The organism is Streptomyces cynarae, assembly GCF_025642135.1.
GTDB lineage: Bacteria > Actinomycetota > Actinomycetes > Streptomycetales > Streptomycetaceae > Streptomyces > Streptomyces cynarae.
The window spans coordinates 4,990,001-5,218,022 of the sequence record NZ_CP106793.1 but is presented as its reverse complement, the minus strand read 5'-3'; the positions used below and the strand labels follow the sequence as shown (position 1 = coordinate 5,218,022).

206 protein-coding genes, 4 tRNA genes, 2 rRNA genes, 9 pseudogenes and 1 riboswitch (2 of these 222 cut by a window edge) are annotated in these 228,022 nt (G+C 70.3%); of the genes and pseudogenes, 70 read left to right on the top strand and 151 right to left on the bottom strand.

The genetic code is table 11. The features are described from left to right. From rplF to rpsJ, 17 genes are all read right to left on the bottom strand, one after another. Positions 1-204, bottom strand: the beginning of a protein-coding gene (rplF, locus tag N8I84_RS23980; RefSeq protein WP_263231447.1) for a 50S ribosomal protein L6. 336 nt of this gene lie to the left of the window's left edge; only the first 204 of its 540 coding nucleotides appear in the window; the start codon lies at positions 202-204; its stop codon lies beyond the left edge, outside the window. A gap of 24 nt (positions 205-228) precedes the next feature. After that, positions 229-627: a 30S ribosomal protein S8 gene (gene rpsH / locus N8I84_RS23975; RefSeq protein WP_103837545.1), complete on the bottom strand. Its 399-nt coding sequence runs from the start codon at positions 625-627 to the stop codon at positions 229-231. Between the two features lie 213 nt (positions 628-840). Then, positions 841-1,026 carry a type Z 30S ribosomal protein S14 gene (locus tag N8I84_RS23970; RefSeq protein WP_003956452.1) on the bottom strand — a complete coding sequence of 62 codons (186 nt, stop codon included), beginning with the start codon at positions 1,024-1,026 and terminating at the stop codon, positions 841-843. Between the two features lie 5 nt (positions 1,027-1,031). Continuing rightward, a complete protein-coding gene (rplE, locus tag N8I84_RS23965) occupies positions 1,032-1,589 on the bottom strand; it encodes a 50S ribosomal protein L5 (RefSeq protein WP_019753095.1) in 558 nt (185 codons plus the stop codon). Continuing rightward, positions 1,589-1,912: a 50S ribosomal protein L24 gene (gene rplX, locus N8I84_RS23960; RefSeq protein ID WP_263231445.1), complete on the bottom strand. Its 324-nt coding sequence runs from the start codon at positions 1,910-1,912 to the stop codon at positions 1,589-1,591. Before rplX ends, rplE begins: the two co-directional genes overlap by 1 nt. 2 nt (positions 1,913-1,914) lie before the next feature. Beyond that, complete coding sequence (gene rplN, locus N8I84_RS23955; protein ID WP_003998823.1) at positions 1,915-2,283, bottom strand: 50S ribosomal protein L14; 369 nt, start codon at positions 2,281-2,283, stop codon at positions 1,915-1,917. Positions 2,284-2,611: 328 nt separating this feature from the next. Then, a complete protein-coding gene (rpsQ, locus tag N8I84_RS23950; RefSeq protein WP_263231444.1) occupies positions 2,612-2,896 on the bottom strand; it encodes a 30S ribosomal protein S17 in 285 nt (94 codons plus the stop codon). Next, the gene (gene rpmC / locus N8I84_RS23945) at positions 2,896-3,120 is read right to left on the bottom strand and encodes a 50S ribosomal protein L29 (protein ID WP_018564811.1); all 225 of its coding nucleotides are present in this window, start codon (positions 3,118-3,120) and stop codon (positions 2,896-2,898) included. The genes rpsQ and rpmC overlap by 1 nt, the downstream gene beginning before the upstream one ends. Continuing rightward, positions 3,120-3,539, bottom strand: coding sequence for a 50S ribosomal protein L16 (gene rplP, locus N8I84_RS23940; RefSeq protein ID WP_007494765.1), 420 nt, complete (start codon positions 3,537-3,539; stop codon positions 3,120-3,122). The genes rpmC and rplP overlap by 1 nt, the downstream gene beginning before the upstream one ends. 5 nt (positions 3,540-3,544) lie before the next feature. Next, positions 3,545-4,363 (bottom strand): 30S ribosomal protein S3, encoded by an 819-nt coding sequence (gene rpsC / locus N8I84_RS23935; protein ID WP_055706471.1) that lies wholly within the window; start codon positions 4,361-4,363, stop codon positions 3,545-3,547. Next, positions 4,363-4,710 carry a 50S ribosomal protein L22 gene (rplV, locus tag N8I84_RS23930; RefSeq protein WP_019329637.1) on the bottom strand — a complete coding sequence of 116 codons (348 nt, stop codon included), beginning with the start codon at positions 4,708-4,710 and terminating at the stop codon, positions 4,363-4,365. Before rplV ends, rpsC begins: the two co-directional genes overlap by 1 nt. 43 nt (positions 4,711-4,753) lie before the next feature. Then, a complete protein-coding gene (gene rpsS / locus N8I84_RS23925) occupies positions 4,754-5,035 on the bottom strand; it encodes a 30S ribosomal protein S19 (protein WP_263231442.1) in 282 nt (93 codons plus the stop codon). A 12-nt stretch (positions 5,036-5,047) separates the two neighbouring features. After that, entirely contained in the window at positions 5,048-5,884 is an 837-nt protein-coding gene (gene rplB, locus N8I84_RS23920; protein ID WP_263231441.1) for a 50S ribosomal protein L2, read from the bottom strand. A gap of 38 nt (positions 5,885-5,922) precedes the next feature. Next, on the bottom strand, positions 5,923-6,342 hold the full coding sequence (gene rplW, locus N8I84_RS23915) for a 50S ribosomal protein L23 (RefSeq protein ID WP_103837551.1): 420 nt from the start codon (positions 6,340-6,342) through the stop codon (positions 5,923-5,925). Further along, positions 6,342-6,998 (bottom strand): 50S ribosomal protein L4, encoded by a 657-nt coding sequence (gene rplD, locus N8I84_RS23910; protein WP_263231439.1) that lies wholly within the window; start codon positions 6,996-6,998, stop codon positions 6,342-6,344. Before rplD ends, rplW begins: the two co-directional genes overlap by 1 nt. A gap of 8 nt (positions 6,999-7,006) precedes the next feature. After that, positions 7,007-7,651 (bottom strand): 50S ribosomal protein L3, encoded by a 645-nt coding sequence (rplC, locus tag N8I84_RS23905; protein ID WP_263231438.1) that lies wholly within the window; start codon positions 7,649-7,651, stop codon positions 7,007-7,009. A gap of 18 nt (positions 7,652-7,669) precedes the next feature. Beyond that, a complete protein-coding gene (gene rpsJ / locus N8I84_RS23900) occupies positions 7,670-7,978 on the bottom strand; it encodes a 30S ribosomal protein S10 (RefSeq protein WP_003948644.1) in 309 nt (102 codons plus the stop codon). 615 nt (positions 7,979-8,593) lie between these two features. On the opposite strand from rpsJ, the gene N8I84_RS23895 reads away from it, so the two are divergent. Then, the gene (locus N8I84_RS23895) at positions 8,594-9,772 is read left to right on the top strand and encodes a right-handed parallel beta-helix repeat-containing protein (protein ID WP_449334044.1); all 1,179 of its coding nucleotides are present in this window, start codon (positions 8,594-8,596) and stop codon (positions 9,770-9,772) included. A gap of 67 nt (positions 9,773-9,839) precedes the next feature. Here N8I84_RS23895 and N8I84_RS23890 read toward each other — a convergent pair whose 3' ends face one another. After that, a complete protein-coding gene (locus N8I84_RS23890; protein WP_263231436.1) occupies positions 9,840-10,049 on the bottom strand; it encodes a DUF397 domain-containing protein in 210 nt (69 codons plus the stop codon). Continuing rightward, entirely contained in the window at positions 10,046-10,921 is an 876-nt protein-coding gene (locus N8I84_RS23885; protein WP_263231435.1) for a helix-turn-helix domain-containing protein, read from the bottom strand. The genes N8I84_RS23890 and N8I84_RS23885 overlap by 4 nt, the downstream gene beginning before the upstream one ends. A 114-nt stretch (positions 10,922-11,035) precedes the next feature. Here N8I84_RS23885 and N8I84_RS23880 point away from each other — a divergent pair, with 114 nt between their 5' ends. From N8I84_RS23880 to N8I84_RS23870, 3 genes and pseudogenes are all read left to right on the top strand, one after another. Then, on the top strand, positions 11,036-11,530 hold the full coding sequence (locus N8I84_RS23880; RefSeq protein WP_263231433.1) for an ATP-binding protein: 495 nt from the start codon (positions 11,036-11,038) through the stop codon (positions 11,528-11,530). Between the two features lie 193 nt (positions 11,531-11,723). Further along, entirely contained in the window at positions 11,724-12,671 is a 948-nt protein-coding gene (locus N8I84_RS23875) for a helix-turn-helix domain-containing protein (RefSeq protein WP_263231432.1), read from the top strand. A 15-nt stretch (positions 12,672-12,686) separates the two neighbouring features. Further along, positions 12,687-13,558, top strand: a pseudogene (locus N8I84_RS23870) (hypothetical protein). A gap of 38 nt (positions 13,559-13,596) precedes the next feature. Here the strand turns inward: N8I84_RS23870 and N8I84_RS23865 are convergent. From N8I84_RS23865 to rpsL, 7 genes are all read right to left on the bottom strand, one after another. Further along, entirely contained in the window at positions 13,597-15,003 is a 1,407-nt protein-coding gene (locus N8I84_RS23865) for an alpha/beta hydrolase family protein (protein ID WP_263231431.1), read from the bottom strand. A 75-nt stretch (positions 15,004-15,078) separates the two neighbouring features. Further along, on the bottom strand, positions 15,079-15,432 hold the full coding sequence (locus N8I84_RS23860; RefSeq protein WP_263231429.1) for a hypothetical protein: 354 nt from the start codon (positions 15,430-15,432) through the stop codon (positions 15,079-15,081). A 78-nt stretch (positions 15,433-15,510) separates the two neighbouring features. Beyond that, the gene (locus N8I84_RS23855; protein ID WP_263231428.1) at positions 15,511-18,564 is read right to left on the bottom strand and encodes a glycosyl hydrolase 115 family protein; all 3,054 of its coding nucleotides are present in this window, start codon (positions 18,562-18,564) and stop codon (positions 15,511-15,513) included. Positions 18,565-18,757: 193 nt separating this feature from the next. After that, on the bottom strand, positions 18,758-19,951 hold the full coding sequence (tuf, locus tag N8I84_RS23850) for an elongation factor Tu (protein WP_103841183.1): 1,194 nt from the start codon (positions 19,949-19,951) through the stop codon (positions 18,758-18,760). A 157-nt stretch (positions 19,952-20,108) separates the two neighbouring features. Beyond that, positions 20,109-22,235, bottom strand: a complete 2,127-nt coding sequence (fusA, locus tag N8I84_RS23845) for an elongation factor G (protein WP_263231426.1) — start codon at positions 22,233-22,235, stop codon at positions 20,109-20,111. Positions 22,236-22,274: 39 nt separating this feature from the next. Beyond that, positions 22,275-22,745 (bottom strand): 30S ribosomal protein S7, encoded by a 471-nt coding sequence (gene rpsG, locus N8I84_RS23840; RefSeq protein ID WP_009330725.1) that lies wholly within the window; start codon positions 22,743-22,745, stop codon positions 22,275-22,277. A 2-nt stretch (positions 22,746-22,747) separates the two neighbouring features. After that, positions 22,748-23,119: a 30S ribosomal protein S12 gene (gene rpsL / locus N8I84_RS23835; protein ID WP_003948652.1), complete on the bottom strand. Its 372-nt coding sequence runs from the start codon at positions 23,117-23,119 to the stop codon at positions 22,748-22,750. Between the two features lie 467 nt (positions 23,120-23,586). Here rpsL and N8I84_RS23830 point away from each other — a divergent pair, with 467 nt between their 5' ends. The 6 genes from N8I84_RS23830 (at position 23,587) to N8I84_RS23805 (ending at position 31,434) form a co-directional block, all read left to right on the top strand. After that, positions 23,587-24,345 carry a Crp/Fnr family transcriptional regulator gene (locus N8I84_RS23830; protein ID WP_263231425.1) on the top strand — a complete coding sequence of 253 codons (759 nt, stop codon included), beginning with the start codon at positions 23,587-23,589 and terminating at the stop codon, positions 24,343-24,345. A gap of 338 nt (positions 24,346-24,683) precedes the next feature. Continuing rightward, positions 24,684-25,544 carry a hypothetical protein gene (locus N8I84_RS23825; RefSeq protein WP_263231424.1) on the top strand — a complete coding sequence of 287 codons (861 nt, stop codon included), beginning with the start codon at positions 24,684-24,686 and terminating at the stop codon, positions 25,542-25,544. After that, entirely contained in the window at positions 25,541-27,832 is a 2,292-nt protein-coding gene (locus tag N8I84_RS23820) for a hypothetical protein (protein WP_263231423.1), read from the top strand. Before N8I84_RS23825 ends, N8I84_RS23820 begins: the two co-directional genes overlap by 4 nt. Further along, on the top strand, positions 27,775-29,355 hold the full coding sequence (locus N8I84_RS23815) for a hypothetical protein (RefSeq protein WP_263231422.1): 1,581 nt from the start codon (positions 27,775-27,777) through the stop codon (positions 29,353-29,355). The genes N8I84_RS23820 and N8I84_RS23815 overlap by 58 nt, the downstream gene beginning before the upstream one ends. After that, the gene (locus N8I84_RS23810) at positions 29,352-29,900 is read left to right on the top strand and encodes a Pycsar system effector family protein (RefSeq protein ID WP_263231421.1); all 549 of its coding nucleotides are present in this window, start codon (positions 29,352-29,354) and stop codon (positions 29,898-29,900) included. The genes N8I84_RS23815 and N8I84_RS23810 overlap by 4 nt, the downstream gene beginning before the upstream one ends. Positions 29,901-29,937: 37 nt before the next feature. Further along, positions 29,938-31,434, top strand: coding sequence for a M48 family metalloprotease (locus N8I84_RS23805; protein WP_263231420.1), 1,497 nt, complete (start codon positions 29,938-29,940; stop codon positions 31,432-31,434). A 72-nt stretch (positions 31,435-31,506) separates the two neighbouring features. On the opposite strand, the gene N8I84_RS23800 is transcribed toward N8I84_RS23805, so the two are convergent. The 10 genes from N8I84_RS23800 to N8I84_RS23755 form a co-directional block, all read right to left on the bottom strand. Further along, positions 31,507-35,406: a DNA-directed RNA polymerase subunit beta' gene (locus N8I84_RS23800; RefSeq protein WP_263231419.1), complete on the bottom strand. Its 3,900-nt coding sequence runs from the start codon at positions 35,404-35,406 to the stop codon at positions 31,507-31,509. 97 nt (positions 35,407-35,503) lie between these two features. Continuing rightward, the gene (gene rpoB / locus N8I84_RS23795) at positions 35,504-38,989 is read right to left on the bottom strand and encodes a DNA-directed RNA polymerase subunit beta (RefSeq protein WP_263231418.1); all 3,486 of its coding nucleotides are present in this window, start codon (positions 38,987-38,989) and stop codon (positions 35,504-35,506) included. 937 nt (positions 38,990-39,926) lie between these two features. After that, the gene (gene rplL / locus N8I84_RS23790) at positions 39,927-40,310 is read right to left on the bottom strand and encodes a 50S ribosomal protein L7/L12 (RefSeq protein ID WP_263231417.1); all 384 of its coding nucleotides are present in this window, start codon (positions 40,308-40,310) and stop codon (positions 39,927-39,929) included. A gap of 111 nt (positions 40,311-40,421) precedes the next feature. Further along, entirely contained in the window at positions 40,422-40,952 is a 531-nt protein-coding gene (gene rplJ, locus N8I84_RS23785) for a 50S ribosomal protein L10 (protein WP_263231416.1), read from the bottom strand. 353 nt (positions 40,953-41,305) lie between these two features. Next, positions 41,306-42,175 carry a hypothetical protein gene (locus N8I84_RS23780; protein WP_263231415.1) on the bottom strand — a complete coding sequence of 290 codons (870 nt, stop codon included), beginning with the start codon at positions 42,173-42,175 and terminating at the stop codon, positions 41,306-41,308. A gap of 161 nt (positions 42,176-42,336) precedes the next feature. Continuing rightward, on the bottom strand, positions 42,337-43,062 hold the full coding sequence (rplA, locus tag N8I84_RS23775; protein WP_263231414.1) for a 50S ribosomal protein L1: 726 nt from the start codon (positions 43,060-43,062) through the stop codon (positions 42,337-42,339). A 93-nt stretch (positions 43,063-43,155) separates the two neighbouring features. Then, positions 43,156-43,590: a 50S ribosomal protein L11 gene (rplK, locus tag N8I84_RS23770; RefSeq protein WP_023547415.1), complete on the bottom strand. Its 435-nt coding sequence runs from the start codon at positions 43,588-43,590 to the stop codon at positions 43,156-43,158. 196 nt (positions 43,591-43,786) lie between these two features. Continuing rightward, positions 43,787-44,626: a transcription termination/antitermination protein NusG gene (gene nusG / locus N8I84_RS23765; RefSeq protein WP_200418806.1), complete on the bottom strand. Its 840-nt coding sequence runs from the start codon at positions 44,624-44,626 to the stop codon at positions 43,787-43,789. An 80-nt stretch (positions 44,627-44,706) separates the two neighbouring features. Beyond that, positions 44,707-44,994 carry a preprotein translocase subunit SecE gene (gene secE, locus N8I84_RS23760; RefSeq protein ID WP_055493151.1) on the bottom strand — a complete coding sequence of 96 codons (288 nt, stop codon included), beginning with the start codon at positions 44,992-44,994 and terminating at the stop codon, positions 44,707-44,709. Positions 44,995-45,104: 110 nt separating this feature from the next. Next, a tRNA-Trp gene (locus tag N8I84_RS23755) sits at positions 45,105-45,177 on the bottom strand. 259 nt (positions 45,178-45,436) lie between these two features. On the opposite strand from N8I84_RS23755, the gene N8I84_RS23750 reads away from it, so the two are divergent. Then, on the top strand, positions 45,437-46,663 hold the full coding sequence (locus N8I84_RS23750; RefSeq protein ID WP_263231412.1) for a pyridoxal phosphate-dependent aminotransferase: 1,227 nt from the start codon (positions 45,437-45,439) through the stop codon (positions 46,661-46,663). A gap of 132 nt (positions 46,664-46,795) precedes the next feature. Further along, positions 46,796-47,860: an adenosine deaminase gene (locus N8I84_RS23745; protein WP_263231410.1), complete on the top strand. Its 1,065-nt coding sequence runs from the start codon at positions 46,796-46,798 to the stop codon at positions 47,858-47,860. A 54-nt stretch (positions 47,861-47,914) separates the two neighbouring features. On the opposite strand, the gene N8I84_RS23740 is transcribed toward N8I84_RS23745, so the two are convergent. The 6 genes from N8I84_RS23740 to N8I84_RS23715 form a co-directional block, all read right to left on the bottom strand. Next, entirely contained in the window at positions 47,915-48,970 is a 1,056-nt protein-coding gene (locus tag N8I84_RS23740) for a UDP-N-acetylmuramate dehydrogenase (protein WP_263231408.1), read from the bottom strand. A gap of 95 nt (positions 48,971-49,065) precedes the next feature. Further along, positions 49,066-49,494 (bottom strand): MaoC family dehydratase, encoded by a 429-nt coding sequence (locus N8I84_RS23735; protein ID WP_263231406.1) that lies wholly within the window; start codon positions 49,492-49,494, stop codon positions 49,066-49,068. A gap of 5 nt (positions 49,495-49,499) precedes the next feature. Continuing rightward, positions 49,500-49,955, bottom strand: coding sequence for a MaoC family dehydratase N-terminal domain-containing protein (locus tag N8I84_RS23730; RefSeq protein ID WP_263231404.1), 456 nt, complete (start codon positions 49,953-49,955; stop codon positions 49,500-49,502). A 183-nt stretch (positions 49,956-50,138) separates the two neighbouring features. Then, positions 50,139-50,303: a 50S ribosomal protein L33 gene (gene rpmG / locus N8I84_RS23725; RefSeq protein ID WP_067397031.1), complete on the bottom strand. Its 165-nt coding sequence runs from the start codon at positions 50,301-50,303 to the stop codon at positions 50,139-50,141. Positions 50,304-50,392: 89 nt separating this feature from the next. After that, positions 50,393-50,465 (bottom strand) — tRNA-Met (locus N8I84_RS23720). A gap of 46 nt (positions 50,466-50,511) precedes the next feature. Next, a tRNA-Thr gene (locus N8I84_RS23715) sits at positions 50,512-50,584 on the bottom strand. Between the two features lie 201 nt (positions 50,585-50,785). On the opposite strand from N8I84_RS23715, the pseudogene N8I84_RS23710 reads away from it, so the two are divergent. The 3 genes and pseudogenes from N8I84_RS23710 (at position 50,786) to N8I84_RS23700 (ending at position 53,224) form a co-directional block, all read left to right on the top strand. Beyond that, a pseudogene (locus N8I84_RS23710) lies at positions 50,786-52,059 on the top strand (amidohydrolase family protein). 122 nt (positions 52,060-52,181) lie between these two features. After that, positions 52,182-52,838 (top strand): SDR family oxidoreductase, encoded by a 657-nt coding sequence (locus N8I84_RS23705; protein ID WP_263231403.1) that lies wholly within the window; start codon positions 52,182-52,184, stop codon positions 52,836-52,838. Positions 52,839-52,849: 11 nt separating this feature from the next. Next, complete coding sequence (locus N8I84_RS23700; protein WP_263231401.1) at positions 52,850-53,224, top strand: nuclear transport factor 2 family protein; 375 nt, start codon at positions 52,850-52,852, stop codon at positions 53,222-53,224. A gap of 50 nt (positions 53,225-53,274) precedes the next feature. Here the strand turns inward: N8I84_RS23700 and N8I84_RS23695 are convergent, their stop codons facing one another. Continuing rightward, positions 53,275-53,487 carry a hypothetical protein gene (locus N8I84_RS23695; RefSeq protein WP_263231399.1) on the bottom strand — a complete coding sequence of 71 codons (213 nt, stop codon included), beginning with the start codon at positions 53,485-53,487 and terminating at the stop codon, positions 53,275-53,277. A 74-nt stretch (positions 53,488-53,561) separates the two neighbouring features. On the opposite strand from N8I84_RS23695, the gene N8I84_RS23690 reads away from it, so the two are divergent. Further along, positions 53,562-53,816: a nuclear transport factor 2 family protein gene (locus N8I84_RS23690; RefSeq protein WP_263231397.1), complete on the top strand. Its 255-nt coding sequence runs from the start codon at positions 53,562-53,564 to the stop codon at positions 53,814-53,816. Here the strand turns inward: N8I84_RS23690 and N8I84_RS23685 are convergent. The 6 genes from N8I84_RS23685 to N8I84_RS23660 form a co-directional block, all read right to left on the bottom strand. Beyond that, positions 53,713-54,384, bottom strand: a complete 672-nt coding sequence (locus N8I84_RS23685) for an ester cyclase (protein ID WP_263231395.1) — start codon at positions 54,382-54,384, stop codon at positions 53,713-53,715. The two genes, N8I84_RS23690 and N8I84_RS23685, sit on opposite strands and share 104 nt — an antisense overlap. A 200-nt stretch (positions 54,385-54,584) precedes the next feature. Beyond that, on the bottom strand, positions 54,585-55,802 hold the full coding sequence (locus N8I84_RS23680; RefSeq protein ID WP_263231393.1) for an alpha/beta fold hydrolase: 1,218 nt from the start codon (positions 55,800-55,802) through the stop codon (positions 54,585-54,587). A gap of 1,074 nt (positions 55,803-56,876) precedes the next feature. Beyond that, positions 56,877-57,572 carry a type 1 glutamine amidotransferase domain-containing protein gene (locus N8I84_RS23675; protein WP_263231392.1) on the bottom strand — a complete coding sequence of 232 codons (696 nt, stop codon included), beginning with the start codon at positions 57,570-57,572 and terminating at the stop codon, positions 56,877-56,879. 77 nt (positions 57,573-57,649) lie between these two features. Then, complete coding sequence (locus N8I84_RS23670; RefSeq protein WP_263231391.1) at positions 57,650-58,189, bottom strand: YbhB/YbcL family Raf kinase inhibitor-like protein; 540 nt, start codon at positions 58,187-58,189, stop codon at positions 57,650-57,652. Positions 58,190-58,651: 462 nt separating this feature from the next. Continuing rightward, entirely contained in the window at positions 58,652-59,092 is a 441-nt protein-coding gene (locus N8I84_RS23665) for a DUF6188 family protein (protein ID WP_263231390.1), read from the bottom strand. A 124-nt stretch (positions 59,093-59,216) separates the two neighbouring features. Further along, positions 59,217-59,298: transfer RNA gene (locus tag N8I84_RS23660), tRNA-Tyr, on the bottom strand. A 225-nt stretch (positions 59,299-59,523) separates the two neighbouring features. Between N8I84_RS23660 and N8I84_RS23655 the strand changes: the two genes are divergently transcribed. Beyond that, entirely contained in the window at positions 59,524-60,012 is a 489-nt protein-coding gene (locus N8I84_RS23655) for a YajQ family cyclic di-GMP-binding protein (protein WP_200418795.1), read from the top strand. An 84-nt stretch (positions 60,013-60,096) separates the two neighbouring features. On the opposite strand, the gene N8I84_RS23650 is transcribed toward N8I84_RS23655, so the two are convergent. After that, a complete protein-coding gene (locus N8I84_RS23650) occupies positions 60,097-60,363 on the bottom strand; it encodes a GlsB/YeaQ/YmgE family stress response membrane protein (RefSeq protein WP_200418794.1) in 267 nt (88 codons plus the stop codon). A 183-nt stretch (positions 60,364-60,546) separates the two neighbouring features. Between N8I84_RS23650 and N8I84_RS23645 the strand changes: the two genes are divergently transcribed. Next, entirely contained in the window at positions 60,547-61,809 is a 1,263-nt protein-coding gene (locus N8I84_RS23645; RefSeq protein WP_263231389.1) for an APC family permease, read from the top strand. Between the two features lie 93 nt (positions 61,810-61,902). Here N8I84_RS23645 and N8I84_RS23640 read toward each other — a convergent pair whose 3' ends face one another. The 12 genes from N8I84_RS23640 to N8I84_RS23585 all read right to left on the bottom strand — a co-directional run bounded on the left by N8I84_RS23640 (position 61,903) and on the right by N8I84_RS23585 (position 73,485). Further along, positions 61,903-62,295 (bottom strand): YccF domain-containing protein, encoded by a 393-nt coding sequence (locus tag N8I84_RS23640; protein WP_263231387.1) that lies wholly within the window; start codon positions 62,293-62,295, stop codon positions 61,903-61,905. Then, positions 62,292-63,155: a zinc metalloprotease HtpX gene (gene htpX / locus N8I84_RS23635; protein ID WP_263231386.1), complete on the bottom strand. Its 864-nt coding sequence runs from the start codon at positions 63,153-63,155 to the stop codon at positions 62,292-62,294. The genes N8I84_RS23640 and htpX overlap by 4 nt, the downstream gene beginning before the upstream one ends. A 222-nt stretch (positions 63,156-63,377) precedes the next feature. After that, on the bottom strand, positions 63,378-64,877 hold the full coding sequence (locus N8I84_RS23630) for an NADH-quinone oxidoreductase subunit N (protein WP_263231385.1): 1,500 nt from the start codon (positions 64,875-64,877) through the stop codon (positions 63,378-63,380). Next, a complete protein-coding gene (locus tag N8I84_RS23625) occupies positions 64,874-66,448 on the bottom strand; it encodes an NADH-quinone oxidoreductase subunit M (RefSeq protein ID WP_263231384.1) in 1,575 nt (524 codons plus the stop codon). Before N8I84_RS23625 ends, N8I84_RS23630 begins: the two co-directional genes overlap by 4 nt. A 6-nt stretch (positions 66,449-66,454) precedes the next feature. Beyond that, the gene (locus N8I84_RS23620; protein ID WP_263231383.1) at positions 66,455-68,446 is read right to left on the bottom strand and encodes an NADH-quinone oxidoreductase subunit 5 family protein; all 1,992 of its coding nucleotides are present in this window, start codon (positions 68,444-68,446) and stop codon (positions 66,455-66,457) included. After that, positions 68,443-68,808 (bottom strand): NADH-quinone oxidoreductase subunit NuoK, encoded by a 366-nt coding sequence (gene nuoK, locus N8I84_RS23615; protein WP_103841236.1) that lies wholly within the window; start codon positions 68,806-68,808, stop codon positions 68,443-68,445. The genes N8I84_RS23620 and nuoK (N8I84_RS23615) overlap by 4 nt, the downstream gene beginning before the upstream one ends. Continuing rightward, the gene (locus tag N8I84_RS23610) at positions 68,808-69,440 is read right to left on the bottom strand and encodes an NADH-quinone oxidoreductase subunit J family protein (protein ID WP_263231381.1); all 633 of its coding nucleotides are present in this window, start codon (positions 69,438-69,440) and stop codon (positions 68,808-68,810) included. The genes nuoK (N8I84_RS23615) and N8I84_RS23610 overlap by 1 nt, the downstream gene beginning before the upstream one ends. Next, positions 69,437-69,967: a 4Fe-4S binding protein gene (locus tag N8I84_RS23605; RefSeq protein WP_263234869.1), complete on the bottom strand. Its 531-nt coding sequence runs from the start codon at positions 69,965-69,967 to the stop codon at positions 69,437-69,439. Before N8I84_RS23605 ends, N8I84_RS23610 begins: the two co-directional genes overlap by 4 nt. A gap of 110 nt (positions 69,968-70,077) precedes the next feature. Next, a complete protein-coding gene (locus N8I84_RS23600; protein ID WP_263231380.1) occupies positions 70,078-71,046 on the bottom strand; it encodes a complex I subunit 1/NuoH family protein in 969 nt (322 codons plus the stop codon). Beyond that, on the bottom strand, positions 71,043-72,455 hold the full coding sequence (locus N8I84_RS23595) for an NADH-quinone oxidoreductase subunit C (protein WP_390898938.1): 1,413 nt from the start codon (positions 72,453-72,455) through the stop codon (positions 71,043-71,045). Before N8I84_RS23595 ends, N8I84_RS23600 begins: the two co-directional genes overlap by 4 nt. Further along, positions 72,452-73,093, bottom strand: coding sequence for an NADH-quinone oxidoreductase subunit B (locus N8I84_RS23590; RefSeq protein ID WP_263231379.1), 642 nt, complete (start codon positions 73,091-73,093; stop codon positions 72,452-72,454). The genes N8I84_RS23595 and N8I84_RS23590 overlap by 4 nt, the downstream gene beginning before the upstream one ends. Continuing rightward, positions 73,084-73,485 carry an NADH-quinone oxidoreductase subunit A gene (locus N8I84_RS23585; protein WP_103841246.1) on the bottom strand — a complete coding sequence of 134 codons (402 nt, stop codon included), beginning with the start codon at positions 73,483-73,485 and terminating at the stop codon, positions 73,084-73,086. The genes N8I84_RS23590 and N8I84_RS23585 overlap by 10 nt, the downstream gene beginning before the upstream one ends. Positions 73,486-73,827: 342 nt before the next feature. On the opposite strand from N8I84_RS23585, the gene N8I84_RS23580 reads away from it, so the two are divergent. The 5 genes from N8I84_RS23580 to N8I84_RS23560 all read left to right on the top strand — a co-directional run bounded on the left by N8I84_RS23580 (position 73,828) and on the right by N8I84_RS23560 (position 81,259). Continuing rightward, entirely contained in the window at positions 73,828-75,024 is a 1,197-nt protein-coding gene (locus N8I84_RS23580) for a sensor histidine kinase (RefSeq protein ID WP_263231378.1), read from the top strand. Between the two features lie 140 nt (positions 75,025-75,164). Beyond that, complete coding sequence (locus N8I84_RS23575; protein ID WP_263231377.1) at positions 75,165-76,514, top strand: sensor histidine kinase; 1,350 nt, start codon at positions 75,165-75,167, stop codon at positions 76,512-76,514. Positions 76,515-77,281: 767 nt separating this feature from the next. Then, positions 77,282-77,941: a response regulator transcription factor gene (locus tag N8I84_RS23570; RefSeq protein WP_313884346.1), complete on the top strand. Its 660-nt coding sequence runs from the start codon at positions 77,282-77,284 to the stop codon at positions 77,939-77,941. A 281-nt stretch (positions 77,942-78,222) separates the two neighbouring features. Next, a complete protein-coding gene (locus N8I84_RS23565; RefSeq protein ID WP_263231375.1) occupies positions 78,223-80,151 on the top strand; it encodes a 2-oxoacid:acceptor oxidoreductase subunit alpha in 1,929 nt (642 codons plus the stop codon). Further along, entirely contained in the window at positions 80,144-81,259 is a 1,116-nt protein-coding gene (locus tag N8I84_RS23560; RefSeq protein ID WP_263231373.1) for a 2-oxoacid:ferredoxin oxidoreductase subunit beta, read from the top strand. The genes N8I84_RS23565 and N8I84_RS23560 overlap by 8 nt, the downstream gene beginning before the upstream one ends. A 13-nt stretch (positions 81,260-81,272) precedes the next feature. On the opposite strand, the gene N8I84_RS23555 is transcribed toward N8I84_RS23560, so the two are convergent. Beyond that, entirely contained in the window at positions 81,273-81,695 is a 423-nt protein-coding gene (locus N8I84_RS23555) for a winged helix-turn-helix transcriptional regulator (RefSeq protein WP_263231372.1), read from the bottom strand. 92 nt (positions 81,696-81,787) lie between these two features. Between N8I84_RS23555 and N8I84_RS23550 the strand changes: the two genes are divergently transcribed. Together N8I84_RS23550 and rarD are read left to right on the top strand one after the other, a co-directional pair. Beyond that, the gene (locus N8I84_RS23550) at positions 81,788-82,642 is read left to right on the top strand and encodes an SDR family oxidoreductase (protein ID WP_263231371.1); all 855 of its coding nucleotides are present in this window, start codon (positions 81,788-81,790) and stop codon (positions 82,640-82,642) included. A 135-nt stretch (positions 82,643-82,777) separates the two neighbouring features. Continuing rightward, a complete protein-coding gene (gene rarD, locus N8I84_RS23545) occupies positions 82,778-83,764 on the top strand; it encodes an EamA family transporter RarD (protein ID WP_263231370.1) in 987 nt (328 codons plus the stop codon). A 12-nt stretch (positions 83,765-83,776) separates the two neighbouring features. Here rarD and N8I84_RS23540 read toward each other — a convergent pair whose 3' ends face one another. Continuing rightward, complete coding sequence (locus N8I84_RS23540) at positions 83,777-84,313, bottom strand: tetratricopeptide repeat protein (protein ID WP_263231369.1); 537 nt, start codon at positions 84,311-84,313, stop codon at positions 83,777-83,779. A gap of 1,348 nt (positions 84,314-85,661) precedes the next feature. On the opposite strand from N8I84_RS23540, the gene N8I84_RS23535 reads away from it, so the two are divergent. After that, the gene (locus N8I84_RS23535; protein ID WP_263231368.1) at positions 85,662-86,201 is read left to right on the top strand and encodes a DUF6668 family protein; all 540 of its coding nucleotides are present in this window, start codon (positions 85,662-85,664) and stop codon (positions 86,199-86,201) included. Between the two features lie 2 nt (positions 86,202-86,203). Beyond that, positions 86,204-86,746 carry an NUDIX hydrolase gene (locus tag N8I84_RS23530; protein ID WP_263231367.1) on the top strand — a complete coding sequence of 181 codons (543 nt, stop codon included), beginning with the start codon at positions 86,204-86,206 and terminating at the stop codon, positions 86,744-86,746. Positions 86,747-86,809: 63 nt separating this feature from the next. On the opposite strand, the gene N8I84_RS23525 is transcribed toward N8I84_RS23530, so the two are convergent. The 4 genes from N8I84_RS23525 to N8I84_RS23510 all read right to left on the bottom strand — a co-directional run bounded on the left by N8I84_RS23525 (position 86,810) and on the right by N8I84_RS23510 (position 91,292). Further along, positions 86,810-87,685 carry an ABC transporter permease gene (locus N8I84_RS23525; RefSeq protein ID WP_263231365.1) on the bottom strand — a complete coding sequence of 292 codons (876 nt, stop codon included), beginning with the start codon at positions 87,683-87,685 and terminating at the stop codon, positions 86,810-86,812. Continuing rightward, positions 87,672-88,670 (bottom strand): ABC transporter ATP-binding protein, encoded by a 999-nt coding sequence (locus tag N8I84_RS23520; protein WP_263231364.1) that lies wholly within the window; start codon positions 88,668-88,670, stop codon positions 87,672-87,674. The genes N8I84_RS23525 and N8I84_RS23520 overlap by 14 nt, the downstream gene beginning before the upstream one ends. Before the next feature lie 39 nt (positions 88,671-88,709). Beyond that, positions 88,710-89,969: a LolA family protein gene (locus N8I84_RS23515; protein ID WP_263231363.1), complete on the bottom strand. Its 1,260-nt coding sequence runs from the start codon at positions 89,967-89,969 to the stop codon at positions 88,710-88,712. Positions 89,970-90,281: 312 nt separating this feature from the next. Then, positions 90,282-91,292, bottom strand: coding sequence for a polyprenyl synthetase family protein (locus tag N8I84_RS23510; RefSeq protein ID WP_263231362.1), 1,011 nt, complete (start codon positions 91,290-91,292; stop codon positions 90,282-90,284). 857 nt (positions 91,293-92,149) lie between these two features. Then, a riboswitch (cyclic di-AMP (ydaO/yuaA leader) is annotated at positions 92,150-92,348 on the top strand. Positions 92,349-92,352: 4 nt separating this feature from the next. On the opposite strand from N8I84_RS23510, the gene N8I84_RS23505 reads away from it, so the two are divergent. Beyond that, positions 92,353-92,868, top strand: coding sequence for a transglycosylase SLT domain-containing protein (locus N8I84_RS23505; protein WP_390898937.1), 516 nt, complete (start codon positions 92,353-92,355; stop codon positions 92,866-92,868). 48 nt (positions 92,869-92,916) lie between these two features. Here the strand turns inward: N8I84_RS23505 and N8I84_RS23500 are convergent, their stop codons facing one another. The 3 genes from N8I84_RS23500 to N8I84_RS23490 all read right to left on the bottom strand — a co-directional run bounded on the left by N8I84_RS23500 (position 92,917) and on the right by N8I84_RS23490 (position 96,431). Further along, the gene (locus N8I84_RS23500; RefSeq protein WP_263231361.1) at positions 92,917-93,729 is read right to left on the bottom strand and encodes an HAD family hydrolase; all 813 of its coding nucleotides are present in this window, start codon (positions 93,727-93,729) and stop codon (positions 92,917-92,919) included. Positions 93,730-93,909: 180 nt separating this feature from the next. Beyond that, positions 93,910-95,112, bottom strand: coding sequence for an FAD-dependent oxidoreductase (locus N8I84_RS23495; RefSeq protein WP_263231360.1), 1,203 nt, complete (start codon positions 95,110-95,112; stop codon positions 93,910-93,912). A 74-nt stretch (positions 95,113-95,186) separates the two neighbouring features. Next, positions 95,187-96,431, bottom strand: coding sequence for a carboxylate--amine ligase (locus tag N8I84_RS23490; protein WP_263234867.1), 1,245 nt, complete (start codon positions 96,429-96,431; stop codon positions 95,187-95,189). Positions 96,432-96,682: 251 nt separating this feature from the next. Here N8I84_RS23490 and fahA point away from each other — a divergent pair, with 251 nt between their 5' ends. The 8 genes and pseudogenes from fahA to N8I84_RS23450 form a co-directional block, all read left to right on the top strand. Beyond that, entirely contained in the window at positions 96,683-97,903 is a 1,221-nt protein-coding gene (fahA, locus tag N8I84_RS23485) for a fumarylacetoacetase (protein WP_263231359.1), read from the top strand. 147 nt (positions 97,904-98,050) lie between these two features. Next, positions 98,051-98,842 carry a GntR family transcriptional regulator gene (locus N8I84_RS23480; RefSeq protein WP_263231358.1) on the top strand — a complete coding sequence of 264 codons (792 nt, stop codon included), beginning with the start codon at positions 98,051-98,053 and terminating at the stop codon, positions 98,840-98,842. Positions 98,843-98,892: 50 nt separating this feature from the next. Then, a complete protein-coding gene (locus N8I84_RS23475) occupies positions 98,893-99,120 on the top strand; it encodes a 4Fe-4S dicluster domain-containing protein (protein WP_200418762.1) in 228 nt (75 codons plus the stop codon). A gap of 15 nt (positions 99,121-99,135) precedes the next feature. Continuing rightward, on the top strand, positions 99,136-100,479 hold the full coding sequence (locus N8I84_RS23470; RefSeq protein ID WP_263231357.1) for an ABC transporter substrate-binding protein: 1,344 nt from the start codon (positions 99,136-99,138) through the stop codon (positions 100,477-100,479). Next, the gene (locus tag N8I84_RS23465) at positions 100,476-101,351 is read left to right on the top strand and encodes an ABC transporter permease (protein ID WP_263231356.1); all 876 of its coding nucleotides are present in this window, start codon (positions 100,476-100,478) and stop codon (positions 101,349-101,351) included. Before N8I84_RS23470 ends, N8I84_RS23465 begins: the two co-directional genes overlap by 4 nt. Further along, positions 101,335-102,102: an ABC transporter ATP-binding protein gene (locus N8I84_RS23460; protein WP_263231355.1), complete on the top strand. Its 768-nt coding sequence runs from the start codon at positions 101,335-101,337 to the stop codon at positions 102,100-102,102. Before N8I84_RS23465 ends, N8I84_RS23460 begins: the two co-directional genes overlap by 17 nt. Positions 102,103-102,134: 32 nt before the next feature. Then, complete coding sequence (locus tag N8I84_RS23455) at positions 102,135-104,795, top strand: fumarate reductase/succinate dehydrogenase flavoprotein subunit (protein ID WP_263234866.1); 2,661 nt, start codon at positions 102,135-102,137, stop codon at positions 104,793-104,795. Next, a pseudogene (locus N8I84_RS23450) lies at positions 104,705-104,893 on the top strand (HEAT repeat domain-containing protein); the annotation flags it as partial. The gene N8I84_RS23455 and the pseudogene N8I84_RS23450, both read left to right, overlap by 91 nt. 27 nt (positions 104,894-104,920) lie before the next feature. On the opposite strand, the gene recQ reads toward N8I84_RS23450, so the two are convergent. From recQ to N8I84_RS23375, 15 genes and pseudogenes are all read right to left on the bottom strand, one after another. Further along, complete coding sequence (gene recQ / locus N8I84_RS23445) at positions 104,921-106,912, bottom strand: DNA helicase RecQ (protein ID WP_263231354.1); 1,992 nt, start codon at positions 106,910-106,912, stop codon at positions 104,921-104,923. Between the two features lie 261 nt (positions 106,913-107,173). Beyond that, entirely contained in the window at positions 107,174-108,823 is a 1,650-nt protein-coding gene (gene nuoN / locus N8I84_RS23440; RefSeq protein WP_200418756.1) for an NADH-quinone oxidoreductase subunit NuoN, read from the bottom strand. Beyond that, complete coding sequence (locus tag N8I84_RS23435; RefSeq protein ID WP_263231353.1) at positions 108,820-110,391, bottom strand: NADH-quinone oxidoreductase subunit M; 1,572 nt, start codon at positions 110,389-110,391, stop codon at positions 108,820-108,822. Before N8I84_RS23435 ends, nuoN begins: the two co-directional genes overlap by 4 nt. Before the next feature lie 5 nt (positions 110,392-110,396). After that, on the bottom strand, positions 110,397-112,343 hold the full coding sequence (nuoL, locus tag N8I84_RS23430) for an NADH-quinone oxidoreductase subunit L (protein WP_263231352.1): 1,947 nt from the start codon (positions 112,341-112,343) through the stop codon (positions 110,397-110,399). Positions 112,344-112,358: 15 nt separating this feature from the next. Then, entirely contained in the window at positions 112,359-112,658 is a 300-nt protein-coding gene (gene nuoK / locus N8I84_RS23425; RefSeq protein ID WP_023547474.1) for an NADH-quinone oxidoreductase subunit NuoK, read from the bottom strand. After that, positions 112,655-113,494 (bottom strand): NADH-quinone oxidoreductase subunit J, encoded by an 840-nt coding sequence (locus tag N8I84_RS23420; protein ID WP_263231351.1) that lies wholly within the window; start codon positions 113,492-113,494, stop codon positions 112,655-112,657. Before N8I84_RS23420 ends, nuoK (N8I84_RS23425) begins: the two co-directional genes overlap by 4 nt. Next, positions 113,491-114,132: an NADH-quinone oxidoreductase subunit NuoI gene (gene nuoI, locus N8I84_RS23415; RefSeq protein ID WP_263231350.1), complete on the bottom strand. Its 642-nt coding sequence runs from the start codon at positions 114,130-114,132 to the stop codon at positions 113,491-113,493. Before nuoI ends, N8I84_RS23420 begins: the two co-directional genes overlap by 4 nt. Beyond that, positions 114,125-115,489, bottom strand: a complete 1,365-nt coding sequence (gene nuoH / locus N8I84_RS23410) for an NADH-quinone oxidoreductase subunit NuoH (protein ID WP_263231349.1) — start codon at positions 115,487-115,489, stop codon at positions 114,125-114,127. Before nuoH ends, nuoI begins: the two co-directional genes overlap by 8 nt. Beyond that, positions 115,486-117,989: pseudogene (locus tag N8I84_RS23405) on the bottom strand (NADH-quinone oxidoreductase subunit G). The gene nuoH and the pseudogene N8I84_RS23405 overlap by 4 nt, the downstream one beginning before the upstream one ends. Further along, the gene (nuoF, locus tag N8I84_RS23400) at positions 117,986-119,374 is read right to left on the bottom strand and encodes an NADH-quinone oxidoreductase subunit NuoF (RefSeq protein ID WP_374707142.1); all 1,389 of its coding nucleotides are present in this window, start codon (positions 119,372-119,374) and stop codon (positions 117,986-117,988) included. The pseudogene N8I84_RS23405 and the gene nuoF overlap by 4 nt, the downstream one beginning before the upstream one ends. Then, the gene (gene nuoE, locus N8I84_RS23395) at positions 119,371-120,246 is read right to left on the bottom strand and encodes an NADH-quinone oxidoreductase subunit NuoE (RefSeq protein ID WP_263231348.1); all 876 of its coding nucleotides are present in this window, start codon (positions 120,244-120,246) and stop codon (positions 119,371-119,373) included. Before nuoE ends, nuoF begins: the two co-directional genes overlap by 4 nt. Next, complete coding sequence (locus N8I84_RS23390) at positions 120,243-121,574, bottom strand: NADH-quinone oxidoreductase subunit D (RefSeq protein ID WP_263231347.1); 1,332 nt, start codon at positions 121,572-121,574, stop codon at positions 120,243-120,245. The genes nuoE and N8I84_RS23390 overlap by 4 nt, the downstream gene beginning before the upstream one ends. After that, the gene (locus N8I84_RS23385; RefSeq protein WP_263231346.1) at positions 121,571-122,362 is read right to left on the bottom strand and encodes an NADH-quinone oxidoreductase subunit C; all 792 of its coding nucleotides are present in this window, start codon (positions 122,360-122,362) and stop codon (positions 121,571-121,573) included. Before N8I84_RS23385 ends, N8I84_RS23390 begins: the two co-directional genes overlap by 4 nt. Continuing rightward, positions 122,359-122,913 (bottom strand): NuoB/complex I 20 kDa subunit family protein, encoded by a 555-nt coding sequence (locus N8I84_RS23380; RefSeq protein ID WP_007383964.1) that lies wholly within the window; start codon positions 122,911-122,913, stop codon positions 122,359-122,361. The genes N8I84_RS23385 and N8I84_RS23380 overlap by 4 nt, the downstream gene beginning before the upstream one ends. A 13-nt stretch (positions 122,914-122,926) precedes the next feature. Beyond that, complete coding sequence (locus N8I84_RS23375; protein WP_003992243.1) at positions 122,927-123,286, bottom strand: NADH-quinone oxidoreductase subunit A; 360 nt, start codon at positions 123,284-123,286, stop codon at positions 122,927-122,929. An 803-nt stretch (positions 123,287-124,089) separates the two neighbouring features. Between N8I84_RS23375 and N8I84_RS23370 the strand changes: the two genes are divergently transcribed. After that, positions 124,090-124,893 carry a C40 family peptidase gene (locus N8I84_RS23370; protein WP_263231345.1) on the top strand — a complete coding sequence of 268 codons (804 nt, stop codon included), beginning with the start codon at positions 124,090-124,092 and terminating at the stop codon, positions 124,891-124,893. An 86-nt stretch (positions 124,894-124,979) separates the two neighbouring features. Here N8I84_RS23370 and N8I84_RS23365 read toward each other — a convergent pair whose 3' ends face one another. Together N8I84_RS23365 and N8I84_RS23360 are read right to left on the bottom strand one after the other, a co-directional pair. Continuing rightward, positions 124,980-126,791 carry a hydroxysqualene dehydroxylase gene (locus N8I84_RS23365; RefSeq protein ID WP_263231344.1) on the bottom strand — a complete coding sequence of 604 codons (1,812 nt, stop codon included), beginning with the start codon at positions 126,789-126,791 and terminating at the stop codon, positions 124,980-124,982. 265 nt (positions 126,792-127,056) lie between these two features. After that, positions 127,057-127,602, bottom strand: a complete 546-nt coding sequence (locus N8I84_RS23360) for a hypothetical protein (protein ID WP_263231343.1) — start codon at positions 127,600-127,602, stop codon at positions 127,057-127,059. Between the two features lie 212 nt (positions 127,603-127,814). Here N8I84_RS23360 and N8I84_RS23355 point away from each other — a divergent pair, with 212 nt between their 5' ends. After that, positions 127,815-130,205 carry a hypothetical protein gene (locus tag N8I84_RS23355; protein ID WP_263231342.1) on the top strand — a complete coding sequence of 797 codons (2,391 nt, stop codon included), beginning with the start codon at positions 127,815-127,817 and terminating at the stop codon, positions 130,203-130,205. Positions 130,206-130,285: 80 nt separating this feature from the next. Here the strand turns inward: N8I84_RS23355 and N8I84_RS23350 are convergent, their stop codons facing one another. Further along, entirely contained in the window at positions 130,286-131,575 is a 1,290-nt protein-coding gene (locus tag N8I84_RS23350) for a geranylgeranyl reductase family protein (RefSeq protein ID WP_263231341.1), read from the bottom strand. Between the two features lie 158 nt (positions 131,576-131,733). Between N8I84_RS23350 and N8I84_RS23345 the strand changes: the two genes are divergently transcribed. Continuing rightward, entirely contained in the window at positions 131,734-132,240 is a 507-nt protein-coding gene (locus N8I84_RS23345; RefSeq protein ID WP_263231340.1) for a GNAT family N-acetyltransferase, read from the top strand. Positions 132,241-132,360: 120 nt separating this feature from the next. Next, positions 132,361-132,675 (top strand): PASTA domain-containing protein, encoded by a 315-nt coding sequence (locus N8I84_RS23340; RefSeq protein ID WP_263231339.1) that lies wholly within the window; start codon positions 132,361-132,363, stop codon positions 132,673-132,675. Here N8I84_RS23340 and N8I84_RS23335 read toward each other — a convergent pair. From N8I84_RS23335 to N8I84_RS23315, 5 genes are all read right to left on the bottom strand, one after another. Next, entirely contained in the window at positions 132,662-133,357 is a 696-nt protein-coding gene (locus N8I84_RS23335) for a demethylmenaquinone methyltransferase (RefSeq protein WP_263231338.1), read from the bottom strand. The two genes, N8I84_RS23340 and N8I84_RS23335, sit on opposite strands and share 14 nt — an antisense overlap. 79 nt (positions 133,358-133,436) lie before the next feature. After that, a complete protein-coding gene (locus tag N8I84_RS23330) occupies positions 133,437-133,886 on the bottom strand; it encodes an imidazolonepropionase-like domain-containing protein (protein ID WP_263231337.1) in 450 nt (149 codons plus the stop codon). 7 nt (positions 133,887-133,893) lie between these two features. Next, on the bottom strand, positions 133,894-135,108 hold the full coding sequence (gene mqnC, locus N8I84_RS23325; RefSeq protein ID WP_263231336.1) for a cyclic dehypoxanthinyl futalosine synthase: 1,215 nt from the start codon (positions 135,106-135,108) through the stop codon (positions 133,894-133,896). Between the two features lie 89 nt (positions 135,109-135,197). Further along, positions 135,198-135,923, bottom strand: coding sequence for a prepilin peptidase (locus N8I84_RS23320; protein ID WP_263231334.1), 726 nt, complete (start codon positions 135,921-135,923; stop codon positions 135,198-135,200). A 33-nt stretch (positions 135,924-135,956) separates the two neighbouring features. Then, complete coding sequence (locus tag N8I84_RS23315; protein WP_263231333.1) at positions 135,957-136,805, bottom strand: menaquinone biosynthetic enzyme MqnA/MqnD family protein; 849 nt, start codon at positions 136,803-136,805, stop codon at positions 135,957-135,959. A gap of 287 nt (positions 136,806-137,092) precedes the next feature. Between N8I84_RS23315 and N8I84_RS23310 the strand changes: the two genes are divergently transcribed. Next, the gene (locus N8I84_RS23310; RefSeq protein WP_043442843.1) at positions 137,093-137,296 is read left to right on the top strand and encodes a cold-shock protein; all 204 of its coding nucleotides are present in this window, start codon (positions 137,093-137,095) and stop codon (positions 137,294-137,296) included. 141 nt (positions 137,297-137,437) lie between these two features. Here the strand turns inward: N8I84_RS23310 and N8I84_RS23305 are convergent, their stop codons facing one another. After that, entirely contained in the window at positions 137,438-138,013 is a 576-nt protein-coding gene (locus N8I84_RS23305) for a helix-turn-helix domain-containing protein (RefSeq protein WP_263231332.1), read from the bottom strand. A 69-nt stretch (positions 138,014-138,082) separates the two neighbouring features. Between N8I84_RS23305 and N8I84_RS23300 the strand changes: the two are divergent. Further along, positions 138,083-138,798 (top strand): annotated as a pseudogene (locus N8I84_RS23300) (AzlC family ABC transporter permease). Beyond that, on the top strand, positions 138,795-139,109 hold the full coding sequence (locus tag N8I84_RS23295; protein WP_200418727.1) for an AzlD domain-containing protein: 315 nt from the start codon (positions 138,795-138,797) through the stop codon (positions 139,107-139,109). The pseudogene N8I84_RS23300 and the gene N8I84_RS23295 overlap by 4 nt, the downstream one beginning before the upstream one ends. Positions 139,110-139,122: 13 nt before the next feature. Here the strand turns inward: N8I84_RS23295 and N8I84_RS23290 are convergent, their stop codons facing one another. The 4 genes from N8I84_RS23290 to N8I84_RS23275 form a co-directional block, all read right to left on the bottom strand. After that, positions 139,123-140,328: a cytochrome P450 gene (locus N8I84_RS23290; RefSeq protein WP_263231331.1), complete on the bottom strand. Its 1,206-nt coding sequence runs from the start codon at positions 140,326-140,328 to the stop codon at positions 139,123-139,125. Between the two features lie 72 nt (positions 140,329-140,400). Next, positions 140,401-141,408 (bottom strand): DUF1259 domain-containing protein, encoded by a 1,008-nt coding sequence (locus N8I84_RS23285; RefSeq protein WP_263231330.1) that lies wholly within the window; start codon positions 141,406-141,408, stop codon positions 140,401-140,403. A gap of 145 nt (positions 141,409-141,553) precedes the next feature. Then, entirely contained in the window at positions 141,554-143,491 is a 1,938-nt protein-coding gene (locus N8I84_RS23280; RefSeq protein ID WP_263231329.1) for an AMP-dependent synthetase/ligase, read from the bottom strand. 207 nt (positions 143,492-143,698) lie between these two features. Continuing rightward, positions 143,699-144,988: an acetyl-CoA C-acetyltransferase gene (locus tag N8I84_RS23275; protein WP_263231328.1), complete on the bottom strand. Its 1,290-nt coding sequence runs from the start codon at positions 144,986-144,988 to the stop codon at positions 143,699-143,701. 86 nt (positions 144,989-145,074) lie between these two features. Here N8I84_RS23275 and N8I84_RS23270 point away from each other — a divergent pair, with 86 nt between their 5' ends. Together N8I84_RS23270 and N8I84_RS23265 are read left to right on the top strand one after the other, a co-directional pair. Then, on the top strand, positions 145,075-146,421 hold the full coding sequence (locus N8I84_RS23270; protein ID WP_263231327.1) for a 3-oxoacyl-ACP reductase: 1,347 nt from the start codon (positions 145,075-145,077) through the stop codon (positions 146,419-146,421). 137 nt (positions 146,422-146,558) lie between these two features. After that, on the top strand, positions 146,559-147,434 hold the full coding sequence (locus tag N8I84_RS23265; protein ID WP_263231325.1) for a MaoC family dehydratase: 876 nt from the start codon (positions 146,559-146,561) through the stop codon (positions 147,432-147,434). Here the strand turns inward: N8I84_RS23265 and N8I84_RS23260 are convergent. From N8I84_RS23260 to N8I84_RS23215, 10 genes and pseudogenes are all read right to left on the bottom strand, one after another. After that, a complete protein-coding gene (locus N8I84_RS23260; protein WP_263231324.1) occupies positions 147,379-148,080 on the bottom strand; it encodes a TetR/AcrR family transcriptional regulator in 702 nt (233 codons plus the stop codon). The two genes, N8I84_RS23265 and N8I84_RS23260, sit on opposite strands and share 56 nt — an antisense overlap. Positions 148,081-148,384: 304 nt before the next feature. After that, positions 148,385-148,684 (bottom strand): DUF4229 domain-containing protein, encoded by a 300-nt coding sequence (locus tag N8I84_RS23255; RefSeq protein ID WP_263231323.1) that lies wholly within the window; start codon positions 148,682-148,684, stop codon positions 148,385-148,387. 106 nt (positions 148,685-148,790) lie between these two features. Further along, positions 148,791-149,314: pseudogene (locus N8I84_RS23250) on the bottom strand (N-acetyltransferase family protein). A gap of 8 nt (positions 149,315-149,322) precedes the next feature. Continuing rightward, entirely contained in the window at positions 149,323-150,486 is a 1,164-nt protein-coding gene (gene mqnE, locus N8I84_RS23245; RefSeq protein ID WP_263231322.1) for an aminofutalosine synthase MqnE, read from the bottom strand. Between the two features lie 41 nt (positions 150,487-150,527). Then, the gene (locus N8I84_RS23240) at positions 150,528-150,983 is read right to left on the bottom strand and encodes an Lrp/AsnC family transcriptional regulator (RefSeq protein ID WP_200418719.1); all 456 of its coding nucleotides are present in this window, start codon (positions 150,981-150,983) and stop codon (positions 150,528-150,530) included. Positions 150,984-151,091: 108 nt separating this feature from the next. After that, complete coding sequence (locus N8I84_RS23235; protein WP_263231321.1) at positions 151,092-151,781, bottom strand: UbiX family flavin prenyltransferase; 690 nt, start codon at positions 151,779-151,781, stop codon at positions 151,092-151,094. 159 nt (positions 151,782-151,940) lie between these two features. Next, the gene (locus N8I84_RS23230; RefSeq protein ID WP_263231320.1) at positions 151,941-152,822 is read right to left on the bottom strand and encodes a mannosyltransferase YkcB-related protein; all 882 of its coding nucleotides are present in this window, start codon (positions 152,820-152,822) and stop codon (positions 151,941-151,943) included. A gap of 142 nt (positions 152,823-152,964) precedes the next feature. Beyond that, positions 152,965-154,203, bottom strand: coding sequence for an ArnT family glycosyltransferase (locus tag N8I84_RS23225; RefSeq protein ID WP_263231319.1), 1,239 nt, complete (start codon positions 154,201-154,203; stop codon positions 152,965-152,967). A 200-nt stretch (positions 154,204-154,403) separates the two neighbouring features. Next, entirely contained in the window at positions 154,404-155,306 is a 903-nt protein-coding gene (gene mqnP / locus N8I84_RS23220) for a menaquinone biosynthesis prenyltransferase MqnP (RefSeq protein WP_263231318.1), read from the bottom strand. Then, positions 155,303-156,760 (bottom strand): menaquinone biosynthesis decarboxylase, encoded by a 1,458-nt coding sequence (locus tag N8I84_RS23215; RefSeq protein ID WP_263231317.1) that lies wholly within the window; start codon positions 156,758-156,760, stop codon positions 155,303-155,305. The genes mqnP and N8I84_RS23215 overlap by 4 nt, the downstream gene beginning before the upstream one ends. Before the next feature lie 189 nt (positions 156,761-156,949). Between N8I84_RS23215 and N8I84_RS23210 the strand changes: the two genes are divergently transcribed. After that, on the top strand, positions 156,950-157,366 hold the full coding sequence (locus N8I84_RS23210; RefSeq protein ID WP_263231316.1) for a PLD nuclease N-terminal domain-containing protein: 417 nt from the start codon (positions 156,950-156,952) through the stop codon (positions 157,364-157,366). A 26-nt stretch (positions 157,367-157,392) separates the two neighbouring features. Here the strand turns inward: N8I84_RS23210 and N8I84_RS23205 are convergent, their stop codons facing one another. Then, entirely contained in the window at positions 157,393-158,370 is a 978-nt protein-coding gene (locus tag N8I84_RS23205) for an isopenicillin N synthase family dioxygenase (RefSeq protein WP_263231314.1), read from the bottom strand. Between the two features lie 156 nt (positions 158,371-158,526). On the opposite strand from N8I84_RS23205, the gene N8I84_RS42770 reads away from it, so the two are divergent. Next, positions 158,527-159,867 (top strand): hypothetical protein, encoded by a 1,341-nt coding sequence (locus N8I84_RS42770; protein ID WP_313884277.1) that lies wholly within the window; start codon positions 158,527-158,529, stop codon positions 159,865-159,867. Here N8I84_RS42770 and N8I84_RS42765 read toward each other — a convergent pair. Beyond that, a complete protein-coding gene (locus N8I84_RS42765) occupies positions 159,815-160,159 on the bottom strand; it encodes a hypothetical protein (protein WP_313884276.1) in 345 nt (114 codons plus the stop codon). The genes N8I84_RS42770 and N8I84_RS42765 overlap by 53 nt on opposite strands. On the opposite strand from N8I84_RS42765, the gene N8I84_RS42760 reads away from it, so the two are divergent. Together N8I84_RS42760 and N8I84_RS23195 are read left to right on the top strand one after the other, a co-directional pair. Continuing rightward, entirely contained in the window at positions 160,151-160,642 is a 492-nt protein-coding gene (locus N8I84_RS42760; RefSeq protein ID WP_313884275.1) for a hypothetical protein, read from the top strand. The genes N8I84_RS42765 and N8I84_RS42760 overlap by 9 nt on opposite strands. 103 nt (positions 160,643-160,745) lie before the next feature. Beyond that, a complete protein-coding gene (locus N8I84_RS23195; protein ID WP_263234865.1) occupies positions 160,746-162,287 on the top strand; it encodes an ABC transporter substrate-binding protein in 1,542 nt (513 codons plus the stop codon). On the opposite strand, the gene N8I84_RS23190 is transcribed toward N8I84_RS23195, so the two are convergent. The 8 genes from N8I84_RS23190 to hemL form a co-directional block, all read right to left on the bottom strand. Further along, positions 162,284-162,703, bottom strand: a complete 420-nt coding sequence (locus tag N8I84_RS23190; RefSeq protein WP_263231313.1) for an SRPBCC domain-containing protein — start codon at positions 162,701-162,703, stop codon at positions 162,284-162,286. The genes N8I84_RS23195 and N8I84_RS23190 overlap by 4 nt on opposite strands. A gap of 211 nt (positions 162,704-162,914) precedes the next feature. Further along, positions 162,915-163,997: a c-type cytochrome biogenesis protein CcsB gene (gene ccsB / locus N8I84_RS23185; protein ID WP_263231312.1), complete on the bottom strand. Its 1,083-nt coding sequence runs from the start codon at positions 163,995-163,997 to the stop codon at positions 162,915-162,917. Next, a complete protein-coding gene (gene resB / locus N8I84_RS23180) occupies positions 163,994-165,850 on the bottom strand; it encodes a cytochrome c biogenesis protein ResB (RefSeq protein WP_263231311.1) in 1,857 nt (618 codons plus the stop codon). Before resB ends, ccsB begins: the two co-directional genes overlap by 4 nt. A gap of 3 nt (positions 165,851-165,853) precedes the next feature. Beyond that, complete coding sequence (locus N8I84_RS23175; RefSeq protein WP_263231310.1) at positions 165,854-166,624, bottom strand: cytochrome c biogenesis CcdA family protein; 771 nt, start codon at positions 166,622-166,624, stop codon at positions 165,854-165,856. A gap of 1 nt (position 166,625) precedes the next feature. After that, complete coding sequence (locus tag N8I84_RS23170) at positions 166,626-167,261, bottom strand: TlpA family protein disulfide reductase (protein ID WP_263231309.1); 636 nt, start codon at positions 167,259-167,261, stop codon at positions 166,626-166,628. A gap of 66 nt (positions 167,262-167,327) precedes the next feature. After that, a complete protein-coding gene (locus N8I84_RS23165) occupies positions 167,328-168,659 on the bottom strand; it encodes a polysaccharide deacetylase family protein (RefSeq protein ID WP_263231307.1) in 1,332 nt (443 codons plus the stop codon). 265 nt (positions 168,660-168,924) lie between these two features. Further along, positions 168,925-169,614, bottom strand: coding sequence for a histidine phosphatase family protein (locus tag N8I84_RS23160; RefSeq protein ID WP_200418706.1), 690 nt, complete (start codon positions 169,612-169,614; stop codon positions 168,925-168,927). Beyond that, on the bottom strand, positions 169,611-170,930 hold the full coding sequence (gene hemL / locus N8I84_RS23155; protein ID WP_263231306.1) for a glutamate-1-semialdehyde 2,1-aminomutase: 1,320 nt from the start codon (positions 170,928-170,930) through the stop codon (positions 169,611-169,613). Before hemL ends, N8I84_RS23160 begins: the two co-directional genes overlap by 4 nt. Positions 170,931-171,069: 139 nt before the next feature. Between hemL and N8I84_RS23150 the strand changes: the two genes are divergently transcribed. Then, positions 171,070-171,750, top strand: coding sequence for a hypothetical protein (locus tag N8I84_RS23150; RefSeq protein WP_200418704.1), 681 nt, complete (start codon positions 171,070-171,072; stop codon positions 171,748-171,750). Between the two features lie 66 nt (positions 171,751-171,816). Here the strand turns inward: N8I84_RS23150 and N8I84_RS43405 are convergent. Next, a pseudogene (locus N8I84_RS43405) lies at positions 171,817-172,026 on the bottom strand (site-specific integrase); the annotation flags it as partial. 25 nt (positions 172,027-172,051) lie between these two features. Here N8I84_RS43405 and N8I84_RS23140 point away from each other — a divergent pair. Continuing rightward, positions 172,052-172,402, top strand: a pseudogene (locus tag N8I84_RS23140) (MBL fold metallo-hydrolase); the annotation flags it as partial. 5 nt (positions 172,403-172,407) lie between these two features. After that, positions 172,408-172,830: a nuclear transport factor 2 family protein gene (locus tag N8I84_RS23135; RefSeq protein ID WP_263231305.1), complete on the top strand. Its 423-nt coding sequence runs from the start codon at positions 172,408-172,410 to the stop codon at positions 172,828-172,830. 190 nt (positions 172,831-173,020) lie between these two features. Here N8I84_RS23135 and N8I84_RS23130 read toward each other — a convergent pair whose 3' ends face one another. Then, entirely contained in the window at positions 173,021-173,383 is a 363-nt protein-coding gene (locus N8I84_RS23130) for a DUF952 domain-containing protein (protein WP_263231304.1), read from the bottom strand. A 127-nt stretch (positions 173,384-173,510) separates the two neighbouring features. Continuing rightward, positions 173,511-174,002 (bottom strand): DUF4369 domain-containing protein, encoded by a 492-nt coding sequence (locus N8I84_RS23125; protein ID WP_263231303.1) that lies wholly within the window; start codon positions 174,000-174,002, stop codon positions 173,511-173,513. A 419-nt stretch (positions 174,003-174,421) separates the two neighbouring features. Between N8I84_RS23125 and N8I84_RS23120 the strand changes: the two genes are divergently transcribed. Continuing rightward, positions 174,422-176,377, top strand: coding sequence for an APC family permease (locus N8I84_RS23120; protein WP_263231302.1), 1,956 nt, complete (start codon positions 174,422-174,424; stop codon positions 176,375-176,377). A gap of 11 nt (positions 176,378-176,388) precedes the next feature. On the opposite strand, the gene N8I84_RS23115 is transcribed toward N8I84_RS23120, so the two are convergent. The 4 genes from N8I84_RS23115 to N8I84_RS23100 form a co-directional block, all read right to left on the bottom strand. Continuing rightward, positions 176,389-177,906: a HAMP domain-containing sensor histidine kinase gene (locus N8I84_RS23115; protein ID WP_263234864.1), complete on the bottom strand. Its 1,518-nt coding sequence runs from the start codon at positions 177,904-177,906 to the stop codon at positions 176,389-176,391. Between the two features lie 48 nt (positions 177,907-177,954). Next, positions 177,955-178,665, bottom strand: coding sequence for a response regulator transcription factor (locus N8I84_RS23110; RefSeq protein WP_263231301.1), 711 nt, complete (start codon positions 178,663-178,665; stop codon positions 177,955-177,957). Positions 178,666-179,169: 504 nt separating this feature from the next. Further along, entirely contained in the window at positions 179,170-179,979 is an 810-nt protein-coding gene (locus N8I84_RS23105) for an FMN reductase (protein WP_263231300.1), read from the bottom strand. Beyond that, positions 179,976-181,097: an LLM class flavin-dependent oxidoreductase gene (locus N8I84_RS23100; protein WP_263231299.1), complete on the bottom strand. Its 1,122-nt coding sequence runs from the start codon at positions 181,095-181,097 to the stop codon at positions 179,976-179,978. Before N8I84_RS23100 ends, N8I84_RS23105 begins: the two co-directional genes overlap by 4 nt. Positions 181,098-181,203: 106 nt before the next feature. Here N8I84_RS23100 and N8I84_RS23095 point away from each other — a divergent pair, with 106 nt between their 5' ends. After that, on the top strand, positions 181,204-182,007 hold the full coding sequence (locus N8I84_RS23095; RefSeq protein WP_263231297.1) for a helix-turn-helix domain-containing protein: 804 nt from the start codon (positions 181,204-181,206) through the stop codon (positions 182,005-182,007). Here the strand turns inward: N8I84_RS23095 and N8I84_RS23090 are convergent. Continuing rightward, positions 182,004-182,459 (bottom strand): hypothetical protein, encoded by a 456-nt coding sequence (locus tag N8I84_RS23090; protein WP_263231296.1) that lies wholly within the window; start codon positions 182,457-182,459, stop codon positions 182,004-182,006. The genes N8I84_RS23095 and N8I84_RS23090 overlap by 4 nt on opposite strands. 365 nt (positions 182,460-182,824) lie before the next feature. Between N8I84_RS23090 and N8I84_RS23085 the strand changes: the two genes are divergently transcribed. From N8I84_RS23085 to N8I84_RS23075, 3 genes are all read left to right on the top strand, one after another. Further along, positions 182,825-183,160, top strand: a complete 336-nt coding sequence (locus tag N8I84_RS23085; RefSeq protein ID WP_263231295.1) for a YnfA family protein — start codon at positions 182,825-182,827, stop codon at positions 183,158-183,160. 110 nt (positions 183,161-183,270) lie between these two features. Further along, on the top strand, positions 183,271-184,047 hold the full coding sequence (locus N8I84_RS23080; RefSeq protein WP_263231293.1) for an SDR family NAD(P)-dependent oxidoreductase: 777 nt from the start codon (positions 183,271-183,273) through the stop codon (positions 184,045-184,047). Continuing rightward, entirely contained in the window at positions 184,047-184,217 is a 171-nt protein-coding gene (locus N8I84_RS23075) for a hypothetical protein (protein ID WP_263231292.1), read from the top strand. Before N8I84_RS23080 ends, N8I84_RS23075 begins: the two co-directional genes overlap by 1 nt. 21 nt (positions 184,218-184,238) lie before the next feature. Here the strand turns inward: N8I84_RS23075 and N8I84_RS23070 are convergent, their stop codons facing one another. Further along, a complete protein-coding gene (locus N8I84_RS23070; RefSeq protein ID WP_263231291.1) occupies positions 184,239-185,432 on the bottom strand; it encodes an RtcB family protein in 1,194 nt (397 codons plus the stop codon). Positions 185,433-185,625: 193 nt separating this feature from the next. Between N8I84_RS23070 and N8I84_RS23065 the strand changes: the two genes are divergently transcribed. From N8I84_RS23065 to N8I84_RS23055, 3 genes are all read left to right on the top strand, one after another. Further along, positions 185,626-186,504 (top strand): DUF3558 domain-containing protein, encoded by an 879-nt coding sequence (locus tag N8I84_RS23065; RefSeq protein ID WP_263231290.1) that lies wholly within the window; start codon positions 185,626-185,628, stop codon positions 186,502-186,504. Positions 186,505-186,622: 118 nt separating this feature from the next. After that, positions 186,623-187,588, top strand: a complete 966-nt coding sequence (locus tag N8I84_RS23060) for a DUF3558 family protein (RefSeq protein WP_263231289.1) — start codon at positions 186,623-186,625, stop codon at positions 187,586-187,588. Between the two features lie 178 nt (positions 187,589-187,766). Beyond that, positions 187,767-189,074, top strand: a complete 1,308-nt coding sequence (locus N8I84_RS23055; RefSeq protein ID WP_263234863.1) for a DUF2637 domain-containing protein — start codon at positions 187,767-187,769, stop codon at positions 189,072-189,074. Positions 189,075-189,138: 64 nt separating this feature from the next. Here the strand turns inward: N8I84_RS23055 and lysS are convergent, their stop codons facing one another. Beyond that, the gene (gene lysS, locus N8I84_RS23050) at positions 189,139-190,884 is read right to left on the bottom strand and encodes a lysine--tRNA ligase (RefSeq protein WP_263231288.1); all 1,746 of its coding nucleotides are present in this window, start codon (positions 190,882-190,884) and stop codon (positions 189,139-189,141) included. 220 nt (positions 190,885-191,104) lie between these two features. Between lysS and argS the strand changes: the two genes are divergently transcribed. Continuing rightward, on the top strand, positions 191,105-192,868 hold the full coding sequence (gene argS / locus N8I84_RS23045) for an arginine--tRNA ligase (RefSeq protein WP_263231287.1): 1,764 nt from the start codon (positions 191,105-191,107) through the stop codon (positions 192,866-192,868). A gap of 90 nt (positions 192,869-192,958) precedes the next feature. Here argS and N8I84_RS23040 read toward each other — a convergent pair whose 3' ends face one another. Continuing rightward, positions 192,959-193,414, bottom strand: a complete 456-nt coding sequence (locus tag N8I84_RS23040; RefSeq protein ID WP_263231286.1) for a peptidoglycan-binding domain-containing protein — start codon at positions 193,412-193,414, stop codon at positions 192,959-192,961. A 333-nt stretch (positions 193,415-193,747) separates the two neighbouring features. On the opposite strand from N8I84_RS23040, the gene N8I84_RS23035 reads away from it, so the two are divergent. Beyond that, positions 193,748-194,575 carry a peptidoglycan-binding protein gene (locus N8I84_RS23035; RefSeq protein WP_263231285.1) on the top strand — a complete coding sequence of 276 codons (828 nt, stop codon included), beginning with the start codon at positions 193,748-193,750 and terminating at the stop codon, positions 194,573-194,575. Continuing rightward, positions 194,572-195,564 (top strand): helix-turn-helix domain-containing protein, encoded by a 993-nt coding sequence (locus tag N8I84_RS23030; RefSeq protein WP_263231284.1) that lies wholly within the window; start codon positions 194,572-194,574, stop codon positions 195,562-195,564. Before N8I84_RS23035 ends, N8I84_RS23030 begins: the two co-directional genes overlap by 4 nt. Before the next feature lie 56 nt (positions 195,565-195,620). Here N8I84_RS23030 and N8I84_RS23025 read toward each other — a convergent pair whose 3' ends face one another. Beyond that, positions 195,621-196,037: an ATP-binding protein gene (locus N8I84_RS23025; RefSeq protein WP_390898936.1), complete on the bottom strand. Its 417-nt coding sequence runs from the start codon at positions 196,035-196,037 to the stop codon at positions 195,621-195,623. 113 nt (positions 196,038-196,150) lie between these two features. Here N8I84_RS23025 and N8I84_RS23020 point away from each other — a divergent pair, with 113 nt between their 5' ends. Both N8I84_RS23020 and N8I84_RS23015 read left to right on the top strand, forming a co-directional pair. Continuing rightward, positions 196,151-196,978, top strand: a complete 828-nt coding sequence (locus tag N8I84_RS23020; RefSeq protein ID WP_263231283.1) for a helix-turn-helix domain-containing protein — start codon at positions 196,151-196,153, stop codon at positions 196,976-196,978. After that, entirely contained in the window at positions 196,975-197,190 is a 216-nt protein-coding gene (locus tag N8I84_RS23015; protein ID WP_263231282.1) for a DUF397 domain-containing protein, read from the top strand. Before N8I84_RS23020 ends, N8I84_RS23015 begins: the two co-directional genes overlap by 4 nt. Here the strand turns inward: N8I84_RS23015 and N8I84_RS23010 are convergent. Next, positions 197,183-198,387 (bottom strand): annotated as a pseudogene (locus tag N8I84_RS23010) (aminotransferase-like domain-containing protein). The gene N8I84_RS23015 and the pseudogene N8I84_RS23010 overlap by 8 nt on opposite strands. 162 nt (positions 198,388-198,549) lie before the next feature. Here N8I84_RS23010 and N8I84_RS23005 point away from each other — a divergent pair. Beyond that, a complete protein-coding gene (locus tag N8I84_RS23005) occupies positions 198,550-199,482 on the top strand; it encodes a phosphotransferase family protein (protein WP_263231281.1) in 933 nt (310 codons plus the stop codon). 21 nt (positions 199,483-199,503) lie between these two features. On the opposite strand, the gene N8I84_RS23000 is transcribed toward N8I84_RS23005, so the two are convergent. After that, positions 199,504-200,409: an SAM-dependent methyltransferase gene (locus tag N8I84_RS23000; RefSeq protein WP_263231280.1), complete on the bottom strand. Its 906-nt coding sequence runs from the start codon at positions 200,407-200,409 to the stop codon at positions 199,504-199,506. A gap of 357 nt (positions 200,410-200,766) precedes the next feature. On the opposite strand from N8I84_RS23000, the gene N8I84_RS22995 reads away from it, so the two are divergent. Beyond that, a complete protein-coding gene (locus N8I84_RS22995; protein WP_263231279.1) occupies positions 200,767-201,372 on the top strand; it encodes a DUF4232 domain-containing protein in 606 nt (201 codons plus the stop codon). Between the two features lie 36 nt (positions 201,373-201,408). Here N8I84_RS22995 and N8I84_RS22990 read toward each other — a convergent pair whose 3' ends face one another. The 7 genes from N8I84_RS22990 to N8I84_RS22960 all read right to left on the bottom strand — a co-directional run bounded on the left by N8I84_RS22990 (position 201,409) and on the right by N8I84_RS22960 (position 211,343). Then, on the bottom strand, positions 201,409-204,180 hold the full coding sequence (locus N8I84_RS22990) for a type 1 periplasmic-binding domain-containing protein (RefSeq protein ID WP_263231278.1): 2,772 nt from the start codon (positions 204,178-204,180) through the stop codon (positions 201,409-201,411). Positions 204,181-204,293: 113 nt separating this feature from the next. Continuing rightward, on the bottom strand, positions 204,294-205,286 hold the full coding sequence (gene hemB / locus N8I84_RS22985) for a porphobilinogen synthase (protein WP_263231277.1): 993 nt from the start codon (positions 205,284-205,286) through the stop codon (positions 204,294-204,296). 310 nt (positions 205,287-205,596) lie between these two features. Then, entirely contained in the window at positions 205,597-207,303 is a 1,707-nt protein-coding gene (locus N8I84_RS22980; RefSeq protein WP_263231276.1) for a bifunctional uroporphyrinogen-III C-methyltransferase/uroporphyrinogen-III synthase, read from the bottom strand. Next, positions 207,300-208,298, bottom strand: coding sequence for a hydroxymethylbilane synthase (gene hemC, locus N8I84_RS22975; protein ID WP_263231275.1), 999 nt, complete (start codon positions 208,296-208,298; stop codon positions 207,300-207,302). Before hemC ends, N8I84_RS22980 begins: the two co-directional genes overlap by 4 nt. Beyond that, positions 208,295-210,046 carry a glutamyl-tRNA reductase gene (locus N8I84_RS22970; RefSeq protein ID WP_263231274.1) on the bottom strand — a complete coding sequence of 584 codons (1,752 nt, stop codon included), beginning with the start codon at positions 210,044-210,046 and terminating at the stop codon, positions 208,295-208,297. The genes hemC and N8I84_RS22970 overlap by 4 nt, the downstream gene beginning before the upstream one ends. Further along, on the bottom strand, positions 210,043-210,816 hold the full coding sequence (locus N8I84_RS22965; protein ID WP_263231273.1) for a redox-sensing transcriptional repressor Rex: 774 nt from the start codon (positions 210,814-210,816) through the stop codon (positions 210,043-210,045). The genes N8I84_RS22970 and N8I84_RS22965 overlap by 4 nt, the downstream gene beginning before the upstream one ends. Before the next feature lie 236 nt (positions 210,817-211,052). Continuing rightward, positions 211,053-211,343 (bottom strand): glutaredoxin family protein, encoded by a 291-nt coding sequence (locus tag N8I84_RS22960; RefSeq protein WP_263231272.1) that lies wholly within the window; start codon positions 211,341-211,343, stop codon positions 211,053-211,055. Between the two features lie 183 nt (positions 211,344-211,526). On the opposite strand from N8I84_RS22960, the gene N8I84_RS22955 reads away from it, so the two are divergent. The 3 genes from N8I84_RS22955 to N8I84_RS22945 all read left to right on the top strand — a co-directional run bounded on the left by N8I84_RS22955 (position 211,527) and on the right by N8I84_RS22945 (position 216,394). Next, positions 211,527-212,438, top strand: a complete 912-nt coding sequence (locus tag N8I84_RS22955) for an HAD family hydrolase (protein WP_263231271.1) — start codon at positions 211,527-211,529, stop codon at positions 212,436-212,438. 1,700 nt (positions 212,439-214,138) lie between these two features. After that, on the top strand, positions 214,139-214,912 hold the full coding sequence (locus tag N8I84_RS22950; RefSeq protein ID WP_263231270.1) for an ECF subfamily RNA polymerase sigma factor, BldN family: 774 nt from the start codon (positions 214,139-214,141) through the stop codon (positions 214,910-214,912). Between the two features lie 264 nt (positions 214,913-215,176). Further along, a complete protein-coding gene (locus N8I84_RS22945) occupies positions 215,177-216,394 on the top strand; it encodes a DUF5667 domain-containing protein (RefSeq protein ID WP_263231269.1) in 1,218 nt (405 codons plus the stop codon). A gap of 76 nt (positions 216,395-216,470) precedes the next feature. On the opposite strand, the gene N8I84_RS22940 is transcribed toward N8I84_RS22945, so the two are convergent. The 11 genes from N8I84_RS22940 to N8I84_RS22890 all read right to left on the bottom strand — a co-directional run. Next, positions 216,471-217,520: a lysophospholipid acyltransferase family protein gene (locus N8I84_RS22940; protein ID WP_263231268.1), complete on the bottom strand. Its 1,050-nt coding sequence runs from the start codon at positions 217,518-217,520 to the stop codon at positions 216,471-216,473. 14 nt (positions 217,521-217,534) lie between these two features. Next, entirely contained in the window at positions 217,535-218,596 is a 1,062-nt protein-coding gene (locus N8I84_RS22935; RefSeq protein ID WP_263231267.1) for an NAD-dependent epimerase/dehydratase family protein, read from the bottom strand. 324 nt (positions 218,597-218,920) lie between these two features. Further along, on the bottom strand, positions 218,921-219,019 hold the full coding sequence (locus N8I84_RS22930) for a 30S ribosomal protein bS22 (RefSeq protein WP_003948845.1): 99 nt from the start codon (positions 219,017-219,019) through the stop codon (positions 218,921-218,923). 143 nt (positions 219,020-219,162) lie between these two features. Then, complete coding sequence (locus N8I84_RS22925; protein ID WP_158712621.1) at positions 219,163-219,375, bottom strand: helix-turn-helix domain-containing protein; 213 nt, start codon at positions 219,373-219,375, stop codon at positions 219,163-219,165. A 129-nt stretch (positions 219,376-219,504) separates the two neighbouring features. Then, complete coding sequence (locus N8I84_RS22920) at positions 219,505-220,320, bottom strand: phosphatase (RefSeq protein ID WP_263231266.1); 816 nt, start codon at positions 220,318-220,320, stop codon at positions 219,505-219,507. A gap of 948 nt (positions 220,321-221,268) precedes the next feature. Next, positions 221,269-222,441: an acetoin utilization protein AcuC gene (locus N8I84_RS22915; protein ID WP_263231265.1), complete on the bottom strand. Its 1,173-nt coding sequence runs from the start codon at positions 222,439-222,441 to the stop codon at positions 221,269-221,271. Further along, positions 222,392-223,633, bottom strand: a complete 1,242-nt coding sequence (locus N8I84_RS22910; protein ID WP_263231264.1) for an MFS transporter — start codon at positions 223,631-223,633, stop codon at positions 222,392-222,394. Before N8I84_RS22910 ends, N8I84_RS22915 begins: the two co-directional genes overlap by 50 nt. Positions 223,634-223,711: 78 nt before the next feature. Beyond that, positions 223,712-224,437 (bottom strand): VC0807 family protein, encoded by a 726-nt coding sequence (locus N8I84_RS22905; protein WP_263231263.1) that lies wholly within the window; start codon positions 224,435-224,437, stop codon positions 223,712-223,714. 93 nt (positions 224,438-224,530) lie between these two features. Next, positions 224,531-225,175, bottom strand: a complete 645-nt coding sequence (locus tag N8I84_RS22900) for an HAD family hydrolase (protein WP_263231262.1) — start codon at positions 225,173-225,175, stop codon at positions 224,531-224,533. A gap of 61 nt (positions 225,176-225,236) precedes the next feature. Beyond that, positions 225,237-225,353: ribosomal RNA gene (gene rrf, locus N8I84_RS22895) — 5S ribosomal RNA — on the bottom strand. Between the two features lie 88 nt (positions 225,354-225,441). Next, a 23S ribosomal RNA gene (locus N8I84_RS22890) occupies positions 225,442-228,022 on the bottom strand; it runs 542 nt beyond the window's last position.

The window sequence follows — 228,022 nt, the reverse complement described above, 5'->3', positions numbered from 1 at the left end:
CAGGCCGTGCAGGGCCTTGTTCTGACGCTCGTCGTTGGGGCGGGTCACCTGCAGGGTGCCGTCCTCGCCCTTGGCGATGTCGATCGGCGCGGCAACGGTGTGGGTCAGTTCGCCCTTGGGGCCCTTGACCGCGACCGTACGGCCGTCGATGGTGACGTCCACGCCGGCGGGAACCGCGATGGGGAGCTTGCCGATGCGCGACATAGCTGTTTCCTCCGTTCCCTTCTGCTACCAGACGTAGGCGAGGACTTCCCCACCCACGCCCTTCTTGCCGGCCTGCTTGTCGGTGAGGAGCCCGTGAGACGTGGAGATGATCGCCACGCCGAGGCCGCCGAGCACCTTCGGCAGGTTGGTGGACTTCGCGTACACCCGGAGACCGGGCTTGGAGATCCGCTTGATGCCCGCGATGGAGCGCTCACGGTTGGGGCCGAACTTCAGCTCGAGGACGAGGTTCTTGCCGACCTCGGCGTCCTCGACGCGCCAGCCCGTGATGAAGCCCTCCTGCTGGAGGATCTCCGCGATGTGCGACTTGATCTTGGAGTGCGGCATCGTCACGGTGTCGTGGTACGCCGCGTTCGCGTTCCGCAGACGCGTGAGCATGTCTGCGATCGGATCAGTCATGGTCATGAATTGGCCTTCGGCCTCTCTCGCCGGGGTTTCCTGGTGCGCCATCCCTCTCCCCGATCCGAGACGGGACGGGTGCGGCGCGGTGGACCTACGGCGTAGTAAGTCGTAAGGGCGGCGACAGACGCCCAACCCCACAAGCCTAAGGCATGCGGGCTGGGCGTCCTGCCACCCCAGTTGCTTACCGAGAGCCCTGGGGAATCCCCAAGTGGGGGATTACCAGGAGCTCTTGGTCACGCCCGGCAGCTCGCCACGGTGAGCCATCTCACGAAGGCACACGCGGCACAGGCCGAACTTGCGGTACACGGAGTGCGGACGGCCGCAGCGCTGGCAGCGGGTGTACGCGCGCACACCGAACTTGGGCTTGCGAGCAGCCTTAGCGATCAGAGCCTTCTTCGCCATCTCGCTCACGCCTCCTTGAACGGGAAGCCGAGGTGACGAAGGAGCGCGCGGCCCTCAGCGTCGTTGGTCGCCGTGGTGACCACGGTGATGTCCATACCCCGGACGCGGTCGATCTTGTCCTGGTCGATCTCGTGGAACATGACCTGCTCCGTGAGACCGAAGGTGTAGTTGCCACGGCCGTCGAACTGCTTGGGGGACAGGCCGCGGAAGTCGCGGATGCGCGGCAGCGCGAGCGACAGGGTGCGGTCCAGGAACTCCCACATGCGGTCGCCACGGAGCGTGACGTGGGCACCGATCGGCTGGCCCTCACGCAGCTTGAACTGCGCGATGGACTTGCGGGCCTTGGTGACGGCCGGCTTCTGACCGGTGATCGTGGTGAGGTCGCGGATGGCGCCCTCGATCAGCTTGGAGTCGCGGGCGGCGTCGCCCACACCCATGTTGACCACGATCTTGACGAGGCCGGGGACCTGCATGACGTTCTCGTACTTGAACTCGTCACGCAGCTTGCCCGCGATCTCCTCGCGGTACTTCTGCTTCAGACGCGGAGTGGTGGTGGTAGCCATCAGATGTCCTCACCCGTCCGCTTGGCAACGCGGATCTTGTTGCCGTTCTCGTCGAAGCGGTAGCCGACGCGGGTCACGACCTTGTTGCCGTCCTTCTCCACGACCAGCTGAACGTTGGACACGTGGATGGGGGCCTCGGTCGTGATGATGCCGCCGGCCTGCGAGCCGCGAGCGGTCGGACCAGCCTTGGTGTGCTTCTTGACCCGGTTGACACCCTCGACCAGGACGCGCTCCTCGCGCGGGTAAGCGGCAATGACCTTGCCCTGCTTGCCCTTGTCCTTGCCGGTGATGACCTGGACCAGGTCGCCCTTCTTGATCTTCATGCTTACAGCACCTCCGGAGCCAGCGAGATGATCTTCATGAACTTCTTCTCGCGCAGCTCACGCCCGACCGGGCCGAAGATGCGGGTGCCGCGAGGGTCACCGTCGTTCTTCAGAATGACGGCGGCGTTCTCGTCGAAGCGGATGTACGAGCCGTCCGGACGGCGGCGCTCCTTGACGGTGCGAACGATGACCGCCTTGACGACGTCACCCTTCTTCACGTTGCCACCGGGGATCGCGTCCTTGACGGTGGCGACGATGACGTCACCGATGCCCGCGTAGCGGCGACCGGAGCCACCGAGCACACGGATGCAAAGGATCTCCTTCGCACCAGTGTTGTCGGCGACACGCAGTCGCGACTCCTGCTGGATCACGTCTATCTCCTGATCGTCTGCCGGTTCCCTCCGGGGTGAGCCGGAGAGCCTGGCGGAACTGTCCTGCGGGGATACCCCCGCAGGAATTACTGGCCGATTCCGGCCGGGGGCCGCGTGCACGCCCACGCTGTGCGCGCGAACCACTCGCGGACCGGCCAGCCCCGGCGCAAGCCCTTCGGGCCCCGCCGAGCGGCGGTTTGGCCCCGCGGATCGCTCCGCGGGAGTTTTTCGGTCTGGCGAAAACCCCGGCCGGGGCCCGCTCCACCGGCCCGGGGGCCTGCGGGGCGGAGTCCCCGGCGGGGGTCAGCGGGGGCGGAGCCCCCGCTTATTACTTCGCCTTCTCGAGGATCTCGACGACGCGCCAGCGCTTCGACGCGGACAGCGGCCGGGTCTCCATCAGGAGGACGCGGTCGCCGACACCCGCGGCGTTCTGCTCGTCGTGCGCCTTGAGCTTGTTCGTACGGCGGATGACCTTGCCGTACAGCGCGTGCTTGACGCGGTCCTCGACGGCGACGACGACGGTCTTGTCCATCTTGTCGCTGACGACGAGACCCTCACGGGTCTTGCGGAAGCCGCGCGCCTCAGTGTTCTCAGTCACGTTGTTCTCGCTCATCAGGCGTTCTCCACCGTTTCGATGCCCAGCTCACGCTCGCGCATCAGGGTGTAGATCCGCGCGATGTCCTTGCGGACCGCCTTCAGACGGCCGTGGTTCTCGAGCTGGCCCGTCGCCGCCTGGAAGCGGAGGTTGAACAGCTCTTCCTTGGCCTCGCGGAGCTTGCCCAGAAGCTCCTCGTTGCCCAGCTCGCGCAGCTCGGACGCCTTGGTACCGGCCGACATCACGCTTCACCTGCCTCGCGCTTGACGATCCGGCACTTCATCGGCAGCTTGTGGGCCGCACGAGTGAGGGCCTCACGCGCAATCTTCTCGTTGGGGTACGACAGCTCGAACATCACGCGTCCGGGCTTGACGTTGGCGATCCACCACTCCGGAGAACCCTTACCGGAACCCATGCGGGTCTCGGCGGGCTTCTTGGTGAGCGGACGGTCCGGGTAGATGTTGATCCAGACCTTGCCACCACGCTTGATGTGACGCGTCATGGCGATACGAGCGGCCTCGATCTGACGGTTCGTCACGTACGCCGGGGTGAGCGCCTGGATGCCGTACTCGCCGAACGCAACCGTCGTGCCACCCTTGGCAGCGCCGCTGCGTCCCGGGTGGTGCTGCTTGCGGTGCTTGACCCTACGGGGGATCAGCATGTCGGTCAGGCCTCCGTTCCGGTGCTCTCAGCCGGAGCGGCAGGGGCCTCGGCCTTGGGGGCCTCGGCGCCGGCAGCCTGCTGCGGCTTGCGACCGCGCCGCTCGCCACCACGGCCACCACGGGCCGGGCGGTCGGCACCGCCGCGCGCCGGGCGGTTGCCCGCACGGGCGGCAGCGTTCTCGGCGCGGACCTCGGCGATGTTCTTGACGTCGCCCTTGTAGATCCAGACCTTCACACCGATGCGGCCGAAGGTCGTCTTGGCCTCGAAGAAGCCGTAGTCCACGTTCGCACGGAGCGTGTGCAGGGGCACACGGCCCTCGCGGTAGAACTCCGAGCGGGACATCTCGGCGCCGCCGAGGCGGCCACCGCACTGGATCTTGATGCCCTTGGCGCCCGCCTTCATCGCCGACTGCATGCTCTTGCGCATGGCGCGGCGGAAGGAGACGCGGGAGGAGAGCTGCTCGGCAACGGCCTGGGCCACGAGCTGAGCGTCGGTCTCGGGGTTCTTGACCTCGAGGATGTTCAGCTGGACCTGCTTGCCCGTGAGCTTCTCGAGGTCACCGCGGATGCGGTCGGCCTCGGCGCCACGGCGGCCGATGACGATGCCCGGACGCGCGGTGTGGATGTCCACGCGGACGCGGTCACGGGTGCGCTCGATCTCAACCTTCGAGATACCGGCGCGCTCCATGCCGGACGTCATCATCCGACGGATGGCGACGTCTTCCTTGACGTAGTCCTTGTACAGCTTGTCGGCGTACCACCGGGACTTGAAGTCCGTGGTGACACCGAGCCGGAACCCATGCGGGTTAACCTTCTGGCCCATTACCGGGTTCCTTCCTTGCTGCTGACGACCACGGTGATGTGGCTGGTCCGCTTGCGGATCCGGTAGGCACGGCCCTGGGCACGCGGACGGAACCGCTTCAGGGTCGGGCCCTCGTCGACGTACGCCTCGGAGATGTAGAGGCTGTCGGCGTCGGTGTGGTCGTAGTTGTGCGCGGCGTTGGCGATGGCGCTGTCGAGCACCTTGCCGACCGGCACGGAGGCTGCCTGCGGAGCGAATCGCAGAACAGCCTGGGCCTCCGTGGCGTCCATGCCACGGATGAGGTCCACCACGCGGCGGGCCTTCATGGGCGTGACGCGGATGTACCGCGCCTGGGCCCTGGCTTCCATGGTTGTCCCTTCAGTTACTTACGTGTCTGAGTGCGATCCGCTACTAGCGGCGCTTCGACTTCCGGTCTTCCTTGACGTGACCCCGGAAGGTGCGCGTCGGCGAGAACTCGCCGAGCTTGTGGCCGACCATCGACTCGGTGACGAACACCGGGATGTGGGTCTTGCCGTTGTGCACCGCGATCGTGTGGCCCAGCATGCTGGGGATGATCATCGAGCGGCGGGACCAGGTCTTGATGACGTTCTTGGTACCGGCTTCGTTCTGCGAGTCCACCTTCTTGAGCAGGTGGTCGTCGACGAAGGGTCCCTTCTTCAAGCTACGAGGCATCTCAACCCGTCCTTAGCGCTTCTTGTTCGTCTTGCGGCGGCGGACGATGTACTTGTTCGACGCCTTCTTGGGCGAACGAGTACGGCCTTCCTTCTTGCCCCACGGGGACACGGGGTGACGACCACCGGAGGTCCGGCCCTCACCACCACCGTGCGGGTGGTCGACCGGGTTCATGACGACACCACGGACGGTCGGGCGAACGCCCAGCCACCGCTTACGGCCGGCCTTGCCCCAGTTGATGTTGCTCTGCTCGGCGTTGCCGACCTCACCGACGGTGGCGCGGCAGCGTGCGTCCACCATGCGGATCTCGCCGGACGGCATACGGAGGGTCGCCATGGCGCCCTCACGCGCGAGCAGCTGCACGGAGGCACCTGCGGAGCGGGCCATCTTGGCGCCGCCGCCCGGACGGAGTTCGATCGCGTGCAGCGTCGTACCGACCGGGATGTTGCGCAGGGCCAGGTTGTTGCCCGGCTTGATGTCGGCCCCGGGGCCGTTCTCGACACGGTCGCCCTGCTGCAGGCCGCGCGGCGCGAGGATGTAGCGCTTCTCGCCGTCGGCGTAGTGCAGCAGCGCGATGCGCGCGGTGCGGTTGGGGTCGTACTCGATGTGCGCGACCTTCGCCGGCACGCCGTCCTTGTCGTGACGACGGAAGTCGATCACGCGGTAGGCGCGCTTGTGGCCACCGCCCTGGTGGCGGACGGTCACACGACCGGAATTGTTACGGCCGCCCTTGCTGTGCAGGGGACGGACCAGCGACTTCTCCGGCGTGGACCGCGTGACCTCGACGAAGTCGGCGACGCTGGCGCCACGACGGCCCGGCGTAGTCGGCTTGTACTTGCGGATTCCCATTTCTCAGTCCTCGTCCGATATCGGACGATCCTGACCGCTTACGCGGTCGGACCGCCGAAGATGTCGATACGGTCGCCCTCGGCGAGGGTCACGATCGCGCGCTTGGTCGCCGCACGCTGGCCGAAGCCGGTGCGGGTCCGCTTGCGCTTGCCCTGGCGGTTGATCGTGTTGACCCCGGTGACCTTGACCGAGAAGACCGCCTGGACGGCCTGCTTGATCTGGGTCTTGTTGGCGCTCGGGTCCACGATGAACGTGTACTTGTTCTCGTCGAGGAGCGCGTAGCTCTTCTCGGAGACGACCGGCTTGATCAGGACGTCACGGGGGTCCGTGTACGACTTGCTCAGCGGGGTCTCGACGGTGTTCTTGCCCTCGGCGGCGTGACGACGCGCCTTGGCGACGCGCGCGGCCTTGGCGGCCTTGGCGGCCTTCGAGGCAATGGCGGGGTGACGGATAGCCATCAGACCTCGCTCCCTTCGGTGTCAGTGGCCTTCGGGCCGGACACGAAGGACTCGAAAGCGGCCTGGGTGAAGACCACGTCGTCGGAGACGATCACGTCGTACGTGTTCAGCTGGCCCGGCTCCAGGATGTGGACCTGGGGCAGGTTGCGAGCGGACAGCCACGCGGCCTCGTCGGCGCGCTCGACGACCAGGAGCAGGTTCTTGCGCTCCGAGATCTTGCCGAACAGCGTCTTGGCGGCCTTGGTGGAGGGGGTCTCGCCCTCGATCACGCCGGTGACGACGTGGATACGGTTGTGGCGGGCCCGGTCGGTGAGGGCGTGGCGCAGGGCCGCGGCCTTCATCTTCTTCGGGGTCCGCTGCGAGTAGTCACGCGGCACGGGACCGTGCACGACGCCACCGCCGGCGAACTGCGGCGCGCGGGTCGAGCCCTGACGGGCGCGGCCGGTGCCCTTCTGGCGGTACGGCTTCCTGCCACCACCACGGACTTCGGCGCGGGTCTTGGTCTTGTGCGTGCCCTGGCGGGCAGCCGCGTTCTGCGCGACGACGACCTGGTGGATCAGCGGGATGCTGACCTTCTCCACGCCGAAGATCTCCGCGGGGAGTTCGACGCTACCGGTCTTCTCGCCGGCAGGCGAAAGGATGTCAACAGTGCTCATCGGTTACCTCAGGCCCCCTTGGCCGCGGTGCGGACCAGGACGAGGCCGCCGTTCGGACCGGGAACCGCGCCCTTGATGAGCAGCAGACCCTTCTCCGCGTCAACGGCGTGGACGGTCAGGTTCTGGGTGGTGACGCGCTCGTTGCCCATGCGGCCCGCCATGCGGACGCCCTTGAACACACGACCCGGGGTGGCGCAGCCACCGATGGAACCGGGCGAGCGGTGCTTGCGCTGAACGCCGTGACCGGCGCCGAGGCCCTTGAAGTTGTGACGCTTCATGACACCGGCGAAGCCCTTGCCCTTGCTCTGGCCGGTGACGTCGACCTTCACACCGGCTTCGAACACCTCAGCGGTGATCTCCTGGCCGAGCGTGTACTCGGAGGCGTCCGCGGTGCGGATCTCGACGAGGTGACGACGGGGGGTGACGTCGGCCTTGGCGAAGTGGCCCTTGAGGGGCTTGTTCACCTTGCGCGGGTCGATCTCGCCGAAGGCGATCTGGACCGACTCGTAGCCGTCGACGTCGTTCGTACGGACCTGGGTGACGACGTTGGGGCCGGCCTTGACGACGGTGACCGGAACAACACGGTTGTTCTCGTCCCACACCTGCGTCATACCGAGCTTCTCGCCCAGGATGCCCTTGATCTGCTTAGCCATCTCTTCAGATCACCGGCCTCAGAGCTTGATCTCGATGTCGACACCGGCCGGGAGGTCGAGTCGCATCAGAGAGTCAACGGTCTTGGGGGTCGGGTCGAGGATGTCGATCAGGCGCTTGTGCGTGCGCATCTCGAAGTGCTCGCGCGAGTCCTTGTACTTGTGCGGCGACTTGATGACGCAGTACACGTTCTTCTCAGTGGGCAGCGGCACCGGGCCCGCGACCGACGCACCGGTACGGGTCACCGTCTCGACGATCTTCTTCGCCGAGGAGTCGATGACCTCGTGGTCGTAGGCCTTGAGCCGGATGCGGATCTTCTGTCCCGCCATGGCTACTCAGTGGTCCTGTCTCTCTTACGCTCTGGAACCCGGCATTCCCTACCCTGCCTTCCGACCCACGCGGTCGGGCGTGTCGCGCCCCCGCTGACACAGATGTCCCTTGTTCGAACATCCCTGCGGGATTGCGCACGGCCCTGCGAACCGCGCCGATCGGGACCGAAAGGCCCACCGGGTGCCTGGCCGGTGTCGCGCCCACGCTTCCCGGAAGATTCCCGTACGTCCGCCCCAGCGCTGCCGTGAGGCAGTTAGGACGACGAGTACTGTGGGACTCGCTTCCGGTCCTCCCGGCGGGAGGCGCGCAGCATCAACACTCGACCGAGCAACTCCGACAGTCTGCCATAGGGGGCGGGGGCCTGGCCAATCGGGCCGGAGAGATTACCCCGGGCGTGACGCGAATCAAACACGGGTCTCGGCAAGGCCGCGCGCGGCGCCGTACGGATCAGCGGTCCGGGTGGCGCGAATCGTTCATGTGCATGAATAAGAATCAAGTACACGCTCATTGACGCGTCCACAGCAAGCGCTTACGTTCTCTGGGAGAAAGCGCTTTCCCTTGCACGGAACCCCTGGCCACGGAACCCCCACACGTACGAACCCGGAGGCAGCACCATGCAAGTGAGACCCGTCATCGCGTGTGTCAGCCTGCTGGCCGGCGCATTGGCGCTGTCCGGCCCCACGGCCCAGGCCGCGCCCACGGCGAGCACCACGCTCTACGTGTCGCCGAACGGCAGCGACAGCGCGGCCGGCACGCAGTCGGCCCCCACGACCCTCACCTCGGCGATCAGCCGCATCGCCCCTGGCGGAACCATCTACGTACGCGGCGGGACCTACAAGTACTCGTCGACGATCACCATCCCGCAGGGCGCCAACGGCACCTCGAGTGCCCGCACCAACCTGTCCGCCTACCCGGGCGAGAAGCCGGTGCTGGACTTCTCGGGGCAGACCGAGAGCTCGTCCAACCGGGGCATCCAGCTGAACGCCGACTACTGGCACCTGTACGGCCTGACCGTCCAGCACGCCGGTGACAACGGGATCTACGTCGGCGGCAGCAACAACGTCATCGAGCGCACTGTCACGGCGTACAACCGCGACACGGGGCTGCAGCTCGGCCGGATCTCGTCCAGCACCCCGAGCAGCCAGTGGCCGTCCAACAACCTGATCGTGAGCTCGGAGTCGCACGACAACAAGGACTCCACCGGCGAGAACGCCGACGGTTTCGCCGCGAAGCTCACCACCGGCACCGGGAACGTCTTCCGCTACGACGTCTCCCACAACAACATCGACGACGGCTGGGACCTCTACACCAAGACCGACACGGGTCCCATCGGCCCGGTGACCATCGAGTACTCCCTCTCGTACAACAACGGCACCCTCACCGACGGCACCCAGAACAAGAACGGCGACCGCAACGGCTACAAGCTCGGCGGCGACGGCATCGCGGTCGACCACGTGATCCGGCACGACATCGCCTACCGCAACGGCCATCACGGGTTCACCTACAACAGCAACCCCGGCACGATGGCCGTCTCGAACAACGCCAGCATCGACAACACCCAGCGCAACTTCTCGTTCGACGTCGGCACCTCGGTGTTCCGGAACAACACCTCGTGCCGGTTCGCCGTCACCGGCTCGAATGACAAGATCTCCGGCGACGCCGACAGCTCCAACCAGTTCTGGACCGGCGCCAACGGCTCCCGGTGCTCCTCGTACTCGGGCGCCCTGGGCTGGTCCTTCGCCTCCAACGGCTCCCTCGCGGTCACGTTCGGGGGCAAGGTCGTGACGCCGTAGCAGTCGGTGCCACGTCCACGCGCCCCGCTCCCGGTGTCGACCAGAGTGGGGCGCGTGCAGTTGAAGGTCAGCTTCCCGAGGCGTACTGCACGAAGCCGGTCCAGGCGTCCGGCTTGAGGGTGAGCTGGGGGCCGCCGACGTTCTTGGAGTCGCGGACGTGGACGGTGTGCGGGGCTATGGCGATCTCGACGCAGGAGTCGCCCTCCGGGCCGCTGCTGTAGCTGCTCTTGAACCACGCCTTTTCGGAGGCGTCCCCGGTGGCGGTCTTGCGGATCATCTCTCTCCCAGCAGTTGCTCGATGAAAGCCAGCGACTCCCTCGGGGGGAGAGCTTGCGCCCGGATGGTGCCATACCGCAGATCAATGATCCGGACCTGTTTCGGATCGGAGATCGGTCGCCCGTTGAACGCACCGTCCGTACGTCCCACCGCCGTGCCGTCCCCGAACTTGAGCACTTCGATCCTTCCGTTCAGGCCAGGATGAGCATCGCTGCTCGTCGGCATCACCTGAAGCGTGACGTTGCGCAATCGCCCCACGTCCAGCAGGCGTTCGAGCTGCTGGCGCCACACCATTGTCCCTCCGACCGGGCGGCGGAGCGTCGCCTCTTCCTGGACGAAACTGAGCGCCGGGGCAGGCGACCGTTCGAAGACGGAGTGCCGCGCCACACGAGCAGCCACCAGGCGGTCCACTTCCTCCGGCGAGTAGGCAGGCTGCCACGACTCGAACAGCGCTCGTGCGTGATCCGGCGTCTGGAGCAGGCCGTTGATGCTGATGCTCTCGTACACCCCGATCTCGACGGCCTGCGCCTCCAGCTTCGCCAGCTCCCGCACCTTCCTCGGGTACCGGACCTTGGCCACGTCCTCCTTCATCGCGGAGAGCAGCCCGCCCGCTCCCAGCACCTCGTCCGCCCTGTCCAGGTACTCGGGGCGGGGGATCCGCTTCCCGCCCTCGATCTTGTAGACCAGGTCCTCGCCGTACCCGACGGCCTTCCCGAAGTCGGCTGCCCGCATCCCCACCGCCTCCCGCCGCAGCTTCAGCTGCCGCCCGACGGTGGCGACGACGGCCACTCCCCACTCGTCGTCCGGATCCACCTCCCATCCCGGCTCGTCGGCCTCCCCCTTGAGCCGACCCGCGTCACCGTCGACGAGCATCCCGCCCCTCCCTCTTCCGACAGCCCGGACACCACCGGACAACCTCCGGACAGTCACCGTACGCAACGGCGTCGTCACTGTTCACGGTAGGCAGGCGCGGCCACTCTGAGTGATGTGAATCAGGAAATCGCCGAATCCGCCGTCCAACTCGACTGCGCCGTCCGCAACTTCAGCGTGCTGCTCTCCTCCACCCCGCGCGGAGCCCGTCTCGCCCGTCTGCTCGCCACCGAGCAACTGCGTACCTGGGGACTCCCGTTGGAGGCGCCGGGCCATGTCGTCGCCGAGCTGGCGGCCAACGCGGTCACCCACGGCCGGGTACCGGGGCGCGACTTCCGGCTCATGCTCTACGTGGTCGCCGACACCCTTCGCATCGAAGTGACCGACACCCGCTGTGAACGGCTCCCCCAGCTCCGACAGCCGACCTCCGGCTCCGAGTCCGGCCGGGGCCTGGTCCTCGTGGACGCACTCGCGGACCGCTGGGGCGTACGGGAGGACCGCTTCCCGCGCAAGACCGTATGGGCGGAACTGCGCTGCTCAGAGCCGGAACCCGTCCCCACGGGCTCCGGTGGCGAAGGCGATCCCCACCCAAAGAACTCCGGGGAGAAATGACCCCGCCAAGCCCCACCCCTCCGCCCGGGGACCACGCTCACCCGGGCGGGTGAACATCCCCGGCTCGGCTGGATTTCGCGGCCCCCAGCTCCCCTACTCTCAGCGCAAACAACCGCACACATGCATCGGCCCCCGGCCGGGAGTAGCGATCCCGATCGAGGGCCTGGCCACCGAGGAAGTGAAGGCCTTCCCGATGGGTACCCACGACCCTAGCGTGCCCCCGCACGCCCAGTCAGCCGTTGCCGCGAACGAACCCCACTCACGGGCGAACCCACGCACGCTTGCTCGCCGGGGCGCCTACGGCGTCATCCACGACAACGCCCGCCACACCACCCGCTTCACGGTGATCGGCAACCACCTCGCCCAGCACCCGGAGCTGTCGCTGGTCGCCATCGCGCTGGCCGTGCACATCCAGTCCCTGCCGAGCAACGCCCCCGTGGACATCAAGACGCTCGCCGAGCGTTTCCCGGAGGGCCGCAACCGCATCGCCGCCGGGCTGCGCGAGCTGGAGGCCCACGGCTACCTGCGCCGCGTACGTGAACGCACCTCCACCGGCCGGATCGTCACCCGCACGATCAGCTGCAACCAGCCGAAGGCACCGCGCCACCGGAAGCCCGCCCAGGCACCCGTTCCGGTCGTCTCCACGGACGTGGTGGGCCCGCAGAACCGCAACACTCCCGGTGAATGTGTCGCACCTGCGGACTCGGCCACCGCGGAACACACCTCCCGCAAGAAGCACCCCCTCCCGCCCGTCCCCCAGCCGGCGTCCCCCTCCCCCGCTCTCCTCCAGACGGCCACCGACCTCCTCGCCGGCCTGCACCACCAGGACCCCCGCCTGCTGCTCAGCGCCTGCGACACGGTTCACCTCGCCCCCGGCGTCGCCGCCTGGCTGCAACGCGACGTGTCCCCGACCGCCGTACGCCACGCCCTGACCACCGACCTCCCACCCGAGGGCCCGCGCCGCCCGGCCGCCCTCCTGGCCCACCGCCTCACGGCCCAGCTGCCGTCCCCGCCCCCGTTCCGCGCGCCTGCCGCCCGCCATCCTCTCCAGAACTGCGACGGCTGCGACCGCGCCTTCCACGCACCCGAGCCAGGAGCACGCTGCCGCGACTGCCGCCCTGCAGCCTCCGCCCACGCATGAAACGCAAGGAACTCCATGGTCAGCCCGCCCCACGAGGCGATGCACCGCATCTTCCAGCACGACCCTGCGCTCTTCAGCCGGATCTCACGCTTCCTCGGAGTCGACGTACCGACCCCCGTGAAGGCGACCCCGTTGCCGGCCGACCTCACGGAGGCCAGCCCCGTCGAACGCCGCGTGGACACGCTCCTGCGCTTCGAGACCGCCGAGCAGGGTGCGTTCCTCCTGGCCATCGAGGCCCAAGGCAAGAAGGACCCGCACAAGCCCGCGAGCTGGGCTTACTACACCGCATACCTGTGTACGGAGTACCGGCTGCCCACAGCTCTCCTCGTCGTCTGCCAGGACCGTGCGACGGCCAAGTGGGCCCAGCAACCCATGAGCAGCGGGCCGCCCCAGCTGCCCACGCTCACCTTGCGCCCCCTGGTAGTCGGCCCGCACAACATGCCGGTGATCACCGACCCGGAGCAAGCCCGCGCGGACCTCGTTCTCGCCAGCCTGGCGGCCATCACACACGCCGCTGACCCGGCCGTCGATGCGATACTGAAGGCCCTGTCCACAGCACTGCGGGACGCGCCTGAAGACATCGCGGACCCCGCGTCGAATTCACCGCACAGGGCCTGGGCAACCGCCCGGCCAAGCACCTCTGGAGGAACCTGGTGGCCGTGGACCTCTCCTTCTACAAGTCCTACATCTCCGAAGAGATCCGCGACGAGGGCCGCGCCCAGGGCCGTGCCGAGGACATCCTTGTCGTCCTGGAACAGCGCGGCCTCGACATCTCCGAGGACGTCCGCAGGCGCATCACGGACTGCGCCGACCCGGACGTCCTCCGCCGCTGGCTCATCCACGCCGTCACCGCTGGGAAGGCCGAAGAGATCTTCGAGGAAGAGTGACCGAACTCGTTCCCCGCCCCGAGCAGGCCCCGGAGGCCCTAGCCTCCCGCCAACCTCTCCCCCAGCCAGTCGAACACCACCTCACAGTGCTGCTGCGGAGCCATCGGTGAGCAGTGCAGCTGGGCGCCCGTCGCCGCCGTGAGCTTGACGTAGTCCTTGGGTGCCCTCAGCTTGTCGTACATCTGCGGTGCCTGGCCCGGGTAGAACTGCTCGTCCTGGTAGTCGAGGACCAGGGTGGGAGCCTTGATGCGGCCCACGACGTCCGTGATCGTCAGCGACCGGACGAGGTCGGCCGGAGTGTGGAAGTCCGTGAACATCCTGCCCTTGCGGGCCGCCAGCATCGCCGGTGCCGAGAACGGTTCGAAGCGTTTCTTCAGCGTGGCCGCGTCGGCGGGGGACAGCTCCGGCACGATCTCCTTGTTCCAGACGGCGTTGGTCTCCGCCTTGTTCGGGGTGAGGACCGTCCGGAGCTCCGGGGGAAAGCCGAGCCACGGCTCCAGACAGCCGGGCATCGCCACGAGCGCCGCGATCCGCCGCTCGAAGGCCGCCGCGCGGGGAGCCAGGCAGCCCCCCATGCTCAGCCCCGTGAGGGCGATCCTGCGGGTGTCAACGTCGGAGCGGGCGACCAGCCAGTCGACGAGCGCCCTGACCACGTTCTCCCAGCGCGGGGTGAACACCACCTGGTCGATGAAGATCAGCCGGCCCTGGCCCGGTCCCTCGTACACGAGGGCGTTCCACCCCCGGTCCAGGGCGGCGGACACGCCGTACGTCCACATGTCGACGTTCTGTCCGTCGCTGCCGTTGGTCAGGATCACGGTGGGGCGAGCTCGTCCCGATGCGTCCGGGCGGAAGAGCCACACGGGCAGCGGGGTCCTCCCGTACGGGACCTTCGCCGTCACCGGCGCCGGGTCGCACAGCCCGCAGAAGGTGTCCCAGGCACCGCGCCCGGCCCTGTACAGCGCCTCCTCGCTGTCGGGGTCGTTGGAACCGAGGACGAAGAACAGCGCCTGGGCGTAGTACTGCGAGGCCCGCAGGGCACGGAAGCGCCGGGTCTCCCGGTCGGGTCCGCTGCCCTCCGGCGCCTTCATCAGTTCGTCGCCGAGGTTCCTGAAGGTCTGGACGTACGTCTGTGCGGAGAGTCCGGCCTTGTTGATCGCGTTCACGGCGGTGAGCACCTCGCCCACCTCGCTGCTGCGCTGACCGGCCGCGCCGAGCGCCAGGAGCCCGCTGAAATTGAACTCCGGGTCGGAGAAGAGCGTCATCGCACCGGGGGCCGGGGCGCCCGCCGTCGCGGAGGCCGACGCTCCGGCCACCGGCCTGTGTCCCGACGAGGTGTCCGCGGCCGTGCATCCGGCGGCCAGCAGGGCCCCGGCCGCACCGGCGAGCCCGGACAAGGCGCTGCGCCGGCTGAGTCCGGGCACGGGGGCAGCCGTTGCGTTCTCCATGCCGCCCGAACGTAGGACCGCGCCCGTCGCGCCTCTCCGCACGACACCTGCCGTTCCCCCGAACAGCCTCGGGGATCAGCTCGGCCAGGGCACCATCGACGCGAAGACGAGCACGGAGAGCACGACGGTGCCGGGTGCGAGGGCGGCGAGGATCCAGCGCGGGACGACGTTCCGTTCGTTCCACGGCAGGCACCAGCTGATCAGCAGGATGACGAACGCGGCGGTGAGGCCCCCGTGCAGGACCGTGTGGGCGGTGTTGAAGCCCCTGGTGAACCGCTCGGCCTCGGCTCCGTCGCAGTTGTCGCAGGCCATGGGCGCGAGTCCGCCGAAGACGAAGGCGAAGAAGCTCCCGGGAAGGGTGAGCACGGTCGCGATCAGCGGTCCGGCCCACGCACGCCGCGCGGGCCCGCCCTGTGTGGTGTCCAGCATGGGACCATCCCATCGCGGGGCGGGCGGCACGCACATGAGCGCTCGTACTCAGCGGAGCGGGGCACTTGTGCGCACGGCTCAGAGGCGCCGGCTCTCCAGCGGCCCGAGATACGTCTCGGGCAGCCCGCCCGTGTCGATCAGCAGACGTTGCAGCACCACCGTCGGGTCCACCGTCCAGAACTTCAGGCGGTGGACACCGGCGGCCGCGATCAGGTGCTGCGTGGCCGTCCTGTTGACGTTGTCCGAGGTGTTCCGTGCCCAGGTGGTGTTCAGTGCGCCGTCATCGGCGCCCACGTTGATGCCGACCGTCCGAGGTGCGTCCTCGTCGAAGGACACCGCGTAGCTCAGTCCGCCCGTCGGCAGCGCCGGATTGCGCGGTGAGACATACGCCCACACCGTGACCTGGCCCGGCGTCAGCAGCGTCACCTCGTACTCCAGGCGGGGCGAGGAGCCTCCCGGGCTGCGGCGCGGGGACGTGACCGGCCAGGGGGTCATTCCGGCACCCGTGCGGCCGATGCCGTCGATGCGGCGCCACTCCCCCACCGCGCGGTCGTGGTGCTCCGCGTCGATCGCCACGTATCCGCCCGCCTCCACGAAGCCCCGCAGGCCCCTCGGTGACGGCTTCTCCGCGACACAGTGGACCGTCACCGAGGCTCCCGCGCCGGACACCGTCAGCGAAGCCTCGCTCCGGCCCTCCGGCAGCCTCGACCAGTCCACCCGCACCTCCGTCCGCACCTGCTGCTCGACCCGGCCGCTCGGGCGGTCCACCCGCAGCCAGGGCGCCGATGTCCCGATGCGATACGGGAACGGCGTACGGCCGCGATTGAAGATTTCGACGTACTGCTGCGGCCGGGTCTGGTACGGGCTGAACACCGGCAGCACCGGGTCGCCCGGCCGCCCGCCCGGCCACCACGCCTCCGCGTCCTGCGAGCCGTCCACCGCCACGCCCAGTTCCGCCCCCGACGGCACCTCGATCCGCCTCACCGCCGGGAACAGCACGTCCGGCAGCGCCACGTCGTCCTTCTCCGGCTGCTGCCAGCCCGCGCTCGGGCCGTAGCGCTCCACGTCCCCGTAGTCGATGTGCGGCTGTGTCTGGAAGCCCTCCCATTTGCCGTTCGCCACTTGGGAGTTGAAGCGGTCGGCGAGCGCGAGGTCCTTCTCCAGGCCCGTCTGGGCCTGCGCCGCGAGCGCGTTGGTCGCCGCCCGGCCCTGCGCCGCGTACAGCAGATTGGTGAACTCCGCCTCGCGCATCGCGTACAGGTTCGCCGTCGCCTGCACCTCGTAGCCCACCAGCTCGAACCACGCGTCCTGCACCCCGGCGGGCAGCCTTCGCGCGATCCGGTCCGCCTCGCGCGCCAGCCCCTTCCACTCCTGCGTCACCCGCTCCAGCTCCCGGTGCGCGAAGTAGAACGGCGTCTGCTGGTCGTCGTACACCACCCGGCCGTCCACGACCGTGATCCGGCGGTTCAGCAGCTCCGGTTTGCGGCGAGCCTGGAGTTGTCCGTACGCCGCCAGCACGGAAGCGATCTCCCCTGACTGCGCCTCGCCGAAGTTCTGCCGCGCGTAGCTCCGCTCCCACTCCCCCAGCCGTTCCAGCGGCCGGCTGCCCGGGTTCCAGGCGTAGTTCAGGAAGAACTCGGTCGGGAGCTCGTTGCCCTTGAGGTCTCCCACGTTCGCCACCCACAGCCCGTGGTTGCCGTATGCGTGCGCCTGGTGGAGCTGGTCCCAGACGTTGCGCAGGTTCGCCGTGTCGACCCACTTGTAGTTGCGGCCCGCGCCCACGTAGTCGAAGTGGTAGTAGAGGCCGTAGTCCCCGCTCCTGGTTCGCTCCCCCGGATCGGGGTGCTTGCGGATGTTGCCCCAGTTGTCGTCCGTCAGGACCACCGTGACGTCGTCCGGTGCGCGCAGGCCGCGGTCCCAGTAGCGCTGCACCTCCTTGTACAGCGTCCACACCTGTGGGGTCTCGGCCGCCGGCTTGCCCGTCACGTCTTCGATGATCTTGCGCTGCTCGGTGATGATCTCCTGCATCAGTTCGATGCCGTCGCCGTCCGGCAGGCTCGTGTCGCCGTTGCCGCGCATGCCGAGCGTGACCACGCCCTCGAAGCCCTGGTCCACCATGCGCTGGATCCCGGCCCGCCAGTACGCCTTGACCGCGTCAGCGTTGCGCCGGTACGACCACTCACCCGTCCCGCCGTACGGGTCGTGGCCGGGAGTGACGATCGCGCCGGAGGAGTCCCGCACGGCCGGCGTCGCGTGGCGGTTCCACTCCTCGATGCCCCGCATCATCGGCGCCTCGTGGGATGTGCCCATGACAATCCCGTACTCCGCGGCCCGCCTGTGGTTCTCCGGATCGTCCTCCGCGAAGGCCCGGCCCCACACCGCCGGCCACAGGTAGTTCCCCTTCAGCCGCAGCAGGACCTCGAACACCTTCGCGTAGAAGTCCGCGTTGAAGCCGCCGGGGAAGCCCGGCGCCTTGCCGGGGCCGAAGTACGCGGGCGCCCATGTCCCCAGTGCGGGGTTCTCGTCGTTGATGAAGATCCCGCGGTACTTCACCGCCGGCGTCCCCTGCGTGTAGCGGCCCGGCAGCACGTACACCCTCTCCCGGCGCACCGGCGGTACGTCGTCCCACCAGTACCACGGCGAGACACCGATGCCGTACGAGACGTCGTACGTCCCGAAGATCGTGCCGCGCGGGTCGCTGCCCGCGATGACAAGGGCCCGCTCGACTCCCGGCATCGGCTGCTCGACCACCGTCTGCAACGACGTCTCCCACCTGCCGCGCACGCCGGTCACATCGAGCTTCCCGGACGCCACCAGCCCGTCGATCAACGGACTGCCTCCGATCGTCCCGATCAGCACGGCCTCCCGGGCGATCGTCGAGCCCGGCCGTACGCCCGTGACGCGCTCGATGTCGTCGCGCAGGTCGCCCGCCCCCCGTACCACCCCGGGGTGATCGGCGCCGCTCACCACCACCGGGGCACCGACCAGGGAGAAGGCGCCGCCCGTGAAGGAGATGTACGCCCCCGGGTCGGTCACCCGTAACTCCCCGCCCGTCGCCCACGCGAACCCGGACGACAGCACCGGCACCGCGGCGACCCCCGCGCCCAACACCGCCCTGCGGCTGACAGACATGGCTCACCCCTCACCTGACACACCCGAATTCGCTCAGCGGCATGACAAATGGTGGGGGGAGTGCACCCTGGGAACCAGGGGTCGTACGCGTCGAATACTTTCGTGACAACGCGAAGAGGCCCGCACGACCGAAGTCGTGCGGGCCTCTTCAGGTCAGCTGACCCAGGGGGTCAGACCCTCAAGCAAGCGGAACTTACTTGACGATCTTGGTGACCTGGCCGGCGCCCACGGTCCGACCACCCTCACGGATGGCGAACTTGAGGCCCTCCTCCATGGCGACGGGCTGGATGAGCTCCACCTTCATCTCGGTGTTGTCACCCGGCATGACCATCTCGGTGCCCTCGGGGAGGGTCACCACGCCGGTCACGTCCGTCGTACGGAAGTAGAACTGCGGGCGGTAGTTGTTGAAGAACGGCGTGTGGCGGCCACCCTCGTCCTTGGACAGGATGTAGGCCTGCGCCTCGAACTCGGTGTGCGGGGTGACCGAGCCCGGCTTGATGATGACCTGGCCGCGCTCGACGTCCTCGCGCTTGATGCCGCGGAGCAGCAGACCGACGTTCTCACCGGCCTGGCCCTCGTCGAGCAGCTTGCGGAACATCTCGATGCCGGTGACCGTGGTGGAGGTCTTCTCCGGCTTGATGCCGATGATGTCGACGGTCTCGTTGACCTTCAGGACACCGCGCTCGATACGGCCGGTGACGACCGTGCCACGACCGGTGATCGTGAAGACGTCCTCGATCGGCATCAGGAACGGCTTGTCGACGTCACGCTCGGGCTCCGGGATGGAGGTGTCGACGGCGTTCATGAGGTCCAGGACCGACTGGGTCCACTTCGGGTCGCCCTCGAGCGCCTTCAGAGCGGAGACCTGGACGACCGGAACGTCGTCGCCCGGGAACTCGTACTCGGTGAGGAGCTCACGGACCTCGAGCTCGACGAGCTCCAGGATCTCCTCGTCGTCCACCATGTCGGCCTTGTTCAGGGCGACAACGATGTACGGCACGCCGACCTGGCGGGCCAGGAGCACGTGCTCCTTGGTCTGCGGCATCGGGCCGTCGGTGGCGGCGACCACCAGGATGGCGCCGTCCATCTGCGCCGCACCGGTGATCATGTTCTTGATGTAGTCCGCGTGACCCGGGCAGTCGACGTGGGCGTAGTGACGCGACTCGGTCTGGTACTCGACGTGCGCGATGGAGATGGTGATACCGCGCTGGCGCTCCTCAGGAGCCTTGTCGATGTTGTCGAACGGGGTGGCCTCGTTCAGGTCCGGGTACGCGTCGTGCAGCACCTTGGTAATGGCGGCCGTGAGGGTCGTCTTACCGTGGTCGATGTGACCGATGGTGCCGATGTTGACGTGCGGCTTAGTCCGCTCGAACTTCGCCTTCGCCACTGGGGTCCTCCTGTGGAGTGGTTCTGTACGCCTTACTCATCGGCGCCAGGTGATCTTTGCTGGGGTGCCGGCCGCCGGGGTCGCTCCCACCCGGGTGAAACGGGGGTTTGAAACCCCGGCGGTCGGTGTCAAGCCTAAAGCGTGTGAACGGGGTGCGTTACTCGCCCTTGGCCTTCGCGATGATCTCCTCGGCGACGTTCCGCGGAACCTCGGCGTAGGAGTCGAACTGCATCGAGTAGCTCGCGCGACCCGACGTCTTGCTGCGGAGGTCGCCGACGTAGCCGAACATCTCCGACAGCGGAACCAGGCCCTTCACGACACGGGCGCCGGCACGCTCCTCCATGGCCTGGATCTGGCCACGGCGGGAGTTGATGTCACCGATGACCTCACCCATGTAGTCCTCGGGCGTGGTGACCTCGACGGCCATCATCGGCTCGAGCAGCACGGGGCTGGCCTTGCGCGCGGCCTCCTTGAAGGCCTGCGAACCGGCGATCTTGAACGCGAGCTCGGAGGAGTCCACCTCGTGGTAGGCACCGTCGAGCAGGGTGACGCGGACACCGGTCATCTCGTAGCCGGCGAGGATGCCGAACTGCATGGCCTCCTGCGCACCTGCGTCGACCGAAGGGATGTACTCCTTCGGCACGCGGCCACCGGTCACCTTGTTGACGAACTCGTACGAGGCGTCGCCGCTCTCGATCGGCTCGATCGCGATGATGACGCGGGCGAACTGGCCGGTACCACCCGTCTGCTTCTTGTGGGTGTACTCGACCTTCTCGACCGCCTTGCGGATGGTCTCGCGGTACGCGACCTGCGGCTTGCCGACGTTGGCCTCGACCTTGAACTCACGGCGCATACGGTCGACGAGCACCTCGAGGTGCAGCTCGCCCATACCGCCGATGATGGTCTGGCCGGTCTCCTCGTCCGAGTGGACCTGGAAGGACGGGTCCTCCTCGGCCAGGCGCTGGATCGCGACGCCCAGCTTCTCCTGGTCGCCCTTCGACTTGGGCTCGATGGCGACCTGGATCACCGGCGCCGGGAAGTCCATGGACTCCAGGATCACCGGGGCCTTGTCGTCGGACAGCGTCTCACCGGTGGTGGTCTGCTTCAGGCCCATGACGGCGACGATGTCACCGGCGCCCACCGACTCGATCTCCTCACGCTTGTTGGCGTGCATGCGGTAGATCTTGCCGATGCGCTCCTTCTTGCCCTTGACCGAGTTCAGCACCGAGGTGCCGGACTCCAGGCGGCCGGAGTACACCCGGACGAAGGTGAGCTTGCCGAGGTGCGGGTCGCTCATGATCTTGAACGCCAGTGCGGACAGCGGCTCGTCGTCGGACGGCTTGCGCTTGATGACCGTCTCCGGGTCCTTGACGTCGTGGCCCTCGATGGCCTCGATGTCGACCGGGGACGGCAGGTAGCGCACGACGGCGTCGAGCAGGGGCTGGACGCCCTTGTTCTTGAACGCGGTGCCGCAGAACACCGGGGTGACGGTGGTGCCGGTGCCCTTGCCGGACGCGATGGTGATACGGCGGATCGCCGCGTACAGCTGCTCCTCGGTGGGCTCCTCGCCCTCGAGGTACAGCTCCATCAGCTCCTCGTCGTTCTCGGCGACGGCCTCGAGCAGCTTGCCGCGCCACTCATCGGCGGCCTCGGTGTGCGTGGCCGGGATGTCGACGACGTCGTACATCTCGCCCTTGGTCGCCTCCGCGGACCAGACCAGGGCCTTCATGCGGACCAGGTCCACAACGCCCTTGAAGTCGGCCTCGGCACCGATCGGCAGCTGCATGACCAGCGGCTGCGCGCCCAGACGGTCGGAGATCATGTCGACGCAACGGTGGAACTCGGCACCGGTGCGGTCGAGCTTGTTGACGAAGCAGATGCGCGGAACGCCGTAGCGGTCCGCCTGACGCCACACCGTCTCGGACTGCGGCTCAACGCCGGCAACGCCGTCGAACACCGTCACGGCACCGTCGAGCACGCGCAGGGAGCGCTCCACCTCGACCGTGAAGTCGACGTGACCCGGGGTGTCGATGATGTTGATGGTGTGGTCGACGTCTTCCAGCGACCAGTGACAGGTGGTGGCAGCAGAGGTGATCGTGATGCCACGCTCCTGCTCCTGCTCCATCCAGTCCATGGTCGCAGCGCCGTCGTGGACCTCACCGATCTTGTACGAAACGCCGGTGTAGAACAGGATCCGCTCGGTGGTGGTCGTCTTGCCCGCGTCGATGTGGGCCATGATCCCGATGTTTCGGACCCTGGCCAGGTCAAGTGAAGTGGTAGCCATAAGGCTTCAGTCTTCTCTCGGTCTCGATGTGGGTAGCGACTACCAGCGGTAGTGCGCGAAGGCCTTGTTGGACTCGGCCATCTTGTGGGTGTCCTCGCGCTTCTTCACAGCCGCGCCGAGGCCGTTGGAGGCGTCGAGGAGCTCGTTGAGGAGACGCTCGGTCATGGTCTTCTCGCGACGGGCGCGGGAGTAACCGACCAGCCAGCGCAGCGCCAGGGTGTTGGCACGGCCGGGCTTGACCTCGACCGGGACCTGGTAGGTGGCGCCACCGACACGGCGGGACTTGACCTCGAGGGTCGGCTTGATGTTCTCGAGAGCGCGCTTGAGCGTGATGACCGGGTCGTTGCCGGTCTTGTCGCGCAGGCCCTCCATGGCGCCGTAGACGATGCGCTCGGCGGTGGAGCGCTTGCCGTTCAGCAGCACCTTGTTGATCAGGGAGGTCACCAGAGGAGAGCCGTAGACCGGGTCGATGATGACCGGACGCTTCGGGGCGGGGCCCTTACGAGGCATTCTTACTTCTCCTTCTTGGCGCCGTAACGGCTGCGGGCCTGCTTGCGGTTCTTGACACCCTGGGTGTCGAGGGAGCCACGGATGATCTTGTAGCGAACACCCGGCAGGTCCTTCACACGGCCGCCGCGCACGAGCACGATGGAGTGCTCCTGCAGGTTGTGTCCCTCACCCGGAATGTAAGCGGTGACCTCGATGCCGCTGGTCAGACGCACACGCGCGACCTTGCGGAGGGCCGAGTTCGGCTTCTTCGGGGTGGTCGTGAACACACGCGTGCAGACGCCCCGACGCTGAGGAGAACCCTCGAGTGCGGGCGTCTTGTTCTTCTCGACCTTGTCCTGCCGGCCCTTGCGGACCAGCTGCTGGATCGTAGGCACTACTTCTCCGGTTTCTGTGTGCCGATGGGTACAGCTAACCTGGAACGTCGCCGACCCACGCGGTCGGGTGTGTCGAATCCCGCAGATTCCCGCCGCGAGGCGAAAAGGGCGCAGATTACGGTGGCCGGTCGCGGCTCCCGGTGCGGTGTGAAGGCACGCACGAGAGCCAGGGCACACCCCAGGCACAAGGTCTGAGCGTACCTACCGCAAGGACTTCGGTCAAAACAAATGGAGTGCCTCACGACACGCCGGATTTCTCACCTCGCCGCCTGCGATTCCTCCTGGCTTGTCCGGCGGTGCGGGGACGCCCCTTCAAGGATGCCCCCGGCCAGGTCGCAGGCCATACGCAACGCTCCGGACACCGATGGCTGAATCGCGCTCTTTCACGCACCGCGGTCTTGCGCTTTCAGTACGTTGATCCGTCCGCCGCGGCGCATGGTGAACGGGCGGAGTGATCGGGGGTGGGCATGACAACGACCTGGACAGCGGCGTACTCGCCGGACGACGGCGGGCTGGACGACAGGGTGCCGTTCCTGGCGCGGCTGGAGACGGAGGACCGGTCGGCGCTGCTGTCGCTCGGACGCGAGCTGACGTTCACCCCGCGAATGGTTCTGATCCATCAGCACGAGCCGTCGTCCCACGTCCTCTTCCTGGTGAACGGCTGGACCAAGGTCACCGCCTCGGCGGCCAACGGCTACGAGGCACTCCTCGCGCTGCGTGGGCCCGGCGACGTGGTCGGCGAGTCGGCGGCGCTGACGGGGCGGCCGCGGTCGGCGACGGTGACCGCGCTGGAGGCGGTGCGGGCGGTGGCGGTGGAGCACGAGAAGTTCAGGGGTTTCCTGGGCGACCGGCCGGCCGTCTCGTTCGCGCTGCTCGGCCTGACCGCGGACCGCACGCGCGCGGCGGACCGGCGCCGGCTGGAGTTCGCGTCGATGAGCGTGCGGGAGCGGTTCGCCGTGCTGTTGCTGGACCTGGCCCGGATGCACGGCCGGCGCACCGCCGAGGGCATCGAACTGTCCGTCCCCTTGAGCAAGCAGGAGTTGGCGGGCTCGGTGGGGGCGTCGCGGGAGATGGTGCAGCGGTTGCTGCGGGAACTGCGCGACAAGGACGCGGTGGCCACGGGGCGTCGGACGCTGCTGATCCTCCGGCCGGACGTGCTGCGCAGGATCGCGGCGGCGGGACCTGCGACGGGGGCCCCGGCGCCACCGGGCCCGCGGGAGCAGTAAGGGGGCTTCGCCCCCGCCGCCCTCGCTCTCCCCCATCCCCGGGGACTCCGCCCCTTCGCCCCCACCAGGGGCTCCACTCCTGGAAAACCCCGAGGGGACCATGTCCCCTGCGCCCCGCGCGGGGCTGCACCCCAAGACCCCGGCGAGGACTCCCCCTCCCCGTGACACGTCGCGGGGCTCCGCCCTGCACCCCTCCGGGGCTCCGCCGCGCCCCCGCCGCCCCGGCAAGCCCTTCTGTGCATACGGTCACACTTCTACTGCGTCATCCGCCCTCACCGCGGTGCTGCGCGGGCCGCCACGCTGCTGCCCTGCACGGCGATCCCCCTCGAGAGGCGACCATGACCGACCCCGTCAGCCGCACCATCCTTCTGTTGGACATCGAGAGGTTCAGCGACCGGGACGACGTGGAACAGGCGTATCTGCGCCGGATGCTCCACGACATCACCGACCGCACCCTCGACGGCGCCGGCATCGACGAGACCCGGCGGCTGCGGGCCGACCGCGGTGACGCCGTCATGGAGCTGATCGACGCGAACGCGCCGGTCACCGCCCTGCTGCGGGCCCTCCTCAACGACGTGCCCGCGCACCTGCGCACGGTCAACCGTATGGCCTCCAGCTCCGCGCAGATCCGTCTGCGCGGGGTCCTGGCCACCGGATACGTCGCGGTCGACGAAGACGGCGGCTGGGTCGGCTCCGACCTCAACCACGCCTGCCGGCTGCTGGACGCCGGCCTGCTGCGCGACGCCCTGCGCGAGCGGCCGGACGACTTCGCGCTGTGCGTGTCCGACGGGCTGTACCTGGGCGTCGTACGCCACGACCACGCCGGCATCCCGGCCGACGCCTTCCACCCGGTGACGGTGGACAGCAAGAACGGGCCCCTCAAGGCATGGCTGCACGGCCCGCTGCCCGGCGGCGCGGCCACGCCGGACCAGGAGGACCACGGTGGCACGGGGGCGGGGGAGGCGCCGGGCGGTTCGGGGGACCGCCCGGCGCCGCGGGTGCCCCTGCAGGGCCGCCCGGCGCCGGCCGGATCAGGGGGAGCCCCGGCGCCGGGCCCCGTCATCAACATCCACGGCGGCACCTTCAGCGGCGGCCTGATCGGCGGCGCCCAGTACGGCGGCATCAGCGGCGGCCACTTCTCCGGCGACGTCTTCCTCGGCAAGGACGGCGGCGACCGCGAACGGGGTGAGCGCCCATGAGCAGCCCCGAGGCCGAGGCGCCCGCGCGTCCGGCCCCCGCGAACGGGCCTTCGGCAGATCACCCCCCGGCCGAGTCCGCGGCCGCGGACGACACCGGACAGGCCCCCGAGGGCGGTGAGGCGGAGGAACGCGACCAGCCGCAGACCGCCTGGTCGGCACGGCGCGACCTGGTCGACCACAGCCCGCGCACCATGAACGTCGGCGCCCGGGCCCGCTTCAGCGGCGGCGTCGTCGGCGACCAGCACGGGGGCATCAGCGGCGGCCACTTCTCCGGCGATGTCTTCCTCGGCAGCAAGACCGAGGTCTACCAGCTCGCCGTCCCCGGCCTCACCGCGCCCGCGGCCGCCTCCGGCGAGGTCCCGCACGCCACACTGGAGGAGCTGGCCGGGTGCTTCGTCGCCGAGGAGCCGATCATGGACCGCCTCCTCGACCGGCTGCGCCACGACCGCGTCCTGGTCCTGTCCGGGGCCCGCTTCTCCGGCCGCCGCACGGCCGCCCTCATGCTGCTGCACCGCCTCGGCGCGTTCCCCGTGCGCACCCTGGTGCGCGACACCAGCCCGAGCGCGCTGGCCGATCAGTTCGGCGACCGGCACCCGGCCCGCGGCCACGTGCTGTGCGACCTCACCACCCGCGGCGACCAGCCCCTGCGCGAGCCCCATCTGCTGGCCGCCCGCGACCGCCTCGCCGAGCGGGACGCCTACCTCGTGGTCACCGTCGGCCCCACCGCAGCGCTCGAGGACGTGACCGTCGAGCAGTGGCGCCCGCCGGCCCCGGCCGACGTGCTCGCCGCCCGTCTGCGCGCCCTCACCGACGAGGAGACCACCGCCGAACTCCTCGCGCTCCCTGCCGTGACCGACTTCCTGGACCGCGGCCACCAGCCGCGCGAGGTCGCCGCCTTCGCCCGCCTGCTCGGCCGGTACGCGGCGGGAGAGGTCACCGAGGAGGCGATCGACGGCTTCTCCCTCGTGTCGCTGGAGAACCAGGTGCAGGAGTGGTTCGAGGAGGACGAGTCCTCCCTGCACCTGCGGGACAAGGCGTTCCTCGTCGCCCTGGCCGCCTTCGACGACGGCCCGTACGCGCTGACCGCCGAACTCAGCGACCTGCTCTACCGCTTTCTCCAGGAGACCGAGAACCCGGCCCGCGTCCCCGAGGTCCCCGTCTTCGGCACGCATGCCGGCAAGCGCCTCCAACTGGCCCGCGCCGAGTTGTACTTGGACGACGAGCACACCGAGTGGGGGCCTGTCACCCAGCAGAAGGCAAGGTTCCGCGACGAGCGGGCCTCACTCGTGCTGCTGCGCGAGGTGTGGACCGGGCATCCGTCCTCCCGGCCCGCCCTGATCCGCTGGCTGCGCCGGCTCGCTGACGACGGCCGCCCCCTGGTCCGTACCCGCGCCGCGTCCACCGTCGCCGTCCTCGCCCGCACCGACCTGCCCTCCGCGATGGCCCTCGTCATCGAACCCTGGGGCACCTCGAAGCTGTTCCGGCACCGGCTCGTCGCCGTCAACGCGCTCACACTCGCCCACCTGGTCGGCACCCCCAACATCCCGCGCATCCTGGACGCCTGGTGCGCGGGCGAGGACCAGCGGCTGCGCTGGGTGGCGGTACGGGCGTACGGGCTGGTCGGGCCGGAACGCCCGGAACAGGCCCTGGCGGCGCTGCGCGGCGCCGTACGGCGGCTGTACGAGGACACGCCGCACGACACGGACGGCGCACTCGCGCAGGAGCTCGCCCAGGCCGTGGAGCTGCTGCTGCTGTCCTCGGCGAGCGATCGCGTCCTGACCGAACTGCGCCGCCACCTCGATGACGACCAGGCGGTGCGGGACCTCACGCTCGGGGGCTTCGTGGGGGCCTGCCGGCGCACCGAGGACGACGAGCGGTACGGCACCCCGCTGGTCCTCGGCTGGTACGCCCGCGCGGCCGGCGAGGGCGGGCCCGCCGCGCAGGGCCTGCCCTGCCTGTGGCGGCACGCCCCTGGCCGACCCGCACACCACCCGGCAGGCGCTCGTCGTCCTGCGCGACTGGGTGCTGATCGCCGACCGGTCCACGGCAGTCGAGTGGGCGCTGGCCGCGCTGCTGCCCACGCTCGTCACCACGGCCGCCGAGCACCAGCGGCTGAGCCACCTGCTGCGGACCATGTCCGGCGAGGACGGCAACCCGCCACCGCCGGTCGCGGCCCGGCTGCTGACCACGCTTCCCGCCCGCTGAGTTCCGTCCCGAGGGGAAACACGCCATGCCCACGTTCCGTCAGCCCGACTGGCAGCAGTCGGCGGACCGGCACACCCAGCTGATCGACCCGGTGCTCACCGTGCGCCAGCTGTCACGCTTCGACTTCAACCTCAGATCGTTCGTCCGCATCGACCACGCGCTCGTCTTCTCCACCCCCAAGGGCACCTACGAGCCTTACCTCCCGCCCCGGCGCCCGACCCGCGCGGAGGTGCTGGCGAACCGGTACACCGCCGTCTACGAGGTGGACATGGGGGTGCACCCCCACACCTCCGAGCTGGCGCTGCCCAGCGACAACGACGCGTTCGAGTTCACGGCCGAGGTCGACCTGTCGTGGCAGGTGCTGGATCCGGCGCGGTTCGTGGCGAGCGGACAGCGCGACGTGCCGGGGCTGCTGCTCAGCGAGCTCCAGCAGGCGGCGCGGCCGGTGACCCGGCGCTTCGGCATCGCGGACAGCGCGCGGGCCGAGCGGGAGCTGCTGCAGGCGATGAACGGTCTCGGGCCGCTGGGGGCGCCCGCGGGGCTGCAGGTCACCTGGACGATGCGGCTCAAGCGGGACAAGGCCAACATCCGCCATCAGCACCGGCTGCAGGCCATCGACCACTCCGCCGCCGAGCAGATGCACGCGGCCCAGCGCGGCATGGAGGCCGACGTGGAGGTGGACCGCCGCCAGCGACAGCAGGACGCCCTCCAGATCGAACGGGCCATGGCGTACGGGGAGCAGCAGCAGGCGCTCCTGCTCCAGCAGCAGCGGTGGCAGCACGACCAGGCGATGCTCGCGAGCGGACAGCAGCACCAGCTCGCGCTGCAACAGGGGCAGCAGGACCTGGAGTTGCAGCGGATCGAGGCGGAGAAGGTCAACTTCTATCAGTGGCACCTCCAGCAGGGCGGTGTGCACGCGTGGGCGCTGCACCTGGCCCAGCACCCGGAGGACTCGCACCTCGTGATGTCCACCATGCGCGACGACCAACTCCGCATGATCCAGGCGCAGATGGACCTGGTGAAGCAGCTGCTCGGCAGCGACGCGGCGGAGAGCTACGAACTGGAGGGCCCCAAACAACTGGCCCTGCGCACGGTCAACGACATCCTCAACCAACGCCTCCCGGGGGTCCCGCAGAGCCCGCCCCCACTCGCCGAGGGGGCGGGACCCGTGTACCCGGGGTCGGTGCAGCAGACGGCCGGGCAGGCGGGCGTGGTGCAGGGCGAGGCCGTGCAGAGCCAGGTCCCGCAGGGCGACGGTACGGCCGCCGGGGAGGCGCCGGGCGCGGGTGCCGAGCACACGCCGTCGCCTCCGGCCGTGCCGCCGCTCCCGGGCATGCCGCCGCTCCCGGGCATGCCGCCTTCGCCGCCCGGAACCGCCGGACCGTACGGAGTCGCGGTCCCCCTTCCCGCGCCGCCCGTCGGCCAGCCGCCGGTGCCCGGGCTGCCCGGATGGCAGCCGCCCGCCGGTCCGTATGTCCCGTCGCCCCCGGCCTGGCAGCCTCCGCCCGGCTACGGCAGCACCCCGACGGAGCCCGGGCGGCCCGAGGCCGTGGTCAGGGCCCCCGTCGACGACACCGACGGGGGCGGAGAGAAGAGCGCCACATGACCGCCCTCGACCCCTCGGCGGCCCCGGGCGTCGGTGAACCCGGCGCCGACCCCGCCGACCGGGCCCGGCTCTGTGAGCGGCTGCTCTCCGAGCTGCGGGCCGAGATCGCGCGGGCCGACAGCAAGGCCTCCGTTCTCGTCGCCGCGCTCGGTATGACCGCGGGGGTGTTCAGCGGGCTGCTCGCCGGGCGGAAGTGGACGCCGGCCGCGCTGTCCGGGCCCGGGGAGCTGATGTGGTGGGCCGGGGCCGTCTCCCTCGCGTTCTCCCTGTTCGCCCTGCTGCTCGCCGTACTCCCCCGCTACCGCTCCGGCGCCTGGGCGCCGGGACAACCCCTGTCGTACTTCGGCGACATCCAACAGGCGGTCCGGCACGGCCACCTGGAGCGCGCGCTCGCCGACACCGAGCGCCGGCCCACGGACGGCCTGACCCGGGCGCTCACCGATACCAGCCGGATCGCCGCCCGCAAACACCAGTGGATCCGGGCCGGCCTCGTCGCCTTCTGCGCCGGCACGGTCCTGCTCCCCGCCTCCCTGCTGATCGGCTGACCCGCCGTCGCACATCAAGGAAAGAACGAGAACCGCCATGACCGCACCCCAACCGTCCCCACCGGAGTACCCGGGGCCTCCCGCCGAGGCTGCAGGAACCGTCCCGCAGCAGCCGGCGCCGCCCCCGTACCCGCAGGCCCCGCCCCCGCAGTACCCCCGGTCCCAGCAGATCCCCCAGCAGCCCCCGCCCTACCCGCAGACCGCCGCCGCCCCGCCCGCGTACCCCCAAAGCCCACAGCAGCCGCCCGCGTACCCCCAAAGCCCACAGCAGGCTCCCGCGTACCCCCAGGGCCCACAGCAGGCTCCCGCCTACCCGCAGACCGCCGCCGGTCCATCGACGCCCACGGCCACGTCCCCGCCCCAGTACCCCCACACCGCGCCGCCGCCGGTCCCCCAGAGCCCACAGCAGCCGGCCGCGTACCCCCAAAGCCCACAGCAGGCTCCCGCCTACCCGCAGACCGCCGCCGGTCCATCGACGCCCACGGCCACGTCCCCGCCCCAGTACCCCCACACCGCGCCGCCGGTCCCCCCGCCCCCGGCCTCACCGCCGACGGCCGCGCTCTCCTCCGACGACCCGGCGCACCCCCACCACATCAGTACCGACCACGGCCGGGTGCACATCTCACGGGACCAGCGCCGTACCGACGTCACCGCGGTCGGGAACCTCCTCCTGCACCTGCCGAACTTCCTGTGCAGCCTCTTCGTCGTCGGCCTGGTCTCCCTCTTCTTCGGTGGATTCGGCATCGTGGTGGTGCTCGCCTGGCTGGCCAGCGGCGCACTCGTCTTCCATCGCCCCACCGAAAGCGCCCTCGCGCGCCATCTGCTCCGTCTGCGCTACCCCACTCCGCAAGAACGAGCCAAACTCGAACCGGTCTGGCGGGAGGTCACCGCCCGCGCCGGTATCGACGGCCGTACGTACGAACTGTGGGTGGAGGACAGCGACAGCCTGAACGCGGTCGCCGCGGCCGGCCACATCGTCGGCGTCACCCGTTTCGCCATGAACCAGCTCCCCAACGGCGAGCTGGCCGCTGTCATGGCGCACGAGCTGGGCCATCACGTCGGCGGCCACGCCTGGTCCTCGCTGCTCGGCTACTGGTACGCGCTGCCCGGTCGCGTCGCCTGGCGCTTCCTGAAGGCGTTCTCCGGTGTGGTGTTCAAGGTGTCACGCGCGTTCGGCTGCCTCGGCGTCGCCGTCGTGGCGGTGACCATCGGCTGCGTCGCCCTGGCCACGATCAGCACCCTCTACGGCCTGCCGCTGCTGATCCTGGGCGTGCCCTACGCCCTCGCCGCCGTCGGCCGCCGCGCCGAGCTGCGCGCCGACGAGCACGCGGCCGCCCTCGGCTTCGCCCCGATGCTCGCTGCCGTCCTCGACAAGCTGCACCAGCAGGAACAGCGGCAGACCGCCGAACAGACCGCTCAGAGCGGCGGCGCCCCCGTCCAGGAGAGCGCGCTCAGCAAGCTTCTCTCCTCGCACCCGGACTACCACACCCGTCTGCACCACCTGCAGCCGTACCTCCAGCCACAGCGCCACTGAGCCGGACACGCCGGACACGCCGAAGGGCGGCCACCCACTCGGGGTGACCGCCCTTCGGTTCATGCTGCTCGCTTACTGGTTGTACGGACCGTAGTCGTAGTCCTCCAGCGGAACGGCCTGGCCGGAGCCCGTGCCGAACGGCGAGTAGTCGATGTCGTCGTAGCCCACGGCCGAGTACATCGCGGCCTTGGCCTCCTCGGTCGGCTCGACCCGGATGTTGCGGTAGCGGGCGAGGCCCGTACCGGCCGGGATGAGCTTACCGATGATGACGTTCTCCTTGAGGCCGATCAGGGAGTCGGACTTGGCGTTGATCGCCGCGTCCGTGAGGACCCTGGTCGTCTCCTGGAAGGACGCCGCAGACAGCCAGGACTCGGTCGCCAGCGAGGCCTTGGTGATACCCATGAGCTGCGGACGACCGGAGGCGGGGTGACCGCCCTCCTGGACCACACGACGGTTCTCCTGCTCGAACTTCGAGCGCTCGACCAGCTCGCCGGGCAGCAGCTCGGCGTCGCCGGACTCGATGATCGTCACACGGCGGAGCATCTGCCGGATGATGATCTCGATGTGCTTGTCGTGGATCGACACACCCTGCGAGTTGTACACCTTCTGGACCTCGCCGACCAGGTGGACCTGGACGGCACGCTGGCCCAGGATGCGCAGCACGTCGTGCGGGTTGGTGGCACCCACGGTGAGCTTCTGGCCCACCTCGACGTGCTCGCCCTCGCTGACCAGGAGTCGGGCGCGCTTCGAGATCGGGTAGGCCGTCTCGTCGCTGCCGTCGTCCGGCGTGATGACGATCTTCTTGGTCTTCTCGGTCTCCTCGATCCGGACGCGGCCGGAGGCCTCGGAGATCGGGGCGACACCCTTCGGGGTACGGGCCTCGAAGAGCTCGACGACACGCGGCAGACCCTGGGTGATGTCGTCACCGGCCACACCACCGGTGTGGAAGGTACGCATCGTCAGCTGGGTACCGGGCTCACCGATGGACTGGGCGGCGATGATGCCGACCGCCTCACCGATGTCGACCAGCTTGCCGGTGGCCAGCGAGCGGCCGTAGCACATGGCGCAGGTGCCGACGGCGGACTCGCAGGTCAGGACCGAGCGGGTCTTGACCTCCTCGACGCCGCGGGCCACGAGCTCCTCGATCAGGACGTCACCGAGGTCGGTGCCGGCCGGGGCCAGGACCTGACCGTCGACGACGATGTCCTCGGCGAGGCAGCGCGCGTACACGGACGTCTCGACGTTCTCCGCCTTGCGCAGCACGCCGTCCGCACCGCGCTCCGCGATGTGGAGCTTGAGACCGCGCTCGGTGCCGCAGTCCTCCTCGCGGATGATGACGTCCTGCGACACGTCCACCAGACGACGGGTGAGGTAACCCGAGTCGGCGGTACGCAGAGCGGTGTCCGCGAGACCCTTACGGGCACCGTGCGTGGAGATGAAGTACTCCAGCACGGACAGACCCTCACGGAACGACGCCTTGATGGGCCGCGGGATGGTCTCGTTCTTCGCGTTCGACACCAGACCACGCATACCGGCAATCTGACGCATCTGCATCATGTTGCCTCGTGCACCCGAGTTCACCATCATGAAGATCGGGTTGGTCTTCGGGAAGTTCTCGTTCATGGCCTCGGCGACCTCGTTGGTCGCCTTGGTCCAGATCGCGATCAGTTCCTGGGTGCGCTCGTCCTTGGTGATCAGACCGCGCTCGTACTGCTTCTGGACCTTCTCGTCCTGCGCCTCGTAGCCCTTGACGATCTCCTTCTTCGCCTCGGGAACGACGACGTCGGAGATGGCGACGGTGACGCCGGAACGGGTGGCCCAGTAGAAGCCGGCTGTCTTCAGGTTGTCGAGCGTGGCCGCCACGACGACCTTCGGGTAGCGCTCGGCGAGGTCGTTGACGATCTCGGAGAGCTGCTTCTTGCCGACCTCGTAGTCGACGAAGGGGTAGTCCTCGGGCAGCAGCTCGTTGAAGAGCGCGCGGCCCAGCGTGGTCTTCAGCGTGAAGCTGTCACCCTGCTGCCACTCCGGCTCGCCCTCCTCGCGGACCGGCGGGGTCCAGCCGCGCGGCGGGATGGTGCCCACCGGGAAGCGGATGTCCACGCGCGCCTGCAGCGAGAGCTCGCCGGCGTCGAACGCCATGATCGCCTCGGCCACGGACGCGAACGAGCGGCCCTCGCCCTTCACGTCGCGCATCTCGCCGTCGGTGGTGAGGAAGAACAGACCGAGGACCATGTCCTGGGTCGGCATCGTCACCGGACGGCCGTCGGCCGGCTTGAGGATGTTGTTCGAGGACAGCATCAGGATGCGGGCCTCGGCCTGCGCCTCCGCGGACAGCGGCAGGTGCACGGCCATCTGGTCACCGTCGAAGTCCGCGTTGAACGCGGTGCAGACGAGCGGGTGGATCTGGATGGCCTTGCCCTCGACCAGCTGCGGCTCGAAGGCCTGGATGCCGAGGCGGTGCAGGGTGGGAGCACGGTTCAGCAGAACCGGGTGCTCGGCGATGACCTCTTCGAGGACGTCGTACACGACCGTACGGCCGCGCTCCACCATGCGCTTGGCGCTCTTGATGTTCTGCGCGTGGTTCAGGTCGACCAGGCGCTTCATCACGAACGGCTTGAACAGCTCCAGCGCCATCGCCTTCGGCAGACCGCACTGGTGCAGCTTCAGCTGCGGACCGACGACGATCACGGAACGCGCCGAGTAGTCGACACGCTTACCGAGCAGGTTCTGACGGAAGCGGCCCTGCTTGCCCTTCAGCATGTCGCTGAGGGACTTCAGCGGGCGGTTGCCCGGACCGGTCACCGGGCGGCCGCGACGACCGTTGTCGAAGAGGGCGTCAACAGCCTCCTGAAGCATGCGCTTCTCGTTGTTGACGATGATCTCCGGGGCACCGAGGTCCAGGAGCCTCTTCAGACGGTTGTTGCGGTTGATGACACGGCGGTACAGGTCGTTCAGGTCGGAGGTCGCGAAGCGGCCACCGTCCAGCTGCACCATCGGACGCAGGTCCGGCGGGATGACCGGCACGCAGTCGAGGACCATGCCCTTGGGGCTGTTGGACGTCTGCAGGAACGCGGAGACGACCTTCAGGCGCTTCAGAGCACGGGTCTTCTTCTGGCCCTTGCCGGTACGGATGATCTCCCGGAGCTTCTCGGCCTCCTCCTCGAGGTCGAAGGACTCCAGGCGCTTCTGCAGCGCCGCGGCACCCATCGAGCCGTCGAAGTACGTGCCGAAGCGGTCACGCAGCTCGCGGTAGAGCAGCTCGTCGCCCTCGAGGTCCTGGACCTTGAGGTTCTTGAACCGGGTCCACACCTCGTCGAGGCGGTCGATCTCGCGCTGCGCACGGTCGCGCAGCTGCTTCATCTCGCGCTCGGCACCCTCACGCACCTTGCGGCGCACGTCGGCCTTGGCGCCCTCGGCCTCCAGCTCGGCCAGGTCGGCCTCGAGCTTCTTGGCGCGGGCCTCCAGGTCGGCGTCGCGGCGCTGCTCGATCTGCTGGCGCTCGACGGAGACGTGGGCCTCCAGCGAGGGCAGGTCGCGCTGACGGCGCTCCTCGTCGACGTACGTGATCATGTACGCCGCGAAGTAGATGACCTTCTCCAGGTCCTTCGGAGCGAGGTCGAGCAGGTAACCCAGGCGCGACGGGACGCCCTTGAAGTACCAGATGTGCGTGACGGGGGCGGCCAGCTCGATGTGGCCCATCCGCTCACGGCGCACCTTGGCGCGGGTGACCTCGACGCCACAGCGCTCACAGATGATGCCCTTGAAGCGGACGCGCTTGTACTTGCCGCAGTAGCACTCCCAGTCCCGGGTGGGGCCGAAGATCTTCTCGCAGAAGAGGCCGTCCTTCTCGGGCTTGAGGGTGCGGTAGTTGATGGTCTCGGGCTTCTTGACCTCGCCGTGGCTCCACTGACGGATGTCGTCAGCGGTGGCCAGGCCGATCCGGAGCTCGTCGAAGAAGTTGACGTCGAGCACTATGCGTCAATCCCTCTCAGGGTCGTTAAGTCTTTGGTCTGAAACGGGGGCCTGGGGGTCGGCGGGCCTCCTGGTCAGGAGGCCCGCCGGACTCCCGTCAGACCTCTTCGACGCTGCTCGGCTCGCGCCGGGACAGGTCGATGCCGAGCTCCTCCGCAGCGCGGAAGACGTCCTCGTCGGTGTCGCGCATCTCGATGGACATACCGTCGCTGGACAGCACCTCCACATTCAGGCAGAGCGACTGCATCTCCTTGATGAGCACCTTGAAGGACTCGGGGATGCCGGGCTCGGGGATGTTCTCGCCCTTGACGATGGCCTCGTAGACCTTCACGCGGCCGGTGACGTCGTCGGACTTGATGGTGAGCAGCTCCTGGAGGGCGTACGCGGCGCCGTAGGCCTCGAGGGCCCACACCTCCATCTCGCCGAAGCGCTGGCCACCGAACTGGGCCTTACCACCCAGCGGCTGCTGGGTGATCATCGAGTACGGACCGGTCGAGCGGGCGTGCAGCTTGTCGTCGACCAGGTGGTGCAGCTTCAGGATGTACATGTACCCGACCGAGATCGGGTCCGGGAACGGCTCACCGGAGCGGCCGTCGAACAGCCTGGCCTTGCCGGACGGGAGGACCATGCGGTCGCCGTCGCGGTTCGGCAGCGTGTGCTGCAGCAGACCGGCCAGCTCGTCCTCGCGGGCACCGTCGAACACCGGGGTGGCGACGTTGGTGCGCGGTTCGACCTGGTCGGCGCCGATCGCCTGCAGGCGCTGCGCCCACTCGTCCGCCAGGCCGGAGACGTCCCAGCCCTGGCTGGCGAGCCAGCCGAGGTGGATCTCCAGGACCTGTCCCGGGTTCATTCGGGACGGCACACCCAGCGGGTTGAGGATGATGTCGACCGGAGTTCCGTCCTCGAGGAACGGCATGTCCTCGATGGGCAGGATCTTGGAGATGACACCCTTGTTGCCGTGACGGCCGGCGAGCTTGTCACCGTCGGTGATCTTGCGCTTCTGCGCGACGTAGACGCGAACCAGCTGGTTCACGCCCGGCGGCAGCTCGTCGCCCTCCTCGCGGTCGAAGACGCGCACGCCGATGACCTTGCCGGTCTCGCCGTGCGGCACCTTCAGCGAGGTGTCACGGACCTCACGGGCCTTCTCACCGAAGATCGCGCGCAGCAGGCGCTCCTCGGGGGTCAGCTCGGTCTCACCCTTCGGGGTCACCTTGCCGACGAGGATGTCGCCCGCGATGACCTCGGCGCCGATGCGGATGATGCCGCGCTCGTCGAGGTCGGCGAGGACCTCCTCGGAGACGTTCGGGATGTCCCGGGTGATCTCCTCGGGGCCGAGCTTGGTGTCACGGGCGTCGACCTCGTGCTCCTCGATGTGGATCGAGGAGAGGACGTCGTCCTGGACCAGACGCTGGCTGAGGATGATCGCGTCCTCGTAGTTGTGGCCTTCCCAGGGCATGAAGGCGACCAGCAGGTTCTTGCCGAGCGCCATCTCGCCGTTCTGGGTGGCCGGGCCGTCGGCGAGGACCTGGCCCTCGATGACGCGGTCGCCCTCGTTGACGATGACCTTCTGGTTGACCGAGGTGCCCTGGTTGGAGCGGGCGAACTTGGCCAGCCGGTACGTGATGTACGTGCCGTCGTCGTTGGCCGTGGTGATGTAGTCCGCGGAGACCTCCTGGACCACACCGGCCTTCTCGGCCTTGACGACGTCGCCGGCGTCGACGGCGGAGCGGTACTCCATGCCGGTGCCGACGAGCGGGGACTCCGACTTAATCAGCGGCACGGCCTGACGCATCATGTTCGCGCCCATGAGGGCACGGTTGGCGTCGTCGTGCTCGAGGAAGGGGATCATGGCGGTCGCGACCGACACCATCTGGCGCGGCGAGACGTCCATGTAGTCGACGTCCTCGGGGCTGACGTAGTCGACCTCGCCGCCACGGCGGCGGACCAGCACGCGGTTCTCCTCGAAGCGGAGGTCGCTGGTCAGCGGCGCGTTGGCCTGCGCGATGACGAAGCGGTCCTCCTCGTCGGCGGTCAGGTAGTCGACCTCGTCGGTGACCTGGCCGTCGATGACCTTGCGGTACGGGGTCTCGACGAAACCGAACGCGTTGACACGGCCGTAGGAGGCGAGCGAGCCGATCAGACCGATGTTCGGGCCTTCGGGCGTCTCGATCGGGCACATGCGGCCGTAGTGCGAGGGGTGCACGTCACGGACCTCGAAGCCGGCCCGCTCACGGGAGAGACCACCCGGACCAAGAGCCGACAGACGGCGCTTGTGGGTGAGACCCGACAGCGGGTTGTTCTGGTCCATGAACTGCGAGAGCTGGCTGGTGCCGAAGAACTCCTTGATGGAGGCGACGACCGGCCGGATGTTGATCAGGGTCTGCGGCGTGATCGCCTCGACGTCCTGAGTCGTCATGCGCTCGCGGACGACGCGCTCCATACGCGCCAGACCCGTGCGGACCTGGTTCTGGATGAGCTCGCCGACGCTGCGCAGACGACGGTTGCCGAAGTGGTCGATGTCGTCGGTCTCGACGACGATCGTGTCGCCACTGTCGCCGGTGGTCTCGGTCTCGCCGGCGTGCAGCTTCACCAGGTACTTGATCGTCGAGATGATGTCCTCGACGGTCAGGATGCCCGCGTCCAGCGGAGCGTCCGCACCCAGCTTCTTGTTGACCTTGTAGCGGCCGACCTTGGCGAGGTCGTAGCGCTTGGGGTTGAAGTAGAGGTTCTCGAGCAGCGTCTGCGCGGCCTCACGCGTCGGGGGCTCGCCCGGGCGCAGCTTGCGGTAGATGTCGAGCAGCGCGTCGTCCTGGCCCTGGGTGTGGTCCTTCTCCAGGGTGGCGCGCATGGACTCGTACTCGCCGAACTCCTCGAGGATCTGCTCGGTGGTCCAGCCGAGCGCCTTCAGGAGGACGGTGACGGACTGCTTGCGCTTGCGGTCGATGCGGACACCGACCATGTCGCGCTTGTCGATCTCCATCTCCAGCCAGGCACCCCGGGACGGGATGATCTTGGCGGAGAAGATGTCCTTGTCGGACGTCTTGTCGATGGTGGAGTCGAAGTAGACACCGGGGGAACGGACCAGCTGCGACACCACAACACGCTCGGTGCCGTTGATGACGAAAGTGCCCTTGTTCGTCATGAGCGGGAAGTCGCCCATGAAGACCGTCTGGGACTTGATCTCACCGGTCTCGTTGTTGGTGAACTCGGCCGTGACGAAGAGGGGCGCGGCGTAGGTGAAGTCGCGCTCCTTGCACTCGTCGATCGAGTTCTTCGGCGGCTCGAAGCGGTGGTCCCGGAACGTCAGCGACATCGACCCGGAGAAGTCCTCGATCGGGGAGATCTCCTCGAAGATCTCCTCGAGGCCGGACTTGGTGGGGACGTCCTGACCGTTCTCCAGAGCCTCCTCGACGCGAGCCTTCCATGCGTCGTTGCCGAGCAGCCAGTCGAAGCTCTCGGTTTGCAGCGCGAGAAGGTTCGGAACCTCGAGGGGCTCCTTGATCTTTGCAAAGGAGATGCGCAGCGGGGCGGTGCTGGCGCCGTTGTTCGTATTCGCGGTCGAGGCGTTGCGCGAGGCGGCCAAGAGGGGGTCCTTCCGAGGGCTCGGACTCACTACGCGCGTCCCGGTCCCCGCCGGGCACAGAGATGGAAAGCCTCAGGTCAGAGACTCTTATGCTCGGTGCTCAAGCGTGGGGCGTGCTCCTGGTGACGGGCAGGAGGCAGCTAACAGGCAGCGCAAAGGGTCAGTGTAGCCACAAGGCACACTGATGTCCAGTGCGGGTTTTCAGGCATCCCCTGGAGGCCCTCGTTGTCCCTCAACACCTGCGGCACGCCACGCCTTCGATGCACATCGATACTGCCCTCTTCGTCGTCGATCCATGCCTCGGATCCGGATCGTAGTGACGACGCGTCCTGAGAATTGCGCGCTGCGTGCGGTTCGTCAAGGCCCCCCTTGCCCAAACCGGGTGCTGCCATCGTCACGTTCGACCTGTCACCGGGGCCCTCGGGAGGCACGACCGAAGATCACCATACCCCCCACGGCGACGCACGCAAGGCAGCCGCCACCGGACCCCCCGGAACGCCGAAGAGCGACCACCCGGATGGATGATCGCACCTCGGCACCTTCGCGTTACAGCCTTGAGGGTGAGGCGTGCGAGGGATCGGTGGCGGGGGGTTACGGCATCCGGGTGAACGCTGTTCGGAGGGGCTCGGCGAGGGGCGCACTGCATCCGGGCGTGCATCCGGGCGACCCCGGTCCCCGGCCCCGGCACCGCCTGACAGAGGTCCCAGGCGTCCGGCTCCCTGCGCCGGGGCCGGGCGGCGCCTCCCGGAGCCGGGCGGTGGCGGCCGCCGCTTCCGGACCGCCGTCCCGGCGGGGCAGCGACAGCCGTCGCCGTCGGCGGGCCTCACCGGCCACGAGGGTGTTGGCACATGCGAAAGGGGGCCGTACGGAGCGTCGCTCCGTACGGCCCCCTCGGGCCCTGTGCGGACCCGGAGTCCTGGTGGACCCGCGGGAGGTCTTACTTGACCTCGACCGAGGCGCCGGCGCCCTCGAGGGACTCCTTGGCCTTGTCCGCGGCCTCCTTGTTGACCTTCTCGAGAACCGGCTTCGGCGCACCGTCGACCAGGTCCTTGGCCTCCTTCAGGCCCAGGGAGGTCAGCTCGCGCACGACCTTGATGACCTGGATCTTCTTGTCACCGGCACCGGTGAGGATGACGTCGAACTCGTCCTTCTCCTCCTCGGCCTCGGCCGGGGCGGCCGGGCCGGCCGGGCCGGCGACGGCGACGGCGGCGGCAGCGGTGACGTCGAACTTCTCCTCGAACGCCTTCACGAACTCGGAGAGCTCGATGAGGGTCATCTCCTCGAACTGCGCGAGCAGGTCTTCCTGGCTGAGCTTCGCCATGATGGGCGATCCTTCCACTAATTCGGCTGGTGCCGGATGTACATGTATGGCGGGCGTACGTTCGGCCCGCTACGACCGTCGCGTCAGGCGGCGGTCATTTCGCGAGCCGAATTACTCGGCACCGCCCTGCTCGGCCTGCTTGGCGCGAAGAGCGTCCACGGTGCGGACGAGCTTCGACGGGAGCGCCTGGAAGAGCTGAGCAGTCTGCGTCTGCTTGCCCTTGAAGGCACCCGCCAGCTTGGCGAGCAGAACCTCGCGGGACTCGAGGTCCGCAAGCTTCTTGATCTCGTCGGCGGACAGCGCCTTGCCTTCAAGGACACCGCCCTTGATGACGAGGTTCGGGTTGTCCTTGGCGAAGTCACGAAGACCCTTCGCCGACTCCACCGGGTCACCGGTGACGAAGGCGACCGCCGTCGGACCGTTGAACAGGTCGTCGAGCGTCGTGATCCCGGCCTCGTTGGCCGCAATCTTGGTCAGCGTGTTCTTCACCACGGCGTACTGGGCGTTCTCACCGAGCGAACGGCGCAGGTTCTTGAGCTGCGCCACGGTGAGACCCCGGTACTCGGTCAGCACGGCGGCGTTCGAGCTGCGGAACTGCTCCGCGAGCTCGGCTACCGCGGCAGCCTTGTCGGGCCTTGCCATAGAGCGTCGGCCTCCTTCCGGGTGATGACGACCGCTCGGAAGGGGCTGGGGAAAACGAAACGCCCCGGCGCAGGCGCACGGGGCGGACTCGACCGGCCGCACGCACGTCACGACGCACGTACTCCGGGAGCTCTTCCACTGTCACCTGCGCGGGTCGTCCGCAGTTCAGCGGATCCTTCGGCCACCGCGCCCTCGTTCGAGCGCACGGCAACGACCAGCGGTCTTTGGCTTCTGTAGGAGAGTACGGGACCGGATCGCCGTCAAGCAAATCGGCTCCTGCGGCTCGGCTCCCCCGGGGGCCTCCCCCGCGCCGCCGGCGAGATCCACGGTCGGCAGTCGCCCACGGTCGTCCGTCATGAGCCCTGCGTCTTCATCAGGTCCTTGAAGTCTGCCGTGTCCGCCGTCGGCGGCTTCGTCGTCGAGATCTTCGTGCCGTAGTCCCGGTAGTACGCCGTCGAGGACATCCGGCCGCTGGACAGCTCGCCCCGCTCGGTCTTCTTGACCAGCAGGTCGTGGTCGTCGACCCAGACGTCGACCGTCTCCTCGGTGACGCCGGCCTGCTCCAGTTGCTCTCTGAGGGCTCCCGTGAGGGACGCCGGGGTGACCGTGCCCGAGTAGTGCGTGGTGCGGCGCCCGCGCACCGACTCCTCGCCCACCCTGCGCACGTCCCCGGAGGCGAGCAGCAGCCTGACCGGCTGAAGCGGCGCGGTGTTGCGCAACTGGTCCGTGAGATACGCCCCCGAGCCGCCCGGCAGGGACGCCAGGTCGTCGTAGGCGTACCTGATCCAGTGCCGGCCGTGCAGGCGCCGGGCGAACGCGTCGCCCACCTTCGCGTAGTAGGCGTCGGGCAGCAGCCGGGCTTCCATCGACGTGCTGCCCAACGCGCGCATCGTTTCGGCGAGCTGTCCGCCCGTGTAGGTGATCCGGAGCGTGCCCACCGACTCGCCGGCCCAGCCGAGCAGGCCGCCCGTCTCCAGGGCGAGCATCCCGCCCATGGACGTCGTGGACTCGACCCGCGCGGAGCCGGCCTTCTCGGTGGCCTTCTCGACGGCTCGCAGGGCCGCCGACGACCGTGGGTCGACGTGGGCGGCCCGGCCGCCGGACGGCTCCGCGGAGCGCCGGGAGGAGTCACCGTCGCCGAAGTGGCTGCACGCCGTCAGGGCGGACAGGGTCAGGGCCACCGCGACCGGGAGGATCCCGCGCCTGAAGATGCCGTCCTTCATACGTTCCCCCCTGGTGCGCTCCGTGATCTTCACGCTAACTCCGGCCCAGGGGGTTCGGCATGCACCTCCGGCGAAACGGCATGTGCCCCATCTCTCAGACGCCGACGGGCCCCGCACCTGGAAGGTGCGGGGCCCGTAACCGGTTGGGGTGAGCTCGAGGCTCAGACCGCTGCCGGGTCCTCCTCGGCGAGGAGGTTGCGGGTGCGGTTCGGGTCGACCGGGATGCCGGGGCCCATCGTGGTGCTGACCGCGGCCTTCTTGATGTAGCGACCCTTGGCGGCCGACGGCTTCAGACGGAGGATCTCCTCCAGCGCCGCGCCGTAGTTCTCCACCAGCTTGGTGTCGTCGAAGGACGTCTTGCCGATGATGAAGTGCAGGTTCGAGTGCTTGTCGACACGGAACTCGATCTTGCCGCCCTTGATGTCGTTGACGGCCTTCACGACGTCCGGGGTCACGGTGCCGGTCTTGGGGTTCGGCATCAGACCACGGGGACCGAGCACGCGGCCGAGGCGGCCGACCTTGCCCATGAGGTCCGGGGTGGCGACGACGGCGTCGAAGTCCAGACGGCCCTTCGACACCTCGTCGATCAGCTCGTCGGCGCCGACGATGTCGGCGCCCGCGGCACGAGCGGCCTCGGCACGGTCACCGGTCGCGAAGACCAGGACCCGGGCGGTCTTACCGGTGCCGTGCGGGAGGTTCACGGTGCCACGGACCATCTGGTCGGCCTTGCGCGGGTCGACACCCAGACGGAAGGCGACCTCGACGGTGCCGTCGAACTTGGTCGTGGAGGTCTCCTTGGCGAGACGGACGGCCTCGAGCGGGGCGTACAGCTTCTCCCGGTCGATCTTGGCGTCCGCAGCGCGGAGAGCCTTGCTGCGCTTGCTCACAACTGCTCCTGTGGGTTCTGAAGGAGTCGTGGTACGGGCCGAGCAGGCCCTGCCACGTGCGGCCGTAGCCGCATGGTTCTACAAGGGAGGTGCTCAGCCCTCGACGGTGACGCCCATGGAGCGCGCGGTGCCGGCGATGATCTTCGCGGCCGCGTCCAGGTCGTTCGCGTTGAGGTCGGGCATCTTGGTCTGGGCGATCTCGCGGACCTGCGCCTCGGTGATCTTGGCGACCTTGGTCTTGTGCGGCTCGCCGGAGCCCTTCTCGATGCCCGCGGCCTTGAGGATCATCTTGGCGGCCGGCGGAGTCTTGGTCACGAAGGTGAAGGAACGGTCCTCGTAGACCGTGATCTCCACCGGGATGACCCAACCGCGCTGCGACTCGGTCGCGGCGTTGTAGGCCTTGCAGAACTCCATGATGTTGACGCCGTGCTGGCCCAGCGCCGGACCGACCGGCGGCGCCGGGTTGGCCGCACCGGCCTGGATCTGGAGCTTGATGAGCCCCGTGACCTTCTTCTTCTTGGGAGGCATAGCTCTCTCCGGGTCCTTAGTGAGAGTTTTCCGCCGCCATCCTTGTCCATGATCGCCCGGATCATCCGGATGGAGGCATACCGCACAACGATAACGGGTACCGGTGCACGGCCAAAAACCGACAGGTCAGACGGCCCCACAGCGTGAGCCGGTCTGACCTGGCCGGTGGCTGGTGCGCCAGAGGAACCAGACGGAACTAGTTCTTCTGGATCTGGTCGAAGGAGAGCTCGACCGGCGTCTCGCGGCCGAAGATCTCCACCAGGCCCTTGACCTTCTTCGAGTCGGGGTTGATCTCGTTGATGGTCGCCTGCAGCGTGGCGAACGGGCCGTCGGTGACGGTGACCGAGTCGCCGACCTCGAAGTCCAGCACCTGGACCTCGACCTTGCGCTGCGGGGCCGGCTTGCCCTCGGCCTCGGCGGCCTCGCGGGCGGCCTTGGCCTCGGCCTCCGGGGCGAGCATCTTGACGACCTCGTCGAGGGACAGCGGGTAGGGGTCGTAGGCGTTGCCGACGAAGCCCGTGACACCGGGCGTGTTGCGGACGACGCCCCAGGACTCGTTCGTCAGGTCCATGCGGACGAGCACGTAACCGGGCAGCTTGTTCTGCTTGACGGTCTTCCGCTCGCCGTTCTTGATCTGGACGATCTCTTCCTCGGGGACCTCGGCCTGGTAGATGTACTCCTCGACGTTCAGCGTGACGGCACGCTGCTCCAGGTTCGCCTTCACCCGCTTCTCGTAGCCGGCGTAGGTGTGGATCACGTACCACTCGCCGGGCAGCGAGCGCAGTTCCTCGCGCAGCTTCTCGACCGGGTCGAGCTCGGACTCCGGCTCGCCCTCGGCCTCGGCGTCCTCGGACGCGGCCTCGTCCTCGCCCTCCACGTGCAGGGCGGTCTCCTCGGCCGACTCGCCCGCGGCGGCTTCGGCAGCCTCGGCCTCGTCGACCTCGTCCGCGCCCTCGACGATGTCGAGCTCGTCATCCACGGACTCGACGGCCTCCCCGCGAGGCTCCATGGCGTCGTTCAGGTTCGGGTCAGACACGGTGGCTGCTTCTTCCTGGATACATAGGGGTGGAACATGCGAAAGGGACGCCGGGCACGACGGCGTCCTTCGCTCTCGGCTCAGCCGAAGACGTACTTGGCGGCGTGGTTGAGCCCATAGTCAATCAGGGTCACCAGGGCGATCATGATCGCGACGAAGAAGATCACCACGGTGGTGTACGACGTCAGCTGGTTACGGGTCGGCCAGACGACCTTGCGGAGTTCCGCGATGATCTGGCGGTAGAAGAGGGCAAGGCGCTTCAGCGGGCCCTTCTTGGCTCGCTTGCCACCCTTACGGGCCTTCTTCTTCGACTCCTGCACCTCGTCCTGGGCGTCAGGCATGTCGATGGAGCCCACGGCGTCCGTCACTCGTCCTCACCTGATTTCCCGGGTCGTGGCCGTGCCGCGCCCGGTGGAGCCGCACGGCTAGTGCAATACGTACGTACTGTCCGCACACTTCCTGGTGAAGGAGTGTGTAGCAGGGCCGGAGGGACTTGAACCCCCAACCGCCGGTTTTGGAGACCGGTGCTCTACCAATTGAGCTACGACCCTTTGTGTGTACCCCAACGTACCGCATCCGGCCGGATGCTCGGTGTGCACCGCCGGTCGCGACCGCTGAAGGCCAACGAGGTGAGAGTGTACGTGTTCCGCGGCCGGGCGTCGAACAGAAAGCGCCCGTAGGTGTCTTGCCTGTGAAAGATCGGCCGGTCCGGGGCGCGAATCCGGACAGTTGTTCAGCCGTGGATCCGTTCCTGTTCAGTCTGTGAAACCCCCGTGCCGGGCGCGTTTCCTGTCTGAAACCATGGGCCCCATGAGCGCTGCAACCCCTCCCACCGAGCGCCGGGTCTCCGCCCGGATCGGGGCGATCTCCGAGTCCGCCACCCTCGCCGTGGACGCCAAGGCGAAGGCCCTCAAGGCCGCCGGGCGCCCGGTGATCGGCTTCGGCGCCGGTGAGCCCGACTTCCCGACGCCGGACTACATCGTCGAAGCGGCCGTCGAGGCCTGCAAGAACCCGAAGTACCACCGCTACACGCCGGCCGGCGGCCTGCCCGAGCTGAAGGCCGCGATCGCCGCGAAGACGCTGCGCGACTCCGGCTACGAGGTGGACCCCTCGCAGATCCTTGTCACCAACGGCGGCAAGCAGGCCATCTACGAGGCCTTCGCCGCGATCCTCGACCCGGGCGACGAGGTGATCGTCCCGGCTCCGTACTGGACGACGTACCCCGAGTCGATCAGGCTGGCCGGCGGTGTCCCGGTGGAGGTCGTCGCGGACGAGACGACCGGCTACCGCGTCTCCGTCGAGCAGCTGGAGGCGGCCCGCACGGAGAAGACGAAGGTCGTCCTGTTCGTCTCCCCCTCCAACCCGACCGGCGCGGTCTACACCGAGGCCGAGACCGAGGCGATCGGCCGCTGGGCCGTCGAGCACGGCCTGTGGGTGCTGACGGACGAGATCTACGAGCACCTGGTCTACGGCGACGCGGCCCGCGTGTCGCTGCCCGCGCTCCTGCCGGAGCTGCGCGACAAGTGCATCGTGGTCAACGGCGTGGCGAAGACGTACGCCATGACGGGCTGGCGGGTCGGCTGGATCATCGGCCCGAAGGACGTCGTGAAGGCGGCGACGAACCTGCAGTCGCACGCCACGTCGAACGTGGCGAACGTCTCCCAGGTGGCCGCGCTGGCCGCCGTGTCGGGCGACCTGGACGCCGTCGCGAAGATGCGCGAGGCCTTCGACCGGCGCCGCAAGACCATCGTGCGGATGCTGAACGAGATCGACGGCGTGCTCTGCCCGGAGCCGGAGGGCGCCTTCTACGCCTACCCGTCGGTGAAGGCTCTGATCGGCAAGGAGATCCGCGGCAAGCGCCCGAAGGACACCGTGGAGCTGGCCGCCCTGATCCTGGAGGAGGCCGAGGTCGCGGTGGTCCCGGGCGAGGCGTTCGGCACTCCGGGCTACCTGCGGCTGTCGTACGCGCTCGGGGACGAGGACCTGGTCGAGGGCGTGAGCCGGATCCAGAAGCTGCTGGCGGAGGCGCGGGACTGAGGTCCCCGCGCCCTTTCACGCGCGTGTGCGGGCCGTTTCCCCTCGGGGAGGCGGCCCGTTCGCGTGTGCGAGCAAGACCACGTTCGGGGAAAGCGCTACCGGGGCGGCGGGGGCGTGCGGCAGGATCCTGGAATGGAGCACGTACGTGATGCTGCCGAGCGTGATCTCTCTCGGCTGCCGAAGGCCCATCTGCACCTGCACTTCACCGGATCGATGCGGCCCGCCACCCTGCTGGAACTGGCCGACAAGTACGGCGTGCGCCTGCCGGAGGCGCTCACCGAAGCTCTGACCAGTGGCGAACCGCCGAGACTGCGGGCGACGGACGAGCGGGGCTGGTTCCGCTTCCAGCGGCTGTACGACGCGGCGCGCTCGTGCCTGCGGGAGCCCGAGGACATCCAGCGGCTGGTGCGCGAGGCCGCGGAGGAGGACGTCAAGGACGGCTCCGGCTGGCTGGAGATCCAGGTCGATCCGACGTCGTACGCTCCGCGCCTGGGCGGTCTGATCCCTGCGCTGGAGATCATCCTGGACGCGGTGGAGACGGCGATGCGGGAGACGGGCCTCGGCATGCGGGTCCTGGTCGCCGCGAACCGCATGAAGCACCCTCTGGACGCACGCACGCTGGCCCGCCTGGCGGTCCGCTACCACGACCGGGGCGTGGTCGGCTTCGGCCTGTCGAACGACGAACGGCGGGGCATGGCCCGGGACTTCGACCGCGCCTTCGCCATCGCCCGCGACGGCGGCCTGCTGTCGGCCCCGCACGGGGGCGAGCTGACGGGCCCGGCCTCGGTGCGCGACTGCCTGGACGACCTGCACGCGAACCGTGTGGGCCATGGCGTCAGGGCCGCGGAGGATCCGCGCCTGCTCCGGCGCCTCGCCGACAGGGGCGTGACCTGCGAGGTGTGCCCTGCGTCGAACGTGGCCCTCGGGGTGTACGAGAAGCCGGAGGACGTCCCGCTGCGGACGCTGTACGAGGCGGGCGTCCCGATGGCCCTGGGCGCCGACGACCCCCTGCTCTTCGGCTCCCGACTCGCGGCCCAGTACGAACTGGCGCGCCGCCACCACGCCTTCACGGACGAGGAACTGGCGGAACTGGCCCGTCAGTCGGTGCGGGGTTCGGCGGCCCCGGAGGACGTGAAGGCGAAACTGCTGGCCGGCGTCGACGACTGGCTGAGCGGACCCGGCTCGTCCGCTGCCTGAGCAGCGCTACGGCCGCTACGGCCGCTACCGCCCGTCGGGCCCGACCGGTCAGGCTCAGAGGCGAACGCCGACCGTCACCGGCTCGTTCACCAGCGTGATCCCGAAGGCTTCGCGCACGCCGGCCACGACCTCGCGGGCCAGCGCGAGCAGGTCCTCGGTGGTGGCGCCGCCGCGGTTGGTGAGGGCCAGGGTGTGCTTGGTGGAGATACGGGCGGGCCCGGTGCCGTACCCCTTGGTGAAGCCCGCCTTGTCGATCAGCCACGCCGCCGACGTCTTGGTGTGCCCCTCCCCCGCCGGGTACGCGGGCGGTTCCGCGTCCTGGCCCAGCCGCTCCTTCACGCGGGTGCGGAACGCGGCGAAGTCCCCGTCCGTGAGGATCGGGTTGGTGAAGAAGGAGCCCGCCGACCAGGTGTCGTGGTCCTCCGGGTCCAGGACCATGCCCTTCCCCGAACGCAGCTTCAGCACGGTCTCGCGGGCGTCGGCCAGCGGAACACGGTCGCCGGGCTCCACGCCGAGGGCGCGGGCGGTCTCGGCGTACCGGAGGGGCGCGGACAGTCCGTCGGCGTCCTGGAGCTCGAAGCGGACGCGCAGGACGACATGCCGGTCGGGCTCGGCCTTGAAGCGGCTGTGGCGGTACGAGAACGCACACTCGGCGTTCGGGATCGTGACCGTCTCGCGGGTCCTGCGGTCGTAGACGATCACCTCGGTGATCGTGGAGGAGACCTCCTGGCCGTACGCCCCGACGTTCTGAATCGGGGTCGCGCCCGCGGAGCCCGGGATTCCGGCCAGGCACTCGATACCGGCGAGCCCGGCCTCGACCGTGCGGGCGACGGCGTCGGTCCACACCTCGCCCGCGGCCAGCTCCAGCTTCGTGCCGTCGAGCAAGAAGCCCTTCGTGGCGATGCGCAGGGCGGTGCCGTCGAAGCCCTTGTCGCCGATGACCAGGTTCGATCCGCCGCCGATCAGCAGCAGTGGCGTACCGGAGTCGTCGGCTTCGCGGACGGCTTCGATCACCTCGGCGTCGGTGGTGGCGGTGATCAGGCGGTGCGCGGGGCCGCCCAGCCGGAAGGTGGTCAGCGGGGCGAGCGGGGCGTCGTGGAGTTCCTGCACGCGCCCAAGACTACGAGACGGCACCGACAGCCCCGGCACGACGTAAGAGGCGCCCACAATGGCGAGCGCCCCTCACCGAACGCCCCGACCGCGGGTCAGGCCAGCCGTACGACCGCTCGCGACATGCCCAGCACCTTCTGGCCGCCGCTGGTCGCCGTGAGGTCGACGCGGACCGTGTTGTCGTCGAGCTTGGCCGCGACCTTGCCGCTGACCTCGACGAGGGCGCCCTGGTCGTCGTCGGGGACGACGACGGGCCTCGTGAAGCGGACGCCGTACTCGACGACCGCGCCGGGGTCGCCCGTCCAGTCGGTCACCACACGGATCGCCTCGGCCATGGTGAACATGCCGTGCGCGATGACGTCCGGCAGGCCGACCTCCTTGGCGAACCTCTCGTTCCAGTGGATCGGGTTGAAGTCCCCGGAGGCGCCCGCGTACCGCACGAGCGTGGCGCGGGTCACGGGGAAGGTCTGGGCCGGCAGTTCGGTGCCGACCTCGACGGTGTCGTACGCGATCTTCGCGGTCATCCGGTTCACTCCCCCTCTTCCGGCGCCCTGGCGACGAGCTTGGTCCAGGCTGTCACCACGTGCTCACCGACCTCGTCGTGGACCTCGCCGCGGATGTCCAGGACGTCGTTGCCGGCCAGACTCTTGATCGACTCGATGGTCGAGGTGACGCTGAGCAGGTCGCCGGCGCGGACCGGGCGGGTGTAGACGAACCTCTGGTCGCCGTGTACGACCCGGCTGTAGTCAAGGCCGAGCTGCGGGTCCTCGACGACCTGGCCCGCGGCCTTGTACGTGATCGCGAACACGAACGTCGGCGGGGCGATCACATCGGGGTGACCGAGCGCTTTGGCGGCCTCCGGGTCCGTGTAGGCCGGGTTGGCGTCCCCGATGGCCTCCGCGAACTCACGGATCTTCTCCCGGCCGACCTCATAGGGGTCGGTGGGCGGGTAGGACCGCCCCACGAAGGACTGGTCGAGCGCCATGGGCTCGGCACCTCCTGGTGTGTGCTGTGGTTGACCGCGCTGGACGAGCCGCCCGGTCCTCGGACGGTCCGGGCCGACGGACCGCCCACATCGTCGCATCTGACAACGAACATGCGCCGCGCGGGCCGAAACGACACGAGGCCGCCCCCTGCTGTAGGGGACGGCCTCGCTGATGAGTCCGGATCAGCGCGTCTCGCGGTGCGCGGTGTGCGCGTTGCAACGCGGGCAGTGCTTCTTCAGCTCAAGACGATCCGGGTTGTTGCGCCGGTTCTTCTTGGTGATGTAGTTCCGCTCCTTGCACTCCACGCAGGCCAGCGTGATCTTCGGGCGGACGTCGGTGGCAGCCACGTGAGTGCTCCTTGACGAACGGATAGACGAAATTAACGCAAGAAAGAGTAGCCGATCGAAGGACCGACCCCGCAATCGGCTACTGTGAGTAGCGGTGACCGGACTTGAACCGGTGACACAGCGATTATGAGCCGCTTGCTCTACCGACTGAGCTACACCGCTGCGATGCGATCGGGCCCCGCCTCGCGGCGGGAACCTCTCCCATCAGAGCCCCAATACGGAATCGAACCGTAGACCTTCTCCTTACCATGGAGACGCTCTGCCGACTGAGCTATTGGGGCGAGCGATGAAGACATTACACGGTCGCCTGCCGTTCGCCCAAATCCGTTTCGCGGCACCCCGTCCGGACTGTTCCCGGCGCCCCCACGCACCACACCCCCGGTACGACTATTGCGCTCCTCCCCGCCCCGGCCGGGTCGCAACCCTAGGCTCGACTCACCCTGCGTGATCTTGCCTTTGGTGCCGTGGACCACAGGAGCGCGATGCCCGACAGCCGACCGCAGCCGCCCCGCTTCCCGCCCCCGCCCTCGGTACCAGCCGACGCGGCCGCCCTGCTGCTGTGCGGGGCCCGGCTCACCGACGGCCGGACGGTGGACGTACGACTCGGATGCGGTCGCATCGAGGCCGTCGGCACGCCCGGCAGCCTGGCGACCGGTGCCGTCGGCGCCCGCGTCGACCTGCGCGGCTATCTCCTCCTGCCGCCCCCGCCGAGCCGCACGCCCACTGCGACACGGCCCTGTCCGCCGACGGCACGGGCGACGTCCAGGGTGCGGGCGGCGCCGGACCGCAGGCGCCCCATCCGGAGGAGGTCCAGCGTCGCGCCACCGAGGCCGCACTGCTGCAACTCGGGCACGGCGCGACGGCCCTGCGCTCCCACGTGCGGATCGGTGACGTACCGGGGCTGGACGCGCTGGCCGCCGTACTGCGGGCGCGGCGCTCGCTGTGCGGGCTCGTCGAGCTGACGGCTGTGGCGATGCCGGGGGCGCTGACCGGGCTCGCCGGCGCGGACGGGCTCGCGATGCTGCGGGACGCGGTGAAGATGGGCGCAACGGTGGTGGGCGGCTGCCCGGACGCGGACCCCGATCCCATCGGGTACGTGGAGGCGGTCCTCGAGATCGCCTCGGAGTTCGGCTGCCCGGTCGACCTGCACACGGACGCCCGCGATCCGGTGCGGCTGTCCCGGCTCGCGGCGATGGCGGGCGGCCTGCGGCCCGGGGTGACGCTCGGACCGTGCGGCGGCCTCGGGCGCCTCCCGGCGGGGACGGCCGCCCGCGTCGCAGACCGGCTCGCCGCCGCCCGGGTCACCGTGGTCTGCCTGCCGCAGGGCGGCTGCGGCGCCGCCGGCCGGCGCGGCACGGCTCCGGTGCGCCTGCTGCGGTCGGCCGGGGTGCGGGTCGCGGCGGGCAGCGGGGCACTGAGGGACCCGGCGAACCCGGTCGGGCGCGGAGACCCGCTGGAGGCGGCCTACCTGCTGGCGTCGCGGTACGGGCTGTCCGCCGAGGACGCGTACGACATGGTGAGCGCGTCGGCGCGGGCGGCCCTCGGGCTGCCGGAGGTGCGCGTGGAGGCGGGTTTCCCGGCGGAACTGCTCGCGGTGCGCGCCGACGGGCTGGCAGGCGCCCTGTCGCTGGCCTACAGCCGGGTGGTGATCCACCGGGGGCGCCTGGTGGCTCGTACGAGCGCGGTGCGGGAGTACTGCGACTCGGCCGCGGTGGCGCTGGAGTTGCCCCGGCAGGGCCGGGCGGACCCGTCGTGACGGCGGGGACAACTCGGCCCCGACGTGCGGTCGTTGCATGTGGTGGTAAGGCACGCTCCGCTGTGCGTGAAGTCGTGGGAGTCGTGGGGCAAAAGACCCCGTCGGGGCGTACGGTCGGAAACATGCGCATTGTCATCGCTGGAGGTCATGGTCAGATCGCGCTGCGGCTGGAGCGGCTGCTCGCCGCGCGCGGTGACGAGGTCGCGGGGGTCATCCGCCGGGCGGAACAGGCCGACGATCTGCGGGAGGCGGGCGCCGAGCCGATCGTGTGCGACCTGGAGTCGGCGTCCGTGGAGGAGGTCACGGCACACCTGCGGGGAGCCGACGCGGCCGTCTTCGCGGCGGGTGCCGGCCCGGGCAGCGGTGCGGACCGCAAGCACACGGTGGACCGCGACGCGGCGATCCTGTTCGCGGACGCGGCGGAACGGGCGGGTGTGCGCCGGTTCGTCGTCGTGTCGTCGATGGGCGCCGACCCCGAACACCCGGGCGACGAGGTCTTCGACGTGTACCTGCGCGCCAAGGGCGAGGCCGACGCCTACGTACGCGCCCACAAGTCCCTGGACTGGACGATCCTGCGCCCCGGCTCCCTGACGGGTGACGCCGGCAAGGGCCTGGTCCGCCTGGAGGCGCACACCGGACGCGGCGCGGTCCCGCGCGACGACGTGGCGGCGGTCCTGGCGGAACTCGTCGACACCCCGGCGACGGCCGGTCTGACGCTGGAGCTGATCAGCGGTTCGACCCCGGTGTCCGTGGCGGTGAAGTCGGTGGCCGGAAACTGAGCGGGGCGGGGATGCCGGAGGGGATCGCGCCGTCGCGGGCGGCATTGCTGACGCGGATGTACGAGGTGTTCGCCACCGACGAACGGGACGCGTTCGTCCCGCACTGTCTGTCCCGGGACGTCGACTGGCCGAACGTCCTGGACGGCGTACGACTCCACGGCCACGAGGAGGTACGCGCGTACTGGGCAGGCCAGTTCGCCTCCGGCCACCCGCTGGTACGTCTGGAGGGCCTGCGCCCGGACGACGACGGCGAGGCGGTGGTCGCCACCGTACGGCCCGGGAGACGCACGGAGACCGGCGACGAGTGGGCGGCGGACACCGTCGAGCACGTGTACAGCTTCGACGCGGAGGGCCTGGTGAGCCGGATGGACGTCCGGCAGGCCTGACGGGACGTCGGTCGGCAGAGGGGTGCAGAAGGCGGGCCTGGAGACCGGCCTCAGAAGAGCGGAAGCTGACCGGGGAACTCCGGCACGGCGTACCCGTCGAGGGTGGGCTGCGCGGCGTCGGCCTGCGCGAGCCGACGGGACCCGGGACACGAGACGAGCGCTCCGCTGCTCCGCGCCCCCGGCGGATCGTGGCGCGCGAACCGCCCCGCGACGACGGCGATGTCCCGACGGCACTCGGGGCAGGTCCTGCGGGGCGACGACATGGCGTCAGCGTACGAGGAACCGGCCCGGCGGGGAGAGGGAGCGGCCGGTCGGGCCGATGTGGGGATGAGGACTGATGCCGTCCGGGGCGTGCCGTGGACTCAACCGCGTGCCCGCGGAGCTGCCCGACGGCACACCGGTCGAGAGCTGGTCCCGCGCCACACGCGTGTTCCGCAAGAGGAACGGCACCTGGCCGATGATCCATCAGCACATGTCGGGCTCGAATGTCAGGCGAGGCCGATCTGCCGATTCCAGGTCAGTTGGTCATAGAACAGGAATTCCTCGTCCATGGTGCCTTGCCGGTTCCAGATTGCGACGGTGGCAAAGTTGATCGAGAACCTCTTGCCGGTCGGCTGGATGAAGCCGCCCTTCCCGTCCGGCATCGGGCGGGTGAAGGTGCCATGAGCCACCCCGGTGACCGCGGTCAGCTCGCCTTTGGCCACCCGCAGCGGGTGCGACTCGATCGATAGGTCGGGCGCCCACACGAACAAGGCCTTGGCGTCCTCGATGTGTCTGTCCAGGCCGTCGGTGTAGTGCCCGTCGGGCCAGTGCACGCGAACGTTCTTCGCGTGGCTTTCGCCCAAGCGGGCCCAGTCCTGATGGGAGAAGACGACGAAGTCCGCCTCGTCGAAAGTTTCCAGGTGCTGCCGCTCGGCGCGGGTCAAATTGCAGGGGAAGGGCGGGTTGGGTACGGGGGTCGCGGCCGGGTCCGGGAGCGGGTCGTGTGACACGGCGCAGTGGGGCCGCCCGGAGTTCGGCACCGGGGCCGTAGCCGGGTCCGGGAGCAGGCCCGGATACGCCTGGGCTGCTTCCGTCAGGCTGCCGCCGCTCGTGACGGCGGTAATGGCGAGCGCGCCGAATGCGGCGGCTCCGCCCTTGAACATGGCACGACGCTCCATTTGTGATTCCTCGATTCATGTGATCGGTCTGTTTCGGCCACGGTGCCCTGACTCGGACATCACGGAGCAATTAACCGGCTGGTAGCTTCATGGCTTTGCCACGGCAGCCTTCTTCGGCTGGCGGGGACAGTCCTGGTCTCGTCGAGGTTCTCCGGCCGCGGTCGCCGGACCAGCCACACGTCCGAACCGGAACCGACATCTCAGCGTGTGGGGCCGCTCGTGGTTCCGGCCGGGTGCGCCACGCCGCTCTCGTTGACGATGAAGTGTCCGCGCGCGGCGCCGTCGAAGGTCCCGTTTTTGATCCACTCGACCGTCGCTGCCTGGAACGTGGCATGGGGGCCGAACCAGGGGTGGCCAGGACGCCCGCCATAAGGCGTTCCCGCCTCCGGTGTGCACCGCGGGCCGGAGCAGCCCTCAAGGTGCAGGGCGTGGCTCGCGCACTGAACCTGTACCAGCACCTTGTTCGCCACCGGAAGATTGCTGTAGATGGCGGTGGAGTTGCTCGGTGGAGCGAGCGTGTCGTCCAGACCGTGGATGACCAGAGCGGGCGTGGTCAACTGCTGCGCGACGGTGGTGTTCCATCCGTAGCTGGAGAACGTCGGCGAGCGGACGAAGCCGGTCGGGTGGTCGGGGTCGTCCCCTCCCCAGGTGCTCCCCAGGCGGTCCTCCTCCACGTTCTGCGCCCGGAACTGCTCCGGACTGTCGGGGACGATGTGCCCGGTGCAGGCAGCGTCACGCCCGGGTGGCATCACCCAGGCCCCGCCGATCTGCGCCAGGGGGTTCAGGGCCACCGGGAAGGACGTGAAGCCCCCTGGTGGCATTACTTCCTCGGTCGGTGTGCCGAAGAACGAATCCAGGAACACGGCGCGGTCGACCTTCGCGATGACGGCGGCGCTGTCGGGAAGGACCGGGTTGGCCGCATACAGCGTCCGGGCGACGAGCTGCCCGCCGAAAGACCAGCCGACCAGGGTGACCTTGCCGTCCGACGGCTTCGCTCGTGCGATGGCGTCGTCGATGACCTGGCGGATGTCGCGAACCCACAGATCGGTGCGGCCGAAGCGATGGTTGCTGGAGTGCGCGCGCCGCTGCCCGTCGAGCGGGTTGTTCAACAGCAGTGTCCCCTGCTGGTCGAGCGGGAAGATCGGGATGTGGCTGCGGTCGCAGCCCTCGGGGTGGGCGCAGCTGCCGTCGGGAAGGAAGGGCCTGAGGCTGGCGTTGCCCGGATCGTCGAGGCCGGTGTTGAACCGTGTGGAGCGGCCGAAGCCGAGCAGGCTGGGGGCGAAGGTGTCGATTCCCGCCCGGGCGAGGACCCTCTGTGTGCTGAGCGTCCCGCCGCCGGGGGCGCGGTGTCGCAGGTCGAATACCGGCGGGCCGGGGAAGCTGCGGCCGTGGATCAGCACTGTTGCGCGACTGGGCACGCTTGAGCACTTGCCGTGGGCGTACACCGGCCGGACGCGGTGGACCTGGATCCTTGCCGGCTGCCCGTCGAATTGCGGGTCCGGCGTCAGCCCGGGCGGCACTGTGAACCTGAGCCAGTGGTCGCTGACAGCGATGCCGGTCGGCGCCGTGTCGCAGCGCTTGACCGAAGAGTCGAGGCCACCAGCGGCCGCCGCGCTCCCAGAGCCGAAAGCACCCGTGATCAAGCAGACGGACAAGAGGAACCGCCCCCCGTCGCGAGATACGGCCGTGCGGGTCGCACGGTTGATCCCCTTGAGCGGCCGTCCCCGGCACAATCGCCGCAAAGCGAGGACCGGACCCTTCGCTCGAACGCTCTGCCAGGACACCAATGCGGCTGCTCCTTCCACAAGGAGGTGTCCCCGCGGGCGCGCTCCACGAGCGGCCTCGACCGCCTGGCGCAGGTTGTCGACGTGGGACACCGGCGCCCAGCCGACCACGTTCTCCCGGCGCCGACGCCCTGACACGCCCTGACATGATCCGTTCGAGCGAGCCGCGATTGCGCCCTCGATGGGCCGCTAACGAGCGCCGGAGCAAGGTGGAATGCGGCCGACGAGAGCTGCTCGGGCATGGTGAGTCCCGGCGCCGGGTCGGTCGCCGCACCGAACGCGACGCGGGTGGATGGTGAGGCGTCGAGGGTGATCAAGGTCACGAAGCGGCGTACCACACGCGTGCCGGAGGGGCGAGGAACCACGGGGAAGGCCCGGGCAGGGTCAGCGGCTTGCAACAAGATCGGCCCCCGACCAGACGTACTGGTCAGGGGCCGATTCCCATCAGCGTGGCGGCGCCAGGATTCGTGGCGGCGCCAGGATTCGAACCTGGGTAGGCATAGCCGACAGTTTTACAGTGGGCCCTGTCCACCCTCTCTGACCTGCGGGTTCCCATGACTCAGCATTGTCGGGGGCTACCTGGGGGAATCGGAGCCTGGCGAACTTGCCGGGCGCACACCCGATGAACAGGTTGGAGCGAAGCGCCGAATCGAGCGCAGGCGGTTCTCGGCCGCACCACTCCGGCTACGCCAAGGACTTCGGGTGTCCTCACTTGAGGATTTGCAGCAGGCGATCCGCCAGAACCGCCGCCGAGTGAGGGTTCTGCCCGGTGATGAGGTTGCGGTCCTCGACCATGTAGGGCTCCCACATGGGACCGCGGCTGTATTCGACGCCCACCTTGTCCTTCAGCTCGTCCTCGAGCAGCCAGGTTGCCCTGGATGCAAGGCCCACGGCTTCCTCCTCTTCGTTGGTGAAGCCCGTCACCCGGTAGCCCTTGAAGGGCGATTCGCCGTGAATCCTGGTGGCCAGGAGCGAGGCGGGAGCGTGGCACACGATCGCCAACGGCTTACCGGAGGCGAGCTGGGCCGTCAGCAGCCGGCCGACGTCGGCGTCGTAGGCCAGGTCCGACATCGGGCCGTGGCCGCCGGGCAGGTACACCGCGTCGTAGTCCTCCAGGCGGACGTCCGACAGCTTGAGCGGCCGACGCATCGCTTCCGCGGAACGGATGATCTCCTCCAGCTCCAGAGCCCCCTCCTCGCCTCCGGCCATGGAGGGACGCAGGCTCATCATGTCGACGTTCGGGGTCACACCGCCCGGCGTCGCGACCACGACCTCATGGCCGGCGTCCGTGACCGCCTTGTACGGCATCGCGAACTCCTCGGCCCAGTAGCCGGTCGCATACCTGGTGCCGTCCTTGAGCACCCAGTAGGTAGCCCCACTGACGATGAAGAGTACTTTCGCCATCGATCTTCGCCTCCTCGTCCCACCTGACTCGCCGGGGACTCGGCTTCTTTATTTCTCGCTCGCAGCCTTGCTCCGCATCAGGCCGGCATCCCGAACACCGGCGTGAGCCTGGCTCGTGCCAGGCCGTGGGCCACGAGCCGGAATCCGAGCCATGCGGGGGTCGCCTCCGTGGTGATGTCGAGACGGGGCGTGTCCAGCGCATGAACGACGAACATGTAACGGTGAGCAGCCTCCCCAGGCGGGGGTGCCGCGCCGAGGAACCCCCGCCGACCGGCGTCGTTGGCGAGCATTCTGGCCCCGGCAGGCAGCCTCTTTCCGTCGGCGTCACCCGCACCGGCAAGCAGTTCGTTCACCGACGCGGGGATGTCGTAGACCGCCCAGTGCCAGAAGCCGCTGACCGTCAACGCGTCCGGGTCGAAGCAGGTGACCGCGAAGCTCAGCGTCTCGGCAGGGTGGCCGTTCCAGGCCAGGTGCGGGGAGCTGTCCTGGCCCGGGCCCCCGAAGATGGCACTGGTCTGTGCCACGTCCAGCACCATCCCGTCAGCGATGTCGGCACTGCTCAGCTCGAACGACGGCACCGATGGCAGCAGATCGTATGGGTCAAAAGGCTTGGCCACGCCCGTCTCCTACTCGAAGCCGCCCGCGCGCGTCTCCTACTCGAAGCGCAGCACCTGGGAAAACGCCTTCTTCCGCAGCAATGGGCGGCACCTGAACGACCGCAGACGCCCTCGGTACCTCACGGCCTGCTTAGGCGCCGAGAACCGTCCGGCAAGCAGTCGGTCGCACACGCGCACCGGCGCTCAGTGCTTCACCCCGGTCGCCGCCGACTGTTGCTTCGCCATCGGGACCTCCTTGCCTCCGAACGATGTCGTTGGGAGGTACGGATTCCTAGCCTAGGTACCCCTCCGGCCGGGCGCATGCGGGCGCGCATCCCCCACGGGCGCTTTGTCAGTTCCCTGGGGCACACTGACGGTATGCGTGCACCCGGAGCCCCGGCTTGGGCGGCGCGTGAGGAAGCGCCCTTCGCTTTCCGGCGATTGCCTTACAAACGCGCGTGGGTGACCCTCGCTCCGTGGTGATCAGCGCTCCCAGCTTTCCTCGCCACCAGGACCGACCATGACGGGGTCGATTCCGTGCCCGGTCAGGTGCCAGGACTCGAACTCCGGGTCAGGGCCCACCCAGAGCCCTGCACCGCCTTCGAAGTCGATGACCAACACACCGCGGTCGCGGACATCGACCGTAACCACTGACTGCCCGAACAGCCCTAGAACGGGGGCGAGGCTCACACCTGTGCCGGGGTCCAGCTCATGCCACTCACCAGCAGCGTCCCGGAAGAGAAACGGCGTCTCCAATACCAGCTCGGCATCCAGCCGGTACCCCTCGTCCGGATCCAGGGCACAGAGACTCAGCCGAACCTGCTGATCAAACGCTGTGCGCTCAACCCGAGCACCGATCAACGCTGTAGGAACCTTCAGCCTGACTCCCCCCGCTCCCTCAGCAAGCCGCGTGATCAAGGTCACGGCGCGTGCCACAAGCGTGCCAGAACGAGCGGGGAGCCACGGGGGATCACAGTGACGGGCTGTAGACCCAAACAAGATCGACCCCCGACCAAACTTGCTGGTCAGGGGCCGATTCCCACTAGCGTGGCGGCGCCAGGATTCGAACCTGGGTAGGCATAGCCGACAGATTTACAGTCTGCTCCCTTTGGCCGCTCGGGCACACCGCCGGGGATTTGCCGCCCTGGAGACCGCTTTTCGGCGGTGCTCCCTGGCAACGACGTAAACGATACCTGATACGGAGGGGTGCTTCGCCACCCGATAGATCGGCGACCACGAGGGGAGGGGGTGGCTAGGCTTATGCGGATGCGGCCCGGTCGACGCCGGGCCTGGCGGCCGCGCTCCCGCACGCCGATACGCAGCCCGTTCCATCCCGATACAAGGAGCCACAGGACATGGCCGACTCCAGTTTCGACATCGTCTCGAAGGTCGAGCGGCAGGAGGTCGACAACGCCCTCAACCAGGCCGCCAAGGAGATCTCCCAGCGCTACGACTTCAAGAACGTCGGCGCCTCGATCGCCTGGTCCGGCGACAAGATCCTGATGCAGGCCAACTCCGAGGACCGGGTGAAGGCGGTCCTCGACGTCTTCGAGACCAAGCTGGTCAAACGCGGCATCTCGCTGAAGTCGCTGGACGCCGGTGAGCCGCAGCTCTCCGGCAAGGAGTACAAGATCTTCGCGTCGATCCAGGAGGGCATCACCCAGGAGAACGCGAAGAAGGTGGCGAAGATCATCCGCGATGAGGGTCCCAAGGGCGTCAAGGCCCAGGTGCAGGGCGACGAACTGCGCGTCACCTCCAAGAGCCGGGACGACCTCCAGGCCGTGATCGCGCTGCTCAAGGGCAAGGACTTCGACTTCGCCCTGCAGTTCGTGAACTACCGGTAGGACCCCTTCCACGACACAGGGTGGGCACCCGGAGCGCGAGGTGCCCACCCTTCTGTGCTGCTGGCTGCGGCTTCGGGGGCGCGTTCAGCGGCGGGAGTCGCCGAACAGGACGCGGTAGATGATCAGCAACACGAGCGAGCCGCCGATCGCGGCCGCCCAGGTGGCGCCGTCGTAGAAGTGCTTGGTGATCGGGTGGTGCAGCCAGCGGGCGGAGATCCAGCCGCCGATGAAGGCGCCCGCGATGCCGATGAGGGTCGTACCGATGAAGCCGCCGGGGTCCTTGCCCGGCAGCAGGAACTTGGCGATGGCGCCTGCCAACAGCCCCAGGATGATCCAGCTGACAATGCCCATGCCGTGAACCTGCCTCTCCGCGCTGTGCCTGTGCTGTGTTCCTGCTCCGGCCAGGCTGTGTCATGCGTCGACGTCGTGTGATTCTGCTGGTCACGCGCTCGTTCTCTAGTTCGTGGCGCGTCGTTGTCGGGGAGGACGCCTCCGCGGCGGCCGCCGGTTGCACAGCTCAGTAGGGTTCGGTCCATGACACAGTCCGGGGCACAGACGTCCGGTGGCGTGGGGCTGCGACGGACCCTCGGGGTCGGGGACGCAGTCGTCATCGGGCTCGGATCGATGGTCGGGGCGGGGATCTTCGCGGCCCTGGCCCCCGCGGCGCGTGCCGCCGGGTCGGGGCTGCTGGTGGGGCTGGCGGTCGCCGCCGTTGTCGCCTACTGCAACGCGACCTCCTCGGCACGGCTGGCCGCCCTGTATCCCGCCTCGGGCGGCACGTACGTGTACGGGCGCGAGCGGCTCGGGGCGTTCTGGGGCTATCTGGCGGGCTGGTCGTTCGTCGTCGGCAAGACGGCTTCCTGCGCGGCGATGGCCCTGACCGTGGGCGCGTACGTCTGGCCGGGGCAGGCGCACGCGGTCGCGGTCGCTGCCGTGGTGGCACTGACCGCCGTGAACTACGGCGGCATGCAGAAGTCGGCGCTGCTGACGCGGCTGATCGTGGCGGTGGTGCTGGCCGTCCTCGCATCCGTTGTCGTCGTCTGTCTCGGGTCCGGTGCGGCCGACGCCTCACGGCTGGACGCGGGCGGCTTCGGCGGGGCCGGCGGGGTGCTGCAGGCGGCGGGGCTGCTGTTCTTCGCGTTCGCGGGGTACGCGCGGATCGCCACCCTCGGCGAGGAGGTGCGGGACCCGGCGCGCACCATCCCGCGCGCGATCCCGCTGGCGCTGGGCATCGCGCTGGTGGTGTACGCGGCGGTGGCCGTCGCCGTGCTGTCCGTGCTGGGTGCCGACGGGCTGGGGCGTACCGCGGCGCCGTTGGCCGACGCGGTACGGGCGGCGGGCGTGCCCGGTCTCGTGCCGGTGGTGCGAGTCGGCGCCGCGGTGGCCGCGCTGGGCTCGCTGCTGGCGCTCATCCTGGGCGTCTCCCGGACCACGCTGGCCATGGCCCGCGACCGGCACCTGCCGGGCGCCCTGGCCGCCGTGCACCCGCGGTTCCAGGTGCCGCACCGGGCCGAGCTGGCCGTCGGTGCCGTGGTGGCCGCGCTCGCCGCGACGGTGGACGTGCGGGGCGCGATCGGGTTCTCGTCCTTCGGGGTGCTGGCCTACTACGGGATCGCCAACGCCTCCGCCTGGACCCTGAGTTCGGCGCCGGCTTCGCGCGTCGTACCGGCGGTCGGGCTCCTCGGCTGCGTCACGCTGGCACTCGCGCTGCCCGGGGTGTCCATGGCCGTGGGGGCGGGTGTGCTGGGCCTGGGCGTGGTGGCGTACGCCGTACGACAGTGGGTGTCCGGGCGGTAGCCACCGGGCCGAGCTGCGGGCGGTGGCCGGACGGCAGCCACCGGCCCGCGCCGCAGACGGGCGATACGGAGTCCGTCCCCGCTGCCGCACCCGTCAGCGCGTCGCGAAAGGCTGGTCCGTCGGCACGATGTCGCGGCCCAGCGGCAGCAGCGAGACCGGGATCAGCTTGAAGTTCGCGATGCCGAACGGGATTCCGATGATGGTGACGCACAGGGCGATGCCCGTGACGATGTGGGCGAGGGCCAGCCACCAGCCGGCCAGGACGAGCCACAGGACGTTGCCGATGCAGGACGGCGCGCCCGCGTCCCGGCGCTCGACCGTCGTATAGCCGAAGGGCCACAGGGCGTAGACACCGATACGAAAGGCAGCGATGCCGAACGGAATGCCGATGATCGTGACGCACAGCAGGACGCCTGCGAACAAGTAGCCGAGGAACAGCCAGAAGCCGCTCAGCACGAGCCAGATGACGTTCAGGACTGTCTTCACCGGTGGCGACCTGCCATCTGCTCGAGCCGGGCGATGCGTTCCGCCATCGGCGGGTGGGTGGAGAACATCTTGGACAGCCCCTGGCCGGGACGGAAAGGGTTGGCGATCATCATGTGGCTCGCCGTCTCGATCCGCGGCTCGGACGGCAGCGGCAGCTGCCGAGTGCCCGTCTCCAGCTTGCGCAGGGCGCTCGCGAGGGCCAGGGGGTCGCCGGTGAGCTGGGCGCCGGACGCGTCCGCCTCGTACTCCCGGGAGCGACTGATGGCGAGCTGGATGAGGGATGCGGCGAGCGGGCCCAGGAGCATGATCAGCAGGAAGCCGAGCAGGCCCGGGCCGTCGTCTTCGTCCGAGCGGCCGACCGGGATCAGCCAGGCGAAGTTCACCAGGAACATGATCACCGAGGCGAGGGCGCCGGCGACCGACGAGATGAGGATGTCGCGGTTGTAGACGTGGCTGAGTTCGTGTCCGATGACGCCCCGCAGCTCGCGCTCGTCGAGGAGCCGGAGGATGCCCTCGGTGCAGCACACGGCCGCGTTGCGCGGGTTGCGGCCGGTCGCGAAGGCGTTCGGCGCTTCCGTCGGCGAGATGTAGAGGCGGGGCATGGGCTGGCGGGCCTGGTTGGAGAGCTCGCGGACCATGCGGTACAGGGCGGGGGCCTCGAACTCGCTCACCGGGCGGGCGCGCATCGCGCGTAGAGCCAGTTTGTCGCTGTTCCAGTACGCGTACGCGTTCGTGCCGATGGCGACGAGGAGCGCGACGATCAGGCCCGTACGCCCGAAGAAGCTGCCGATGGCGATGATGAGTGCGGACAGTCCCCCGAGGAGTACTGCGGTCCTGAGCCCGTTGTGCCGGCGGTGCACGGTACGCCCTCCAAGTGGTGCGGCAGGGGAACCCTTTGTCTGCGAACTGCTTGTCGACTCCACTTCTCAGTGGACCTTCCCGCACTGGTCAACGCCAGGCGGGCGGCGCGAGTTCCCTGGGTGCGGGCTCCGGGGCCCGTGGGCCGTCCGGGTGAGGCGGCGGCATCCGGCACGCGCGTGTGCCGGATGCCGGGTGCACGCGCGCGTGCGTGCGGGGGGTCATCAGAAGAGCGCGGTGGCCGAGAAGCGGAGCACCAGTTGGGGAGCTCCCGACAGGGCGACGCCCAGCACGGCCGTCAGGGTGAGGGCGGCCGTGAGCGGGGCCGGGACGCGGTGCTTCTCCGGCTCCCCCTCGGGGGTGCGGAAGAGCAGGGCCGTCCACTGGAGGTAGTAGAAGAGCGCGATCACCACGTTGACCGCCATGACCACGGCCAGCCAGCCGAGCCCGGCGTCGACGGCCGCGGAGAAGACGGTGACCTTCGCGAAGAGGCCGATGATGCCGGGCGGCAGGCCTGCCAGGCACAGCAGGAAGAACGCCAGGAGCAGCGCGGCGAGGGGGTTCGAGGCGTGGAGGCCGCGGTAGTCGGTGAGGCGGTTCAGTGCCCTGGTACGGCCCACGAGAGCGGCCACGGCGAAGGCGCCGAGGTTCACCGCGGCGTACATGAGGGCGTACGCGACGGTGGAGCCGATCGCCTTCTGGGCGTCCTTGGAGTAGGCGGCCGCCGCGATCGGTACGAGGAGGTAACCGGCCTGGCCGACGGAGGACCAGGCGAGCAGGCGTACCGCGCTGTACGCGCGCGTGGCCTGCTGCCGCAGGGCGCCGACGTTGCCGACGGTCATGGTGAGGGCGGCCAGTGCGGCCAGTGCCGGGCCCCAGGCGTCGGAGTAGGACGGGAGGGCGACGACGGTGACGAGGATCAGGCCGGAGAAACCGACCGCCTTGCCGACGACGGACAGGTAGGCGGCGACCGGGAGGGGCGCGCCCACATAGGTGTCGGGCACCCAGAAGTGGAACGGGACGGCGGCCGTCTTGAAGGCGAAGCCGACGAGGGTGAGGACGACGCCTGTCTGGGTGAGCGTGTGGAGTTGTCCGTTCACGTGCTGGATCCGGTCGGCGACCTGGGTGAGGTACAGGGTGCCGGTGGAGGCGTACACGAAGCTGATGCCCATGAGGCTGACCGCGGTCGCGGTGACGGACGACAGGAAGAACTTCAGGGCGGCTTCGGAGGATTTCTTGTCGCCGTGCCGGATGCCCACGAGGGCGAACGCGGGCAGGGAGGCGACCTCCAGGGCGACGACGAGGGTGGCCAGGTCGCGGGAGGCGGGCAGCAGGGCTGCACCGGCGGCGGAGGACAGCAGCAGGAACCAGAACTCCCCCTCGGGGATGTCCTTCCTGGCGTCCTTGAGCGCGGTGACCGACAGCAGGGCGGCGAGGAGGGCGCCGCCGAGGACGAGGAACTGGATGACGAGGGTGAAACGGTCCGCCGTGTAACTGCACACCTGCGGGCTGCCGGTCAGGCAGAAGGTGGCGCGGTCGCCGTCCAGGAGGGGCAGCAGCATGAGGATCGCGGCGGCCAGTCCGGCGATGGACGCCCAGCCGAGGAGGGCCTTGTGCCGCTCGTCGATGAAGAGGTCGGCGACGAGGACGAGGAGTCCGACGGCCGCCGCGATGGTGGGTGGTGCGATCGCCAGCCAGTCGACGGACTGGACGAGGGAGCTCATCGGGTGCCTCCTGCGAGGAGCTGCTGCACGGCCGGGTCGGTCAGGCCGAGGAGTGCCCTGGGCCACAGGCCGGCGAGGACGGTGAGGACGACGAGCGGCGTCCAGGCCGCGAACTCGTACGTGTGGACGTCGGCGAGCTCGGGAGTCTCCTGGGGTACGGCTCCCATGCACACGCGCCGCACCACGATGAGCATGTACGCGGCCGTGAGCAGCGTGCCGAACGCGGCGATCGCCATGAACGTGAGGAAGGCGGGGCGGCTGAGGTCGGCGGCGGGCTTGAACGCGCCGAACATCGCGAGCATCTCGCCCCAGAACCCGGCGAGGCCCGGCAGGCCCAGCGAGGCGACGGCGCCGAAGGCGATCAGGCCGCCGAGACGGGGGGCCCTGCCGTAGAGGGCGGCGCCGGTCTTCTGGGCCAGGGTGTCGAGGTCGGTGGTGCCGGTGCGGTCCTTCAGCGCGCCGACCAGGAAGAACAGCAGGCCGGTGATGAGGCCGTGGGCGATGTTGGCGAACAGCGCGCCGTTGACGCCGGTCGGGGTGGTCGTCGCGACGCCGAGCAGTACGAAGCCCATGTGGCCGACGGAGGAGTAGGCGATGAGCCGCTTGAGGTCGCCCTTCGCGCCTCGCTTGGCGAGGGCGAGGCAGGCGAGGGATCCGTAGATGATCCCTACGACGGCGAAGGCGGCGAGGTACGGCGCGAACGTGTGGAAGCCCTGGGGCGCCACCGGAAGGAGGATCCGCACGAACCCGTACGTGCCCATCTTCAGCAGGACTCCGGCCAGCAGGACCGAGCCGACCGTCGGCGCCGCGGTGTGGGCGTCGGGCAGCCAGCTGTGCAGCGGCCACATCGGTGCCTTGACCGCGAGCCCGATCCCCACCGCCAGAACGGCGATGACCTGCACGGATGTGGTGAGCGACCGGCCGTTGTCAGTGGCGAGTGCCAGCATGTCGAACGTGCCCGCCTTGAGTCCGATCAGGAGCAGGCCGAGCAGCATGACGACGGAGCCGAGCAGCGTGAAGAGGATGAACCGCCACGCGGCCCGGGTCCGGCCCTCGCCGCCCCAGCGGGCGATGAGGAAGTACATCGGGATGAGGACCATCTCGAACGCGAGGAAGAACAGCAGCAGGTCGAGGACGGCGAAGGTCGCGAGCGTGCCGGACTCGAGGACGAGCAGCAGGGCGACGAAGGCCTTGGGGGACGGGCCCGAAGGCATCTTGAAGTACGAGTAGAGCGCGCAGAGGAAGGTCAGCAGCGCGGTCAGCACCAGAAGGGGGAGGGAGATGCCGTCGATGCCGAGGTGGATCCGCACGTCGAGTGCGGGGATCCAGCTGATGTCGGTGCTGGCCTGCATCGTCGACGGGTGGTCGTGGTCGAAGCCGAGCGCGAGGGCGATCGCGGCGATGAGCACCGCGCCGGTGACGGTCACGCCGTGCCGCAGCACGGCCTGCCCTGGCGACTTCCCCTTCAGTCCGGGCGGGGCGGGAAGGAGGGCGGCGAGCGCGCCGATGAGCGGCGCGACGACGACGAATGCCAGAAGGAACTGCATCACGGACTCGCTGATATCGATCACGCCGGCTCACGCTCCCGTGGCGACGAGGAGGGCGGCCACCGCCAGGACGACGGTGCCGGCGAGCAGCGCGCTCACATAGGTCTGCACGTTGCCGGTCTGGGCGCGCCGCACGGCGGCCCCGAGCAGGCGGGGCACGGCGCCCGCGCCGCGTACGTAGGTCTCGACGACCTCCCGGTCCAGGAACTGCACGAGGCTCGCCCCGGCCCTGACGGGACGGACGAAGAGCCAGTCGTACACGGCGTCCAGGTGGAAGCCCTCGGCCGCGTGGCGGTGCAACGGGCCGAGCAGGAGGCGCCCCGGGTCGGCGGGGTCGGGCGCGTAGGCGATGTCGCCGTACGCGGGCACGTGGCTTGCGATGGCCTCGGCCTCGACCAGGCCGGCGTCCGCCTCGGGGTGGGCTGCGACGGCACCCAGCGGGACGCGGTCCGCGAGTGCGGTGGTGTGCCGCCAGGCGCCGTAGGTCACGAGTGCGCCGACCAGGGCGAGGCCCGTGCCGAGGACGGACGTGGTGAGTGTCGGCGTCAGGGAGCGTCCGTCGAACCAGTCGGGCAGGACACGGTAGGCGAGGCCGAACGCGATCGACGGGGCGGCGAGCACCCACAGCACGGCGTTCATGACCAGCGGCTGCTTGCCGTGGTCGGGGGCCTTGGCTCCGTGGCCGCGGAAGGCGAGCAGCCACAGCCGGGTGGCGTACGCGGCGGTGAGCAGAGCCGTGACCAGGCCGGTGACGAGCACGATCCAGCCCGCGGCGCCGGGGGCGTTTTCGGTGTGGCCGATGGCGACGCGCTCGGCGGCGCCCAGGACGGACTCCTTGGAGAAGAAGCCGGAGAACGGGGGGATCGCGGCGAGCGCGAGAAGCGCCACGGTCATCGTCCAGAAGGCGTCGGGGATGCGGTCGCGCAGGTCACTCATGCGGGACATGGCGGCCAGCGAGTTGGTTCCGGCGGCGTGGATGATCACGCCGGCGGCGAGGAACAGCAGCGCCTTGAAGGCGCCGTGGGACAGGAGGTGGAAGACGGCGGCACCGCGGTCGCCGACGGCGAGGGCGCCGGTCATGTAGCCGAGCTGGCCGATCGTCGAGTAGGCGAGGACGCGCTTGATGTCGTCCTGGGCGAGCGCGGCGAGCGCCGAGCCGGCCATGGTGACGGCGGCCATCACGGCGAGGACGACCATGGCGGCCGAGGAGGCCTGGAAGACCGGGAGGAGACGGGCGATGAAGTAGACACCGGCGGCGACCATCGTCGCGGCGTGGATCAGCGCGGAGACGGGCGTCGGGCCCGCCATCGCGTCGGGGAGCCAGGTGTGCAGCGGGAACTGCGCCGACTTGCCCGCCACGCCGGCCAGGAGCAGCAGGGCGACGACGGTCGGGTGGTGCAGTCCGCCGCTCGCGACGGCGCCGAGGACGTGGGTGATGCGGAAGGAGCCGGCATCGGTGGCGAGCGCGAACAGCCCGATCAGGAAGGGAACGTCGCCGAGCTTGGTGACCAGGAAGGCCTTGAGGGAGGCGGCGCGGGCCTCCGGGGTCTCCCAGTAATGGCCGACGAGGAAGTAGGAGCAGATGCCCATGACTTCCCAGCCGACCAGCAGCACGATCAGGTCGCCCGAGTAGACGACGAGGAACATCGCGGAGGTGAACAGGGAGACCAGAGCGGCGTAGGAGGGGTAGCGCGGGTCGTCGCGCAGGTAGCCCGTCGAGTAGAGCTGCACGCAGGTGGCGACGGTGCCGACCAGGACGGCGACGAGGGCGGCGAAGCCGTCGATGTGCAGGGCGAGTTCGATCGGGACCGAGCCGGTGGGGGTGAGCTCGGTGGCGGCGTCGAGGGCCCGGCCTCCGCCCTGGCGGGCGGCCACCAGCACGGCGAGGACGAGTGAGGCGAGGGTCGGCAGGACGGCGAGCGGGCGGACCGATCCGGGGACCGTGCGTCCGAGGAGCAGGCCTGCCGCCGCGCCGAGGAACGGAAGGAGGGGTACGAGGACGGCGAGGGTGGTCGTGGTCACGCGGTGGCCTCAGCCTTCTCAGCCGCAGGGGTCTCGCCGTCGTGGCCCTCGGCGGTGTCGCGGAGCCGGTCGATGTCCGAGGTGCCGCGGTTGCGGTACACGGCGAGGACGATCGCGAGGCCGATGCCGATCTCGGCGGCGGCGATGGCGATGGTGAACAGGGTCAGGGCCTGTCCGGAGTGCAGCGTCTCGCGGGCGGCACGGCTCAGCCAGACGTCGAAGGCGACGAGGTTGAGGTTGACGGCGTTGAGCATCAGCTCGACCGACATCAGGACGAGGATCGCGTTGCGGCGGGCGAGGACGCCGTACAGGCCCGTGCAGAACAGGAGGGCGGAGAGCACGGCGGGATAGGCGAGGTGCATCAGCGGACGCCTTCCTTCTCGCTCCGGGTGTCCGGGGTGGCCGGGGCGTTCGCGGGGGTGGCCGCCGCGTCCGCCTTCGCCTTGCGGGACAGGACGATCGCGCCGACCAGTGCGGCGAGGAGGAGGACGGAGAGGGCCTCGAAGGGGAGGACCCAGTTCTGGAAGAGGCTCGCGCCGGTGACCTTGGTGGAGCCGGAGGCGGCGCCGCCGAGGTCGACCCAGGTGGTGCGGAAGGCGTCGACGACCACCCATACCAGGGCGGCCGCGGCGGCGACGGCCACGGTGAGGGCGGCCCACCGGTTGCCGGAGTCGGCGTCCGGGGAACGGCCGATGGGGGCCTTGGTGAGCATCAGACCGAACAGAAGGAGGACGACGACGGAGCCGACGTAGATGAGGACCTGCACCCAGGCGATGAACTCGGCGGTGAGCAGGAGGTACTCGACGGCGAGCCCGCCAAGGGTGACCACGAGCCACAGGGCGGCGTGCACCAGCTGCCGGGTGGTGACGGTGACCAGGGCGGCGCCGAAGGTGACCAGACCGACGAGGAGGAAGGCGATCTCGACGCCGGTCGGGGAGAGGAAGCCGTGCGAGGCCGCGGCGGCGGTGGTCAGCGCGGCGGAGGGGGTGTTCACGACTCTCCTCCCTGCGGCTCGGCGGGCTCTTCGTGGTCTGCGGGCTCTGCGGGCTCGGCCTGCGCGGCGGCCAGCTTCTCGGCGGTCTTGCGGGCTGCCGCCATCTCCTTCGGCTCCTCGGCGCCCGGGTCCAGGGCGGGCGGGGCCGGCACGGTCCACATCCACTCGCGGAGCTTGTCGCGCTCGTGGGTGAGGTCGCGGATGTCGGTCTCGGCGTACTCGAACTCCGGGGACCAGAACAGTGCGTCGAAGGGGCAGACCTCGATGCAGATACCGCAGTACATGCAGAGGGAGAAGTCGATGGCGAAGCGGTCCAGGACGTTGCGGCTGCGTTCACGGCCGCCGGGGGCGGTGGGCGGGACCGTCTCCTTGTGGGAGTCGATGTAGATGCACCAGTCCGGGCACTCGCGGGCGCACAGCATGCAGACCGTGCAGTTCTCCTCGAACAGGCCGATGACACCGCGGCTGCGGGGCGGGAGCGCGGGCTGGGCGTCGGGGTACTGCTCGGTGACGGACTTCTTCGTCATCGTGCGGAGGGTGACCGCCAGGCCCTTGGCGAGACCGGAGCCGGGGATCGACAGGCGGGGCCGCCCGGAGGGCGTCGCTGAGGGGCGGTGGTCGGGCGACGGGCGGGACACTAGGAGATCACCACCTTGACGATGCCGGTGAGGGCGATCTGGGCGAGGGACAGGGGGATGAGAAGGGTCCAGGAGAGCTTCTGGAGCTGGTCCTCGCGCAGCCGGGGGTAGGTGACGCGCAGCCAGATGACCACGAAGGCGAGGATCGCGGTCTTCAGCAGCGTCCAGACCCAGCCGAGGCCGTCGGCGCCCCATGGGCCGTGCCAGCCGCCCAGGAAGAGGACGGTGGTCAGTCCGCACAGGACGATGATCCCGGCGTACTCGGCGAGCAGGAACAGGGCGAAACGGAGGCCGGTGTACTCGGTGTACGCACCGAAGATGATCTCCGAGTCGGCGACGGGCATGTCGAAGGGCGGGCGTTGCAGCTCGGCGAGGCCGGCGACGAAGAAGACGATCGCGCCGACGATCTGCCAGGGCAGCCACCACCAGTGGAAGGCGTCGAGGATGCCGGGGAGCGAGACGGTGCCCGCCGCCATGGCCACCGAGGCGGCGGCGAGCAGCATGGGGAGTTCGTAGGCGAGGAGCTGGGCGGCGGTGCGGAGGCCGCCGAGGAGGGAGAACTTGTTGGCGGAGGCCCACCCCGCCATGAGGGAGCCGAGGACGCCGACGCCCATGACGGCGAGGACGAAGAAGATGCCCGCGTCGACGACCTGGCCGACGGCGCCCTCGCTCGGGCCGATCGGGATGGCGAGGAGGACGAGGAGGTACGGCAGCAGGGCCACGGCGGGGGCCATCTGGAAGATACGGCGGTCCGCGCCCGCCGGGACGACGTCCTCCTTCTGCGCGAACTTCACGCCGTCGGCGACGAGCTGGGCCCAGCCGTGGAAGCCGCCCGCGTACATGGGGCCGAGGCGGCCTTGCATATGGGCCATGACCTTGTGTTCGGTCTGGCCGACGATCAGGGGGAAGGTGAGGAAGACGACGAACACGACGAGGAGTCGCAGGCCGACGTCGAGAGCGCCGTTCACTGCGTGCCTCCTGGGGGGTCTTCTGGGTTCGGGGACTTGTTCGGGGACTTCGGGGGCTGCTGCGCGCCGCCGGGCCGGGTGTCGTCGGGACGGGCTTCGCCACCGTGGGCTTCGCCGCCGCCCGCGCCGGGCTCCGCCGCGGGAGCGGTGTCGGCTTCCGCGGCTTGGGGCGCGGGGCTCGCGGGTTCGGCCGCGGGCTTCGCCGGTCCGGCCGCGGGCTTCGCCGGTCCGGCCGCGGGCTTCGCCGGTCCGGCCGCGGGCTTCTCCGGTTCGGTCGCGGGCTTCTCCGGATGCTCCGGGGCGGCGGGCTCCGGCTCGTCGAAGGCCGGGCGGGCGTGGTGCCAGGGGCGTCCGAGCTGCGGGGGCGGGGGCGGGCCTCCGGGGCGTGCCCTCGGCTGCCGGGGCCTCGGCGCGCTGGGAAGCCGAACCCTCGGAGGCACTCCGCGCACGGCGCGGCCCAGCGGAGGGAGCCGTCGGCTCGGCACCGCCCTCGGCCCGTTGCGAGGCCGAGCCCTGCGACGCGCTGCGGGCACGCCGTGGAGCGCCCGGAGCCGTCGGTGCCGTGTCCTCAGCGGCACGCTGCGAGGCCGAGCCCTGCGACGCGCTGCGGGCACGCCGTGGAGCGCCCGGAGCCGTCGGTGCCGTGTCCTCAGCGGCACGCTGCGAGGCCGAACCCTGCGACACGCTGCGGGCACGCCGCGGTGGCGCTGCCGTCTCCGTGGGCTCGCCTGCGGCGGGTGCCTGGCTCGCGGAGCCCTCCGCTGCCGTGCGGGTGCGGCGTACGGGGCGTTCGCCCGCCGCTCGGCCTGCGGCTCGGGCCGGGCGGGCGGGGGCCGGGGAAGCTGGCCCTTGAGGGGGCCCCACTCGTTCGGGTCGGGGACGCCCGGGGGCAGCATCTGGCGGCGCTTGGGGCCACCATGGTCGGACTCGCCCGGTTCCTTTGCACCGGGCCATGCCTTGGCGACCCGGGCCGCCAGCACGAAGTCCTTGCGCAGCGGGTGGCCTTCGAAGCCCTCGGGCAGGAGCAGGTGGTCCAGCGCCGGGTGGCCCTCGAAGGTGATGCCGAACATCTCGTGGGTCTCGCGTTCGTGCCAGGCGGCGCCCGCGTAGACGTCCACGGCGGAGGGCAGGACCGGGGCCTCGTGCGGAACGGTCGTACGGACGAGGAGGCGGCGGACCGGGGAAAGGGCCACCACGTGGGCAGAGACGCGCAGGCCCGTGCCCGGTTCGTCGACCGCGCTCAACCAGTCGAAGTACGTGCAGCCCAGCTCGTCGCGCGCGACCCGGAGCGCCTCGGTCCAGCCCGTCGGGGTCACGTCGACGGTCAGGACCTCGTACGACTCCTCGGCCGTGGCCTCAGGGCCGAAGAGATCCTCGGCGGACGCGGGCAGCCAGCCGACGGCGGTCATCGCCCCTCCCGCTGATCCGGTCCGGGGGCCGAGGACGGCGGCTGGACCAGGCCGCTCTGCAGGGCCGCGGTGGACGGCCGCGAGGAGCCGTACCGCTCCCCCAGCGACTCGCGCGCGATCTTCTCCTGGAGCTTGAGGATGCCCTGGAGCAGCGCCTCGGGACGCGGGGGGCAGCCGGGGACGTACACGTCCACCGGGATGATCTGGTCGACGCCCTTGGTGACGGAGTAGGAGTCCCAGTACGGGCCGCCGCAGTTCGAGCACGCGCCGAAGGAGATGACGTACTTCGGCTCGGGCATCTGCTCGTAAAGGCGTTTGACGGCCGGGGCCATCTTGTCCGTGACCGTGCCGGACACCACCATCAGGTCGGCCTGGCGCGGGCCCGGCGCGAACGGGATGACTCCGAGGCGGATGAAGTCGTGGCGGGCCATGGACGCGGCGATGAACTCGATCGCGCAGCAGGCGAGGCCGAAGTTGAAGACCCAGAGCGAGTAGCGGCGTCCCCAGTTCAGGATCACCTTCATCGGCTCGGGAGCGAGGCGGGCCAGTGCGCCCAGCCTCTTGGGCTCCGGAAGCAGCACAGGGCCGGTGGCCTCGGTGGATTCGGTGGCCTCGGTCGTCGAGGGGTTCACGTCCATGTCAGGACCCCCTTCTTGTACGCATAGAGCAGTCCCACGGCCAGGAAGCCGAGGAAGACGAACATCTCCACGAGGGTGGTCGCCCCGTACCGCGGATCGGCGAAGACCGTGGCCCACGGGAAGAGGAAGATCGAGTCCACCGCGAAGATCACGTACAGGAACGCGTAGACGTAGTAGCGGACCTGCGTGTGGGCCCAGCCCTCGCCGACGGGGTCGACGCCGCACTCGTACGTCAGCAGCTTCTCAGGCGTGGGCACGACGGGGCGCAGCAGCCGGCCCGCGCCGAAGGCGACGGCGACGAAGAGCACGCCGACGACGGCGAGCAGCCCGACGACGGAGTAGGACTGGAAGTAGTCCGCCGCCACGACAGCGACGGCGGTCGGATGCGGCACGTCAGCCCCTCGCTCCCTGACCTCGTGACCCTGGTGAATGCTGTGATTCGACGATCTGTACGCACGGGAGTCTAGGCCCTGCTAAAGAGAGGGTAAGCAGCCCGTCGCACCTCGAGATGCCCTGGTACGCGCCTCACTCGCCGTACGGCTCGCATCACGTACCCCTGGCACGGCTCGGATCACCTCTCGCGCCGGCCGGATCGACGGGGGTGGGGACACCCCGAGGCAGGCATGGCGGTCGGCCCCATGGTGCGGCGACGCGGGGCGGGGCAGGCTGACTGGCCGGCCGGCCGGCTGGCTGGCTGGCTGGCTGGGGCCATGAACGAATGAGGTCGGGGGGACATGAACGAACGCAGTAAGAGCCAGGGCCTGCTCGGCGGCGAGCAGCCGCCGCCCGTGCGCCTGGCCCTCGACGGGGACACCTGGCGGGAGATCGCGCATCTGCTGGCGAACCTGCCGATGTCGCTGATCGGGTTCACCTACGTGGTCACGGTGCTGTCCACAGGAGGGGCGCTGACGGTGACCGTGATCGGTGTCCCGCTGCTCGCGGCCGGCCTGCTGGGCGCGCGGCAGCTGGGCAAGCTGGAGCGGGCGCGGGCCAGGGCGCTGCTCGGGGTGCGGGTGGAGGAGCCGACTCCGCTGACGCTGCGCAAGAGCGGCGGGATGGTGCAGTGGCTGTCGATGACCCTGAAGGACCCGGTGGGCTGGCGGACTCTCCTCTACGACTTCGTCCGGCTGCCCTGGGGGATCCTGAGCTTCACGGTGACGTTCATGTCGCTGTTCGTACTGTGGCCGGTTCTGCCGTTGCTCGCGCGGGGGCTCAGCAATGTGGACCGGGCGATGGTGCGCGGTCTGCTGTCCCCCTCCGACGAGCTGGAGCGGCGTATCGCCGAACTGGAGTCCGACCGCGGGGTGGTGGTGGACACGGCGGCGGCCGATCTGCGGCGCATCGAGCGCGATCTGCACGACGGAGCGCAGGCGCGCCTGGTGAACCTGGCGATGGGGCTCGGCCTCGCCAAGGAGAAGCTGCTCGAGGACCCGGACTCGGCGGCGGCGATGGTCGACGAGGCGCATGGCGAGGTGAAGCTGGCGCTGCAGGAGCTGCGGGACCTCGCCCGCGGCATCCATCCGGCGGTCCTCACCGACCGCGGCCTCGACGCCGCGCTGTCGGCGGTCGCCACGCGCTGCACGGTGCCGGTGAAGGTCACCGTGGACCTCGGTGCGAGACCGGCCGCGGCGATCGAGGGCATCGCCTACTTCACGGTCTCCGAGCTTCTGCAGAACATCAGCAAGCACAGCCGGGCCAGGTCCGCCTCCGTGGAGGTCTGGCGGGCGGACGAACGGCTGCTCATCCAGGTGTCGGACGACGGCCGCGGGGGCGCGCACCTCGACGGCGGCACGGGCATGGCGGGGCTCGCGGAGCGGCTGGACGCGGTCGACGGGCTGTTCGTCGTCGACTCGCCGGTGGGCGGTCCGACGACGATCACGGCGGAGCTGCCGTGGCGGGACCGCGGGGACGAGGGACGGCGGCGGAGGTAGCGGAGAGACGTCCCGAGGCGTGTCCGGGGTGGGGAAAACCCCCGGTTGAAGACGCCGACGCGCTGCATGGCCGGGCGGGCGCGGGCACAGCAGAGTGGAGACACGAACCGGGGTGGACGACTAGCAGAACGGACGAGCCGATGGCCACGCAGTACGGGCAGGGGTACGGAGAGTGGGGCGGCCCTGGATCCCAGGGCGCCGGGGGGCGGCCGCACCGGCTTCCGGTGGCGCTGCGGGCGCCGATCGAGGCGCGCAGTTGGGGCGAGTTCTGTTACCTGCTGCTGAACCTGCCGATCGGGATCGCGATGTTCACGTACGGCGTCACGATGTTCTCGATCGGGGCCGGGCTGCTGGTGACGTTCCTGGGCATCCCCGTGCTCGCGGCGGCGCTCGCCGGGTGCCGCGGGTTCGGGGCGCTGGAGCGGGCCAGGGCGCGGGGGCTGCTGGGGCTGGAGGTGGCCGCTCCGGAGCCGCTGCGGACGAACGGGCGCGGGGCGATGGCGTGGATGGGGGCGATGCTCAAGAGCGGGACGTCGTGGCGTCACATGCTGTACACGGTGCTGCATTTCCCGTGGGCGGTGTTCTCGTTCTCGGTGGGGGTGAGTTTCTGGACGTGCGGGTGGGCGCTGCTGACGTATCCGCTGTGGTTCTGGGTGTTCCCGATGTACGTCGGTCAGGCCGGGATCCAGCTGTACGGCGACGAGACGCACCACGTGTACCTCGACAGCCCGTTCGAGATCACGGTGACCGCGCTGATCGGGCTGCTGATCACACTGGCCACGCCCTGGATCGTCCGGGGGCTGACGACCGTGGACCGGCTGCTGGTGCACGGGCTGCTGGGGCCGTCGCGGTTGGCGACCCGGGTGGTGGAGCTGGAGTCGGACCGCGGGGCGGTGGTGGACACGGCGGCGGCGGATCTGCGGCGCATCGAGCGGGACCTGCACGACGGGGCGCAGGCACGGCTGGTGGCGTTGGCCATGGATCTGGGGCTGGCGAAGGAGAAGCTCACGGAGGATCCGCAGGCGGCGGCGCGGATGGTGGAGGACGCGCACGGCGAGGTGAAGACGGCGCTGCAGGAGTTGCGGGACCTGGCCCGTGGGATCCATCCGGCGGTCCTCACCGACCGCGGCCTGGATGCCGCGCTGTCGGCGGTGGCCTCGCGGTGCGCCGTGCCGGTGGAGGTGGAGGTGGACCTGCCGTCGCGGCCGGCGGCGGCGATCGAGGGGATCGCCTACTTCACGGTGTCGGAGCTGCTGCAGAACGTCAGCAAGCATGCGCGGGCGACGCGGGCGACGGTGGACGTGTGGCGGGCGGAGGACCGGCTGCTGCTGCAGGTGTCCGACGACGGGGCCGGGGGTGCCGACGCCTCCGGCGGGTCGGGGCTGGCAGGGCTGGCGGGGCGGCTCGATGCGGTGGACGGCGTGCTGGTGGTGGATTCGCCGGTCGGGGGGCCTACGCGGATCACCGCGGAGTTGCCCTGGCGGGCGTAGGGCCCCCGGCGGTGCGGCACCGGACGGTGCCGCACCGCCGCCCTTACCCGTCCCCTCCCCGGGGGCTCCGCCCCGGACTCCCCCGCCGGGGACTGCGTCCCCTGGCCCCCGCTGCCCGACCTGGTTCCGCGTCCCAAGGCCCCGCCCGCGGCTGCGCACCCAACCCACACCCGGACCCCACTGCCCGACTCGGCGCCGCGCCTCCAACTCCCCGCCGGGGACTGCGTCCCCGGACCCCTGCCAGGGACTGCGTCCCCAGGGCCCCTGCCCGGAACGCGGCCCCAGACCCCGCTGCCTGACCCCGCACCGCATGCCCCAGGCCCTGCCCACGGCTGCGACCCCCAACCCGCCCCCGGCCCCACTGCCCCTACTCGGCGCCGCGCCCCGGACTCCGCCGGGGACTCCGTCCCCGCACCCCTGCCCGGAACGCGGCCCCGGACCCCGCTGCCTGACACGGAACCGCATGCCCCAGGCCCTGCCCACGGCTGCGACCCCCAACCCCGCCCCCGGCCCCACTGCCCCGACTCGGCACCGCGCCCCCAGGCCACCACCCATCGCCCTGTTGCCTCCCCCCAAGCACCGCTCGAGAGCCGAGCCCGCCGAGCCCCGGCGCCCGCCCCCACCCCCGCCCATCCGCCTGACTCACCTCCTGACACGCCCCTCTTTCCCCCGGCAGCCACCCCGCGCAAGCCCCGATCCTGGAATGCTGGAGCCTGTCGTGCGGGTCGGAGACAGGTTGTGGGGGACGGGGGATCGTGGAGGACAGGGTGCGGGTCGTCATCGCCGAGGATTCTGTGCTGCTCAGGGAGGGACTGACCCGGCTGCTGACCGACCGTGGGCACGACGTCGTCGCCGGTGTCGGGGACGCGGAGGCGCTGATCAAGACGATCACCGAGCTGGCGGACCAGGGCGGGTTGCCCGATGTCGTCGTCGCCGACGTGCGGATGCCGCCGACCCACACGGACGAAGGCGTCCGGGCCGCGGTCCAGCTGCGCAGGGCGTATCCCGGACTCGGTGTCCTCGTGCTCTCGCAGTACGTGGAGGAGCGGTACGCCACCGAACTGCTGGCCGGTTCCAGTCGCGGCGTCGGCTATCTGCTCAAGGACCGGGTCGCCGAGGTGCGCGAGTTCGTGGACGCCGTCGTGCGGGTCGCCGAGGGGGGCACCGCGCTGGACCCCGAGGTGGTCGCACAGCTGCTCGGGCGCAGCCGTAAGCAGGACGTGCTGGCGGCGCTCACGCCCCGGGAGCGGGAGGTCCTCGGGCTGATGGCCGAGGGGCGGACGAACTCCGCGATCGCCCGGCAGCTCGTCGTGAGCGACGGAGCCGTCGAGAAGCACGTCAGCAACATCTTCCTGAAGCTCGGTCTGTCCCCGAGTGACGGGGATCACCGGCGTGTTCTGGCCGTGCTCACCTATCTCAACTCCTGAACAGCTGAGACTGTGTCAGACGGCGTTCCCGGATCCGGACACCACCGGGCTCCGGTGCCGCGTCCAGTCCGGCCCAAGGACGAGCAGGGAGCCTTTTTCACGAGCAGCACCCGGGGGGCGAGCGAACAAATGATGACAAGTCGGGGCGCCGGACCGTCTCACGATGGTGTCCATCATGCGAACGGCCGAGGGAAGGCGACCCTTACCGACGTAGGGTTGATCCTGGGAGGGCCGGTGGGACGGCCGCTCCCGGACAGCCGCCTCGAGGGAGGTCCAGTTCAGTGACCAGCCAGGTCAGCAGTCCAGCGGGACAGGCGGACGGAACCGTCGTAGGAGAACAGCGCAAACCGGCGGGCACGAAGGACGTACGCCGACTGGACCGGGTGATCATCCGGTTCGCGGGGGACTCCGGTGACGGTATGCAGCTCACCGGCGACCGTTTCACCTCGGAGACGGCGTCCTTCGGCAACGACCTGTCCACACTGCCGAACTTCCCCGCCGAGATCCGCGCCCCTGCCGGGACGCTGCCGGGTGTGTCGTCGTTCCAGCTGCACTTCGCCGACCACGACATCCTCACCCCGGGCGACGCCCCGAACGTGCTGGTGGCGATGAACCCGGCAGCCCTGAAGGCCAACGTGGGCGACCTGCCGCGCGGCGCGGAGATCATCGTCAACACCGACGAGTTCACCAAGCGCGCGATGCAGAAGGTCGGCTACGCCGCCTCTCCCCTTGAGGACGGCTCGCTCGACGGCTACAACGTCCACCCGGTGCCGCTGACCACCCTCACCGTCGAGGCGCTGAAGGACTTCGACCTCACCCGCAAGGAGGCCGAGCGCAGCAAGAACATGTTCGCGCTCGGCCTGCTGAGCTGGATGTACCACCGGCCCACCGAGGGCACCGAGACGTTCCTGAGGACGAAGTTCGCGAAGAAGCCGGACATCGCCGCCGCGAACATCGCCGCCTTCCGGGCGGGGTGGAACTTCGGGGAGACGACGGAGGACTTCGCGGTCTCCTACGAGGTGGCCCCGGCCGTCAAGGCGTTCCCGGTGGGCACCTACCGCAACATCTCCGGGAACCTGGCGCTGGCGTACGGCCTGATCGCCGCCTCCCGCCAGGCCGACCTGCCGCTGTTCCTGGGCTCGTACCCGATCACTCCGGCCTCGGACATCCTGCACGAGTTGTCCAAGCACAAGAACTTCGGTGTGCGCACCTTCCAGGCCGAGGACGAGATCGCCGGCATCGGCGCCGCCCTCGGTGCCGCCTTCGGCGGGTCGCTGGCCGTGACCACCACCTCCGGGCCGGGCATCGCGCTCAAGAGCGAGACGATCGGCCTCGCGGTCTCGCTGGAGCTGCCGTTGCTGATCGTCGACATCCAGCGCGGCGGCCCGTCCACCGGTCTGCCCACCAAGACCGAGCAGGCGGACCTGCTGCAGGCGATGTACGGCCGCAACGGCGAGGCCCCGGTCCCGGTGATCGCCCCGCGCACCCCGGCCGACTGCTTCGACGCGGCCCTGGAGGCGGCCCGGATCGCGCTGACCTACCGCACCCCGGTCTTCCTGCTCTCCGACGGCTACCTGGCCAATGGCTCGGAGCCGTGGCGCATCCCCGAACTGGACGAGCTGCCGGACCTCAGCGTGCAGTTCGCCCAGGGCCCGAACCACACCCTGGACGACGGCACCGAGGTGTTCTGGCCCTACAAGCGCGACCCGCAGACCCTCGCCCGCCCGTGGGCGGTCCCGGGCACGCCCGGCCTGGAGCACCGCATCGGCGGCATCGAGAAGCAGGACGGCACGGGCAACATCTCCTACGACCCCGCCAACCACGACTTCATGGTCCGCACCCGCCAGGCGAAGGTCGACGGGATCGTGGTACCCGATGTAGAGGTGGACGACCCGCACGGCGCGAGCACCCTGGTGCTCGGCTGGGGCTCGACGTACGGGCCGATCACCGCGGCCGTACGCCGGCTGCGTGCGGCCGGGGAGTCGATCGCGCAGGCCCATCTGCGGCACGTCAACCCGTTCCCGCGGAATCTGGGCGATGTGCTGGGACGTTACGACAAGGTGGTGATCCCCGAGATGAACCTCGGCCAGCTCGCCACCCTGATCCGGGCGAAGTACCTGGTCGACGCCCACTCCTACAACCAGGTCAACGGCATGCCGTTCAAGGCGGAGCAGCTCGCCGCGGCGCTCAAGGAGGCCATCGATGGCTGAGACGACCACGGAAGGCACGGGCACGATCGAGGCGCTTTCGCTCGTCCCGAAGGCCGTGGCCAGGCAGTCCATGAAGGACTTCAAGTCCGATCAGGAAGTGCGCTGGTGCCCCGGCTGCGGTGACTACGCGATCCTCGCCGCCGTCCAGGGCTTCATGCCGGAGCTGGGCCTCGCGCGGGAGAACATCGTCTTCGTCTCCGGGATCGGCTGCTCGTCCCGCTTCCCGTACTACATGAACACGTACGGCATGCACTCCATCCACGGCCGGGCGCCCGCGATCGCGACCGGTCTCGCGGCCTCGCGGCGCGATCTGAGCGTGTGGGTGGTCACCGGTGACGGTGACGCGCTGTCCATCGGCGGCAACCACCTCATCCACGCGCTGCGCCGCAACGTGAACCTGAAGATCCTGCTGTTCAACAACCGGATCTACGGCCTGACCAAGGGCCAGTACTCCCCCACCTCCGAGGTCGGCAAGATCACCAAGTCGACCCCGATGGGCTCCCTCGACGCGCCGTTCAACCCGGTCTCGCTGGCCCTCGGCGCGGAGGCGTCCTTCGTGGCCCGCACGATCGACTCCGACCGCAAGCACCTCACCGAGGTGCTGCGCCAGGCCGCCGCCCACCCGGGCACGGCGCTGATCGAGATCTACCAGAACTGCAACATCTTCAACGACGGCGCCTTCGACGCGCTCAAGGACAAGCAGAGCGCCGAGGAGGCCCTGATCCGGCTGGAGCACGGGCAGCCGATCCGGTTCGGAGCCGGGGGCACCTCCCGCTCGAGCGAAGCCGAGAGTGGGGGAGGCGCGCGCGGTGTCGTACGGGACAGGCAGACCGGCGACCTGAAGGTCGTCACCGTCACCCCGGAGAACGAGGCGGACATCCTGGTCCACGACGCGCACGCCGCCTCCCCCACCACGGCCTTCGCGCTCTCCCGCCTCGCCGACCCGGACACCCTGCACCACACCCCGATCGGCGTGTTCCGGTCCGTGGAGCGGCCCGTCTACGACACGGCGATGGCCGACCAGCTCGATGCCGCAATCGAGCAGAACGGCAAGGGCGACCTGGCCGCCCTGCTCGCCGGCGGGGACACCTGGACCGTCGTCGGCTGAGCGGTGCCGCCGTTCACGAGGCCCGGGCGGACCGCGCCCGGGCCTCGTCGTATGCCTGGCGGGCCTTCTCCACGTCCGCCATGCGGTCATGGGTCCACAGCGCCAGCGCCCGCACCTGCTCGGCGGCCTCGCGGCCCAGGTCGGTGAGGGAGTAGTCGACGCGCGGCGGGATCACGGGCTTGGCGTCCCGGTGCACCAGGCCGTCCCGTTCCAGGGTCTGCAGGGTCTGGGTGAGCATCTTCTCGCTGACTCGGGCGGTCCGTCCGATCGCCCGGCGCAACTCGCTGAAGCGGTGGGGGCGGTCGAGGAGCTCGATCAGGACGAGCACGCCCCAGCGGCTGGTGAGGTGTTCCAGGACGAGGCGGTAGGGGCACATCGCCTCGGCGGCGTCACGTCTGCCGACGGCCCCATCACTTACTGCATCACTTACTGCCATGCCAGTACCTTACTTCAAAGTGGGTACTTTCGCTTAGTTAGCGCACCTCCTAAGGTGAGTGTCAGAAAGCACCCCACAAGGAGATCCAAGTCATGAGCATCGTCGTCACCGGAGCCACCGGACACCTCGGCCGTCACGTGGTGGAGCAGCTGCTGGAGAAGGTTCCGGCCGAGCAGATCACCGCGGTCGTCCGCACCCCGGAGAAGGCCGCCGACTTCGCGGAGCGCGGCGTGCGGATCGCCGTCGCCGACTACAACGCTCCGGAGACCTTCGACGGCGTGTTCTCGGCCGGCGACAAGGTGCTGCTGATCTCCGGCAACGAGTTCGACAAGGGCCGCGTCCAGCAGCACCAGGTGGTCCTCGACGCCGCCAGGACCGCCGGAGTCGCCCTCTTCGCCTACACCAGCGCACCCAGCAGCCTGAAGGCCGCCCTGGCCGACGACCACCGTGCCACCGAGCAGGCGATCCTGGCCTCGGGCGTGCCGTATGTGCTGCTGCGCAACGGCTGGTACCACGAGAACTACACCGGGAACCTCGCCCCCGTGCTCGAGCACGGCGCCGTCGTCCAGGCCGCCGGCGAGGGCCGCGTCTCCTCCGCCTCCCGCGCCGACTACGCGGCCGCCGCGGTCGCCGTGCTGACCGGCGAGGGCCACGAGAACAAGGCGTACGAGCTGGGCGGCGACGAGGCGTGGGGCTTCGCCGACTACGCCGCCGAGCTGAGCAAGCAGACCGGCAAGGAGATCACGTACAACGCCGTCTCCGCCGAGGCGTACGAGGGGATCCTCAAGGGCGCCGGGCTGCCCGGTCCGCTCGCCGCGGTCTTCGCCGGTGTGGACGCCTCCATCGAGAAGGGCGAGCTGGAGGTCACCACCGGCGACCTCTCCCGCCTGGCCGGCCGTCCGACCACCCCGCTCGCCGAGGCGATCACCGCCGCGCTCAAGGGCTGAATCCCCCTTCGGGCCCTTGAGCTTCCCGACCCTCGCCTGTCATGACCGTATGCCGATACGGGCATGACAGGCGGGGGTCCTGGCGCTACCTTCGTGGAGGCTGCACCGGGCAGCCGCGAGCGTGAGGGAGGGCCCGTGGCCGGGGAGTCGAAGGGTGAGCGACGGACAGGTCTGCTGAACGGCTTCGCCGCGTACGGGATGTGGGGGCTCGTCCCGCTGTTCTGGCCCCTGCTCAAGCCCGCCGGGGCGATGGAGATCCTCGCCCACCGGATGGCGTGGTCCCTCGTCCTGGTCGCCCTCGTACTGCTGGTGATGCGCCGCTGGGCCTGGGCGGGCGAACTGCTCCGGCAGCCGCGCCGGCTCGCGCTGATCACGGTCGCCGCGGCTGTCATCACCGTCAACTGGGGCGTCTACATCTGGGCCGTGAACAGCGGCCACGTGGTGGAGGCCTCGCTCGGCTACTTCATCAACCCGCTCGTCACCATCGCCATGGGCGTGCTGCTCCTCAAGGAACGACTGCGGCCGGTGCAGTGGGCGGCGGTCGGGGTCGGCTTCGCCGCCGTGCTCGTCCTCACGATCGGCTACGGCCGTCCGCCGTGGATCTCCCTGTGCCTGGCGTTCTCCTTCGCCACCTACGGGCTGGTGAAGAAGAAGGTCAGCCTCGGCGGCATCGAGTCGCTGGCCGCGGAGACCGCCGTGCAGTTCGTGCCGGCGCTGGTGTATCTGCTGTGGCTCTCGGGACACGGAGAGTCCACGTTCGCGTCCCATGGGGCGGGGCACGCGGCGCTGCTCGCGGCCACCGGGGTGGTCACCGCCCTGCCGCTCGTCTGCTTCGGCGCCGCGGCGATACGGGTCCCCCTGTCGACTCTGGGGCTGCTGCAGTACCTGGCGCCCGTCTTCCAGTTCCTCCTGGGCATCCTCTACTTCCACGAGGCGATGCCGCCCGAGCGCTGGGCGGGATTCGCGCTGGTCTGGCTGGCGCTGGCGCTGCTGACGGCGGACGCGTTGCGCACCGCGCGGCGGGCCGCGCGGACGCTCGGCGGGGCGATCCCAGGTGCGCGCGCCGCCACCGCGACGGTGAGCGGGGGCGCGGACGCGGACCCGGTGGACGCCACACCGTAGCCGCCGTAGTGCCTACTGGACGGCAGGCCGCTCGCCGGTCGCCTTGCGGGCGCGCTCGGCCAGGCGGCCCATGCGGCTGCGGGCCTTCTCGAGCTGGTCCAGGTCGTCGGCGGCGGGGCCGTCCTGGGCCGCGAGTTCGCTCCATACGGCGATGAGGTCACGGCCGAGGTCCAGCCCCTGGACCGGTTCGCGTACGGCGCGCCAGGCGGCGGCCGCGCTCTGCACGTTGCCGTAGGCCCCGCGCGGGTCGCCGAGGCGGTGCCGGATGCGGGCCAGGTCCAGCGACAGGTGGAAGGAGCGCAGGGGGTCTGTCGCCAGGTAGGCGATGTAGGCGGTGAGTTCGCGCAGGTGCAGGACGTCGGGGTGCTCGTCGCCGAGGGTCGCGGCCGACTCGGCGACGGCCTGCTCGGCCAGTTCGGACGCCTCCTCGAGACGTCCCTGCTTCACGGCCGCGCCGATCCGGGCCATGGGCTCGGCGACGGGGCCGTCCGCGCCGCCGGCCGGCGCATCCCCGAGCACTGCTGCCGCCACGGAGTCGAACTCCCGCACGGGCGGCTCCTTGACCTCGTCGTCCAGGCCGGCGGGGACGGGGGCGGTCTCGGGGACGGGTTTCCGGTCGGGGGCGGGGGCGGGGTCCGCTTCCGTGGTGGGAGGCGCGGCGACTTCGGGGGCCGAGCGGAGGAGAGGGCGGGCGCGGGCCGGGTGGTGGGCTCGGGGACTTCGCGAGCGGCAGGGGTGACGGACGGCGCGGACGGCATGACCGGCGGTGGGCCGAACGTTCCCGTCGGCGGCGAGACGGTGCCGGGGGCGGCGGTGCGGGCGACGACGGGGTGCCGCCGTGGTCCGGGGCACCCGGCAGGGCCTGGGCCGGGCCGGACGTCGCGGTGATGAAGGCGACCTGCTCGGGCACGGTGTGCACAGCGAACGGGGCGACGGTACGGCCGGGGGGCGTGGAGGCGGCTGCGGCGGGCTGCGTGCCCTGGGTGGGGGAAGGAGCGGACTGCGCGGCATCCGGGCGCGGTGCGAGCGCGGATGCGGGAGCGGGCTCGGCGGGCTCCCGCAGGGCACGCAGTACGCGCGTGTCGGGCTCGATCTCGGCCGGTGGCGCGCTCGGCGGGGGCGCCGGGGACTCCGACGGGGCGTACGGGTCGTGCACCGCCCCCGGAGGGCCGTCGGAGCCGTGGTGCCCGGGGTCGGCTGCCGGGTGTCCACCGCGCGCTGGTCGTGCGTGGCCCTGTCGCGCGGCCCGGCCTCCACGGGTGCCACCCGAGCCGTACCGCGGTGCTCCGCGGCCACGGGCGCCGCTCCCCTCCGTACCGGCTCCCCCGCGAACTCGCTGGAGCCGTCGACATGCACCCGGATCGGTACGACGTAGCCGATCCGTTCGTCGTGCACCGAGGCGAGAACCGGGTGGCCCATGGCGCGGGCCAGGCCGTGGAGGTGGTCCAGGACGGCCTGCTGGACCGGCTCCCCGGGTCCCGCGGCCACCGGCACCCCGCCCACCGTCGCCCCCGGGCCCGGTGCCCCGTCGCGGGCCTCCACCGGCACCCGGACCTCGATCGGCGTCACCCCGGACCCCGCACCCCCGTCGGATGCGGCCCCCGCGAAGGAGCGGCCCCGCTTCTGTCCGCGGCTGAGTCGAGACATCGTTCCCTCACTCGGGTCGGTCGGGGAAAGGCGCCGATGTCCTCCGCCTCCATTCGGCGTCGGCTCCCCTCGTCTGCGTCCCCGGCCCTGGGTTGCGGGGACGTACGGCACACCCCTTCGAGTCTCCCGCCTCCGTGCTCGTCCCCGCGTCACCGCCGCGTCACAGCCTCGTCCCAGGAACCGGGGCCCGGTTACCGAACCGGCGCACCGCAGGTGAAGATCGAGGGGCGAGGACGACCGAGGAGAGGCGATGCAGGCGATCGCGCGGCAGGGGCCCGGCGGGCCGGAGATATGGGTCCGCGGGCCGGTGGCCGACGGCGCACGGCCGCCGTCCTACGGCAGCGCGAACCCACGCCGGTTCGCCTGGGTGGCCACCCACGGCGGCGCCGGCAGCTCGACGCTCGCCACCGTCTTCGGCGGCTTCGACGCGGGCCGCGGCTGGCCCCGTCCCGAGCACGGCGAACCCTCTTCGGTGCTGCTGGTCGCCCGCACCCACGCGACCGGCCTGGGCTCGGTCCTCCAGTGCCTCGACGTCTTCCGGCGCGGCGCGGCCCCGCCAGGCCTCGCCCTGGACGCCGTCGTGCTGGTCGCGGACGCGCCGGGCCGGCTGCCGCGCCCGCTCGCCCAGCGCGTCAAGGCGATCGAGTCGATGATCGGCGTCCACCGCGTGCCCTGGGTACCGGCCTGGCGCACCGGCGACCTGGGCGGCCGGCCACCCCGCGAGTGCGAGCGACTGGCCCGCCTGGTCGGCCCGTTCACGCCCTCGGGCGGCGGATCGGGGGTGCGCTGAGCATGCGCTGGACCGTGCACGGCGAGCGGGCGCTGTACGAGACGCCCTGGGTGCGGCTGCGGGCGCTCGACGTCGAACGGCCCGACGGAACACGCTGTGAGTACCACGTGGTCCGGCTGCGGGACGTCGCCGTCGCCGCAGCCGTCGACCGCGAACAGCGCGTGCTCATGATGTGGCGGCACCGCTTCGTCACCGACACGTGGGCCTGGGAGCTGCCCATGGGCCTCGTCGAGGACGGCGAGGAGCCCGCCGCGGCGGCAGGGCGCGAACTCGAGGAGGAGACCGGATGGCGCCCGGGCTCGCTGCGGCCGCTGATGTGCGCCCAGCCCGCGGCCGGGATCACCGACTGCCGGCACTTGGTGTTCCGCACGGACGACGCCACGCGCGTGGGCGAGCCGACCGAGCGCAACGAGTCCGACCGCCTGGAGTGGATCCCGCTGCCGGAGGTACGGGCGATGATCGAACGCGGTGAGATCGTCAGCAGCGCCACGCTGGTGGGCGTGATGGCCCTGCTGCTCGACCTCGGGCCCGGCCCGGGCGGCTGACCCCGGGGGGAGTGGCGGGGACGGTGGACCGTGAGGGCGCGCCCGGCCCCTGCCCGCCCGCGCCTACGCCGTGATGTCCTTCGCCGTGAACCGCGCCCACGCCGCCGAGCCGAAGACGGCCGCGTACAGGGCCTGCAGGCCCAGGTTGCGTATCAGGTCGTGCCAGTAGACCGGGTCGCGCATCAGGTCCGCGAAGGACAGCCAGTAGTGCGAGAAGAAGTACGGCTGGAGCGCGTGCAACTGCGGTATCTGGTCCATGATCTGGACCGTGATGAGCAGCCCCACCGTCGTCGCCATCGCCGCGATGCCGCTGCCCGTGAGCGTGGAGATGAACAGTCCGAGGGCCGCGACGCCGATCAGGGACGCGGCGACGACCAGGGCGATCAGCAGGGCCCTGCCGAGGCCCTCGGCGAAGCTGATGCGCGTACCGGAGATCGTCGTCAGGTCGCCCAGCGGGAAGAGCAGGGCGCCCACCGCAAGCGCCGAGACGGCGACGACCAGGGTGGCGATCAGGCAGAAGGCGATCGTCGTGGCGTACTTGGTGAGCAGCAGGCGGGTACGGCCCGCAGGGGCGACCAGCAGGTACCGCAGGGTGCCGGAGTTCGCCTCGCCCGCGATCGCGTCGCCCGCGATGACGCCGATCGCCATCGGCAGGAAGAACGGGAGCGTCGCGGCGAGCGCGGTGAACACCAGGAACAGGCCGTTGTTGGTGATCTGCGCGATGAACGCCGGGCCGCCGCCCCCGCCCCGACCGCCGGACCCGTCGCCCGTCTCGATCTTCACGGCGATCCCGACCAGGACCGGCACGGCGGCGAGCACGGCCAGCAGGGCGAGCGTGCGCCAGCGCCGGAACGTGGTCACCAGCTCGCTCCGCAGCAGCCCGAAGGTCCACAGCGGGCTCGTCCGGCGCAGCACGCCGGCCGCCTCAGCCTGCGACATCGAACCCCTCCCCGGTCAGCGCCACGAACGCGTCCTCCAGGGAGGCACGTTCGACGCCGAAGCCGCGTACGCGGACTCCCGCCGTGACCAACGCGGCGTTCACATCGGAAAGTTCCCGGTCCGGAGGCTCGGCCGTCACCCGGTTCTCCTCCACCACCACATCGGCCACGCCCTGTTCCTTCAGGACACGTGCCGCGTCGGTGACGTCCGGGGTGGTCACGACGAGACGTCCGCGCGCCCCGGCCACCAGGTCTCCCACCGCGCCCTGCGCGATCAGCCGGCCCTGCGTCATCACCGCCGCGTGCGTGCAGACCTGCTCGATCTCGTCCAGCAGGTGGGAGGAGAGGAAGACGGTCGTGCCGTCGGAGGCCAGTTCTCTGACCAGGGCGCGGATCTCCCGCATGCCCTGCGGGTCGAGGCCGTTCGTCGGCTCGTCCAGGACGAGGAGCCTGCGGGGCCGGAGCAGGGCGGCCGCGAGGCCGAGGCGCTGCTTCATCCCCAGGGAGTACGCCTTCGCCTTCTTGCCCGCGGCCGCCGCGAGGCCGACCCGGTCGAGGGCGGCCGCGACACGGGCCCGCCGGGTGCGCGGGTCGGCGGTGGGGTCCGCGGCGTCGTACCGCAGGAGGTTGTCGCGGCCGGAGAGGAAGCCGTAAAGCGCCGGGCCCTCGATGAGGGCGCCGACGTGCGGGAGCACGGCGCGCGTGGCCCGGGGCATGGGCTGCCCCAGCACGCGTGCCGAGCCCGAGGTGGGCTCGATCAGGCCCATCAGCATGCGGATGGTGGTGGTCTTGCCGGAGCCGTTGGGCCCGAGGAAGCCGAAGACGCTGCCTGCCGGGACGGTCAGATCGAGCCCGTCCACGGCGAGCTGCCCGCCGCGGTAGCGCTTGGTGAGGGCGCGGGTGGCGATGACCGGGGCCTCGGGGTCGATCGCCGCCCGCGCCGGTGAGTCGTTCGACTCCGCTTCCGCGGCGGGCAGTTCCTCCATGGGCTCTGCTGCTCCCCTTCGTCCGTGCGCCGTACGGGGTCACTTCCCCGCGTCGGCCGCCTTCACCAGTGCGTCCTTGGTGACCGCGCCCGCGTATACCTTGCCGTCGTCCGTGATCAGGGCGTTGACCAGGCGGGTGGAGAAGACCGTGCCCGAGCCGAACTTGCCGGTGACGTGTTCGCCGAGCGAGTTCAGGAAGCCGGAGGCCGCGCCGTCACCGGACGGCGATCCGGACGGCACCCCGCCCTTGCTGCCGGTGTCGAACACGTAGATGGCGTTCCAGCCCTCGCCGAGGGTCTTCGACGCGCTGCCGCCCCAGGGCGTTCCGCCGGTGCCCTCACGCTGCGCCTCGTGCCCGGGCTTCTCGGGCTTCTCGGCCTTCCCGGCCTCCCCGGTCTTCCGGTCGTCGCCCTGGGTGACCTTCGTGCCCTTCGGCGGCGTGAAGTCGAACGTCGACGCGGCCGGCTTGGCGAACGAGACCTGGGTGAAGCCCACGTCCAGCACCGCCGCGCCGCCCTTCGCCGGGGTCAGCGTGAACTTCAGCGGCAGCCCGGTCTTCGCGTCCACCGCGATGCTGATCGCGCCGACCGTCGTACCCGACTGCTTCGGCCGGATGACCAGCTTGTAGGCGTCCCGGCCCGCGACCTGGGCCGTGCCGTCGACCGTCACGGAGGTGGTCTTGTCGGCCGCCTTCAGTGCCTGGTCGGCGAAGTCCCTGGGTGTGGCGGGCACGTCCTTCGGCGCCGCTTCGCCGCTCTTGTGCTCGCCCGCGCCGGTCGCGTGGTACGCCTGGTTGGACGCGCTGTCGTACGCCCACACCTGGTCGCCGTTGCGGATGACGCTGTACTCGGCGGCCTTCTCGATGAGTGACAGCTTCTGCTTGTCCTGGCCGTCGGCGGCGACCCGCACGGTGTGGGTGCCGGAGGCCAGCTCCAGCAGCTTGGAGCTCGGGTCGGCGGCCGAGTCGCCCTTGTCCTGCCCGCCCTTGGAGAGCGCCCCCGAGGCCAGGCTGTCCTCGAGGCCGCCCAGGTCGGGCAGGCCCAGGTCCGTGCTGATCGTCACCGTGCCGGACATCTGCTGGACGTCCGACTTGGCGATCTTCTCGATGAGCTGCTGCGCGCTGATCTTCGGCAGGTCGGGGTCCCCGGAACCGGCGAACGCCGGGACGAGCCCGATGGTCGCCGCCGCCACGCCCACGACCGTGACCGGGACGACGTACCGCGCGGCCCTGCGCCGCCCGTCGCGTACGTCCTCGACCTCCCCGGCGGGTGTGCTGTCGTCGGATTCGTACGGTGCCATGTGTGCCTTACCTCCGTCGTCGGCGGCGGCTGCTGTCTGTGCACTCTCCCCCGAGCTCTCGACTTCGCTCGAACAGGGAGGTGCCCCCACCCCCTACGCCGCCATTTTCACCCGGACTCCTGTGAGGTGGTCCTCTCCATATGACCAAATCACCGGGAGGGAAGCGTCAGACCGCGGGGCCAACTCCGCGTACGCCTGGGGTATGACATGACGGGCGCGGCACGGCGTCCCACCCGTAGGGGTCGTGCGGACGCGCCGGAAGACGTGTGACCTGGCACACGTCAGGCGGGGGTGCCCGGGGCGCCTGGCGGGTCACCCCGCCCGGTGCACCACCGCGTCGCACATTTCCGTCAGGGCCGCCTTCGCGCCGCAGTCCGGCAGCGGCGCCAGGGCCGAGCGGGCGTCCTGCGCATAGCGGACGGCGTCGCGCCGGGCCTGCTCGAGGGCCGGGTGGACCCGGAGGCGGGCGAGGGCGTCGGCATGGCGGGCGTCGTCCGTGAGGTCGGAGTCCAGCAGCTCGCACAGGGCGACGTCCTCCGGCAGCCCGTGCCGCTGGGCACGCTCGCGCAGGCGCAGGACCGGGAGGGTCGCGATGCCCTCGCGCAGGTCCGTCCCCGGCGTCTTGCCGGACTCGTGGGAGTCGGAGGCGATGTCCAGGACGTCGTCGGCCAGCTGGAACGCCACGCCGAGACGCTCGCCGTACTGCGTCAGCACGTCGACGACCGTCTCGTCGGCGCCCGACATCATCGCGCCGAAGCGGCACGCCACCGCCACCAGGGAGCCCGTCTTGCCGGAGAGGACGTCGAGGTAGTGCTCCACCGGGTCACGGCCGTCCCGCGGGCCCGCCGTCTCCAGGATCTGGCCGGTGACGAGCCGCTCGAACGCCTCCGCCTGGATACGGACCGCCTCCGGGCCGAGGTCGGCCAGGATGTGGGACGCGCGGGCGAACAGGAAGTCTCCGGTGAGTACCGCCACCGAGTTGCCCCAGCGGCTGTTCGCGCTGGCCACCCCGCGCCGCACATCGGCCTCGTCCATCACGTCGTCGTGGTACAGCGTGGCGAGGTGGGTGAGCTCCACGACCACGGCCGAGGGGACGACCCCCGGCGCGTACGGGTCACCGAACTGTGCCGCGAGCATCACGAGCAGCGGCCGGAACCGCTTCCCGCCCGCGCGCACGAGATGCTGCGCGGCCTCGGTGATGAAGGGCACCTCGCTCTTCGTGGCGTCGAGCAGCCCTTCCTCGACAGCGGCCAATCCGGCCTGGACATCGGCTTCCAGAGCCTGGTCCCGCACGCTCAGCCCGAACGGCCCGACGACGGTCACGTGAGGTCTCCTGTCTGCTGACGTCTGCTGACGATCACACGGTCGGTATCGAGGTCGGTCACTTGATCGATGACGTCGCCTGGACGACTCGGCTCACCGAGTTTGTCGATCTGTCGCCGCCATCACTCAAGTCAGCGTATCCGGTCGGGTTTCGATCACCACGAGTGCCCGCTCTTCCAGGCCGGGCCGTATCGGATCACGAGAGGCATGTTCTTGATCAGGTGATACGAGCGGGTTTGGAGCGACATAGCGGAAAGCCGCCCCTCCCGGTGGCCGGCGACGCGCACCGGCCCCCGGAAACACCCCTCGCATCCCGCCTCCGGAGCAGCCCGGCACCCCCAAGGCCTCCCGCGGGGCCACGCGGCCCCCGGCCGCCCCGCTCGGCACCATCACCCGGCCGGGCGCACCCCCGGCCTCAACGGGGACGCGCGGAACCTCCAGGCACGCGCGCGTACAGATCCATGGGGCGGGACGAGATGGCATGACGCGTGACGCCGGTCACGCCTTCCGATCCGGGGGTGCGATCCCCGTAGACCCGAGCAATGTCCGAATTGCCATATTTCGCCCTCATGAAAACCGTCACCTGAAGGCATCTGCCGAACCTTTTGTCCGAATTGCCGCCCCAGGGCCTCGAATTAGGCATGCCGATCGAGGAGGGCGCGAGTGAATTAGCTCACGCCACCGACAGGTGGTGCGGAGCATGCGGAATCCCAACTTCCCATTTGCTTATGCCAAGTTGAACTGTGTTCAACAATATGGATCACATCCCTTATTCCCGCATTTCATGGTCATTTACCTCTGAGTGTGACTTCGAGGCTTGTTCCCGACATGTGCTCTCGCATACCTTCCCAATCGATCCGAGCGGAACGCCGAATCCTGCCGCCGCCCGCGATCCATTGACCACCACGGCAGGAGCGGGGGACCCAGGTAAGTCGCCGGACCGGACACAGCGCCGGAACGGCTTGGGGTGAAGCCGATTCCTCGACACCGAGGACACGGCCGGGCACCTCCCAGCCCGAACCCGACAGCTCACCTCGCAGGCGCCGGAGAGGACTACGACATGCCCGCTTTCGCCCTGCCCGCACGCCGTCGGGACCGCCGCTCCAAGGCCGCGCGCCTCACCCGTGCCCTCGCTGTCGCGGGGACGGGTGCCGCCGTTCTGGCCCTTCCGGTCCTGGGAGCGACCAGCGCTTCCGCCGCGACCCCCACCTCCGCGACGACCACGACCGCCGCCGCCAAGACCGTGACGACGCGCGCCGGAAACCTCGACAGCTGGATCCGTCAGTCGCTGGTCGTCATGCGGCAGCACAGGATCCCCGGCTCCTACTACGGCATCTACCGCAACGTGATGCGTGAGTCGTCGGGCAACCCGTCCGCCATCAACCTCTGGGACTCCAACGCCCGGATGGGCATCCCGTCCAAGGGCCTCCTCCAGGTCATCGACCCGACCTTCCGCGCGTACCACGTGCCGGGCACGTCCTGGAACATCTACGACCCGGTGGCGAACATCACGGCCGCGTGCAACTACGCCGCCCACCGGTACGGCTCCATCGACAACGTCCACAGCGCCTACTGACGCTGTGCGCCGCGCGTACCGGGCTGAGGCGGAGGCCGAGGCCGAGGTCTAGCGGCCCCTGAAGAGTCGTTCGAGGACGACGGCGATGCCGTCGTCCTCGTTCGATTTCGTGATCTCGTCGGCGACCGCCTTGAGTTCGGGGTGCGCGTTCGCCATGGCGACGCCGTGCGCGGCCCAGTCGAACATCGGGATGTCGTTCGGCATGTCGCCGAACGCGATGGTCTGGGACGGCCCCAGGCCCAGAAACTCGGCGGCGAGCGCGAGCCCCGTCGCCTTGGTGATGCCGCACGGCTGGAGTTCGACCGTGCCGGGCCCGGACATGGTGACCGTCGCCAGTGAACCGACCGCGCTGCGCGCCGCCGTCGCCAACTCGTCGTCGGTCAGGCTGTGATGGCGCAGCAGCACCTTGCTGATGGGCGCGCACCACAGGTCGTCGCGCCGTTGCACCCGCACCGCGGGCAGCGTGGGGTGCGGCATCCGGTAGCCGGGTTCGATGAGAGTGAGCCCGTCCACGCCGTCCTGGTCGACGGCCGCGTACACCTGCCCCACCTCGGCCTCGATCTTGCCGAGCGCGGTCTCGGCCAACTCCCGGTCCAAGGTGACGGAGAACAGCAGCCGGTCCGCGCCGACGTCGTACACCTGCGCGCCCTGTCCGCACACCGCGAGCCCCCTGCCGCCGAGGTCGTCGAGCAGCGGCCGCACCCTGGGCGCCGGACGCCCCGTCACCACGAGGTGCTGCGCGCCGGCCGCGGCGGCCCGCGCCAGCGCGTCCCTCGACCGGTCGGAGAGCGTGTCGTCACCGCGCAGCAGCGTCCCGTCCAGGTCAGTGGCGATGAGTGAATATGCGAGGGGTGCGGCCATGATCAGAGAATACGGATGGAACACCCCCACGACTCACCGCGAACCAGCCGACGTACGGCCACCCCGCCGTGAACCGGCCGACCTCCGCTCCCCGCTGCCGAGAACCGCTCGGCATCCGTCTCGACAACCGTGGCCCTTCCGAGGGGAAGGGCCACGCGGTGGTCCGGTGGTCGGCCGGGGTCAGCCGTGGGCCGTCGCCAGATGCTTCGCCAGGCGCGCCGACGCGAACTCCGTGCCGCAGACGAACCTCATCACCGGTCCGTAGGAGGCCGCCGCCGGCAGGCCCGTGAAGTACAGGCCCGGGACCGAGGACACATGGCCCGCGCCGAGCTTCGGGGCGCCCCGGCTCACCGCCAGGCGTGTGCGCAGCTCATGGCCCAGGAAGTCCATCGCGGAGATGTCCACGCGGTAGCCGGTCGCGGCGATGACGTGGTCCGCGGTCATCTCCTCCGTGCGGCCCGTGTGGGTCCGGACCGTCAGGGTCGGGCTGCCGTCCGCCACGGACGCGCTGAGGATGCCGACGACCTCGCGCACCTGGACGTTCTCCTGGAAGCGGTCGCGCAGCCACCACGCGCCGAGCGGGCCGAGGACGCGGCGCACCAGGTAGTGGCGGGTCCGGGCGGGCAGGAAGCGGTACGGGTGGGGGTAGTAGCTCAGCGCCCACAGGGACCAGGCACGGCCGAAGGGCGACTCGGGGCGCAGCTTCGGCTGGTCCCACGGAGGCGCGCCGAAGGCGACCCTGCCCTGCCCGCGCGCCACCACGCGCACCCGTGCGCCCGCCTCGGCCGCCAGCGCCGCCGTCTCCAGCGCTGACTGGCCGGCGCCGACGACCAGCAGCTCCTTGCCGGCGAACCTGCCGAGGTCATGGTGCTGGGAGCTGTGCGAGACCGGACCGGTGGGCGTGGGGCCGTCGGCTGCCGCGGCGGCCAGCTCCGGCGGGAGGTGGGCGAGGCCCGACAGGCCGGTCGCCACCACGACCGCCCGAGCGGTGAACAACTCGCCCGAGTCCAGCTTGAGATCGAAGCCACCGTCCTTGCGGCGGTCCACGGAGACCACCCGGACCCGCTCCAGCTCCGGCACCAGCTTCTGCTGGAACCACTCCCCGTACGCGATGAACGTCTCGACCGGGATGATGTCCTCGTCCGTCACCAGCCGGGGGATGCCCGCCGCGTCGCAGTAGTCGGCCAGGGTGTGGCCGCGCTGGGGCGCGTCGATGTTCGAGGCGACCGGGGTGGACTTCAGGAGCATGCCCGCGGGCATGTTGTCGCGCCAGCTGACCATGGGCTCGCCGAAGACGCGGACCGGGATACCGCGCCCGCGCAGATGGGCGGCGGTGGACAGGCCGAACGGCCCGGCACCGATGACTGCTACCGGTTGAATCACGAAGTCCCTCCCCAGGACGCGACGTGCCTACTTCGTGGTGGAGCGCGTACGCCCGTGGCGTACCGGTCGTACGCCTACGACGTACGGGTCGTGCCGCCGCGGCGGTTGGTCCGCCACAGCTGATACAGGTGCTTCGCGCCCGGCCGCACGAAGCGCGCGAGCATCGTGACGAACGGCAGCGGGTCGTCCCCCGCGAACCAGGCCAGTTCCGTGCCGCTCGCACGGGCCGGTGCGTGCGGTGTCGTGTAGCCGCTGCGGCGGTAGGCCAGCAGGGCGGGCAGGTCGATGTTCTCCACGATGTACCGATGGCCGGCGCGCTGTTCCCCCTCCGGTACGGCGCGGCCGGTCAGGTCCAGGTGCATGGCGCGGACGACGTCCACACCCGACTCGTTCTCGAAGAGCCGGAACTGGGCGCCCATGCGGGGGTTGAAGTCGAGCAGTTTGTACCGTCCGTCGCGCCGGTCGAAGCGCAGGTCGAGGTCGACGATGCCGGTGAAGCCGATCTGTTTGATGAAACGTGCGGCGAGATCGGCGAGTTCCGGGTTCTCCACGACGTACGCGTTCGCCGTCATGCCCGCGTGGGGCGGCCAGGAGCGCACCTTGACGCCGGTGAACAGGGCGAGCGGGGTGGAGTCCTGGTCGAAGTAGGCGTGCACGATCCAGTCCTCGGCCTGCTCCCGGGGCAGGTACTCCTGGAGGATCACGCCCGGGTGCTCACCCCAGTCGCGGGCGAGCCTGAGCAGCCCCTCACGGGTGGCGATCTTCGTCGTGCCGCCCACCGCGGGCCGTTCGCGGCGCACGAACGCCTCGCGGTTCTTCGCCACGAGCGGGAAGCGGGCCTTGTCGGCGAAGCGCAGGATGTCGTCGTACGACTGCGGGAAGGCGGCCTGGGGACTCGGGATGCCGTGTTCCACGCACAGTTCGTGCAGGCCCTGTTTGCTGGCGAGGCGGCGCGGGAGCCCCGCCTCCACCTTCGGGAAGAGGAAGGCTCCGGTCAGGGCGTCCTGGTGCTCGGCGATCAGGACCGCTGCCTCCTCGTCGGTCGGGACGAGGATCGTCGGCCGGCCGATACGGCGCCCGATGCGCAGCAGGCCCTCCACGAGCCGCTCCGGTTTCTCGGTCCCGGTGGTCGGCCATACGAAGGCGCGCCGCAGATAGCGAGAGGCCGCAGCCGGTGTGTAGCGGTCCTCCGTGATCGCATACATCGGTATGCCGAGCCGGCCGAGGCTGCGGATCGCCCCGACCCCGCCGTGGTGCAGCGGGTAGTCGCCCAACTTGACGATGAGCCCCGGCACGTCGCGGTCCGCGTCGAACGGCACACCGGTGCTCCTGGCCACGGGTCCCCCCACGTGTCCCCCCTACGGACCGGACCCACCCCGTCCGTGTCCCCCAAAGGACGCTAAGCCGGAATTACCCCCTCCGACAAGACCAATACGGACATTGCAAACTCTTTAGACACTGCCCAAGACAGATGACTCACCCGTAACGTGTGCGGCGACCATACGGAACGCACTGGAACGCACCCCCATGCACGGCACATCCGAAGTGCACGAAAGCGAGGCAGCATCCCATGCCCCCCTTCGACGTCCCCGAGGGCGACCCCTTCGGCCCGCACAACCTCCCCTACGGCGTCTTCTCCCCCGCCGGCTCCGACGAGCGGCGCGTCGGCGTGCGCCTGGGCGACCACGTGCTCGACGCGGGCGCGGCGGCCACGGCGCTCGGCTCCCCGTACGCCTCCCTGCTGGCGCGTCCCTCCCTGAACCCGCTGCTGGCCGCGGGCCGCACCACCTGGTCGGATGTGCGGCGGGCGCTGACGGCGTGGGTGACGGTGCCCGCACACCGTCAGACCGTGGAGCCGCTGCTGCACCCGCTCTCCGAGGTGACGCTGCACCTGCCCTTCGAGGTCGCGGACTACGTCGACTTCTACGCCTCCGAGAACCACGCCCGCAACGTCGGGCAGATCTTCCGCCCGGACGCGGCGGACTCCCTGACCCCCAACTGGAAGCACCTGCCGATCGGTTACCACGGCCGGTCCGGCACGGTGGTCGTGTCGGGCACGGATGTCGTGCGGCCGTCGGGGCAGCGCAAGGCTCCCACAGACCCGGCGCCGGTCTTCGGGCCGTCCGTGCGTCTGGACATCGAGGCGGAGGTGGGCTTCGTGGTGGGCGTGCCGTCGCGGCTGGGGCGACCGGTGCCGCTCACGGCCTTCCGCGACCACGTGTTCGGGCTCTGCCTGCTCAACGACTGGTCTGCGCGGGACATCCAGGCCTGGGAGTACGTGCCGCTCGGGCCGTTCCTCGGCAAGTCGTTCGCCACGTCGGTCTCGGCGTGGATCACCCCGCTGGACGCGCTGGAGGAGGCCCGGGTGGCCCCGCCCGGGCGCACGCATCCGCTGCTGCCGTACCTGGACGACTCACAGGAGGAGCCGGGGGGCTACGACCTGCGCATCTCCGTCGCGATCAACGGCCATGCGGTCTCCGAGCCGCCGTTCTCCACCATGTACTGGACGGCAGCCCAGCAACTGGCGCACATGACGGTGAACGGCGCGTCCCTGCGCACGGGCGACCTCTACGGCTCCGGCACGGTGAGCGGTCCGACAGAGCGCGAACGCGGCTCGCTGCTGGAACTGACGTGGAACGGTCGGGACCCTCTCGAACTCCCGGACGGGAAACGGACGTTCCTGGAGGACGGGGACGTGGTGACACTGACCGCGTGGGCGCCGGGTCCGGATGGGACGCGGGTGGGTCTCGGGGAGGTGACGGGGCGGGTGGTGCCGACCACCCTGTCGTAGCCAGCGCCGGGCCCGCTCACCCGGCAGTGGCAGATCTTGCCCCACCGGCCAACGAAACAGCAGGTCAGCGGCATACGTGACGCCCCGGCACATGGCGCAACAATTCGGCAACACAGCTTTCCCTACCGCCTCGGTATGGTTCGAGCCATGCCACCCACCGACCGCATCCGCGACCACGCCGGTCAGGGCGCCGCGACCACCGTCGCCGCCCACCGCACGCGTCGTCGGCTGCGTGCGGACCAGGCCAGGCAGCTTGCCGATCTCCTCCGCCACCAGATCCTCACCGGCCGCTTCACGGACGGCACGCTCCCGCACGAAACCACCCTCGGCACCGACTACGGCGCCTCCCGCAACACCGTCCGCCAGGCCCTCGACCTCCTCCGCGCCGAGGGCCTGGTGGACCGGCTGCCGGGAGTCGGCACGATCGTCGCCGCCCGCAAGTACCCCCATGGACTGGACCGGCTGATGGGCCTGGCGGAAACCCTGCACGAACACGGCCGCGTCACCAACGAGGTCCGCACCCTGGGCCCCGCCCCCGCACCCGCCCCCGTGGCGGAGCGCCTCCACGTCCAACCCGGTGCCGACGTCCTCTACATCGAACGCCTGCGCAGACTGAACGGCCTCCCCCTCTCCCTGGACCTCACCTACATCCCGCTCGACATCGGCACCGCCCTCCTCGACGCCGACCTGGAGAACACCGACGTCTTCCGCCTCCTGGAAGCCATCACCGGCCAACGCCTCGGCCACGCCGAGATCACCCTGGAAGCGGTGAACGCGGACGCGCACTCCTCCGCCGTGCTCCAGGCCCCCCGCGGCGCCGCCGTACTGATGCTGGAACGCCTCACCCACCTCGCCGACGGCCGGCCCGTCGACCTGGAGTTCATCCGCTTCCGCGGCGACCGCATCACCATGAGCGGTCTGCTGCACCGGTCCCTGTAACCCCTGTTCCCCCCCTTCCGCCCTGTCCGGGCACCTTCCTGGAGACAGCCATGCCCTTGGCGCCCCAGCGGGCCGACGTGCCCGTGACCATCGACGAGTCGAAGTGCATCGACGGCTGCACCCTGTGCGTGGACATGTGCCCGCTGGACTCCCTCGCCATCGACGAGGGCACCGGCAAGGCGTACATGCACGTCGACGAGTGCTGGTACTGCGGACCGTGCGCGGCCCGCTGTCCCACCGGAGCGGTCACGGTCAACATGCCCTACCTGCTCCGCTGAGAGGCCCGAACCCCCATGAAACGCACGGCACTCCACCTCGCCACGGTCGCCCTCCTCCTCCCGCTCGCCGCCTGCGGCACGAGCGCGCAGGCGGGCACCGGCTCCACGATCACCGTCACCGTCGGCTACCAGTCCAAGACCATCAACACCGTCACCGCGGGCACCCTCCTGCGCTCCCTGGGCTACTTCGAGCAGCAACTGGGCGCCCTGCACGACGGCCACACCTACAAGGTCGTCTGGCAGGACTACGCGACCGGAGCCCCCATCACCGCCCAGATGACCGCAGGGAAGATCGACATCGGCTCGATGGGCGACTTCCCGCTCCTCATCAACGCCGCCCGCGGAAAGCAGCTCGGCCGCCCCACCCACCTGGTCTCCGTCACCGGCTACAACCTGCGCGGCGGCCTCAACACCATCGTCACCGCACCCGATTCGAAGCTCTCCACCCTGGAGGACCTGAAGGGCAGGAAGGTCTCCACGAGCGTCGGCTCCGCCGCGGACGGCACCCTCGTACGAGCCCTGCAACGCGTCGGCATCGACCCCGACAAGGGCATCGAGAAGCTCAACCAGCAGCCCGCGGTGGGCGCCTCGGCGCTCGACGCCGGCAGTGCGGACGCGCTGAGCCAGTTCGTTGCCTGGCCGGGCCTGCTCGCCTACCAGGGCAAGGCGAAGGCGCTGTACGACGGCGCGCAGCTCGACCTTCCGACGTTCCACGGCGTCACCGCGCGCGAGGACTTCGCGAAGCAGCGTCCGGCCGTCCTGGAAGCCTTCCTCAAGGCACAGGCGCAGGCGACCGACTACCTGAACGCCCATCCCGTGGCCGCGGCCGAGAAGGTCGCGAAGGCCACCGGCCTGCCCGCCGAGGTCGTCTACCTCTACAACGGCGCCCACGGCATCTCCACCTTCGACCCGGCCGTCAAGCCGCAGCTGGTGTCCGCGCTGAAGCAGGACGTGTCGATCCTGAAGTCCGAGAAGCTGACGGGTGACATCGACGTGGACTCCTTCGTCGACGACCAGTACGCGAAGAAGGCACTCGGCTCGGCGTACACCAAGGAGCTCGCCGCGACGCCTCCGCCGGCCACGAGCGAGGTGTGGCCCAAGGGCGCGGAGACCACGCGGCCCTTCAAGTCCCCCGATGAGCTGCTGAAGTACGTGGCGCAGCACCGCTCGGCCATCCGTGCCGCGTACGTGCCCGACACCACCACCGGCACCCTGTGGTTCGCCGACAGGGCGGTGTGGGTGGTGGACGGCAGCCGACTGCTCCCCTTCGTCGCGCCGGCCACAGCGCAGGCGTACGTGGCGGCGCACCCGGGGGCGCGCACGATCTCGTACGCCGACGCCCTGGGGCGGGCCTCATGAGCCGGTACCGCCGCTGTGCGCTGAGGGTGGCGTCCCTGGCCGCCGCCCTCGGTCTGTGGCAGCTGCTGACCAGCCTGCACGTCAACGTGTGGCTGCGCTTCTCACAGTTCCCCACGGTCACCGAGGTGGCCCGCGCCTTCGCCGGCCGGCTCTCCGGCGGCGACTACTGGACGGACCTGGCCGACAGCCTGACCCGCATCCTCACGGGCTTCCTGCTGGCGGCGGTCCTCGGGGTGGCCACGGGCGTGCTCGTGGCCCGCTCCCGCGTCGCCGAGGACCTGCTCGGCACGCTGCTGGAGGTGGTGCGCCCGATCCCGGCGATCGCACTGGTTCCCGTAGCGATCCTGCTCTTCCCCAGCAACGAACAGGGCATCGTCTTCATCACCTGCACGGCCGCCTTCTTTCCCGTGCTGGTCTCGACCCGGCACGCGGTCCGCGCGCTGACCCCCGTGTGGGAGGAGGCGGTGCGGACCATGGGCGGCGGCCGGTGGCGGATCCTCGGGTCGGTCGTCCTGCCGGGTGCGCTGCCCGGCATCTTCGGCGGCCTGTCCGTCGGCATCGGCGTGTCGTGGATCTGTGTGATCTCCGCCGAGATGATCTCCGGCCAGTACGGCGTCGGCTACCGCACCTGGCAGGACTACACGGTCGTCGACTACCCGGACGTCTTCGTCGGCATGGTGACGATCGGCGTGCTCGGCTGGGTGACGTCCACGGCGGTGGAACTGCTCGGGCGCCGTCTGACGCGCTGGCTCCCGAGGACCTCCCACGCCACCGCGGACCGCGTTCCCCGGGAGCGCTCGGCCGCCTCCGCGCCCATGCCGAGCAGCACCGAGACGACCGTTGCGGAGGTCCCCGATGACCAGCTCGTCTGACGTCTTGCCGCCGTCCCGTACCGGTGCCGGCCTCACCCTGCGGGCGGCCACGCTCGGCCGCCCCGGCGCACCGGCCCTCGAGGGCGTCGACCTGGACATCGCCCCCGGCGAGATCCTCACCGTCGTCGGCCCCTCGGGCTGCGGCAAGTCGACCCTGCTGCGGACGCTGGCCGGGCTGCTGCCGACGCTCGCCGGGACGGTGGAGCAGGACGGCCGCCCCCTGAACGGGCCCGCCGCGGACCGGGCGCTGGTGTTCCAGGAGGACGCCCTGCTGCCCTGGCGCTCCCTGCGCGCGAACGTCGAACTTCCCCTCGCCATCAAGGGCTTTCCGCGCACCGAACGCCGCAGCCAGGCCGACGCCTGGCTGGACCGGGTGGGACTTGCCGACCGCACACGGCACCTGCCGCACCGCGTGTCCGGCGGCCAGCGCCAGCGCGCACAACTGGCGCGCGCCCTCGCCGCCGGCCCGAGCACCGTCCTCATGGACGAGCCCTTCGGCGCCCTCGACGCACAGACCCGCGCCGGCATGCAGGACCTGCTGGTGGAGGTGCTGCACGGCACGGGCGCCACCGTCGTCTTCGTCACCCACGACGTGGACGAGGCCCTGTACCTCGGCGACCGGCTGGCGCTGCTCGGCACGGGCCGGCTCCTCGCCGTACGGGACGTGCCGCGCCCGCGCGACCGTGCGGCGCACGCCGATCCGGCGCGGCTCGCCCTGCGGCGTGACGTCCTCTCCTCACTCGGTTCCTGAGCACGCGAAAGGCAGCCCTGGTGGACACCCCGATGGAGATCCCCGCCCTCACCGACGCCGAGGAACTCTCCTGTGACGTCCTCGTCATCGGCGGCGGCACGGCCGGCACCATGGCGGCACTGACGGCCGCCGAACACGGCGCGGACGTGCTCCTGCTGGAGAAGGCGCACGTCCGGCACTCCGGCGCCCTCGCCATGGGCATGGACGGCGTCAACAACGCGGTCGTCCCCGGGCGCGCCGAGCCCGACGACTACGTCGCCGAGATCACCCGCGCCAACGACGGTATCGTCGACCAGTCCACGGTCCGGCAGACCGCGACCCGCGGCTTCGCCATGGTGAAGCGGCTCGAGTCGTACGGGGTGAAGTTCGAGAAGGACGAGCACGGCGAGTACGCGGTCCGCCAGGTGCACCGGTCGGGCTCCTACGTGCTGCCGATGCCGGAGGGCAAGGACGTCAAGAAGGTCCTGTACCGGCAGCTGCGGCGGCGCGAGATGCGGGAACGGATCCGGATCGAGAACCGCGTGATGCCGGTACGGGTGCTGACGTCCGGGGGCCGGGCCGTGGGCGCGGCGGGCTTCAACACCCGCACCGGCCGCTTCGTGACCGTCCGAGCGGGCGCGGTGATCCTCGCGACCGGCGCCTGCGGCCGTCTCGGCCTGCCTGCCTCCGGCTACCTCTACGGCACCTACGAGAACCCGACGAACGCCGGCGACGGCTACGCGATGGCCTACCACGCGGGCGCCGAGCTGACCGGCATCGAGTGCTTCCAGATCAACCCGCTGATCAAGGACTACAACGGACCGGCCTGCGCCTACGTGGCCAACCCCTTCGGCGGCTACCAGGTCAACCGGCACGGCGAACGCTTCGTCGACTCCGACTACTGGTCGGGGCAGATGATGGCGGAGTTCGCGGCGGAGGTGGCCTCGGACCGGGGCCCGGTGTACCTCAAACTGAGCCATCTTCCGGAGGAGTCGGTCTCGGCGTTGGAGTCGATCCTGCACTCGACGGAACGCCCGACGCGCGGCACCTTCCACGCGGGCCGCGGCCACGACTACCGCACCCACGACGTGGAGATGCACATCTCGGAGATCGGCCTGTGCGGCGGCCACTCGGCCTCGGGGGTCCGCGTCGACGACCACGCCCGGACGACGGTCCCCCGCCTGTACGCCGCCGGTGACCTGGCCTGTGTGCCCCACAACTACATGATCGGCGCGTTCGTGTTCGGCGAGCTGGCAGGTGAGGACGCCGCGCGGTACCAGGCCTACGAGGGCGAGTTGCCGCAGGACCAGCTCCACGAGGCGCACGAGCTGATCTACCGCCCGCTGCGCAACCCGGACGGCCCGCCGCAGACCCAGGTCGAGTACAAGCTGCGCCGCTTCGTGAACGACTACGTGGCCCCACCGAAGTCCGGCGCCCGGCTGTCCCTGGCGCTGGAGGCTTTCGAGCGGATGCACGCCGACATCGCCTCCATGGGCGCCCGCAGCCCGCACGAGCTGATGCGCTGCGCGGAGGTGACCTTCATCCGCGACTGCGCGGAGATGGCGGCCCGCGCCTCCCTGGCCCGCACGGAGTCCCGCTGGGGCCTCTACCACGACCGCATCGACCATCCGGAACGCGACGACGCGTCCTGGTTCCACCATCTCGATCTGCACAAGTCCCCCTCTGGTGCGATGGAGTTCACGGCACGTCCCGTGGCTCCCTATCTGGTTCCGGTGGAGGGCTTCTTCGCCCCCGTCGGCGGTGCCTCCCGACGACTCGGCGAGGTGCGACCCGAGCAGGTGGCGACGGCCGGGGCGCGGGAGGTGGCGCCCACCGCCGTACGGACGTCGCCGACGGCGGGCGACGAGGCCGTCCGCCCCGTGGCCGGCCCCGACACGCCGACCTCACCCCGCCTGCTCGACCTCCTCGCCCTGGCGGAGGAGCAGCCCGAACTCGTCGCCCTGGCGCCCTACTTGGCCGACCCCGACCCCTCCGTCCGGCGCACCGCCGTCACGGTCCTGACCGAGACGGTGCCGCCGGGCACCGGACCGACCCTCGCCGGCCTGCTCTCCGACACCGACGCCGACGTGCGCGCCGCCGCGGCGGCCTCACTGCGCGAACTCGTGGAGACGCTGCCACCCGAGCCTGCCCTGCGCGACCGCCTCGCCACTGCCGTGTCCGAGCCCGACCCCGTCGTCCGCGCAGCTGCGCTGGACGTCCTGCGGGCGCTGCGGCTCGGCGACGCCGACCTGTTCGCGGCGGCTCTCGCCGACTCCGACACGACAGTCCGCATCGAGGCCGTGCGCGCCCTCGTCTCGGTCGACGCGGTCGCGCCGCTGGTGCGCGCGGCGACCGCCGATCCGTCACGCGAGGTCCGCGTCGCGCTCGCCAAGGCCCTGGGCACGGTGGACGCGGCAGGGCCCGGTGGCGCAGGGCCGACCGGAGCGGACCGTGTCCTGTCCGCTCTCGCCGCCCTCACCGGTGACCCCGACGCGCTGGTCGTGCGGCCGCCTACGGCGCGCTGGCCGCTGTCGGCTGCCCGCCACCACTCGCCGACCGCGCCACGGCCGCCCTGTCCGACTCTGCCTGGCAGGTCCGCGCCGGCGCCGCCACCGCGCTCACCGCCGCCGCCCCCGAGGCGGCCGTCCCCGCCCTCGCCAAGGCCCTCGCCGACCCCAACGCGGACGTCCGGAAGGCGGCCGTCCTGGCGCTGACCCGGCACAGCGGCGCGGAAGACGCCCGCGCGGCCCTCGCCACGGCCACGACGGACTCGGACGCGGACGTCAGGGCGTACGCGGCCCGTGCGCTGTGAGCTCTGGACGGCTCGTACGCCGTCACCTCATATCCAGTCGTCGGGCTCCGGCTCGTCGTCCGGCTCGGGCCAGTCGTCCGGCTCCGTCCCGCCGGACGGCGCCGCGGCCCGCTGGGCGGTCGGCGGGCCACCCAGCGAGGCGAGCACGCCGACCACGCCCTCCCCGTAGGTGGCCAGCTTCTTCTCGCCGATTCCGCTGATACCGCCGAGCTGGGTCACCGACGTGGGCCAGGCGGTGGCGATCTCGCGCAGCGTGGCGTCGTGGAAGATGACGTACGCCGGGACGCCCTGCTCCCGCGCCTGTTCGGCGCGCCAGGCACGCAGCGCCTCGAACGCGGGGGCAAGCTCCGGGGGCAGCTCGGCGGCGGCCGCCTTCGGCTTGCGGTCGGACCGGGCGGAGGGCGACGACGACCGGGGAGCCGCCGCCGGCTTCTTCGGCTCCTTGCGCAACGGCACCTCGCGCTCCCGCCGCAGTACCGCCCCACTGGCCTCCGTCAGCACCAGCGTCCCGTACTCGCCCTCGACGGCGAGCAGCCCCTGCGCCAGCAACTGCCGGATGACGCCGCGCCATTCGCCTTCGGTCAGCTCCTCGCCGATGCCGAACACGGACAGCTGGTCGTGGTCGAACTGGATGACCTTGGCCGTGCGCCGTCCCAGCAGGATGTCGACGATCTGCACCGCGCCGAACTTCTGCCGCCGCTCCCGGTGCAGCCGCCACACCGTGGACAGCACCTTCTGCGCCGCGATCGTCCCGTCCCAGGTGTCCGGCGGCTCCAGGCAGGTGTCGCAGTTGCCGCAACCGCCCGGCCGGGGGTCCTGGCCGAAGTAGGCGAGCAGCTGGCCGCGGCGGCACTGGGCGGTCTCGCACAGTGCCAGCATCGCGTCCAGGTGCGCCTGGGCCCGGCGGCGGAACGCCTCGTCGCCCTCCCCGGACTGGATGAGCTTGCGCTGCTGTATGACGTCGTTGAGCCCGTACGCCATCCAGGCCGTGGACGGCAATCCGTCGCGGCCCGCACGGCCCGTCTCCTGGTAGTAGCCCTCGACCGACTTCGGCAGGTCCAGGTGGGCGACGAACCGCACGTCCGGCTTGTCGATACCCATCCCGAAGGCGATCGTCGCGACCACCACCAGGCCCTCCTCGCGCAGGAACCGCGACTGGTGCGCCGCACGGGTGGCCGCGTCCAGACCCGCGTGGTACGGCACCGCCTCGATGCCGTTGCGGGTCAGGAACTCGGCCGTCTTCTCCACCGAGTTCCGCGAGAGGCAGTAGACGATGCCCGCGTCGCCCGCGTGCTCCTCGCGCAGGAACGCCAGCAGCTGCTTCTTGGGGTCGGCCTTCGGCACGATCCGGTACTGGATGTTGGGCCGGTCGAAGCTGGCCACGAAGTGGCGGGCCCGCGGCATGTTCAGCCGCTGGGTGATCTCCTGGTGCGTCGCCCGCGTGGCCGTCGCCGTGAGCGCGATCCGCGGGACGTCCGGCCACCGCTCGCCGAGCAGCGACAGCGCCAGGTAGTCGGGGCGGAAGTCATGGCCCCACTGGGAGACGCAGTGCGCCTCGTCGATGGCGAAGACGGAGATCTTGCCGCGGGAGAGCAGGTCGAGGGTGGACTCCAGACGCAGCCGCTCCGGTGCCAGGTAGAGCAGGTCCAGCTCGCCGGCCAAGAACTGCGCCTCCATCACGCGCCGCTCGTCGAAGTCCTGTGTGGAGTTGACGAACCCGGCGCGCACACCGAGCGCCCGCAGGGCGTCCACCTGGTCCTGCATGAGAGCGATGAGCGGGGAGACCACGACTCCCGTACCGGGCCTGACCAGGGCCGGGATCTGGTAGCAGAGCGACTTGCCGCCGCCGGTCGGCATGAGCACGACGGCGTCGCCGCCTGCGACCACATGCTCGATGACCGCTTCCTGCTCGCCGCGGAAGGCGTCGTACCCGAAGACCCGGTGCAGCGCGGCCAGCGCCTCGCTCCCACCGTCCACCGCCGGCGCGCCCACCTCGGTCATCACAGCCGTCCCGTCCATCGCCCGTCCCCCGTCGGTCGCCCTTCGACCACTGCGTCCACGATAGGGGCCAGGGCCGACAGCCTCGGAGTTATCCACAGGCCTGTCCGGTTCCTTTGCGTGAGCGTGAGCGGATGAAAATGGACGTTCCGTTCCCCGTGGACCTGGACCTCACCCAGATCACGGCGCGGCGCTCAGCCAAGCAGTAGCCACCACCGCTCATACGCCGGCCCGGCACCCCCCGAGCGGGTGCCGGGCCGTCGCCCAATCGGCGCGGGCGCCTCAGCGCACGAACACACCCGCCTGGTTCGCCAGGTCCAGGAAGTACTGCGGTGCCACACCCAGCGCCACGGTGACCGCCACGCCGAGTCCGATCGCCGTCATCGTCAGCGGGGACGGGACCGCCACCGTCGGGCCCTCGGGGCGCGGTTCGCTGAAGAACATCAGGACGATCACGCGGATGTAGAAGAACGCCGCCACGGCGGACGAGATCACACCGATCACGACCAGCGGGATCGCCCCGCCCTCCGCCGCCGCCTTGAACACCGCGAACTTCCCGGCGAAGCCCGAGGTCAGCGGGATGCCCGCGAAGGCCAGCAGGAACACCGCGAAGACGGCCGCCACCAGCGGGGACCTGCGGCCGAGCCCGGCCCACTTGGACAGGTGCGTCGCCTCGCCGCCCGCGTCGCGGACGAGGGTGACGACCGCGAAGGCACCGATCGTCACGAACGAGTACGCGGCCAGGTAGAAGAGGACCGAGGACACGCCGCTCCGCGTGGTGGCGATCACACCCGCGAGGATGAATCCCGCATGCGCGATCGACGAGTACGCCAGCATCCGCTTGATGTCGGTCTGCGTGATCGCCACGATAGCGCCGCCCAGCATGGTGACGATCGCGATCGCCCACATCACCGGCCGCCAGTCCCAGCGCATGCCCGGCAGGACCACGTACAGCAGTCGCAGCAGCGCACCGAACGCCGCCACCTTGGTCGCAGCCGCCATGAAGCCGGTCACCGGTGTCGGCGCACCCTGGTACACGTCCGGCGTCCACATGTGGAACGGCACCGCTCCCACCTTGAACAGCAGGCCCATCACGACCATCGCGGCGCCGACGAGCAGCAGCGCGTCATTGCCCATGGTGTTGGCGAGCGCCGGGTCGACGTTCGTGACCGTGCCGTCGACGACCTGGGCGATCCGCGCGTACGACACCGAGCCCGCGTAGCCGTACAGCAGGGCGATGCCGAACAGTGTGAAGGCGGAGGCGAAGGCCCCGAGCAGGAAGTACTTGACCGCGGCCTCCTGCGACATGAGCCGCTTGCGCCGGGCGAGCGCGCACAGCAGGTACAACGGCAGCGAGAAGACCTCCAGGGCGACGAAGAGGGTCAGCAGGTCGTTCGCCGAGGGGAAGACCAGCATGCCGCCGACCGCGAACAGCAGCAGCGGGAACGCCTCCGTCGTCGTGAACCCCGCCTTGACGGCCGCCTTCTCGCTCTCGCTGCCCGGCACGGACGCTGCCTGCGCGGCGAACGAGTCCACGCGGTTGCCGTGCGCCGCCGGGTCGAGGCGCCGCTCGGCGAAGGTGAACACGCCGAGCAGGCCCGCCAGCAGGATCGTGCCCTGCAGGAACAGGGACGGTCCGTCGACCGCGAGCGCGCCCATCGCCGCGATGTGGGCCTTGGTGGTGCCGTATCCGTCGGCGGCGAGCGCCACCACCGCGGCGAACGCGGCGGCGAGCGCGACGACGGACACGAACACTTGTGCGTAATAACGGGACTTGCGCGGCACGAACGCCTCGATCAGCACTCCGACGAGCGCGGCACCGATGACGATCAGGGTCGGCGACAACTGCCCGTACTCGATCTTCGGCGCCTGGATCTTCGCGATCGGGTCGGCCGCGGTTGTCCACAGGCTGTGGACGGCTGTTGCGCTCACTTGGCCGCCTCCACTGCGGGCTTGGGATCGGTCTGGTGTACGTCGGACATGGTGTGCTGGACGGCCGGGTTGACCAGGTCGGTGACCGGCTTCGGGTAGACGCCCAGGAAGATCAGCAGCGCGATCAGCGGGACGACCACCACGAGTTCGCGGACCCGCAGGTCCGGCATCGCCGCGACCTCCGCCTTCACCGGACCCGTCATCGTCCGCTGGTACAGGACGAGGGTGTAGAGCGCGGCGAGGACGATGCCGAGGGTGGCGATGATGCCGATCACCGGATGGCGCGTGAACGTGCCGACCAGCACCAGGAACTCACTCACGAACGGCGCGAGCCCCGGGAGGGACAGCGTAGCCAGGCCGCCGATCAGGAACGTGCCGGCGAGCACCGGCGCGACCTTCTGCACGCCCCCGTACCCCGCGATCAGACGCGAGCCGCGGCGCGAGATCAGGAAGCCCGCCACCAGCATCCAGGCGGCCGTCGAGATGCCGTGGTTGACCATGTACAGCGTCGCCCCGGACTGGCCCTGGCTGGTCATCGCGAAGATGCCCATGATGATGAAGCCGAAGTGCGAGATCGACGCGTAGGCCACCAGCCGCTTGATGTCCCGCTGGCCGACCGCCAGCAGCGCCCCGTAGAGGATGCTGATCAGGGCCAGGACGAGGATGACCGGTGTCGCCCACTTGCTCGCCTCCGGGAACAGCTGGAGGCAGAAGCGCAGCATCGCGAACGTGCCCACCTTGTCGACGACCGCCGTGATCAGCACGGCGACGGGGGCGGTGGCCTCCCCCATGGCGTTGGGCAGCCAGGTGTGCAGCGGCCACAGCGGCGCCTTCACCGCGAAGGCGAAGAAGAAGCCGAGGAACAGCCAGCGCTCGGTACTGGTCGCCATGTGCAGCGAGCCGTTCGCCCGCGCCTGCACGATCTCCGGGAGGGAGAAATTGCCCGCCTGCACATACAGGCCGATCACCGCGGCCAGCATGATCAGGCCGCCGGCCAGGTTGTAGAGGAGGAACTTCACGGCGGCGTACGACCGCTGCGTGGACGCCGCCTTCTCGCCCTGCTCGTGGGCGCGGTCCCCGAAGCCGCCGATGAGGAAGTACATCGGGATGAGCATGGCTTCGAAGAAGATGTAGAAAAGGAAGACGTCGGTGGCCTCGAACGAGATGATCACCATCGCCTCGACGGCCAGGATCAGGGCGAAGAAGCCCTGCGTCGGCCGCCAGCGCCGGCTTCCGGTCTCCAGCGGGTCCGCGTCGTGCCAGCCCGCCAGGATCACGAACGGGATCAACAGCGCGGTCAGCGCGATGAGCGCCACCGCGATGCCGTCCACGCCCAGCTCGTACCGCACCCCGAAGTCCTTGATCCAGGCCTGGGACTCGGTGAACTGGTACCGGGCGCCGCCCGGTTCGAAGCGGAACGTGATCACCGCGGCGAGCGCGAGCGTGGCGAGCGAGACGACCAGCGCCAGCCACTTGGCGGCGGTGCGCTGCGCGGCCGGGACCGCGGCCGTGGCGATCGCCCCCACGGCCGGGAGCACCGCCGTCGCTGTCAGCAGGGGAAAGGACATCGCTATCAGACCGCCCTCATCAGCAGGGTCAGGGCGACGAGCACCGCCGCACCGCCGAACATCGAGACGGCGTACGACCGTGCGTAGCCGTTCTGCAGTCGGCGGAGCCGGCCGGACAGGCCGCCGACCGAGGCCGCCGTGCCGTTGACGACGCCGTCGACCAGGGTGTGGTCCACGTACACCAGGGAGCGCGTGAGGTGTTCCCCGCCCCGGACGAGGACGACGTGGTTGAAGTCGTCCTGGAGCAGGTCGCGCCGGGCGGCCCGGGTGAGCAGGGAGCCGCGCGGGGCGACGGCCGGAACGGGCTTGCGGCCGTACTGCGCCCAGGCGATGGCCACGCCGATGACCAGGCACACCATGGTCGCTCCGGTGACCGTCCAGGCGCTGACCGGCGAATGCCCCTCACTGTGCCCGGTGACCGGCTCGAGCCAGTGCAGGAAGCGGTCGCCGATGCTGAAGAACGCGCCGCCGAAGACGGATCCGACCGCCAGCACGATCATGGGGATCGTCATGACGCCCGGCGATTCGTGCGGATGCGGTTCGGCGTGCTCGCCGCGCTCCTCGGCCGCCGGTTCCACGCTGGGCTCGGCCGGGGAGGGGGTCGGCCGGTGGCGCCACCGCTCCTCGCCGAAGAACGTCATCAGCATCACCCGCGTCATGTAGAACGCCGTGATGGCCGCGCCCAGCAGGGCCGCGCCGCCGAGGATCCAGCCCTCGGTGCCGCCCTTGGCGAAGGCCGCCTCGATGATCTTGTCCTTGGAGAAGAAGCCGGACAGGCCCGGGAAACCGATGATCGCGAGGTAGCCCAGACCGAAGGTGACGAAGGTGACCGGCATGTACTTCCTGAGGCCGCCGTACCGGCGCATGTCGACCTCGTCGTTCATGCCGTGCATGACCGAGCCGGCGCCGAGGAACAGTCCGGCCTTGAAGAAACCGTGCGTGACCAGGTGCATGATCGCGAAGACGTAGCCGATGGGGCCGAGGCCCGCGGCGAGCACCATGTAGCCGATCTGCGACATGGTCGAACCGGCCAGCGCCTTCTTGATGTCGTCCTTCGCGCAACCGACGATCGCACCGAACAGGAGCGTGACGGCACCGACGACGGTGACGGCCAGCTGGGCGTCGGGCGCCGCGTTGAAGATCGCTCCGGAGCGGACGATCAGGTACACGCCCGCGGTCACCATGGTCGCGGCGTGGATCAGGGCCGAGACCGGGGTCGGGCCCTCCATCGCGTCACCGAGCCAGGACTGCAACGGCACCTGGGCCGACTTGCCGCAGGCGGCGAGCAGCAGCATCAGGCCGATCGCGGTGAGCTTGCCCTCGGACGTGTCCCCGACGTGGCCGAGGACCGGGCCGAAGGCGAAGGTCCCGAACGTGGTGAACATCAGCATGATGGCGATCGACAGGCCCATGTCGCCGACGCGGTTGACGATGAACGCCTTCTTCGCCGCGGTCGCCGCGCTGGGCTTGTGCTGCCAGAAGCCGATCAGCAGGTAGGAGGCGAGACCGACGCCCTCCCAGCCGACGTACAGCAGCAGGTAGTTGTCGGCGAGGACGAGCAGCAGCATCGCCGCGAGGAAGAGGTTCAGATAGCCGAAGAAGCGGCGCCTGCGCTCGTCGTGCTCCATGTACCCGACCGAGTACAGGTGGATGAGGGAGCCGACTCCGGTGATCAGCAGGACGAACGTCATCGACAGCTGGTCGAGGCGGAAGGTGACGTCGGCCTGGAAGCCGCCCACCGGGACCCAGCTGAACAGGTGCTGGGTGATGGTCCGGTGGTCGGCGGCCTTCCCCAGCATGTCGGTGAAGAGGACGGCACCGAACACGAAGGAGGCGGCGGCGAGCACCGTGCCGAGCCAGTGGCCTACCGCGTCCAGCCTTCTGCCGCCGCACAGCAGCACGGCCGCTCCGAGCAGGGGCGCCGCGATCAGCAGCGCAATCAGGTTCTCCACGATTCTCCCGACCCCTTACAGCTTCATCAGGCTGGCGTCGTCGACCGAGGCCGAATGGCGGGTACGGAACAGCGACACGATGATCGCGAGCCCGACGACGACCTCCGCGGCGGCGACGACCATCGTGAAGAAGGCGATGATCTGGCCGTCGAGATTGCCGTGCATCCGGGAGAAGGTGACGAACGCGAGGTTGCACGCGTTGAGCATCAGCTCGATACACATGAACACCACGATCGCGTTGCGCCGGATCAGTACGCCGGTGGCACCGATCGTGAACAACAGCGCCGCGAGATACAGGTAGTTGACCGGGTTCACTTCGACGCCTCCTCGGTCCTCTTGAGCGCCGGCCGCTTCTCCTCGGTGCGCTCCAGGCGCTCGGCGGCGTGCTGCTCCAGCGCCTTGAGATCGCTGATCGCCTCGTCGGACACGTCGCGGATCTGGCCGCGGGCTCGCAGCGTCTTGTTGACGGTCAGCTCCGACGGGGTGCCGTCCGGCAGGAGGCCCGCGATGTCCACCGCGTTGTGCCGGGCGTAGACGCCGGGTGCCGGCAGCGGCGGAACGTGCTTGCCCTCCCGTACCCGCTGCTCGGAGAGTTCGCGCTGGGTGCGTGCGCGCTCGGTGCGCTCGCGGTGGGTGAGCACCATGGCGCCGACGGCGGCCGTGATGAGCAGGGCGCCGGTGATTTCGAACGCGAACACGTACTTGGTGAAGATGAGGGCCGCCAGACCCTCCACATTGCCGCCCGCGTTCGCCCTGCCGGTGCCGGTGAAGTCCTTCAGGGACGCGTTGGCGATGCCCGCGAACAGCAGGATGCCGAAGCCGAGCCCGCACAGGAGGGCCAGCCAGCGCTGCCCCTTGATGGTCTCCTTCAGGGAGTCCGCCGCGGTGACGCCGACCAGCATCACCACGAACAGGAACAGCATCATGATCGCGCCGGTGTAGACGACGATCTGCACGATCCCCAGGAAATAGGCACCGTTGGCGAGGTAGAACACCGCCAGGACGATCATGGTGCCCGCGAGGCACAACGCGCTGTGCACGGCCTTCTTCATGAAGACGGTGCCGAGGGCGCCGAGCACCGCGACGGTGCCGAGGACCCAGAACTGGAAGGCCTCTCCGGTGGAGGTGGAGTAGGCCGCGAGATCAGTCATCCGCCGATCACCTTCTTCGACGCCGGCTCGCCCTCGCCGAAGGTGGAGGCGGCCTCCTGCGGGACCTCGCCCTTCGAGACGGCGACCTGGCGCACGGTGCCGGGCGCGGCCTCCGTCACCAGGCCCCGGTAGTAGTCCTGCTCGTCCATCCCCGGGTAGATGGCGTGGGGCGTGTCGACCATGCCCTCTTCGAGGCCGGCGAGCAGTTGCTCCTTGGTGTAGATGAGGTTGGCGCGGCTGGAGTCGGCCAGCTCGAACTCGTTGGTCATCGTCAGCGCGCGCGTGGGGCAGGCCTCGATGCACAGGCCGCACAGGATGCAGCGGGCGTAGTTGATCTGGTAGACCCGCCCGTACCGCTCACCCGGGGAGTAGCGCTCCTCGTCCGTGTTGTCCGTGCCCTCGACGTAGATCGCGTCGGCGGGACACGCCCAGGCGCACAGTTCGCAGCCGACGCACTTCTCCAGGCCGTCCGGATGGCGGTTGAGCTGGTGCCGGCCGTGGAACCGCGGAGCCGTGGTCTTCTTCTGCTCCGGGTACTGCTCGGTGAGCCGCTTCTTGAACATGGCCTTGAAGGTCACGCCGAAGCCGGCCACCGGGTTCTGGAAACCCGGCTTGGTGTCCTTGGGCTCGTCAGCCATCGGACGCCTCCTTTCCATCCGAAGATCCGTCACTCACAGTGTCCGGTCCACCACTGACAATCAGCTCCCGCTCCCGGCGCGAGCGGCGCCTGGGCACCGGTGGCAGCGTCTGTCCCGGCAGCGGCGGCACGGGGAATCCGCCGGCCATCGGGTCGAAGGCGGCGGGCTCCTCGGCGGGCCGCTCGGCCTCCTTGGCCTTCGCGCGGAACATGTCGATGACGAACGACACCAGGAGCAGTGCGAGGACTCCGCCCGCGACGTACAGCGCGATATCGGCGAAACCGTAGTTCTCGTTGCGAAGCGCCCGTACGGTCGCGACGAGCATCAGCCAGACCACGGAGACCGGGATGAGGACCTTCCAGCCGAGCTTCATCAGCTGGTCGTAGCGGACGCGGGGGAGCGTGCCGCGCAGCCAGATGAAGAAGAACAGCAGCAGCTGGACCTTGATCACGAACCAGAGCAGCGGCCACCAGCCGTGGTTCGCGCCCTCCCAGACCGTGCTGATCGGCCACGGGGCGCGCCAGCCGCCCAGGAAGAGGGTGGTGGACACGGCCGAGACCGTCACCATGTTGACGTACTCGGCGAGCATGAACATCGCGAACTTGATCGACGAGTACTCGGTGTTGAAGCCGCCGACCAGGTCGCCCTCGGACTCCGGCATGTCGAAGGGGGCGCGGTTGGTCTCACCGACCATCGTGACGATGTAGATGATGAACGACACCGGCAGCAGCAGGATGTACCAGCGGTCGTGCTGCGCCTCGACGATCCTCGACGTGGACATCGATCCCGAGTAGAGGAACACGGAGGCGAAGGCGGCACCCATGGCGATCTCGTAGGAGATCATCTGCGCGCAGGAGCGCAGGCCGCCGAGGAGCGGATAGGTGGAGCCGGAGCTCCAGCCCGCCAGCACGATGCCGTAGATGCCGACCGAGGCGACCGCGAGGATGTAGAGCATCGCGATCGGCAGGTCGGTGAGCTGCATCGTGGTGCGGTGCCCGAAGATCGAGATCTCGTTGCCGGCGGGCCCGAAGGGGATCACCGCGATCGCCATGAAGGCCGGGATGGCCGCGACGATCGGCGCGAGGATGTAGACCACCTTGTCCGCGCGCTTGACGATGAGGTCTTCCTTCAGCATCAGCTTCACGCCGTCGGCGAGCGACTGGAGCATGCCCCAGGGACCGTGCCGGTTGGGGCCGATGCGCAACTGCATCCAGGCGACGACCTTGCGCTCCCAGACGATGGAGAACAGCACGGTCACCATCAGGAAGGCGAAGCAGAACACCGCCTTGATGACGACCAGCCACCAGGGGTCGTGGCCGAACATCGAGAGGTCTTCAGCGGCGAGGTACGGGCTCATGCCTCCACCTCCTTGGGGGCTTCGGCGGCGGGCGTCGCCGGGCCGATGCGGACGAGGGTGCCGGGCTGCGCCCCGGTGTCGGAGGGGACGCCGCCACCCGTGGAGTTCATCGGGAGCCAGACGACGCGGTCGGGCATCTCGGTGATCTGCAGCGGGAGTTCGACGGTCCCGGACGGGCCGCGCACGGCCAGCAGGTCGCCGTCCTCGACGCCCGCCTCGGCGGCGGTGGCGGCGGACACACGCGCGCGTGCCGCGTGCCGGGTGCCGGCGAGCGCCTCGTCGCCGTCCTGGAGGCGGCCCTGGTCGAGCAGCAGCCGGTGGCCGGCGAGCACGGCCTCCCCGGCGGCCGGGCGGGGAAGCTGTCCGCCGATCTCCAGGGGTTGGCGGCCCGCGGACCGTCCCAGGCGCCGAGGCGGTCCAGCTCCACGCGGATCGTGCGCACATCGGGCAGCCCCAGGTGCACGTCCATCGCGTCGGCGAGCATCTGCAGCACGCGCGCGTCGGTCGGCATCAGCGGGCGGGTCATCTGGTCGGGCTTCAGCGCGGCCTCGAAGAAGCGGGCCCTGCCCTCCCAGTTGAGGAAGGTGCCGGCCTTCTCGGCGGCCGCCGCGACCGGCAGCACCACGTCCGCGCGCTCGGTGACCTCGCTGGGCCGCAGTTCCAGGGAGACCAGGAAGTCCACCTCGGACAGTGCTTCACGCGCGCGTGCCGGATCCGGCAGGTCGGCGACCTCGACGCCGGCCACGACCAGGGCGCGCAGTTCGCCGGTGGCCGCGGCCTCGACGATCTGGCCCGTGTCCCGGCCGTAGCGGTGCGGGAGGTCGGCAAGGCCCCAGGCGGCGGCGACCTCCTCCCGCGCGCGCGGATCGGTGGCCGGACGCCCGCCCGGCAGCAGCGAGGGCAGCGCGCCCACCTCGACCGCGCCCCGTTCTCCGGCCCGGCGCGGGATCCACGCCAGCCGGGCCCCGGTGGCGGCCGCGGTGCGGACGGCGGCGGTGAGGCCGCCCTCAACGGCGGCGAGGCGTTCACCGACGACGATCACGGCGCCCTCGGTGCGCAGCGCCTCCGCGGCCCGTACGCCGTCCTCCTCCAGGCCGACCCGCCCGGCCAGCGCGTCCAGCCACTCGGTCTCGGTCCCGGGCGCGGCGGGCAGCAGGGTGCCGCCGGCCTTCTCCAGGCCCCGGGTGGCATGCGTGGCGAGAGCGAACACCTGCTGGCCGTGCCCCCGCCAGGCCTTGCGCAGCCTCAGGAAGACGCCGGGCGCCTCCTCCTCGGACTCGAACCCGACGAGCAGGACGGCGGGCGCCTTCTCGAGGAAGGTGAACGTGACGCCCGTACCGTCGAGGTCGCGGCCGCGTCCGGCGATCCGGGCGGCCAGGAAGTCGGCCTCCTCGCCGCTGTGCACGCGCGCGCGGAAGTCGATGTCGTTCGTGTCGAGCGCCACGCGCGCGAACTTGCTGTACGCGTAGGCGTCCTCCACGGTGAGCCGGCCGCCGGTGAGCACCCCGGCCCGCCCCCGCGCGGCGAGCAGCCCCCGGGCCGCGATGTCGAGCGCCTCGGGCCAGGACGCGGGCTCCAGCTCACCGCTCTCCCGCCGCACCAGCGGCACATCGAGCCGGTCCTTCATCTGCGCGTACCGGAACGCGAAGCGCCCCTTGTCGCAGATCCACTCCTCGTTGACCTCGGGGTCGTAGGCGGCCAGGCGCCGCATGACCTTGCCGCGCCGGTGGTCGGTGCGGGTGGCGCAGCCGCCGGAGCAGTGCTCGCAGACCGAGGGGGACGAGACCAGGTCGAAGGGGCGGGAGCGGAAGCGGTACGCCGCCGAGGTCAGCGCACCGACCGGGCAGATCTGGATGGTGTTCCCGGAGAAGTACGACTCGAAGGGGTCGCCCTCTCCGGTGCCGACCTGCTGCAGGGCGCCCCGCTCCAGGAGCTCGATCATCGGGTCGCCCGCGATCTGGTTGGAGAACCGGGTGCAGCGGGCGCACAGCACGCACCGCTCACGGTCGAGCAGCACCTGCGTGGAGATCGGGACCGGCTTCTCGTACGTCCGCTTCTTCCCGTCGAACCGGGACTCGGCGTTGCCGTGCGACATCGCCTGGTTCTGCAGCGGGCACTCGCCGCCCTTGTCGCAGACGGGGCAGTCCAGCGGGTGGTTGATGAGCAGGAGCTCCATCACACCCTTCTGGGCCTTCTCGGCGACGGGCGAGGTGAGGTGCGTCTTCACGACCATCCCGTCCGTACACGTGATCGTGCAGGACGCCATGGGCTTGCGCTGGCCCTCGACCTCGACGATGCACTGGCGGCAGGCGCCGGCCGGGTCGAGCAGGGGGTGGTCGCAGAAGCGGGGGATCTCGATGCCGAGCTGTTCGGCGGCGCGGATCACCAGGGTGCCCTTGGGCACGCTGATCTCGACGCCGTCGATCGTCAGCGTGACGAGGTCCTCCGGCGGGACCGCCGCCTCTCCCCCACCTGAGGGAGCGCTGGTGGTCACAGTCATGCGTTCACCTCCGCGGGCTTGTCCGCCCAGGCCGTGGACTTGGCCGGGTCGAAGGGGCAGCCCCGGCCCGTGATGTGGTCCTCGTACTCCTCGCGGAAGTACTTGAGGGAGGAGAAGATCGGCGAGGCGGCGCCGTCGCCGAGGGCGCAGAAGGACTTGCCGTTGATGTTGTCGGCGATGTCGGCGAGCTTGTCGAGGTCGGACATGACGCCCTTGCCTGCCTCGATGTCCCGCAGCAGCTGCACGAGCCAGTACGTGCCTTCCCGGCAGGGCGTGCACTTGCCGCAGGACTCGTGGGCGTAGAACTCGGTCCAGCGGGTGACGGCCCGCACGACGCAGGTCGTCTCGTCGAAGCACTGCAGGGCCTTGGTGCCGAGCATGGACCCGGCGGCGCCCACGCCCTCGTAGTCCAGCGCGACGTCGAGGTGCTCCTCGGTGAACATCGGCGTGGACGAGCCGCCCGGCGTCCAGAACTTCAGCCGGTGGCCGGGCCGCATGCCGCCGCTCATGTCGAGGAGCTGCCGCAACGTGATGCCGAGCGGGGCCTCGTACTGGCCGGGGTTGGCCACATGGCCGCTGAGGGAGTACAGCGTGAAGCCGGGCGACTTGTCGCTGCCCATCGACCGGAACCATTCCTTGCCCCGGTTCAGGATCGCGGGAACCGATGCGATCGACTCGACGTTGTTCACAACAGTCGGGCACGCGTAGAGGCCCGCGACCGCAGGGAAGGGGGGACGGAGCCGCGGTTGACCACGGCGGCCTTCGAGCGAGTCGAGCAGTGCGGTCTCCTCACCGCAGATGTACGCGCCCGCGCCCGCGTGCACGGTGACGTCGAGATCGAGCCCGCTGCCCAGGATGTTCTCGCCGAGGTAGCCCGCCGCGTAGGCCTCGCGCACGGCCGAGTGCAACCGCCGAAGCACGGGGACGACTTCACCACGCAGATAGATGAAGGCATGCGACGACCTGATGGCGTAGCACGCGATGACGATGCCCTCGATGAGGCTGTGCGGGTTCGCGAAGAGGAGCGGGATGTCCTTGCAGGTTCCGGGCTCCGATTCGTCGGCGTTGACAACCAGATAGTGAGGCTTGCCGTCGCCCTGGGGGATGAACTGCCACTTCATTCCCGTGGGGAATCCCGCGCCGCCGCGCCCGCGCAGTCCGGAGTCCTTGACGTACGCGATCACGTCGTCCGGCGACATGGCGAGCGCCTTGCGGAGCCCCTCGTAGCCGTCGTGCCTGCGGTAGACGTCCAGCGTCCAGGAGCTCTCCTCGTCCCAGAAGGCCGACAGCACGGGCACGAGCAGTTTCTCGGGGCTGGTCTCTCCCCCACCCTCGAATCCGCTCGGGCGGGCGGTGCCCCCATTCTCGGGTGCCAAGGTCATCACTGCCCTCCCTCGTCGCCTACGGGCCCGGCCGGGTGTGCCGGGTCGGAGGCCGATGTGTCCTGCGGCGCGTCGTGCGAGCTGAGGTGTTCGGACGGCGACGGCTGGTGCACGGCCGTGTCCCCGGCCTCGTCGTGCGGCCCGCCGTCCCTCGGGTGCACCACGCGCGCGGCGGGGGACTCACCCTTGGCCAGCCGCAGCCCGATCAGGGAGGCCGGACCCGCGCTGCCGGTCGCCTCGACGGCCCCGTCCCGTTCGTCGGGGAAGCCCGCCAGCATCCGGGCGGTCTCCTTGAAGGTGCACAGGGGGGCGCCGCGGGTGGGAGCGACCTGCCGTCCCGCGCGCAGGTCGTCGACGAGGCGCCGGGCGGTCTCGGGGGTCTGGTTGTCGAAGAACTCCCAGTTGACCATCACGACCGGTGCGTAGTCGCAGGCCGCGTTGCACTCGATGTGCTCCAGGGTGACCTTGCCGTCGTCGGTGGTCTCGCCGTTGCCGACGCCCAGGTGCTCCTGGAGGGCCTCGAAGATGGCGTCGCCGCCCATGACGGCGCACAGGGTGTTGGTGCAGACGCCCACCTGGTAGTCACCGGAGGGCCGCCGCCGGTACATGGTGTAGAAGGTGGCGACCGCGGTGACCTCGGCCGTGGTCAGACCCAGAACCTCGGCGCAGAACCGCATCCCGGTGCGCGTGACATGGCCCTCCTCCGACTGCACCAGGTGCAGCAGCGGCAGAAGGGCGGACCGGGAGTCCGGGTAGCGGGCGATGATCTCGTGCGCGTCCCGCTCCAGCCGGGCCCGCACGTCGTCCGGGTAGTCGGGCGCGGGCAGTTCGGGCATGCCCAGGCTGACGCCCCGCTCGGAAGAAGAGGTGGTCACCGGTCGACGCCTCCCATCACGGGGTCGATGGACGCGACGGCGACGATGACGTCGGCGACCTGGCCGCCCTCGCACATCGCCGCCATGGCCTGCAGGTTGGTGAAGGACGGGTCGCGGAAGTGGACCCGGTAGGGGCGGGTGCCGCCGTCCGAGACGGCGTGCACGCCGAGTTCGCCCTTGGGCGACTCGACCGCCGCGTACGCCTGTCCCGGCGGGACGCGGAAGCCCTCGGTCACCAGCTTGAAGTGGTGGATCAGAGCCTCCATGGAGGTGCCCATGATCTTCTTGATGTGGTCCAGGGAGTTGCCGAGCCCGTCCGGTCCCAGGGCGAGCTGGGCGGGCCAGGCGATCTTCTTGTCGGCGACCATGACCGGGCCGGGCTGCAGCCGGTCCAGGCACTGCTCGATGATCCCGACCGACTGGCGCATCTCCTCCAGGCGGACGAGGAAGCGGCCGTAGGAGTCGCAGGTGTCGGCGGTCGGGACGTCGAAGTCGTACGTCTCGTAGCCGCAGTAGGGCTGTGCCTTGCGCAGGTCGTGCGGCAGGCCGGCGGAGCGCAGGATCGGCCCCGTGGCGCCGAGGGCCATGCAGCCCGCGAGGTCCAGGTAGCCGATGTCCTGCATACGGGCCTTGAAGATGGGGTTCCCGGTGGCGAGCTTGTCGTACTCCGGGAGGTTCTTCTTCATCTTCTTCACGAACTCGCGGATCTGGTCCACGGCGCCCGGCGGCAGGTCCTGGGCGAGTCCGCCGGGCCGGATGTAGGCGTGGTTCATCCGCAGGCCCGTGATCAGCTCGTAGATGTCGAGGATCATCTCCCGGTCACGGAAGCCGTAGATCATGATCGTGGTGGCGCCGAGCTCCATGCCGCCGGTGGCGATGCACACCAGGTGGGAGGAGAGCCGGTTCAGCTCCATCAGGAGCACCCGGATGACCGAGGCGCGGTCCGGGACCTGGTCCTCGATGCCGAGGAGCTTCTCCACGGCGAGGCAGTACGCCGTCTCGTTGAAGAACGGCGTCAGGTAGTCCATGCGCGTCACGAACGTGGTGCCCTGCGTCCACGTGCGGTACTCGAGGTTCTTCTCGATGCCGGTGTGCAGGTATCCGATGCCGCAGCGGGCCTCGGTGACCGTCTCGCCCTCGATCTCCAGGATGAGCCTCAGCACGCCGTGCGTGGACGGGTGCTGGGGGCCCATGTTGACGATCAGGCGCTCGTCGTCGGCACGGGACACGGACTCGACGACCTCGTCCCAGTCACCGCCGGTGACCGTGTAGACGGTGCCCTCGGTTGTCTCGCGCGCGGAGGCTGAGGACGGGGTGTGCGTGCTCATGAGTACGACCTCCGCTGGTCCGGAGCCGGGATCTGGGCGCCCTTGTACTCGACGGGGATGCCGCCGAGGGGATAGTCCTTGCGCTGCGGATGGCCCTGCCAGTCGTCCGGCATCATGATCCGCGTCAGCGCCGGGTGGCCGTCGAAGACCAGGCCGAAGAAGTCGTACGTCTCGCGCTCGTGCCAGTCGTTCGTGGGATACACGGACACGAGCGACGGGACGTGCGGGTCGGAGTCGGGGGCGCTGACCTCCAGGCGGATCAGCCGGTTGTGGGTGATCGAGCGCAGGTGGTAGACGGCGTGCAGCTCGCGCCCCTTGTCGCCGGGGTAGTGCACTCCGCTCACGCCCGTGCACAGTTCGAAGCGGAGCGCCGGGTCGTCGCGGAGGGTCTGGGCGACGGCGACCAGGTACTCGCGTTCGATGTGGAAGGTCAGCTCACCGCGGTCGACGACGGTCTTCTCGATGGCGTTCTCAGGGACGAGGCCCTGCTCCTCCAGGGCGCCCTCCAGCTCGTCGGCGACCTCGTCGAACCAGCCGCCGTAGGGGCGGGTGGCCGCGCCCGGGAGGCGGATGGAGCGGACCAGGCCGCCGTAGCCGGAGGTGTCGCCGCCGTTGTCGGCGCCGAACATGCCGCGCTGGACGCGGATCTCCTCGCCGCCCTCGCCGCGCCGGCCGGGGAGGTTGGCGGCGCCGAGGTCCTTCTCGGGGTTGACGCCGTTGCCGTTCACCCCGCTGCCGTTCACGCCGCCCGGGTGCGCGCCCGCGCCGTCGCGGTTCGCGTCGCTCATCGCAGCAGCCCCTTCATCTCGATCGTCGGCAGGGCCTTGAGCGCCGCTTCCTCCGCCTCGCGGGCCGCCTCCTCGGCGTTCACGCCGAGCTTGGAGGACTGGATCTTCTGGTGGAGCTTGAGGATCGCGTCCATCAGCATCTCGGGCCGTGGCGGGCAGCCGGGCAGGTAGATGTCGACGGGGACGATGTGGTCGACGCCCTGGACGATCGCGTAGTTGTTGAACATGCCGCCCGAGGAGGCGCACACGCCCATCGAGATCACCCACTTGGGGTTCGGCATCTGGTCGTAGACCTGCCTGAGGACCGGCGCCATCTTCTGGCTGACCCGGCCGGCGACGATCATCAGGTCCGCCTGGCGGGGCGAGCCGCGGAAGACCTCCATGCCGAAGCGCGCCAGGTCGTAGCGGCCGGCGCCGGTGGTCATCATCTCGATGGCGCAGCAGGCCAGGCCGAAGGTGGCGGGGAAGACCGACGCCTTGCGCACCCAGCCCGCGGCCTGCTCGACGGTGGTCAGAAGGAAACCGCTCGGCAGCTTTTCTTCGAGTCCCATGACGTAAGGCCCCTCAGTCCCATTCCAGGCCGCCGCGCCGCCATACGTACGCGTAGGCGACGAAGACGGTGAGCACGAAGAGCAGCATCTCCACGAGCCCGAAGATCCCCAGGGCGTCGAAGGTGACGGCCCAGGGGTAGAGGAAGACGATCTCGATGTCGAAGACGATGAAGAGCATCGCCGTCAGGTAGTACTTGATCGGGAAGCGCCCGCCGCCCGCCGGCGTGGGGGTCGGCTCGATACCGCACTCGTAGGCCTCGAGCTTGGCGCGGTTGTACCGCTTCGGACCGATCAGCGTGGCCATGACCACGGAGAAGATCGCAAAGCCTGCCCCGAGGGCTCCCAGTACGAGGATGGGCGCATACGCGTTCACCGCTCCTCGCTCCTCTCAGTCGGCACTGACTGCTGGCGGTTGCGCTGGGCTCACTTCCACCCCACATGTCCCGGAAGCCCCGCTTGCCCCAGCGAAGATCGCGGACATGTGAAGCAGGTCACAAGCCCAACTGCCGTGCATCTTATGCCCGCGGGTGTGTGATCTGCGACACGGGGGTCAGCACGTACTTTGTGATCTCCACCACCCGGCGAAGGATCATGAAGTCGGATGAGCGGTGATCTACGTACGCGAAGCAGTCGAGTGATCACCAAGAGGTGACATTTTCGCTCGTCTCCGCTGGTAGAGGCGGTCTTGCACTATCAAACGCCTAGCGCTCAAAGCAAATTGGCGCTGGACCAGAACCCTTGATAGAGGGCCCCGTTCACACTTCAGAGGGAGGGGCGGGGCGAATGTGGACGTGTGCACGCGTTCACGAGCAGAGGGCGGCTTCACGCCCAGAGGTGCATGCATTCACAAGCGGCTGGGCAGGCACACGGACCGAGTCGCCCGCTGCGCGCGCGAGACGCCTCCGCGACAGTGACCGTTCCGTGACCTGTGCCACATCTGTGTGAGGGTTCGATAAAGCGGGCTTGGCCATCTGCCCCAACCGGTGGTAGGCCCGGAGCAATTCGGGACGTAACGACGAAAGCCCATGATCACAGGCTTGATCACCACTGTCCGCTTTGCCCGTTACGGCGTCAATAAAGAATGACACGCCCGGGATTCAGGCCGCCGATTGAACAACTGTGGCGCACCACACGTTTCTTGAAGGTATGGAGGAGTCCCTGGTACCGCTTGTCCCCATGTCCCACACCGCTCACATACGCAGCCACCGGAAGCCCCGCAACCGCAGCGCGTCGACCATCGCGATGCGGGCCGGAGTTGCCGGTGGTGTCCTCAGCACACTGGCCGTGGCCGGAGCCTCGGCGGCATCGGCCGACGCGGCCGAGCCGGCGACCCAGACGCTCGAGCTGCCGACCCTGACGGCCGACGTGGCCACGCAGGTCGCACAGTCCGCGGCGGCCACCCAGCAGGCCGCGGCCAACTACCAGCTGCAGGTCGAGCGTGACGCGGCCGCCGCGAACGCCGCGAAGCAGGCCAAGGCGGACCTCGCGGAGGCCAAGAAGAAGGAGGCCGAGGCCAAGCGGAAGGCCGAGGCGGAGCGCAAGCAGGCGGAGGCCGCCTCGCGCAGCGCCGAGCGGACCGTCCTCGCCGCCGCGACCAGCACCTCGACGGGCTCCTCCACGGCCACCGGTTCGGCCGCGGCGGTCGTCGCCTTCGTCAAGGCGCAGATCGGCAAGGCGTACGTCTCCGGCGCCACCGGTCCGTCGGCGTACGACTGCTCCGGACTGGTGCAGACGGCCTTCAAGCAGGTCGGAATCAACCTTCCGCGGGTCTCCCAGGACCAGTCGACGGCCGGCACCCAGGTCTCGCTGAGCAACCTGCAGCCCGGGGACATCCTGTACTGGGGCGGCGCGGGCAGCGCCTACCACGTCGCGGTGTACGTGGGTGACGGCATGTTCGTCGGCGCGCAGAACCCCTCCAGCGGCGTCGGGGAGCACCCGCTGTCGTACGACCCGCCGTCCGGCGCGGTCCGCGTGCTCTGACCGAGCCGTCGTAAGCGGTACGGGGATTGCAGGGCCGTCGCCCGTTCGAGGCGGCGGCCCTCCCGGTCGTCCCCGGCCGACTCCGTTCACCCCACGTCGAACGTGTTCGGCAGGCCGAGCCGGTAACGCACCTCGTCCACCCGTTTGAGGGGCTCCAGCTCCGGCGGGCGGTACAGCTCCCAGACCCGGCACCGCTCGGCGTCCGCGCCGTCCGCGTCCAGCAGCGCGTTGACGGCCCTGCGCGCCGACTCGTTGGCGCCCTCCATCGTCGCCAGGTCCACATCCGTCCGGACGTAGTCGCCCGCGAGGAAGAAATTCGGTACGGCGGTCCTCGCCGAGGGGCGGTTGTAGAGCGTGCCCGTCGGGTGGATGAGGAGCGGCTCGCGGTTCTGCGGGTCGGGGCCGCCGAGACCGGTCACCGCCGGGTCCATGAACCAGCCCAGGCGGTCCTCGTCGCTCAGCGTGGTCTTCCCCGAGTCGTTGAGTCCGTCCTTCAGCTGGGCCCACAGCTCGGCGACGATCTCCTCCTTGGTGCACTCGCGGGCCGTCTTGCCGTAGAGGATGCCGGGCTTGTCCCACTCCGAGATGATCGCGGACAGGCAGTCCCGGGCCTGACCGTCGCCGTAGTCCCGCGAGAAGTCCCGTACGTCCCAGAACTGCGCCTGCCCGATCCCGGTTACCGACCAGGGCGAGTCCAGGCAGTTGATGTGCCCGTGGACGACGGGCGTGGGCGTACGCAGATAGAACTGCACCCCGGTCATCCAGTCCGTCTTGAGCGCGTCGCACCGGGCGAGCTGCGGATCGGCGGCGCGCAGGGCGGTGCCCCAGGTGCGGCGGGCGTGTTCGACGGGCATCGCGGAGACGTAGTGGTCGGCGGTGACGGTGCGCTCGTCACCGCCGTCGCGCGCGGCGACCCTCACGCCGGTGACGCGCCCGCCCGCGTACAGAACCTCGCGGACCTCGGTGCCGAGTACGAACTCGACGCCGAGGGAGCGCAGGTGCGCTGCCCAGGGGTCGATCCAGGCCTCGCTCGTCGGGGCGTTGAGGACGCGGTCGATGTCGGCGTCGCCGTCCAGGCCGCGGCCGAGCAGACCCCAGAGGATGAGGGCCTCGATGATGACGCGGCCGACCGTACGCGTGGACGCCACCTCCGCGCGCGTGGCGACGAGGTTGCGGGTCTGGCCGATGCCGAGCAGGGTCTGGTACTCCGCGCTCATCTCCTCGGCCCGGATGAACCGCCACCAGGACGTCTTCTCCCACTGGTCCTCGCGGCGGGCGTCGCAACTGGTGAGGTGGACCAGGAGGCGGTCGGCGAAGTAGGCGGCCTCGTGGGCGGGCAGGTGGGTGCCCAGGTCCAGTACGGACAGGATCTGGTCGCGGAGCCAGGACGGGGTGATGTCGCCGGGAGCAGGCGGGGTGGTGACCCGGCGCAGGGGGAAGTGCAGGTCGGGACGGCCGGAACTGCGGGCGAACAACTCCTCGGTCCCACTGCGCAGGTTGTCGTGGACGCCGTTCGCATTGCCGGGGAAGGGGATGCGGCGCATGGTGTCCGGGAGGTTCCGGTAGAAACCGGGGAAGAACCGGAAGCCGTGCTCGCCGGGCAGCGGTCTGCGGCCACCGCTCCCCGTACCGGGCACGTCCATGGAGCGGGCCTTGCCGCCGAGGACGTCGTAGTACTCGTAGACGGTGACGGCATAGCCGCGTTCGGCGAGTTCCTGCGCGGCGCTGAGCCCGGAGACACCGCCGCCGAGGACGGCGACGTGCTTGCGGGTGGCGGCACGGGCGCTGCCGCTCGGCCGTAAGGCGAGCGCGCTCGCCACTCCTCCGGCGCCCGCGAGGAACCGTCTGCGGGTGTGGCCGGTGTTCTCCTGCGGCTGCTGCGCGGGTTCTGTTGTCATGAGTCCCGGAGGGTAGAGAGTGACTCCAGAGGCCGGAAGCCCGATTTCCCGCCGCCACAGCATCCTCACAACAAAAGAGCTACGGCAGGTGGCGGCCCGGCGCGACGAAATCGCGGCCCTCGATCAGGCCCTGTGCCAGTGAAAGAGGGGCTGTCAGTGGGAGCGGTGTGCCGCTCGGCGGCGTGGTCACGGCGGGCCCGAGGCGCCGTACACACCGATCTCCTTGAAAATCTTCGCCGCCTTCTGACGACCTGAAGAACAAGCCCTATTCTTCGCCGTCGTCCTCGCCCTCGTCGAAGTCGTCATCGAGGTAGTCGTCTGCGAGGGCGTCGACCAGGTGCTCGTCGACCGGCTCACCCAGCTCGTCCTTGGCGATGAGCGTGCGGCACAGGACGTTCAGCGGATACAGGCCCCGCTCGGGGCCGTCCTCCGGGAAGCTGACACACGGAGTGTCGAGAACGCCTGGCGGTGCCTCCGTACCGAACAGAGGCGGCATCGCAGCCGTGTCGGCCGCGTCGACGTCGCGCTCGAACTTCCACACCATGCCCTTGGCGCGGCAGATCACTTCCCCGAGGTACCAGACGGCGCCCTGTACGAACGGGTCCAGCCGCTGGGCACGGAGCTCCTCGTCCGACTGGAACGTCTCGCGGAGAAGGTCTTCGAGTTCGTCCAGGGAGTCAGGGCTGAAGTCGAGCCGGTCGGCGCCGGTCTGCTGCGCCCACTGGTCGAAGGCCTGCCGGCGCCCATGCAGCCACGCGAGAAGCTCCGGGTGCCGCGTCGGGTCCGTGCCGTGATCCGCGGAAGTGGTCATGGGTGGCCACGGTAGCGAACACGCCGGCGTGCGGCGAACTGACAAGCCACGTCGTCGAGTTGACATGCCGAGCGTCAACAACTGTTGCTCTGTGGGCCGTCTGGGGTTCTAGGGTGTAAGAGCGGTGGGCAGGGACATGTCACGGGGGCCCTATCCCGTCCACCGGCCTTGTCCCATGAGCCCCCCACCAGGGACACGCATTGAAAACACCCATGAGAGTTCGGCTGCGCCGACGTCTGGCATCCGCGCTCGCGGTCGCCTCGGCGGCCGGGATGATGCTGGTCGGACTTCCGCCCACCCTCGCGCACGCCGCGCCGGGCGACACCGCGAAGATCATCGGCGGCAAGCGCTGCGACGAGTACCACCTCGGCAAGACGTACTCCCGTACGCCTGCGAACTCCGGCGCACCCATCGGCGGAGGCCGGTTCGAGGAAACCTGGGGCGGCCCGCCCGAACAGTACCTCTACGACAACACCTTCAAGGGCTGGGACGACCTCCCCAAGCCCGAGCCCGAGGATCTCAAGGCCGCCGGTAACACGGACGAGGACATCGCCAAGTGGGACGCCAAGTACGCCCAGGGCAAAGACGCGGACGACATGAAGCGGGCCATCTACGCCCGCTACGGCCGGTTCAAGGCGACGGCGAAGAACCCGAACATCGGCTGGAAGAGCTGGCTGCAGAACCGGCTCATCCTCAACCAGAGGAACAACCGCAAGGGTTCCGCCTTCGAGGCCAAGACCGTCCGTGACTTCAACATGATCGGCCCGGACTGGCTGTGCGAGGTCACGGTCGAGATCCGCGACAAGAACGGCAACCTCCTCGCCCGCCGCAAGTACGACTCCTACAACCAGAGGCAAGGCGAGTTCGGCGAGTTCAAGTCCACCTCGAAATACAGGTCCAAGCAGTTCCGCGACGACAACATCGTCCTGCGGCACAAGGACTCCACCTACGACTTCACCAAGAACAAGCTCGTCGTCTACGGCGGCGAGAAGGCCGCCAAGGGCACCGTCAACCAGTACGGCAGGCTCAACCAGGAACTCCAGGGCGAGCGCGGCACCACCGGCAACCCGGTCCGCATCTACCAGCGCAACGCCACCGGCCAGGGCGTCTTCCCCACCACGGAGTACTCCAAGACGTACAACGTGATGAACCCCAACCCCCGGCAGGGATCGGCCGGTCCGATCGACGACATCGCGTTCGGCTCCGGCAGGACACCGGCCGAAGCGAAGGCGATCCAGCGCGAGTTCAACGCGGTCAACTCGCGCTCCGCGCTCGGCCGCGGACCGGGTGGCGTCGACTTCACCACCCTGGAACTCCAGTACGTCGGAAACCCGGTCAAGGGCAAGGCGCTGGACTACTCGTTCAAGGCCGACTACGTGGACGACGAGGACACCGACCCGGGCTACGGCGGCCAGGCCAAGCTCCAGCTCGCCTCCGACGCCATGTTCACCTGGCTCGCGCTCACGCCGGACAAGTTCTGGGTCAACCTCAACCCGGACCAGCCCGACAAGATCATGGACTCCACCTTCGCGAAGACCGACGCCGGCCGCATCCTGCTGGACGCCGACTTCGCGATGAAGACCGACTTCGCGCACGCCATCAACCCGAACAAGAACCCGGACGCCAAGACGTTCTGGGACACCGTCCCCCGACGTGACGGCCTGCCCTGCTTCCCCTCCGTGCGGCTGTGGATCGAACCCGAGCCCGCGAAGGTTCGCGAGCAGGACGGCGGGATCTACATCCTCGACGCCCCCCTGAAGGTGTCCACCGAGTGGATGGACGTCAAGTACCACCCACCCGGCGCCCGCGTCTGCGACCTCACCGACCCGGAGAAGCGCACCAGCGAGGCCCTGCTGCGCCGCTATGTGATGCCGCAGGTGGACAAACAAGTCAACACCGCCCCCACGTACGCCGACCTGCGCCGCGTGTACAAGTCCCGCGTGGCCGCCGAGTTCATCCGCCAGCAGGATGCGAAGAGGGCCACCGACTTCCGGCCGATCATCAACAGCAACGACGTGAGCCGGTGGCCGCTGCGCGCCCCGAACCAGAACTGGACCAAGCAGGGCACGTACGACAAGTACATGAAATCCCTGCGCGAGGGCATCGACTGGTTCGAACTCCGCTACGGCGGCAAGGTCTACAACCAGGGCGTGGGCGGTGTCGACTTCTCCAAGCAGCCCGAACAGAAGATCAGCCGGGCCCGCTTCACCGTCGAGCACCCGGCCCTGGACAAGACCACCCAGCGGTCGCTCCGCGAGGAGACCGGCTACCGCAGCACCTATACCGGCTACTTCGGCGGCAACGGCGCCGCGAAGATCGACAACGGCGGCAGCGTCCCGCCCTCCCCGACGCCGACCCCGACACCCACGGGCAAGCCCACCCCCACGCCCACGCACACCCCGGGCAGCCCGACGCCGAGCAGCCCCGGCAGCCACACTCCGCCAGCCGGCACCCCGCCGCGCAACGACGAGGGAAACGGAGGCGGAGGCGGCCTCGCCGACACCGGCACTCAGATCGGAGTCGCTGCTGCCACGGCGGCAGTGCTCCTGACTGCCGGCTTCGTCCTGTTCCGTGTGAAGCGCCGCCGCCGCGCACAGAACTGACCGGCACGCCCGGCATCACGGAGTGACCGCGGCCCCCTTTCCACGTCCCGGCGGGAGGTGGAAAGGGGGCCGCTTCGCGATCACGAACGCGGAGCCACCTTGCTCAGCCCGTTGATGATCCGGTCCATCGCGTCGCCGCCCGTCGGGTCGGTGAGGTTGGCGAGCATCTTCAGGGTGAACTTCATGAGCACGGGGTGCGTGAGGCCGCGCTGGGTCGCGACCTTCATCACCTTCGGGTTGCCGATCAGCTTCACGAAGGCGCGGCCCAGCGTGTAGTAGCCGCCGTAGGTGTCCTTCAGGATCTTCGGGTAGTTGTGCAGGGCGAGTTCGCGCTGGCCGGGTGTCGTGCGGGCCACGGCCTGGACGATGACGTCCGCCGCGATCCGGCCGGACTCCATGGCATAGGCGATGCCCTCGCCGTTGAAGGGGTTCACCAGGCCGCCCGCGTCGCCGACGAGCAACAGGCCCTTGGTGTAGTGCGGCTGGCGGTTGAAGGCCATGGGGAGGGCGGCACCGCGGATGGGGCCGGTCATGTTCTCGGGGGTGTAGCCCCAGTCCTCGGGCATCGAGGCGCACCAGGCCTTGAGCACCTCGCGCCAGTCCAGCTCCTTGAAGGACTCGGAGGTGTTCAGCACGCCCAGGCCGACGTTGCTGGTCCCGTCGCCCATGCCGAAGATCCAGCCGTAGCCGGGCAGCAGCCGCTCCTGGCCGCCGCGCCGGTCCCACAGCTCCAGCCAGGACTCCAGGTAGTCGTCTTCGTGGCGCGGGGACGTGAAGTACGTACGGACCGCGACGCCCATGGGGCGGTCCTCGCGGCGGTGCAGGCCCATCCCCAGCGACAGCCGCGAGGAGTTGCCGTCCGCCGCGACCACCAGCGGCGCGTGGAAGGTGACCTCGCGCTTCTCGTCGCCCAGCTTGGCGTGCACGCCGGTGATACGGCCGGTGCGGTCGTCGACGATCGGGGCACCCACATTGCAGCGCTCGTACAGCCGCGCGCCCGCCTTCTGCGCCTGCCGGGCGAGCTGCTCGTCGAAGTCGTCGCGCTTGCGGACCAGTCCGTAGTCCGGGTAAGAGGCGAGATCCGGCCAGTCGAGCTGGAGCCGCACTCCGCCGCCGATGATGCGCAGACCCTTGTTGCGCAGCCAGCCGGCCTCCTCGGAGATGTCGATGCCCATCGCGACGAGCTGCTTGGTGGCGCGCGGCGTCAGGCCGTCACCGCACACCTTCTCGCGCGGGAACGCGGTCTTCTCCAGCAGCAGGACGTCCAGGCCCGCCTTCGCGAGGTAGTACGCGGTGGTGGAACCGGCTGGCCCGGCCCCGACGACGATCACATCGGCGGTGTGTTCGGTAAGGGGCTGGGGCTCGGTCACGGCGGGTTCTCCCCAAGACTCGACGACGGCAACACCAGCGCCTGTGGCAGGCAGCGAGAGAGCCACGGGGAAACCGCGGCCGAAACAGCGTTCTGACGGGCACTGGACATGGGCAGTCTATTCAGCGTCACCGACCTCCCGGCTGAAGGGCTGCCCCCATGAACCGAGCTCTCCCCGACGTACGGCTGCGCGTCCCCACCGACGAGGACGCCTTCGCCTGGCACCGGGTGTTCGCCGACCCCGAGGTCATGGAGTTCCACGGCGGCAAGGCCGCCGAGCTGTCCGTCTACGAGGAGCTCACCGCCCGCCAGCGCCGGCACGACGCCGAGTACGGCTTCTGCCTGTGGAGCGTGCTCGACGGGACCGGGGAGGTCATCGGCTTCACGGGCGCTCAACCATGGCCGCGCGAGTGGGGGCCGAAGGGGGAGATCGAGATCGGCTGGCGGCTCGGGCGGGCGCACTGGGGCAAGGGGTATGTGACGGCGGCCGCCCGGGTGACCCTGGAGCGCGTGCGTGCGGCGGGCGTGAGCGGCGTGGTGGCCATGGTCGACTCCCGCAACACGCGGTCCATCGCGGTCACGCAGCGGCTGGGGATGCGCCTCGCTGAGACCTTCACGACGCCTGCGTCGCAGCGGCAGAGCCACTGCTACCGCCTCGATCTGTGACTCAGTGTGATCGACTGCTACAGAAAGACACCCGGCGCTTCCGGGTGGCACCCCTGGCCGGTTACCCTTCCAGTACCGCTGGGGGTGACATCTGTGCCTATACCACCCAAAACACCCGAAGTGCGCGTGCCGCGGCTGATCGGTCTGATGGCGATGGACGCGCGCGAGGCCGCCAAGCAGCAGGGCGTCCTGCTCGCCGCGCCCGACCGGCCCGACTTCCACCACACCGTCGTCGACTACGTCGTACGGCAGTACCCGCAGCCGGGCGCCGAGGTGCCGCGCGGTGCCGTCGTCACCGTCTGGTTCGACCTGGGTGAGGGCGAGGGCGGCGGAGGAGCGGGCGTACGAGAACCGCGCGTGCCGCCACCGCCCCGGGGCGGAATGCAGCGCGAGCTGGACGAGCCGGGCGACCCGTACGCGGTCAGTCCTGCTTGAAGCCCCGGTGCAGGGCCACGATCCCGCCGGTCAGGTTCCGCCACGCCACCTTGGACCAGCCCGCCTTGCGCAGCCGCTCGGCGAGGGCCGGCTGGTCGGGCCAGGCGCGGATGGACTCGGCGAGGTAGACGTACGCGTCGGGGTTGGACGACACCGCGCGGGCAACCGGCGGCAGCGCGCGCATCAGGTACTCCGTGTAGACCGTGCGGAACGGCGCCCATGTGGGATGCGAGAACTCGCAGATCACGACTCGCCCGCCGGGCTTGGTCACCCGGTACAGCTCGCGCAGCGCCGCGTCCGTGTCCTGCACGTTGCGCAAGCCGAAGGAGATGGTGACGGCGTCGAAGGTGTCGTCCTTGAACGGCAGCCTCGTCGCGTCGCCGGCGGTGAAGGGCATCCACGGGTGCCGCTTCTTGCCGACCTGGAGCATCCCGAGCGAGAAGTCGCACGGGACGACGTACGCGCCGGTCCGCGAAAAGGGCAGCGACGAGGTCGCCGTGCCGGCCGCGAGGTCCAGGACCTTCTGCGCGGGCCGCGCGTCGACCGCCTTCGCGACCTCCTTGCGCCACAGCCGCGCCTGCCCGAGTGACAGCACGTCGTTCGTCAGGTCGTACCGTTCCGCCACGTCGTCGAACATCGAGGCGACTTCGTGCGGCTGCTTGTCCAGGGATGCGCGGGTCACGGGGCCATTGTGTCAGGAGGGCCCGAGCCGACCGCGCCCGGCCGGTGCCCACGGCAGGGCGCGTCTTGAACCGGCTGACTCAGCGCCTGCGGTGCACCAGACGCCCCGCGCAGACCGTGGCCAGGCAGGCGCCCGCCTCGTCGAAGACGGCGAGGTCGGCGCGGCCGGTCTCGACGAGCGCGCCTGCCGGGCGGGCGCCCGGCAGCACCACGACGTCGTTGCGCTCGGCGGCGGCCCGCAGTTCGGGCGTGCCCGCGTGCTGCTCCAGTACGGCCACCGCGCCCAGCTTCAGCACCGCGTGGACGCGTTCGCGCGGTGTGGGCGCTTCCGGCAGCGGGCCCTCGTGCACGAGCGCGGGGCCGAGGGTGCCGGGCCAGCGGCGTACGCGGGTGCCCGGGAACCGCTCCTGGAGTGCGGCGAGGGGCCCCACCGCGGCGATCCGGGTGCCCTCGACGGCGACGGCACCGTCCTTGACGGGTTCGGCGTCCCAAGCCACCCGGACCTCGTCCGCGGTGTGAATCGTCAGCACCGCGAGCCTAGTTGGACGCCAGGAGCTTCAACTCGGGGTGGGCCGTGCCGCCCTCGATGGCCGTGGAGGAGATGTGGGACATCACGCGGTCGTCGACCGGGTCGTCGGCCGGGTCGTCGTGGACCACGAGGTGCTCGTACGTCGTCGACCGCTGGGCCGGGACGCGCCCCGCCTTCCGGATCAGGTCGATGATCTCCATGCGGTTGGAGCGGTGCTTGGCGCCGGCCGAGGAGACGACGTTCTCCTCGAGCATGATGGAGCCGAGGTCGTCGGCGCCGTAGTGCAGGGTCAGTTGGCCGACGTCCTTGCCGGTCGTCAGCCAGGAGCCCTGGATGTGCCGGACGTTGTCGAGGAAGAGGCGGGCGACCGCGATCATCCGCAGGTACTCGAAGATGGTCGCCTGGGTGCGGCCCTTCAGGTGGTTGTTCTCGGGCTGGTAGGTGTACGGGATGAACGCCCGGAACCCGCCCGTGCGGTCCTGCACGTCGCGGATCATCCGCAGGTGCTCGATGCGCTCGGCGTTGGTCTCGCCCGTGCCCATCAGCATGGTCGAGGTGGACTCCACGCCCAGCCGGTGCGCGGTCTCCATGATCTCCAGCCAGCGCTCGCCGCTCTCCTTCAGCGGCGCGATCGCCTTGCGCGGCCGCTCGGGCAGCAGTTCGGCGCCGGCGCCGGCGAAGGAGTCGAGCCCTGCGGCGTGGATGCGGGAGATGGCCTCCTCCACGGACACGCCCGAGATACGGGCCATGTGCTCCACCTCGGACGCCCCCAGGCTGTGGATGACCAGCTGGGGGAACGCCTCCTTGATGGCGCGGAAGTGCGTCTCGTAGTACTCGACGCCGTAGTCGGGGTGGTGGCCGCCCTGGAACATGATCTGGGTGCCGCCGAGTTCGACGGTCTCGGCGCAGCGGCGCAGGATGTCGTCGAGGTCGCGCGTCCAGCCCTTCTCCGTGTCCTTGGGCGCCGCGTAGAAGGCGCAGAACTTGCACGCCGTCACACACACGTTCGTGTAGTTGATGTTGCGCTCGATGATGTACGTCGCGATGTGCTCGATCCCGGCGTACTTGCGGCGGCGCACGGCGTCGGCCGCGGCGCCCAGCGCGTGCAGCGGCGCCTCGTGGTAGAGGACGAGCGCTTCCTCGGGGGTGATCCGCCCACCGTCGGCGGCACGGTCGAGCACGGCTGTGACATCAATGGACGTGAGGTCGGCCTTCTCGGTCACCGGGCTCCCTTTCGGCGGGGGATGGACGGACACGTAAGGGTCGTGAACGGACCGAACCAGCCTACGCCAGCGCTTTTACGGGCCCGACGTCAGGCCGCGTACGCGCCGATGAGCAGCCCGACGAACGTGCCCGCGATGAGGAACGGCCCGAACGGGATCGTCGTACGCCGTCCGGCGCGCCGGACGAGGACGAGCCCGAGCCCGTACAGCCCCCCGAACAGGAACCCGGCGAAGGTCCCGAGCACCACGGTCCCCCAGCCGTACCAGCCGAGCACCGCCCCGAGCCCGGGCGCCAGCTTGACGTCCCCGAAGCCGAGGCCGTGCGGGTTGAGGAGGAACAGCAGGAAGTAGGCGCCGCCCAGCACGAGCGCGCCGAGCAGTGCGGTGCGCCACCGTCCCGCGTGCTCGGGCGCCAGCGCGGCCAGCCCCAGCAGGGCGGGGGCGGCGCCGGCCAGCGGCAGGGTCAGGACGTCCGGCAGGCGCTGCACCCGGAAGTCCACGAGGGTCAGCAGGACGCCGACCGGGGCGAGCAGCAGCCACACGGCCAGTTCCGGGCGCGTGCCGGTGGCGAGTGCGAGCACCGCGCACACCAGTGCGGTGACCGCGCCCACGAGCACGGTCCCGGGGCCGTACGCCCGCCCGTCCGCACACCGCCCCCGTCCGACCCATCCGCCGATCGGATGCCCGTCCGGGCACCGGTCCCGCCACGGCTGCCCGGGCTCGACGGACAGCCGGTACGCGGCACGGGGCACCAGCGCGCCGGCCGCGGCACCCCACACCGCGGCACCGACGGCCGCCCAGAGGTCCAGATCCACCCGGACAGCGTAGGGACGGAGCGGACAACTCCCCTACGGTTCGAGCAGCTTCACCTTCACGTCCGGCGGGAAACCGGTCGTCGGGCCGACCCGGCGGGCGAACTCGGCGACGGCCTCCAGCTGCGGGCCCCCGAAGCTGAAGTCGAGGGTCGTGAAGTACCGCTCCAGCACCTCCTCGTCGAAGGCCTCCCAGCGCGCCGCCTGCTCCGCGACCTTGCCGACCTCCTCCAGGGACAGATTGCGGGAGGAGAGGAAGGCCTCGTGCACCTTGCGGGTGATGAAGGGCTCCCGCTCCAGGTAGTCGCGCCGGGCCGCCCACACCGCGAAGACGAACGGCAGGCCCGTCCACTCCTTCCACAGCGTGCCGAGGTCGTGCACGTCGAGTCCGAAGAGCGGTCCGTCGATGAGGTTGGCGCGCAGGGCGGCGTCGCCGATCAGCACGGCCGCCTCGGCGTCCTGCATCATCAGGCTCAGGTCGGGCGGGCAGGTGTAGTAGTCCGGCGTCACCCCGTACCGCTCGGCGAGCAGCAGCTGGGCGAGGCGTACGGAGGTCCGCGAGGTGGAGCCGAGCGCGACCCGGGCGCCGTCCAGCCGGTCCAGCGGGACCTGGGAGACGATCACGCAGGACATCACAGGGCCGTCGCAGCCGACCGCGATGTCGGGGAAGGCGACCAGGTCGTCGGCGTTCTTGAGGAACTCGACAAGGGTGATCGGAGCGATGTCGAGGTCGCCCTTCACGAGCTGCTCGCTGAGCTTCTCGGGCGTGTCCTTGGTCAGCTCCAGGTTGAGGAGGGTGCCGGTTCTCGCGAGCCCCCAGTACAGGGGCAGGCAGTTGAGGAACTGGATGTGGCCGACGCGCGGCCGGGTGCGAGAATTGTCCACATCGCGAGACTAGCCCTCGCGCTGCGCAGCGCCGCCTTCGCCCCCCGCTGTCAAGGGTTCCGGCATCATTCAAACGTCCGGGTGACGTGATCTTGACCTCTATTGCTTTTGGTTGCCCGCGTGCTACGCTCACAGCAAGTTGCAGTTTGGTTTCCTTGCAGTACAGAGCCTGCGGAGCATGTGACCGCGGGCTCTCGTCGTTTTCAGACATATGCAGTTGTGCAGCGGTTCCGTTTTCACACTTGCAGTTCTGGAGCAGGGCAACCCTTTGGGCCCAAGGAGGGCTTATGGCTACCGGAACCGTGAAGTGGTTCAACGCCGAGAAGGGCTTTGGCTTCATCGCCCAGGAAGGCGGCGGCCCGGACGTCTTCGTCCACTACTCCGCGATCAACGCGAACGGCTTCCGTTCCCTCGAGGAGAACCAGCAGGTCTCCTTCGACGTGACGCAGGGGCCGAAGGGCCCGCAGGCGGAGAACGTCACCGCGATCTGAGATCGCTGAGTCCCTGATCCAGAACTGAGAGCAGTACCCAAGGAGCCCCGCGCCATTCGGCGGCGGGGCTCCTGCCTTTCCGTGAATTCTTCGCGAATTCTTCGGGATGCACCCGCCTTCCCCACGAGAGCCGAGGCGCGCTCACACGTGCTGCATGACGAGCACGAACGCGCTGCCGGGTGCCAGTGCCTCGTACGAATGGGCGACGTCGCCGCGGAACGCCATGTAGTCCCCGGGGCCCAGCTCCACCTCCTCACCGCGCGGCCCGGCGAGAACCCGCCCCTCACTCACGATCAAGTGCTCCACACTGCCCGGAATGTGGGGTTCCGACACGCGAGCGGCCCCCGGCTCCAGCCGGATGTGGTAGAGGTCCCGGCGCGCGCCTGGCGGGCTCGCGGACAGCAGGGTCGCCGCGTAGCCGGCCTGCTCCGAGTGCACGCTCGGCCCCTGACCCGCACGAATCACCTGAACGGCCGGGGCGGGCGGTTCGACCAGCACGCTGAAGGGCACGCCGAGGGCGACACCGAGCGCCCACAGGGTCTCCACGCTGGGATTGCCGCCCGCCGCCTCCAGCTGGGACAGCGTGGACTTGGCGATCCCGGCCCGCTTGGCCAGCTCCGAGAGGGAGAGCCCGGCACGGGTGCGCTCCCGGCGCAGGGCGGCGGCGATCCAGTCCAGCGGGAGCCGGGGCGGTGGGGCGGCGGTGTCGTCGGTCATCGGCGTTCGCTCCGTCGGTACGTTCGTTCATCTTGACGAACAGAGAGGCTGTTGTCCATTGTAGGAAACATGCGTTCGCTGTTCCGAACACCCGAAGTTCTCCCCTTACCGACGACCGTGGACCGTGCCCTGCTCCGGGACATCTCCCTCGTCTGCCTCGCCAGTGGAGTGGTCGGCGTGTCGTTCGGGGCGATCGCGGTCGCGGGCGGGCTGCCGGTGTGGGTGCCGGTGGTGATGTCGCTGGTGGTGTACGCGGGCTCCGCTCAGTTCAGCGCGGTGGGGATCCTGCTCGCCGGGGGCGGGCCGGTGGCCGCGGCGGCGACGGGTCTGCTGCTGAACACGCGCACGGCGGCGTTCAGCCTCGCGGTGGCGGACGTGCTGGGCGGCCGGGGGCGCACGGCCCGGTTCCTGGGCGCTCACCTGGTGACCGACGAGACGGCGGCCTTCGCCCTGGCCCAGCGGGACCCGGCCCGGCGCCGCGCGGCGTTCTGGATCTCCGGGATCGGGATGTACACGGTGTGGAACGTGAGCGTGCTCGGCGGGGCCCTCGCCGGGGGCGCGCTCGGCGACACCGACACCTTCGGCCTGGACGCCGCCTTCCCCGCCGTGCTGGTGGCGCTGGTCCTCCCCTCCGTACGGGACGACGCGGGCGTACGGCGGGCGGCGCTGGCGGCGGCGCGGTGGCCCTCGCGGTGACGCCGTTCGTGCCGGCGGGGCTGCCGGTGCTGCTGGCACTGGCAGGACTGCTCGCGCTGGGCCGACAGGGCTCAGGGAGGCAGGCATGAGGGCGACGTTCGCCGCGATCGTGGCGCTGGCCGTCGGGACGTACGCCTTCCGGCTGGCGGGCCCGCTGTTGCACGGCCGTGTGGAACTCCCCGACCGGGTCCAGCGCTTGCTGTCGGCGGGCGCTGTGGTGCTGCTGGTCGCCCTGCTGGCGACCGGCGCGCTCACCGAGTCGGGCGGCTTCGCCGGGTGGGCGCGCCCGGCCGGGGTCCTGGTGGCCGTGGGCCTGGCGTGGCGGCGGGCGCCGTTCGTGGTCGTCGTGCTGGGCGCGGCGGCCACGACGGCCCTGCTGCGGGCGGCCGGGGTGGCCTGACCGCCCGGCCGCCTCACCAGGTCACCGGCAGCTCCAGCGGAAAGCGGCGGATCGTCTCCGTGTCCCAGCGGATCTCCTCCGCCGGCACGGCCAGGCGCAGCGTCGGGAACCGCTCGACCAGGCGCCCGATGGCCACCTCCAGCTCCGCCATCGCCAGCGGTACGGCGATGCAGCGGTGGCCGCCCCAGCCGAACGTCATGTGGGGCATGGGCGGCCGCTCCGGGTCGATGACGTCCGGGTCCGGGTAGCGCTTCGGGTCGCGGTTCGCCGTCAGGTACGACACATGGACGAAGTCGCCCTTGCGGATCCGTACGCCGTCCATCTCGACGTCCTCCAGTGCCACCCGGGGGATGCCGACCCCCTTGCGGAACGGGATGTAGCGGAGCAGCTCGTTGATGACGTCGGTCAGGGACTCCGGCCGGCTCCTCAGGTGCTCCATCAGCTCGGGGCGGGTCAGCAGCAGGTAGGAGATGTCGCTGATCTGACAGGTGGCGGTGTCCTGCCCGCTGAGCACCAGCGTCAGCGCCATGACCGCCAGTTCCTCGTCGTCGAGGACGTCGTCGCCGTCCTTGGCCGCGGCCAGCGCGCTGATCAGGTCGTTCCCGGGGGTGCGCCGCCGCTGTTCGACCTGCTCCAGGAAGTAGGAGCGCAGCCCGGCCTTGGCGTTCGCGGCCGTCTCGCGGCTGTCCGGCCCGGTCTCGAGCAACTGGCGCGCGTACTCCTGCATCCGCGCCCAGTCCTCGCGGGGGATGCCGAGGACGTCGTAGATGGTCTGCTGCGGGAGCTGGTTGGACAGGTGCTGGACGAGGTCCGCGGGCGGCCCCTGCTCGGCCATCTCCTCCAGGAGGGTGTCGGCCAGCCGGACGATCTGCTGCCGCATCCGCTCCACGTGCCCCCGGGCGAAGCCCTGGGACGCCAGACGGCGCAGGCGGCTGCTGTGCGGCGGGTCCATCACGTTGATGGACTCCGGGGAGACGATGGGCTCCGGGGTCAGCCGCGGATAGTCGTGCCCCATGATCGCCGCCCGGCTGAACCGCTGGTCGGTGGTCACCTGCCGTACGCCCTCGAAGTCGGTGATGAGCCAGGCGGCACCGTCGCCGTAAGGCAGCCGGATACGGGTGATGGAATCGCGGGCCATCAGCTCCGCGAGCGCGGGATCGAACTCCAGACCCGCGCTGAAGTCGAACGGACACATCGTGGGTTCGGTGCTCTGGGTCATCGCGGGGTTCTCCCTCGTCCACGTGCTCTGCTTGGCCCCCGGCGGTACCGGGAGCGGGGGGATGACGTCTCTTCAACCGCCGGCCGGAGCCGAGTTGGTGGCGTCCACCGCGGGGCGCAGGCCACGGGCCAGCGTGACGGCGTCCCCGACGGCCCAGAAATGGGTGAAGAACAGGCGGGGTTCGTCCCTCAGCCCGTGGTTGTGCAGCTCGACCAGCTGGGTCTTGGCGCGCCTGAGGGCCGCGAGGACGTTCTGGACCTCCTCGGCCACCATCGCGACGTCGCCGCTGATCGCCACCCGGCCGCCGCCGAGCGGCTGCCAGTTGAACGCGGTGGTCGACCCGAGGCCCGGCGGCAGCGCCATGCCGCCCTCGGTGATGGTCTCGCGGCGGATGAAGAGGCTCTTGTAGACCCCGTCGTCATAGGTGCCCTTGACGCCCAGCGCCGCGTCGATGCCCGCGGTGTCCAGGGTGTGGCCGGACGGTGCGGGACGCTGCGGGGGCGGGGTGCCGGTACGGTCGAACGCCGCGCGCAGCCCGCGGGCCACGGTCACCGGGTCGTTGCCGTGCGCATGGACGTGCACCCACCAGATGTCGGGCATGTGGGAGAGCAGGTGCTTGTGGAGCGCGGTCACCGCGATCCGGTGCTGCTGGAGGACATCGAGGAACGGCTGCAGTTCCCGCTCGGTGACCACCAGGTCGCCCATCGTCATCGTGCTGCCGTCGGCGTAGCGGACGAAGGACACGTGGGAGCCCAGGGCGAGTTCCGGTTTGACGAGGACGCCCTGGGAGATCACCGACAGGTCCCGGCGCGGCAGGCCGGTGTGGTACATCAGGTCGCGCTTCATGTCGCCGCCGCGGCCCAGCGCCTTGGCCACGTCCGCCCAGTCCGACAGGGCGGTGCGCACCGGTCTGACCGGCCCGTCACGGTGTTCGTGGTCCGCCGCGGCGGACAGGGCACGGGCGGGCGCGGTGTGCGCGGCGGCCAGCACGGGCGCCAGTGCGGCGGCCGCGGCCAGCACGCGCCGCCGGGGTGCACCCGATCGGGCGTGGGTGTCCTGCTGTGGATCATCGGCCATCATGTGAGCCTCCTCGACGCCTCTGGACGCGATGGAAGCACGGGGGGCCCCGGACCGCCGCCAGCACGGCCGCCGCCTGCCGCCAGGTGGGTTAGCGGCGTTCTCGAACGGGTGAATCCGTCGTCGGCGGGGGCGTGACGCACGGGCCCTACTGCGCGTACAGCGCCTCCACCTCCCGGGCGAAGTCCCGCATGATCGCCTCACGGCGCAGCTTCATCGACGGCGTCAGGTGCCCGGCCTCCTCGCTGAAGTCCACGGGCAGGACCGCGAAGCGGCGGATCGACTCGGGGCGGGAGACGAGTTTGTTGGCCTCGTCCACCGCGCGCTGCAGGGCCGCCTCCAGCTCGTCGTCCCCCACCAGCAGCTCCGGCGGGACGGGGTGCTTGCCGTTCATCCGGCGCCAGTGGGTGATGCCGTCCACATCGAGCGTGATGAGGGCGGAGACATACGGGCGGCCGTCGCCGATGACGAGGCATTGGGAGATCAAGGGGTGGGAGCGCAGCCAGTTCTCCAGCGGGGCGGGCGCCACGTTCTTGCCGCCCGCGGTGATCAGGATCTCCTTCTTCCGGCCCGTGATCGTGAGGTACCCCTCGTCGTCCAGGCGGCCGATGTCGCCCGTCGGGAACCAGCCGTCGGGGGTCGGCGGGATCACCCCGCCCGCGTGCGGGTCCCAGTAGCCGCGGAAGACCTGCCCGCCGGAGAGCAGCACCTCGCCGTCCGCCGCGATCCGCACCCGGGTGCCGGGCAGCGGCCAGCCCACCGTGCCCAGCCGGGGCCTGAGCGGGGGCGTGACGGTGGCCGCGCCGGTCGACTCCGTCAGGCCGTAGCCCTCGAAGATCTCGATGCCGGCGCCCGCGTAGAAGGCGGCGAGGCGGATGCCCAGCGGGGAGCCGCCGCTGATCACGTGGCGGAGCCGGCCGCCCAGGGCGCCGCGGATGCGGCGGTAGACGAGCGGGTCGTAGAAGGCGCGGGCCGCCTTCAGGGCGCGGCTCGGGCCGGGGCCGGTGCCGTGCTGCCGGGCCTCCAGCGCCTCGCCGTAGCGGCGGGCCACCGAGGCCGCGCGGTCGAACAGCGCTCCCCGGCCGCCACGCTCGGCCGCCGCGCGGGCGTTGTTGAAGACCTTCTCCAGCATGTACGGGATGACCAGCAGGAACGTCGGCCGGAAGCTCGCCAGGTCGGCCAGGAGGTCCTCCGCCTTCATGCTGGGCGCGTGCCCGAGCCGTACCCGTGCGCGGATGCAGGCGACCGCGACCATACGGCCGAAGACGTGCGACATCGGCAGGAACAGCAGCGTCGACGGCTCCTCGCTCGTCCTGGCGTGGAAGACCGGGTGGAGGAGCCGGGTGGCGTTGTCCACCTCCGCCAGGAAGTTGCCGTGTGTCAGCGCACACCCCTTGGGGCGTCCGGTCGTGCCCGAGGTGTAGACGAGGGTGGCGAGGGTGTCCGGCCCGAGCACACCCCGGCGGACGGTCACCTCCTGGTCGGGGACCGCCGCGCCCAGCTCGGCCAGCCGCTCCACGTGCCCCTTCTCGATCACCCAGGCGTGGCGCAGGTCGGGCAGGCGGTGGCGTTCCGGGCCGATGGCCGCCGCCTGGCCGACCGTCTCCGTGATCAGGGCCACCGCGCCGGAGTCCTGGAGGATCCAGCGGGTCTGGAACACCGACGAGGTGGGGTAGACGGGGACCGTGACCAGGCCGGCCGCCCAGGCCGCGAAGTCCAGCAGCGTCCACTCGTAGGTCGTGCGCGCCATGACCGCGATCCGGTCGCCCGGCATCAGGCCCTCGGAGATCAGTCCCTTCGCCAGGGCCAGCACCTGGTCGGCGAACTGGGCCGCCGTCACATCCGTCCAGCCGCCGTCCGCGTCCCGGCGGCTGAGCACCCGGTGGCCGGGCGACTCGCTCGCGTTCTCGAACGGCAGGTCGGCCAGCGAACCGTGGGTCACCGGCGGCACCAGCGGCGGCACGTGGGCCTCCCGGACCTCCCCGTTCAGCCGCCGGGTCTCCGGCTCCACGAGCACCGGGCGGCCGTCGTGGTCGAGGTCGACCGGGGCGGCGGGCACGGGCGTGGACGAGTACGAGATGGGCATGGACAGCTCCTGGGGCCTGCAGCTACACACTGCTGTGCTGCATAGGTACGCGCGGTGCGCACCGGGGTGTTCACCTGCGGCAGCGGCTCGCTGTTACCGCCGGTTAGGACCGCGATCGTACGGCGCCCGCGTGGGGAGTCTGTGCGGGTTCGGGGATGGTCCGGGGACGGGGCTGTGCAGGCCTTGTCCCACGGGTTTGAGGAGTCGTCAGGGGCGTTCCAGGATCGCCGTGACGCCTTGGCCGCCGGCCGCGCAGATCGAGATCAGGCCGCGCGATGGGGTGTCCCGCTCGGCCAGGAGCCCCGCGAGCGTCGCCACGATCCGGGCGCCCGTGGCGGCGAAGGGGTGGCCGGTGGCCAGGGAGGACCCGGCCACGTTCAGCCGGGCGCGGTCCACCGGGGCGAGACCCCGTTTCTCCCAGGCGGCGAGGGTCGCCAGCACCTGGGACGCGAACGCCTCGTGGACCTCGACGAGGTCGAAGTCCTCGATGCCGAGTCCGGCCTTCTCCAGCATGCGCGGCACCGCGTACGCCGGCGCCATCAGCAGGCCGTCCTCGCCGTCCGCGACATCCCCGTGGACGAAGTCGACGGCCGCGGTCTCGTACGCCGTGAGATACGCCTGCGGTTCGAGGCCCCGCTGCCGCACCCACTCCTCACCGGCCAGCAGGACGACCGCGGCGCCGTCCGTGAGCGGGGTCGAGTTTCCCGCCGTCATGGTCGGGTCGGGACCGTCCGCGCCGAACACCGGCTTGAGCCGCGCGAGTTGCGCCGGGGTGGAGTCCGGACGGAGGTTCTGGTCGCGTTCGAGGCCCCGGAAGGGGACCACCAGGTCGGCCAGGAAGCCGCGTTCGTACGCCGCGGCCAGCCGCTGGTGGCTGGTCGCCGCGAGTTCGTCCTGCGCCTCGCGGGTGATGCCCCAGGCGCGGGCCGTGACGGCGGCGTGCTCGCCCATGGACCGTCCGGTGCGGGGTTCGGCGTTGCGCGGGATGTCCGGGACCAGATGAGTGGGGCGGATCTTCGCGAGGGCCTTCAGCCGGGCGCCGGGCGACTTCGCACGGCGGGACTGAAGGAGGATGCGGCGCAGGCGGTCGTTGACGCCGAGCGGCGCGTCGCTCGCCGTGTCGGCGCCTCCCGCGATCGCGGACTCGGTCTGCCCGAGGGCGATCTTGTTGGCGGCGGCGATCACCGCCTGGAGGCCGGTGCCGCAGGCCTGCTGGATGTCGTACGCGGGGGTGCGGGGGTGCAGTCGGGAGCCCAGCACGGTCTCGCGGGCGAGGTTGAAGTCGCGGCTGTGCTTGAGGACGGCACCGGCGACGAGTTCGCCGACCGCGCCGGGGTCGTCCAGGCCGTACCGCTCGGCCAGGCCGTCGACCGCCGCGGTCAGCATCTGCTGATTGGAGGCGGTGGCGTACGGGCCGTCGGAGCGGGCGAAGGGAATGCGGCTGCCGCCGACGACCGCGACACGCCGCACCTTGCCGATCGTGAGGGGACTGCTCATCTCGACCTGCTCCTCACCGGTGACGTAGCCTTACCCCCGGTAACCTTACTCCGGAGTAAGCAATCGGGCGAGCAGGGAGCTGGGCCATGACGACCGACCGTTATCTGCGCTTCACCGGGACCCCCGCCGGCCGTTTCCTCACCCGGCGGCTGGGGCTTCCGCAGCCGGTGGCGCTGCGCCGCTGGTCGGCCGAACGCCCCCTGCTGGACGGGCCTCTGCTGCACCTGACGGCCGGCAAGTCGGAACTGCCGGACCTGGGCACGGTGCTGGCCCGCACCGGACTACGGGCCGGGGACGCCCGCCCGGCGGCGGTCGTCCTGGACGCGACCGGCGTACGGGACGTGGAGGGGCTGGCCGAGGTGCACGCGGCGCTGCACCCCGTCGTGCGGTCGGTCGCGGAATCCGGGCGCGTGGTGGTGCTCGGCGCGCCGCTCGACCCCGCCGACCACCACCAGGCGGCGGTGCAGCAGGGCTTGGAGGGGTTCACCCGGTCGCTCGGCAAGGAGGTCGGGCGGGGACGGACGGTGACGCTCGTGCGGCTGACGGACGCGGGGGCGGCGGAGTCCACGCTGCGGTTCCTGCTGTCGCCCAGGTCGGCGTACGTGAGCGGGCAGGTCGTCGAGGTCGGGGACGGGGAGGTCGTCACTGTCGAGGACTGGACACGGCCACTCGCCGGACGGACCGCGCTGGTGACCGGGGCCGCGCGCGGGATCGGCGAGGCGATCGCTCGGACCCTGGCGCGGGACGGGGCGCGGGTGGTGTGCCTGGACGTGCCGCAGGCCGAGGCCGAGGTGCGGCGGGTGGCCGAGCGCGTGGGCGGGAGCGCGGTGACGGTCGACGTCACGGCGGACGACGCGGGGGCCCGGATCGCGGACGAGGTGCCGGACGGGCTGGACGTACTGGTTCACAACGCGGGGATCACCCGGGACCGGAAGCTGGCCAACATGGCTGCCGAGCGGTGGAGTTCGGTGCTCGACGTGAACCTCGCGAGTGTGCTGCGCACGACGGACGTGCTGCTGGAGCGGGGGGTGCTGCGGGGATGGGGATCCCCCCTGTTCGAGCGAAGTCGAGAACTCGGTGGAGGGCGCATCGTGGTCACCGCGTCGATGGCGGGGATCGCCGGGAACGTGGGGCAGACGAACTACGCGGCGAGCAAGGCGGGGGTGATCGGGTTCGTACGGGCCCTGGCGCCGCGGGTCGCGGCCGAGCGGGGGGTGACGGTGAACGCGGTGGCGCCCGGGTTCATCGAGACGCGGATGACGGCCGCGATGCCGGCTCTCCTCCGGGAGGCGGGGCGGCGGATGAACTCCCTGGGGCAGGGAGGGCTGCCGGTGGATGTGGCGGAGACGGTGGCGTGGCTGGCCCAGCCGGGGTCGGGGGCGGTGAACGGGCAGGTGGTGCGGGTGTGCGGGCAGAGCCTGCTCGGCGCCTAGCCGTCGCTGCACTGTGCTCGGTGCTGCCGTCGGCCGGGGGGAGTCGCGCACCCCGGCGCTGACGGGGTGCCTCCCCCAGTGCCTTGACGGCCTGGGAGGTGCCCCCAGCGCCCACCCGTGCCGCCCCGGCGGCACGAATGCCCGCAGCTGAGTCGACCAAGGAGTCTCTCGTGCCTTCCCTGCTTCCGGTTCTCGCCCGCGGTGCCCTTCTCTCCCCTTTCAAGCGGCCCCGCACCGACGCCCCCTTCCCCCGTACGCCCCTCACTCTCCCCGGCGTACGCATCGACCTCCCCCACCTCACCGCCTACGAGCGCGTCTGTGGATTCCCCACCGGCGTGGACACCCTCCCCCTCACCTACCCGCACGTCCTCGCGTTCCCCCTCGCCATGCGGACGATGGCCGGCCGGGCGTTCCCGCTGCCCCTCCTCGGACTGGTGCACACCTCCATCGAGATCACCCAGCGGGAAGCCCTCGGACCCGACGGCGAGTACGAACTGACCGTGCGCGTCGCCGAGTTGGCGCCCCACCGGCGCGGCACCCAGGCCGTCGTCGTCACCGAGGCCCGTACCGGCGGCCGGGTCGTGTGGGACTCGGCCAGCACCTATCTGGCCCGGCACCGCACGACCGCCCCGGCAGGACCCCCGCCCGCCGAGGACCGCGCACCCCTTCCCGCCCTCGCCGAGTGGCGGCTGGCCGAAGACGTCGGGCGGCGGTACGCGGCCGTGTCCGGGGACCGGAACCCCATCCATCTGCACCCGCTCACCGCCCGCCTCTTCGGCTTCCCCCGGGCCATCGCGCACGGCATGTGGACCGTCGCCCGGTGCCTCGCCGAGCAACCGGTGCCCGCCGCCGTGCACCTGCGCGCGGAGTTCAAGGCGCCCGTCCTGCTGCCCGGCACCGTCACCTACGCGGCCGACGGCGGGCGGTTCGAGTTGCGCGGCGGGGACAGGGCTCACCTCATCGGGGAGCTTCGGCCTGAGGCGGGGGCGGTGACCAGGGGCGGCCCTCCATGAGATCGCCGAGCCCCGCCCAGGCGAAGTTCATCAGGGTCGCCGCGGCCTGCCGGGCGGAGACACCGGGGGTGACGTTGGCCCAGGCCGCGAGCGACTCGGCGGCCCCGACCAGGGCCTCGGCGAGCCCGGCGACCTCGTGCTCGGGCAGGGCGGGATCGCCGTGGTCCCCCAAGCTCTCAGCTCCGTTCGAGCAGGGGGTGCCCCCATCACGGGCCGCGACGGCGATGAGCCGGGTGACGAACGCGACGATCTCCTCGCGCATCGCGGCCACCTCGGCGGCGAAGGGTTCACCGTGCGTACGGGCCTGGAGGTGCAGGATGGCCCAGCCGTCCGGGTTCCGCGCGGTGTGCGTGAAGAAGGCCTGGAGCCCTTCCCAGAGCCGGCGGTCGGCGCTGGTCCCGGGCCGGACACCGGAGCGGACCGCCTCGACGAGGGTGGCGGCCTCGCGGCGGATGCAGGCGCTGAAGAGAGATTCCTTGGAGTTCAGGTACAGGTACACCAACGGCTTGGACACACCGGCGAGTTCGGCGATCTCGTCCATGGAGGCGGCCATGTAGCCGCGCTGCCCGAAGGTCTTCACGGCGGCGTCGAGCATCTGCTGCTCCCGCACGGCCCGCGGCATCCGCTTGGTCTTCACGGAACCCATGCGGGCAAGACTAGGGTCTTTCGTTTGGATCAGGCCGGATCAGGGAGCGGGGCCATGGGGGTGCCCCCGCGCGAGCTCGTTCGAGCGTGGGGGAGCGTGCAGCTGCAAGGCGGAGGAGGGAGTCAACCCGATGGGGGTCCCCCCGCGCGAGCATGTTCGAGCGTGGGGGAGTTGGCGACCGACGACAACGCCGCTGGGGGTGCCCCCACGCCGTCAAGGCAGTGGGGGAGTGCGTGCCAGGCCCCGCGAGCCCGGCCTGATCCAAACGAAAGACCCTACGGTCAGCCCGCTGTGACGCCGGCTTTCAGGAAGTCTGCCCCTGCGCCCGTGCCGTGTCGTCGGCCACGTCCTCCTGGCTGCGGTTCGCATCGAGGTTCGCCTTCATACGGTCCACCCGCTGCACGATCTGCACCGACGCCCGGTCCCGCTCCTTGCGCAGCACCACGAAGCTGATCGGCGCCGAGATCACCAGGGCCAGCATGATGATCCACAGGCCGTTGGAGGCGCCGAGGCCGCGCGGGGCGATGCCCGAGTAGACGAGGCCCCAGACGACCACGAGGCAGCCCGCGAGGATACCGAGGCGCATCAGCGTGTATCGGAGCATCTCAATCCACTCTTCCGTTCCGATCCGTTCCGAACGTTCACAAAGGGCACCGTCCAGTGAAGCACGCCGAGGACCCGATCTTGCAGCGGGGTGCGCGCGACCTCGCTCACCCCAGCGGCAGGAGCATGATGATGTCGTCGCGGTCGTCCCCGGGGGCCACCCGGATCGCTCCGGGGACCCGGCCGACCTCCTTGTAGCCGCAGGAGCCGTAGAACCGCTCCAGGCCGAGGCCGCCGCGGCAGGTGAGCCGTATCGCCTCTATGCCCTCCAGGCCGCGGGCCGCGTCCGCGGCGGCGGCCAGCAGGTCACGCCGTAGCCCTTGCCCTGGTGCCGCGGGTGGACCATGACCGTGTAGAGCCAGATCCAGTGGGTCATCAGGCGGTGCGTGTTGAAGGTGAGGAACGCGGTCGCGGCCACCCGCCCGTCCTCGTCCTGCCCGACGAGCAGCCGGCTGCGCCCCTCGCTCATGGCCATCAGGTACCTGCGCAGCTCGGGGCGTATCGCGTCCGAGGTGACCGGCGCCACGAACCCCACGGCTCCCCCCGCGTTGGTCACATCGACCCAGAGGTCGAGGATCCCGTCGCGGAGGGCAGGGGTCATGGCGGGGTCGAGCGTGAAATCGAGAGCCACCGCCCGGGTCACACCCTCATCGGCTGCGGCTGTTCCCGGCGCGCCGGGTCCGGGCCCTCGTACTCCCGGATGATCTCGTACCGGGTGTTCCGCTCCACCGGACGGAACCCGGCGTCGCGGATCAGCTCCAGCAGGTCCTCGCGGGTCAGCTTGTTCGGCGTGCCGAAGTTGTCCGCGTCGTGCGTGATCTTGTACTCGACGACCGAGCCGTCCATGTCGTCCGCACCGTGCTGGAGGGCCAGTTGCGCGGTCTGGACGCCGTGCATCACCCAGAAGACCTTGACGTGCGGGACGTTGTCGAAGAGCAGGCGCGAGACGGCGAACGTCTTCAGGGCCTCCGCGCCGGTCGCCATCTGCGTACGGGCCTGAAGACGGTTGCGGACCTTGCCGTCCTTCATGTCCACGAAGTCGTGCTGGTAGCGCAGCGGGATGAAGACCTGGAAGCCGCCGGTCTCGTCCTGGAGCTCACGCAGACGCAGCACGTGGTCCACGCGGTGGCGCGGCTCCTCGATGTGGCCGTACAGCATGGTGCACGGGGTCTTCAGACCCTTCTCGTGCGCCAGGCGGTGGATGCGCGACCAGTCCTCCCAGTGGGTCCGGTGGTCGACGATGTGCTGCCGGACCTCCCAGTCGAAGATCTCCGCGCCGCCGCCGGTCAGCGACTCCAGACCGGCGTCGATCAGCTCGTCCAGGATCTCGGAGGCCGAAAGACCGGAGATCGTCTCGAAGTGGTGGATCTCCGTCGCCGTGAACGCCTTCAGCGACACGTGCGGCAGCGCCTTCTTCAGCTCGCGCAGCGACCTCGGGTAGTAGCGCCACGGCAGGTTCGGGTGCAGGCCGTTGACGATGTGCAGCTCGGTGAGGTTCTCCGACTCCATCGCCTTGGCGAGCTTCACCGCCTCCTCGATGCGCATCGTGTACGCGTCCTTCTCGCCCGGCTTGCGCTGGAAGGAGCAGTAGGCGCAGGACGCGGTGCACACGTTCGTCATGTTGAGGTGGCGGTTGACGTTGAAGTGGACCACGTCGCCGTTCAGCTTCGTCCGCACCTCGTGCGCCAGGCTGCCCAGCCAGGCCAGGTCGTCCGACTCGTACAGCGCGATGCCGTCCTCACGGGTCAGCCGCTCACCGGAGCGGACCTTCTCCTCCAGCTCGCGCTTGAGCCCGACGTCCATGCGGATACCTCTTTCTGAGACAGACTTCGTCAACCGTAGCCCTACGCCTGCTCCGGCAGGTCCCCGACCCTGTTCTCCCACTTCGTCGACAGCACGATCGTGGTACGGGTCCGGGAGACGCCCTTGGTGCCCGACAGCCGGCGGATGATCTTCTCCAGGCCGTCCACGTCCGTCGCCCGCACCTTGAGCATGAAGGAGTCGTCACCGGCGATGAACCAGCAGTCCTCGATCTCGGGCAGGTCCTTCAGCCGGCGCGCCACGTCCTCGTGGTCGGCGGCGTCGGAGAGCGAGATGCCGATGAGGGCGGTCACCCCGAGGCCGAGCGAGGCGGCGTCCACCGTGGCGCGGTAACCCGTGATGACGCCCGCCGCCTCCAGACGGTTGATGCGGTCGGTGACGCTCGGTCCCGACAGGCCGACGAGGCGCCCCAACTCCGCGTAGGAGGCCCGGCCGTTCTCCCTCAGGGCCTGAATGAGCTGCCTGTCCACCGCGTCCATGCGATCGAAGCCTTCCGGTGAAGAGATCCGATGAGAGATCTGCAGAGTTCCTGAAGTGATGAGTGGTGCTGTGCTGCTACTGCCTGGTGCTCCTGGGTGCCGCGATGGTCACCGGACGGGCCGGGAACCGCCGAGTTCGCCCTCCCAGCGGCGGTACAGCCGGTGCGGCACCCCTGCCGCGTCCAGCACCCGCCCCGCGACGAAGTCCACGAGGTCCTGGATGTGCGTGGCCCCCGCGTAGAACGCCGGCGACGCCGGCAGCACCACCGCGCCCGCCTCGTCCAGCGCCACCAGTTGCTTGAGGGTCTGCCCGGCGAGCGGGGTCTCCCGTACGGCGACGACCAGGCGCCGCCCCTCCTTGAGGGTGACGCTCGCTGCCCGCTGCAACAGGTCCTTCGACAGCCCGAGCGCGACCCCCGCCACACACGCCGTGGACGCGGGCACGATCAGCATGCCCTTCGCCGGGTACGACCCGGAGGACGGCCCGGCGGCCAGGTCACCGGCGCCCCAGTGCCGCACACGGTCTCCGTCGACGTCGACCACGAACGTCCCGGGCTTTCCGTCGGCGCCCCGACCCAGCCATTCGCGCAGGTCCTCCCGCCAGTGGGCGTCCCGGAAGGCGATCCCTGTCTCGTCGAGCAGGGTGAGCCGCGAGGCACGGGAGACGACGAGGTCGACGCTCTCGCCCGCCGCGAGGAGTCCGCGCAGTACGGCGGCGGCATACGGGGTGCCGGAAGCGCCGGACACCCCCACGATCCAAGGCGTACGCGGCGTCTCTCCTGGCTTGACTGGGTTCACGACACCGAGCCTATCCGGCGCCGCGGGGCAGGAACGGGCCAAGGGGCCGTTACCGGAGCCCCCGCCGCCTCCTCGCCCGGTACCGGGGCCCGCTCATGAGAACGGCCCCTCCGCCCGCGAGCGGAGGGGCCGTCCCCAAGCGGCCGGTCAGTGGGTCGGTCAGTGGCCCGGCGTGCACCGGTACAGCGTCTGGGCCGCGGCCGCTCCGCCGGCCGTGCCCGGGGCGGCGGAGTCCGTGCCGCCGTACGCCGAGGCCGGGACGGGGGTGCAGGCGGAGCGGACCCAGTCGGTGATCCGCGCCGTGGCCGTGGTCCCACCGCCGCCGAACAGTGCGCCCGTGCCGCGGCCACCGCCCAGCAGCACGTACCGCACCTTGCCGGTGTCGACCAGCTCCCGGAACTGCGCCTCGGTCGGGAACGGCACCCTGCCGCTGAAGCCGCCGAGCGGCAGGACGTGGGCCCCGGTGGCGAGGATGTACGGGGACGCGCCGTTCCAGCTGGTGGTGGCGAACACGTAGGCGGCCGAACCCTGGTGCGCGGTGGTGTAGTCGAGCACCTCCCGCTGGGCCGCGGTGAGCCCGCCCTCCACGCCGATGCCGCCGAACCCGCCCACGCCACCGAATCCGCCCGCGCCGCCGAAGCCGCCCATGCCGTCGCGGGTCGCCCTGGTACCGCGCGTCGCGCCGCCGCCCCAGGCCGGTCGGCCCGTCCGGCCGGCCGCCGAGATCACCGAGCCGTGGCCGCGGTTCGTGGCGGAGGGACCGACCGCGCCCATGCCGGAACTGCTGTAGGAGGGGTTGAGTACCTGCACCGCCCACGCGCTCGGCGCGAGCAGCACCGCCGTGAGGGAGGCCGCCAGCCCGGCGAGGGCGAGCCGGCCGCCGGACGGCGTACGACCCGGACGGGCCCACACCAGCAGCACGACGGCTCCGAGACCGAGCACGCCCACCGCGGGCGCCAGCCACGGCAGGAACGACGGGAACTGGCGGCGAGGTACGCGCTCCACGCCGCCGTCGCCGCCACCGCGCCCGGCAGCGCCCATGCGCGACGGCCGCCGGCGCGGTAGGCGCGCCAGAGCAGCGCGACGCCGCCCCCGGTGAGCGCGGCGAGCGGTACGGCGATCACGCCCATGTAGTACGTGTGGCCGGCGACGCTTCCCGCGCTGAAGACCAGGAAGTACGTCGTCAGCCACGTGCCCCAGAGGAGGAATCCGGAACGGGTCCGGTCGGTGCGCGGCCTGCCCCGGCGCCACAGGAGACCGCAGACGACGGCGACGGCGGCGATCGGGTAGAGCCAGCCGGTCTGGGAGGCGAGCGACGTACCGAACATCTTCGACCAGCCGTTCTGGTCACCGCCGCGGCCGCCGGTCCGGTGCAGGGCGTTCGTCCCGGCTCCCAGGGCGTCCCGCGCCCCGCTCCGGCGGTACTGGGCACCCCCGCCGACTCCGGTGCCGCCCGTCCCGCCTCCCCCTGCCTCTGGCCCGCCACCTGCGCCGGGCCTGCCCCCTGCCATGGGCCGCCCCGGCCGCCTCCGCCGCCCTGCGTGGCGCTCACGCTGCCCGTGGAGGCCGCGCTGATGCCGAGGGAGGAGAAGCGGTTCAGGAAGTTGTAGCCGACCACCATGCTGAACGCGGAGTTGTTGGTGGTGCCATCCACGTAGGGCCGGTCCTTGGCGGGGGTGAGGGTGACGGCGAGCATCCAGGACGCCGACACGGCGGTCATCACCACCGCGGACACGCCGAGGTGCGCCAGCCGCCTCCGCAGGGTGATCGGTGCCGAGAGCAGGTAGACCAGGGTGAGCGCGGGCAGCACCGCCCACGCCTCCAGCATCTTGGCCTGAAAGCCGAGCCCGACCCACACACCGGCGAGCACCAGTGGGCCCGGTCGGCCGTCCCGGGCGGCACGCTGGGTGGCCTCGGCCGCCAGCAGCAGACACAACGTGAAGGCGGGGTCCTCGACGGCGGTGCGGAAGAGCCCCACGGCCACCGGTGTCAGCAGGAACGCCGTGCAGGCGATCAGTGCCGCGTTCACGCCCGCCCAACGGCGCACCAACCGGTGCAGGACCAGCAGGCTCGCCACCCCCTCGAGGACCTGAGGAAGGATCAGCGCCCACGGATGGAATCCGAAGATGCGGGCGGAAAGCGCCTGCGGCCACAGGAATCCCGGCAATTTGTCGAGCGTGATGGAATTCCCGGGGTCGAAAGATCCGTAGAAGAAAGCCTTCCAACTCTCCGTCATGCTGCGGACGGCGTTCGCATAGAACGTGTGGTACTGGCTGTGGTCGATCCCCCATGCGTAGAGCACGGCGGCGAGCACGATGATGACCAGCAGCGCCGGGCGCGCGTATGCCGGCTGATCCGTCGGCGAACGCCACGGCGCGCGGCGAACGGCACCGGTGGGCGGGGTGAGGACTGTCGTAGCCATGCACAGCAGTCTTGGGGCACAGGGCGCGCCCGCCCCACCGAAAAGGCCCGTTCCAAGAGAATTCTCGCCAGAATCAGGACGATTCTTTAACCCGACCGGACGGCATTTCAATCCGCGAAGTGCCGCCCATTACCAGCCCTGTACGCACCCTGCCCACATGAATAACACAGTGGACGCACAGCTTTTGAGCTGCACAGCTTTCAGGCCGTCAGCCCGCGCGTCAGCAGATCCAGCAGCGCGCACACGAACAGGGCGATGCCGATGAACCCGTTGACGCTGAAGAAGGCCCGGTTGAGGCGGGTCAGGTCGTGCGGGCGGACGATCGTGTGCTCGTAGAGGAAGGCGCCCGCCACGATCACCAGGCCCAGCCAGAAGAAGAAGCCGGCGCCGGTGACGACCGCGTACCAGACGAACAGTGCCGTCGTGACGGCGTGACAGGCGCGGGCGCCCCAGATGGCCGCCGGGATGCCGAAGCGGGCCGGCACCGACAGGACGCCGATCTCGCGGTCCGTCTCCACGTCCTGGCAGGCGTAGATCAGGTCGAAGCCGCCGATCCAGATGCCGACCGCGAGGCCGAGGATCACCGCGTCCCAGTCCCACCTGCCGCTGATCGCGAGCCAGCCGCCGATGGGGCCCATCGCCTGGGCGAGACCGAGGATGGCCTGCGGGAAGTTGGTGAACCGCTTGCCGTACGGGTACACCACCATCGGGATGACCGCGATGGGGGCGAGCGCCAGGCACAGCGGGTTGAGCAGGGCCGCGGCGCCCAGGAAGAAGACCAGCGCGATCAGGGCACCGGTCCACGCGTGCGGCACCGTCATCGCGCCGGTGACCAGCTCGCGTTGGGCGGTGCGCGGGTTGCGGGCGTCGATCTCGCGGTCGATGATCCGGTTCGCGGCCATGGCGAAGGTGCGCAGTCCCACCATGGCGACGGTGACGAGGAGCAGCCGTCCCCAGTGGATGTTCCGGTCCCACTGGTACATCGCGGTCAGCGAGGCGATGTACGCGAAGGGCAGGGCGAAGACGGAGTGCTCGATCATCACCAGGCGCAGGAACGCCTTGGTGCGTCCGGGCTGCGGAATCGCGGCGGAGGCGCTGCTCACAGGCCGTACTCCTTCCAGCGGCGGGTGACCTTCGCCGCCGTATCGGGGTCGGACAGGACCATGTCGGGCCAGCCGCCGTCCCTCGTGTAGCCCTCCTCGGGCCACTTCTTCGTGGCGTCGATGCCCGCCTTGCCGCCCCAGAACTGCTGATAGGAGGCGTGGTCGAGATGGTCGACGGGGCCTTCGACGACGGTGAGGTCCCGGGCGTAGTCCGTGTTGCCGAGGGCGCGCCAGGCGACCTCGTGCAGATCGTGGACGTCGCAGTCGGAGTCGACGACCACGATCAGCTTGGTGAGGGACATCATGTGGGCGCCCCAGATGGCGTGCATCACCTTCTGGGCGTGCTTGGGGTACTTCTTGTCGATCGAGACGATCGCGCAGTTGTGGAAGCCCCCCGCCTCGGGCAGGTGGTAGTCCACGATGTCCGGGACGATGATCTTCAGCAGGGGGAGGAAGAACCGCTCCGTCGCGCGGCCGAGCGGACCGTCCTCCGTCGGCGGGCGGCCCACGACGATCGACTGGAGCAGCGGGCGGCGGCGCATGGTGACGCAGTCGATCGTCAGCGCCGGGAAGGGCTCCTGGGGGGTGTAGAAGCCGGTGTGGTCGCCGAACGGCCCCTCCGGCAGCATCTCGCCGGGCTCCAGCCAGCCCTCCAGGACCACCTCGGCGTTCGCCGGGACCTGGAGCGGCACCGTCTTGCAATCGACCATCTCGATCCGCTTGCCCGCGATGAACCCGGCGAACAGGTACTCGTCGATGTCGCCGGGCAGCGGCGCGGTGGCAGCGTACGTCACGGCGGGCGGGCAGCCGAAGGCGATGGCGACCGGCAGCCTCTCCCCGCGCCGGGCCGCCACCTGGTAGTGGTTGCGGCTGTCCTTGTGGATCTGCCAGTGCATGCCGATGGTGCGCCTGTCGTGGCGCTGGAGGCGGTACAGACCGAGGTTGCGGATCCCGGTCTCGGGGTCCTTCGTGTGGGTCAGCCCGAGGTTGAAGAAGGAGCCGCCGTCCTTGGGCCACGTGAACAGGGCGGGCAGGGTGTCGAGGTCGACGTCGTCGCCGTGCAGCACGACTTCCTGGACGGGCGCGTCCGTGGCCTTCACCTTCCTGGGCGGCACGTGCGCCATCGCGCCGAGCTTCCCGAAGGCCTCGCGCACCCCGACGAACCCGTGCGGCAGCTCGGGCCTCAACAGGCCGCCGATCTTCTCGGAGATCTCGTCGTACGACTTCAGGCCGAGGGACTTCAGCAGCCGCCGGTCGGTGCCGAAGACGTTCATCGCCAGCGGCATGCTCGACCCGCGGACGTTCTCGAAGAGCAGCGCGGGACCGCCGGACTTCTGCACCCGGTCGACGATCTCCCCGACCTCCAGATAGGGGTCGACCTCCGCCTTGATGCGCTTGAGCTCTCCCTCGCGCTCCAGCGCCCGGAGCAGGGACCGAAGATCGTCATAAGCCATGCGTCCCAGTATCGCCGAGACCCGGTTCGGAACTCCGGGCGCCCCGGCGGTTCGGCCGGGGGCCCGGCCCGCCGCGGAGCGGCTGTGGGCGCAGCGCCCCCGGAACAGCGCAGCGGCCACCCGCTACCCTGACCCCGTCACCGGGGCCAGTCGCACGCCCCTCGCCGTCTCCTGGGGGATCGCACCACCATGTTCAGGTATCTGCCGTTCCTGCTGGTCCTGGCGCTGTGGATATACGCCTTCATCGACTGCCTCAACACCCCCGAGGAGCAGGTGCGCGGGCTGCCCAAGGTGGTCTGGGTCATCATCATCCTGCTCTTCGGCGAGGTGCTGGTCGGCCCGATCGCCTGGCTGGTGGCCGGCAAGTACCGCGGCCCCGCCCAGGCTGGGGGTGCCCCCTCTGGGGGAGGCTCCACGCCCTCCGAGAGGCACCGCAACCACCGCACCACCTTTGTCGCGCCCGACGACAATCCCGAGTTCCTCAGGTCCCTCAAGGAAGAGAACAAGAAGGACGAGGCCCTGCTGAAGGAGTGGGAGGCCGACCTGCGCCGCCGCGAGGAGGAGCTGCGGCGCCGGGAGCGGGGCGAGGGCCCCGCGGCCGACTGACGGAACCCGGGCTGCTCCAGTGGGCGTCAGTTCACCGTGATCGAGTCCAGCTTCTGCCGCAGATACACATGCGAGTCCACCGGCTCGTACGCCACCCTGCCCACCGGGGCCGGAACCGACTCCACGATCGTCCCCGGGGTGCACTCGCCGAAGTAGACCAGGGACATCAGCTCCTCGGCAGGAGCGTCCACCGGCGGCGGCAGGACGCGGTGCCGGCCCGAGCGCCAGCGGTCACCCGTCCAACGGGCCATCAGGTCGCCGATGTTGATGGTGAACGCCTCCGGGTCGTAGGGGGCGTCCTCCCAGCCGCCCTCGTCCGTCCACACCTGCAGGCCGCCCCTGCCCGCCTGCCGGTCCAGGATCGTGACCGTGCCGAAGTCGGTGTGCGGGCCGATGCGGAACTGGCCCGGCTCCGGCTCGCCGATGACGTCCGTACCCGGGTACCAGTTGATGTTGAAGCCGTAGGTCGGGCGGGCCATGTGCCGCGTGAAGAAGTCCGGTTCCAGGCCCAGTGCCTCGCCGAGCAGCGACAGCAGACGGTTCTCCAGCTCCGCCATCCGCGCCAGGTACTCCTCGCACAGCCCGCGCAGCTCCGGCACCTGAGCCGGCCAGACGTTCGGCGCGTACCACTCCGCGTCGATCTCCGGGTCCTCGAACGGCTCCTGCGTCGCGAAGGTCAGTGACTCCTTCAGGTCGGGCGGTGTCTCGGTGCCCTCCGCGTAGCCGTTGGCCTCCGTGCCGGGGCCGAGCCAGCCGCGCCCGCCGACCCGGGCCGCGTACTTCTCCTTGACCTCCACCGGCAGTGTGAAGAAGGTCCGCGCGGCCTCGCGGATCCGGGTGCGCAGGGACGGGTCCACGCCGTGGCCGGTGACCAGCAGGAATCCCGCGGTCTGGAGGGCTTCGTCGACGGTGCGGGCGATGCGGGCGCGGGCGGCGGGGTCGCCGTGCAGCCACGGCCGCAGGTCGATGGTGGGGATACGGGGATCGGTCAGGGCATCGGTCATCGTCGTCCTCGTCCCGCAGACTTTCGCAACCAGACGGTCATCGTGCGCTCCGAATCGAATCAACTCCCCGTTTTTCCACGGTGGTCTGGGTATACCTCACTTCTGGGTACAGCTCACAGCAGCACATCGAAGCGGACCGCGCCGGGGGGAGATGCGGTGGACGACAGACGGCTGCACGGCCGGGAGCCTCTGTTCGACACCGAGCCGCCCGGGCTCGCCTCGCGGCTCGTCGGTCTGCGCCCCCACCAGCTCCGCTCCTGTCCGTACGAGCACGACTCCGACCTGCCGTTCGTGGTGTTCGCGGGCGGCCGCGGACTCGGCAAGAGCGCGCTGCTCGACGAGGTGCGCGCCGCCTACCAGGGGCACACGCCCGTCGCGCTGATCGACGGTGAGGAGCCGCAGTTCGCCGGGCCGCCGCCGGAGCGGCCCGGCGAGGTCTGGTCGCCGGTCGCGCAGGCGCTGACCACCGTCGCCGAGCAGCTCGCCGAGCCCGTCACGGGCGCCCGGCGGATCGGGTTCCCGCGCCTCGCCTCCGGGCTGCTCGCCGTCGCGGCGGGCGGCTGGGGCGACCGGGACGTACCGCGCATCCGGCAGGAGGCCGAGCGGATCCTCCTGCTGAACGACTCACGGTCCTTCCTCGACGGCTTCGCGGGCCGCTGGGTGAGCAAGGTGGTCGCCAAGCTCATCGCGTCCATGTCGAACACCGGGCCCGTCGTCGAGCCGATCATCGAGGCGACCCTGGAGTCCTTCAGCGAGGGCGTCTCCCCCACCCACCGCCGGCTGCGCAGGGCGGCCACCTGGTACCGCGACTACCCGAACGCGGGCGGCAACCCCAAGCTGGGGCTCATCCTGCTGTCCGGGCACTTCCGGGCCGGCGGCGACTCCCGCACCCACGCCGAGCGCCATCTCGTGCGGGCCCTGCTGGCAGACCTCGACGACGCCTACGCCGGTGTGGTGCAGCGCTCCCGCCGCGTCGGCCGCCCGGTGATCCTCATCGACAACGTGCAGGAGCCCGCCGGGCGCGGCCTGCTGGAGTGCGTCCTGCGTGACCGCGCGGACGGCATCCGCGACCAGGTCGTGTTCTTGGCGGCCCTGCGCGGCTACAGCCACCCGGCGCTGCGCAACGCGGCCCGCCGCACCCTGACCGAGGTCGCCCGCACCACAGGCTGGGAGCCCGGCGCTTCCCCGTCCTCCCGGGCACTGCTCGTGTCGCTGCCGCCGCTCAAGCCCGACGACACCCTGCACATCGTGGGCGCCGTCTGCCGGGGCGTCGACGTACCGCCCCAGCTTCCGCACGCCACGCACCGGCTCACCGGCGGCAGCCCGCTCGGCATCACCCTGCTCGCGGAGTCGGCGCGGCAGAACCTGCCGCGCGGGGCCGCGTCCTCGGCGCCCTGCTCACCGGGGACGTCACCGTCCACGACGACCACGACGGCCGCCCCGCCTACCAGGAGCTGCTGGACCGGCTGGTCCCGGGCGGCCGGCTCGACGAGCTGACCGTGCTCGCGGCCGCCCACGACCGCCCGTCCGCGCTGGCGCTCGCCCGGGACCGCCTGCCGGACGACTTCGGCGCGGCCGGGGTGCTCGGACTGGAGGAACGGCTCGCCGCGGAGGGCGGCCGAGCGCGCCGGGACAGTTCGTCGGGGACCCGTTCCTGCGCGCGCTGCTCCTGCTGCGGCTGCACCACCTCGACGCGGGCCACGCCCAGTGGCAGGCGGCGCACCGCGCGCTCGTCGACCACTACGGCGAGCAGGACGGGCCGGACGCCGCACGCTACCGGTTGCACCACGAACTGGCCCTCGGCAAGGCGGACTTCGCCGTGGCCCATCTGCGCGACACCTTCACCGGCACGGATGTCGGCACCTGGCTGTCCGCGCTGGTCTTCATCGCGTCCGCGCCCTACTACCACGCGCACGACCCGGAGGGCCGGGACTTCGACGGCGGTCACGACCACGACCACCGGGCCGCGGTCGCGCTCGGCCGTACGGACGCCGAACAGCGGCCGCCGCAGGGCGTGGACCCCGTCCTGCACCTGCGGGTGCGGCGACTGCTGCACGCGGTGTGGCAGCTGACCGATCCTCTGGTGCTGCCCGATGTGAAGGTGGCCGAACGGCTGCGCTTCGAACTGGAGCAGCTGTCGAACCTGCGCCCCTCGGGCACCGCCCTGCTGTGGCGTGCCTCGCGGGACTGGCCGACGGACGCGCTGGCCGGACGGCCCCTGCGCATCCCCGGCGACGGCGACGGCGAGGACGGGGACGGAGGCCGGGGATGACCGGCATGACGGCGGGCCGGTGCGGTCCGTGTGGCGGGGGTGTTCCGAGTGGTCCGGGTGGCCGGGGCGGTCCCCGCGGACCGTACGAGAACGGGGGGCGATGATGGCGGCACGCTGGTGGACCTGGCTGCGCGAGGACGTCTGGGAGATCCGCTTCCGCCGGTATGCGGCGCTGCTGCTCGCCGCCGTGCTGGTGGCCGGCACCGCGTGGGCCGTCGTCACCTACGTCGGCCGGCAGCCCTCCTGCGCTCCGGGCGTGGCCCGCCTCGACGGCGGCGACTGTGTGGGCGTGTCGACGACGGCGTACGACTTCGGGCAGCGTCGGTTCGCCGACGTGGTGGAGGCGGTGTACCGGGAGAACGACCGTCTGAAGTCCGGCGGTTACGTCACCGTCGCGCTCTTCGAGCCGTTCACCGCGAGCGACCCGGACAGCGTGGACGACACGCTGCACGAACTCCAGGGCGCCTATCTCGCCCAGTACCGGGCCAACCATGACGCGACCGGGGAGACCCCCCAGATCCGGCTGGTGCTCGCCAACACCGGCCGGGACGGGTCCTACTGGCCGCGAGTGGTCGACCGGCTGACGCAGATGACCGAGGGCGCCGACCGGCTGCGGGCGGTGACCGGGATAGGGCTGAGCACCGACAACAACCGTGCCGCCGTCAGGGAGCTGACCCACCGCGGCATCCCGGTCGTCGGCTCCTCCATCACCGCCGACAGCCTCGCCAACGGGGCCGACGGCAAGGACCCCTACCCGGGGCTCGCCCGTGTCGCCCCCACCAACAGCGACTCGGCCCGTGCGCTCGCGTCCTTCGCCCGGGTCTCCGGGGGAAGGGCGCTACTGGTGTACGACAAGCCGGGCGACCCCTACACGCGCACCCTGCAGAGCGCGTTCGAGAAGCTGGTGGCCGGATCGCCGTACCAGGCGCAGCCGTTCACCCCGCCCGTGGACCGAACGCAGGAGGGCACGACCGCGAACCAATTCCGGCAGATCACCCAACTGGTGTGCGACACCCCGAAGACCACGGACACGATCCTGTTCGCCGGGCGCCACACCCAGCTGCGGCAGTTCGTCAACGCGCTGGGCGCGCGCGGCTGCATGGACCACCGGCTCACCGTGCTGACGGGCGACGAGGGCTCGTACCTCAACGGGGACAAGCGCCTCGACTGGAAGGCCCTCACGCGCAACCTGTCCGTGCGCTACACCGCGCTCGCGCATCCCGACGCGTGGAAGAAGGAGACGGCGCGGACCGGCGGCAGCGCGGCGGACGCGCAGGAGCTGGACGGCCTGATCGCGCGTGGCGCGAAGCAGCCGGTGGGGCCGGTCGGTCCGGTGGATCTCGCCGACGGGCAGCTGACCATCGCGTACGACGCCATGCGGCTCGCGGTGCAGGGCATGCGGGAGGCCACGCCGACCGGCGACGCGGTGCCGGCGCTGACGGACGTGGTGAACGAGTGGGCGTTCATGAAGGGCTCGCACCGGGTGGACGGGGCGAGCGGCTGGATCTGCCTCGACGTGCACGGGAACCCGTACGACAAGGCCGTACCGATCGTGGAACTCACCCCGGACGGGGGTGCGCGGTTCGTACGCATCGCCTGGCCCGAGGGCCGTCCGCCGGCCAAGGAGTGCCTGCCCCCTGCCTAGGCACCGTCGTCGAGAGCCTGGGCCAAGGATCCCAGCAGGCGTTCGAACCGTTCCCGCCAGCCCGGGTCCCTGTCCTCCCCGCTCTCGTGCGTGAACCGCACCGTCGTCCCCGTCGGGCGGCCCGGCTCCAGGTGGAAGCGGATGCGGCCCCGGCCCGCCACCGTGTACTCGGCGACCCGTTCCACGTCCCAGGCCGTGATCCGGCCCTCGGCCGGGCCGTCAGGGAGCCGCAGGCCCACCGCGCCGCCGAGCCGTGGTTCGAACGGCTCTGCGGGGGCCAGCCACTCCGCGAGGCCCGCGGCGGAGGCCAGCACCGGCCAGACGTCCTCCACGGGGCGGGGCAGGCGCAGCAGGTAGTGCCGTACGTACGCGTCCCCCCGGTGCTCGGCTGCGCCCTCTTCGATGGGATCGGTCATGACACCAGCGTCGCTCCCGAGAGGGCGTTCCGCACGCGTTACGGGCGCTCGCCCGCGTGGTCACGTGATCGCGGCACCCTCGCGTCCGGCCGAGTCCTTGACGCCCTGGACCGCCTCGCTGCCCGGATCCTCGCCGCGGCCCTGCTCGTCGTACGGCGAAGGCCGGTTCCCATGACCCGCGTCACAGGAACCGGCCTTCGCCGCAAGGGACTTACACGCCCGCGTACGAGTGCTTGCCGCCCACGAAGATGTTCACGCCGTAGTAGTTGAACAGCCAGCAGCCGAAGGCGATGAGCGCGATGTACGCCGCCTTGCGGCCCTTCCAGCCGGCCGTGGAGCGGGCGTGCAGGTAGCACGCGTAGGCGACCCAGGTGATGAACGCCCAGGTCTCCTTGGGGTCCCAGCCCCAGTACCGCCCCCAGGCCGACTCCGCCCAGATGGCGCCCGCGATGATCGTGAACGTCCACAGCGGGAAGACGGCGGCGTTCACGCGGTAGGAGAACTTGTCGAGGGACGCCGAGGACGGCAGCCGCTCCAGGACGGACGTGGCGAAGGTGCCGGGCTTGCCGCCGCTCGCCAGCTTGTTCTCGTAGGAGTCCTTGAACAGGTACAGGATCGTGCCGACCGCGCCGACGTAGAAGACCGCGCCGCAGACGATCGCGGTGGAGACGTGGATGTACAGCCAGTACGAGTGCAGGGCGGGGACCAGCTGGTCGCTCGCCGTGTAGAGGACGGTGACGGCGAGGCCGAGGTCGAGCAGGACCGTGGTGGTCAGGAAGAGGCCGAGCCAGCGCACGTTCTTCTTCAGCGCGAGCAGCGTGAGGTAGACGCCGACGGCGACCGTGGAGAACGTGATGTTGAACTCGTACATGTTGCCCCACGGCGCCCGCTCGACGGAGGCCGCGCGGGCGATCACGCCGGCCAGCTCCACGAGGAAGGCGAGCACGGTGAGGGAGATGGCGATACGCCCGTAGAGGTCGCCCTGCTCGTCACTGCCGTGGGCGCCGGGGCCGTCCGGAACGTCACGGGCGCCGGCCACGGCCCGGGTGACGACCTTGGGCCGCTCCAGGACCGCGGTGCCCCCCGCCTTGTTGACCGTCACCGCGGGCCCGGCGGCCTTCCGCCCGGCCTCGGTGGTGAGCGCGTTGGCCGTGCGGGCGACCTTGCTGCGGCTGCCGAAGAGCCATTCGGCGATGTACGCGAAGAAGGCCAGGGTGTAGACGGCCATCGCGGAGTAGATCAGCGCGTTGCTGATGTTCGCGAGGTGTTCGTTGGTGGCGGTGGCGAGGGTCACTTTTTCTGAGCCCCTTCAGCGGCAGGTACGGGGGTTGCGGCGTCCGGCTCCTGTTCGGGGTCGGCGTCGGGGGTCGTGTCGTCGGCGGACTCGTCGCTCTCGGCGGTCTCGTCGTTCTCGTCGGTCTTCGTGGGTGCCTGCTCGTGGACGAGTGCGGCCAGGTCGCCCAGTTCCTCGGGCACCTTCGCGGACTCGCTGCGGCCGAGGCCGGCCATCTCGACGACGGTGACGCCGTCGGCTCCGGTCGTCGCGCGCACCCACACGCGGCGGCGCTGGATGAACAGCGAGGCGGCCAGGCCGAAGATCGCGGCGATCGCGCCACCGAGCGCCCACCCGGTGCCGGGCTGCTGCACCACCTGGAAGCCGGCCCACGACTTGATCTCCTTGTCGAAGGTGATCGAGCCGTTCCCGCCCGGCAGCTTCATGGTCTCACCGGGCAGCAGACGGGCCTTGACGATGTCGCCCTTGGCGTCCTTGAACGGCTTCAGGCCCCTGGCCTTGGTGTCCAGCTGGTACACGTTCTGCGGGATGCCCGCGTTGACGCCCAGGTCGCCGTGGTACGCGGACACCGCGAGCACCGGGTAGTCGAGCGCCGGGAACTGGGAGAACATCGTGCCCTGGCCGGCGCCCGCGAAGGTCGGCACGAAGAACGCCGGGAAGCCGAGCTGCTCGGACTGGCCCTCAGCGTTCTTGTAGCCGTCGAGGACCTTGATGGCGCCCTGGGAGGTCACGTTGGAGTCGATCGGCAGCAGCGGCACGGCGTCATGGAAGACGACGTTCCCCTTGCCGTCCCGGACGGTGACGACGGGCGCGTAGCCGTGGCTGACCAGGTACACCTTGGCGTCGCCGATCACCAACGGCTCGTTGACCTTGATGGTGGTCTTCTTGTCCTTGCCGTAGGCGCCCACGCTGTAGGTGATGTTCGCCTGGTAGGTGCGCGGAGTGCCCTTGTTGGGGCCGTTGCGCTCGTAGGTGCCGGTGAACTTGTCCAGGGTGAAGCTGAACGGCACCAGGTTGTCGTCGCTGAAGAGGTTGCCGGACTTGAAGTCGTCGTACTGGGTGAGGGTGTTGGAGAAGCCGTCGCCCTCGACGATCAGCTTGTTGCCCTCCGTCTTGTACAGCTGGCCCCAGGCGAAGGCGACCAGCATCACGACGAGCGCGATGTGGAAGACCAGGTTGCCGGCCTCGCGCAGATAGCCCTTCTCGGCGGCCACCGCGTCCCCGGCGACATGCGCGCGGAAGCGGCGGCGTCCCAGAACCGCCAGCGCGGCCTCGCGGACCTGCTCGGGGTCGGCGTCCGTGCGCCAGGTCGCGTACGCGGGCAGCCGGGTCAGCCGCTTGGGGGCGGCCGGCGGGCGGCCCCTGAGCTGGCCGGTGAACTGCAAGGTGCGCGGCACGATGCAGCCGATGAGCGAGATGAACAGCAGGATGTAGATCGCGGAGAACCACACCGAGCTGTAGACGTGGAACAGCCCGAGCTTGTCGTAGATCTCGCCGAGCGTCTTGTGCGAGTCCTTGAAGTCCTGGACCTTCAGCGCGTTCTGGCCGGTCTGCGGGATCAGCGAGCCGGGGACCGCGGCGAGCGAGAGCAGGAACAGCAGGATCAGCGCGACCCGCATGGAGGTCAGCTGCCGCCAGAACCAGCGGGTCCAGCCGATGATCTCCCGCGCGGTCCAGGTGATCCAGCCCTTGGCGCCGGGGGCGCGGGAGCCGCCGAAGGAGCCGGGCACAGCCGTCTCGACGGGGGCGGTGGACAGTTGCGACCCGGCCTCGCCGAGGTCGGCCTCACTGCCCTGCGCCAGGATCTCGGGGGCCTCTTCACTGTGCACGTCGGTGCTCCGTGTGTCGCTCATGGATCAGACCCCCACCGTGAAGCCGTCGGACCAGCTCTGCATCTGCTGCACGATGCCGTCCCAGGCGCCGGTGACCAGCAGCAGCCCGGTCGCGATCATCATGCCGCCGCCGATGCGCATCACCCACTGGTAGTGCCGCTTGATCCAGCCGAACGCGCCGAGCGCCTTGCGGAAGGCGACGGCGGCGAGCACGAAGGGCACACCGAGGCCGAGGCAGTAGGCGACGGTGAGGAGGGCGCCGCGGCCTGCGCTGCCCTGGTCGGAGGAGAGCATCAGCACCGAGGACAGGGTCGGGCCGATGCACGGGGTCCAGCCGATGCCGAACAGTGCGCCCAGCACGGGCGCGCTGACCAGACCCGCCACGGGCCGCTTGTGGAAGCGGAACTCCCGCTGGGTGAACCAGGGCATCGCCCCCATGAAGAACAGACCCATGAGGATCATGAAGACGCCCAGCACCTTGGACAGAACGTCCTTGTGTTCCTGGAGCGTCGAGCCGAAGAACCCGAACAGCGCCCCGCTGGAGACGAACACGGCGGTGAAGCCGAGCACGAACAGGGAGGCGCCCGCGACCATCCGCCCGCGCCGGGCCTCGGCCAGGTCGGTGCCGGTGACCCCGGTCACATACGACAGATAGCCGGGCACCAGCGGCAGGACGCACGGGGAGAAGAAGGAGACGAGACCGCCGAGCAGGGCGACGGGGAGGGCGACCAGCAGGGCGCCGTTGAGCACCGTGCCGTTGTAGCCCTCGGCAGCGAGCGTGGAGACGGACGTCACGTCACTTCTCCGCGACGACCGGGTCGAGCATCTCGCGCAGCTTGTCCTCGGTGAGGGCCTGCAGTGTGCGCGCGGCGATCTTCCCGTCCCGGTCGATGATCAGCGTGGACGGGATCGCCTGCGGGTTGAGCGTGCCCTTCTTGAAGCGGAGCATCAGCTTGCCGGTCGGGTCGTACAGGCTGGGGTACGTGACCCCGTACTGCTGCTCGAAGGCTTGGGCCGGACCGGTGCTGGTGTCGCGGGTGTTGATGCCGACGAACTGGACGCCCTTGCTCGCCGTCTCCTTGGCGACCTTGACGAAGTTGGGCGCCTCGGCGCGGCAGGGCGGGCACCAGGAGCCCCAGACGTTGATGACGACGACCTTGCCCTTGTAGTCGGCGACGTCGAGCTTCTTGCCGTCGACGGTGGTGCCGGACAGGTCGGGGGCGTCGGCCCGCTCGCTCTTCTCGACGGTCGCGATGCCGTCCTTGCCGGTGATGAAGTTGGTGTTGCCCGAACCCCCCGAGGTGCCGCCGGATCCGCAGGCGGACAGGACGAGCGCCGCGACGGCGGCCCCGGCGGTGGCCAGGACGGCGCGTCGGCGGCTGCGGCTACTGGTGCGGTTCAGGCGCTGGGGGGCGCGACAGGCGGCACTCATGTGAAAAGTTTCGCATGTCCGTTCCGGGGATCTTGCGCACCCCCCTTGTGGGCGGAAACCCGCATTTCAGGCGGGGTTCGAGGGACTGCCCGAAGTGGTGCCCGAAGTGGTGCTCGACGTCTTCTTGCCGGCGCCGGAGGTTTCGGAGAGGAACGCCTTCCAGCCGCCGGCCGGCGCCTGCCCGACCCCGAGCGTGCGCAGCTTGGCCACGACCTCGGGCCGCTGCACGTCGATCCAGTCCGTGAACTGCCGGAAGGAGACGATGCGGACGTCGGCGCCCTTCTCCTTCTCCCGAGCGATGTGCTTGAACGCCTCTTCGACGGCGTCCATGTAGATGCCGCCGTTCCAGTGCTCGAAGTGGTTGCCTATGAAGAAGGGCGCCCGGTTTGTCTCATACGCCCGCTTGAATCCGGCTATGTAGGCCTGTGCTGCCTGCTGGCGCCAGCCCGGGTAGTTGTACGCGGGCGCCTTGGTCGAGTTCTTCGACTGGTTGGCCATGATGTTGTAGTCCATGGACAGCACCTGGAAGCTGTGCCCCGGGAACGGGATCGCCTGGAGCGGGTAGTCCCAGAGCCCGTGCCGCTTCGTCGGCCACACCTGGTTGCCGCCGGGCGAGGAGGCGTCGTAGCGCCAGCCCAGTTCGCGGGCGGTGGGCAGCAGGTTGTCCTGGCCGAGCAGGCAGGGCGTACGGCCGCCGACCAGCTCCTTGTCGTAGTCGAAGGGCAGGGGCGGCATGTCGTGCCAGCCGGTGTTGGTCTTCCACTCCTTGACGAAGGCCTTGGCCTGCTCGATCTCGCTGTGCCACTGCTTGGGCGTCCACCACTTGACCGAGCCGTGAGCTTCGCCACAGAAGTGGCCGTTGAAGTGGGTGCCTATCTCGTGGCCTTCGAGCCAGGCCCGGCGGACGTTGGTCAGCGTGGCCTTGACGTGGTCGTCGCTGAGGTAGCCGATGTCGGAGGCGCCCGGCGCGTTGTTCGGCGGCAGGTACTTGCGCTTCTTCGACTCCGGCAGCAGGTAGAGCCCGGAGAGGAAGAACGTCATGTGCGCGCCGTGCTCCTTGGCGAGGTCGAGGAAGCGCGGGAAGAGGCCGTTGCCGACCTCGCCGGCGCCGTCCCAGGAGAAGACCACGAACTGCGGAGGAGTCTGGCCCGGCTCCAGCGGCACCGGCTTGTCCGGCTGATTCGGCTGCTTGCCGGTGTCGGCGGTGGAGCCGTCACCCAGCGGACGGGCGGTGGCCGTGGGGCTGTTGCTGGGACCGCCGGAACCGTCGGATCCCCCCTTGTCGGAACCGTGGGCAGGACTGGCGCCGTCGTGCTGGGTACCGCACGCGGCGAGTCCCATGGCCGCCGCCGCACCCGCGCCGAGTCCTATCAGTCCCCGTCGGCTGATGTCCCGCATTCCGTCCCCATCTCATAGCGCCCTCTCAGTGGTCGCACAGTGAGAGGGCGCGATGGAGAGGCAGGTTCCGCTGAAACCGCATACCTGTAGCGGATTTTACGAAGATACTGCCTGATACCAGGACTGGATACGTCTTGCGACGAAGCGTACGCCGAGCCGTCATCCGTAGGGCGTGGAACGTTTCCCCTCTTCCGTCGTCGGGCCCTGTGTTCCGCCGTCAGACCCTGTGCCCCACAGGCCCACAGGCCCACAGGCCCTCAGGCCCTCAGGCCCCGAACGCCTTGCTGTTCCCGGGAGCGGACTTCCCCTTCGCCGGCTTGGCGCCCGCGCGCAGATGCGGCGGCACCAGGTCGCGGGCCGGCTCGGTGTAGCCCACCGACACGATCTTGTCACCCTGGTACGTGAACGTGGTGAGGGAGGCGAGCGTGCACTGCCGCTTGCGCGGGTCGTGCCACAGCCGCCGCCGCTCCACGAAGCTGCGCACGATCCAGATCGGCAGCTGGTGGCTCACGCACACGGCCTCGTGCCCGCGCGCGGCGTCCTTGGCGGCGTTCAGCGCCGCCATCATCCGGACGACCTGCTCCACGTACGGCTCGCCCCAGGACGGCTTGAACGGGTTGACCAGGTGCTTCCAGTTCTCGGGCCGCCTGAGCGCCCCGTCCCCGACACCGAAGGTCTTCCCCTGGAACACGTTGTCGGCCTCGATGAGCCGCTCGTCGGTGGCCAGATCGAGACCGTGCGCCTTGGCGATCGGGGTGGCCGTCTCCTGCGCCCGCTCCAGCGGGGAGGAGACGACGTGGGTGATGTCCCGCGAGGCCAGGTGCTCGGCGACCCGCTCGGCCATCTGCCGGCCGAGCTCGGAGAGGTGGTAGCCGGGCAGTCTCCCGTAGAGGATTCCGTCCGGGTTGGCGACCTCGCCGTGCCGCATCAGGTGGACGACTGTGATGTCGCTCATGCCGCGGTTGCCTCCGCTGCTGCCCGGGCCGCCGCCGGAAGGGCGTCGGCGATCCGCTGGATGGCCCGCTCGTCGTGCGCGGTGGAGACGAACCAGGACTCGAACGAGGAGGGCGGCAGGTAGACGCCCTGGGAGAGGAGGGAGTGGAAGAAGGCGGTGAACCGGAAGGACTCCTGCGCCTTGGCGTCCTCGTAGTTGCGCACCGGCCGGTCGGTGAAGAACACGGAGAACATGTTGGAGGCGTTCTGCAGCTGGTGCGCCACGCCCTCCTTGCTCAGCGCCTCCGTGACGAGCGTACGGATCTCGGCCGAGACGGCGTCGACCTTGTCGTACGCGGCGTCGTCGAGCAGCCTCAACTGCGCGAGGCCGGCGGCGGTGGCCACCGGGTTCCCGGAGAGGGTGCCGGCCTGGTAGACGGGCCCGGCCGGTGCGAGGTGCGCCATGACGTCCTTGCGGCCACCGAACGCGGCGGCGGGGAAACCGCCGCCCATGACCTTGCCGAAGGTCATCAGGTCGGGCTCCACCCCGTCGATGCCGTACCAGCCGGCCCTGCTGGTGCGGAACCCGGTCATGACCTCGTCGGAGACGTAGAGGGCGCCGCTGTCCCGGCACAGGTCCCTGAGCCCCTGGTTGAACCCGGGCAGGGGCGGGACGACGCCCATGTTCCCCGGGGAAGCCTCGGTGATCACGCAGGCGATCTCGCCGGGGTGCGCGGCGAAGGCGGCGCGGACGGCCTCGAGGTCGTTGTAGGGCAGGACGATCGTGTCGCCGGCCTGGGCGCCGGTGACACCGGGGGTGTCGGGCAGCGCGAAGGTGGCCACACCACTGCCCGCGGCGGCCAGCAGCGAATCGACGTGCCCGTGGTAACAACCGGCGAACTTGATCACCTTGGACCGCTGGGTGAACCCGCGGGCGAGCCGGATGGCGGACATGGTGGCCTCGGTGCCGCTGGAGACCAGCCGGACCTGCTCGACGGGCGCGACCCGGGCGACGATCTCCTCGGCGAGAGCGACCTCGCCCTCACCGGGCGTACCGAAGGAGGTACCGCGGGCGACGGCATCCTGGACCGCGGCGATCACGTCCGGGTGGGAGTGCCCGAGGATCATCGGCCCCCAGGAACACACGAGATCGACATATTCGCGTCCATCGGCGTCCGTCAGATACGGACCATTACCGGACACCATGAACCGGGGCGTACCGCCCACGGCGCGGAAGGCGCGCACCGGAGAGTTCACGCCGCCGGGCGTGACGACCGCCGCGCGCTCGAAAAGAGTCTGCGAAACTGGGGCTTCGTACGGATAGCTCACACTAGCCATGGTGTCAGAGGCCTCGAGGATCCCGCGGACAGGTGGTTGAACGCACGTTTCGGCGGGCGGCCGCGGGGGAGGTCACTGACACGATGATCGGGTTGCGCGGCGGGGGCCACGCGTCCTAGAAAAGCAGTCGGGTGGAGATATGCATCGCGGTGGCGGACTGGGCGAAGGGACCGATGACCTCGGTCCTCGGCGTGCCCGGCGGGGAAGGCACCGGCGCGACGCGGAGGAAACGAGCGAGACACGTCAGACGCAGGGTTCACAGGGTGGTCCTGTCGGTCCCGGCGGTCCTGAGCGAATCGACCGACTGACGCGTATGGATGGCATGGACCATGTGAACCGTAGGCGGGATCGGCTCGGGGCAGGAAGCGGGAATGGTGGTCGGGTGGGGGTGACGTACAAGTACTTCGGCGCGCCGGACGGCGCCACGGCAGCCCGTGTCCCGATCTCGATGCGTCCCGAGGAGCTCGGCGGTGACGAGCTCGGCATGGGCGGCATGTTCACCAAGATCAAGCCGGAGACGATGGCGGCGATGGTGCTCACGGGCATCGAGGGCGTCCCGCTGCACAAGGTCCCACCGCTGGAACTGGTGGTCCTGCACCCCGACTACGCGGTCGTCAAACTCCCCATGACGGTCGTGGACCCACTGCGCGGCATCGGCGAGGAACAGGTCGGCGCGGCGGCCTTCATCTGGTCGACGGTGCCGGACCGGGGCGGCCCGCGGGACGCGTTCAACGTGTACCAGTTGCTGCACGAGTGGCAGGACTTCTCGCATCGGCTGCATGAGGCGGGGCATCAGCCGTATTGCCTGGTGTGGCCCTGACCTCGGCTTTCGTGTGTTCGGGCGGGGCTTTCGGGTCCCGCCCTCGTCATGTGCCGGGAGGGACCGTCAGGCGGCCAGGGCACAGTGAGGGCACATGGGTCTCTCTGAGGGCACTGATGTGCCCTGAGCTTCTTCTGCCGGGTTCGGTGAAGGCGTCGTCGATCGCCTTGCGGTGCGGGTCTCGCCGGCCGGCAGCAGGTGCGTGAACGTCCGCAGCGTGAAGCCCGGGTCTGCGTGACCGAGGTACTCGGAGAGCGCCTTGATGCTCTCCCGTGCAGTCGGTCTGCTGCGCGCTCCGCCCCTGTGGCAGGCCGAGCAGAAGGCGATCCTCGGTGGCGTCCTGCTGTTCCAGAAGGAGCACGTCTGGGTCGCCGACACGCCCACCCCGGGCGACCGTGCCGCCTGGATCGGCCTGCTGGACGAGATGGCCGCCCTCGAGCCGGAACTGGTCGTGCCCGGCCACCGGCTGCCCGGCACCCCCGCCGACGCCACCGCCATCACCGACACCCGCGACTACCTCCTCGCCTTCGAGGAGGAGCTCGGCAAGGCCGCCGACGGCGCCGCGCTGACCGAAGCACTGGTCAAGCGGTACCCGGACAACGGCATGCTGATCGGCGCGAAGGTCGCCAAGGGCGAGATGAAGTGGGGCTGAGCACCATGACGCACGACAGCACCGACTTCGCGACCTCCACCGCCCCGGCCGATGTCGTAAGGCGCCAGTACCTGGCCTCGGCGGCCGGTGACCTCAAGGCCCTGCGCGCCACGCTCGCCCCGGACGTGGAGTGGACGGAGATGGCCGGCTTCCCGCTCGCCGGCACCCACCGCACCCCCGAGGGCGTCACGTCGAACGTGATGGAGAAGCTCGGCCAGTACTGGGACGGATGGACCGCCCACGACGACACCTACGTCGTGGACGGTGAGAACGTCGTCGTGCTGGCCCGCTACACCGCCACCAACAAGGCCACCGGCAAACCGATCGACGTCCGCGTCGCCCACCACTTCGTGGTCCGCGGCGGCCTGATCGTCCGCTTCGAGCAGTTCGTCGACACCGCGCTGGTCCGCGACGCGATGACCGACTGACCTCCCGCGCCACCGCCGCGCGCCGCGGCGCCCACCCGCCGCGGCGCGCGGCCCGGTACCCCTGAGGACCGGGGAGATGTCCGGAGGAGGTCACGCGTCGGCGGCGATGCGGAGGGCTTGACCGTGTGGCCGGGCCCTCGGCCCCGGTCCCTGGGCCGAGGCCGGCGGCAGGAGTTGATCGACGCGTGGGTCAGTGCGCGTCCTTCAGCCCGGCCGCCCGGCCCTCCTGGTCCCACTCGACCTCCAGGATCCGCGTGACGGCGTCGCGGTCGACCGGGCCGAACACATGGGGGAACAGGGTGCCCTCGGCCACGCCCGGCGGCGGCGCGGGGACCGCCCGCTCCCACTCGCACCGCGCGGTGAGCCGGCTCTCGTCGAGGAGCAGCGCCAGCAGCGGCCTCGGCGCGCCCCGGTAGAACGCGTTGACGACGGCCAGCGTCGTCTCCTCGTCGGGAGAGCAGTGGACGAAGCCTTCCTCGGCGAGGGAAGCGGGGGCGTACGGACGGTCGGGAGCAGCGTTCCAGTCGGCGAGCGGTACGACGTGATAGATCATGGCCCGATTCAACTACGGGTGCGCCCGGCCTCCCCGCGCCCGAGGGGACGGACACGGTCCCCGCGCCCTGGGGCAGGCACGTGGAAGCGGGGGCGCCCCGGTCCGGGACGCCCCCGCGTTCACGGCGTCACTTCACGGTGATGGTCACCGTCGGCGACATCGTCTTCGCGTGGACCACGCGAAGCTTCTCCTTGCCCATCCCGGTCAGCTTGGGGGTGACCACGGCATAGGTGTAGCTGCTGCCCCGCTTGACCGTGACGGTCTTCACGGTGGTCCACTTCCTGCCGTCGTAGCGCTGGAGGTCGAGCCTGTCGCCCGCCTTCAGGCCCTTGATCTGACCCGTGAGCGTCACCGACTGGCCGGACTTCACTTCGGTCCTGTTGGCGCGGATGGTGATCGAGGCCGCGGTCACGGCCGGCTTGAGGTTGGGCTGGTCCGGCTTCGTCACCAGGCGGTCCGGCAACTTCGCCGACGTGCTGTGCGCCGGGTCGGGCGCGACCGGGTTGGGTGCGACCGGGCCGACGGCGAACGCGGTGGCCGCCGCGGACGCCAGCAGCGCAGCAGAGAGGGCACCGGCGGCAAGCGCACGGGCGGAGCGGGTGCGAAGTGAGGATTTCACGTTTGTCTCCTGTGCTTCGACAGATCCCCCACTGACGGACTCCCCCAGCGCGCGCACTCTTGAGGCTTCCATGTAACCGATCCGGCGGCGACCCGGATGTCACCGCATTGCACTAACGCCGACGCCCCCAAACCGGTTACCACTCGTAATCAGAGCAGGTGGATCGGGTCACCTCGGCGAGCTAATTCTTACCTTGTTCCGGTTCGCGTCCCTGCCACCGACCCACGCCGACCCACGCCGACCCACGCCGACCCACGCCGACCCGCCGACCCGCGCCGCCCTGCTCCCGCCGCCGTGCGCAGGCCCCCGCCCCTCCCTCTGCCTACGCTGGTAGCGCGGCATCCTCTATGGCCACGTATGGGATGGATGTGCCGTAGGTGGCCGGGCCGTTCGTAGAGCCGTAGGGCAGGAGCACGCCGATGGCCGCCACGGAGCACGCTCGTCCGAGCCGGTTGCGGGCGTGGATGCTGCAGGGGCTGTCCGACATGGGGAGGGCGGAGGTCCCGCAGGGTCCGCACGCCCAGCCCGAGCCCCCGCACAAGGGCCGGCGCTGGTGGCGGGTCATGTGCCTGACCGGCGTCGACTACTTCTCCACCCTCGGCTACCAGCCCGGTATCGCCGCCCTCGCCGCCGGACTGCTCTCCCCCGTCGCCACCGTCGTCCTCGTCGCCGTCACCCTGGCCGGCGCCCTGCCCGTCTACCGCCGCGTCGCCGAGGAGAGCCCGCACGGCGAAGGCTCCATCGCCATGCTGGAACGCCTGCTCTCCTTCTGGCAGGGCAAGCTGTTCGTCCTCACCCTGCTCGGCTTCGCCGCCACCGACTTCCTGATCACCATCACCCTCTCCGCCGCCGACGCCTCCACCCACCTGATCCAGAACCCCCACCTCACCAGCGCCCTGCACGGCCACCAGATGCTGGTCACCCTGCTTCTGATCGCCCTGCTCGGTGCCGTCTTCCTCAAGGGCTTCCTGGAGGCCATCGGCGTCGCGGTCGTCCTGGTCGGCGTGTACCTGGCGCTGAACGCCGTCGTCGTGGTGGTGGGCCTGTGGCACGTCCTGACCGCCGAGCACGTGGTGACCGACTGGGCCGGCGCCCTGACCGTCCAGCACGGCAACGTGTTCGTCATGGTCGGACTGGCCCTGATCGTCTTCCCGAAGCTGGCGCTCGGCCTGTCCGGCTTCGAGACCGGCGTCGCCGTCATGCCCCACGTCCAGGGCGACCCCGGCGACACCGAGGACAGGCCCGCCGGCCGGATCCGCGACACCAAGAAGCTGCTGACCACGGCCGCGGTCATCATGAGCGTCTTCCTGATCACCACCAGCTTCATCACGACGCTGCTGATCCCGGCACCCGAATTCAAACCGGGCGGCCCCGCCAACGGGCGCGCGCTGGCCTACCTCGCGCACGAGTACCTGGGAAGCGGCTTCGGCTCGGTGTACGACATCGCCACGATCGCGATCCTGTGGTTCGCGGGCGCCTCCGCCATGGCCGGGCTGCTCAACCTGATGCCCCGCTACCTGCCCCGCTACGGCATGGCCCCGCACTGGGCCCGTGCGGTGCGCCCCATGGTCATCGTCTTCATCCTGATCGCCTTCCTGGTCACCTGGATCTTCAAGGCCAACGTCGACGCCCAGGGCGGCGCCTACGCCACCGGCGTCCTGGTGCTGATCAGCTCCGCCGCGATCGCGGTGACCATCGCCACGTACAAGGCCCGCCAGCACCGTCTGGTGGTCCTCTTCACGGTGATCTCCGCGGTGTTCCTGTACACGACGGTCATGAACGTCATCGAGCGGCCCGACGGTGTGAAGATCGGCGCCTGCTTCATCGCCGGGATCATCCTCGTCTCCCTGATGTCCCGGCTGGCCCGCTCCTTCGAGCTGCGCGTGACCAGCGTGACGCTCGACGACATGGCGGAACGCTTCGTCAGGGACATCGCCAGCCGCCGTATCCGTTTCATCGCCAACGAGCCCGACAACCGGGACTTCGACGAGTACCGGGGGAAGATCGAGCAGATCCGCAACGACAACGACCTCCCGCTCCAGGAGGACTTCGTCTTCGTGGAGGTGACCGTCGGCGACCCCTCGGAGTTCGAGTCGAGCATGGCGGTCCGCGGCGAGGTCATGCACGGCCGCTACCGGGTGCTCACCCTGGAGTCGTCCTCGATCCCCAACGCCCTCGCGGCCCTGCTGCTGCACGTCCGGGAGAGCACCGGCTGCATCCCGCACATCTACTTCGAGTGGACCGAGGGCAATCCGTTCGCCAACTTCCTGCGCTTCTTCCTCTTCGGCCAGGGCGAGGTGGCCCCGGTCACCCGGGAGGTCCTGCGGGAAGCGGAGCCGAACCGCGCGCGCCGGCCACGCGTGCACGTCGGGTGAAGGTGCGCCGGTCAGTCGCCCCCGGCCCTGGCTCCCCCGCCCACCGTGAACCCGATGACCGCCCCGCCCCCCTCACGCCGGTACGCGAACGACGCACCCCCGTGCGAGGTGGCGACCTCCCGCACGATCGACAACCCCAGCCCCGACCCCGGCAGACTCCGCGCGTCCGCGGCCCGGTAGAACCGGTCGAAGATCCGTATGAGATCCGCCTCCTCGATCCCGGGCCCCCGGTCCAGCACCTCCACCCGTACGATCCCCAGCGGCGCCCCGCTCTCCGGCTCGTCCGAGTCCTCCAGCTGGAGCGGATGCTCGGGACCCGTCACGACGATCTCGACCGGCGCCTTGGCGTCCCGGTCGAACTTCGCGGCGTTCTCCAGCAGATTCGACACCGCCCGCTGCAAAGCGGTGGTACGGCCGTCGACCGTCGTGTCACCACTGGCCCGGACGACGATCTCACGCCCCGTACGCCGCCGGGCGATCGTCGCCGCGTCCTCCGCGACGTCGGCCAGCGTCAGCCGTTGCACCGGTTCGGTGTCCGACTGCCCGGCCGCCAGCGCGACCAGCTCGTTCACCAGGTCGGTCAGCTCGCGGGACTCCTCCGCGAGGTCGGCGACCAGCTCCTCGCGGGCGGCGGGCGGCAGCTCGTCTATCCGGCGCAGCAGGGAGATGTTCGTCCGCAGCGAGGTGAGCGGCGTGCGCAGCTCGTGACCCGCGTCCTGCACCAGGCGCCGCTGGTCCTCCTCCGACTGGGCGAGGCGCCCGAGCATGCGGTCGAAGGAGCGGCCGAGACGGCCCACCTCGTCGTTCCCGGTGACCGGCACCTGGATGCCGAGCCGCCGGGTGCGCGCCACGTCCTCGGCGGCCCCGGCCAGGACGACCAGCCGCCGGGTGATCCGCCGGGCCAGCCACCAGCCGAACAGGCCGGCCGCGATCACGACCGCTCCCATCAGCAGGGCCGTGCGCTGCTGGAGGCTGCGCAGCAGGTCCTCGGTGGAGCTGAGCTCCTGGGCGACCTGCACCCCGCCCCGGCCGTGGCCGAGCGCCACGGTCGCGACCCGGTAGACGTCGCCGCCGACGTCGACGTTCTTGTGCTCCAGCAGCTTGGCGGCCTTGGCACTGGCGGCGATGCTGCGGTCGTCGGCGCCCACGGGCAGCGGCGGGTTGGAGTGGTCGACGACCGCGCCGCCGGGGCCGAGCACCTGCACGACCGTGCGGGCGGGCCGGATGATGTCGTCGCGCGGGGTGTCGTGGTCCTTGTCGGAGATGGCGAAGTCGTCCGGCATCAGCTGCTTCTGGCTGACCTGGTCCCGCAGGTCGGCGACGACCTGGGTGAACACGGTCTGCTGGTCCACGCGCACCAGGCGGGCGGCGGCGTCGTAGCTCAGGAAGCCGACGAGGACGGTGACGCCGGCGGCGACGGCCGCGAACGACACCGTGAAGGTCGTCCGCAGCGAGGACACCTTGCGCAGCCGGGCCCGCAGCCGCAGCCGGCCGCGCAGCCCGGGCGGCAGCCGATGCCACAGGCGCATCCAGAACCCGACGCCCATGTCGGCGCCGGAACGGCGTGGTGGAGGCACCTAGTCCTCCCTCAGTACGTACCCCACGCCGCGAACCGTGTGGATGAGCGCCGGTGCGCCCGGCTCGTCGAGCTTGCGCCGCAGATAGCCCACGTAGACGGCGAGGTTCTTGGATCCGGGGCCGAAGTCGTAACCCCAGATGCGGTCGTAGATCGTGGCGTGGTCCAGCACGATGCCCGCGTTGCGGGCGAGCAGTTCCAGCAGGTCGAACTCGGTGCGGGTGAGTTCCAGCTCGCGCTCGCCGCGCCACGCCCGGCGCGCCTGCACGTCCATGCGCAGCCCGGCGACGGACACCTGGCCGGTGGGGGTCCTGTCCTCTTCCTTGGGGGCCTCGAAGGGGCCGCCGTTGGTGCGGCGCAGCAGGGCGCGGAGCCGGGCGAAGACCTCCTCGACGTCGAACGGTTTGACGACGTAGTCGTCGGCGCCCGCGTCCAGGCCGGCGATGCGGTCGGCCGTCTCGACCAGTGCGGTGAGCATCAGGATGGGCGTGCGGTCGCCCTCGGCACGCAGTACGCGGCACACCTGGAGGCCGTCGATGCCGGGCATCATCACATCGAGGACGAGCACGTCGGGGCGGCTGCGGTGGGCCTGGGCGAGGGCTTCCACCCCGTCGGCCACGGCAGTCACCTGGTAACCCTCCAGCGTCAGCGCGCGTTCCAGGGCATGGCGGATGGCGCGGTCGTCCTCGGCGAGCAGCACTGTCTGGGTCACGCCCCCAGTCTGCCAAGGTCACGGCGGTGCACCAGCGGGTGGTGGAGCGAGGAAGGGGCTTCTTACCCGCCTCTCACCGCCTCGGCTGCGGTGACTTACCTGGTCGGGCCACTGTGTCGGCTGAGTCACTTCACCGCGTGACCCTCCGGGGAGGGGACGCGGAGAGCCATCGAGGCGGGCCGCGGCGCGTGGCTGCGTGCGTCGGCCGGCGGGACCCGCCGCCCGACAGCGCGTGCCGAGCCACCGGCCCCGCCGAACCCCCGAGCCCCCGGCCCGCCATCCCAGGGCGAGCCGGGTGAGGGGTCCGCCGGCCGGTCCCGGATCCTCCCCCCGGTCCGGAGACCGGCCGACGCGGAAGGGTGGGCCGGCACAGCACGACGGCGGCGGCCCACCCACACCCACGGCTTCATCAAAGCGAGCGGCCCCAGGGCCTCTCGTCCGGATCACGCCGGGCTCGCGGGGCCTGGCACGCTCCCTGATCCGGCCTGATCCAAACGAAAGGCCCTAGCCGCGCAGGGCGGCCAGCTGCTGCTCGAACGGGACCACCCGGAAGCCGTGCGAGACGGTCGTGCCACGGTCGTCCCCGGCGGACGCACCGCCGCCGTCCGCCACCCCGGCCGCGCTCTTCGCTCCCGAGGGCTGCGGCACGGCACCGGCAGGCTCCGGCACGGCACCGGCAGGCTCCGCCACGGACCCGGCGGGCTCGGCCACGGACCCGGCGGGCTCGGCAAGGGCCCCGCGCGGCTCGGGTGCGGAAGGGGCGGGGACCGTCACCGCCCCGTCCGGCTCCCCGCGGAGGGACCCCGCCCCCATCAGCCCGGCCAGCTCCCCCGCCGCCCGTTCGATCCGTTCCGGCAGGCCCTCCGCGCCCCAGTCCTCCGACGCCGCGTAGACGCCCGTCGGGGCGACCACCGCGCGCAGGTAGGAGAAGAGCGGACGCAGCGCGTGGTCCAGGACCAGGGAGTGACGGGCCGAGCCGCCGGTGGCGGCGACCAGGACCGGCTTGCCCACCAGCGCGTCCTTGTCCAGCACGTCGAAGAACGACTTGAACAGCCCGCTGTACGACGCCGAGAACACCGGTGTGACGACGATCAGCCCGTCCGCCTCCGTAACGGCCTCGAGCGCGGCGGCCAGCGCCCGGCCCGGAAAGCCGTTCGTGAAGTTGTGCGCGATCTCCACGGCGAGGTCCCGCAACTCCACGACCCGCACCGACACCGGCGCCCTGTGCTCCACCGTGGCGGCCAGCCGGTCCGCGAGCAGTCGCGTCGACGACGGCACGCTCAGCCCGGCCGAGACGACGACCAGCTTTTTCATACGGCACTCACCCCTTCCGCGGCGGTCTCCTTCGCGCTCTCCCCGGCCTCCTTGGCGGCCAGCAGCGACGCGTGCGTCGGTGCGTCCGGCACCCCGGCCGGCCGGTCCTTCGCGAACTCCTTCCGCAGCACCGGCACGACCTCCTCGCCGAGCATGTCGAGCTGCTCCAGCACGGTCTTCAGCGGCAGTCCCGCGTGATCCATCAGGAACAGCTGCCGCTGGTAGTCCCCGGCGTACTCGCGGAAGCCCAGCGTCCGCTCGATCACCTGCTGCGGCGACCCGACGGTCAGCGGGGTCTGCTCGGTGAAGTCCTCCAGGGACGGCCCGTGCCCGTACACCGGCGCGTTGTCGAAGTACGGCCGGAACTCGCGCACCGCGTCCTGGGAGTTCTTCCGCATGAACACCTGCCCGCCCAGGCCGACGATCGCCTGCTCGGGGGTGCCGTGCCCGTAGTGGGCGAAGCGCTCCCGATAGAACTCGACCATGCGCCTGGTGTGGTCGGCCGGCCAGAAGATGTTGTTGTGGAAGAAGCCGTCGCCGTAGAAGGCCGCCTGCTCGGCGATCTCCGGGGAGCGGATGGAGCCGTGCCAGACGAACGGCGGCACGCCGTCCAGCGGGCGGGGCGTGGACGTGAAGCCCTGCAGCGGCGTGCGGAACTTGCCCTCCCAGTTCACCACGTCCTCGCGCCACAGCCGGCGCAGCAGGGCGTAGTTCTCGATGGCGAGGTTGATGCCCTCCCGGATGTCCTGCCCGAACCACGGATACACCGGGCCGGTGTTGCCGCGCCCCATCATCAGGTCGACCCGGCCGTCCGCGAGGTGCTGCAGCATCGCGTAGTCCTCGGCGATCTTCACCGGGTCGTTGGTGGTGATGAGGGTGGTGGACGTGGAGAGGACCAGCTTCTCGGTGCGCGCGGCTATGTAGCCGAGCATCGTGGTCGGGGACGACGGCACGAACGGCGGGTTGTGGTGCTCGCCCATCGCGAAGACGTCCAGGCCGACCTCTTCCGCCTTCAGCGCGATGGCGACCATGGCCTTGATCCGCTCGCGCTCGGTCGGCGTCCGGCCCGTGGTCGGGTCCGGCGTGACATCACCGACGCTGAAGATCCCGAACTGCATGATCGCTCACACCCTCCAAGTTGTTTACGATTCAACTATACCCGCAAACGGTTCCGCCCTTCCCGCTATTCCGCCCCTGTCAGTGCCCGCTCGTACGATCCCGGACATGGCCGCCCCACGCCGTGACACCCGAGGAATCGTCGACGCAGCGGAGCTCTTCTCGCACGTGGACTTCCGCCGCCGCGAACCGGCCGCACCCCTGCGGCCGTACCTGGAGCACTACTGGCTGATCGACTGGGACCTGACCCGGCCGTACGCCTCACACGTGGTCCCGCACCCGTCCGTGAACATCGTCTTCCAGCAGTACGAGGACCGGGAGCCCTTCGCCGAGATCGCCGGCATCGGCCTGGAGCTCTTCACCCAGAAACTGGAGGGAAAGGGCCGGGTCTGCGGCATCCAGTTCCGCCCGGGCGGCTTCCGCCCGTTCTTCCCGGACCGGTCGGTGTCGGAGTGGACGGGCAAGCGGCTCCGGCTCCCGGAAGCCGACGCGCACGCCGTCCTCGCCCCCGACGACGAGGACGCCCGCGTGGCCGCCCTGGACACCTTCCTCCTCGGCCTCGCCCCCCGCCCCGACCCCCGGGCCGACCTCGCCATGGCCCTGGTCGACCGCATCCGCACGGACCGCACCATCCGCCGCGTCACCGACTTCGCCCGGTCCGAGGGCATGTCCGTACGGGTCATGCAGCGCCTGTTCGCCGCATACGTGGGCGTGGGCCCCAAGTGGGTCGTCCTGCGCTACCGCATCCACGAGGCCCTGGAACGCGCGGAGACCGAGAGGGCGGTGGACTGGGCGGGCCTGGCGGCCGACCTGGGCTACGCGGACCAGGCCCACCTGGTGAGGGACTTCACGGCGACGGTGGGGGTGCCCCCCACCGCCTACGTTCGGCACAGCCCCCATGAGGACCCCTAGAAGGCGTACTCGTCCCCCGTCTCCAGCGCGAGCACCTGCTGCCGGTCGCCGACGGGGTCACGGTCGGCGGCGTCGCCGTTGTGCAGGGTCTCGACCGCCAGCCGCACCTCGGTCGGCGCCCCCGCAAGACCCACCCGCAGCCGGATCTCCCGGCCCGCCCCGCCCGCCGCGAGCGGTCCCGTTCCGCACACCACCGTGTTCGGGTCGGCCGCCGCACAGCCCTTCGGCAGCTGCTGCGGACCGCCCAGGGCGCGCGAGAAGCGCAGCCGTACGGTCGCCCCGGCGACGGCGGCCCACCCGTCGTTGCGCGGGGTCAGCCGTACGTCGACCCGGCCACCGGTCAGGGTCACATACCCGTGAGAGGCGATGGCGACCTTGGGCACCGCCACGGCGGGCACCGCGGCACCCACCGCCAGGGCCGCGCCCAGCACACCTGCGATCCGCTTCCGCATACGTCACTTCCTCCGCGTCGGTCCCCGGGCGATCACCGCATGTATGCCACGCGGACGACGGGACAGGCGCCGCCGGGCAGGTGAGGTGTGCGAGCGGTCGTGCGTCGGCCTTCGACGTACGACGGGCGAGCGTCCCGGCGGTGGCGCGCCGACGAGCAGGACGACGGCGACGACCGCGCCCCCGTCGGCGGTGCGCGCGGCGCGGCGGCCAGGACGTGGCGGGCCGGGGCTCCCCGGCGGCCGATCCGTGCCGCGCGCCCGCGCATTGCGGAGCGGATGGCAGCAGGTACGGCGCTCATGCGGCGGCTCCCCCGTCGGCCGCCGCCCCCGCGGGCGTCGGGTCGTCCTCGTGCGAGGGTGGCCGCATGCTGATCCTCCGCTCCGCCGCCCTGTTCCTCCTCGCCGCGCTGTTCGAGATCGGCGGCGCCTGGCTGGTCTGGCAGGGCGTGCGCGAACACCGCGGATGGCTGTGGGTCGGCGCGGGCGTCATGGCTCTCGGTATCTACGGCTTCGTCGCCACATTCCAGCCGGATGCCCACTTCGGCCGCGTCCTGGCGGCGTACGGCGGTGTCTTCGTGGCCGGTTCACTGGCCTGGGGCGTGGTGGCGGACGGCTACCGCCCCGACCGCTGGGATGTGACCGGGGCGCTGATCTGCCTCGCCGGAATGGCCGTGATCATGTGGGCACCGCGGGGCCGCTGACCACCCTTCGGGCACCACGCCGGGCGTGTGCCCCCGCCACCTATCCTGGGCGGAGGCCGCTCACGCCCGCGTGAACGAGCAACTGCCGAACGACCGTCGAGGAGTCGCCCATGACCGCCGCAGCACCCGCCGCCGCCTCCCGTATCGCCGTCGTCACGGGCGCGAGCAGCGGAATCGGCGCCGCGACGGCCCGGCAACTCGCCGAAGCGGGCTACCGCGTGGTCCTCACCGCTCGCCGCAAGGACCGTATCGAGGCGCTCGCGGAGGAACTCACGGGCGCCGGCCACTCGGCGACGGCGTACGCGCTCGACGTCACCGACCGCGCGGCGGTCGACGAGTTCGCCACCGCCTTCAAGACGATCGGCGTCCTCGTGAACAACGCGGGCGGCGCGCTCGGCGCCGACCCGGTCGCGACCGGCGACCCCGAGGACTGGCGCCGGATGTACGAGACGAACGTCCTCGGCACCCTCAACGTCACCCAGGCCCTGCTCCCCGCCCTGACCGCGAGCGGCGACGGCACGGTGGTCGTCGTCTCCTCCACCGCCGGCCACGCCACGTACGAGGGCGGCGCGGGCTACGTCGCCGCCAAGCACGCCGAGCACGTCCTCGCCGAGACCCTGCGCCTGGAGATCGTCGGCACCCCGGTCCGCGTGATCGAGATCGCCCCCGGCATGGTGAAGACGGACGAGTTCGCGCTGACCCGCTTCGGCGGCGACCAGGACAAGGCGGCGAAGGTCTACGAGGGCGTCGCCGAGCCCCTGACGGCGGACGACGTCGCCGACACGATCACCTGGGCGGTCACCCGTCCCAGCCACGTCAACGTCGACCTCCTGGTGGTCCGCCCCCGCGCCCAGGCCTCGAACACCAAGGTCCACAGGGACCGTTGATGGCCGCCCCGACCCCACCGGCCGACGACGCGGACCGCACAGCCGAACAGCAACGCCTCTCCCTGGAGAAGAAGCGCGAACGCTACGTCTGGTACTACCTGGCGTACTTCCTCTTCGGCATCCACATCGTGGCGTTCGTGATGATCTACGCCGTGCGGCACGGGAAGTGAAACCTGCGGGAGCCTCCTACATCAACCCTTCACGCAGACGACCTGCTTCAGCTTGGCCACGACCTGGACCAGGTCGGTCTGCTGCTCGATGACCTTCTCGATCGGCTTGTACGCGCCCGGGATCTCGTCCACGACGCCGGAGTCCTTGCGGCACTCGACGCCCCGCGTCTGGTCCTCCAGGTCCTTGGTCGTGAAGCGGCGCTTCGCCGCATTGCGGCTCATGCGCCGACCGGCGCCGTGCGACGCCGAGTTGAAGGACTGCTCGTTGCCGAGACCCTTCACGATGTACGACCCCGTACCCATCGAGCCTGGAATGATCCCGTACTCGCCGTCGCCGGCACGGATCGCACCCTTCCGGGTCACAAGCAGGTCCATGCCCCCGTACCGCTCCTCCGCCACGTAGTTGTGGTGGCAGGAGATCTCCGGCTCGAACGTCGGCTTCGCCTTCTTGAACTCCTTGCGGATCACGTCCTTCAGGAGAGCCATCATGATCGTGCGGTTGTACTTGGCGTATTCCTGCGCCCAGTACAGGTCGTTGCGGTACGCCGCCATCTGCGGGGTGTCCGCGACGAAGACGGCGAGGTCACGGTCGACCAGGCCCTGGTTGTGCGGCAGCCTCTGGGCCACGCCGATGTGGTGCTCGGCGAGTTCCTTGCCGATGTTGCGGGAGCCGGAGTGGAGCATCAGCCAGACGGAACCGGCCGTATCAATGCACATCTCGACAAAGTGGTTGCCGGATCCAAGCGTCCCCATCTGCTTCTCGGCCCGCTCCTGACGGAATCTGACCGTTTCGGCGACCCCATCGAACCGCCCCCAGAACTCCCCCCACCCCGAGGTGGCGAACCCGTGCAGTCGCCCCGGGTCGACGGGATCGGCGTGCATCCCCCGCCCCACCGGGATCGCCTGCTCGATCTTCGAGCGCAGTCGTGACAGATCCCCCGGCAGGTCGTTCGCCGTCAGTGACGTCTTCACGGCGGACATCCCGCACCCGATGTCGACCCCGACCGCAGCCGGACACACCGCGTCCCGCATCGCGATCACCGAACCGACCGTCGCCCCCTTGCCGTAGTGGACGTCCGGCATGACCGCCAGGCCCTTGATCCACGGCAGGGTCGCCACGTTCCGCAGCTGCTGCATCGCGGCGTCCTCGACCGTCGCCGGGTCCGCCCACATGCGGATCGGGACCTTCGCCCCCGGCACCTCTACGTACGACATAGCGTCCTCAATCCCCCGGAATCACAACAGAAGTCTGTAAGCGCAAAACCTGCGCCAAGGTCGACGTAAGGGACAACGGACCGGCGTCCACGGCAGTGCGTGCGATACACATTGTCTCCAGGGGGCCGCCCCGTGCGGCAACCGAATAACCAGCGGCCCCACCCCGCGGAACAGCGTCGAGAGGAGCCTGACCGTGCAGCGGAAGGCGTACGTACCGGGCGCCGCCGTGCTCCTCGCGGCCCTGTTGGCCGCCTGCACCGGCGGTTCCGGCAGCGGGGGACGGGCCGCGGACCCCAAGGCCGGTGCCACCACGAGCGCCGCCGCCCCGCAGCCGGGCAAGTACCGCACCCTCGCCGACGCCTGCAGCGCCGTGAGCCATGACACTCTCGACGCGCTCCTGCCGGGCCTGACGCGCATAGCGGACCAGGAGCAGCGCGACAAGGCGTACCAGGGCGAGGCCGCCCTCACCTACAACAACGACCGCCGCTCCGGCTGCCGTTGGAAGGCGGAGTCGACCGACGCCACGGACCATCTGTTCGTGGACTTCGAGCGGGTGGTGTCGTACGACAACACGGTCTCCGACGACAACGCCGCCCACCAGGTCTACGCCACCAAGGAGCAGGCCGCGAACCTTCCGGAGCCCAGCGCCGGTTCCAGTTCGAGTTCCGGTTCCCCCGCGAGCCCGAGCCCCGGTTCCGGTTCCGGCTCTGCTTCTGCGTCCAGCTCCGCCTCCGCCTCCGCCTCCGCCACCGTTTCCGCCGCCGGGGCCGGTGGCGGTCCCCACCCCTCGGCATCGGCGTCCGGCTCTCCCTCCGGCAGTCCCTCCGTCACCGGAACCCCGGCCGATCTCCAGCCCCGCACCCTCGACGACCTCGGCGACGAGGCGTTCATCGACGACGAACTGAGCACCGCCCAGCAGCGGACCGTGACTGTGGTGTTCCGCACGTCCAACGTGATCGTGACCATCGAGTACGACGAGCAGCCGGCCGCTCCCGGGACCACCCCGAGCAGCAAGGACATGCAGGACAAGGCCAGGAAACTGGCCGGACAGCTGGCCGGCTCGCTGGGCTGACGGACCCCCTCGCCGGGCCCCGGCGAGGGAACCGGACCTCACCGCGCATGCGTCCCCACCGCGTACCGTGGCCCCTCGGAACCGTTCCGACCGCACGACCACGAGCGTCACAAGCGTCATGAGTGAAGGAACCATGCACCGACCTGCACAGCGAGACCACCTTAAGCAGCACGATCACAGTGATCAGGGCGAGCGGGGCGAGTGCCGGCCGGGCCGGCGGGGTTCGCGCGTGAGCCGTTTCCTCGTCTGCGCGGCCGCCGTCCCTGCGGTGCTCGTCGCCGCCGGGTGTTCCTCGGGCTCCTCCGGTTCGGGCTCGGGCGGCGACGCCAAGCCGCAGGCGCAGGAGTCGAGCGCACGGCCCTCGCAGAGCGCGTCGGCGAACGCGGTGCGGCCCGCCGCGTACGCGACGCTGCCCCAGCCCTGCTCCGTGCTGTCCCAGAAGACCCTGGGCGATCTGGTCCCGAAGGGGGTCAAGTCCGGCAAGGCGGGCTCGACGGACGACGCGAAGACGCGGTCGAGCTGCTCGTGGAGCAGTCTGCAGAACAACGGCGTCAAGGGCTCCCAGTTCCGCTGGCTCAACGTCTCCCTGCTGCGCTTCGAGTCGGACGCCACGCGCGGCGACGGGAACAAGCTGGCGCAGCAGTACTACGACCAGCAGGTGCAGGACGCCAAGGCGGTCGACGGCGCGAAGAGCACCAAGGCGGCGCCGGTTTCCGGGGCGGGCGACGCGGCGACGGCGGTGACGTACGACCTGAAGAAGAAGGAAGGCGACTTCAAGCAGCAGACGGTGGTGGCGCGCGTGGAGAACGTGGTGGTCACCGTCGACTACAACGGCGCGGGCCTGGCCGGCGACAAGACGCCGGACGTGGACGACCTGACCAAGGCGGCGGAGAAGGCCGTCAAGGAAGTGGTGTCCGCGGTGTCGGCGGCGAACAACGACGGTGGCAAGGCGGCGGGCGGGTCTGCGTCGCAGCGGGCGTCGAAGAGCGCCTCGCCGTCGAAGTCGGCGTCGCCGTCGTCCTCCGCGTCGGCGAGCCCCGCGAAGGGCGGGTCTCCGTCGGCGTCGGCCTCGCCGAAGAGCTGAGCCGGCTGCCGCAGGGAACTCGTGGCGCGCGGGGCGGTCGGGGGGTTCGGTTCCGGTGCGGATGGGGGGTCTCCCCATACCGGCCACCCGTTCACCGCACGCGTGTGCCACCCTGTTGCGCGCAACAACAGGCACTGGGAGGGGAGTACAGGTGGCCGCGCCACTGCAGTCGACACGGATGCACCGGATTCTCATCGGTGTGGTCGTCACCGGTGCTGTCATCATCGCCGGGATCGGCTTCGCCGGTTCGTACGCGGCCGTCCGTGCGCTGGCCATCAAAAAGGGCTTCGGCAACTTCAGTTATGTCTTCCCGGTCGGCATCGACGCGGGCATCTGTGTGCTGCTGGCCCTGGACCTGCTGCTGACCTGGATCCGCATCCCCTTCCCGCTGCTGCGTCAGACGGCGTGGCTGCTGACGGCGGCGACGATCGCGTTCAACGGCGCGGCGGCGTGGCCGGACCCGCTGGGCGTGGGCATGCACGCGGTGATCCCGGTGCTGTTCGTGGTCGCGGTGGAGGCGGCCCGGCATGCGATCGGCCGGATCGCGGACATCACGGCGGACAAGCACATGGAGGGCGTCCGTCTGACCCGCTGGCTGCTCTCGCCGGTTCCGACGTTTCTGCTGTGGCGACGGATGAAGCTGTGGGAGCTGCGGTCGTACGACCAGGTGATCAAGCTGGAGCAGGAACGTCTCGTCTACCAGGCGCGCCTGCGCTCCCGCTTCGGCCGTGCGTGGCGTCGTAAGGCGCCGGTGGAGTCGCTGATGCCGCTGAGGCTGGCGCGGTACGGCGTCCCGCTGGCGGAGACGGCTCCGGCGGGCCTGGCGGCGGCGGGCATAGAACCGGCGCTGATACCCCCGGCGCCGCGGCTGGAGGCGGCCGCGGGAAGTCGTGCGCCCGGCGCGGCTTCCGTCCCGCAGCAGGGGGCCCCTCTCGGCGGGCAGCGCCCCCAGTTGGAGGGCAACCAGAACGCCGGACAGCCGGGATACGAGGAGCCGGACGACCAGAGCCCCTGGTTCCAGGCCCAGCGGCAGATCGACTACCACGGCGGCTACGACCCGTCGTACGAGCCGGAACCGCCGTACGACGACTGGTACGAGGAGCAGCATTCGGAGCAGTTCGAGCAGACGGCGCCGCAGGGCTTCCAGCAGTCGGGCCCGCAAGGACCCCCGCAGGGCTTCCAGCAGCCCGGCCCGCAGGGACCCCCGCAGCCGTCCCCCGAGGACACCGGCAGCTTCCCCATCCCCGTGGGCCCGAACCGCACCCGCGAGCTCGGCGAGGGCGGCGGCACGCCCCAGCCGGACGAGGACGCGTACTACCAGGTCTTCAAGCAGTCGATCAACGGCAGTTACCCGACGCCCCGTGAGTTCAGCGAGAACGTCGAGGCGGAGTTCAGCATCGGCCTCCCCCCGGAGGAGGCCAAGCGCATGGTCAACCGCTTCACGAACCGCTACAACGCGGAACTGGAAGAAGACCACATCGCCTAGATCCGTCCCGCATGAAAAGGCGCCCGGTGCCAAGAGCACCGGGCGCCTTCTGCTTGGTTTGGTCCTACTCCCCGAGCAGGGCCCGCACCCGGTCCTGGCCCACCGCGAGCAGCAGCGTGGGCAGGCGCGGGCCGGTGTCGCGGCCGACGAGCAGGTGGTACAGGAGCGCGAAGAACGACCGCTGGGCCGTCTTGATCTCCGGCGGCAGCTCCTTGGGCGTGGCGTCCGCGGAGAATCCGGCCTGGACCTTGGGCACGCCGTACACGAGGTGGGTGAGCCCGTCCAGCGACCAGTGCTCCTCCAGGCCGTCGAGCAGCAGCCGGATCGACTGCTGGGAGGGCTCGTCGAGGGACTTCAGCAGTTCGGCGTCGGGCTCGTCGCGGACGATGGTGCGCTGGTCGGCGGGGACGTGGGTGTTGATCCACGCCTCGGCCTTGTCGTACCGCGGGCGGGCCTCGTCGAGCGAGCTCAGCGGGTTGGCCGGGTCGAGGTCGGACAGGATGCGCAGCGCCTGGTCCTGATGGCCGGCGGTGATGTCGGCGACGGACGCGAGGGTGCGGTAGGGCAGCGGGCGGGGCGTCTTCGGCAGCTCACCGGCGGCGGTGCCGACCGCGCGGGTGTACGCGGCGACGTCGCCGGGGAGGGCGGAGCCGTCGGCGACCTTGCCCGCCAGCTTGTCCCACTCGTCGTAGAGGCGCTGGATCTCCTGGTCGAAGGCGATCTTGAAGGACTGGTTGGGCCTGCGGCGGGCGTAGAGCCAGCGCAGCAGCTGGGGCTCCATGATCTGGAGGGCGTCGGCCGGGGTGGGGACGCCACCGCGGGACGACGACATCTTCGCCATGCCGGAGATGCCGACGAAGGCGTACATGGGCCCGATGGGCTGCTTGCCGCCGAAGATCCCGACGATCTGCCCGCCGACCTGGTACGACGAGCCCGGCGAGGAGTGGTCGACACCGCTCGGCTCGAAGATCACGCCCTCGAAGGCCCAGCGCATCGGCCAGTCGACCTTCCACACCAGCTTGCCGCGGTTGAACTCGCTCAGCCGGACCGTCTCGGAGAAGCCGCACGCGGTGCAGGTGTACGTCATCTCGGTCGAGTCGTCGTCGTACGCGGTGACCGTGGTGAAGTCCTTGTCGCACCGGCCGCAGTACGGCTTGTACGGGAAGTAGCCGGCGGAGCCGGAGCTGCCGTCGTCCTCGGACGCGGCGCCCGAGCCCTCCTCGGCCTCCAGTTCGGCCTCGTCGACGGGCTTCTGCTGCTTCTTGGCGGCGGGCTTGGGCTTGGTGCGGTACTGGGCGAGGACCGCGTCGATCTCGCCCCGGTGCTTCATCGCGTGCAGGATCTGGTCCCGGTACACGCCGGAGGTGTACTGCGCGGTCTGGCTGATGCCGTCGAACTCCACGCCCAGCTCGGCGAGCGAGGCGATCATGGCGGCCTTGAAGTGCTCGGCCCAGTTCGGGTACGCCGAGCCCTCGGGGGCCGGGACGGAGGTCAGCGGCTTGCCGATGTGCTCCTTGAACGTGTCCTCGTCGACGCCGGCGATGCCCTTGGGGACCTTGCGGTACCGGTCGTAGTCGTCCCAGGAGATCAGGTGCCGCACCTCGTACCCGCGCCGGCGGATCTCGTCGGCGACCAGGTGCGGGGTCATGACCTCGCGCAGGTTCCCCAGGTGGATGGGGCCGGACGGAGACAGTCCGGACGCGACGACGACCGGTTTGCCCGGGGCCCGACGCTCCGACTCCTCGATGACCTCATCCGCGAAACGGGAGACCCAGTCGGTGGTCTCGGTGCTCTGAGCCACGATCGGCACGTCCTCTTTTTCTGAAGGTTCTCCACGAGCAGCCGGTACGGTCGCACGGCTGACCGCTCCATTGTCCCAGGCTGCGCCACATCCACGAAAACGCCTTTTCAACACGTTGGACGGGTGGACGCGGGCGGCCGTTCACCGGGCGAGCGGAAAATTCGCTTTACCCCGCATGGGATACTGGGCGTGGCTATCCATCCCCACGAGGAGAACGGCACCCATTCCTATGGCCTCGGTCACGTCCCTCACGTCCGCCGTCCACCAGCGCCTCGCGTCCGCCCTCTCGGCTGCCCTGCCGGAGACCGCCGACGCGGACCCGCTGCTGCGACGCAGCGACCGGGCGGACTTCCAGGCCAACGGGATCCTGGCGCTGGCGAAGAAGGCGAAGGCGAACCCGAGGGAGTTGGCGACGCAGGTCGTCGGCCAGGTGGTCACCGGTGACGTGATCGGGAACGTCGAGGTCTCGGGCCCGGGCTTCCTCAACATCACGGTCACGGACAAGGCGATCACCGAGAACCTCGCCGCTCGCGCCGCCGACGCCGAGGGCCGCCTCGGCGTGCCGTACACCGAGCAGCCGGGCACCACGGTGATCGACTACGCGCAGCCGAACGTGGCGAAGGAGATGCACGTCGGCCACCTGCGCTCCGCGGTGATCGGCGACTCGGTCGTCAAACTTCTGGAGTTCACCGGCGAGACGGTGATCCGCCGGCACCACATCGGCGACTGGGGCACCCAGTTCGGCATGCTCATCCAGTACCTGGACGAGCACCCGCACGAGCTGGACCACAAGGCCGCCGAGGTGACGGGCGAGGAGGCGATGTCGAACCTCGACCGTCTCTACAAGGCCGCGCGCAAGCTGTTCGACTCCGACGAGGAGTTCAAGACGCGGGCGCGGCGCCGGGTGGTCGACCTCCAGGCCGGCGATCCGCACACGCTCGCCATGTGGCAGAAGTTCGTCGACGAGTCGAAGATCTACTTCTTCTCGGTCTTCGAAAAGCTGGACATGGAGATCCGGGACCCCGACATCGTCGGCGAGTCCGGCTACAACGACATGCTGGCCGAGACCTGCCGCCTCCTGGAGGAGTCGGGCGTCGCCGTCCGCTCCGAAGGGGCGCTCTGCGTCTTCTTCGACGACATCAAGGGCCCCGACGGCAAGCCGGTCCCGCTGATCGTGCAGAAGTCGGACGGCGGCTACGGCTACGCGGCGACGGACCTGTCCGCGATCAGGGACCGTGTCTTCAACCTGAAGGCGAACTCGATCATCTACGTCGTGGACGCCCGCCAGTCGCTCCACTTCAAGATGGTCTTCGAGACGGCGCGGAGGGCCGGCTGGCTGAACGACGACGTGAAGGCGTACCAGCTCGCCTTCGGCACGGTCCTCGGCAAGGACGGCAAGCCGTTCAAGACCCGTGAGGGCGAGACGGTGCGGCTGGTGGACCTGCTGGACGAGGCGATCGACCGCGCCTCCGCCGTCGTACGGGAGAAGGCGCAGGACCTGTCCGCGGCGGAGATCGCCGAGCGGGGCGCCCAGGTGGGCATCGGCGCGGTGAAGTACGCGGACCTGTCGACGTCGGCGAACCGGGACTACAAGTTCGACCTGGACCAGATGGTCTCGCTGAACGGCGACACGTCCGTCTACCTCCAGTACGCGTACGCCCGTATCCAGTCGATCCTGCGCAAGGCCGGCGACGTACGGCCGTCCGCGCATCCGGAGCTGGCGCTGACGGACGCGGAGCGCGCGCTCGGCCTGCACGCGGACGCCTTCGCGGAGACGGTGGCGGAGGCGGCGGCGGAGTACGCCCCACACAAGATGGCGGCGTACCTGTACCAGCTGGCGTCGTTGTACACGTCGTTCTACGACAAGTGCCCGGTGCTGAAGGCTCAGACGCCGGAGCAGGTGGAGAACCGCCTGTTCCTGTGCGACGTCACGGCCCGGACGCTGCACCAGGGGATGGCGCTGCTGGGCATCCGGACGCCCGAGCGGCTCTGAGCCCCACCCTGCCAGGACCGCGGCCCGTCCTCTCCCCCGTGGGAGGACGGGCCGCGGCGTTCCGGGAAGGGCGACTCTCACAGGCAGCCGTCAGGCGTAGTGGTTGGCGAACCACTTGAAGGCGGCCCTGGTGTCCTTCCCGGCGATTCCGTCGATCTTGCCCTTGTAGCCGCAGTACTTCTTCAGCATGCGCTGCAGCGCCTTCACCGTGTCGCTGCCGACGACGCCGTCGATCTTCTTGTTGTAGCCCCAGTACTTGTGGAGGTAGCGCTGCATGGCCTTCCAGCTCTCGGTGCCGAGCCGGCCGTCGATGGCCCCCTTGTAGCCCCAGTCGCGCTTCAGCACCCGCTGAATGCCCTTGGCCTCGTTCGTGTTCAGGCCGAGGTTGTTCACCGCCTGCACGGAGACGGCCTGGGTGCTCATCGCCGGCTTGGCGGCCGGCGCGGAGGCCGCGAAGCCCGCGGTCGCACCCGCAAGGCTGCCGGCGGCGATCCCGGCGACGGCGGTGGCGGCGACGAGGGTCCTGGCCATGAGGTTCGGTCGCATGTGTGTCCCTTTCGGGTGATCGGGCGGCACCTGACGTGGTGGGCGCCGCTGGCAACTCGAGAGTGCGGGCCGGGCGCCCGGCTCCGCCACGAGCACCGCCGCAGTGACGACTTCGTGGGACGTTGCGGGCGCTGACCTGCGGGGACACGCCTCGGCGGGACGCCTGGGCGGGACGCTCCGACGCGTCGCCGACGGGGAGCGGGTGGGGCAGGCGGGTGGCCTATTCGGTGCCGGGGCGGGAACCGATAGGTGGGGTGCGCCGTGAAAGTTCATGCAGAATGCGGCGGAAACGGGGACCGACGACCAAGGTCCCGGGACGCGAGTAGGGGGAACATGTCGCGTTGGAAAGCGCTGCCCGCAGACCTGGATCCGCGTGTGCGGCAGTTGGTGGTGCGATTACGGCGGCTGAAGGACCACGGCGATCTGAGCATGCAGCGGCTGGCGGCGAAGACGGGCTACAGCCAGAAGTCGTGGGAGCGGTACCTCAACGGCAGGTCCCTGCCGCCCCGGGAGGCCGTGGAGGCACTGGCCCAGGTCGGCGGCGAGGATCCGACACGACTGCTGGTGCTGCACGAACTGGCCGCGGAGGGCTGGGAGAAGCGGCGGCGGGACACGCCGGTGGCGGAGGCGGACGGGGAGGAGCCTTCGGCGGCCGAGGCCGGGACGTCCTCGACTGACGACGAGACCCTGTCCGCGGCGGACGGCAGGTCGGCGCGGCCGCACGGACGTTCGTTGCGCATCGCGGTTGCGGCGGGAGCCGTGGCCCTGGTGCTGGCCGTCGTCTCGGCGGTTCTCCTGGCCGTCCGCCTCACGGACCACAGCGCCGACGACAAGGCGGCGACGACCCGCCCCGCCACGACCGCCGGGTCCTTCCCGACGTCGGGGTCGGCGCCGTCGTACACCTGCCGCATCCAGCGGACCGACGGCCACTGGTACGCGGGCAACAGCCGTACGCAGGACGCGATCCTGGCGCAGGGCCTGGCGGGGCCGGACGTGGCCGAGGCGCAGTGTCTGCTGCGCCGGGCGGGCTTCTCCCCGGGCGGCATCGACGGTGTCTACGGACCGCTGACCGAGCGCGCGGTCAAGGACCTGCAGAAGCGGGCCGGCCTGCCCCCGGACGGCATCGTCGGACCGCACACCTGGGGGGCGCTCCGCAAATGACCCGGCCGACGGGGACGCAGGGGACGACGTCCGCGGAGCGGGCGCGGTTGGCGGCCGAACTGCGTGAGCTGAAGGTGCGCACCGGTCTGAGCCTGGCCCGCCTGGAGGAACGCACCCCGTACAGCAAGTCGTCCTGGGAGCGCTATCTCAACGGCAAGACACTGCCGCCGCGCCAGGCCGTGCTGGACCTGTGCCACCTCGCCCGCGAACCCGCCGCTCGCTGTCTGGCCCTGTGGGAACTGGCGGAGTCGGAGGCGAGCGGACGCGCACGGGCGGAGGAGCCGCCCACGGCCCCGGCACAGCAGTCACCCCCGCCTCCGGCTTCGTCCCCCTCCCCGGCTTCGTCCCGCTCCCCGGCCGCGGACGGGGACACGGCGGGGACCACGGATGCGGACGCGGCGAACGCCACGGACACGGTCAAGACCACTGGCTCCTCCCCTGCCCCGGCCGACGAAACGGGACACGCCGTCCGGAAGGGCGCGGCCGCCGCGCTGGTCGCCGCCGTATGCGCCCTCGCCACCGGAGCCGTCGCCCTGGTCCTCTTCCTCCTGCCGCACCCGGGCGAGGCCCCGCGGTCGTTTCCGTCCCCGCCCCAACCCGTCCTCGCCCCGCTCTGCGGGGGCGCCACCTGCGAGGGCGGGGACCCGATGGCCCTGCACTGCGGCCCCCACCCGGCCACCCTGGCGTCGCACCACACCGCAGCCGGCGTAGGTATGGAACTGCGCTACAGCAAGGAGTGCGGCGCGAGTTGGGCCCGGGTGTGGGGCGCCCATGTCGGCGACCGGATCGAGGTGACCGCGGACGGCCGCAGCCACTCGGCCCGGGTCAAGGACGCCGACGAGGCGAAGGACTACGTCTACACCCCCATGGCCGCCACCCGCCCCGGCACCGCCGTCCGGGCGTGCTTCCGACCGACGACGGGCGGGCGACCGGAGTGCGTCGAGGGCCGCACGACGGCTCCGCCTCCAACCTCGGCGACCGTCCACTGAGGTGGTGTTGCCTGCGGAACTGCGACACATCTGGGGAATGTGTCGCACCGGCGAGTTCAACTGCCTGGCCGCAGCGGTGACAGAAATTCGCACCACACCACCTTGCCGGGGTCCCGCTCCCCCACCCCCCACTTGTCCGAGAGCGCCGCCACCAGGAGCAGTCCCCGGCCGCCCTCGTCCGCCTCCAACGGGATGCGCGGCTCACCGGGGCCGCTGTCGTGCACCTCGACCCGCAGCACCGCGCCGTCGTACCGCAGGAACACCCGGAAGCAACGGCCCGGCGGCACGCCGTGCACCAGCGCGTTCGTCGCCAACTCGCTGACACACAACAACACGTCGTCGCACCGTTCCGCCTTCTCGAGCCCCCAGCCGGCCAGGACCTCGTACGCGAACTGCCGTGCGGCCGGGACGGACCGGCGCTCCCTCCGGAAGAACCTCTCGCGCAGGGGCGGGAGTTGGATCATCTCGTTCACGGGACGAGTGTTGCGGAGAGTCACTACCGTGGATCACTCAGTGAACCCGTACGGATATTTCGTACGGGTCCCTTCGGGGTCGCGAACGGGCACGCGCGGGGAGTTGGACCAGCATGACCTCCAGGAAGCCTCCACGGAAGAAGAACGTCTCGGCCATGAAGATGCTGGGCGTCCAGCTGGGCACGGCCCGCCGTGCGGCGGGCCACACCCAAGGATCCCTGGCCAGGGAGCTCATGGTCGACGAGGAGACCATCGCGTCGATCGAACAGGGACGACGACCGCTGAAGCCGGATCTCGCCGAGGCGCTGGACCAACTCCTGGACACCAAGGGGTTATTGACCGCGGGGGTGGCCAACCTTCCCGAGATCGACCAGTTCCCGATGTGGGCCGAGCTGTACATCCACCACGAGCGCGAGGCTATTGCCCTGTCCTGGTACGACACCTTGGTCGTGCCTGGCATCCTCCAAACCGAGGCATACGCCCGCGCCGTGCTGCGCAATCGTGTACCGGCGTACGACGAGGACGAGGTCGAGACCCGTACGGCGGCCCGTGTCGAGCGTCAGGAGATTCTGCACCGGAAGGTCCCGCCGACTTTGAGCTTCGTCGTGTGGGAACCCGTACTGCACCTGGGAATCGGTGATCCAAGGGTGCGCAGGGAGCAGCTACGGCACCTGCGCGAGATCGCTGAACTGCCGGGCATCGCCATGCAGTTCCTGCCCTTGGACAGCCCCTACCACGCTGGCCTCAACGGCCCGTTCACCCTCCTGGAGACGCCCGACCACCAGCACCTCGCCTACACCGAGTCCCAGCGCGGCAGCCAGTGGGTCTCCGACCCGGACGAGGTGTCCATCCTGGCGCGCAAATATGCGATGCTGCGAACACAGGCCCTGACCACTCATGACTCCATGGGTCTGCTCGACCGCTTGCTGGGAGAAACATGAGCACCGAAGCATTTCAGTGGTTCAAGTCGACCTACAGCGGTGACGAGGGCGGCCAGTGCCTCGAAGTCGCCTTCACCGCCCCCCAGCCCAACGACAACGCGGCGGTCCACATCCGCGACTCCAAGAACCCCACCGGCCCCACCCTCCAGGTAACCCCGGCCACCTGGGTCGCCTTCGCCGCCTACGCGGCACGCCGGGCAGCCCTCAGCTGAGCCCCTTCCCGAGCCTGCGCAACCCCTCCTCGATCTCCGTCGGCGTGTGCGTGACGAAGCACAGCCGCAGCGTCGACCGGTCCGGCGCGTCGGCGTAGAACGGCGCGCCCGGGACGTACGCCACGTCCTGCTCCACCACCCGCGGCAGCAGCGCCGTGGTGTCGTACGCCTCGGGGAGTCGCGCCCAGAGGAACATGCCGCCCTGGGGGCGGTTCCAGACGGAGCCCTCGGGCAGAGCCTCCGCGAGGCCGGCGAGCATGGCGTCGCGGCGTTCGCGGTAGGCCGCGGCGACCCGGACGACGTGCGCGTCGAGGTCGCGGTCCGCCAGGTACCGTGCGGCGGCGAGCTGGTTGACGGACGGCGTGTGCAGGTCGGCCGCCTGCTTGGCGATCGCGCAGGCCCGCCGCAGCGCCGCCGCGCCCGCAGCCAGCCGAGGCGCAGGCCCGGGGCCATCACCTTGGAGAACGAGCCGAGGAGCACCGCGCGGTCGTGGGCGTCCTCGTACGAGGCGATCCACGGGACGCGCTCTCCCTCGAAGCGGAGCTCCCCGTACGGGTCGTCCTCGACGATCCACAGGCCGTGCCGGGCGGCGACGCCGGCGATCGCGGCGCGGCGGTCGGCGGGCAGGGTGCGGCCGGTGGGGTTCTGGAAGGTGGGGACGGTGTAGAGCAGCTTGGGGCGCTCCCGCACCACCAGCCCCTCCAGCGCGTCGGGGTCGACACCGTCCTCGTCGCAGGGGACGGCGACGACCCTGGCACCCGCGAAGCCGAAGGCCTGGAGGGCGGCGAGGTAGCAGGGGTTCTCCACGAGAACCGTGTCGCCGGGCTCCAGCAGGGCGGTGGCGAGCAGGGAGAGGGCCTGCTGGGAGCCGGTGGTGACGAGGAGGTCGTCGGGGCGGGTGGCGAGGCCGCGCGCGGTGGTGCGGTCGGCGAGCGCGGTGCGCAGCGCCGGTTCGCCCTCGGTCGTCGAGTACTGCAACGCCCGCTGCGGGACCTCCGTCAGCACGGCCTGGAACGCGGCGGCGACGCCCTCGCTGTCGAAGAGCCCGGGGGCGGGCAGGCCGCCCGCGAAGTTGACGACTTCGGGACGCGCGGTGACGGCGAGGATGTCCCGAACGGGGGAACCGCCGACCGAGGCGACCCGGGCGGCGAACGCGGGCTGTGGCGGACCGCTGGGCGGACTGTCGCTGGAGGTCACGGGGGCGGCTCCTCATATGTACAGGTGTTCATCAGACGTAATGCGTCATAGGGAACACCACTCGAAAACACCTCGTTCATGCACCTTAGGGAAATCGCTGCCCCTTACAACAGTCTCGTTTCGCCATGCGGACGACGGTCCGTGGGCCCTAGCATGCGGCGCATGCTGCCGAGCGTCGACACGAACGACGAGTTGAAAGCCATGGTCTCGGACGAGGGGGTGTTGCGCCCGGCTGTGCTCCATCTGCTCGACCAGATGGGCCTTGTGGGGCTGGCGGTGCGCCGCTTCCCGGACGGGACACTGCCGGTGTACGCGGTCGGGGGCGACTTGGTGCTGAAGCTCTATCCGCGGTTCGAGGCGCGGGAAGCCGTCCGTGAGGCACGGGTGTTGCACCACCTGTGGGGTCAACTGAAGCTCCCCACTCCGCGGTTGATCGGCACCGAGGAGTTCGTGAACGGCTGGCGGTGGGTGCTGATGTCCCGGCTGCCCGGATGGACCCTCAACGACGTCTGGCACCGGCTCACCGCCGCGGAACAGGACCGTATCGTCACGGAGTCGGCCGAGGCGCTGGCCTCGCTGCACGCGATGTTCTGGAACCCGCTGACGGACATCGTCGGGCCGCCGGACTGGACGGCGTTCCTGCGCAGCCAGCGCGCCGGGGCGGTCGAGTGGCACCGTCACTCCGGGGTGAGTGAGCCCTGGCTGAGCCGGATCCCCGACTTCCTGGACTCCGTGCCGCTGCCCGTGTCCACCGAACGCGTGCTGCTGCACACCGAGTTCATGAGCGAGCACCTGACCATCGACATGCGCGGCGGGCGCGTGCTGACCGGCCTGTTCGACTTCGAGCCGGCGATGATCGGTGACCCGGCGTACGACTTCGTCTGCGTCGGCCTGTTCGTCACCCGCGCCGACCCGCGCCAGCTCCGCCGTTTCTACGAGGCCTACGGACGCACCCCGTACGACCCGGACCAGCTGATGGCGTACACCCTGCTGCACGTCTACAGCGATCTGCCCTTCTACCTCCACGAGCTGCCGCATCCGGCCGAACCACGTTTCGACGCACTCGCCGAGCTGTGGTTCGGCACGGACGGCTGACACCGGGGAAACCTCCCGGCGTCAGGCCTTTCGACCGGTGGCCGCGTACACGTTGATGTCGGCATCGGTGACGTCGTTGATGTCGCGGTAACGGACCTTCTCGATGTCGTCGAGGGTGGCGAGGTAGGCGGGGTCCACGGCCTCGGGGACGGGTGCCGCGCCGTCCTGGTGCCAGTGGTGGACCGGGACGACACCCGGCTCGTCCGCTGTGAGGCCCGGGGTGTCGGTGAAGAACCGGGCGACCTCGTCCTTGGAGCGCAGCACGAAGGTGAAGCCGCGCTCGGTGTAGGTGCGCTGGACGGCGCGGATGTTCTCCGGGTTGAGATCCTCGGTGAGGTGGCTGAGCACCAGCCGGCTCCCGGAGGGCAGCGCGTCCATCAGCTCGCGCACGATCTGGTACGCCTCCTCGTCCTCGACGAAGTGCAGGATCGCCACGAGCACGAGGGCGACCGGCTGGTCGAAGTCGAGGGTCTTCGCGGCCTGTTCGAGGATCCGGTCGGGGCTCTTGAGGTCGGCGTCTATGTAGTCCGTGCGGCCCTGGGGTCCGCTGGTGAGCAGGGCACGGGCGTGCGCCAGGACGACCGGGTCGTTGTCGACGTAGACGACCCGGGAGTCGGGGTTGATGCGCTGGGCGATCTGGTGGACGTTCTCGCCGGTCGGCAGGCCGGTGCCGATGTCGAGGAACTGCCGGATGCCGTCCTCCTTCGCCAGCCGGTTCACGGCGCGGCGCAGGAAGTCGCGGTTGTGCCGCACGTCGAGGTAGCCGCGCGGGTTGGCGGCGAGCGCCGCGGCGGCGGCCGCGCGGTCCACCGGGTAGTTGTCCTTGCCGCCGAGGAAGACGTCGTAGACGCGGGCCGGATGGGCCTTGGTGGTGTCGATCCGCTTGCGCAGCTCGGCCGGGTCGTGGCTGAGGGCATCGTCGGACATGGCGTCTCCCTGGTGTCGGCGTAAGGAGTCGGTCGTTCCATCGGTCGATCGGTCGATCGGCCGTTCCCCCGGTGGTTCGTCAAGCGACCGATGTGATGGTCAACAACGTAACTGCCGAGGCCAGTTGGAAGTGCCCGGTCCGCTTCCAACCGTGGCCCGCCGTCCCGGGTTTCCCTCCCGAGGGACGGCGTTTGCGCAGGTCGGGACACATTCCGTCGGTTCGGCGTCCCGAATTCGGCGGCGAGTGTGGCGGGCGGGCGAACCAGCGGTCAAGCTGGCCGTCGAGGCCTCCGCTCCCGCCGACCGGTCGAGTGGAGGTGTCACCCCCCCAACTCGCACGTCCGAAGGGCCCCGACCATGTCCTTTGCTCGTACCGCCCGTCCCACCCGTGCCGTCCGTCCCACCGGTGCCGCCCGCCCCCGGCTGCTCGCCGCCGTCACGGTCGCGCTCGCCGCGCTCGCGCTGTCGGCGTGCGAGAACGGCGAGGGGGTACGGGACGAGGGTCCTTCCTCGCTGCCCGGCTCGTCCGTCCGGGAGACCGGGCACCCGGGCAGGGCGGTCCCCTGCTCGGGCAGGCACATGCGGGCGACGGTGACGCGGGTGAGCGAGCCGGTGAACCACCTGCTGCTGACGATGACGAACACGGGCGCCGTCAACTGCTCCCTCAACGGCTACCCGAAGGCCCTCTTCGGCGATTCCGGCTCCCTGGCGCCGCCGGCTCAGGAGCCGAAGCCCCATACAGCCCGGATCACCCTCTCGCCCGGGGGGTCCGCATACGCGGGCGTGCTGCTGTCGGCGGCGGACGGCACCGGCGGTCACGGCCGCACCGTCACGTCCCTCACGATCACGCTCCCCACCGGCCCGGCCGCCCGCCCGGCACTCCCGCCCGAGGGCGTGCACGTCGACGACACGCTGCGGGTCACGTGCTGGCTGCCGAACCGGAAGGCGGCGCTGACGTACTGAACCCCGCGCAACGCGAGGAGACGAGGGGCCGTACCGCTAACCGGCCTCCGAAGGCGGGCACCACGCCGCCCCCTCGTCGCTTCCCCGGCGTCCGCAGAACCCCATCTGCTGCGGCCGCTGGGCGCCTTCCACCCGCTGGACGGAGACGAGTTTGTCGACCGGGACCTGCCGGCCCACCGCACCTCCGAAGTCGATGCGTCCGCTCTCCCCGTCGAGCGCGGCGGAGCCGTGGATGCCGCTCAGGGCGTACCAGACGGCGGCCGGGGTCAGCGGTGTGTCCGGGGCGGTGTCCTGGAGGCGGGCGATGGCCTTGAGGTAGAGGTTCGCCGCGTCGAAGGCGAGGGCCGCGTGTCCGTCCAGCGAGGTGTCCTGGACGTTCCGGCACTCGTCGGGGAACAGCTCCTGCATCGTGCTGTACAGGTCGCTGTGCCCGTTGCAGGAGGCCGAGCCGACGGTGAAGTCGAGGAACTCGTACGGGACCCGGGGGAAGGCCCTGCGCCGCCCCGGGTCGGCGCCGAGGCGGGCCACGTCGTCGCCGCCGAGGAACGTGGGCGGACTGGACCCGCAGGTGTCGTTGGTGGCACCCAGTATCGTCTCGAAGTCCTCGGACCGGCCGGTGAAGAAGACCAGCCCCCGGTAACCGCAGGCCTGCTCGCCGATGGTGCGTGCGCCCGGCCCCGAGGAACCGTCAGCGGGCGCGGGAGAGGGGACGTAGCCCTGTTCGTCCACGTGGAAACCCGCGTGCCGGAAGGCCGCGACGGCGTCCGCCCGCAGGTTCGCGCTGTACTCGTCGGTCGCATCGAGGGAGTACACGACGCGTACCGCGCGCTCTTTCAGCTTCCCCGAGTCGGCGAGGTGGTCGGCGTAGGCGGCGGAGATCGCGGCCTCGCGCCGGTTCTGCGGCGATACCTGGTAGTAGAGCGCCGAGTTCTCCGGGAGGGTGTCGGCGGACAGTGTGGTGGCGACCATGGGAAGGCCGACCCGGGTGAGTGCGCCGATGGTCGTGATCGTGGCCTTGCGGCTCTGGTCGAGGCCGGTGACGCCGACGATGGTCGGGTCGGTCCGCATCATCCGCTTGATCGTGCTCGCGACATCGGCCCCGAACCGCATGCCGGAACCGGCGGCGGCCGGGAAGATCCGCAGGAGGGGCTCGTCCGGCCCCTGCCTGTCGAGTTGCCGCCGCTGCGCGCTCGCCGCGCCCTGCAACTGCTCGCGCGCGTACGACAGCGTGTTGGACGTCTCCCCCATGGGGGCGCTGAGCAGGGCGGACAGATGGACCAGGGTGACGAGCCGCCTGGAGGGGTCGGCGGCGTGCTTCCGCTCCGCCTCCGCGTTCTGCCGGGCGATGGTCCGCAGGGTCTGCTGCACCCGCGGGTCGGTGGAGCCGAAGGCGAATCCGTGCGGGGCGACGCCGACGCATTCGTCGGTCGACTCCCGCTGCAGGGTCCGCGCATCCGGGTCGGACCGGCTCAGTCCGCAGTGCTGCCGCCGCCACTCCCACTCGTTCGCGACGCCGTAGGCGATGCCGGTGGCGATCAGTGCGAAGGTGAGGGCGAGGGACACGACCGTGGCCGTGCGTCCGGCCCAGACCGGCGGCGGGGGCACCTGAAGCCGGCGGGCCACGGACGTGCGCTCGTCCTGCGCGTCGCGGCCGGGATCGCCGATCGGCAGCGGCGCGGACACCCGCACCGGCAGGTACCAGAACTCCGCGTTCCGGCCGCCCCCGGCGTTCCTCAGCTGCTCGCACCAGGCCTCGTACGGGGGGAGCCCTCTGTGCCGGCCGTCCTGCCCCGTCCCCGTGAGTTCCCGGACGGGTACGGGTTCGACCAGTGCCTCCGGCCGGCTCACCACGAGGAGCAGCGGGTCGAAGGCGCCGGTGTCATTGCGCACCTCGGCGAACAGCCGCACGATCTCCAGGCCGCCGTTGTCCTCGCTCACCCCCTTCAGGAACGCCACGCAGTACGCCGTGCGGCGGTACGCGCGGCGGCGCCACGGCCGCCGCCGGTAGGCGACCCGCAGGTCCTCCAGGAACGCGTTGATCATCAACTTGCTGATCTGCGTGGGGTCTTCACGCCCCCAGCGGGGCTGGGTGAGCCGTACGGCGAACCCGATGAAGGTCCCGGGATCGGCCGGCGCCATGTAGGGCTGGCGCAACAGCCACCGGTACTCGCTGCCCAGACCGCGCCACACCCGGAACCAGATGATCGGCAGAAGGTGCAGCCCGAGCAGGTACGCCCACCAAGGCACGTTCCCCTGCAACGCGACCTCGGTGCTCGGGCTGCGCATGAATCCGAACAGGCGTCTTCGCTCCAGCTCGCGGTCACGCAGCCGCCTCAGCACGATCTGGCCGTGCTGGCTGTCGGGCTGCCGGACCGTGTCCGTCATCTCCAGCAGCCAGTTGACGAGCCCGAGCCGCCGGAAACGTACGCTCCTGTCGTGCCCGTAGCGCGGGGACGAGTACTCGTCGGCCAGCTGGACGAGGATGCGCCTGCACAGTTCGGCGCGCTGCCAGTCGGGGTCGAGGTGGTTCGCGGCCGAGGGGTCGCCGCGCTCGGCGACGACCTCCGCCCGCCTCAGGTCGAGGTCGACGAGCTCGTGCGGGACGGATCGGGGCTGGGCCGCGCCCAACGCCGCCACGACCTGCTCGGCGAGACCGTCCTGGTGGTCGCCGAGCAGGCCCAGTATCGGGATTCCGTCCCGCTCCGGCACCTCACTCGGCACCTCCCCCTTGCCCGGCCTGCGCACGAGCCGGCGCAGGAGGTCGAAGAGCCGGTCGGCATGCTCGAAGACGGGTTCCACGGTCGCCACGGCTCCCCCGATTCCCAGGTGATCTACCGGAATTGACCCATCACCCTAGCGATCGGGGAACGCGCTTTCCCGTGTGTCACCAACCCTTTACATCACACGGTTACCGCCAGGCCTCACCGCAGCTTCTGCGCGACCTCGGTGGCCCAGTAGGTGAGGATGTTCCGCGCACCGGCGCGCTTGATTCCGGTCAGGGTCTCCAGGATCGCGCGGTCGCGGTCGAGCCAGCCCTTCTCGGCGGCGGCCTCGATCATGGCGTACTCACCGGAGATCTGGTACGCGGCCACGGGCACGTCGACCGCGTCCGCGACCCTCGCCAGGATGTCGAGGTAGGGCCCGGCCGGCTTGACCATCACCATGTCGGCGCCCTCCTCGAGGTCGAGGGCGAGTTCGCGCAGGGACTCGCGCCAGTTGGCGGGGTCCTGCTGGTAGGTCTTCCGGTCGCCCTTCAGCGAGGAGGCGACGGCCTCGCGGAACGGCCCGTAGAAGGCGGAGGAGTACTTGGCGGTGTAGGCGAGGATCGCGACGTCCTCGCGCCCGATCTGGTCGAGCGCGTCGCGGATGACGCCGATCTGCCCGTCCATCATCCCGCTGGGCCCGACGACATGGGCGCCGGCGTCGGCCTGGACCTGCGCCATCTCGGCGTACCGCTCGAGGGTGGCGTCGTTGTCGACCCGGCCCCTGGCGTCGAGCACGCCGCAGTGCCCGTGATCGGTGGTCTCGTCCAGGCACAGGTCCGACATGACGAGGAGGTCGTCCCCGACCTCGGCGCGCACGTCCCGGATGGCGACCTGAAGAATCCCGTCCGGGTCGGTGCCCGGCGTTCCGACGGCGTCCTTCTTCGACTCCTCGGGCACCCCGAAGAGCATGATCCCGGACACCCCGGCCTCCACGGCCTCCAGCGCCGCCTTCTTCAGGCTGTCCCGGGTGTGCTGCACGACACCGGGCATGGACGCGATCGGCACGGGCTCGCTGACGCCCTCGCGCACGAAGGCCGGGAGGATGAAGTCGGCGGGGTGCAGCCGGGTCTCGGCGATCATGCGGCGCATGACGGGCGTGGAGCGCAGGCGCCGGGGACGGGTACCGGGGAAGGATCCGTACTTCGTCATGCCCTCTACGCTACGCCCGGCCCGGGGGTCCTTTTGCCGACGCTGCGTCGGGCGGAACTCCGGACGGTCACCGCCCCCGCCGCCCCTTCCCTTCCCGTCCCTGGGGGCTGCGCCCCCAGGCCCCCCTTCGGCCTGAACAGCCTCGTCCTCAAACGCCGGACGGGCTGAAAATTCAGCCCCTCCGGCGTTTGAGGAGCGGGGGTCCGGGGGCTGGCCCCCGACCGGGGTCCGGGGCGGAGCCCCGGCGGGGTCGAAGGGGCGGATCCCTTGGAGGACGGGAAGGGTAGGGGCGGCGAGGGCGAGGACACCGCTACGTCGTCGAGCGACGCCTCCGCGCCCCCGGCCTCCGCTCGCTCGGACGCGTCACCGGATCCCCGGCCGCCAGCGCGGCGGCCCGGCGCTTGAGGCCGAAGTCCGCCAGCGCCTCCGCCAGCTTGTGGACCGACGGCTCCGGAGCCATGACGTCCACACGCAGACCGTGCTCCTCCGCCGTCTTCGCGGTCGCCGGGCCGATGCACGCGATCACCGTCACGTTGTGCGGCTTGCCCGCGATGCCGACCAGGTTCCGGACCGTGGAGGACGACGTGAACAGGACCGCGTCGAAACCGCCGCCCTTGATCGCCTCACGTGTCTCGGCCGGCGGAGGCGAGGCGCGGACCGTCCGGTAGGCCGTCACGTCGTCGACCTCCCAGCCGAGTTCGATCAGGCCGGCGACCAGGGTCTCGGTCGCGATGTCGGCGCGCGGCAGGAACACGCGGTCGATCGGGTCGAAGACCGGGTCGTACGGGGGCCAGTCCTCCAGCAGGCCGGCCGCCGACTGCTCGCCGCTCGGCACCAGATCCGGCTTCACGCCGAAGTCCACCAGCGCCTTCGCCGTCTGCTCGCCGACCGCCGCGACCTTGATGCCCGCGAAGGCGCGCGCGTCCAGGCCGTACTCCTCGAACTTCTCCCGGACCGCCCGCACCGCGTTGACCGACGTGAACGCGATCCACTCGTAGCGGCCCGTCACCAGGCCCTTGACCGCTCGTTCCATCTGCTGCGGGGTGCGCGGGGGCTCCACTGCGATCGTCGGGACCTCGTGCGGCACGGCCCCGTAGGACCTCAGCTGGTCGGAGAGCGACGCCGCCTGCTCCTTCGTACGCGGCACGAGGACCTTCCAGCCGAACAGCGGCTTGTTCTCGAACCACGACAGCTGGTCGCGCTGGGCGGCGGCGGAACGCTCACCGACCACGGCTATCACCGCACGCCCGCCCTCGGGGGACGGCAGGACCTTCGCCTGCTTCAGCGTCTGCGCGATGGAGCCGAGGGTGGCGGTCCAGGTGCGCTGCCGCGTCGTCGTACCGGCGACCGTCACCGTCATCGGGGTGTCCGGCTTGCGGCCCGCGGCCACCAGCTCCCCGGCGGCCGCCGCCACCGAGTCCAGCGTCGTGGACACCACGACCGTGCCGTCGGACGCGCCGACCTCCGTCCAGCAGCGGTCGGAGGCGGTCCGGGCGTCCACGAACCGGACGTCCGCGCCCTGCGCGTCCCGCAGCGGCACACCCGCGTACGCGGGCACGCCCACCGCGGTCGCGACGCCGGGGACGACCTCGAACGGCACGCCCTCGGCGGCGCACGCCAGCATCTCGCCGGCCGCGTACGCGTCCAGGCCGGGGTCGCCGGACACCGCACGGACGACCCGCTTGCCGCCCCGCGCAGCCTCCATGACAAGATGTGCGGCATCCCGCAACGCAGGGACACCAGCGGCTGTTGACTCGCCGTCAACAACCGTCAGCTGAGGCGTGCCCGCGCCCGGATACGCACCCGTGGAGGGGTCCGTGTCCGTGTTGAGTTCGGCGACGCCCGCTCTGGCATGCGTGCGCACGACGTCGAGCACCTCGTGCTCGCCGACGAGGACGTCCGCGTTGGCCAGCGCCTCGACGGCGCGCAGTGTGAGAAGTCCCGGATCTCCGGGTCCGGCACCGAGGAAGGTGACGTGCCCGTGTTCAAGGCCGGCGGGAAGGGTGGTGGGGCTCAATGTGCTCGCTCCCCCATCAGACCGGCCGCGCCCTTGGTGAGCATCTCGGCGGCGAGTTCGCGACCGAGCGCCATTGCCTGGTCGTGCGTCTCGGGCACGGGACCGGTGGTGGACAGCTGCACCAGCGTGCGACCGTCGGGTGTTCCGACGACTCCGCGCAGGCGCATTTCCTTGACAATCTGTTCGTCGGCATGGGGGTCCCCCCGCTCGAGCGGAGCCGAGAGTGGGGGAAGGTCGGCCAACGCGCCCACGGGGGCGCTGCAACCGGCCTCCAGGGCGGCGAGCAGGGACCGCTCGGCGGTCACGGCGGCCCGTGTGAACGGGTCGTCGAGCTCGGCGAGCGCCGCGATCAGGTCCGCGTTGTCCGCGGCACACTCGATCGCCAGTGCCCCCTGGCCGGGGGCGGGCAGAACCGTGTCGACCGACAGGAAGTCGGTCACCTCGTCGATCCGCCCGATGCGGTTGAGCCCGGCCGCGGCGAGGACCACGGCGTCCAGCTCTCCGCTGCGGACGTATCCGACTCGGGTGTCGATGTTGCCGCGGATCGGGACGGTCTCGATGTCGAGGCCGTGGCCGCGCGCATACGCGTTCAGCTGCGCCATGCGGCGCGGCGAACCGGTGCCGACGCGCGCCCCACGGGGCAGGTCGGTGAACTTCAGGGCGTCGCGCGCGACGATCACGTCCCGCGGGTCCTCGCGTACCGGCACTGCGGCCAGCACCAGCTCCTCGGGCTGCGCGGTCGGCAGGTCCTTCAGCGAGTGCACCGCGAAGTCGACCTCGCCGCGCAGCAGCGCGTCACGCAGGGCCGTCACGAACACACCGGTGCCGCCGATCTGCGCGAGGTGCTCGCGGGAGGTGTCCCCGTACGTCGTGATCTCCACGAGCTCCACGGGCCGTCCGGTCACCCGGCGCACGGCGTCGGCGACCTGCCCGGACTGGGCCATCGCCAGCTTGCTGCGCCTGGTCCCGAGCCTCAGTGGTGACTGCTCACTCATGCTCGCCCTCGGTTCTTGGCGTTCTCGGTGTTCTCGGTGCTCTTGGTGTCGTCGGCCCGGGAGACGGCGGCGACCGTCTCGGGGTCCAGGTCGAACAGGGTGCGCAGCGCGTCCGCGTAGCCGGCGCCGCCGGGCTCGGCCGCGAGTTGCTTGACCCGTACGGTCGGCGCGTGCAGCAGCTTGTCGACGACGCGCCGCACGGTCTGCGTGATCTCGGCGCGGTGCTTGTCGTCGAGGCCGGGCAGCCGCCCCTCCAGGCGGGCCATCTCGCCGGCCACCACCTCCGCTGCCATCGAGCGCAGCGCCACCACGGTGGGCGTGATGTGCGCTGCGCGCTGGGCGGCGCCGAACGCGGCGACCTCGTCGGAGACGATACGCCGGACCTGGTCGACGTCGGCGGCCATCGGCGCGTCGGCGGAGGCCTCGGCGAGCGACTCGATGTCGACGAGTCGCACCCCGAGCAGCCGGTGCACGGCCGCGTCGATGTCGCGTGGCATCGCGAGGTCCAGCAGCGACAGCACGGGCGCGGGGCGGGGAGCCTCGAGGACGGGCTCCGGACGGCGGCGCTCCGGGATCCGGCCGATCGTGGCGACGGTCGCGGCGAGCGCACTGATCAGCTCGGCCTCGGTCTCCGGGTCCGCCACGACGGCCGTACGACCACTGCGCGGCTCCTCGGCGCCCTTGTCGACCCAGGCGGCGTGCTGCTCCAGCTCCGCGGCCGGCATCCCGGCGACGGCGGCCTCGCCGAGCACCGAGAAGTGAGCGGTGCCCTGCACGGCCGAGAGGTCGAGCGGGCAACCCTCCTCGGTGCCGAGACTGGTGGGCGGCAGATCTCCGCGTATCGGCGCCGCTTCGGTGACGCGCACGGCAGGCCCGGCTCCGGCGTCCGGGGCGACCGGTCCCTCCACCCTGCCCTCGAGGGCCGCGGCGACCGACTCGGCGGTCAGCACGAGACCGGTCGCGCCCGTACAGGACACCACGACGTCAGCACGTGTCAGCTCGTCCGGAACCGTTTCCATCGGCACCGCACGCGCCAGGACGTCCGTGTCGTCCCCTTCGGTGAGGATCTGCGCCAGGCGCTCGGCGCGCTCCAGCGTGCGGTTGGCGATCACGACCTCGGCGACGCCGGAGCGCGCGAGCGTCGCGGCGGCCAGCGACGACATGGAGCCGGCCCCGATCACCAGGGCACGCTTGCCCTTGGCCCATGTCTCCACCGGCGCACCGGCCGACAACTGCTCCAGGCCGAAGGTGACCAGGGACTGCCCGGCACGGTCGATGCCCGTCTCGGAGTGGGCGCGCTTGCCGACCCTGAGGGACTGCTGGAACAGGTCGTTCAGCAGGCGTCCGGCGGTGTGCTGCTCCTGCGCGGTGGCCAGGGAGTCCTTGATCTGCCCGAGGATCTGCCCCTCGCCGACGACCATGGAGTCCAGCCCGCAGGCCACCGAGAACAGGTGGTGGACGGCCCGGTCCTCGTAGTGGACGTAGAGGTAGGGGGTCAGCTCGTCGAGGCCGACCCCGCTGTGCTGGGCGAGCAGGGTGGACAGCTCGGCGACACCGGCGTGGAACTTGTCGACGTCCGCGTACAGCTCGATGCGGTTGCAGGTGGCGAGTACCGCGGCCTCGGTGGCCGGCTCGGCGGCGACCGTGTCATGGACCAGCTTGACCTGGGCGTCCGCGGTCAGCGCGGCCCGTTCGAGGACGCTGACCGGTGCGCTGCGGTGGCTCAGCCCGACGACGAGGAGACTCATGCCGGCATCACGGCGGGGACGTCCCCGTCGGGTCCCTTGTCGGCGGACTCCGTGGTCGAGGCGGCGGCGGCCGGCAGGCCGTCGGGCAGCGCATCGGCGATGGCCTCCTCGCCGGCCTTGCGCTGCTCGTGGAAGGCGAGGATCTGCAGCTCGATGGAGAGGTCGACCTTGCGGACGTCGACGCCGTCCGGAACGGTCAGCACGGTCGGCGCGAAGTTCAGGATGGAGGTCACGCCCGCGCCCACGAGCCGGTCGCAGACCTGCTGGGCGGCGCCCGCGGGGGTCGCGATCACGCCGATCGAGACGCCGTTGTCCTTGATGATCTTTTCCAGATCGTCCGTGTGCTGGACCGGGATGCCGGCGACCGCCTTGCCCGTGAGGGCCGGGTCGGCGTCGATGAGGGCCGCGACCCGGAAGCCGCGGGAGGCGAACCCGCCGTAGTTGGCCAGCGCCGCGCCGAGGTTGCCGATACCGACGATCACAACCGGCCAGTCCTGGGTCAGGCCCAGTTCGCGGGAGATCTGGTAGACGAGATACTCGACGTCGTAGCCCACGCCCCGGGTGCCGTAGGAGCCGAGGTAGGAGAAGTCCTTGCGCAGCTTCGCGGAGTTCACGCCCGCGGCGGCGGCCAGCTCCTCGGAGGAGACCGTGGGTACCGAGCGCTCCGACAGCGCGGTCAGGGCTCGGAGGTACAGCGGAAGCCTGGCGACGGTGGCCTCGGGAATCCCTCGGCTACGGGTCGCCGGTCGGTGAGTTCGGCCAGTTGCCACGGTGCTCCTGCGGGTAGAGCGGGGCTGCGGGCGGTCACACGTCCCCAGACCGCCCCGTCGAATGCAGGCTATGTCTTTGTGAACGCGTGCACAAAGATGGTGTCCGATTTGCCCGGCCAACGTGACCGGGGTCACGCGTGGTACTGCTGGGGGCTTCACCGCACACTCTCCTCAACGATCCCCGCCCCCAAGACCAGTCGCCCTCGATCCTAGGCGACTTTGCGGACCTCTTTGGACTACTCGGTCAGCGCCCTGCGCAGCCGCTGCTCGTCGACACGCCAGAAGGTGTGCTGGGCACCGTCGACGAGGACGACGGGGATCTGCTCCCAGTACTCGTCGTGGAGCCGCTGGTCCTGGGTGATGTCCTTCTCCTCCCAGGGCACGCCGAGCTCGCCGCACACCTTCTCGATGACGACCTGCGCGTCGTCGCAGAGATGACACCCGGGCTTCCGGATGAGGGTGACGAGCCGCTCGGTGGGGTTCTGGCCGCTGCTGTTACGCCGAAAGATGGGACTCATGTCGGCCATTCTCACTCCGGCGGAAAGCGGCGGCAGCCCGCGCTCACTACCTGGTCGGGCCCTCGCCCACCCCCCGTGCCACGCCAAGGGGATGACTCCTTGGGAGACCTTTGACGACTCCGTCGTGGAGAGTTCACAGCCTCCAAACTTCTCGAGTCCGGAACCACCGAACAGAGTGGCTATGCTCGCGTCATGGCCGCTCTCGGATGGCTCACTCCCCGTAGGCGCTCCGCCACGGCGCGGAGCGTGTTGGCAGGCGAGGCCTCGGCGGAGGCAGCGCGCAAGACCTCGCAGGAGGTCTCCGACCAGGAACAGCAGTTCCCGGTGCACGGCGACGACAAGGCGGCGGCGTTCTTCGACCTGGACAACACGGTGATGCAGGGCGCCGCGCTGTTCCACTTCGGCCGGGGCCTGTACAAGCGGAAGTTCTTCGAGACCCGCGATCTGGCGAAGTTCGCCTGGCAGCAGGCGTGGTTCCGGCTGGCCGGGGTGGAGGATCCCGAGCACATGCAGGACGCGCGGGACTCCGCGCTGTCGATCGTGAAGGGCCACCGGGTCTCCGAGCTGATGTCGATCGGCGAGGAGATCTACGACGAGTACATGGCCGAGCGGATCTGGCCGGGCACGCGGGCGCTGGCGCAGGCGCACCTGGACGCGGGGCAGAAGGTGTGGCTGGTGACGGCCGCTCCGGTGGAGATCGCCACGGTGATCGCACGCAGGCTGGGCCTCACCGGCGCCCTGGGCACGGTGGCGGAGTCCGTCGACGGCGTCTACACCGGCCGCCTGGTGGGCGAACCCCTCCACGGCCCGGCGAAGGCGGAGGCGGTCCGCGCGTTGGCGGTGGCGGAGGGGCTGGACCTCTCGCGCTGCGCGGCCTACAGCGACTCGCACAACGACATCCCGATGCTGTCGCTGGTGGGCCACCCCTACGCGATCAACCCGGACGCCAAGCTCCGCAAACACGCCCGCGCCTGCGACTGGCGCCTGCGCGACTACCGCACGGCCCGCAAGGCCGCGAAGGTCGGCCTGCCGGCAGCGGCCGGTGTGGGCGCGGTGGCCGGAGGCACGGCAGCCGCGATCGCCCTCCACCGCCGACGCCGCTGAACTCCGCGCCCCTTCCGACCGGGATGCCTCGACCCGGCCCACATCGCGCCACTGCGTCAGCCTCGGCCCACGTCGCGCCGCTGAGTCAGCCTCGATCCACGTCGCGTCCCTGAGTCAGCCCCAGCCCACGTCGCTGCGTCAGCCCCGGCTCCATGCCGCGTCGCTGAGTCAGCCCCGGCCCACGTCGCGCCGCTGAGTCAGCCTCGCTCGGAGCCGCGTCGCAGGCGTCAGCCTCGGCCAGGAGTTGCATCGCAGGCGTCAGCCTCGGCCCACGTCGCGTCGCTGCGTCAGCGTCGGTCCGGAGCCGCGCCGCTGAGTCAGCCCCAGCCCGCGTCGCTGCGTCAGCCCCGGCTCCATGCCGCGTCGCTGAGTCAGCCCCGGCCCACGTCGCGCCGCTGAGTGAGCCTCGCTCGGAGCCGCGTCGCAGGCGTCAGCCTCGGCCAGGAGTTGCATCGCAGGCGTCGGCCTCGGCCCACGTCGCGTCGCTGCGTCAGCGTCGGTTCGGAGCCGCGCCGCTGAGTCAAGCCCCAGCCCGCGTCGCTGCGTCAGCCCCGGCTCCATGCCGCGTCGCCGAGTCAGCCCCGGCCCACGTCGCGCCGCTGAGTGAGCCCCGCTCGGAGCCGCGTCGCAGGCGTCAGCCTCGGCCAGGAGTTGCATCGCAGGCGTCGGCCTCGGCCCACGTCGCGTCGCTGCGTCAGCGTCGGTTCGGAGCCGCGTCGCCGAGTCAGCCCCAGCCCGCGTCGCGTCGCTGAGTCAGCCTGGCCCACGTCGCGTCGCTGCGTCAGCCTCGGCCAGGAACTGCATCGCAGGCGTCAGCGTCGGAGAGGGGTCGCGTTACAGGCGGCAGCCTCGGTCCGGCCGCATCGCAGGCGTCACCCTCAGGCCCTAGCCGCATCGGGGAGCATGTCCCGGAGCCCAGCCCTCGCACCCCCGGGCCCAGGACCCTCAGTCCCCCGTACCCCCGCACCCCCGGGCCCAGGACCCTCAGTCCCCAGTCCCCCGCTCCCCCGCTCCCCTGGTCCCCAGCCGGAGGCTTCGCACCCTGCCCCTACCTGGGGGCCGCCCCCAGGCCCCGCCTAAGAGCCCCCCAGCCCCGATTCGGTCACCCGCCTGGCCCTCGAACACAAGACGGCTCGGACGTGCGTCCCTCCGCCGCTCGTACGCCGCCGCAGGCGTAGCCGCCCAGCCTCCGGCGCTCCCAGCGGACCCTCCCCCGCCTCCAACCCAGCGCGGGCTCCCTGTACGCACCGTGCACGGAGCGTTCCCGCATCCCAGTTCCGCGCCCGTCTCGAGCCCGCCTTGGTGGGGGTCCGGGGGCGGCAGCCCCCGGGAGGGGACGGGTAGGGGCGGCGGGGGCGAGCAAAGTGCCGTGGTCGGCGGCGACTTGTGGCGGCTGGGTGCATTCGGGCGTTTCTACCCCGCCCCCGGCCCGGCACTCCTCCCACCCCACACCCGGCCACAACACGCCCCGCACTCAGACGGAAGCCGAACTCAACCGATCAATAAACGGTCACTATGCGGCACTTGAGCAGGCGTCAATCGGTTACAGAAGCGACGTAATCGATGATTTGAGCAACTGGGTGTAGCGCTGCCTGTACTAAGCGTTATTCTCCTCAGACGCAAACCGGTACCCCTCCGTCGCTACGACGGGTGAACGGTCCCGCACTGCACGTGATGGAAGCTCTGCCACTGGGAGTCCCGTGTACCCACACGTCGGGGTTGACGCCTCGGGCCTGGCTACGCTCCGCGCGACGGTCCACGAGCTGTTGCGCGGATTCGTCCCCACCGCGTACGCCGCCCCCGCCTTCGCCACCGCCGCCCCCGTCGGCCCGTGCTACGCACTGGCGGACGGCAGCGCCGCGGTCGGCAGGCGCGGCCGCTCGGGCGCGGCCGCCGCCACCGCACGCCGCCCGGCCGCGGACAGCGACAGCGCCCGCATGATGGACCTCGTGGAGCGCGCCCAGGCCGGCGAGGCCGACGCCTTCGGGCGCCTGTACGACCAGTACAGCGACACCGTCTACCGCTACATCTACTACCGCGTCGGAGGCAGGGCCACCGCCGAGGACCTCACCAGCGAGACCTTTCTGCGCGCCCTGCGCCGCATCGGCACCTTCACCTGGCAGGGTCGCGACTTCGGCGCCTGGCTCGTCACCATCGCGCGCAACCTCGTCGCCGACCACTTCAAGTCCAGCCGCTTCCGGCTGGAGGTGACGACCGGCGAGATGCTCGACGCCAACGAGGTCGAGCGCTCTCCGGAGGACTCCGTGCTGGAGTCGCTCTCCAACGCCGCCCTCCTCGAAGCCGTGCGGCGACTCAACCCCCAGCAGCAGGAGTGCGTCACGCTCCGCTTCCTCCAGGGCCTGTCCGTCGCCGAGACCGCCCGCGTGATGGGCAAGAACGAGGGCGCGATCAAGACCCTTCAGTACCGGGCCGTCCGCACTCTGGCCCGACTCCTCCCCGAAGACGCCCGCTGAGACCCCCGGCCAGCCCTCGCCCACCCACCGGACGAACACTCAGCGCGACCGCCAACTCACCGTCCGTACAAGTCCGTTGTGTTCGCGATCCGATCATCCGCCGTCCGTAACCCAAGTGCCGAGCCGCTCGTTGTGCGGGATACAGGCTCCCTGTGGTCACACCCTGACCCTCTTTGATCACTCGATCGTGTGGATGCGGTCAGCGCGTGCAACCCTCAGGACCCCCTGGGGAGTCGACCGTCATGACGAGAGGAGGTGCCGCCAGTGATCGCGAACGTATCGGCACACCGGCGGGCGAACGCCTTCGCCCAGGCCCTGGAGGAGCAGTCCGACGACCGGGGCGCGGCGGCCGAGCAGCCCGAAGGACCGGCCCCGGCTGCTGCGGAACGGACCGATGAGACCCGCCTGTTGGGCCTCGCGACCCGTCTCGGCGAACTGCCCAGGCCGACGCTCGACCCGGAGGTCAAGGTCGTCCAGCGCGCGCGGCTTGTGGCCGCGATGGAGGCCATGTTCCGGGACGGCACGGCCCCGGCGGGCGAGGCGGCGAGCCCTTCGGTGCCGGAGCAACGACACGGGCGGGGCGCCCATCGTGCAACCACGCTGGGGAAGTTGCGGCCGCGGACACGGCTCACCAAGGGTCTCGCCGCGGGCGGACTCAGCGTCGGCGTGGCCGCGGCCTCCTTCGGTGGAGTTGCCGCCGCGAGTTCCGACGCCCTGCCCGGCGACTCCCTCTACGGCCTCAAACGCGGCATCGAGGACGTCAAACTCGACATGGCCGACGGGGACAACGACCGCGGGCAGCTCTACCTCGACCAGGCGTCGACCCGGCTGAGCGAGGCCCGACGGCTGATGGAGCGCGGCCGCGCCGGCGACCTCGACCACGAGTCCCTCACCGAGGTCCGCCGCACCCTGTCCGGCATGCGGCACGACGCGGCCGAAGGCCACCGCCTGCTGCACGAGGCGTACGAGCGGGACGGCTCACTGGCGCCCATCCAGACCCTCTCCGCCTTCTCCGAGTCCCACCGCGAGGCCTGGGGTGCCCTGCGCGAGCGGCTGCCCGCCCAGCTCGGGGACGTCAGTCAGGAGGTGTCGTCGGTCTTCGACGCCATAGACCGGGATGTCGCACCGCTGCAGTCGCTGCTGCCGCAGCCCCCGTCCCAGGGCGGCCCCGGCCGGCACCGCAGCTCCGCCCCGGGCTCCACGGGTTCCGCCGGCTCCGACGCCCCGGCCCCCAGCACCAGCGGCGGCTCCGCCCCCGGCACCCACAGCAGCAGCGGCAACCCCCAGCCGTCCAGCTCGAACAGCACCGGCGACGGCCTGCTCGGCGGCAACACGGGCGGTCTCCTGGACCCCCCGAAGGACAGCGCAAGCAGTTCCCCCTCGACGAGCAAGACCCCGTCCTCGGGGCCGAACGTCACGCTCCCGCCGTTGCTTCCGGGCCTGCTACCGGGCTTGGGCATCGACGGCGAGGAGAACAGGTAGGGAACCGGGAAACCGAGTGGGGGCGCCCCTTCCGCCAAGGGGCGCCCCCATCGTCGTACCGCAAACCGAGAACCGCTCAGAAGAACACAGACCTCCGCTGCACCAGCAGCTTGTACAAGGTGTGCTGAATCTGCTCCCGCACCTGATCCGTCAGGTTGAACATCAGCATCGGATCCTCCGCGGCCTCCGGCGGATACCCGTCCGTCTCGATCGGCTCCCCGAACTGAATCGTCCACTTCGTCGGCAGCGGAATCGCCCCCAACGGCCCCAGCCAGGGAAACGTCGGGGTGAGCGGGAAGTACGGGAACCCCAGCAGCCGAGCCAGCGTCTTCGCGTTGCCGATCATCGGGTAGATCTCCTCCGCGCCGACGATCGAGCACGGAATGATCGGCGCCCCGGCCCGCAGCGCCGTGGAGACGAAGCCGCCACGCCCGAACCGCTGCAACTTGTACCGCTCGCTGAACGGCTTCCCGATCCCCTTGAAGCCCTCCGGCATCACCCCGACGACCTCACCGCGATCGAGGAGCCGTTCCGCGTCCTCCGCGCACGCCAGGGTGTGGCCGGCCTTGCGGGCCAGTTCGTTCACCACCGGCAGCACGAACACCAAGTCGGCCGCGAGCAGCCGCAGATGGCGCCCGGCCGGGTGGTTGTCGTGCACGGCGACCTGCATCATCAGGCCGTCCAGCGGCAGCGTCCCGGAGTGGTTGGCGACGATCAGCGCCCCGCCCTTGTCCGGGATGTTCTCGATGCCCTTCACCTCGACCCGGAAGTACTTCTCGTACACCGGCCGCAGCAGCGACATCAGGACCTGGTCGGTCAGCTCCTCGTCGTAGCCGAAGTCGTCGACCTCGTAGTCGCCCGTCAGGCGTCGGCGCAGAAAGGCCAGCCCTCCGGCGATACGCCGCTCCAGGCCCCCTTCCCGGGAGCGGGCCGGCGGCCTTTCCTCGCGTGTCACGGGAACATCATCCTGCGGGAGGGCCTCGCCGTGCAGGGGCTGGACCTCGCGGACCACCGCGGGCTCCCCCTTCAACCGGCTGTTCCCGGCGCTCCGGCGCCGCGACGGCCGCTGCACGGCAGCCCCCCGGGACCGGTCGTCGTCGAACGGAATGACCTTGGCGTCCGCCATCGTTGATGCGCTCCTCAGTGGGCGGTTGGCGTCGGGGGGTGGCCACCGCCCAGGACGGGCAGTGCGGCGATCCGGTCGACGGCCCCCGCGAGGGCCTCCGGCGGCAGCAGTCCGGGCCCGCGACTGCGCGCGAAGTCCGCGAAGGTCTCCGCGGTCGTGTACTTCGGCTCGTAGCCGAGCGTCTCGCGCATCTGGTCCGTGGCCACGACCCGGCCGTGGGTGAGCAGCCGGATCTGCTCGGGCGAGAAGTCCGTCATGCTCAGCGTGCGCATCGCGGACCCGACCCACGTGACGGCCGGCAGCAGCAGCGGCACGGTGGGCCGGCCCAGGCGCCGCGCACACTGCGACAGCAGCAGCACACCGTCGCCGGCGATGTTGAACGTGCCGCTGTTGAGAGTGCCGCGCCGCGGCTCGTGCGCGCCGATGCGCAGCACCTCGATCACGTCGTCCTCGTGCGCGAACTGCAGCCGCGGGTCGTAACCGAACACGGTGGGCAGGACCGGCAGCGAGAAGTACGACGCGAGAGGCGTGTCGGCGTGCGGTCCGAGGATGTTGGCGAACCGCAGCACGCACACGGCGACGTCGGGCCGGCGCCGCGCGAAGCCCCGCACGTACCCCTCGACCTCGACGGCGTCCTTGGCGAAGCCGCCGCTCGGCAGCGACTTGGGCGGGGTCGTCTCGGTGAACACGGCCGGGTCGCGGGGCGCGGACCCGTACACGTTCGTACTGGACTTCACGACCAGCCGTTTGACGCTCGGGGACTTCTGGCAGGCGCCCAGCAGCTGCATGGTGCCGATGACGTTGGTCTCCTTGACCGTGGCCCGGCTGCCGCTGCCCAGCGCGGTGCCGGTCACGTCCATGTGGACCACCGTGTCCACGGAGTGCTCGGCGAGCACCCGGGCGATGGTGGGCTGGCGGATGTCGGCCCGGATGAACTCCGCGCCGCCCAGATGGTGCTCGGGCGGTACCGCGTCCACCGCGATGACGCGGTCGACCTCCGGGTCACGCTGGATCCGTCGTACGAACCGGCCGCCGAGCCGGCGGGCCACTCCGGTCACGAGCACGACCTTGCCCAAGATCAGCGCCTCTCTTCCCGTCGCGTCCAGTAGTGGACGTAGCTCTGTCCGCCAGCCTGCCGCGTTCCCCGTATGCGGCCAACTTAGCGGGTCGATGTTGCGCTGTGATGACCGCCCGATGCACGAAGTGACGACCCACCCGTACGTACGACCGGACCAAGCCATTCGCGTCACAGGCGTACGCACCGCCGGAACGCACGCAGAACAGACGCACATCCGGAAACGCACCCACCCGGAAAACGACAAACACCCCCCACCAGTGGTGGGGGGTGTTGCGCGCGCTCACGCACAGAAGCGAGGGACGCCCCTGGACGGGGCCGCACCTTACTTCTTGTTGCGACGCTGAACGCGAGTGCGCTTGAGCAGCTTGCGGTGCTTCTTCTTGGCCATCCGCTTGCGCCGCTTCTTGATAACAGAGCCCACGACTACCCTCGCTCACTTCTCATCACTCGGTGCTGGGCGCCATGGGCCCACACGACCTACGAGGGGCTAGCCTACCCGGCCCGAGCGCTGAGGTTGTAATCGAGGTCCCGCCGGAGTCCGCAACGGCCTCCGGCGGGCCGCCGTCAGACCGTCTCCACCCCCACATAGCTGTCGCGGAGGTACTCGTGAACCGCTTGCTCCGGGACCCGGAAGGACCTCCCCACCCGGATCGCCGGCAGATGACCGCTGTGCACCAGCCGGTACACGGTCATCTTCGACACTCGCATCACCGAGGCGACTTCCGCCACGGTCAGGAACTGAACCTCGTTCAGAGGCCTCTCGCCAGCTGCAGCCATGACACACCTGCACCTTCCGCACTCGACGGCCACCGGCTTCCCCTTCCGGTGACTCTTCGTCGCTGCGTGCTCACTCCCCAATGTAGGTGCGGATGATGCAAGTGGGGAAGAGGGGATGGCATCCGAGGCCTACTGTGACAGACACGCTCGATTGAGTACATAGCGAGTAAGCGGTCGGTAGTAATCAGACCGCACAGCGTCATCAAGTGGAACGACGACGGAAACCCGTCCCTCCGCCTCGCCGACGAAGAGCGCCGGATCGTCCGTATCGGCGAGGCCGATCGCGTCGAACCCCAGCTGACCTGCTCCGCAGACCCAGCCGTGGTCCCCGATGACCAGTTCCGGCAACGGGCCGCCGGCTTCCGCCGCGGCGGCCAGCGCGGTGCGAAGCGGGAGCGGCGAGTGCGTGTGTGCGCCGGGCTCACAACCGGCTCTTCCGGAACCTGGTTCCCGTACGAGGGCGACTCCTCGTACGTAATCAAGGTTGTACGTGCGTAGGCCGAACCGGGTCGTTATGTCGACACAGCGACCCTGCGCCGGGGTGAGGACGGCACATCCCGCCGCCGACAGGGCGTCCGCGAGCGCGGCGTAGAACCCGAGCAGCCGGTGCGGGTGCCCGGTGCCCAGCAGCACCGCCTCGCGGTGGCGCGCGGCCCTGGCGAGGCGCTCGGCGAACGCCTCGAGCCCCTCCAGCGTGCGTTCGGGATCGATCACATCATGGCCGGACACATACCGTGGATCGGCCGAAACTCCGCACTTGTCCGCCATCAACTCGATCAAATCCTCAGAACTCCATGTCCATTCGGGATCGAGTCCGATCAGTGCGCGGGGGTCGCGGGCAGCGAAGAGCCGATAGCTGCGCAGGCTCTCCTCCCGGGACGTGGCCACGGTCCCGGCCAGCCGGGCAGCCAGCAGATGCGCACGCAGTGCGCCGGTGCTCAACACGCCAGCGATGCTGTCCCAATCACCTCCCCCGCACGTCCAGAACGCAGACAACACCCCACAGTCGGCGTAACAGCCCCCCACCTGAGGACTGCGTCCCCAGCCCCACTGTCGGCCTTCGACCTCGCCGTCGAACGCCGGAGGGGCTGAACTCTCAGCCCCTCCGGCGTTCGAGGAGCAGGGATCCGGGGGCTGGCCCCCGAATGGGGCCTGGGGCGAGGCCCGGCAGGGTGCGGGGGCGAAGCCCCGGCGGGGTGCGGGGGCGAAGCCCCGGCGGGGTGCAGGGGCGCGGCCCCGAAGGGGATCTGGGGCGAAGCCCCAGCGGGGTGCGGGGGCGAAGCCCCGCGAGGGGTGCAGGGGCACGGCCCCGAAGGGGATCTGGGGCGAAGCCCCAGCGGGGTGCGGGGGCGAAGCCCCGCGAGGGGTGCAGAGGTCTGGTCCCCGAACGGGGCCTGGGGCCAACCCCAGGCTAGGCCCCAGGGCGAAGCCCAGGCGGGGTGCGGGGGCGAAGCCCCGCGAGGGGTAGAGAGGGCTGGGCCCCAAACGGGGTAGGGGCGAAGCCCCAGCGGGATCCCGGGGCGAAGCCCCCGCGAGGGATGCAGGGAAACCACAGTCCCCGCCGGGGTTTCAGGGGCGAAGCCCAAGCGGAGTCCCGGAACGGAGCCCCGCGGGGGAGCAGGGGGACGCAGCCCCGCTGGAGATTCAGGGGCAGGCCTCCTGACGGCGTGTAGGGACGGTCACGCCAGGGTTGCAGGAGCGGAGCCCCTGACGGCATGCAGGGAACGTAATCCCCGCCCGGGGTCTAGGGCGAAGCCCAAGCGGGGTGCAGGGGACGCAGTCCCCGTCCGGGTTCCAGGGGCGGAGCCCCTGGTGGGGTTGAAGGGGCGGAGCCCCTGGAGGTGGGACGGGTAGGGGCGGCGGGGGCGAACCCAACCCGGGCGCGCCCGGAGGCTACGGCAGCAGCCCGCGCAGCGGATACGTCGCCTTCCGCGCCGCCAGCACCGCCTGGTCCAGCCGATCGGCCGGATCGTACCCGGACTCCCACCCCGAGAACGCCACCGGCCACCGCCCATCCGTCATCCGCGCCGGCGCCAACTGCCGCGACCGCGCGAAGACTTCCTGCCGCCACCCCTCCGGAATCACCGTCTCCGGCTCGATCGGCCGCCCCGCCGCGATGGCAACGAGATGCGTCCAGGAGCGCGGCACGACCTCCACCACCGCATAGCCGCCCCCACCCAGCGCGACCCACCGCCCGCCCGCGTACTCGTGCGCCAGGTCGTGACACGCGACCTGCACCGCCCGCTGCGCGTCCAGCGACACCGCGAGATGCGCGAGCGGATCCTCGAAGTGGGTGTCGGCCCCGTGCTGCGTCACCAGCACCTGCGGCCGGAAGTCCGCGATCAGCTCCGGCACCACGGCATGGAAGGCCCGCACCCACCCCGCATCGCCCGTCCCCGCCGGCAGCGCCACGTTCACCGCGCTGCCCTCCGCGTTCGGCCCACCCGTCTCCTCCGGCCATCCGGTCTGCGGGAACAGCGTCCGCGGATGCTCGTGCAGCGACACCGTCAGCACCCGCGGATCGTCCCAGAACGCCGCCTGCACCCCGTCCCCGTGGTGCACGTCCACATCGATGTACGCCACCCGCTCCGCCCCCAGCTCCAGCAGCCGGGCGATGGCGAGCGCGGCGTCGTTGTAGATGCAGAACCCCGACGCGCTGCCCGGCATCGCATGGTGCAGCCCGCCCGCGAAGTTCACCGCGTGCAGCGCGTCCCCGCGCCACACCGCCTCCGCCGCCCCGACCGACTGCCCCGCGATCAGCGCGGACACCTCGTGCATCCCGGCGAACGCGGGGTCGTCGAGGGTCCCGATCCCGTACGACCCGTCGGCCGCCCCCGGGTCCGCTGACGCGGCCTTCACCGCCTCCACGTAGTCCTCCCGGTGCACCAGCCGCAGCGTCGACTCGCCCGCGGGCTTCGCCGCGACCACGTCGACGTCCCGGTCGAGCCCGAAGGCGTCGACCAGTCTCCGGGTCAGCGCGAGCCGGACCGGATCCATCGGATGGTCCGGGCCGAAGTCATAGCCCGTTACTGCCTCGTCCCACATCAGCTGTGCGCGGCCGCTCATGTCCGCCACCGTATCGGTCTTGTCCGGGCTTGAACGAACGGGCGTACACCAGTGTCACCAGGACCAACGCCATCGGTACGAGCATGGCGCCCCGGTAGTTCCAGGCGTCCCCGAGCGCACCCACCAAGGGCGAGCCGATCAGAAAGCCCACGTAGTTGAAGATGTTCAGCCGCGCGATCGCCGTGTCCGAAGCCCCCGGGAACAGCCGCCCGGCGGCCGCGAACGTCTGCGGCACCAGCACGCACAGCCCCAGCCCCAGCAGGGTGAACCCGAGCATCCCGACCCACGCCCCAGGCGCACCCGCCACCACGGCGAACCCGAGCGCCGCCACCAGCGCCCCGAGCCGTACCACCGCCACGGCCCCGAACCGCCGCACCCCGAAGTCGCCGATGGACCGCCCGAGCAGCGTGGTGATCATGTAGACGTTGTACGGAACGGTCGCCAGCTGCTCCGAGCTGCCGAGCGTGTCCTGGAGATACTTCGCACTCCAGTTGGAGACGGTGGAGTCCCCGATGTAGGCGAAGGTCATCACCAGGCAGAGCGGCAGCAGCAACCGGAAGACGACGGTCCCGGCCTCCGTCTCCCGGCCCCCCGGGCCCTCCACGGCATCCCCGGCCTCCGGAACCGGGGCCGAGCCCCCGTCGACGTACCACCGACTGCCGACGAGAGCGGCCGGCAGCAGCACCGCGACGACCGGCAGATACGACACCCACAGCGCCAGATGCCAGTGCGCGCCCACCCAGGCGAGCGAGGCACCGACGATCCCGCCGAGGCTGTACGCGGCGTGGAACCCCAGCATGATGCTGCGCCCATACGTCCGCTGGAGGCTCACCCCGAGCATGTTCATGGAGGCGTCCAGCGCGCCGACGGTCAGCCCGAACGCGGCCAGCGCCACCGCCAGCTCGGCCATGTGCCCGCCGGCCCCCACACCGAGGAGGGCGAGCAGGACCACGGGCTGCGACCAGCGCAGCAGCCGACTGGGCCGTACGCGCTTCACCAGCTGCTCCGTCGTCACACTGCCCACACCGGCGAGAACGGGCACCGCGGCGAGGAAGACGGGAAGAAGCGCGTCGGATACGCCGTACCGGTCCTGGATGGCCGGAATCCGCGTCACCAGCAGGGCGAAGGTGGCGCCTTGAGCGAAGAAGCTGAACGCCAGCGAGGCCCTACCGCGCCGCAGCACATCTGTCATGGCGGCGAGCGTAGGGCCCCCGTCTACCCGAGGGTAGATCCAGCTGAAGATGATTTTTGTTCAGCTTTACCCGGCGGGTTACTCGGCGAAGGCGGGCGCGGGGGCGGCGACAGGGGCGGCACCGAGGTCCGCGTCGGCGTTCGTTTCGGCGGCCAGCATGTGCGCCATGGGGCCCGCGGCCAGGGCACCGCTGACGAGGAACCCGAGCACCATCGCGACGGCGAGGACGACCGAGCCGAGCCAGACCATCGTGTCCACGGGCAGGGTGTAGGCGCCCACCACCCGCACGACGCACTCACCGAGGAGCACCACACCCCACACCACCGAGAAGACCCGCTCGGCCCGCCGGAAGGCCGCGGACCCACTCTGCAGCCGCGCCCAGGCCGCCTCCCTGGCCGCGTCGCCCTTCACCAGCCAGGGCTTCATCCCGGCGGTCATCATCGGCTTGCCCAGCGCCACGGAGACCAGGATCCCGATCCCGATCGTGCTGCTCACGCCGCTGTCCTTGGCGAGCATCAGCCGCGGGTCACCCGAGACGAAGCTGAGCAGCAGCCCGACGACGTTCACCACGAGGATGAGGACGGCGAGGGCGTTGACCTTGCGCTCCTTCACCACGCCGAGGACGGTGCGCACGGCGGGCGGGACGCTGCTCCAGGCGAGCGCCGCGAAGGTGCTCATACCGAGGGCGTCCTTGAAGAGGTAGTACGACCCGACGGGCACCGCCACGTCCATGATGAGCGGCGCGAAGTTCTGCTTCTTGCTCTGGCTCTGGCTCTGGCTCTCGGAGACCGTGTTCGTCGTCATGCCCTCAGCTTCGCCGCCGTGAGGGGTCCGCCAGTAGAAACGATCGTCCGGAGCTCGGCATGACAAATGTCAGTGCCCGGACCCTGGTGCGGGTCATACGAGCAGGTCAGCCAACTCACCCATCATTGCGAAGAGTTGGGTGGCACCGGCGAGGCGGTCGGCGGGCGTCATGGCGGTGAACCCGTACACGTCCATGCCGGCGGCCACAGCGGCTTGCACACCGAGCGGGCTGTCCTCGACGACCACACATCTCTGCGGCGCGACGCCCATCCGCTCGGCCGCGTACAGGAACAGGTCGGGCGCCGGTTTGCCCCGCCCCACGTCCTGCGAGCTGAAGACGCGACCGGCATCGAACCACCGGTCGAGCCCGGTCGTCCGGTGCCCTACCCGGATCCGGTCATGGCTGCCGGAGGACGCCACACAGAACGGCACTCCATCGGCCGTCAGCTTCTCCAGCACGTTCTCGACGCCGGCGACCGGCTGCAACTCCCGCTCGAACGCGGCGAAGACGCGTGTGTGGAAGACGTCGTCGAAGTCGTCCGGCAGCCGCTCTCCGGTCCGTTCCAGGACGAGGTCGTGGATGCGGTGCATGGCCGAGCCCATGTAGTCCCGGATGGAGTCCTCGTAGGTCGTCGGGTGCCCCAACTCGGTGAGGTAGGCGGCCAGGTGCCGGTTGGAGATGGGCTCACTGTCGACGAGGACGCCGTCGTTGTCGAAGATGACGAGGTCATAGCGCATGACTCGACCCTAAACGCAGAAAACCCCCGTGCCGAATAGCACGGGGGTTTTCTCAAGAATTGTTCGGCGGTGTCCTACTCTCCCACAGGGTCCCCCCTGCAGTACCATCGGCGCTGTAAGGCTTAGCTTCCGGGTTCGGAATGTAACCGGGCGTTTCCCTCACGCTATGACCACCGAAACACTATGAAACTGACAACCCGGCCGCCGTGACAATCACGGCGGGGTTGTTCGTGGTTTCAGAACCAACACAGTGGACGCGAGCAACTGAGGACAAGCCCTCGGCCTATTAGTACCAGTCACCTCCACCCGTTACCGGGCTTCCAGACCTGGCCTATCAACCCAGTCGTCTACTGGGAGCCTTACCCCATCAAGTGGGTGGGAGTCCTCATCTCGAAGCAGGCTTCCCGCTTAGATGCTTTCAGCGGTTATCCCTCCCGAACGTAGCCAACCAGCCATGCCCTTGGCAGAACAACTGGCACACCAGAGGTTCGTCCGTCCCGGTCCTCTCGTACTAGGGACAGCCCTTCTCAAGACTCCTACGCGCACAGCGGATAGGGACCGAACTGTCTCACGACGTTCTAAACCCAGCTCGCGTACCGCTTTAATGGGCGAACAGCCCAACCCTTGGGACCGACTCCAGCCCCAGGATGCGACGAGCCGACATCGAGGTGCCAAACCATCCCGTCGATATGGACTCTTGGGGAAGATCAGCCTGTTATCCCCGGGGTACCTTTTATCCGTTGAGCGACGGCGCTTCCACAAGCCACCGCCGGATCACTAGTCCCGACTTTCGTCCCTGCTCGACCCGTCGGTCTCACAGTCAAGCTCCCTTGTGCACTTACACTCAACACCTGATTGCCAACCAGGCTGAGGGAACCTTTGGGCGCCTCCGTTACCCTTTAGGAGGCAACCGCCCCAGTTAAACTACCCATCAGACACTGTCCCCGATCCGGATCACGGACCCGGGTTAGACATCCAGCACGACCAGACTGGTATTTCAACGACGACTCCACCCGAACTGGCGTCCAGGCTTCACAGTCTCCCAGCTATCCTACACAAGCCGAACCGAACACCAATATCAAACTGTAGTAAAGGTCCCGGGGTCTTTCCGTCCTGCTGCGCGAAACGAGCATCTTTACTCGTAGTGCAATTTCACCGGGCCTATGGTTGAGACAGTCGAGAAGTCGTTACGCCATTCGTGCAGGTCGGAACTTACCCGACAAGGAATTTCGCTACCTTAGGATGGTTATAGTTACCACCGCCGTTTACTGGCGCTTAAGTTCTCAGCTTCGCCCACCCGAAAGTGAGCTAACCGGTCCCCTTAACGTTCCAGCACCGGGCAGGCGTCAGTCCGTATACATCGCCTTACGGCTTCGCACGGACCTGTGTTTTTAGTAAACAGTCGCTTCTCGCTGGTCTCTGCGGCCACCCCCAGCTCAGGAAGCAAGTTCCCTCACCAGACGTGGCCCCCCTTCTCCCGAAGTTACGGGGGCATTTTGCCGAATTCCTTAACCATAGTTCACCCGAACGCCTCGGTATTCTCTACCTGACCACCTGAGTCGGTTTAGGGTACGGGCCGCCATGAAACTCGCTAGAGGCTTTTCTCGACAGCATAGGATCATCCACTTCACCACAATCGGCTCGGCATCAGGTCTCAGCCGTATGCAAGGCGGATTTGCCTACCTTGCGGCCTACACCCTTACCCCGGGACAACCACCGCCCGGGATGGACTACCTTCCTGCGTCACCCCATCACTCACCTACTACCAGCTCGGGTCACCGGCTCCACCACTCCCACCAACGTCAAAGACGGTGGCAGGCGGCTTCACGGGCTTAGCATCACTGGATTCGATGTTTGACGCTTCACAGCGGGTACCGGAATATCAACCGGTTATCCATCGACTACGCCTGTCGGCCTCGCCTTAGGTCCCGACTTACCCTGGGCAGATCAGCTTGACCCAGGAACCCTTAGTCAATCGGCGCACACGTTTCTCACGTGTGAATCGCTACTCATGCCTGCATTCTCACTCGTCAACCGTCCACAACTACCTTCCGGCGCTGCTTCACCCGGCAGACGACGCTCCCCTACCCATCACAGCCTCCGTTGGGAGTACATGCTGCAATGACACGACTTCGGCGGTACGCTTGAGCCCCGCTACATTGTCGGCGCGGAATCACTAGACCAGTGAGCTATTACGCACTCTTTCAAGGGTGGCTGCTTCTAAGCCAACCTCCTGGTTGTCTGTGCGACTCCACATCCTTTCCCACTTAGCGTACGCTTAGGGGCCTTAGTCGATGCTCTGGGCTGTTTCCCTCTCGACCATGGAGCTTATCCCCCACAGTCTCACTGCCGCGCTCTCACTTACCGGCATTCGGAGTTTGGCTAAGGTCAGTAACCCGGTAGGGCCCATCGCCTATCCAGTGCTCTACCTCCGGCAAGAAACACACGACGCTGCACCTAAATGCATTTCGGGGAGAACCAGCTATCACGGAGTTTGATTGGCCTTTCACCCCTAACCACAGGTCATCCCCCAGGTTTTCAACCCTGGTGGGTTCGGTCCTCCACGAAGTCTTACCTCCGCTTCAACCTGCCCATGGCTAGATCACTCCGCTTCGGGTCTTGAGCGTGCTACTCCAACGCCCTATTCGGACTCGCTTTCGCTACGGCTACCCCACACGGGTTAACCTCGCAACACACCGCAAACTCGCAGGCTCATTCTTCAAAAGGCACGCAGTCACGAGACACCAGCAAGCTGATGTCCGACGCTCCCACGGCTTGTAGGCACACGGTTTCAGGTACTATTTCACTCCCCCCCCGGGGTACTTTTCACCATTCCCTCACGGTACT

Bases quoted from the DNA above. Each gene is read 5' to 3' on its own strand.
- N8I84_RS23120 (WP_263231302.1), top strand. From the start codon at position 174,422: ATGGCCGCCACGGAGCACGCTCGTCCGAGCCGGTTGCGGGCGTGGATG.
- N8I84_RS23895 (WP_449334044.1), top strand. From the start codon at position 8,594: ATGCAAGTGAGACCCGTCATCGCGTGTGTCAGCCTGCTGGCCGGCGCA.
- N8I84_RS22915 (WP_263231265.1), bottom strand. From the start codon at position 222,441: ATGAGCGGCCGCGCACAGCTGATGTGGGACGAGGCAGTAACGGGCTAT.
- N8I84_RS23285 (WP_263231330.1), bottom strand. From the start codon at position 141,408: ATGATGGCCGATGATCCACAGCAGGACACCCACGCCCGATCGGGTGCA.
- nuoI (WP_263231350.1), bottom strand. From the start codon at position 114,132: ATGGCTGACGAGCCCAAGGACACCAAGCCGGGTTTCCAGAACCCGGTG.
- N8I84_RS23480 (WP_263231358.1), top strand. From the start codon at position 98,051: ATGCCACCCACCGACCGCATCCGCGACCACGCCGGTCAGGGCGCCGCG.
- N8I84_RS23830 (WP_263231425.1), top strand. From the start codon at position 23,587: ATGACAACGACCTGGACAGCGGCGTACTCGCCGGACGACGGCGGGCTG.
- N8I84_RS23695 (WP_263231399.1), bottom strand. From the start codon at position 53,487: ATGTCGTCGCCCCGCAGGACCTGCCCCGAGTGCCGTCGGGACATCGCC.
- N8I84_RS23060 (WP_263231289.1), top strand. From the start codon at position 186,623: ATGAGTGAAGGAACCATGCACCGACCTGCACAGCGAGACCACCTTAAG.
- N8I84_RS23055 (WP_263234863.1), top strand. From the start codon at position 187,767: ATGCACCGGATTCTCATCGGTGTGGTCGTCACCGGTGCTGTCATCATC.
- N8I84_RS23360 (WP_263231343.1), bottom strand. From the start codon at position 127,602: ATGACCACTTCCGCGGATCACGGCACGGACCCGACGCGGCACCCGGAG.
- N8I84_RS23460 (WP_263231355.1), top strand. From the start codon at position 101,335: ATGACCAGCTCGTCTGACGTCTTGCCGCCGTCCCGTACCGGTGCCGGC.
- N8I84_RS23890 (WP_263231436.1), bottom strand. From the start codon at position 10,049: ATGATCCGCAAGACCGCCACCGGGGACGCCTCCGAAAAGGCGTGGTTC.
- N8I84_RS23465 (WP_263231356.1), top strand. From the start codon at position 100,476: ATGAGCCGGTACCGCCGCTGTGCGCTGAGGGTGGCGTCCCTGGCCGCC.
- N8I84_RS23130 (WP_263231304.1), bottom strand. From the start codon at position 173,383: ATGATCTATCACGTCGTACCGCTCGCCGACTGGAACGCTGCTCCCGAC.
- N8I84_RS23080 (WP_263231293.1), top strand. From the start codon at position 183,271: ATGACCGCCGCAGCACCCGCCGCCGCCTCCCGTATCGCCGTCGTCACG.
- hemL (WP_263231306.1), bottom strand. From the start codon at position 170,930: ATGGCTAGTGTGAGCTATCCGTACGAAGCCCCAGTTTCGCAGACTCTT.
- N8I84_RS23195 (WP_263234865.1), top strand. From the start codon at position 160,746: ATGGCGGCACGCTGGTGGACCTGGCTGCGCGAGGACGTCTGGGAGATC.
- N8I84_RS23035 (WP_263231285.1), top strand. From the start codon at position 193,748: ATGTCGCGTTGGAAAGCGCTGCCCGCAGACCTGGATCCGCGTGTGCGG.
- N8I84_RS23170 (WP_263231309.1), bottom strand. From the start codon at position 167,261: ATGAGTGCCGCCTGTCGCGCCCCCCAGCGCCTGAACCGCACCAGTAGC.
- fahA (WP_263231359.1), top strand. From the start codon at position 96,683: ATGCCCCCCTTCGACGTCCCCGAGGGCGACCCCTTCGGCCCGCACAAC.
- N8I84_RS23305 (WP_263231332.1), bottom strand. From the start codon at position 138,013: ATGACCGACGACACCGCCGCCCCACCGCCCCGGCTCCCGCTGGACTGG.
- N8I84_RS23370 (WP_263231345.1), top strand. From the start codon at position 124,090: ATGTCCCACACCGCTCACATACGCAGCCACCGGAAGCCCCGCAACCGC.
- N8I84_RS23240 (WP_200418719.1), bottom strand. From the start codon at position 150,983: ATGGACGCGGTGGACAGGCAGCTCATTCAGGCCCTGAGGGAGAACGGC.
- N8I84_RS23090 (WP_263231296.1), bottom strand. From the start codon at position 182,459: ATGCGGAAGCGGATCGCAGGTGTGCTGGGCGCGGCCCTGGCGGTGGGT.
- mqnE (WP_263231322.1), bottom strand. From the start codon at position 150,486: ATGGACGTCGGGCTCAAGCGCGAGCTGGAGGAGAAGGTCCGCTCCGGT.
- rpsG (WP_009330725.1), bottom strand. From the start codon at position 22,745: ATGCCTCGTAAGGGCCCCGCCCCGAAGCGTCCGGTCATCATCGACCCG.
- N8I84_RS23555 (WP_263231372.1), bottom strand. From the start codon at position 81,695: ATGGCAGTAAGTGATGCAGTAAGTGATGGGGCCGTCGGCAGACGTGAC.
- N8I84_RS23075 (WP_263231292.1), top strand. From the start codon at position 184,047: ATGGCCGCCCCGACCCCACCGGCCGACGACGCGGACCGCACAGCCGAA.
- N8I84_RS23855 (WP_263231428.1), bottom strand. From the start codon at position 18,564: ATGTCTGTCAGCCGCAGGGCGGTGTTGGGCGCGGGGGTCGCCGCGGTG.
- N8I84_RS23630 (WP_263231385.1), bottom strand. From the start codon at position 64,877: ATGAGCTCCCTCGTCCAGTCCGTCGACTGGCTGGCGATCGCACCACCC.
- N8I84_RS23355 (WP_263231342.1), top strand. From the start codon at position 127,815: ATGAGAGTTCGGCTGCGCCGACGTCTGGCATCCGCGCTCGCGGTCGCC.
- N8I84_RS23825 (WP_263231424.1), top strand. From the start codon at position 24,684: ATGACCGACCCCGTCAGCCGCACCATCCTTCTGTTGGACATCGAGAGG.
- N8I84_RS23475 (WP_200418762.1), top strand. From the start codon at position 98,893: ATGCCCTTGGCGCCCCAGCGGGCCGACGTGCCCGTGACCATCGACGAG.
- recQ (WP_263231354.1), bottom strand. From the start codon at position 106,912: ATGGACGGGACGGCTGTGATGACCGAGGTGGGCGCGCCGGCGGTGGAC.
- N8I84_RS22900 (WP_263231262.1), bottom strand. From the start codon at position 225,175: ATGCGCTATGACCTCGTCATCTTCGACAACGACGGCGTCCTCGTCGAC.
- hemC (WP_263231275.1), bottom strand. From the start codon at position 208,298: ATGAGTGAGCAGTCACCACTGAGGCTCGGGACCAGGCGCAGCAAGCTG.
- N8I84_RS23000 (WP_263231280.1), bottom strand. From the start codon at position 200,409: ATGTCCGACGATGCCCTCAGCCACGACCCGGCCGAGCTGCGCAAGCGG.
- N8I84_RS22905 (WP_263231263.1), bottom strand. From the start codon at position 224,437: ATGACGACGAACACGGTCTCCGAGAGCCAGAGCCAGAGCCAGAGCAAG.
- N8I84_RS23970 (WP_003956452.1), bottom strand. From the start codon at position 1,026: ATGGCGAAGAAGGCTCTGATCGCTAAGGCTGCTCGCAAGCCCAAGTTC.
- N8I84_RS23650 (WP_200418794.1), bottom strand. From the start codon at position 60,363: ATGGGCATTGTCAGCTGGATCATCCTGGGGCTGTTGGCAGGCGCCATC.
- N8I84_RS23420 (WP_263231351.1), bottom strand. From the start codon at position 113,494: ATGACTGATCTCGCGGCCTACTCCACCTCCACCGGAGAGGCCTTCCAG.
- nuoK (WP_103841236.1), bottom strand. From the start codon at position 68,808: ATGCACCTCGCCTATCCCGCCGTGCTCTCCGCCCTCCTGTTCTGCACG.
- N8I84_RS23595 (WP_390898938.1), bottom strand. From the start codon at position 72,455: ATGACCGCCGTCGGCTGGCTGCCCGCGTCCGCCGAGGATCTCTTCGGC.
- N8I84_RS23150 (WP_200418704.1), top strand. From the start codon at position 171,070: ATGCATCGCGGTGGCGGACTGGGCGAAGGGACCGATGACCTCGGTCCT.
- rplW (WP_103837551.1), bottom strand. From the start codon at position 6,342: ATGGCTATCCGTCACCCCGCCATTGCCTCGAAGGCCGCCAAGGCCGCC.
- N8I84_RS23210 (WP_263231316.1), top strand. From the start codon at position 156,950: ATGTTCAGGTATCTGCCGTTCCTGCTGGTCCTGGCGCTGTGGATATAC.
- N8I84_RS23530 (WP_263231367.1), top strand. From the start codon at position 86,204: ATGCGCTGGACCGTGCACGGCGAGCGGGCGCTGTACGAGACGCCCTGG.
- N8I84_RS23260 (WP_263231324.1), bottom strand. From the start codon at position 148,080: ATGGGTTCCGTGAAGACCAAGCGGATGCCGCGGGCCGTGCGGGAGCAG.
- N8I84_RS23190 (WP_263231313.1), bottom strand. From the start codon at position 162,703: ATGACCGATCCCATCGAAGAGGGCGCAGCCGAGCACCGGGGGGACGCG.
- N8I84_RS23645 (WP_263231389.1), top strand. From the start codon at position 60,547: ATGACACAGTCCGGGGCACAGACGTCCGGTGGCGTGGGGCTGCGACGG.
- N8I84_RS23205 (WP_263231314.1), bottom strand. From the start codon at position 158,370: ATGACCGATGCCCTGACCGATCCCCGTATCCCCACCATCGACCTGCGG.
- N8I84_RS23560 (WP_263231373.1), top strand. From the start codon at position 80,144: ATGGCTGAGACGACCACGGAAGGCACGGGCACGATCGAGGCGCTTTCG.
- rplP (WP_007494765.1), bottom strand. From the start codon at position 3,539: ATGCTGATCCCCCGTAGGGTCAAGCACCGCAAGCAGCACCACCCGGGA.
- hemB (WP_263231277.1), bottom strand. From the start codon at position 205,286: ATGACGAAGTACGGATCCTTCCCCGGTACCCGTCCCCGGCGCCTGCGC.
- N8I84_RS23005 (WP_263231281.1), top strand. From the start codon at position 198,550: ATGCTGCCGAGCGTCGACACGAACGACGAGTTGAAAGCCATGGTCTCG.
- nuoH (WP_263231349.1), bottom strand. From the start codon at position 115,489: ATGAGCCCGTACCTCGCCGCTGAAGACCTCTCGATGTTCGGCCACGAC.
- N8I84_RS23230 (WP_263231320.1), bottom strand. From the start codon at position 152,822: ATGGGCGCTGCCGGGCGCGGTGGCGGCGACGGCGGCGTGGAGCGCGTA.
- N8I84_RS23575 (WP_263231377.1), top strand. From the start codon at position 75,165: ATGGCCACGCAGTACGGGCAGGGGTACGGAGAGTGGGGCGGCCCTGGA.
- rplD (WP_263231439.1), bottom strand. From the start codon at position 6,998: ATGAGCACTGTTGACATCCTTTCGCCTGCCGGCGAGAAGACCGGTAGC.
- rpsQ (WP_263231444.1), bottom strand. From the start codon at position 2,896: ATGAGCGAGAACAACGTGACTGAGAACACTGAGGCGCGCGGCTTCCGC.
- N8I84_RS23345 (WP_263231340.1), top strand. From the start codon at position 131,734: ATGAACCGAGCTCTCCCCGACGTACGGCTGCGCGTCCCCACCGACGAG.
- N8I84_RS23085 (WP_263231295.1), top strand. From the start codon at position 182,825: ATGCTGATCCTCCGCTCCGCCGCCCTGTTCCTCCTCGCCGCGCTGTTC.
- N8I84_RS23020 (WP_263231283.1), top strand. From the start codon at position 196,151: ATGACCTCCAGGAAGCCTCCACGGAAGAAGAACGTCTCGGCCATGAAG.
- N8I84_RS23780 (WP_263231415.1), bottom strand. From the start codon at position 42,175: ATGAAGGACGGCATCTTCAGGCGCGGGATCCTCCCGGTCGCGGTGGCC.
- N8I84_RS23470 (WP_263231357.1), top strand. From the start codon at position 99,136: ATGAAACGCACGGCACTCCACCTCGCCACGGTCGCCCTCCTCCTCCCG.
- N8I84_RS23860 (WP_263231429.1), bottom strand. From the start codon at position 15,432: ATGCTGGACACCACACAGGGCGGGCCCGCGCGGCGTGCGTGGGCCGGA.
- N8I84_RS23135 (WP_263231305.1), top strand. From the start codon at position 172,408: ATGACGCACGACAGCACCGACTTCGCGACCTCCACCGCCCCGGCCGAT.
- fusA (WP_263231426.1), bottom strand. From the start codon at position 22,235: ATGGCTACCACTTCACTTGACCTGGCCAGGGTCCGAAACATCGGGATC.
- N8I84_RS23505 (WP_390898937.1), top strand. From the start codon at position 92,353: ATGCCCGCTTTCGCCCTGCCCGCACGCCGTCGGGACCGCCGCTCCAAG.
- N8I84_RS23280 (WP_263231329.1), bottom strand. From the start codon at position 143,491: ATGCCCATCTCGTACTCGTCCACGCCCGTGCCCGCCGCCCCGGTCGAC.
- N8I84_RS23095 (WP_263231297.1), top strand. From the start codon at position 181,204: ATGGCCGCCCCACGCCGTGACACCCGAGGAATCGTCGACGCAGCGGAG.
- N8I84_RS23805 (WP_263231420.1), top strand. From the start codon at position 29,938: ATGACCGCACCCCAACCGTCCCCACCGGAGTACCCGGGGCCTCCCGCC.
- N8I84_RS23810 (WP_263231421.1), top strand. From the start codon at position 29,352: ATGACCGCCCTCGACCCCTCGGCGGCCCCGGGCGTCGGTGAACCCGGC.
- N8I84_RS23515 (WP_263231363.1), bottom strand. From the start codon at position 89,969: ATGGCACCGTACGAATCCGACGACAGCACACCCGCCGGGGAGGTCGAG.
- resB (WP_263231311.1), bottom strand. From the start codon at position 165,850: ATGAGCGACACACGGAGCACCGACGTGCACAGTGAAGAGGCCCCCGAG.
- rplX (WP_263231445.1), bottom strand. From the start codon at position 1,912: ATGAAGATCAAGAAGGGCGACCTGGTCCAGGTCATCACCGGCAAGGAC.
- N8I84_RS23435 (WP_263231353.1), bottom strand. From the start codon at position 110,391: ATGTCCTTTCCCCTGCTGACAGCGACGGCGGTGCTCCCGGCCGTGGGG.
- rplV (WP_019329637.1), bottom strand. From the start codon at position 4,710: ATGGAAGCCAGGGCCCAGGCGCGGTACATCCGCGTCACGCCCATGAAG.
- rplL (WP_263231417.1), bottom strand. From the start codon at position 40,310: ATGGCGAAGCTCAGCCAGGAAGACCTGCTCGCGCAGTTCGAGGAGATG.
- N8I84_RS23015 (WP_263231282.1), top strand. From the start codon at position 196,975: ATGAGCACCGAAGCATTTCAGTGGTTCAAGTCGACCTACAGCGGTGAC.
- N8I84_RS23500 (WP_263231361.1), bottom strand. From the start codon at position 93,729: ATGGCCGCACCCCTCGCATATTCACTCATCGCCACTGACCTGGACGGG.
- N8I84_RS22910 (WP_263231264.1), bottom strand. From the start codon at position 223,633: ATGACAGATGTGCTGCGGCGCGGTAGGGCCTCGCTGGCGTTCAGCTTC.
- rpmC (WP_018564811.1), bottom strand. From the start codon at position 3,120: ATGTCGGCCGGTACCAAGGCGTCCGAGCTGCGCGAGCTGGGCAACGAG.
- N8I84_RS23875 (WP_263231432.1), top strand. From the start codon at position 11,724: ATGGGTACCCACGACCCTAGCGTGCCCCCGCACGCCCAGTCAGCCGTT.
- N8I84_RS23365 (WP_263231344.1), bottom strand. From the start codon at position 126,791: ATGACAACAGAACCCGCGCAGCAGCCGCAGGAGAACACCGGCCACACC.
- rplC (WP_263231438.1), bottom strand. From the start codon at position 7,651: ATGGCTAAGCAGATCAAGGGCATCCTGGGCGAGAAGCTCGGTATGACG.
- N8I84_RS23605 (WP_263234869.1), bottom strand. From the start codon at position 69,967: ATGACGAAGAAGTCCGTCACCGAGCAGTACCCCGACGCCCAGCCCGCG.
- rpsJ (WP_003948644.1), bottom strand. From the start codon at position 7,978: ATGGCGGGACAGAAGATCCGCATCCGGCTCAAGGCCTACGACCACGAG.
- N8I84_RS23525 (WP_263231365.1), bottom strand. From the start codon at position 87,685: ATGTCGCAGGCTGAGGCGGCCGGCGTGCTGCGCCGGACGAGCCCGCTG.
- N8I84_RS23550 (WP_263231371.1), top strand. From the start codon at position 81,788: ATGAGCATCGTCGTCACCGGAGCCACCGGACACCTCGGCCGTCACGTG.
- N8I84_RS23070 (WP_263231291.1), bottom strand. From the start codon at position 185,432: ATGTCGTACGTAGAGGTGCCGGGGGCGAAGGTCCCGATCCGCATGTGG.
- rplE (WP_019753095.1), bottom strand. From the start codon at position 1,589: ATGGCTACCACCACCACTCCGCGTCTGAAGCAGAAGTACCGCGAGGAG.
- N8I84_RS23745 (WP_263231410.1), top strand. From the start codon at position 46,796: ATGGAGCACGTACGTGATGCTGCCGAGCGTGATCTCTCTCGGCTGCCG.
- N8I84_RS23115 (WP_263234864.1), bottom strand. From the start codon at position 177,906: ATGCGCCTGTGGCATCGGCTGCCGCCCGGGCTGCGCGGCCGGCTGCGG.
- N8I84_RS23105 (WP_263231300.1), bottom strand. From the start codon at position 179,979: ATGAAAAAGCTGGTCGTCGTCTCGGCCGGGCTGAGCGTGCCGTCGTCG.
- N8I84_RS23815 (WP_263231422.1), top strand. From the start codon at position 27,775: ATGCCCACGTTCCGTCAGCCCGACTGGCAGCAGTCGGCGGACCGGCAC.
- N8I84_RS23750 (WP_263231412.1), top strand. From the start codon at position 45,437: ATGAGCGCTGCAACCCCTCCCACCGAGCGCCGGGTCTCCGCCCGGATC.
- N8I84_RS23390 (WP_263231347.1), bottom strand. From the start codon at position 121,574: ATGAGCACGCACACCCCGTCCTCAGCCTCCGCGCGCGAGACAACCGAG.
- rplJ (WP_263231416.1), bottom strand. From the start codon at position 40,952: ATGGCAAGGCCCGACAAGGCTGCCGCGGTAGCCGAGCTCGCGGAGCAG.
- N8I84_RS23675 (WP_263231392.1), bottom strand. From the start codon at position 57,572: ATGGCGAAAGTACTCTTCATCGTCAGTGGGGCTACCTACTGGGTGCTC.
- N8I84_RS23820 (WP_263231423.1), top strand. From the start codon at position 25,541: ATGAGCAGCCCCGAGGCCGAGGCGCCCGCGCGTCCGGCCCCCGCGAAC.
- N8I84_RS23685 (WP_263231395.1), bottom strand. From the start codon at position 54,384: ATGGAGCGTCGTGCCATGTTCAAGGGCGGAGCCGCCGCATTCGGCGCG.
- N8I84_RS23590 (WP_263231379.1), bottom strand. From the start codon at position 73,093: ATGGACGTGAACCCCTCGACGACCGAGGCCACCGAATCCACCGAGGCC.
- N8I84_RS23100 (WP_263231299.1), bottom strand. From the start codon at position 181,097: ATGCAGTTCGGGATCTTCAGCGTCGGTGATGTCACGCCGGACCCGACC.
- N8I84_RS23265 (WP_263231325.1), top strand. From the start codon at position 146,559: ATGCCCGCAGCTGAGTCGACCAAGGAGTCTCTCGTGCCTTCCCTGCTT.
- N8I84_RS23040 (WP_263231286.1), bottom strand. From the start codon at position 193,414: ATGCGACCGAACCTCATGGCCAGGACCCTCGTCGCCGCCACCGCCGTC.
- rpsS (WP_263231442.1), bottom strand. From the start codon at position 5,035: ATGCCTCGTAGCTTGAAGAAGGGACCCTTCGTCGACGACCACCTGCTC.
- N8I84_RS23700 (WP_263231401.1), top strand. From the start codon at position 52,850: ATGCCGGAGGGGATCGCGCCGTCGCGGGCGGCATTGCTGACGCGGATG.
- rpsH (WP_103837545.1), bottom strand. From the start codon at position 627: ATGACCATGACTGATCCGATCGCAGACATGCTCACGCGTCTGCGGAAC.
- rpsC (WP_055706471.1), bottom strand. From the start codon at position 4,363: ATGGGCCAGAAGGTTAACCCGCATGGGTTCCGGCTCGGTGTCACCACG.
- N8I84_RS23885 (WP_263231435.1), bottom strand. From the start codon at position 10,921: ATGCTCGTCGACGGTGACGCGGGTCGGCTCAAGGGGGAGGCCGACGAG.
- N8I84_RS23705 (WP_263231403.1), top strand. From the start codon at position 52,182: ATGCGCATTGTCATCGCTGGAGGTCATGGTCAGATCGCGCTGCGGCTG.
- N8I84_RS23275 (WP_263231328.1), bottom strand. From the start codon at position 144,988: ATGAGCAGTCCCCTCACGATCGGCAAGGTGCGGCGTGTCGCGGTCGTC.
- N8I84_RS23290 (WP_263231331.1), bottom strand. From the start codon at position 140,328: ATGACCCAGAGCACCGAACCCACGATGTGTCCGTTCGACTTCAGCGCG.
- N8I84_RS22955 (WP_263231271.1), top strand. From the start codon at position 211,527: ATGGCCGCTCTCGGATGGCTCACTCCCCGTAGGCGCTCCGCCACGGCG.
- N8I84_RS23295 (WP_200418727.1), top strand. From the start codon at position 138,795: ATGAGGGCGACGTTCGCCGCGATCGTGGCGCTGGCCGTCGGGACGTAC.
- N8I84_RS23520 (WP_263231364.1), bottom strand. From the start codon at position 88,670: ATGGAGGAACTGCCCGCCGCGGAAGCGGAGTCGAACGACTCACCGGCG.
- argS (WP_263231287.1), top strand. From the start codon at position 191,105: ATGGCCTCGGTCACGTCCCTCACGTCCGCCGTCCACCAGCGCCTCGCG.
- rplB (WP_263231441.1), bottom strand. From the start codon at position 5,884: ATGGGAATCCGCAAGTACAAGCCGACTACGCCGGGCCGTCGTGGCGCC.
- N8I84_RS23030 (WP_263231284.1), top strand. From the start codon at position 194,572: ATGACCCGGCCGACGGGGACGCAGGGGACGACGTCCGCGGAGCGGGCG.
- N8I84_RS23255 (WP_263231323.1), bottom strand. From the start codon at position 148,684: ATGCTCCGATACACGCTGATGCGCCTCGGTATCCTCGCGGGCTGCCTC.
- N8I84_RS22995 (WP_263231279.1), top strand. From the start codon at position 200,767: ATGTCCTTTGCTCGTACCGCCCGTCCCACCCGTGCCGTCCGTCCCACC.
- N8I84_RS23270 (WP_263231327.1), top strand. From the start codon at position 145,075: ATGACGACCGACCGTTATCTGCGCTTCACCGGGACCCCCGCCGGCCGT.
- N8I84_RS22960 (WP_263231272.1), bottom strand. From the start codon at position 211,343: ATGGCCGACATGAGTCCCATCTTTCGGCGTAACAGCAGCGGCCAGAAC.
- N8I84_RS23535 (WP_263231368.1), top strand. From the start codon at position 85,662: ATGCAGGCGATCGCGCGGCAGGGGCCCGGCGGGCCGGAGATATGGGTC.
- N8I84_RS23165 (WP_263231307.1), bottom strand. From the start codon at position 168,659: ATGCGGGACATCAGCCGACGGGGACTGATAGGACTCGGCGCGGGTGCG.
- N8I84_RS23385 (WP_263231346.1), bottom strand. From the start codon at position 122,362: ATGAGCGACGCGAACCGCGACGGCGCGGGCGCGCACCCGGGCGGCGTG.
- N8I84_RS23380 (WP_007383964.1), bottom strand. From the start codon at position 122,913: ATGGGACTCGAAGAAAAGCTGCCGAGCGGTTTCCTTCTGACCACCGTC.
- rplK (WP_023547415.1), bottom strand. From the start codon at position 43,590: ATGCCTCCCAAGAAGAAGAAGGTCACGGGGCTCATCAAGCTCCAGATC.
- N8I84_RS23225 (WP_263231319.1), bottom strand. From the start codon at position 154,203: ATGGCTACGACAGTCCTCACCCCGCCCACCGGTGCCGTTCGCCGCGCG.
- N8I84_RS23310 (WP_043442843.1), top strand. From the start codon at position 137,093: ATGGCTACCGGAACCGTGAAGTGGTTCAACGCCGAGAAGGGCTTTGGC.
- N8I84_RS22925 (WP_158712621.1), bottom strand. From the start codon at position 219,375: ATGGCTGCAGCTGGCGAGAGGCCTCTGAACGAGGTTCAGTTCCTGACC.
- N8I84_RS23730 (WP_263231404.1), bottom strand. From the start codon at position 49,955: ATGGCGCTCGACCAGTCCTTCGTGGGGCGGTCCTACCCGCCCACCGAC.
- N8I84_RS23215 (WP_263231317.1), bottom strand. From the start codon at position 156,760: ATGGCTTATGACGATCTTCGGTCCCTGCTCCGGGCGCTGGAGCGCGAG.
- N8I84_RS23160 (WP_200418706.1), bottom strand. From the start codon at position 169,614: ATGAGCGACATCACAGTCGTCCACCTGATGCGGCACGGCGAGGTCGCC.
- N8I84_RS23690 (WP_263231397.1), top strand. From the start codon at position 53,562: ATGCCGTCCGGGGCGTGCCGTGGACTCAACCGCGTGCCCGCGGAGCTG.
- N8I84_RS23455 (WP_263234866.1), top strand. From the start codon at position 102,135: ATGGAGATCCCCGCCCTCACCGACGCCGAGGAACTCTCCTGTGACGTC.
- N8I84_RS23580 (WP_263231378.1), top strand. From the start codon at position 73,828: ATGAACGAACGCAGTAAGAGCCAGGGCCTGCTCGGCGGCGAGCAGCCG.
- N8I84_RS22970 (WP_263231274.1), bottom strand. From the start codon at position 210,046: ATGAGTCTCCTCGTCGTCGGGCTGAGCCACCGCAGCGCACCGGTCAGC.
- N8I84_RS22940 (WP_263231268.1), bottom strand. From the start codon at position 217,520: ATGGCGGACGCCAAGGTCATTCCGTTCGACGACGACCGGTCCCGGGGG.
- N8I84_RS23865 (WP_263231431.1), bottom strand. From the start codon at position 15,003: ATGGAGAACGCAACGGCTGCCCCCGTGCCCGGACTCAGCCGGCGCAGC.
- N8I84_RS23655 (WP_200418795.1), top strand. From the start codon at position 59,524: ATGGCCGACTCCAGTTTCGACATCGTCTCGAAGGTCGAGCGGCAGGAG.
- N8I84_RS23735 (WP_263231406.1), bottom strand. From the start codon at position 49,494: ATGACCGCGAAGATCGCGTACGACACCGTCGAGGTCGGCACCGAACTG.